Origin of the sequence: Pseudomonas sp. Z1-12, from assembly GCF_051132015.1 — a bacterium.
In the GTDB taxonomy this organism is placed as follows: Bacteria; Pseudomonadota; Gammaproteobacteria; order Pseudomonadales; family Pseudomonadaceae; genus Aquipseudomonas; species Aquipseudomonas zanjanensis.
The window spans coordinates 3,389,225-3,619,189 of record NZ_CP071647.1 but is presented as its reverse complement, the minus strand read 5'-3'; the positions used below and the strand labels follow the sequence as shown (position 1 = coordinate 3,619,189).

General features: G+C 63.1%; 196 protein-coding genes and 3 pseudogenes (2 of these 199 only partly in view). 100 read left to right on the top strand and 99 right to left on the bottom strand.

Going from position 1 to position 229,965, the window contains the following annotated elements:
- From J3P85_RS15315 to J3P85_RS15300, 4 genes are all read right to left on the bottom strand, one after another.
- Positions 1-792: the 5' portion of an MFS transporter gene (locus tag J3P85_RS15315; protein ID WP_434702238.1), read on the bottom strand. Its footprint begins 504 nt before the window's first position; 792 of the gene's 1,296 nt are visible here — the first part of the coding sequence; the start codon lies at positions 790-792; its stop codon lies off the left edge, out of view.
- Between the two features lie 86 nt (positions 793-878).
- Positions 879-1,859, bottom strand: a complete 981-nt coding sequence (locus tag J3P85_RS15310) for a sugar kinase (RefSeq protein ID WP_434702237.1) — start codon at positions 1,857-1,859, stop codon at positions 879-881.
- On the bottom strand, positions 1,852-2,634 hold the full coding sequence (locus tag J3P85_RS15305; RefSeq protein ID WP_434702236.1) for a sugar phosphate isomerase/epimerase family protein: 783 nt from the start codon (positions 2,632-2,634) through the stop codon (positions 1,852-1,854). Before J3P85_RS15305 ends, J3P85_RS15310 begins: the two co-directional genes overlap by 8 nt.
- A 153-nt stretch (positions 2,635-2,787) precedes the next feature.
- Positions 2,788-3,813: a LacI family DNA-binding transcriptional regulator gene (locus J3P85_RS15300; protein WP_434702235.1), complete on the bottom strand. Its 1,026-nt coding sequence runs from the start codon at positions 3,811-3,813 to the stop codon at positions 2,788-2,790.
- Positions 3,814-4,045: 232 nt separating this feature from the next.
- Between J3P85_RS15300 and J3P85_RS15295 the strand changes: the two genes are divergently transcribed.
- Positions 4,046-6,199, top strand: a complete 2,154-nt coding sequence (locus tag J3P85_RS15295; RefSeq protein WP_434702234.1) for a WG repeat-containing protein — start codon at positions 4,046-4,048, stop codon at positions 6,197-6,199.
- Positions 6,200-6,403: 204 nt separating this feature from the next.
- Here the strand turns inward: J3P85_RS15295 and J3P85_RS15290 are convergent, their stop codons facing one another.
- On the bottom strand, positions 6,404-6,757 hold the full coding sequence (locus tag J3P85_RS15290; RefSeq protein WP_046062747.1) for a hypothetical protein: 354 nt from the start codon (positions 6,755-6,757) through the stop codon (positions 6,404-6,406).
- 429 nt (positions 6,758-7,186) lie between these two features.
- On the opposite strand from J3P85_RS15290, the gene J3P85_RS15285 reads away from it, so the two are divergent.
- Positions 7,187-12,055 (top strand): NAD-glutamate dehydrogenase, encoded by a 4,869-nt coding sequence (locus J3P85_RS15285; protein ID WP_434702233.1) that lies wholly within the window; start codon positions 7,187-7,189, stop codon positions 12,053-12,055.
- A gap of 186 nt (positions 12,056-12,241) precedes the next feature.
- Here J3P85_RS15285 and J3P85_RS15280 read toward each other — a convergent pair whose 3' ends face one another.
- The 3 genes from J3P85_RS15280 to J3P85_RS15270 form a co-directional block, all read right to left on the bottom strand.
- Positions 12,242-12,646 carry a cupin domain-containing protein gene (locus J3P85_RS15280; protein WP_434702232.1) on the bottom strand — a complete coding sequence of 135 codons (405 nt, stop codon included), beginning with the start codon at positions 12,644-12,646 and terminating at the stop codon, positions 12,242-12,244.
- 301 nt (positions 12,647-12,947) lie between these two features.
- On the bottom strand, positions 12,948-13,241 hold the full coding sequence (locus tag J3P85_RS15275) for a putative quinol monooxygenase (RefSeq protein WP_122566412.1): 294 nt from the start codon (positions 13,239-13,241) through the stop codon (positions 12,948-12,950).
- A 121-nt stretch (positions 13,242-13,362) separates the two neighbouring features.
- The gene (locus J3P85_RS15270; RefSeq protein WP_434702230.1) at positions 13,363-14,796 is read right to left on the bottom strand and encodes a PLP-dependent aminotransferase family protein; all 1,434 of its coding nucleotides are present in this window, start codon (positions 14,794-14,796) and stop codon (positions 13,363-13,365) included.
- A 195-nt stretch (positions 14,797-14,991) separates the two neighbouring features.
- On the opposite strand from J3P85_RS15270, the gene J3P85_RS15265 reads away from it, so the two are divergent.
- A complete protein-coding gene (locus J3P85_RS15265) occupies positions 14,992-15,432 on the top strand; it encodes a carboxymuconolactone decarboxylase family protein (protein ID WP_186704905.1) in 441 nt (146 codons plus the stop codon).
- Positions 15,433-15,583: 151 nt separating this feature from the next.
- On the opposite strand, the gene J3P85_RS15260 is transcribed toward J3P85_RS15265, so the two are convergent.
- On the bottom strand, positions 15,584-15,925 hold the full coding sequence (locus tag J3P85_RS15260; protein ID WP_434702228.1) for a hypothetical protein: 342 nt from the start codon (positions 15,923-15,925) through the stop codon (positions 15,584-15,586).
- 205 nt (positions 15,926-16,130) lie between these two features.
- On the opposite strand from J3P85_RS15260, the gene J3P85_RS15255 reads away from it, so the two are divergent.
- The 3 genes from J3P85_RS15255 to J3P85_RS15245 are packed head-to-tail and all read left to right on the top strand — an operon-like array spanning position 16,131 to position 18,284.
- Positions 16,131-16,763 (top strand): secretin and TonB N-terminal domain-containing protein, encoded by a 633-nt coding sequence (locus tag J3P85_RS15255; protein ID WP_186704980.1) that lies wholly within the window; start codon positions 16,131-16,133, stop codon positions 16,761-16,763.
- Positions 16,760-17,305 (top strand): sigma-70 family RNA polymerase sigma factor, encoded by a 546-nt coding sequence (locus J3P85_RS15250; RefSeq protein WP_053119708.1) that lies wholly within the window; start codon positions 16,760-16,762, stop codon positions 17,303-17,305. The genes J3P85_RS15255 and J3P85_RS15250 overlap by 4 nt, the downstream gene beginning before the upstream one ends.
- Before the next feature lie 37 nt (positions 17,306-17,342).
- Complete coding sequence (locus J3P85_RS15245) at positions 17,343-18,284, top strand: FecR family protein (RefSeq protein WP_434706381.1); 942 nt, start codon at positions 17,343-17,345, stop codon at positions 18,282-18,284.
- 343 nt (positions 18,285-18,627) lie between these two features.
- Here the strand turns inward: J3P85_RS15245 and J3P85_RS15240 are convergent, their stop codons facing one another.
- Positions 18,628-19,239, bottom strand: a complete 612-nt coding sequence (locus tag J3P85_RS15240; protein ID WP_434702227.1) for a PulJ/GspJ family protein — start codon at positions 19,237-19,239, stop codon at positions 18,628-18,630.
- Complete coding sequence (gene gspH / locus J3P85_RS15235) at positions 19,236-19,688, bottom strand: type II secretion system minor pseudopilin GspH (protein WP_434702226.1); 453 nt, start codon at positions 19,686-19,688, stop codon at positions 19,236-19,238. Before gspH ends, J3P85_RS15240 begins: the two co-directional genes overlap by 4 nt.
- Before the next feature lie 117 nt (positions 19,689-19,805).
- On the opposite strand from gspH, the gene J3P85_RS15230 reads away from it, so the two are divergent.
- Positions 19,806-20,249 (top strand): type II secretion system protein N, encoded by a 444-nt coding sequence (locus J3P85_RS15230; RefSeq protein WP_434702224.1) that lies wholly within the window; start codon positions 19,806-19,808, stop codon positions 20,247-20,249.
- 133 nt (positions 20,250-20,382) lie between these two features.
- Here J3P85_RS15230 and gspI read toward each other — a convergent pair whose 3' ends face one another.
- Positions 20,383-20,757 carry a type II secretion system minor pseudopilin GspI gene (gene gspI / locus J3P85_RS15225; protein WP_434702223.1) on the bottom strand — a complete coding sequence of 125 codons (375 nt, stop codon included), beginning with the start codon at positions 20,755-20,757 and terminating at the stop codon, positions 20,383-20,385.
- Positions 20,758-20,905: 148 nt separating this feature from the next.
- Here gspI and gspG point away from each other — a divergent pair, with 148 nt between their 5' ends.
- The 9 genes from gspG to J3P85_RS15180 all read left to right on the top strand — a co-directional run bounded on the left by gspG (position 20,906) and on the right by J3P85_RS15180 (position 43,791).
- On the top strand, positions 20,906-21,355 hold the full coding sequence (gene gspG / locus J3P85_RS15220) for a type II secretion system major pseudopilin GspG (RefSeq protein WP_186704911.1): 450 nt from the start codon (positions 20,906-20,908) through the stop codon (positions 21,353-21,355).
- 8 nt (positions 21,356-21,363) lie between these two features.
- Positions 21,364-22,350 (top strand): type II secretion system minor pseudopilin GspK, encoded by a 987-nt coding sequence (gene gspK, locus J3P85_RS15215; protein ID WP_434702221.1) that lies wholly within the window; start codon positions 21,364-21,366, stop codon positions 22,348-22,350.
- Complete coding sequence (gspL, locus tag J3P85_RS15210) at positions 22,347-23,519, top strand: type II secretion system protein GspL (protein ID WP_434702219.1); 1,173 nt, start codon at positions 22,347-22,349, stop codon at positions 23,517-23,519. Before gspK ends, gspL begins: the two co-directional genes overlap by 4 nt.
- Positions 23,512-24,081 carry a type II secretion system protein GspM gene (gspM, locus tag J3P85_RS15205; RefSeq protein WP_434702217.1) on the top strand — a complete coding sequence of 190 codons (570 nt, stop codon included), beginning with the start codon at positions 23,512-23,514 and terminating at the stop codon, positions 24,079-24,081. The genes gspL and gspM overlap by 8 nt, the downstream gene beginning before the upstream one ends.
- On the top strand, positions 24,078-26,444 hold the full coding sequence (gene gspD / locus J3P85_RS15200) for a type II secretion system secretin GspD (protein WP_434702216.1): 2,367 nt from the start codon (positions 24,078-24,080) through the stop codon (positions 26,442-26,444). Before gspM ends, gspD begins: the two co-directional genes overlap by 4 nt.
- Positions 26,445-26,715: 271 nt before the next feature.
- Complete coding sequence (gspE, locus tag J3P85_RS15195; protein ID WP_434702215.1) at positions 26,716-28,134, top strand: type II secretion system ATPase GspE; 1,419 nt, start codon at positions 26,716-26,718, stop codon at positions 28,132-28,134.
- The gene (gene gspF, locus J3P85_RS15190) at positions 28,134-29,345 is read left to right on the top strand and encodes a type II secretion system inner membrane protein GspF (RefSeq protein ID WP_434702213.1); all 1,212 of its coding nucleotides are present in this window, start codon (positions 28,134-28,136) and stop codon (positions 29,343-29,345) included. Before gspE ends, gspF begins: the two co-directional genes overlap by 1 nt.
- 523 nt (positions 29,346-29,868) lie before the next feature.
- Positions 29,869-31,050: a substrate-binding domain-containing protein gene (locus tag J3P85_RS15185; RefSeq protein ID WP_434702211.1), complete on the top strand. Its 1,182-nt coding sequence runs from the start codon at positions 29,869-29,871 to the stop codon at positions 31,048-31,050.
- Between the two features lie 279 nt (positions 31,051-31,329).
- Entirely contained in the window at positions 31,330-43,791 is a 12,462-nt protein-coding gene (locus tag J3P85_RS15180; protein ID WP_434702210.1) for a filamentous haemagglutinin family protein, read from the top strand.
- A 421-nt stretch (positions 43,792-44,212) separates the two neighbouring features.
- Here J3P85_RS15180 and J3P85_RS15175 read toward each other — a convergent pair whose 3' ends face one another.
- The 3 genes from J3P85_RS15175 to J3P85_RS15165 form a co-directional block, all read right to left on the bottom strand.
- Positions 44,213-46,786 carry a bifunctional diguanylate cyclase/phosphodiesterase gene (locus J3P85_RS15175; RefSeq protein ID WP_434702208.1) on the bottom strand — a complete coding sequence of 858 codons (2,574 nt, stop codon included), beginning with the start codon at positions 46,784-46,786 and terminating at the stop codon, positions 44,213-44,215.
- 107 nt (positions 46,787-46,893) lie between these two features.
- On the bottom strand, positions 46,894-47,574 hold the full coding sequence (locus J3P85_RS15170; RefSeq protein ID WP_434702207.1) for a DUF2238 domain-containing protein: 681 nt from the start codon (positions 47,572-47,574) through the stop codon (positions 46,894-46,896).
- An 11-nt stretch (positions 47,575-47,585) separates the two neighbouring features.
- Positions 47,586-49,385, bottom strand: coding sequence for a thiamine pyrophosphate-requiring protein (locus J3P85_RS15165; protein WP_434702206.1), 1,800 nt, complete (start codon positions 49,383-49,385; stop codon positions 47,586-47,588).
- Between the two features lie 298 nt (positions 49,386-49,683).
- On the opposite strand from J3P85_RS15165, the gene J3P85_RS15160 reads away from it, so the two are divergent.
- From J3P85_RS15160 to J3P85_RS15150, 3 genes are all read left to right on the top strand, one after another.
- Positions 49,684-50,070 (top strand): HvfA family oxazolone/thioamide-modified RiPP metallophore, encoded by a 387-nt coding sequence (locus J3P85_RS15160; protein ID WP_434702205.1) that lies wholly within the window; start codon positions 49,684-49,686, stop codon positions 50,068-50,070.
- A gap of 249 nt (positions 50,071-50,319) precedes the next feature.
- Positions 50,320-51,165 (top strand): HvfB family MNIO-type RiPP peptide maturase, encoded by an 846-nt coding sequence (locus tag J3P85_RS15155; RefSeq protein ID WP_434702204.1) that lies wholly within the window; start codon positions 50,320-50,322, stop codon positions 51,163-51,165.
- The gene (locus tag J3P85_RS15150; RefSeq protein WP_434702203.1) at positions 51,158-51,919 is read left to right on the top strand and encodes an HvfC family RiPP maturation protein; all 762 of its coding nucleotides are present in this window, start codon (positions 51,158-51,160) and stop codon (positions 51,917-51,919) included. Before J3P85_RS15155 ends, J3P85_RS15150 begins: the two co-directional genes overlap by 8 nt.
- A 112-nt stretch (positions 51,920-52,031) precedes the next feature.
- Here the strand turns inward: J3P85_RS15150 and J3P85_RS15145 are convergent, their stop codons facing one another.
- From J3P85_RS15145 to J3P85_RS15130, 4 genes are all read right to left on the bottom strand, one after another.
- Complete coding sequence (locus tag J3P85_RS15145; protein ID WP_434702202.1) at positions 52,032-52,526, bottom strand: HvfX family Cu-binding RiPP maturation protein; 495 nt, start codon at positions 52,524-52,526, stop codon at positions 52,032-52,034.
- Between the two features lie 17 nt (positions 52,527-52,543).
- Complete coding sequence (locus J3P85_RS15140; RefSeq protein WP_434702201.1) at positions 52,544-53,179, bottom strand: ferric reductase-like transmembrane domain-containing protein; 636 nt, start codon at positions 53,177-53,179, stop codon at positions 52,544-52,546.
- Between the two features lie 635 nt (positions 53,180-53,814).
- Positions 53,815-55,125 (bottom strand): ATP-binding protein, encoded by a 1,311-nt coding sequence (locus J3P85_RS15135; protein WP_434702200.1) that lies wholly within the window; start codon positions 55,123-55,125, stop codon positions 53,815-53,817.
- Positions 55,122-55,862 (bottom strand): response regulator, encoded by a 741-nt coding sequence (locus J3P85_RS15130; protein WP_003202589.1) that lies wholly within the window; start codon positions 55,860-55,862, stop codon positions 55,122-55,124. The genes J3P85_RS15135 and J3P85_RS15130 overlap by 4 nt, the downstream gene beginning before the upstream one ends.
- 223 nt (positions 55,863-56,085) lie before the next feature.
- Between J3P85_RS15130 and J3P85_RS15125 the strand changes: the two genes are divergently transcribed.
- From J3P85_RS15125 to J3P85_RS15115, 3 genes are all read left to right on the top strand, one after another.
- Positions 56,086-56,349: a DUF2790 domain-containing protein gene (locus J3P85_RS15125; RefSeq protein ID WP_186728570.1), complete on the top strand. Its 264-nt coding sequence runs from the start codon at positions 56,086-56,088 to the stop codon at positions 56,347-56,349.
- Positions 56,350-56,395: 46 nt separating this feature from the next.
- On the top strand, positions 56,396-57,616 hold the full coding sequence (locus tag J3P85_RS15120; RefSeq protein ID WP_434702199.1) for a cytochrome c biogenesis protein DipZ: 1,221 nt from the start codon (positions 56,396-56,398) through the stop codon (positions 57,614-57,616).
- Between the two features lie 325 nt (positions 57,617-57,941).
- The gene (locus J3P85_RS15115; RefSeq protein ID WP_434702198.1) at positions 57,942-58,271 is read left to right on the top strand and encodes a hypothetical protein; all 330 of its coding nucleotides are present in this window, start codon (positions 57,942-57,944) and stop codon (positions 58,269-58,271) included.
- 4 nt (positions 58,272-58,275) lie between these two features.
- On the opposite strand, the gene J3P85_RS15110 is transcribed toward J3P85_RS15115, so the two are convergent.
- Entirely contained in the window at positions 58,276-60,141 is a 1,866-nt protein-coding gene (locus tag J3P85_RS15110) for a sigma-54-dependent Fis family transcriptional regulator (protein ID WP_434702197.1), read from the bottom strand.
- A gap of 340 nt (positions 60,142-60,481) precedes the next feature.
- Here J3P85_RS15110 and J3P85_RS15105 point away from each other — a divergent pair, with 340 nt between their 5' ends.
- The 5 genes from J3P85_RS15105 (at position 60,482) to J3P85_RS15085 (ending at position 65,846) form a co-directional block, all read left to right on the top strand.
- Entirely contained in the window at positions 60,482-61,555 is a 1,074-nt protein-coding gene (locus J3P85_RS15105) for an ATP-NAD kinase family protein (RefSeq protein ID WP_434702195.1), read from the top strand.
- Between the two features lie 2 nt (positions 61,556-61,557).
- Positions 61,558-62,535, top strand: coding sequence for a thiamine pyrophosphate-dependent dehydrogenase E1 component subunit alpha (locus tag J3P85_RS15100; RefSeq protein WP_053119650.1), 978 nt, complete (start codon positions 61,558-61,560; stop codon positions 62,533-62,535).
- A 34-nt stretch (positions 62,536-62,569) separates the two neighbouring features.
- Complete coding sequence (locus J3P85_RS15095) at positions 62,570-63,586, top strand: alpha-ketoacid dehydrogenase subunit beta (RefSeq protein WP_250963194.1); 1,017 nt, start codon at positions 62,570-62,572, stop codon at positions 63,584-63,586.
- The gene (locus J3P85_RS15090) at positions 63,586-64,698 is read left to right on the top strand and encodes an acetoin dehydrogenase dihydrolipoyllysine-residue acetyltransferase subunit (protein WP_434702194.1); all 1,113 of its coding nucleotides are present in this window, start codon (positions 63,586-63,588) and stop codon (positions 64,696-64,698) included. Before J3P85_RS15095 ends, J3P85_RS15090 begins: the two co-directional genes overlap by 1 nt.
- A gap of 83 nt (positions 64,699-64,781) precedes the next feature.
- On the top strand, positions 64,782-65,846 hold the full coding sequence (locus tag J3P85_RS15085) for a 2,3-butanediol dehydrogenase (RefSeq protein ID WP_225917632.1): 1,065 nt from the start codon (positions 64,782-64,784) through the stop codon (positions 65,844-65,846).
- A gap of 64 nt (positions 65,847-65,910) precedes the next feature.
- On the opposite strand, the gene J3P85_RS15080 is transcribed toward J3P85_RS15085, so the two are convergent.
- From J3P85_RS15080 to J3P85_RS15000, 17 genes are all read right to left on the bottom strand, one after another.
- A complete protein-coding gene (locus J3P85_RS15080; RefSeq protein ID WP_434702193.1) occupies positions 65,911-66,414 on the bottom strand; it encodes a DUF6644 family protein in 504 nt (167 codons plus the stop codon).
- Positions 66,414-66,764, bottom strand: coding sequence for a DUF6152 family protein (locus tag J3P85_RS15075; protein ID WP_434702192.1), 351 nt, complete (start codon positions 66,762-66,764; stop codon positions 66,414-66,416). The genes J3P85_RS15080 and J3P85_RS15075 overlap by 1 nt, the downstream gene beginning before the upstream one ends.
- Positions 66,765-66,790: 26 nt before the next feature.
- Positions 66,791-67,345: a DinB family protein gene (locus tag J3P85_RS15070; RefSeq protein WP_434702191.1), complete on the bottom strand. Its 555-nt coding sequence runs from the start codon at positions 67,343-67,345 to the stop codon at positions 66,791-66,793.
- A 290-nt stretch (positions 67,346-67,635) separates the two neighbouring features.
- A complete protein-coding gene (locus J3P85_RS15065; protein WP_186704937.1) occupies positions 67,636-68,553 on the bottom strand; it encodes a dihydrodipicolinate synthase family protein in 918 nt (305 codons plus the stop codon).
- A 177-nt stretch (positions 68,554-68,730) separates the two neighbouring features.
- Positions 68,731-69,759: a trans-3-hydroxy-L-proline dehydratase gene (locus tag J3P85_RS15060; protein ID WP_434702189.1), complete on the bottom strand. Its 1,029-nt coding sequence runs from the start codon at positions 69,757-69,759 to the stop codon at positions 68,731-68,733.
- A 119-nt stretch (positions 69,760-69,878) separates the two neighbouring features.
- The gene (locus J3P85_RS15055; RefSeq protein WP_092172955.1) at positions 69,879-70,601 is read right to left on the bottom strand and encodes an amino acid ABC transporter ATP-binding protein; all 723 of its coding nucleotides are present in this window, start codon (positions 70,599-70,601) and stop codon (positions 69,879-69,881) included.
- On the bottom strand, positions 70,594-71,244 hold the full coding sequence (locus tag J3P85_RS15050) for an amino acid ABC transporter permease (RefSeq protein ID WP_186704939.1): 651 nt from the start codon (positions 71,242-71,244) through the stop codon (positions 70,594-70,596). Before J3P85_RS15050 ends, J3P85_RS15055 begins: the two co-directional genes overlap by 8 nt.
- Before the next feature lie 9 nt (positions 71,245-71,253).
- The gene (locus tag J3P85_RS15045; RefSeq protein WP_434702188.1) at positions 71,254-71,919 is read right to left on the bottom strand and encodes an amino acid ABC transporter permease; all 666 of its coding nucleotides are present in this window, start codon (positions 71,917-71,919) and stop codon (positions 71,254-71,256) included.
- Positions 71,912-73,690: a cis-3-hydroxy-L-proline dehydratase gene (gene lhpI, locus J3P85_RS15040; RefSeq protein ID WP_434702186.1), complete on the bottom strand. Its 1,779-nt coding sequence runs from the start codon at positions 73,688-73,690 to the stop codon at positions 71,912-71,914. Before lhpI ends, J3P85_RS15045 begins: the two co-directional genes overlap by 8 nt.
- A 10-nt stretch (positions 73,691-73,700) precedes the next feature.
- The gene (locus tag J3P85_RS15035; RefSeq protein WP_434702185.1) at positions 73,701-74,519 is read right to left on the bottom strand and encodes an ABC transporter substrate-binding protein; all 819 of its coding nucleotides are present in this window, start codon (positions 74,517-74,519) and stop codon (positions 73,701-73,703) included.
- A gap of 233 nt (positions 74,520-74,752) precedes the next feature.
- Positions 74,753-75,502 carry a helix-turn-helix domain-containing protein gene (locus tag J3P85_RS15030; RefSeq protein ID WP_434702183.1) on the bottom strand — a complete coding sequence of 250 codons (750 nt, stop codon included), beginning with the start codon at positions 75,500-75,502 and terminating at the stop codon, positions 74,753-74,755.
- A gap of 286 nt (positions 75,503-75,788) precedes the next feature.
- Positions 75,789-77,045 (bottom strand): FAD-dependent oxidoreductase, encoded by a 1,257-nt coding sequence (locus J3P85_RS15025; protein WP_434702182.1) that lies wholly within the window; start codon positions 77,043-77,045, stop codon positions 75,789-75,791.
- Complete coding sequence (locus tag J3P85_RS15020) at positions 77,042-77,278, bottom strand: 2Fe-2S iron-sulfur cluster-binding protein (protein ID WP_434702180.1); 237 nt, start codon at positions 77,276-77,278, stop codon at positions 77,042-77,044. The genes J3P85_RS15025 and J3P85_RS15020 overlap by 4 nt, the downstream gene beginning before the upstream one ends.
- A gap of 191 nt (positions 77,279-77,469) precedes the next feature.
- Positions 77,470-78,585: an NAD(P)/FAD-dependent oxidoreductase gene (locus J3P85_RS15015; protein ID WP_434702179.1), complete on the bottom strand. Its 1,116-nt coding sequence runs from the start codon at positions 78,583-78,585 to the stop codon at positions 77,470-77,472.
- Positions 78,582-79,514: a 4-hydroxyproline epimerase gene (locus J3P85_RS15010; protein ID WP_186704946.1), complete on the bottom strand. Its 933-nt coding sequence runs from the start codon at positions 79,512-79,514 to the stop codon at positions 78,582-78,584. The genes J3P85_RS15015 and J3P85_RS15010 overlap by 4 nt, the downstream gene beginning before the upstream one ends.
- A 112-nt stretch (positions 79,515-79,626) precedes the next feature.
- Positions 79,627-80,298 (bottom strand): FCD domain-containing protein, encoded by a 672-nt coding sequence (locus J3P85_RS15005; RefSeq protein ID WP_186704947.1) that lies wholly within the window; start codon positions 80,296-80,298, stop codon positions 79,627-79,629.
- 215 nt (positions 80,299-80,513) lie between these two features.
- The gene (locus J3P85_RS15000) at positions 80,514-81,680 is read right to left on the bottom strand and encodes an MFS transporter (protein ID WP_434702178.1); all 1,167 of its coding nucleotides are present in this window, start codon (positions 81,678-81,680) and stop codon (positions 80,514-80,516) included.
- A 136-nt stretch (positions 81,681-81,816) separates the two neighbouring features.
- Here J3P85_RS15000 and J3P85_RS14995 point away from each other — a divergent pair, with 136 nt between their 5' ends.
- The gene (locus J3P85_RS14995; protein WP_434702177.1) at positions 81,817-83,208 is read left to right on the top strand and encodes a PLP-dependent aminotransferase family protein; all 1,392 of its coding nucleotides are present in this window, start codon (positions 81,817-81,819) and stop codon (positions 83,206-83,208) included.
- Positions 83,209-83,461: 253 nt separating this feature from the next.
- The gene (locus J3P85_RS14990) at positions 83,462-85,603 is read left to right on the top strand and encodes a TonB-dependent siderophore receptor (protein ID WP_434702176.1); all 2,142 of its coding nucleotides are present in this window, start codon (positions 83,462-83,464) and stop codon (positions 85,601-85,603) included.
- Between the two features lie 67 nt (positions 85,604-85,670).
- Here the strand turns inward: J3P85_RS14990 and J3P85_RS14985 are convergent, their stop codons facing one another.
- Together J3P85_RS14985 and J3P85_RS14980 are read right to left on the bottom strand one after the other, a co-directional pair.
- A complete protein-coding gene (locus tag J3P85_RS14985; protein ID WP_434702175.1) occupies positions 85,671-86,405 on the bottom strand; it encodes an SDR family NAD(P)-dependent oxidoreductase in 735 nt (244 codons plus the stop codon).
- Positions 86,406-86,743: 338 nt separating this feature from the next.
- The gene (locus tag J3P85_RS14980) at positions 86,744-86,950 is read right to left on the bottom strand and encodes a tautomerase family protein (protein ID WP_025213530.1); all 207 of its coding nucleotides are present in this window, start codon (positions 86,948-86,950) and stop codon (positions 86,744-86,746) included.
- A 128-nt stretch (positions 86,951-87,078) separates the two neighbouring features.
- Here J3P85_RS14980 and J3P85_RS14975 point away from each other — a divergent pair, with 128 nt between their 5' ends.
- Positions 87,079-88,002, top strand: coding sequence for a LysR substrate-binding domain-containing protein (locus J3P85_RS14975; RefSeq protein ID WP_434702173.1), 924 nt, complete (start codon positions 87,079-87,081; stop codon positions 88,000-88,002).
- A gap of 184 nt (positions 88,003-88,186) precedes the next feature.
- Here J3P85_RS14975 and J3P85_RS14970 read toward each other — a convergent pair whose 3' ends face one another.
- Positions 88,187-88,621: a nuclear transport factor 2 family protein gene (locus J3P85_RS14970; RefSeq protein WP_434576094.1), complete on the bottom strand. Its 435-nt coding sequence runs from the start codon at positions 88,619-88,621 to the stop codon at positions 88,187-88,189.
- A 910-nt stretch (positions 88,622-89,531) separates the two neighbouring features.
- Between J3P85_RS14970 and J3P85_RS14965 the strand changes: the two genes are divergently transcribed.
- Positions 89,532-89,894: a DUF6124 family protein gene (locus J3P85_RS14965; RefSeq protein ID WP_434702172.1), complete on the top strand. Its 363-nt coding sequence runs from the start codon at positions 89,532-89,534 to the stop codon at positions 89,892-89,894.
- Positions 89,895-89,995: 101 nt separating this feature from the next.
- Here the strand turns inward: J3P85_RS14965 and J3P85_RS14960 are convergent, their stop codons facing one another.
- Positions 89,996-90,892, bottom strand: coding sequence for a LysR substrate-binding domain-containing protein (locus J3P85_RS14960; RefSeq protein WP_434702171.1), 897 nt, complete (start codon positions 90,890-90,892; stop codon positions 89,996-89,998).
- Positions 90,893-90,999: 107 nt separating this feature from the next.
- Between J3P85_RS14960 and J3P85_RS14955 the strand changes: the two genes are divergently transcribed.
- The 3 genes from J3P85_RS14955 (at position 91,000) to J3P85_RS14945 (ending at position 95,241) form a co-directional block, all read left to right on the top strand.
- The gene (locus J3P85_RS14955) at positions 91,000-92,370 is read left to right on the top strand and encodes an MFS transporter (protein ID WP_434702170.1); all 1,371 of its coding nucleotides are present in this window, start codon (positions 91,000-91,002) and stop codon (positions 92,368-92,370) included.
- A complete protein-coding gene (locus tag J3P85_RS14950; RefSeq protein ID WP_250963173.1) occupies positions 92,367-93,641 on the top strand; it encodes a glucarate dehydratase family protein in 1,275 nt (424 codons plus the stop codon). The genes J3P85_RS14955 and J3P85_RS14950 overlap by 4 nt, the downstream gene beginning before the upstream one ends.
- 415 nt (positions 93,642-94,056) lie before the next feature.
- Entirely contained in the window at positions 94,057-95,241 is a 1,185-nt protein-coding gene (locus tag J3P85_RS14945; RefSeq protein WP_411387428.1) for a porin, read from the top strand.
- A 345-nt stretch (positions 95,242-95,586) separates the two neighbouring features.
- On the opposite strand, the gene J3P85_RS14940 is transcribed toward J3P85_RS14945, so the two are convergent.
- The 11 genes from J3P85_RS14940 to nirS all read right to left on the bottom strand — a co-directional run bounded on the left by J3P85_RS14940 (position 95,587) and on the right by nirS (position 104,856).
- Positions 95,587-97,083, bottom strand: coding sequence for a cytochrome D1 domain-containing protein (locus tag J3P85_RS14940; RefSeq protein ID WP_434702168.1), 1,497 nt, complete (start codon positions 97,081-97,083; stop codon positions 95,587-95,589).
- On the bottom strand, positions 97,080-97,922 hold the full coding sequence (gene cobA / locus J3P85_RS14935) for a uroporphyrinogen-III C-methyltransferase (protein ID WP_434702167.1): 843 nt from the start codon (positions 97,920-97,922) through the stop codon (positions 97,080-97,082). Before cobA ends, J3P85_RS14940 begins: the two co-directional genes overlap by 4 nt.
- 40 nt (positions 97,923-97,962) lie before the next feature.
- Positions 97,963-99,141, bottom strand: coding sequence for a heme d1 biosynthesis radical SAM protein NirJ (gene nirJ, locus J3P85_RS14930; RefSeq protein WP_434702165.1), 1,179 nt, complete (start codon positions 99,139-99,141; stop codon positions 97,963-97,965).
- Between the two features lie 67 nt (positions 99,142-99,208).
- Positions 99,209-99,778: a siroheme decarboxylase subunit beta gene (gene ahbB, locus J3P85_RS14925; protein ID WP_434702164.1), complete on the bottom strand. Its 570-nt coding sequence runs from the start codon at positions 99,776-99,778 to the stop codon at positions 99,209-99,211.
- The gene (locus J3P85_RS14920) at positions 99,753-100,196 is read right to left on the bottom strand and encodes an Lrp/AsnC family transcriptional regulator (RefSeq protein WP_250963167.1); all 444 of its coding nucleotides are present in this window, start codon (positions 100,194-100,196) and stop codon (positions 99,753-99,755) included. The genes ahbB (J3P85_RS14925) and J3P85_RS14920 overlap by 26 nt, the downstream gene beginning before the upstream one ends.
- Complete coding sequence (ahbB, locus tag J3P85_RS14915; protein WP_434702162.1) at positions 100,189-100,701, bottom strand: siroheme decarboxylase subunit beta; 513 nt, start codon at positions 100,699-100,701, stop codon at positions 100,189-100,191. The genes J3P85_RS14920 and ahbB (J3P85_RS14915) overlap by 8 nt, the downstream gene beginning before the upstream one ends.
- Positions 100,698-101,156: an Lrp/AsnC family transcriptional regulator gene (locus tag J3P85_RS14910; protein ID WP_434702161.1), complete on the bottom strand. Its 459-nt coding sequence runs from the start codon at positions 101,154-101,156 to the stop codon at positions 100,698-100,700. The genes ahbB (J3P85_RS14915) and J3P85_RS14910 overlap by 4 nt, the downstream gene beginning before the upstream one ends.
- Positions 101,157-101,158: 2 nt before the next feature.
- Positions 101,159-102,337, bottom strand: a complete 1,179-nt coding sequence (locus tag J3P85_RS14905; RefSeq protein WP_434702160.1) for a cytochrome D1 domain-containing protein — start codon at positions 102,335-102,337, stop codon at positions 101,159-101,161.
- Positions 102,334-102,663 (bottom strand): c-type cytochrome, encoded by a 330-nt coding sequence (locus tag J3P85_RS14900; RefSeq protein WP_434702159.1) that lies wholly within the window; start codon positions 102,661-102,663, stop codon positions 102,334-102,336. The genes J3P85_RS14905 and J3P85_RS14900 overlap by 4 nt, the downstream gene beginning before the upstream one ends.
- Before the next feature lie 180 nt (positions 102,664-102,843).
- Entirely contained in the window at positions 102,844-103,152 is a 309-nt protein-coding gene (locus J3P85_RS14895) for a c-type cytochrome (RefSeq protein ID WP_250963162.1), read from the bottom strand.
- A 24-nt stretch (positions 103,153-103,176) separates the two neighbouring features.
- Positions 103,177-104,856, bottom strand: a complete 1,680-nt coding sequence (gene nirS / locus J3P85_RS14890; RefSeq protein ID WP_186704968.1) for a nitrite reductase — start codon at positions 104,854-104,856, stop codon at positions 103,177-103,179.
- Between the two features lie 268 nt (positions 104,857-105,124).
- Between nirS and J3P85_RS14885 the strand changes: the two genes are divergently transcribed.
- The 6 genes from J3P85_RS14885 (at position 105,125) to J3P85_RS14860 (ending at position 110,933) form a co-directional block, all read left to right on the top strand.
- Positions 105,125-105,859, top strand: coding sequence for a CbbQ/NirQ/NorQ/GpvN family protein (locus J3P85_RS14885; RefSeq protein WP_434706380.1), 735 nt, complete (start codon positions 105,125-105,127; stop codon positions 105,857-105,859).
- Positions 105,843-106,427: a cytochrome c oxidase subunit 3 family protein gene (locus J3P85_RS14880; protein WP_434702158.1), complete on the top strand. Its 585-nt coding sequence runs from the start codon at positions 105,843-105,845 to the stop codon at positions 106,425-106,427. Before J3P85_RS14885 ends, J3P85_RS14880 begins: the two co-directional genes overlap by 17 nt.
- A gap of 12 nt (positions 106,428-106,439) precedes the next feature.
- Complete coding sequence (locus J3P85_RS14875; protein WP_434702157.1) at positions 106,440-106,697, top strand: cytochrome C oxidase subunit IV family protein; 258 nt, start codon at positions 106,440-106,442, stop codon at positions 106,695-106,697.
- Between the two features lie 344 nt (positions 106,698-107,041).
- Positions 107,042-107,482 carry a c-type cytochrome gene (locus tag J3P85_RS14870; protein ID WP_003202495.1) on the top strand — a complete coding sequence of 147 codons (441 nt, stop codon included), beginning with the start codon at positions 107,042-107,044 and terminating at the stop codon, positions 107,480-107,482.
- A 3-nt stretch (positions 107,483-107,485) separates the two neighbouring features.
- A complete protein-coding gene (locus tag J3P85_RS14865) occupies positions 107,486-108,913 on the top strand; it encodes a cbb3-type cytochrome c oxidase subunit I (protein WP_434702155.1) in 1,428 nt (475 codons plus the stop codon).
- A 181-nt stretch (positions 108,914-109,094) separates the two neighbouring features.
- Entirely contained in the window at positions 109,095-110,933 is a 1,839-nt protein-coding gene (locus J3P85_RS14860; RefSeq protein ID WP_434702154.1) for a nitric oxide reductase activation protein NorD, read from the top strand.
- A 4-nt stretch (positions 110,934-110,937) separates the two neighbouring features.
- Here J3P85_RS14860 and J3P85_RS14855 read toward each other — a convergent pair whose 3' ends face one another.
- Together J3P85_RS14855 and J3P85_RS14850 are read right to left on the bottom strand one after the other, a co-directional pair.
- On the bottom strand, positions 110,938-111,138 hold the full coding sequence (locus tag J3P85_RS14855) for a protein DnrP (protein ID WP_434702153.1): 201 nt from the start codon (positions 111,136-111,138) through the stop codon (positions 110,938-110,940).
- Positions 111,135-111,818, bottom strand: a complete 684-nt coding sequence (locus tag J3P85_RS14850) for a Crp/Fnr family transcriptional regulator (RefSeq protein ID WP_186705769.1) — start codon at positions 111,816-111,818, stop codon at positions 111,135-111,137. The genes J3P85_RS14855 and J3P85_RS14850 overlap by 4 nt, the downstream gene beginning before the upstream one ends.
- A gap of 663 nt (positions 111,819-112,481) precedes the next feature.
- On the opposite strand from J3P85_RS14850, the gene J3P85_RS14845 reads away from it, so the two are divergent.
- Positions 112,482-113,672, top strand: coding sequence for an NnrS family protein (locus J3P85_RS14845; protein WP_434702152.1), 1,191 nt, complete (start codon positions 112,482-112,484; stop codon positions 113,670-113,672).
- A 25-nt stretch (positions 113,673-113,697) separates the two neighbouring features.
- A complete protein-coding gene (locus J3P85_RS14840) occupies positions 113,698-114,135 on the top strand; it encodes a hypothetical protein (protein WP_434706378.1) in 438 nt (145 codons plus the stop codon).
- Positions 114,136-114,312: 177 nt separating this feature from the next.
- On the opposite strand, the gene ytfE is transcribed toward J3P85_RS14840, so the two are convergent.
- Positions 114,313-114,987 (bottom strand): iron-sulfur cluster repair protein YtfE, encoded by a 675-nt coding sequence (ytfE, locus tag J3P85_RS14835; protein WP_434702151.1) that lies wholly within the window; start codon positions 114,985-114,987, stop codon positions 114,313-114,315.
- 160 nt (positions 114,988-115,147) lie between these two features.
- Between ytfE and norR the strand changes: the two genes are divergently transcribed.
- The 8 genes and pseudogenes from norR to J3P85_RS14795 form a co-directional block, all read left to right on the top strand.
- Complete coding sequence (gene norR, locus J3P85_RS14830; RefSeq protein ID WP_434702150.1) at positions 115,148-116,680, top strand: nitric oxide reductase transcriptional regulator NorR; 1,533 nt, start codon at positions 115,148-115,150, stop codon at positions 116,678-116,680.
- Between the two features lie 206 nt (positions 116,681-116,886).
- On the top strand, positions 116,887-117,534 hold the full coding sequence (gene pdxH / locus J3P85_RS14825) for a pyridoxamine 5'-phosphate oxidase (RefSeq protein ID WP_434702149.1): 648 nt from the start codon (positions 116,887-116,889) through the stop codon (positions 117,532-117,534).
- A gap of 194 nt (positions 117,535-117,728) precedes the next feature.
- Positions 117,729-118,283 (top strand): molybdenum cofactor biosynthesis protein B, encoded by a 555-nt coding sequence (gene moaB / locus J3P85_RS14820; protein ID WP_434702148.1) that lies wholly within the window; start codon positions 117,729-117,731, stop codon positions 118,281-118,283.
- Positions 118,280-119,515: a molybdopterin molybdotransferase MoeA gene (locus J3P85_RS14815; RefSeq protein ID WP_434702147.1), complete on the top strand. Its 1,236-nt coding sequence runs from the start codon at positions 118,280-118,282 to the stop codon at positions 119,513-119,515. Before moaB ends, J3P85_RS14815 begins: the two co-directional genes overlap by 4 nt.
- Before the next feature lie 81 nt (positions 119,516-119,596).
- Positions 119,597-120,592: a ubiquinone anaerobic biosynthesis protein UbiU gene (ubiU, locus tag J3P85_RS14810; RefSeq protein WP_053119545.1), complete on the top strand. Its 996-nt coding sequence runs from the start codon at positions 119,597-119,599 to the stop codon at positions 120,590-120,592.
- Between the two features lie 11 nt (positions 120,593-120,603).
- A complete protein-coding gene (locus J3P85_RS14805) occupies positions 120,604-121,494 on the top strand; it encodes a U32 family peptidase (RefSeq protein ID WP_434702145.1) in 891 nt (296 codons plus the stop codon).
- Positions 121,488-121,958 (top strand): ubiquinone anaerobic biosynthesis accessory factor UbiT, encoded by a 471-nt coding sequence (gene ubiT, locus J3P85_RS14800; protein ID WP_434702144.1) that lies wholly within the window; start codon positions 121,488-121,490, stop codon positions 121,956-121,958. The genes J3P85_RS14805 and ubiT overlap by 7 nt, the downstream gene beginning before the upstream one ends.
- Positions 121,958-122,095 (top strand): annotated as a pseudogene (locus J3P85_RS14795) (putative zinc-binding protein); the annotation flags it as partial. The gene ubiT and the pseudogene J3P85_RS14795, both read left to right, overlap by 1 nt.
- A 396-nt stretch (positions 122,096-122,491) precedes the next feature.
- Here the strand turns inward: J3P85_RS14795 and J3P85_RS14790 are convergent.
- The 3 genes from J3P85_RS14790 to J3P85_RS14780 form a co-directional block, all read right to left on the bottom strand.
- Entirely contained in the window at positions 122,492-123,169 is a 678-nt protein-coding gene (locus J3P85_RS14790) for a Crp/Fnr family transcriptional regulator (RefSeq protein ID WP_186705779.1), read from the bottom strand.
- A 271-nt stretch (positions 123,170-123,440) separates the two neighbouring features.
- Positions 123,441-124,088 carry a two-component system response regulator NarL gene (gene narL, locus J3P85_RS14785; RefSeq protein ID WP_434702143.1) on the bottom strand — a complete coding sequence of 216 codons (648 nt, stop codon included), beginning with the start codon at positions 124,086-124,088 and terminating at the stop codon, positions 123,441-123,443.
- Positions 124,085-125,884, bottom strand: coding sequence for a HAMP domain-containing protein (locus J3P85_RS14780; protein WP_434702142.1), 1,800 nt, complete (start codon positions 125,882-125,884; stop codon positions 124,085-124,087). Before J3P85_RS14780 ends, narL begins: the two co-directional genes overlap by 4 nt.
- A 308-nt stretch (positions 125,885-126,192) precedes the next feature.
- On the opposite strand from J3P85_RS14780, the gene J3P85_RS14775 reads away from it, so the two are divergent.
- The 11 genes from J3P85_RS14775 to J3P85_RS14725 all read left to right on the top strand — a co-directional run bounded on the left by J3P85_RS14775 (position 126,193) and on the right by J3P85_RS14725 (position 140,890).
- Positions 126,193-127,494 carry an MFS transporter gene (locus tag J3P85_RS14775; RefSeq protein WP_434706376.1) on the top strand — a complete coding sequence of 434 codons (1,302 nt, stop codon included), beginning with the start codon at positions 126,193-126,195 and terminating at the stop codon, positions 127,492-127,494.
- On the top strand, positions 127,472-128,869 hold the full coding sequence (locus tag J3P85_RS14770) for a NarK family nitrate/nitrite MFS transporter (protein ID WP_411384530.1): 1,398 nt from the start codon (positions 127,472-127,474) through the stop codon (positions 128,867-128,869). Before J3P85_RS14775 ends, J3P85_RS14770 begins: the two co-directional genes overlap by 23 nt.
- 65 nt (positions 128,870-128,934) lie before the next feature.
- Positions 128,935-132,708 (top strand): nitrate reductase subunit alpha, encoded by a 3,774-nt coding sequence (locus tag J3P85_RS14765; RefSeq protein ID WP_434702141.1) that lies wholly within the window; start codon positions 128,935-128,937, stop codon positions 132,706-132,708.
- A 1-nt stretch (position 132,709) separates the two neighbouring features.
- A complete protein-coding gene (narH, locus tag J3P85_RS14760) occupies positions 132,710-134,248 on the top strand; it encodes a nitrate reductase subunit beta (RefSeq protein ID WP_434702140.1) in 1,539 nt (512 codons plus the stop codon).
- A 2-nt stretch (positions 134,249-134,250) separates the two neighbouring features.
- Positions 134,251-135,006 carry a nitrate reductase molybdenum cofactor assembly chaperone gene (gene narJ / locus J3P85_RS14755; protein ID WP_434702139.1) on the top strand — a complete coding sequence of 252 codons (756 nt, stop codon included), beginning with the start codon at positions 134,251-134,253 and terminating at the stop codon, positions 135,004-135,006.
- Positions 134,999-135,679 (top strand): respiratory nitrate reductase subunit gamma, encoded by a 681-nt coding sequence (gene narI / locus J3P85_RS14750; protein WP_434702137.1) that lies wholly within the window; start codon positions 134,999-135,001, stop codon positions 135,677-135,679. Before narJ ends, narI begins: the two co-directional genes overlap by 8 nt.
- A 10-nt stretch (positions 135,680-135,689) precedes the next feature.
- Positions 135,690-136,643 carry a peptidylprolyl isomerase gene (locus J3P85_RS14745; protein WP_434702136.1) on the top strand — a complete coding sequence of 318 codons (954 nt, stop codon included), beginning with the start codon at positions 135,690-135,692 and terminating at the stop codon, positions 136,641-136,643.
- Between the two features lie 25 nt (positions 136,644-136,668).
- Positions 136,669-137,661, top strand: a complete 993-nt coding sequence (gene moaA / locus J3P85_RS14740; protein WP_434702135.1) for a GTP 3',8-cyclase MoaA — start codon at positions 136,669-136,671, stop codon at positions 137,659-137,661.
- A 328-nt stretch (positions 137,662-137,989) separates the two neighbouring features.
- A complete protein-coding gene (locus tag J3P85_RS14735) occupies positions 137,990-140,005 on the top strand; it encodes a ribonucleoside triphosphate reductase (protein WP_434702134.1) in 2,016 nt (671 codons plus the stop codon).
- A 31-nt stretch (positions 140,006-140,036) separates the two neighbouring features.
- Positions 140,037-140,198, top strand: coding sequence for an anaerobic ribonucleoside-triphosphate reductase (gene nrdD / locus J3P85_RS14730; protein WP_030137643.1), 162 nt, complete (start codon positions 140,037-140,039; stop codon positions 140,196-140,198).
- Positions 140,195-140,890, top strand: a complete 696-nt coding sequence (locus tag J3P85_RS14725) for an anaerobic ribonucleoside-triphosphate reductase activating protein (protein ID WP_434702133.1) — start codon at positions 140,195-140,197, stop codon at positions 140,888-140,890. The genes nrdD and J3P85_RS14725 overlap by 4 nt, the downstream gene beginning before the upstream one ends.
- A 262-nt stretch (positions 140,891-141,152) precedes the next feature.
- On the opposite strand, the gene J3P85_RS14720 is transcribed toward J3P85_RS14725, so the two are convergent.
- The 4 genes from J3P85_RS14720 to J3P85_RS14705 are packed head-to-tail and all read right to left on the bottom strand — an operon-like array spanning position 141,153 to position 144,262.
- Positions 141,153-142,520 (bottom strand): 4Fe-4S binding protein, encoded by a 1,368-nt coding sequence (locus tag J3P85_RS14720; protein ID WP_434702132.1) that lies wholly within the window; start codon positions 142,518-142,520, stop codon positions 141,153-141,155.
- Entirely contained in the window at positions 142,508-143,362 is an 855-nt protein-coding gene (locus tag J3P85_RS14715; protein WP_434702130.1) for an FTR1 family iron permease, read from the bottom strand. The genes J3P85_RS14720 and J3P85_RS14715 overlap by 13 nt, the downstream gene beginning before the upstream one ends.
- A 22-nt stretch (positions 143,363-143,384) precedes the next feature.
- On the bottom strand, positions 143,385-143,729 hold the full coding sequence (locus J3P85_RS14710; protein ID WP_434702129.1) for a cupredoxin domain-containing protein: 345 nt from the start codon (positions 143,727-143,729) through the stop codon (positions 143,385-143,387).
- A gap of 2 nt (positions 143,730-143,731) precedes the next feature.
- Positions 143,732-144,262: an iron transporter gene (locus J3P85_RS14705; protein ID WP_434702127.1), complete on the bottom strand. Its 531-nt coding sequence runs from the start codon at positions 144,260-144,262 to the stop codon at positions 143,732-143,734.
- Between the two features lie 204 nt (positions 144,263-144,466).
- Between J3P85_RS14705 and J3P85_RS14700 the strand changes: the two genes are divergently transcribed.
- Positions 144,467-144,694 (top strand): DUF3079 domain-containing protein, encoded by a 228-nt coding sequence (locus J3P85_RS14700; protein WP_434702126.1) that lies wholly within the window; start codon positions 144,467-144,469, stop codon positions 144,692-144,694.
- Positions 144,695-144,838: 144 nt separating this feature from the next.
- Here J3P85_RS14700 and J3P85_RS14695 read toward each other — a convergent pair whose 3' ends face one another.
- The 3 genes from J3P85_RS14695 to J3P85_RS14685 all read right to left on the bottom strand — a co-directional run bounded on the left by J3P85_RS14695 (position 144,839) and on the right by J3P85_RS14685 (position 150,603).
- Positions 144,839-146,578, bottom strand: coding sequence for a dipeptidase (locus J3P85_RS14695; RefSeq protein WP_434702125.1), 1,740 nt, complete (start codon positions 146,576-146,578; stop codon positions 144,839-144,841).
- A 337-nt stretch (positions 146,579-146,915) separates the two neighbouring features.
- Positions 146,916-148,916 carry a peptidase U32 family protein gene (locus J3P85_RS14690; protein WP_434702124.1) on the bottom strand — a complete coding sequence of 667 codons (2,001 nt, stop codon included), beginning with the start codon at positions 148,914-148,916 and terminating at the stop codon, positions 146,916-146,918.
- A 118-nt stretch (positions 148,917-149,034) separates the two neighbouring features.
- Positions 149,035-150,603, bottom strand: a complete 1,569-nt coding sequence (locus J3P85_RS14685; RefSeq protein ID WP_434702122.1) for a sensor domain-containing diguanylate cyclase — start codon at positions 150,601-150,603, stop codon at positions 149,035-149,037.
- A gap of 127 nt (positions 150,604-150,730) precedes the next feature.
- Here J3P85_RS14685 and J3P85_RS14680 point away from each other — a divergent pair, with 127 nt between their 5' ends.
- On the top strand, positions 150,731-151,189 hold the full coding sequence (locus tag J3P85_RS14680; protein WP_434702120.1) for a metallophosphoesterase family protein: 459 nt from the start codon (positions 150,731-150,733) through the stop codon (positions 151,187-151,189).
- 4 nt (positions 151,190-151,193) lie between these two features.
- On the opposite strand, the gene J3P85_RS14675 is transcribed toward J3P85_RS14680, so the two are convergent.
- The 3 genes from J3P85_RS14675 to J3P85_RS14665 form a co-directional block, all read right to left on the bottom strand.
- Complete coding sequence (locus J3P85_RS14675) at positions 151,194-152,096, bottom strand: sugar phosphate isomerase/epimerase family protein (protein WP_434702119.1); 903 nt, start codon at positions 152,094-152,096, stop codon at positions 151,194-151,196.
- 151 nt (positions 152,097-152,247) lie between these two features.
- The gene (locus tag J3P85_RS14670; RefSeq protein WP_434702118.1) at positions 152,248-153,417 is read right to left on the bottom strand and encodes a Gfo/Idh/MocA family protein; all 1,170 of its coding nucleotides are present in this window, start codon (positions 153,415-153,417) and stop codon (positions 152,248-152,250) included.
- 18 nt (positions 153,418-153,435) lie between these two features.
- Complete coding sequence (locus J3P85_RS14665) at positions 153,436-154,359, bottom strand: TIM barrel protein (protein WP_434702116.1); 924 nt, start codon at positions 154,357-154,359, stop codon at positions 153,436-153,438.
- Between the two features lie 127 nt (positions 154,360-154,486).
- On the opposite strand from J3P85_RS14665, the gene J3P85_RS14660 reads away from it, so the two are divergent.
- Complete coding sequence (locus J3P85_RS14660) at positions 154,487-155,539, top strand: LacI family DNA-binding transcriptional regulator (protein ID WP_434702115.1); 1,053 nt, start codon at positions 154,487-154,489, stop codon at positions 155,537-155,539.
- A 498-nt stretch (positions 155,540-156,037) separates the two neighbouring features.
- Here the strand turns inward: J3P85_RS14660 and J3P85_RS14655 are convergent, their stop codons facing one another.
- Complete coding sequence (locus J3P85_RS14655) at positions 156,038-157,132, bottom strand: alkene reductase (RefSeq protein ID WP_434702114.1); 1,095 nt, start codon at positions 157,130-157,132, stop codon at positions 156,038-156,040.
- A 51-nt stretch (positions 157,133-157,183) separates the two neighbouring features.
- A complete protein-coding gene (locus J3P85_RS14650; RefSeq protein WP_434702113.1) occupies positions 157,184-158,023 on the bottom strand; it encodes a pirin family protein in 840 nt (279 codons plus the stop codon).
- Between the two features lie 123 nt (positions 158,024-158,146).
- Here J3P85_RS14650 and J3P85_RS14645 point away from each other — a divergent pair, with 123 nt between their 5' ends.
- From J3P85_RS14645 to J3P85_RS14605, 9 genes are all read left to right on the top strand, one after another.
- Positions 158,147-159,061, top strand: a complete 915-nt coding sequence (locus J3P85_RS14645) for a LysR family transcriptional regulator (protein ID WP_434702112.1) — start codon at positions 158,147-158,149, stop codon at positions 159,059-159,061.
- A gap of 430 nt (positions 159,062-159,491) precedes the next feature.
- Positions 159,492-160,817: a flavin-containing monooxygenase gene (locus J3P85_RS14640; protein ID WP_434702111.1), complete on the top strand. Its 1,326-nt coding sequence runs from the start codon at positions 159,492-159,494 to the stop codon at positions 160,815-160,817.
- A complete protein-coding gene (locus J3P85_RS14635; RefSeq protein WP_003201555.1) occupies positions 160,817-161,227 on the top strand; it encodes a RidA family protein in 411 nt (136 codons plus the stop codon). The genes J3P85_RS14640 and J3P85_RS14635 overlap by 1 nt, the downstream gene beginning before the upstream one ends.
- A gap of 10 nt (positions 161,228-161,237) precedes the next feature.
- Positions 161,238-161,912, top strand: coding sequence for a DUF1028 domain-containing protein (locus J3P85_RS14630; protein WP_434702110.1), 675 nt, complete (start codon positions 161,238-161,240; stop codon positions 161,910-161,912).
- The gene (gene argE, locus J3P85_RS14625) at positions 161,905-163,074 is read left to right on the top strand and encodes an acetylornithine deacetylase (protein WP_434702109.1); all 1,170 of its coding nucleotides are present in this window, start codon (positions 161,905-161,907) and stop codon (positions 163,072-163,074) included. Before J3P85_RS14630 ends, argE begins: the two co-directional genes overlap by 8 nt.
- A 15-nt stretch (positions 163,075-163,089) precedes the next feature.
- The gene (locus tag J3P85_RS14620; RefSeq protein ID WP_434702108.1) at positions 163,090-164,583 is read left to right on the top strand and encodes an aldehyde dehydrogenase; all 1,494 of its coding nucleotides are present in this window, start codon (positions 163,090-163,092) and stop codon (positions 164,581-164,583) included.
- Positions 164,584-164,649: 66 nt separating this feature from the next.
- Positions 164,650-166,095, top strand: coding sequence for an APC family permease (locus J3P85_RS14615; protein WP_434702107.1), 1,446 nt, complete (start codon positions 164,650-164,652; stop codon positions 166,093-166,095).
- On the top strand, positions 166,095-167,477 hold the full coding sequence (locus J3P85_RS14610; protein WP_434702106.1) for an aspartate aminotransferase family protein: 1,383 nt from the start codon (positions 166,095-166,097) through the stop codon (positions 167,475-167,477). Before J3P85_RS14615 ends, J3P85_RS14610 begins: the two co-directional genes overlap by 1 nt.
- A 111-nt stretch (positions 167,478-167,588) precedes the next feature.
- The gene (locus J3P85_RS14605) at positions 167,589-168,569 is read left to right on the top strand and encodes an ABC transporter substrate-binding protein (RefSeq protein ID WP_434706375.1); all 981 of its coding nucleotides are present in this window, start codon (positions 167,589-167,591) and stop codon (positions 168,567-168,569) included.
- 267 nt (positions 168,570-168,836) lie between these two features.
- On the opposite strand, the gene J3P85_RS14600 is transcribed toward J3P85_RS14605, so the two are convergent.
- From J3P85_RS14600 to J3P85_RS14580, 5 genes are all read right to left on the bottom strand, one after another.
- A complete protein-coding gene (locus J3P85_RS14600) occupies positions 168,837-169,748 on the bottom strand; it encodes a LysR substrate-binding domain-containing protein (protein WP_186705812.1) in 912 nt (303 codons plus the stop codon).
- Between the two features lie 212 nt (positions 169,749-169,960).
- Entirely contained in the window at positions 169,961-171,163 is a 1,203-nt protein-coding gene (locus J3P85_RS14595; protein WP_434702105.1) for an NAD(P)/FAD-dependent oxidoreductase, read from the bottom strand.
- A 206-nt stretch (positions 171,164-171,369) separates the two neighbouring features.
- Complete coding sequence (locus tag J3P85_RS14590; protein WP_434702104.1) at positions 171,370-171,774, bottom strand: response regulator transcription factor; 405 nt, start codon at positions 171,772-171,774, stop codon at positions 171,370-171,372.
- A 101-nt stretch (positions 171,775-171,875) separates the two neighbouring features.
- Entirely contained in the window at positions 171,876-172,520 is a 645-nt protein-coding gene (locus tag J3P85_RS14585; protein ID WP_434702103.1) for a response regulator transcription factor, read from the bottom strand.
- Positions 172,517-173,968 carry a sensor histidine kinase gene (locus J3P85_RS14580; protein WP_434706373.1) on the bottom strand — a complete coding sequence of 484 codons (1,452 nt, stop codon included), beginning with the start codon at positions 173,966-173,968 and terminating at the stop codon, positions 172,517-172,519. The genes J3P85_RS14585 and J3P85_RS14580 overlap by 4 nt, the downstream gene beginning before the upstream one ends.
- A gap of 680 nt (positions 173,969-174,648) precedes the next feature.
- Here J3P85_RS14580 and J3P85_RS14575 point away from each other — a divergent pair.
- On the top strand, positions 174,649-175,590 hold the full coding sequence (locus J3P85_RS14575) for a LysR family transcriptional regulator (RefSeq protein WP_434702101.1): 942 nt from the start codon (positions 174,649-174,651) through the stop codon (positions 175,588-175,590).
- Between the two features lie 25 nt (positions 175,591-175,615).
- Here the strand turns inward: J3P85_RS14575 and J3P85_RS14570 are convergent, their stop codons facing one another.
- Positions 175,616-176,626, bottom strand: coding sequence for a GlxA family transcriptional regulator (locus J3P85_RS14570; protein WP_434706372.1), 1,011 nt, complete (start codon positions 176,624-176,626; stop codon positions 175,616-175,618).
- Positions 176,627-176,834: 208 nt separating this feature from the next.
- Between J3P85_RS14570 and J3P85_RS14565 the strand changes: the two genes are divergently transcribed.
- The 5 genes from J3P85_RS14565 to J3P85_RS14545 all read left to right on the top strand — a co-directional run bounded on the left by J3P85_RS14565 (position 176,835) and on the right by J3P85_RS14545 (position 182,693).
- Positions 176,835-177,842, top strand: coding sequence for an ABC transporter substrate-binding protein (locus tag J3P85_RS14565; protein ID WP_434702100.1), 1,008 nt, complete (start codon positions 176,835-176,837; stop codon positions 177,840-177,842).
- 111 nt (positions 177,843-177,953) lie between these two features.
- A complete protein-coding gene (locus J3P85_RS14560; RefSeq protein WP_434702099.1) occupies positions 177,954-178,946 on the top strand; it encodes a helix-turn-helix domain-containing protein in 993 nt (330 codons plus the stop codon).
- Between the two features lie 70 nt (positions 178,947-179,016).
- A complete protein-coding gene (locus J3P85_RS14555) occupies positions 179,017-179,949 on the top strand; it encodes a SphA family protein (RefSeq protein WP_434702098.1) in 933 nt (310 codons plus the stop codon).
- 12 nt (positions 179,950-179,961) lie between these two features.
- Positions 179,962-181,218 carry an MFS transporter gene (locus tag J3P85_RS14550; RefSeq protein WP_434702097.1) on the top strand — a complete coding sequence of 419 codons (1,257 nt, stop codon included), beginning with the start codon at positions 179,962-179,964 and terminating at the stop codon, positions 181,216-181,218.
- Between the two features lie 17 nt (positions 181,219-181,235).
- A complete protein-coding gene (locus J3P85_RS14545) occupies positions 181,236-182,693 on the top strand; it encodes an amidase (protein ID WP_434702096.1) in 1,458 nt (485 codons plus the stop codon).
- A gap of 446 nt (positions 182,694-183,139) precedes the next feature.
- Here the strand turns inward: J3P85_RS14545 and J3P85_RS14540 are convergent, their stop codons facing one another.
- Positions 183,140-184,627 (bottom strand): aldehyde dehydrogenase family protein, encoded by a 1,488-nt coding sequence (locus J3P85_RS14540; protein WP_434702095.1) that lies wholly within the window; start codon positions 184,625-184,627, stop codon positions 183,140-183,142.
- A gap of 208 nt (positions 184,628-184,835) precedes the next feature.
- Here J3P85_RS14540 and J3P85_RS14535 point away from each other — a divergent pair.
- Positions 184,836-185,498 (top strand): annotated as a pseudogene (locus J3P85_RS14535) (PAS domain-containing protein); the annotation flags it as partial.
- Positions 185,499-185,603: 105 nt separating this feature from the next.
- Positions 185,604-185,792: pseudogene (locus tag J3P85_RS14530) on the top strand (methyl-accepting chemotaxis protein); the annotation flags it as partial.
- Between the two features lie 113 nt (positions 185,793-185,905).
- Here J3P85_RS14530 and J3P85_RS14525 read toward each other — a convergent pair.
- Positions 185,906-187,234, bottom strand: a complete 1,329-nt coding sequence (locus tag J3P85_RS14525) for an alginate export family protein (protein WP_434702094.1) — start codon at positions 187,232-187,234, stop codon at positions 185,906-185,908.
- A gap of 292 nt (positions 187,235-187,526) precedes the next feature.
- Here J3P85_RS14525 and J3P85_RS14520 point away from each other — a divergent pair, with 292 nt between their 5' ends.
- The 3 genes from J3P85_RS14520 (at position 187,527) to feaR (ending at position 190,677) form a co-directional block, all read left to right on the top strand.
- Positions 187,527-189,026, top strand: coding sequence for an APC family permease (locus J3P85_RS14520; protein ID WP_434702092.1), 1,500 nt, complete (start codon positions 187,527-187,529; stop codon positions 189,024-189,026).
- Positions 188,971-189,591, top strand: a complete 621-nt coding sequence (locus J3P85_RS14515; RefSeq protein WP_434702091.1) for a DUF3156 family protein — start codon at positions 188,971-188,973, stop codon at positions 189,589-189,591. The genes J3P85_RS14520 and J3P85_RS14515 overlap by 56 nt, the downstream gene beginning before the upstream one ends.
- A gap of 123 nt (positions 189,592-189,714) precedes the next feature.
- Entirely contained in the window at positions 189,715-190,677 is a 963-nt protein-coding gene (feaR, locus tag J3P85_RS14510; RefSeq protein WP_186707401.1) for a transcriptional regulator FeaR, read from the top strand.
- 172 nt (positions 190,678-190,849) lie between these two features.
- Here feaR and J3P85_RS14505 read toward each other — a convergent pair whose 3' ends face one another.
- The 6 genes from J3P85_RS14505 to J3P85_RS14480 form a co-directional block, all read right to left on the bottom strand.
- Positions 190,850-191,617, bottom strand: a complete 768-nt coding sequence (locus J3P85_RS14505; protein WP_434702089.1) for an SDR family oxidoreductase — start codon at positions 191,615-191,617, stop codon at positions 190,850-190,852.
- Positions 191,610-192,410: an SDR family NAD(P)-dependent oxidoreductase gene (locus J3P85_RS14500; protein WP_434702088.1), complete on the bottom strand. Its 801-nt coding sequence runs from the start codon at positions 192,408-192,410 to the stop codon at positions 191,610-191,612. Before J3P85_RS14500 ends, J3P85_RS14505 begins: the two co-directional genes overlap by 8 nt.
- A complete protein-coding gene (locus tag J3P85_RS14495; RefSeq protein ID WP_434702086.1) occupies positions 192,403-193,224 on the bottom strand; it encodes a molybdenum cofactor biosynthesis F family protein in 822 nt (273 codons plus the stop codon). The genes J3P85_RS14500 and J3P85_RS14495 overlap by 8 nt, the downstream gene beginning before the upstream one ends.
- A gap of 78 nt (positions 193,225-193,302) precedes the next feature.
- Complete coding sequence (locus tag J3P85_RS14490) at positions 193,303-193,962, bottom strand: helix-turn-helix transcriptional regulator (protein ID WP_434702085.1); 660 nt, start codon at positions 193,960-193,962, stop codon at positions 193,303-193,305.
- Positions 193,963-194,013: 51 nt separating this feature from the next.
- Entirely contained in the window at positions 194,014-194,379 is a 366-nt protein-coding gene (locus J3P85_RS14485; RefSeq protein WP_434706301.1) for a cupin domain-containing protein, read from the bottom strand.
- 194 nt (positions 194,380-194,573) lie between these two features.
- Positions 194,574-195,872 carry an NAD(P)/FAD-dependent oxidoreductase gene (locus tag J3P85_RS14480; protein ID WP_186707406.1) on the bottom strand — a complete coding sequence of 433 codons (1,299 nt, stop codon included), beginning with the start codon at positions 195,870-195,872 and terminating at the stop codon, positions 194,574-194,576.
- Positions 195,873-196,183: 311 nt separating this feature from the next.
- Here J3P85_RS14480 and J3P85_RS14475 point away from each other — a divergent pair, with 311 nt between their 5' ends.
- The 3 genes from J3P85_RS14475 (at position 196,184) to hpaR (J3P85_RS14465) (ending at position 199,082) form a co-directional block, all read left to right on the top strand.
- A complete protein-coding gene (locus J3P85_RS14475; protein ID WP_434706300.1) occupies positions 196,184-197,353 on the top strand; it encodes a p-hydroxyphenylacetate 3-hydroxylase oxygenase component in 1,170 nt (389 codons plus the stop codon).
- A gap of 57 nt (positions 197,354-197,410) precedes the next feature.
- On the top strand, positions 197,411-198,352 hold the full coding sequence (locus tag J3P85_RS14470; RefSeq protein WP_411384567.1) for a p-hydroxyphenylacetate 3-hydroxylase reductase component: 942 nt from the start codon (positions 197,411-197,413) through the stop codon (positions 198,350-198,352).
- A gap of 307 nt (positions 198,353-198,659) precedes the next feature.
- A complete protein-coding gene (gene hpaR / locus J3P85_RS14465) occupies positions 198,660-199,082 on the top strand; it encodes a homoprotocatechuate degradation operon regulator HpaR (RefSeq protein ID WP_053184362.1) in 423 nt (140 codons plus the stop codon).
- A 157-nt stretch (positions 199,083-199,239) separates the two neighbouring features.
- Here the strand turns inward: hpaR (J3P85_RS14465) and hpaI are convergent, their stop codons facing one another.
- The 8 genes from hpaI to J3P85_RS14425 form a co-directional block, all read right to left on the bottom strand.
- Entirely contained in the window at positions 199,240-200,037 is a 798-nt protein-coding gene (gene hpaI / locus J3P85_RS14460; protein ID WP_434706299.1) for a 4-hydroxy-2-oxoheptanedioate aldolase, read from the bottom strand.
- A 14-nt stretch (positions 200,038-200,051) separates the two neighbouring features.
- Positions 200,052-200,855 (bottom strand): 2-oxo-hept-4-ene-1,7-dioate hydratase, encoded by an 804-nt coding sequence (hpaH, locus tag J3P85_RS14455; protein WP_434706298.1) that lies wholly within the window; start codon positions 200,853-200,855, stop codon positions 200,052-200,054.
- Positions 200,856-200,867: 12 nt separating this feature from the next.
- Positions 200,868-202,172 carry an MFS transporter gene (locus J3P85_RS14450; RefSeq protein ID WP_434706297.1) on the bottom strand — a complete coding sequence of 435 codons (1,305 nt, stop codon included), beginning with the start codon at positions 202,170-202,172 and terminating at the stop codon, positions 200,868-200,870.
- Between the two features lie 52 nt (positions 202,173-202,224).
- The gene (locus J3P85_RS14445) at positions 202,225-202,617 is read right to left on the bottom strand and encodes a 5-carboxymethyl-2-hydroxymuconate Delta-isomerase (protein ID WP_186730909.1); all 393 of its coding nucleotides are present in this window, start codon (positions 202,615-202,617) and stop codon (positions 202,225-202,227) included.
- A gap of 45 nt (positions 202,618-202,662) precedes the next feature.
- Positions 202,663-203,520 carry a 3,4-dihydroxyphenylacetate 2,3-dioxygenase gene (hpaD, locus tag J3P85_RS14440; protein WP_434706296.1) on the bottom strand — a complete coding sequence of 286 codons (858 nt, stop codon included), beginning with the start codon at positions 203,518-203,520 and terminating at the stop codon, positions 202,663-202,665.
- Between the two features lie 211 nt (positions 203,521-203,731).
- On the bottom strand, positions 203,732-205,192 hold the full coding sequence (gene hpaE, locus J3P85_RS14435) for a 5-carboxymethyl-2-hydroxymuconate semialdehyde dehydrogenase (protein WP_186730911.1): 1,461 nt from the start codon (positions 205,190-205,192) through the stop codon (positions 203,732-203,734).
- Between the two features lie 5 nt (positions 205,193-205,197).
- The gene (locus J3P85_RS14430; protein ID WP_434706295.1) at positions 205,198-205,968 is read right to left on the bottom strand and encodes a fumarylacetoacetate hydrolase family protein; all 771 of its coding nucleotides are present in this window, start codon (positions 205,966-205,968) and stop codon (positions 205,198-205,200) included.
- Positions 205,965-206,642 carry a fumarylacetoacetate hydrolase family protein gene (locus tag J3P85_RS14425; RefSeq protein ID WP_434706294.1) on the bottom strand — a complete coding sequence of 226 codons (678 nt, stop codon included), beginning with the start codon at positions 206,640-206,642 and terminating at the stop codon, positions 205,965-205,967. Before J3P85_RS14425 ends, J3P85_RS14430 begins: the two co-directional genes overlap by 4 nt.
- Before the next feature lie 185 nt (positions 206,643-206,827).
- Here J3P85_RS14425 and hpaA point away from each other — a divergent pair, with 185 nt between their 5' ends.
- Positions 206,828-207,733 (top strand): 4-hydroxyphenylacetate catabolism regulatory protein HpaA, encoded by a 906-nt coding sequence (gene hpaA, locus J3P85_RS14420; protein ID WP_434706293.1) that lies wholly within the window; start codon positions 206,828-206,830, stop codon positions 207,731-207,733.
- 218 nt (positions 207,734-207,951) lie between these two features.
- Complete coding sequence (hpaR, locus tag J3P85_RS14415; protein WP_186707419.1) at positions 207,952-208,374, top strand: homoprotocatechuate degradation operon regulator HpaR; 423 nt, start codon at positions 207,952-207,954, stop codon at positions 208,372-208,374.
- 351 nt (positions 208,375-208,725) lie between these two features.
- On the opposite strand, the gene J3P85_RS14410 is transcribed toward hpaR (J3P85_RS14415), so the two are convergent.
- Complete coding sequence (locus tag J3P85_RS14410) at positions 208,726-209,091, bottom strand: hypothetical protein (protein ID WP_434706292.1); 366 nt, start codon at positions 209,089-209,091, stop codon at positions 208,726-208,728.
- Between the two features lie 517 nt (positions 209,092-209,608).
- On the opposite strand from J3P85_RS14410, the gene J3P85_RS14405 reads away from it, so the two are divergent.
- The 4 genes from J3P85_RS14405 (at position 209,609) to J3P85_RS14390 (ending at position 213,790) form a co-directional block, all read left to right on the top strand.
- Positions 209,609-210,169: a TRAP transporter small permease gene (locus J3P85_RS14405; RefSeq protein WP_434706291.1), complete on the top strand. Its 561-nt coding sequence runs from the start codon at positions 209,609-209,611 to the stop codon at positions 210,167-210,169.
- The gene (locus J3P85_RS14400) at positions 210,166-211,446 is read left to right on the top strand and encodes a TRAP transporter large permease subunit (protein ID WP_186707422.1); all 1,281 of its coding nucleotides are present in this window, start codon (positions 210,166-210,168) and stop codon (positions 211,444-211,446) included. Before J3P85_RS14405 ends, J3P85_RS14400 begins: the two co-directional genes overlap by 4 nt.
- A 51-nt stretch (positions 211,447-211,497) precedes the next feature.
- Positions 211,498-212,517, top strand: coding sequence for a TRAP transporter substrate-binding protein (locus J3P85_RS14395; protein ID WP_434706290.1), 1,020 nt, complete (start codon positions 211,498-211,500; stop codon positions 212,515-212,517).
- 340 nt (positions 212,518-212,857) lie between these two features.
- A complete protein-coding gene (locus tag J3P85_RS14390) occupies positions 212,858-213,790 on the top strand; it encodes an IS110 family transposase (RefSeq protein ID WP_434706289.1) in 933 nt (310 codons plus the stop codon).
- Positions 213,791-214,192: 402 nt separating this feature from the next.
- On the opposite strand, the gene J3P85_RS14385 is transcribed toward J3P85_RS14390, so the two are convergent.
- Together J3P85_RS14385 and J3P85_RS14380 are read right to left on the bottom strand one after the other, a co-directional pair.
- Positions 214,193-214,984 carry a transporter substrate-binding domain-containing protein gene (locus tag J3P85_RS14385; protein ID WP_434706288.1) on the bottom strand — a complete coding sequence of 264 codons (792 nt, stop codon included), beginning with the start codon at positions 214,982-214,984 and terminating at the stop codon, positions 214,193-214,195.
- A 67-nt stretch (positions 214,985-215,051) separates the two neighbouring features.
- Positions 215,052-215,678, bottom strand: coding sequence for a TetR family transcriptional regulator (locus tag J3P85_RS14380; RefSeq protein WP_434706287.1), 627 nt, complete (start codon positions 215,676-215,678; stop codon positions 215,052-215,054).
- Between the two features lie 141 nt (positions 215,679-215,819).
- On the opposite strand from J3P85_RS14380, the gene J3P85_RS14375 reads away from it, so the two are divergent.
- The gene (locus tag J3P85_RS14375; protein WP_434706286.1) at positions 215,820-217,046 is read left to right on the top strand and encodes an arabinose transporter; all 1,227 of its coding nucleotides are present in this window, start codon (positions 215,820-215,822) and stop codon (positions 217,044-217,046) included.
- A 46-nt stretch (positions 217,047-217,092) separates the two neighbouring features.
- A complete protein-coding gene (locus J3P85_RS14370; protein WP_434706285.1) occupies positions 217,093-217,962 on the top strand; it encodes an SDR family oxidoreductase in 870 nt (289 codons plus the stop codon).
- 122 nt (positions 217,963-218,084) lie between these two features.
- On the opposite strand, the gene J3P85_RS14365 is transcribed toward J3P85_RS14370, so the two are convergent.
- Both J3P85_RS14365 and J3P85_RS14360 read right to left on the bottom strand, forming a co-directional pair.
- The gene (locus tag J3P85_RS14365) at positions 218,085-218,717 is read right to left on the bottom strand and encodes a response regulator (RefSeq protein ID WP_207965115.1); all 633 of its coding nucleotides are present in this window, start codon (positions 218,715-218,717) and stop codon (positions 218,085-218,087) included.
- A 26-nt stretch (positions 218,718-218,743) separates the two neighbouring features.
- On the bottom strand, positions 218,744-220,105 hold the full coding sequence (locus tag J3P85_RS14360) for a cache domain-containing protein (RefSeq protein ID WP_411384579.1): 1,362 nt from the start codon (positions 220,103-220,105) through the stop codon (positions 218,744-218,746).
- A 314-nt stretch (positions 220,106-220,419) separates the two neighbouring features.
- Here J3P85_RS14360 and J3P85_RS14355 point away from each other — a divergent pair, with 314 nt between their 5' ends.
- On the top strand, positions 220,420-222,480 hold the full coding sequence (locus J3P85_RS14355; protein ID WP_045156376.1) for a carbon starvation CstA family protein: 2,061 nt from the start codon (positions 220,420-220,422) through the stop codon (positions 222,478-222,480).
- Positions 222,481-222,495: 15 nt separating this feature from the next.
- Entirely contained in the window at positions 222,496-222,693 is a 198-nt protein-coding gene (locus tag J3P85_RS14350) for a YbdD/YjiX family protein (RefSeq protein ID WP_003182142.1), read from the top strand.
- A 405-nt stretch (positions 222,694-223,098) separates the two neighbouring features.
- Here the strand turns inward: J3P85_RS14350 and J3P85_RS14345 are convergent, their stop codons facing one another.
- Entirely contained in the window at positions 223,099-224,895 is a 1,797-nt protein-coding gene (locus tag J3P85_RS14345; protein WP_411384580.1) for a methyl-accepting chemotaxis protein, read from the bottom strand.
- Positions 224,896-225,136: 241 nt separating this feature from the next.
- Here J3P85_RS14345 and J3P85_RS14340 point away from each other — a divergent pair, with 241 nt between their 5' ends.
- The 3 genes from J3P85_RS14340 to J3P85_RS14330 all read left to right on the top strand — a co-directional run bounded on the left by J3P85_RS14340 (position 225,137) and on the right by J3P85_RS14330 (position 229,459).
- A complete protein-coding gene (locus J3P85_RS14340) occupies positions 225,137-225,403 on the top strand; it encodes a DUF4212 domain-containing protein (RefSeq protein WP_186710468.1) in 267 nt (88 codons plus the stop codon).
- Between the two features lie 11 nt (positions 225,404-225,414).
- Complete coding sequence (locus tag J3P85_RS14335; RefSeq protein ID WP_434706284.1) at positions 225,415-227,184, top strand: sodium:solute symporter family protein; 1,770 nt, start codon at positions 225,415-225,417, stop codon at positions 227,182-227,184.
- A gap of 235 nt (positions 227,185-227,419) precedes the next feature.
- A complete protein-coding gene (locus J3P85_RS14330) occupies positions 227,420-229,459 on the top strand; it encodes a TonB-dependent siderophore receptor (RefSeq protein ID WP_434706283.1) in 2,040 nt (679 codons plus the stop codon).
- 67 nt (positions 229,460-229,526) lie between these two features.
- On the opposite strand, the gene J3P85_RS14325 is transcribed toward J3P85_RS14330, so the two are convergent.
- Positions 229,527-229,965 carry the 3' end of an acyltransferase family protein gene (locus tag J3P85_RS14325; RefSeq protein ID WP_434706282.1) on the bottom strand. 560 nt of this gene lie beyond the right edge of the window, so 439 of the gene's 999 nt are visible here — the last part of the coding sequence; its start codon lies beyond the right edge, outside the window — the gene reads right to left on this strand; its stop codon occupies positions 229,527-229,529.

Here is a 229,965-nt window from a genome sequence, read left to right as displayed (position 1 = left end):
CATCTGCAGGCCGGCCTTGAGGATCGACGGCAACCACAGCACAAACCCGTAGACGCCGATGCTCCAGCAGAAGAACTGCAACGCCAGGATGATGACTTTGGGCGAGCGGAAGGCTTCGGCGTAGTTCTTCACCGCCTTGATGCCGACCTGCTCGGCCGCCAAGGCACTTTCCAGATCGTGTTTTTCCTGGTCGCTGAGCCACTTGGCCTGGGCCGGGCGATCATCGGCCAGGCGCCACCAGACAAAGGCCCAGAGCACCGCCGGCAAACCTTCGATGATGAACATCCAGCGCCAGTCGAATTGCTGCACCAGGTAACCCGAGACCACCGACATCCACAGCATGGTCACCGGGTTACCGAGTATCAGGAAGGTATTGGCCCGCGAACGTTCGGCCCGGGTGAACCAGTGGCACAGGTACACCAGCATCGCCGGCATCACGGCGGCCTCGACCACCCCGAGCATGAAGCGGATCACGATCAGCCAGTAGGCATTGGAGACGACGCCGGTCAGGGTGGCCAGCGAACCCCAGAGGATCAGGCTGACGAAGATCAGCTTCTTCACGCTGTGCTTTTGCGCGTAGATCGCCCCGGGGACCTGGAAGAAAAAGTAGCCGAGGAAAAACAGTGCGCCCAGCAGCGACGACAGTCCTGGGGTGATCATCAGGTCCTCGGCCATGCCCGAGGCGGCGGCGAAGCCATAGTTGGCCCGGTCCAGGTAGGCCAGGCTGTAGGTGATGAAGACGATGGGCATGATGTACCACCAGCGGCGGGTGGCGAGGTTGGGCGTTTGCATGTCGTTGACTCCTGAGCTTGTTGTTTTTATGCAGCAGGTGCGTTTTGCGGTGTCCTCGATCGCGAGCAAGCTCGCTCCCACAGGGGTTAACTTGATCCCTTGTGGGAGCGAGCCTGCTCGCGATCGGCGGTTTCAAATTCGGCCAATAACTCAAGGCGCGTCGGCAACCCTTCCATGTCTCCACGGCTCTGCACCGCGCGGCTGCCAATCCAGTTGGCGCGTTGCACGGCCGTGGTGATGGCCTGGCCTTCGAGCAATGCGCTGATCAGGCCGACGGCGAAGCCATCCCCGGCGCCCACGGTGTCGACCACCTGGGCCACGGGCACGCCGGCGATGACGCCTTCGTCCAGCGGCGTGCGGTAATAAGCACCGTCCGCGCCGAGCTTGATCACCACGATTTCGGCGCCTTGGTCCAGGTAGAACGCGGCGATGTCAGCCGGATCGTCGAAACCCGTCAGCAGCCGGCCTTCGCCGAGGCCCGGCAAGACCCAGTGGGCGAGGGCGGCAAGGCGATTGATTTCAGTGACCATCATCGATTCGCTGCGCCACAGGCTCGGCCTCAGGTTGGGGTCGAACGACAGGCTGCGGCCGGCCTCGCGCATGCGGGTCATCAATGCAAAGGACATCTCGCGGGCCATGTCCGACAACGCCGGGACGATGCCCGTGGCGTGCACGTGGCGGGCGTCAAGCAACGCCGGGGCGATGGAGTCGATCGACAGATGACTGGCCGCCGAACTGCGGCGGAAATACTCGACTTGCGGGTCGCTGCCATCGACGGTGCGGGATTTGAACTGGAAGCCGGTGGGGTGCTCCGGGTCGACGGCCACGTGGCGACAATCGAGGCCTTCGTTCTCCAGCGTCTGCGTCACGAAGCGCCCCAGGGAGTCGGCGCCGACCCGGCTCAGCCACGCCACCTTGAAGCCCAGTCGCGACAGCCCGATGGCCACGTTGCTGTCGGCCCCGGCGATGCGCTTGTGGAATTGCTCGACGCTGGCCAGGTCACCGCGCTGGTCAGCCACCAGCATCGCCATGGTTTCGCCGAACGACAACACATCGAATTCAGACATGGACAGGCTCCCGGCGCGATTGCCCGAGACGGGACAGGGTGGCGACATGGCGGGCGGTCAGTTGCAGCAAGTCATCGCCTTGCAACGGATACTCGGCGGCGCGCATTACGCCGGCGGGCATGTGCTTGAGCAGTTGTTCCCACAGGTGCAGGTCGGTCATGGCTGGAGGCGCGGCGACGAGTTTGCCGTCGGCGCGCCGAGCCACGGCCTTGCAATGCACATAGGCCACATACCGTCCGAGTTGTCGGGCGGCCACGGCGGCCGATTGGTCCTGCCACTGCCAATTGCCAATGTCGAAGGTCATGGCAACGGGCAACGCTTGGTATTCGATGGCGGTGAAGAACCGTTGCAACGGCTCGATCCGCCCGCCGTGCAAGGTCTGGTCGTTTTCTACCAGTAACTGCACCGGGCTTGCGGCGAGCACCTGGGCCAGTGCCGACAGGTCATTGGCGTCGGTGAAGTGACCGAGGGAGACTTTCAGCCAGGTCGAACCGAACGCCTCGCCGCGTTGCAGCGCCAACGCCAAGTCGGGGTTGGGCCTGGACTGGCCAGCGAGCCACAGCTCCAGTGGCGACGAGAAAATACTTTGCAGCCCCCGGGCCCGGGCAGCCGCGGCCAGTTCCGAAGGTTGTTCGGTGGTGAGCAATTCTTCGCGCCATTCGATGCGCGAAGCTCCGGCGGCGGCCAGCAACTCGATGAAATTGCCCTGGCCATGCTGCCGGACCAGGTCGGCGCCGTAGCTGGAAAGACTGATAGAGACGGGTGGGGTGTGCATGGTGGTTGTTCCTCTGAAACCGGTTTCAGTTTTGTTCAAAAAAAGGGGTGTGCTTCAGGGCCTCATCGCGAGCAAGCTCGCTCCCACACGGGATCTGTGGCGCCCTGAAGACCCCCTGTGGGAGCGAGCCTGCTCGCGAAGGGGCCCGCACGATTACCGAGAAACCCCAAGCGTCGACCCCCGCTCAATCAACCTCGCCGCAAAATCCAGGGTCCGCACCGGCCCGTTGTCCCCACGCAAGCGCTTGAGCAGGCATTCGAACGCGCTGGCGCCGATCTCCGCTGTCGGTTGGGCCAGGGCCGTGATGCCGCTGCCGACCAGCGGGTACCAATCCAGGTCATCGAGGGCGATCAGGCCGACGTCGTCGAATAAGTGACAACCCAGCTCGCGCAACACCGTCGTGGCGGCCAGGGCGGCAATGCCATTGGCGCAGAACATTGCCTTGGGGCCAGGGCCCGGCTGGGCAAGAAAGGTCTTGATGCGCGTGGTCAATTGGTCACAGGTCTCCACCACAGTGCCGGCCAGGGCAGGCCGTTGGTGGATGCCGGCCTTGAAACTCTCGACCCGCTCGATTCGCGAGCTGGTGCCGTCGAACGGCTCGGTCACCAGCAACAGATCGCGGTAGCCCCGTTGCTCGAGGTGATCGAGGGCCATTTCGATGGCCGCCGGGTTGTCCAGCCCGACCAGGTCGCTGTCGAGCCGATCGACTTTGCGATCCACCAGCACCAGAGGCATTTCGCTGCGCAATTCGAACAATTCGTCACGGTGGTGACCCAGCGTGTTTACGATCAGCCCTTCGATGTTGTAGGCGCGCAACAACGCCAGGTGCTGGCGTTCCTGCTCGTCATCGCGGTCGGTGTTGCACACCACCAGGCTATAGCCATGGCGACGACAGGCGGTTTCCACGCCATGCATCACGGCAATCGAATAAGGGTTGCGGATATCGGCCACCAGCATGCCGATCAGGCGTGTGCGCCCGCGCTTGAGGCCGCGGGCCATCTGGTTCGGCCGGTAGCCCAGCTCACTGATGGCCTGCTCGATGCGCCGGGCGATGGCCTCGGAGAGCAGGGCACGGTCTTCACCGATGAAACGCGAGACACTGGCCTTGGAGACCCCGGCGCGTTCGGCGACGTCGAGCATGGTCACGCGGTTGCGCTGGGCGGCGGAGAAAGAATTCACGGATAGAAACCTGCTTATTGGATTTATTAGCGGTTCTGAAACCGGTTTCAGGAAACACCAGAACCCAATCGGTCGTCAAGGGTGACGTGTCAGCAGCACGACCGATGGTGGTTCGCATCCGTCTGGCGGTGACGCCGGCTCATCGGTGCCGAACCACCCAGTCAATTTGCAGCGCGCCAGGCCGTGTGGTTAGCTGCCTGCCTCTCCCAGCCCCTTGACTGCCGAAACCACCATGAACTTTACCCAGCCTCGTTTGAGATTGCTGTTGATACTGAGTGTGACCTTGTTGGTGGTGGGCTGCGCGTCCTACGTCCTGTTTCGCCACAGCGGCGCGCCAGCCGATGAAGGCTTCGCCGCCGAGCAATTGAACGAAGGGGGCATGGAAGACATCGGCACGCTGGCACTGCCTGAGGTGGAGAAGCGCCTCAATTATTTGATCCAGGACACCGGTGAAACCCTCAGGTCCCTGGAGCGGGTCAGCGACGTGCAGTTGAGCCTGACTGTCGAGACGACCGAAACCGTCGGCGAGCAGCCGTTGCAATACGAGCCGCTGTTCGTCCCGTTCACCAGCGCGCAGTTGAAAGCTGAATTGGCGTCGATCCAAGGCCTGCGTTTTGCCCAGCGGCTATTTGCCGATGGTTCTGAGGTGCGGCTCGATACCAGCACGCTTGATCCACTCTGGAAACGCGCCGCCATGCCGGATGAGCCGACGGCCGAGCAATATCTGCCGCAGCGCTTGGTTTTTCGCGATGGCAGCGAAAAAACCTTCGCCGAGCTCAAGGCGCCGCCCAAGGTCGAGTCCGACGACACGATCGCATCCCATGATGCCTTCGCACTTGCGGTGAACAAACCGCTGGCGAGTCTGGGCCTGACGGTGGCTTACCGCAGCTATCCGGCGTTCAGGAAAGTGGTGCTGGACAAGGACCAGCCGAAAGTGACCCTGGACGACGGCCAGTCCTTCCAGCTCACGGCCCTGGGTGATGGCAGCGCTTCCGTGCGCTTGAGTACGCTGAAATTGTCGACCTTCGTGGTGCAAGGGCTGGACGATGAGGGCAGGGCGCTCTACAGCAACGGGAACAGCTCCCGGGCGTTCCCCTCCGAGGGCGAGATCGCGGCGTTGCAGGACTATTACAACGCGTTGCTGCAGACCAAGGACGACCTCGATCAGCTCAAGACCGGCCAGGCGGTGCAACAGCAGCTGGAGCGCGTGACCGAGGCGCTGGTCGCTCAGGCGGGGCCGCTGCAAAACACCGAGGTCGACTACCAATTCGAGGCCACCCCGCAACGCATCGTCATCCATGTACTCGATCCGATGGAAGACAACAGCGTTGAGTTCACCCAGGTCGACAACGTCCTGGCAGCCCAAGCACGGTACATCGCCCTGGACCGCAAGGCCGAGCGCTATGGCTTCATCGACCAGGCTGGCCAGTGGTTGATCAAGCCCCGTTGGGTGCAGGTGCAAGACAGCCCGGTGGCCGATACCTACACGTTGTTTTACCCGGAGAAGTCCAGCGACCCGGAATCGGAGTGGCAGGCGTTGCGCAGCCAGCTCGCCTATTTCCCCGCCGGTAGCAACAAGCTCGTCGACCTGCCGTTCGAACACATCACCGAGGCGTTGAGCAATGGTCTGCTGTTGGTGGAGCGTGAAACCAACGGCCCTTATGGGCTCTACGATGCCAGGCATCATCGGTTTGTGTTGCCGATGAAATTCGTCAACCCCACCGTGACCGATAACCTGTTCATCGCCCGTCTCGGCAAGCGAACTGATCTCATGGAAGGCCTGTACGGCGCTTATACCCTGGACGGCAAGGAGATCCTGCCGACGCAATTCTCGGGCATCGAGCACAGCGCGGGTCTGCTCTACGCCAGCTCGGCCGATCGGAGTCGTGAGGATGTTTTCGACCTGGAAGGCAAACGGATCAACCTTCCGGGTTACAACGTGGTAGGCCGGTTTGTGGGGCAGCAGCCGCTGTTGGTGCAGGAGACCAAAAGCAGGAAGTTCGCTTTTATCGATCGCCAGGGCGCGCGGCTGCCGATCAAGTTGCCTTATGACGAAGTGACGCCGTTTTCCAACGGCATGGCGGTGGTCGGGCGCGATGACAGCTACGGTGCCATCGACTTGGCGGGCCGCTTGCAAGTGCCTCTGGATTACCAGCAGATCAACGCGTTCCAGACCCGTTATGCAGCGGCGATCCGGGCGGGTGGGGGCTCCTCGCTGGTCTTGATCAGTCAGGACAACAAGGTGATCAAGGCGCTGGGGTCCTATACCAGCATGAAGGTGCCGGATAACGGCAATGAGGCCCGTTACTATGTGAGGGACCCGAAGAACGATGACGAGTACCTGGTTTATGACGCCGATGGCAATCTGGTGCAGAACGACAAATAACGGCGAATTCATTGACCCCGTGGCGAGGGAGCTTGCTCCCGCTCGACTGCGCAGCAGTCGCAAGGCGGCCTATGCCACTTGCCCATCACATCGCAGCGCCTGGTTTTGGGGTTGCTGCGCAACCCAGCGGGAGCAAGCTCCCTCGCCACGGGGGGCCTTTGGATCAGGGGGGCTGATGCCACGGAGCGTGTTCGTGTCCAGATCTCAGAGCTGGCTTATATAGGTCCCCGTCCCCTTGAGGATGTTCTGCAACGTCAGTTCCACTTCCGCCAGGTCCGCCGCATCGGTGTCGTGGATGATCTCCAGCACATCGTCGCCATTCAACGCATCGGCATCCGCCGGGGCAATCTCAATCAGCAAGCGGGTCGGGCTGAGGGTGACCTTGACGCCGTCCAGGGTCGAAGGCTCTCCATCCAGAGCGATTTCCAGTTCGTCTTCGTCGGGGTAGCGCGTCATCAGGAACATTTCGCCCTGGGCGCTGTGGCAGCAGAGCATGGCCATGTTGTCTTCTTCGTCGTCGCACGGGTTAGCGATCAGAAGGGCGGTGGTCATTTGCATGGTGATGCTCCAGGATCGAGTGCACCGGCGGGGTGCAAAAAGTGGATTTTGCCAGCCTGAAGGATTTTCTGCTGGTTTACCGCCTCGGGGTGCCGTTTGGTCCCCAGCCTGCTAGGGTTGTTCGGTGCGCACCGGCTGTTTAGCGAGCCGATGACCGAATATGTCGCAGCGCTGCAAGCAGGCAGGATGTCGCACTCGTTAAGCTGCGCAACGGATGTGCACCTGCAAAGTCCACCCCGGGGTGATTTTTGCAGGTGTCCATGACATGAAATTACATGGAAAAGGATGTGACCTGCCGGTCCTGTCCAGCTTCACCCACCTGTCATCCTGTTTCCTCTGCCCGAGAATCAGGAACGGGATGGCCGACGGCCCCGAAAGGGGTTGCACGCGACGCTACCATCAATAACAAGCCCAAGCGGAGTACCACAGATGGCGTTCTTCACCGCAGCCAGCAAAGCCGACTTCCAGCACCAACTGCAAGCGGCACTGGCGCAGCACATCAGTGAACAGGCACTGCCACAAGTGGCGCTGTTCGCTGAACAATTCTTCGGCATCATTTCCCTCGATGAACTTACCCAGCGCCGGTTGTCCGACCTCGCCGGCTGCACCCTGTCTGCCTGGCGCCTGCTTGAGCGCTTCGACCACACGCAACCGCAGGTGCGCGTCTACAACCCCGATTACGAACGCCACGGCTGGCAGTCGACCCACACGGCCGTGGAAGTGTTGCACCACGACCTGCCGTTCCTGGTGGACTCGGTCCGCACCGAACTGAACCGTCGCGGCTACAGCATCCATACCCTGCAAACCACCGTCCTGAGCGTGCGTCGCGGCAGCAAGGGCGAGTTGCTGGAGATCCTGCCGAAGGGCACCCAGGGCGACGACGTGCTGCAAGAGTCGCTGATGTATCTGGAGATCGACCGCTGCGCCAACGCCGCCGAACTCAACGTCCTGAGCAAGGAACTTGAGCAAGTGCTGGGCGAAGTGCGCGTGGCCGTGGCCGATTTCGAACCGATGAAAGCCAAGGTCCAGGAAATCCTCGACAGCCTGGACAGCAGCGCCTACGCCATCGACGCTGATGAAAAGAGCGAGATCAAGAGCTTCCTGGAATGGCTGGTGGGTAACCACTTCACCTTCCTGGGCTACGAAGAGTTCGTGGTGCGCGATGAAGCCGATGGCGGCCACATCGAGTACAACCCCGATTCGTTCCTCGGCCTGACCAAGTTACTGCGCGCCGGCCTGACCGCCGAAGACCTGCGCATCGAAGACTACGCCGTCGCCTACCTGCGCGAACCGACGCCGCTGTCGTTCGCCAAGGCCGCGCACCCAAGCCGCGTGCACCGTCCGGCCTACCCGGACTACGTGTCGATCCGTGAAATCGACGCCAACGGCAAGGTCATCAAGGAATGCCGCTTCATGGGCCTGTACACCTCTTCGGTGTATGGCGAGAGCGTGCGGGTCATCCCGTACATCCGCCGCAAGGTCGCGGAAATCGAGCGTCGCTCGGGCTTCCAGGCCAAGGCGCACCTGGGCAAGGAACTGGCCCAGGTGGTCGAAGTGCTGCCTCGCGACGACCTGTTCCAGACCCCGGTGGACGAGCTGTTCAGCACCGTCATGTCCATCGTGCAGATCCAGGAACGCAACAAGATCCGTGTGTTCCTGCGCAAAGACCCGTACGGCCGTTTCTGCTACTGCCTGGCCTACGTGCCGCGTGATATCTACTCCACCGAAGTGCGCCAGAAGATCCAGCAAGTGCTGATGGATCGCCTGAAGGCCTCGGACTGCGAGTTCTGGACCTTCTTCTCCGAGTCCGTACTGGCTCGCGTACAGCTGATCCTGCGGGTGGACCCGAAGAACCGCATCGACATCGACCCGTTGCTGCTGGAAAAAGAAGTCGTGCAGGCCTGCCGCAGCTGGAAGGACGACTACGCCAGCCTGGTCATCGAGAGTTTCGGCGAAGCCCAGGGCACCAACGTGCTGTCGGATTTCCCGAAAGGCTTCCCGGCCGGCTACCGCGAGCGCTTTGCCGCGCATTCGGCCGTGGTCGACATGCAGCACCTGCTGAGCCTGAACGAAAAGAATCCGCTGGTGATGAGCTTCTACCAGCCGCTGGGCCAGGTTTCCGGCCAGCGCGAGCTGCACTGCAAGCTGTATCACGCCGACACGCCGCTGGCGCTGTCCGACGTGCTGCCGATCCTGGAAAATCTCGGCCTGCGCGTGCTGGGTGAATTCCCGTACCGCCTGCGCCACACCAACGGTCGCGAATTCTGGATTCATGATTTCGCCTTCACCGCCGCCGAAGGCCTGGACCTCGACATCCAGCAACTCAACGACACCTTGCAGGACGCCTTCGTCCACATCGTGCGTGGCGATGCCGAGAACGATGCGTTCAACCGCCTGGTGCTGACCGCCGGCCTGCCATGGCGCGACGTGGCATTGCTGCGTGCCTACGCCCGCTACCTGAAGCAGATCCGCCTGGGCTTCGACCTGGGTTACATCGCCAGCACCCTGAACAACCACACCGACATCGCGCGCGAGTTGACCCGGTTGTTCAAGACCCGCTTCTACCTGGCGCGCAAGCTCAGCGGCGATGACCTGGAAGACAAGCAGCTGCGCCTGGAGCAAGCGATTCTCTCGGCCCTCGACGAGGTGCAGGTACTCAACGAAGACCGCATCCTGCGTCGTTACCTGGACCTGATCAAGGCGACCCTGCGGACCAACTTCTACCAGACCGACGCCAACGGCCAGAACAAGTCCTACTTCAGCTTCAAGTTCAACCCGCACTTGATCCCGGAACTGCCGAAGCCGGTGCCGAAGTTCGAAATCTTCGTCTATTCGCCACGGGTCGAAGGCGTGCACCTGCGCTTCGGCAACGTCGCCCGCGGTGGCCTGCGCTGGTCCGACCGTGAAGAAGACTACCGCACCGAAGTGCTGGGCCTGGTAAAAGCCCAGCAAGTGAAGAACTCGGTGATCGTGCCGGTGGGCGCCAAGGGCGGCTTCCTGCCGCGTCGCCTGCCACTGGGCGGCAGCCGGGACGAGATCGCGGCCGAGGGCATCGCCTGCTACCGCATCTTCATCTCGGGCCTGTTGGACATCACCGACAACCTCAAGGACGGCGCCCTGGTACCGCCGGCCAACGTCGTGCGCCATGACGACGATGACCCGTACCTGGTGGTGGCGGCGGACAAGGGCACTGCGACCTTCTCCGACATCGCCAACGGCATCGCCATCGACTACGGCTTCTGGCTCGGCGATGCGTTCGCCTCCGGCGGTTCGGCCGGCTACGACCACAAGAAAATGGGCATCACCGCCAAGGGCGCGTGGGTCGGCGTGCAACGTCACTTCCGCGAGCGCGGCATCAACGTCCAGGAAGACAGCATCACCGTGGTGGGCGTCGGCGACATGGCCGGCGACGTGTTCGGCAACGGCTTGTTGATGTCCGACAAGCTGCAACTGGTCGCGGCCTTCAACCACCTGCACATCTTCATCGACCCGAACCCGGAGCCGGCCAGCAGCTTTGCCGAGCGCAAGCGCCTGTTCGACCTGCCGCGTTCGGCCTGGACCGACTACGACGCCAGCATCATGTCCGAAGGCGGCGGTATCTTCTCGCGTAGCGCGAAGAGCATCGCGATTTCGCCACAGATGAAAGAGCGCTTCGACATCAAGGCCGACAAACTGACCCCGACCGAACTGCTGAACGCCTTGCTCAAGGCGCCGGTGGACCTGTTGTGGAACGGCGGTATCGGTACCTACGTCAAGGCCAGCAGCGAAAGCCACGCCGATGTCGGCGACAAGGCCAACGACGCGCTGCGCGTGAACGGCAACGAACTGCGCTGCAAGGTCGTGGGCGAGGGCGGCAACCTGGGCATGACCCAACTGGGGCGCGTCGAGTTCGGCCTCAATGGCGGCGGTTCCAACACCGACTTCATCGACAACGCCGGTGGCGTGGACTGCTCCGACCACGAAGTGAACATCAAGATCCTGCTCAACGAAGTGGTGCAGGCCGGCGACATGACCGACAAGCAACGCAACCAGTTGCTGGCGAGCATGACCGACGAAGTCGGTGGCCTGGTGTTGGGCAACAACTACAAGCAGACCCAGGCCCTGTCCCTGGCGGCACGCCGCGCCTTCGTGCGGATCGCCGAATACAAGCGCCTGATGAACGATCTGGAAGCCCGGGGCAAGCTGGACCGTGCCATCGAGTTCCTGCCGACGGAAGAGCAACTGGCCGAACGTGTCGCGGCGGGCCATGGCCTGACCCGTGCCGAACTGTCGGTGCTGATCTCCTACAGCAAGATTGACCTCAAGGAGGCGCTGCTCAACTCCCTGGTGCCGGACGATGACTACCTGACCCGTGACATGGAGACGGCTTTCCCGCCAACGCTGGTGAGCAAGTTCTCCGAAGCCATGCGTCGTCATCGCCTGAAGCGCGAGATCGTCAGCACCCAGATCGCCAACGACCTGGTCAACCACATGGGCATCACCTTCGTCCAGCGGTTGAAAGAGTCGACGGGCATGAGCCCGGCGAACGTGGCCGGTGCCTATGTGATCGTTCGGGACATCTTCCATCTCCCGCACTGGTTCCGCCAGATCGAAGCCTTGGACCACCAAGTCTCGGCCGACGTGCAACTGGAGCTGATGGACGAGCTGATGCGCCTGGGCCGTCGCGCCACGCGCTGGTTCCTGCGCAGCCGCCGCAACGAGCAGAACGCTGCCCGTGACGTCGCTCACTTCGGTCCGCACCTGGCCGCGTTGGGCCTCAAGCTCGACGAACTGCTGGAAGGTCCGACCCGCGAAGGCTGGCAGACCCGCTACCAGGCCTACGTGGCCGCCGGCGTGCCGGAGCTGCTGGCGCGCATGGTTGCCGGCACGACGCACCTGTACACCTTGCTGCCGATCATCGAGGCGGCCGACGTCACCGGTCAGAACGCCGCCGACGTGGCCAAGGCTTACTTCGCCGTGGGCAGCGCCCTGGACATCACCTGGTACCTGCAACAGATCAGCGCACTGCCGGTGGAAAACAACTGGCAGGCACTGGCCCGTGAAGCGTTCCGTGACGATGTCGACTGGCAACAGCGGGCGATCACCATCTCGGTCCTGCAAGAGGGCGACGGCGCCCAGGACGTGGAAACGCGCCTGGCACTGTGGCTGGAGCAGCACCGCGAAATGGTCGAGCGCTGGCGCGCCATGCTGGTGGACATCCGTGCTGCCAGCGGTACCGACTACGCCATGTATGCGGTCGCCAACCGCGAGCTGCTGGACGTGGCAATGAGCGGTCAGGCGGTCGTGACGGCCAACTGATCCGACGTTGAATGAAAAGCCCCGCATTGAGAGATGCGGGGCTTTTTTGTTTTTAAGATTCACCGTGGGCCCCTGTGGGAGCGAGCTTGCTCGCGATAGCGGTGGGTCAGCGACATTGAACTTGACTGATATATCGCCATCGCGAGCAAGCTCGCTCCCACAGGGGGACTGCTGTGCTGTGGTCAGTTAGTTTTTCAACGGAATCAACACCGCCTCATCCTCTCCCATCACCATGAACACCAGCAGTTTCGCCGGTTGGCTCGCGCTGGCGTTTTTCGACACCAAGTGCTCGGAACCCGCCGCTTCATACCAGAACTCCCCGGCTTTGTAGGTCTTCGCCGGCTCACCCTTGACCTGGGAAGTGATGGCGCCTTCGAGTACATAGGCCATGGCCGTGCCCTCGTGCTTGTGGGCAATGGACGCTTGGCCAGGCGCGTAGTTGACGGTCAGCATCATGGTTTTTTTACCTGGAACATTTTTCAGCATTTGCTCCTGCAACACCGTGACCTTCTCCGAAGGCACGGCTTCGTGGGCGTAGGCCTGGGTAATGGGCAGCAGGCTGAGGGCGGCGAGCAGACAGAGTGTTTTCATGGGGGATGGCCTATTTGGTTTCGAGTGATTTCGCGCTGTCGCGGCGATGGACTCACCCTAAGCCCCGAGGCGGGGCAAGCAAACGTCCAATCTTTCGGAAGGTGGGTAGACCAATTGGCTGGGTCGATGAAGCCATTGGCCGATGGAGCTTTTGTGGCGAGGGAGCTTGCTCCCGTTGGGTGGCGAAGCCGCCCCAGAACAGGCGGCGCGTTCCATCACAGTCTTGCGTCTGCTGCGCAGCCGAGCGGGAGCAAGCTCCCTCGCCACAGGTGAAGTGCCTGGCGGGAATAGGACCGTGGGCTCAAACAATCGGAAAACTATTGAAATCCACGCTTCGAGCCAGGCGGTTGTCGATCAGGCTGATGAAACCTTGCACTTCCGGACAGTTGAAGTGGGCTTGCATGGCCGCTTCCGATTGCCAGCGGGCGCTGACGTTCCAGCGGTCGCCATCGTCGGGGCAACGGTCGACCAGGTAGGCATCGCAGCCGGGCAGGGCGCGCAAGGTCTCGACGATTTGCTGCAATTGCCGGCCCAGTTCTTCCGAGCGACCGGCGGCGGCTTGCACCTGTACGGTATTGATCACTTGGCGAGACATTGTTCAGGCTCCTGAATCAAGTCGGACGGTGGTTATTCACGATCAATGACACCCGTGCAGGATAGGCCTGGCGGCGCGAGGCTCAAACAGCCAATGGGCGGATAAATGCCCAGTCCAATTCTCAAGCCACCTGCTGCAGAATGTCGCGCAAACGGTCCAGGGCGACATCGATGTCCAGGGTTTCGATCGCACCGAAACCGAAGAACAGGCCCGGTCGCACGGGTACATCGTTGAAAAAACCCTCGAGGCTGTAGAGCCCGACCTCGGCTTTTCTCGCCAGCTCGATCACCAGCGCCAGGTCCATCGGCACCTTGCACAACACCGCCATATGAAAGCCCGCGGTGGTCGGCACGGCCTCGAACCAGGGTGACAAGTCCCCGGCCATGCGCGCCAGGATCCGCTCGCGGCGCCCGGCATACAGGGTGTGGCAGCGGCGGATGTGCTTGAGCAGGCAGCCTTCGGCGATGAACTTCGCCAACGCCCACTGGGGCAGGGTGGAGGTGTGCTGGTCGGTGAGGCGCTTGGCCAGGATCACGGCTTCAAGGATCGCCGGTGGCAGGATCGCATAACCGAGCCGCAGCTCCGGCAACAGGGTCTTGGAGAAGGTGCCGACGTACGCGACGATCCCGCGCTCATCCAGGCTTTGCAGCGAGTCGGCGGGCCGGCCTTCGTAGCGGAATTCGCTGTCGTAGTCGTCTTCGATGATGATCGCCCCCAACTCATAGGCCCGCGCCAGCAACGCCTCGCGACGGGCCTGGCTCATGGGCATGCCCAGGGGAAACTGGTGGGAAGGCGTCACGTAGATCAACCGCGTGCCGTCGGGGATCAGGTCCACCCGCAGGCCTTGTTCGTCCACCGGCACCCCGGCCACCGTGGCGCCCTGGGAGCCGAACAGCAACCGCGCCGGCGGATAGCCGGGGTCTTCCATGGCCACCAGGCTGCCGGGACGGGTCAATACCCGCGAGATCAAGTCCAGGGCCTGCTGCGCGCCGTTGCACACCACGACGTCTTCGTCCTGGCAATTGACCCCGCGGGAAAACGCGATATGCCGGGCAATGGCATTGCGCAGCGCCGACAGGCCTTCGGGCTGGCTGTAGAAGCCCTTGGCGCTGGCGATCTGGCGCAGCGCGTGGGCGGTGCAGCGCCGCCAGTCGTCCAGCGGAAACTGGCCCTTGCCGGTGGCGCCACCGATGAAGTCGTAGCGCAGCGCACCTTCGAGGGTGGGATGGCGCATCAGGTCGGGCATGGTGCGCCAGGCCTCGACGACATCGGCACCGGCCAGTTCGCGGTGGCTTTGCTTGCGTACCACTTTGGCCGGCCGCGCATTGACGTAGGTGCCTTTGCCGATAATGCCAGTGAGGAAATTTTCGTAGGTCAGTTGGGCGTAGGTGTCGGAAACGGTCTTGCGCGAAACACCCAGTTGCTCGGCCAGCAGGCGACTGGGCGGCAGCTGGGTGCCGGCGGCCAGGCGGCCGCTCTCGATGGCGCTGCGCAATTGTTGATACAACTGGCCCGACAGGTCCTTGCGGCCGTTGATGACAACATGAAGTTCCATACCCGCAAGCTCCTGGGCGATTGGTCGGCGGCCAGCGTCAAAAGCGCAAGATTACTCGCATTGTGCGAATGCGTTGAAGTTGCGTGGGGAAAATCCCGCCGATTGGAGTTGTCTGCGGTTTTTTCGCCGAATTGGACCTGTCATTGACCGACCCCAGGGCCTACCGTGGAACGCTCGAACGCCACGGAGCCCGCCATGAGCCCGCGTCTGGATTACTATGCTGCATCCCCCGGGGCGATGAGGGCCATGATCGGCCTGGAAGCCCTGACCAGTCGCCTGAGTATCGAACCGGCGCTGCTGCACCTGATCAAGATCCGCGCTTCGCAACTCAATGGCTGCGCCTTCTGCACCGACATGCATTCGGTGGAGGCGCGACGCCAGGGCGAGACCGAACGGCGGCTCTACGCGGTGGCGGTATGGCGCGACAGCGGTTTCTTCACGGCCCGCGAACGCGCCGGCCTGGCCTGGACCGAGGCGGTGACGCTGTTGGCCCAAAGCCAAGTCCCCGACGACGTCTACGCCCAGGCCCGGGCCTGCTTCAGCGAGGAGGAACTGGTGGACCTGACCCTGGCGATCAGCACCATCAACAGCTGGAACCGGCTGGCGGTGAGTTTTCGCCAGAGTCCGGGGGGGTGATTATCTGGATCAGACTCTGAAGTGATCCCTGTGGCGAGGGAGCTTGCTCCCGCTCGGTTGCGCAGCGACCGCAAAATTCTTGGGCCGCTGCGCCCGAGGCGTCGGACCGGCCCAGCGGGAGCAAGCTCCCTCGCCACAAAAAGCAGTGTCGTTATTTGGGCAGCGGTGAGGTGTTGGCCGGTACCGGCGGCCGCTGGGGCTTGACCGAGGTGCCAAACGTATTGCCCATGCGCACCCCCGTGGCCGCCGGGGTCGCCAGGCCGACGCTGTTCGGCGCGCGTTCGTTGACCGGCACGTTCATGGCCTCCTGGGCCCGTTGCGCTGCGGTTGCGGCCTCGGGGTCATTGCCCATCTGCCGGCTCAGGCAGTTGTAGTCGGGCGTCTTGTAGCCACCGACGGTCACCTCGATACAGCCCGGGGCTTCTTCGCCCTGGGCCCAGGGCATGGCCATGAGCAGCCCGAGGCCTGCCGCCATTTTCATCCACTGTTTCATCACCGACCTCCTGGTCCGCCGTGCAAGACGGTTCGTTGTCAGGGCATCAGTCTAGTGCGGCCTGGAGGATTTGTATCAGTTGTCATACGACATTCATAAACACCCCTCAGGATGACGATTTTCAACGGATACGTCAGTCGTGCAGCAGGGCAGAGCCGGGGGCGGACGAGGGCGTGGATTGACCGGGGCGCCCTTGGGGTGGCTGGTGGTGTTGCTGTGTCTGCTGAGCGCGCCGGCCCAGGCAGTCGACTGGGTAGAGCTGGACATTGCGCCCCAGGAATTGACCACGGCGCTGGAACAGTTCAGTCGTTTTACCGGCATGGCCGTGCTGGTTGACCAGCAGCTATCGGACCAGCGCCATACGTTGGGCGTGCGGGGGCGGTTCACGCCTTCCGAAGGGTTGCGGGTGTTGCTCAGCGGCACCGGGCTGGCGGCGCATTATGCCCGGGCGGATGCGTTTACGTTGCAGCCGGTGCGGGTCCGCGAGGTGCCGTTGCCTGCCGGCGTTACCCCGGGCTTGGGTGACAGTAACTACGCAGCCGCCATCCAGACGGTCATACAGCGCAATTTATGTGGTTCACCGTTGACCCGCCCGGGCAGTTTCCGGGCGGTGCTGCAAATGTGGATCGGCCGGGACGGCGTGGTCCAGCACAGCCGCCTGGTCAGTTCCACGGGCGACCTGATGCGGGACAAGGCCTTGGTCGATAGCTTGCAGAACCTCAGGATCGACCGCCCGGCGCCCAGTTCGCTGCGCCAGCCGGTGACCCTGCTTTTGTTACCCGACTCATCAGGAAGAAGCATGGAATGCACAACAGGGGAAGGGGTGCCCGGGCGATGAAAGACATCGGCCGCAGCCCGTTGGTGAAGCTGTTCCTCACCTCCTATGAGGATTTCCGGGTGCGCTTGCGCCGGCGCCTGGGGTCCGAGGAACTGGCCAACGATGTGCTGCATGAAACCTACCTGCGGGTCGATCGCATGGTCGACACGTCGGACATCGCCCAGCCCAATGCCTATTTGTATCGCATGGCCCTGAACATTGCCGCTGACCGTCGGCAGGCCGATGCACGCTTGCTCACGGGGGATGAAATCGAGGAGTTGCTGCAGGTCTCGGATGAAGCGTTGGACCCGGCACGGGTGGTGGGTGGGCAGAAGGAATTGCAGACGTTGCTCAAGGCCTTGTACGAACTGCCGGCGCGGCGTCGCAGGATTTTCATCGCCGCCCGCCTGGAAGAAGCGCCGCACTTGGAAATCTCCCAGCGCTTCGGTATCTCCACCCGTATGGTGGAGAAGGAAATCAAGGCGGCGCTGGGGCATTGCGCCCTGCGCCTGGAAAGAAAAGTCATTCAGCGGTTCGGTCCCGGCGCGGGAAAACCGTCTTGAGAGTAGAGACCCGACCCTTTCATGAGTGTGTGTGCGCTTGAACATCTTCAGCATCGCTTCCCCAGACGCCACGCCCCAGGTCCGATTGGCCAGCGAGGCCCGAGATTGGCTGATCCTGCTGACCTCGGGACGTGCCACCGTGGCCGATGCCCGGGCCTTGCGCCAATGGTGCGGGCAAAGCCCCGAGCATGCGCGGGCTTTTGAGCAGGCCAAGGCGCTGTGGCAGGGGCTGCAACCCGCCGCCACCGCATTGCAGGCGCCCCGGCATTTCGGCCGGCGGGCGTTGTTGGGTGGGGCAATCGCTGCATCGGCGGCGTTCCTGTTGATCCGCGCCACGGTGCCCGGCGGTGTCTCCGGGCTGGGGGCCGACTACGTCACCGACGTCGGCGAACAGCGCCGGGTGGAACTGGCCGAGGGCGTCAGCCTGGAACTCAATACCCAGACTCGCCTCAGTCACCGTTCGCTGGCCGATGGCGGGCAAGGGTTGGAATTGCTCAGTGGCGAGATAGAAGTGCAGGGGCGCAGTGCCCAGGTGGTCAGCGTCCAGGCCGGCGCCGGTTGGATCAGCGCCGCCCGGGCACGCTTCAACATCCGCTACACCGACCAGAGCGTCTGCGCGACTTGCCTGGAGGGCGTGGTGCAGGTCGAGGTGAAAGGCCAAAGGTTTCGTTTGGAGCCGGGCATGCAGTTGACCTATGACCCAGGCCAGATGGGCGTTCCTGAGCGTGCCGATGTGTCGGCGGCCGTTGCCTGGCGTGAGCAGGTCTTGGTGTTCAACGACGCGACCCTGGCCAGCGTCATCGATGAAATCAACCGCTATCGCCCCGGCATGTTGCTGCTGCTCAACCGCGAGCTGGGCCAGCGCAAGGTCCAGGCACGCTTTCGCCTCGACCAACTGGCGGGCGTGGCGCTGTTGATCCGCGATGCCTACGGCGCCAAATGCACCGAATTGCCGGGGGGAGTGGTGGTGCTGAGCTGAGCCTCGCCCCGCAGTGCCTGGGCCGGCCTCATCGCGAGCAAGCTCGCTCCCACAGTGGATTTGTGTTGTGGCCAAATCTTGGGTTCATTCAATAACCCTGTGGGAGCGAGCTTGCTCGCGATGGCGGCGTATCAGTCAAGTTCAACGTCGCTGACCCACGGCTATCGCGAGCGAGCTCGCTCCCACAAGGGACCAGTGTTTGGCTCAAATTTTCAGTTCGCTCCATAACCTGTGGGAGCGAGCCTGCTCGCGATGAGGCTGGCACATCCACATCATCACCAACTGACCCGCCGCTTTCGCGAGCAGGCTCGCTCCCACAAAGGTTCGGCGGTGCACCTGCGAATTACTCCAGCGGTCCAAGCACCTGTCGATAGGTTTCAGCCCCCTGAGGCGTCTGGCGAGTCAGGCTGATCTCGATGCCTGCGGGGTTTTCCTGGCGGTTGCCGCTGAGTTTGCGCCAGCCTTTTTCCGTGTCCCAGTACCGCAGCCCGGCATCGCTGACGTCACTGAGCACCGCCACGCCCGGGCCGGGTGCGGGCAGGGGGTAGCGATTTCGGGCCTGGCCTTGGGCGCGGTAAAGCGTGTCGCCCTTGAGCCACCAGCGCACTCGTTGCAACTCGCCTTCCTGGGCCGCCGCCACGCGGATCACATCCAGGCGAAAGCCCCGGCCCTCGGTGCTGCGCACGGTGAGGGCGGGTGGGGCGGTGGAGGGCTCGTCGTCGACGCCGGGTTTGATCGGTTCACTCAGCTCGATGCTGGCGCGCAGGTCAACGTCGCGCTCCAGTTGATTCAAGACCCGCAGCAACGCTTCGGTCTGCTCGGTGCTGGCCTGCAAATGGCTGTCGGCCCGAGTCACGCTGTCCAGCCCGCGCCAGGCGATCAGGCTGACCACCGCCATCAGCAGGATCGCCACCATCACTTCCAGCAAGGTGAAACCGTTCTCCCGCGGGCTCATTGGAGTTGCACCCGCCCGGCGGCACTGCGTTGCACGGTGAGACTGTTCTGGCCGTCCGACAAACGGATCTGCAAGGGCTCGCCGATCCATTCGGCATTCAGCACGACCCGCTGCCTGGGCTCCACGCGAACCTCCATCGACGGGCTCTGCCAGCGACGTCGACGCAGTTGCGGGTCGTCCTCGAAGCGATCGGACCCAGTGCCTTGATCCGCGCGGCGACTGAAGCCAAAGCCCTTGGCGTCCCAGTGCCAGGTAATCGGCCGCCCATCGCTGCGGGCTTCGGTCTGGGCCAGTTGCAACAGCTGCACCAGCCGTTCGCCATCCTGGCGCAGCAATTTCAACGGGTCCGGCTTGATGCTCAGGCTTACGGCGGCGCTGGCGATGCCGACAATCACCAGTACGACCATCAGTTCGATCAGGGTGAAACCGCGTTGCTTGCCGAGGTTCATGGGCGCTCCTTTGCGTGAGCGTCATCCTGCACGGCGAAGATGATAAGGATGTGAAATAAAACGGAGAGAATTGCCGCGTACGCTGCAAGCTGGAATCAAGACAAGGAGATTCAGGCCATGGCGTTCATCGAACGTGTGTCCCCGGCGCAAATCGTCCAGGTCGTGGGCTTGTTGGCGGCGTTGGCCGGGGTGGCGACCTGGTCGTCGCTGCTGCTCACGTCGGCCGAGTCGCGCACGCCGGACGTCGCCCCGCAACGCATGGCCGAGCGTCCCGATAACCCGGCGCTGCAATGGTTCTCCAACCAACCGGCACCGGTGGACATCAAGGTCAGCGGCGTGATGGCCGGCAGCCACGCTTCCGTGGCGATCCTCAGCCTCAACGACGGACCGCCGCGCAGTTTCCTGGTGGGTGAGCGCGTGGCCCAAGGGGTACGCTTGGTGGCGATCGAGGCGCAGGCGGTGGTCATTGAACGCGGTAACGAACAGACCCGGCTGGTCCTGGCGCGGTTGCCGGATTCAGTGAGTTTGCCCTCGCTAACCCACCCCGAAAACCAGCGCTGACTCCTGTGGCGAGGGAGCTTGCTCCCGCTGGGTTGCGCAGCGACCGCAGGATCTTGGGGCCGCTTCGCCCGAGGCGTCGGACCGGCCCAGCGGGAGCAAGCTCCCTCGCCACAGGGGATCGCATTGCTTCTCCTTATTTCTCCCGGCTGACCAACGTATCCAATCGAGCCAACGGCGGTGCTTCACGCGTGCGGTCCGACACGCTCAGTTCAACCCGCAGCAACCGGCCGTTTTCCGCCGCCCGCAGGGTCTGTTCGCAGCGCAGCAGCAAGCGCCCCTGGTCGCATTCGAACACTTTCGAGCCCGGGGCAAAACCGCCTTCCAGACGGAGTTGTGCCAGTTGGCTGCGGGCGGTGAGCAGGGCGATGGATTTGTCTCGCAGCAAACCGTTGCTCTGGGTCATCACCGCGGCCACGCGCACGGCGGCCGACATGGCCACGGCGATGATCGCCAGGGCCACCAGCACTTCGATCAGGGTGAAGCCGGCTTGCGGAGCAGGGCGTGGCATGACAAGGGCTCTAGGGCGAGGGCAGCCTTCAAGGCTAGCCGGCGTTCGTGACCGATTGACGACGCAAGCTCCTGAGCAATTTCAATATCACTGACATATTTTCTTGCAACACTGCGCCTCGAATCGAATCCAGCGAAGGACCGTCGAGATGCAGATCGCCCGTTACAACGCCCGCTCCCAAGGCCCTCGCGGGCAGTTGGGTTTCACCCTGATCGAAATCATGGTCGTGGTGGTGATCCTCGGCATCCTGGCGGCGATGGTGGTGCCCAAGGTGCTTGACCGTCCCGACCAGGCGCGGGCAACGGCGGCGAAACAGGACATTGGCGGCCTGATGCAAGCCCTGAAGCTGTACCGCCTGGACCACGGCAGTTACCCGAACATGAACCAGGGCCTCAAGGTACTGGTGGAGAAACCGGCCGATGCGAAAAACGGCACCTGGCGCTCCTACCTCGAACGCCTGCCCAATGATCCATGGGGACGCCCCTACAACTACCTCAACCCCGGTGCCAACGGTGAAGTCGATATCTTTTCCCTGGGGGCCGACGGCCAGCCTGACGGCGACGGCGTGAATGCCGACATTGGCTCCTGGCAGTTATAAGGGCCGTGATGCGAACGGATTCGCCCTTCGCGGCGAAGCAGCGCGGCATGGCGGTGATCAGTGCCTTGCTGATCGCCGCTGTGGTGGCGGTGATCGCCGGCGGCATGCTGACCCGCCAGACCCTGTTCACCCGCAGCCTGGAAGCGGAGCAGTTGCGCGTCCAGGGTACGGCGCGCTTGCAGGGCGGTTTGCAACTGAGTCGCCAATTGCTCTGGGACGCTCGTCAGCGCGATCCCCTGACGCGCTTCGGCCAACCTTGGGCGAAACCCATCGTGATGCCGGGTTCGGATCAAATCGACACGCCGTTCGAAGGCCAGTTGGAAGACGAACAAGGCAAGTTCAACCTGCGCAACCTCGTCGCCAATGAGCGCGTGGACGAGGAACAAGTGCAAGCGTTCGAACGCCTGTGCCAGCAGTTGGGTGTGGCCGCGACGGTCCGTACACGCATCATCGAACGGGTGGTCGAGGCGTATCCGCGCTTGTTGAATCCGCAGCGGTCGGACCAGGCGTCACAGGGCAATACATTCGACAGTAGCCGCGAAACGTCGCCGTTGGCCGCCAACAAGCCGCTTTCACCGACGCGTCCGATGCTGCGCACCTTGCAAGACTTGCGCAGCGTCAAGGGCGTCACCCCTCGGTTGCTGGACACCCTGGCGCCTTACGTGACGATCCTGCCGGCCAACACCTGGATCAACGGCAACACCGCGAGTGCCCCGGTGTTGGCTGCCTACGTGCCAGGGCTGTCGCTGCAACGGGCCGAGGCGCTGGTCAGGGAACGCGACGGTGGCCACTGGTTTATCAACCGCGGGGATTTCGTCAATCGCCTGCGCATGCCCGAATTGGACACCGCCAACGTCAAGGTCGGTATCACCAGCGACTGGTTTCGCCTGCGGGGCCAGGCGCGCAGTGGTCAGCGCCGGGTTGAACTGGAGGCGTTGCTGCAACGCAGCGAGGACCGCTTGCCCCAGGTGATCTGGTCAAGGGTGGGCGTATGACACGCTTGCGCATCGGCCTGGCGCCGCTGGCCAGCCTGGACCTCGACAGTGTGGTGGCATTTGCCTGGCTGGATCGCCAGGGCCAGGTCCGTGAGCAAGGTCGCAGCAGCCTGCGGGCGTTGGGCCAGGGCAGTAAAAATCTTTCAGTGGAATGTTTCCTTCATCCTCGCGACAGCCTGCTGACTCGCCTGGAGTTGCCGCTGCTGCCGGCAGCCAAGATCACCGCAGCGGTGACGTGCGCGGCCCAGGCCTTGATGCTCGGTGCCAGCGAACAGATGCAGGTGGCCCACGGTCCGCGTGATGTCGACGGACAGGTGCAGATCGCCTGGCTGGACCGTGAATCCCTCGCCCATCTGGGGCGGCTGGTGCAGCAGGCCGGTTTGAAGCTAAGTGGCCTCTACCCGGCGGCCTACGCCTTGCCGGTGCTGCCGGGGCCGGTGGCCTGCATCGAGGACGGTCATCTGCTGGTGCGCCATGGCCTGCGGCACGCCGTGGTGCAACCGTTGCAGGAAGAGGCGCTGGACGAGTGGCTCCTGGAAATGGGGAGCGGGCTGCATTGGGTGGGCAAAGTTCCATCGCAATCTTCCCCCGACACCTTGGCTGACAGCCAACGCTGGATTGGCCCTGCGCCGGGTTGGGGCTTGCATGCCGGCCTGTCCCGCAGCGCGGCCGAGCGCGGTGGTTGGGGCCGGGCGGCGGCGATCTGCGCGACAGCGCTGGCGGTGTGGGTGGTCGGGCTGAACCTTTACGCCGCCCGTGAAGCGGCCCAAGGCCAACGGCTCAAGGCGCAGATGAGCCAGCGGGTGAAGCAGGCGTTTCCCGAATTGCCGGTGATCCTCAACCCGCTGCAGCAGGCGCGCCAGCAAATCGCAGCGCGCCAGAGCGGCGCGGCGACTGACCCGGCCCAACGCTTTGCCAGCCTGGTGCAGCAGGCGGGCAGCGCCATGCCGTTCATGAGCGGCAATGTCCAGGCGCTGGCGTTCGAGAACGGTGAGTTGCGCCTGAATGTCGTGGCCGAGGCGCAGAAGCCCGCCGCCGACGATGATTGGAAAATCCCCCTGGCCCAGGCCGGCATCGACGTCGCCGCCGTCGACCAGGGCTGGGTCCTGCGCGTGGCTCCAGCGGGCCAGGACGCCCCCGACGAAACCCCGGACGCCGACGATGAATAAGCACTCCCTGGCCCTGGCGCGGGTCCGTTGGCAAACCTTTCGCACGCAATTGCGCACGTTCTGGCAGGGGCTTGCCGCCCGCGAACAAGCCGCCGTGGCCCTGGCTGCGCTGGTGTTGGGTGGCTGTCTGGTCTGGCTCGCACTGATCCAGCCGCCGCTAAAGACCATCGCCTATTGGCAAGCCGAAACCCCGAAGCTGCGCTCACAGACCGAAGCCCTTGAGGTGCTGTTGCGTGACGTCGCGGGGCCTGCCCAAGACCAGCCCCTCGAAGCCGCCTTGCGCCAGAGCCTGGACGCCAGCGGCTTGAGCCAGCACTACCAATTGCAAATGTCCGAGGGCCCCGGTGCCTGGCAGCTTACGTTCGACCAGGCCCCGGCGGAGGCGGTCATCAGTTGGCTGCTGGGTAACCCACGGCAATTCTCCCTGGAGGTGATCGAGGCTCGTTTGCAGCGTTCCGTCCCGGTCAATACCGACACCCTCGACAACCACGACAACAGCGCCGGCACCTTGTCCGGAACCGTTCGCATGGATCAGGCGCATAGCGCTAAGGAAGCTTCATGAAAGGGGCCCGATACCCACGTCATTGGCGCAAGGCTGCGCCGCTGTTGTTGCTGGCGTTGAGTGCCTGCAACAGCACGCCGCCCGCGTCGCAGCCACCGTTGCTGGTGGACAGCGAACTGGGGATTCCGTTGGGAAGTACCCAGCGCAGCGGCGATGCATTGCTCGATCGCCAGCGGGCCCAGGACGGGCGTGAACGCAAGCCGGCGGTGCGGCATCAAGTCGACCTCACCGCCCGTGCCCGAGAGCCGCGCGGCAATGCACCGGCGCGCACGCCCCTGGGGGATCAACCGGTGACGCTGAATTTCGTCGAGGCTGACATCCAGGCGGTGGTGCGGGCCTTGTCCCGTTCCACCGGCCAACAGTTCCTGGTGGACCCGCGGGTCAAGGGTAACCTGACGCTGGTCTCCGAGGGCCAGGTCCCGGCCCACCAGGCCTACGACATGCTGCTGGCCGCGCTACGCATGCAAGGGGTCAGCGTGGTCGACGTCGGCGGCGTGGCCCAGGTGGTGCCCGAGGCCGACGCCAAGCTGCTGGGTGGGCCGATCTACAGCGCCGACAAACCGGCCGGCAACGGCATGCTGACCCGCACCTTCCGCCTGCAATACGAAAACGCCGTGAACCTGATCCCGGTGCTGCGCCCGATCGTGTCGCCGAACAACCCGATCAATGCCTACCCGGGCAACAACACCATTGTCGTCACCGATTACGCCGAGAACCTGTCGCGGGTGGCGCAGCTCATCGAAGGCATCGACACCCCCAGTGCCATCGACACCGACGTGGTGCCCATCCACAACGGCATCGCCGTCGACATCGCGCAAATGGTCTCTGACCTGCTGGAAACCCAGGGCGGCGACCAGACCCAGAAGATCAACGTGATCGGCGACCCGCGCTCCAATTCCATCATCATTCGCGCCGGCAGCCCCGAGCGCACGGAGCTGGCGCGCAACCTGATCTACAAACTCGACAACGCCCAGAACAACCCGAGCAACCTGCACGTGGTGTACCTGCGCAACGCCCAGGCCGGCAAACTGGCCCAGGCCCTGCGCGGCTTGCTCACCGGGGAAAGCGAAGGCGAGGGCAGCGACAACTCGCGCTCGGTGCTCAGCGGCATGGGCGCCAGCACCAATGGCCAGGGCGGGCAGGGCAGCAGTGGCGACGGCACCAGCAGCAGCACCACCAGTGGCAGTGTGTCGAGCAGCGGCAATGGCTACGCCCAAGGCAGCAACGGTTCCACCAGCACGACGTCGACGAACAGTGAGCAGGGCACCGCCTTCAGCGCCGGCGGCGTGACCATCCAGGCCGACGCCACCACCAACACCTTGCTGATCTCCGCGCCGGACCCGCTGTACCGCAACCTGCGGGAGGTCATCGACCTGCTGGACCAGCGTCGCGCCCAAGTGGTGATCGAGAGCCTGATCGTCGAGGTCGGCGAGGACGACGCCAGCGAGTTCGGTGTGCAATGGCAGACCGGCAACCTTGGCGGCAGTGGCGTGATCGGCGGCGTCAACCTCGGCGGCACGGGGCTCAACCTCAATGGCAAGACCAGCATTGATGTATTGCCCCAGGGCCTGAACCTGGGCTTGGTCAACGGCACCGTGGACATTCCCGGCATCGGCAAGATCCTCGACCTCAAGGTCCTGGCCCGGGCCTTGAAGAGCAAGGGCGGCACCAACGTGCTGTCGACGCCGAACCTGCTGACCCTGGACAACGAAGCGGCGAGCATTTTCGTTGGCCAGACCATTCCGTTTGTCAGCGGCAGCTATGTCACCGGCGGGGGCGGTACCAGCAACAACCCGTTCCAGACCGTGACCCGTGAGGAGGTGGGCTTGAAGCTCAACGTCCGGCCGCAGATTTCCGAAGGCGGGACGGTCAAGCTCGATATCTATCAGGAAGTCAGCAGCGTCGACAACCGCGCTTCGAGTACCACGGGCATCGTCACCAACAAGCGCGCCATCGACACCAGCATCCTGCTCGACGACGGGCAGATCATGGTCCTGGGCGGGCTGCTGCAGGATGGTTACAGCCAGAGCAACGACGCGGTGCCTTGGCTGTCGACCATTCCCGGGATCGGCGCGCTGTTTCGCAACGAACGGCGGCAGGTCACCAAGACCAACCTGATGGTGTTCCTGCGGCCCTATATCATCCGCGACACGGCGGCGGGGCGCGGCATCACCCTCAATCGCTACGACTTCATGCGCCGCGCCCAGGGCCTGCTGCAACCGGAGCGCAGTTGGGCACTGCCGGACGTCCAGGCGCCGCAACTGCCAGCCTCGGCCCGGGCGATTCCGGGCGCCGCGCCGGTGAGCTTGCAAACGCCCAGGTCGGTGATCAAGGCGGTGCCCGTCGAAGAAGGCACTCGCTGATGGACACCAACTCTGTGGGAGCGAGCCTGCTCGCGATGACGGCGGCCCGATCGATATCCATGCAAGCTGACCCATCGCTATCGCGAGCAAGCTCGCTCCCACAAGGGAGTTGCGGTGAGAACAAACTTGAGACCATCCCAAGACACTGTGGGAGCGAGCTTGCTCGCGATGAGGGCAGTTCAGCCAACATTGATGCAACTGTTCCACCGCTATCGCGAGCAGGCTCGCTCCCACAAGGTGCAGATGCAACTTATGGACCTGAGGGGACAACATGACCACCCTCCCATACGCCTGGGCCAAGGCCCAGCGCCTGGTGTTGCGCCAGTGCGAAGACGGCGCTGTGTTGATGGTGTGCCCGTCCACGCCGGGCTGGTCCATCAGTGAAGTGCGCCGTCAGTTCGGCGAGGTGCGGCTGGAACGGGTGCGCGACGATGAACTCGACGGCTTGCTCAACAGCGCCTATGCCGACACCGGCAGCGCCGCCGCGGTGGTGGGCGCGGCGGAAAACGAAGTGGATCTCGACCGGTTGATGCAGGACATTCCCGAGATCACCGACCTGCTGGACACCCAGGACGGCGCGCCGGTGATCCGCATGATCAACGCCTTGCTGACCCAGGCCGCCCGGGACGAGGCCAGCGACATCCACATCGAACCCTACGAGAGCCATTCGGTGGTGCGCTACCGCGTCGACGGCACACTGCGGGATGTGGTTTCGCCGCGCAAGGCCCTGCACGGTGCGCTGGTGTCGCGGATCAAGATCATGGCCCAGCTCGACATCGCCGAAAAACGCCTGCCCCAGGACGGCCGGATCGCCCTGCGCGTGGCCGGGCGCCCGATCGATATCCGCGTCTCGACGGTGCCCACCGGCCATGGCGAGCGGGTGGTGATGCGCTTGCTGGACAAGCAGGCCGGACGCCTGCAGCTGGAAACCCTGGGGATGGACCCGGGCGTGCTGGGCAAGCTCGATCACCTCATCCGCCAGCCCCACGGCATCGTCCTGGTCACCGGCCCCACCGGCAGCGGCAAAACCACCAGCCTCTACGCCGCCCTGGCCCGGCTGGACGCCAGCGTCCATAACATCCTCACCGTGGAAGACCCGGTGGAATACGACCTGCCGGGCATCAGCCAGATCCAGGTCAACGCCAAGATCGACATGACCTTCGCCCTGGCGTTGCGGGCGATCCTGCGCCAGGACCCGGACATCATCATGATCGGTGAAATCCGCGACCTGGAAACCGCGCAAATCGCCGTGCAGGCCTCCCTGACCGGTCACTTGGTGCTGGCGACGTTGCACACCAACGACGCGGTGTCGGCCATCAACCGCTTGATCGACATGGGCGTCGAGCCATTCCTGCTGGCTTCGTCGATGCTCGGCGTGCTGGCCCAGCGACTGGTGCGCAGGCTCTGCCCGCAGTGCAAGCAACCCGACCCGGCGACGCCTGGCACCTGGCGTCCGGTGGGGTGCCCAACCTGTAACCAGACCGGCTACAGCGGCCGCACTGGCATCCATGAGTTGTTCTGCATCGACGACGACATCCGCACGCTGATCCACCAAGGGGCAGGGGAGCAGGCACTGCGCGCCGCCGCCCGCCGGGCCGGCATGTTCAGCATGCGCGAGGATGGCGAGCGCTGGGTGCGCAGTGGCACCACGGCCCCTGAAGAAATCCTGCGCGTAACACGGGACGCCTGATGAATCGCTACCGTTTCGAGGCCGCCGACGCCCAGGGCAAAATCGAGTCTGGACACTTGGAAGCCGACAGCCAGGGCGCCGCTTTCAATCTGTTGCGCAGTCGCGGCTTGACCGCGTTGCAGGTGCAGCTCGAGCGCAACACGGCGCAGACCAGCGGCGGCGGTTTGTTCAGCGCCAAGCTTTCGGACAACGACCTGGCCTGGGCCACCCGTCAACTGGCGAGCCTGCTGGGAGCAAGCCTGCCGCTGGAAGCGGCGTTGAGCGCCACCGTGGAACAAGCCGAGCGCAAGCACATCGCCCAGACCCTGAGCGCGGTGCGCGCCGATGTGCGCAGCGGCATGCGCCTGGCTGAAGCCCTGGCGGCGCGGCCGCGGGACTTTCCAGAGATTTATCGGGCGCTGATTGCGGCGGGCGAAGAGTCCGGTGACCTGGCCCAGGTGATGGAGCGGCTGGCCGACTACATCGAAGAGCGCAACAACTTGCGGGGCAAGATTCTCACGGCGTTCATCTATCCCGGGGTGGTGGGGCTGGTGTCGGTCGCCATCGTGATTTTCCTGCTCAGCTATGTGGTGCCCCAGGTGGTCAGCGCATTTTCCCAGGCGCGCCAGGACTTGCCCGGGCTGACCGTGGCGATGCTCACCGCCAGTGACTTCATTCGCGCCTGGGGCTGGTTGTGTTTTGGCGTATTGGCCGGGGGCTTCTGGAGTTGGCGGCTGTACCTGCGCAAACCGGCGGCACGGTTGAACTGGCACGCACGGGTGTTGCGCCTGCCGCTGATCGGGCGTTTTGTACTGGGCCTCAACACCGCGCGCTTTGCTTCGACCCTGGCAATTCTCGGCGGCGCCGGGGTGCCGTTGTTGCGAGCGCTTGAGGCCGCACGCCAGACGCTGTCCAACGAGCGCCTGAGCCAGGGCGTCAGCGAGGCCACGGCCAAGGTCCGCGAAGGGGTCAACCTGGCGGCGGCGCTGCGGGTGGAAAAAGTCTTCCCCCCGGTGCTGATCCACCTGATCGCCAGCGGCGAGAAAACCGGCTGCCTGCCACCGATGCTCGAACGCGCCGCGCAAACCCTGTCCCGCGACATCGAACGCCGCGCCATGGGCATGACCGCACTGTTGGAGCCGCTGATGATCGTGGTCATGGGCGGCGTGGTGCTGGTCATTGTCATGGCGGTGTTGTTGCCGATCATTGAGATCAACCAGTTGGTGCAATAAACCCACCTAACCCGTGGCGAACATTGATCTTGTGGCGAGGGAGCTTGCTCCCGCTGGGTTGCGAAGCGACCCCAAACAGGTCGAACGCGATCCCTCTGATGTACCGGGTTGTCAGGTTTTGGGGCTGCTTCGCAACCCAGCGGGAGCAAGCTCCCTCGCCACAAAAGCAGCCATTTATTTTGCTGTGCCGCAACACCTCCCGAGCCTTGCCCGCGCCAAACTCGGGTTCCTCGTTCTGTCATGTTCGCTCGCCAGGCAACCACCCGCCGCGACCTCTACTCCCGCCATTCTGAGCTCAATAGTGAAACCCGCCTGAACCCACGGTCCAGAGCCCTCGAACACCCGAGAAAAACACCTTGAAAACAGCCCTCAACTCCCGAGGTTTTTTCCTTTATCTGTCACCGGAAGCTGCGAATTTCTAACCCATGGCCTCACCCCATCGCCATCGGCACAGGACCGAGCGCCATGACGGCAAGCATGCGTCACTCAACCTACGTACGAACACGACGAAAGGAGATTCTTCATGTTTAAGCGCACTATGATCGCAGCGTCCCTGGCAGTAGCCGCCCTGGCTTCGGCCCAATCGATGGCCGCGGTTGTTGGTGGCGGTGCCACCCTGCCTGAGAGACTCTACAACGGCGCTTCGCCTCTGCCACGTCTGTTGCCGACAGACTTCAGCTACACCGGTGTCGGCAGCGGCGCCGGCAAGACGGCTTTCCTGACCAACGCACCCGCTTCGATCAACCAGCCTGCCGGTACCCCGGTCGATTTCGCCGGTAGCGACTCGGTCATCAGCCAGACTGACCTGACCAACTACAACAACGCTTTCGGTGCCACCTTCGGCAAACTGATCCAGATTCCATCGGTAGGCACTTCGGTGACCGTCCCGTACAAGAAAAGCGGCACCACGACCCTGCAATTGACCGGCGCCCAACTGTGCAACATTTTCTCCGGCACCGTGACCACCTGGGGCCCGATCCTGGGTAACAGCGACGCCACCCCGATCAAGGTCATCTACCGTTCCGGCAGCAGCGGCACCACCGAATTGTTCGCCCGTTTCCTGAATGATTCCTGCCCTACCAAGTTCGGCGTCAGCAGCACCTTTACCTCGGCCAACCTGGGTGCCGAGCCTGCCAACTGGCAAGCCGTTGCCGGCAGCGCTGACGTAGTGACCGCGGTCAACGCCACCAATGGCGCCATCGGTTATGTCAGCCCTGACTTTGTTTCTCCCAACAACAACGCCGTGGTTGCTCGCGTCAGCAAAAACGCCGTAGCCGCCGGCACCGCGCCACTGCCAAGCCTGGCCAACACCACCGCCGCCCTGGGTACCGCTCCCGTCCCGGCTACCGCTGCCGATCGTGCCAACCCATTGAAGTGGGTGCCTACCTTCGGTTCCGCCGCCAATGACACCGCTGTTCCCACTGGTGCCAACCAGTACCCGATCGTGGGTTACACCAACCTGCTCGTGGGTCAGTGCTACAAGACCGCTGCCGATGCCACCGCCATCCGCAACTTCCTGACCAGCCTGTACACCGGCACCAAGAACAACGTCATCAACGCCCACGCCTTTGCCATCGTCCCTGGCACCAGCGCAACACCGACCAACCTGGCTGGCGAAATCAAGAAAACCTTCCTCGACAACGCCTATGGCGACGGCCTGGATATTGCCAACATCAGCGTCTGCAACGGCAAAGGTCGTTTGTAAGCCGCACGCAGGAAGCAGCTCAGGCCACAGGATGTGGCCACTCTGAAAACAGCATCGGTAGCGGCCAGGTTGGCGCTGCCGATGTTGTTTTTCTGCGCCTGGAAACCTTGCGCGCTTCGCTGTTCCGGATGATTTCGTTGCTCGGCCGGCACGCAGATGAACTTTGTATGACAAGCGTTCGGTCGCGCACCTTTGTAACCGCCTATCAGGTATCGATACGGCCACCTCGGGGCGGCTGTGTGACCTAACTCTGTGCTTTGGGAAAAGGATCGGATAGTGATGCGTCTGTCTAAAAAAACTTCGAAACCGACGCCTCGCGGCTTCGCCCCTGGATCCTCTCGCTCGGTACTGGGGCAGGGCGCGTTGTACCTGACCCCCTTGGCCCAGGCCATTGGCCTGTTGGTGCTCACGGGCACGGCCCAGGCCGCGCAGCCGGCGGCTTTCAGTTCGAGCTGGTTTGCGGCCAAGGGCGCGGCCCAGGCTACTCAGGCCGCTCGCCCGGGCGGGCAGGTTCCAGGCGCGCCGCCACCGCTGGCGCAACAGCAGACGGCCAACCAGCAATTGCAGCGTTCGCTGAGCAACCTCAACAACACGGTGGCGGCGATCGCCGCGCAGCAGGCCTTGCAGGCGGCGGGCCGTGCGTCAGCTTTCGCCAACCCGCAAACCATTCATAACGGCCTGGGTGGCAATGGCCTGAACCTGGTGATCGGCGCCGATGGCAAGCCGGTCTTCAGCAACGTCGAGGCGCCGGTGCAGACCGAGGCGGGCGGCAAGACTCAGGTCTCGATCAAGCAGACGGCCGACAAGGCGATCATCAACTGGGACACCTTCAACGTCGGGCGCGATACCACCGTCAATTTCCAGCAGAACGCCGACTGGGCGGTGCTCAACCGGGTCAATAACGCGACCGCGCCGAGCCAGGTCCAAGGTGCGATCAAGGCCAATGGCACGGTGTTGATCCTCAACCAGAACGGCATCGTCTTCAGCGGCAGCAGCCAGATCAACGTGCGCAACCTGGTGGCGGCCGCCACCGCGTTCGACGACAACCAGTTCAAGAACAATGGCCTGTACAGCCCCGGCGCGGCACCGACCTTCACCAACGCCGGCGGCAAGGTGCGGGTCGAGCAGGGCGCGCGGATCGAAACCCACGCGCCTGCCAGCTCCACCGCCGGTGGCGGTTATGTGCTGTTGCTGGGCAACGAAGTGGACAATGCCGGGACCATCAGCGCCCAGAAGGGCCAGGTCGCGCTGGCCGCCGGCAGTGATTTCGTGATCAAGAAAGGCCAAGGCACCGACGGTAACGCGCAATCGTCGGTGCGCGGCAATCAGGTGGTCGCCAGCGGCACGGGCGAAGTCAGCAACAGCGGCCTGCTGCAGGCAGCATTGGGCGACGTGAGCCTGACCGGCCAGGACGTGCGGCAAAACGGCGTGGCGCTGGCCAGTACCTCGGTGGATTCACGCGGCACCCTGCACCTGACCGCCAGTCGCAGCGTGACCCTGGGCGAGGGTGCCACCAGTGCGATCCTGCTCGATAGCAGCAGTGCCCTGGACAGCCAGCGCAATGGTCTGCTGCAACCGCCCAGTGCCAACACTTCGCCTATCGTCGCGGTCGATGGTTATCGCCGTGACCAGTCGTTGATCGCCATCGACAGTGCCGGCACCGTCGACTTCCAGAAAGGCTCGATCACCCTCGCCAGCGGCGGCCAGGTCGGCGTCCGCGCGGCCCAGCGCAGTCGGGTCGGCGATGGCGCGGTCATCGACGTGTCCGGTGCGCTGGGTGTCAAGGTGGCGATGGAATCCAACAGCATCAAGATCAACGTCCAGGGCAACGAACAGCGCGACGCCCCTGGCAACCGCGACAAGGGCGGCCTGAACAGCAAGGACGTGTGGGTCGACACCCGCGACCTGGTGTTCGTGCCCGCCGGCACCAACGGCTACGCGACGGATCGCTGGTACACCGCCGGTGGCCTGCTGGAGGTCGGCGGCTACCTGGGCACCCGCGTGCACAGCGTGGGTGAGTGGATGGCCCAGGGCGGTACGGTGTCCTTCAGCGGTAATGATGTGGTGACGCAGAAGGGCTCGCAGATCAACCTGTCCGGCGGCACCCTCGATGTGCAGTCCGGCATGGTCAAGCAAAGCTGGCTCAAGGGTGCGAACGGGCGACTGTATGAAATCTCCAGCGCCCCTGGCGACATCCTCTATGAAGGGGTGTACCAGGGTTACGAGGATCACAGTACGCGTTGGGGCCAGAGCCGGTTCTACTACAGTCCGCTGATCGCACCCCGGGAGCGTTTCGAGCAGGGCTACAGCGTCGGTCGCGACGCCGGCTCCCTGGTGATCGGCACGCGCAACGCCGTGCTGGAAGGCCAGGTGGTCGGCGACACCTTCCAGAGCGACCGCCAGGTGCAGGCCGCCCAGGTCGGGCTGGACGGCTACAACCAGTCGGCGAAGGCGGTGGCCCGTGGCGCGCAACTGATCGTTGGCAACTACGTGCCTTACTACGTGAAAAGCAGCGGTACCCTGCAATACGCCTTGCGCGCCAATGCCGGCACGCTGCAGGACATCGTCCTCGGGACCGAGGATCAATCCCTTGCGGCCGGAGTGGGGCTCCAGGACACCGTGGCCGAAGGGCGCGAAGGCCGCCTGTACCTGAACAGTGAACAGCTCAACGGCTTCGGCCTTGGCGCCGTGAAGATCGCCGCCACCGGCAGCATCAAGGTCGAAGGAGACCTGCAGGTAGCGTCGGCCGGCAGCATTACCCTGTACGGGCCGCAGGTCCAGGTCGACGCCAACCTGACGGCGCGGGGCGGCGAGATTGCCTTGGGCAACGTGTTGCAGCAAATCAGTGAGAGCGCCCGGGTCGAGGACACCCGCATCGATGCCGTTGACGGCAGCCGCGCCGCCGTTCGCGTGGGCGAGGGGGTGACCCTCGATACCCGTGGCCTCTGGAGCAATCAACTGCACAACCCGAATGACAGCAGCGCGCTGCCGTTCCTCAATGGCGGCAACGTGTCCCTGCGCAGCAGCGGTGACCTGACGCTGGCGAGCGGCAGCCTGATCGATGTTTCATCGGGCGCCGCGCTGCTGGCCGATGGCAAGCAACGGGGTGGCAAGGGCGGTAACCTGACCCTGGCGGCCAACGCCAATACGTCCGCTGGCGAAGGGGGGCTGAGCCTCGACGGTGAGCTGCGCGGCCATGGGGTCAATGGCGGCGGACGCCTGAGCGTGCAGGCCGGCAAGGTGACCCTCAGCGACCACCCAGTGGCGGACGCCGACGCCGGCCTGGTGTTGGGCAATGACTTCTTCAACAAGGGCTTCTCGGCCTACGACATTACCGGTAACCAGGGACTGACCGTCAGCGATGGCACCCAGCTGGACGTCAGCATGCCGGTGTACCACTTTGGCGATAACCTTCAGGACGCAGCGACCGGCAGTGACCCGCAGACAGTGTTGTCGCTCTGGACCCCTGAGCTGTATCAACAGGATGCGATCAAAGGCGTGTTGAGCCAGCGCAAGGGCGCGAACCTGAGCCTGCAGGCCGGCAGCATCCTGTCCACCGCCAGCGAGCGGGAAACGGCGGCGCTGGTGGTCGGTACGGGCGCGCGGATCAGCGTCGATCCAGGCAGCACTCTGAGCCTGGCCAGCGTCGGCCAGTTGAGCGTCGACGGGCAACTCGATGCCTGGGGTGGGAAAATCCTGCTGACCCAGATCAAGCCGGCGGGGCTGGCGGATATTCCGGTGGTCGAACGTCCCCATCAGCGTTCGATCCTGTTGGGTGAGCATGCACGGCTGGACGTCTCGGCCCGCGCGGTCACGGCAGTGGATGCCCAGAACCGGCGTTACGGCCGGGTGGATGACGCCGGCAGCATTGTCATCGGTGGCAGCGTCGACACCGACAAAGGCGCGGCCAGCGCGCCGGACCTGTTCGTGGTGGTGAAGCAGGGCGCGCGGCTGTTGGCCAACGGCGCCCAGGCCGAGCTGGATATCCGTGGCCAAGGTGCCACGACGCTGAGCAGCGCGGGCGGCAGCATCGCCTTGAGTTCGAACAATGGCTTGCGTCTGGACGGCGAGTTCCAGGCGGCTTCCGGCGGTGTGGGCGCTGCCGGTGGCAGCCTGTCGGTGGCGCTGGAAACCCCGCTTTACGATCGCTCGACGGTGGACGATCAGGTGCGGGTGCCGCGCGAGTTGATCCTGTCCCGGGGCACCGGCAGCGCTGCCACCGATGGCCTGATGAGCTACGGCCAGGGCCGCCTGGACGTCGATAAAGTCAGCCGCGGCGGGTTCGCCAACCTGACCTTGCTCAGCAACGGCATCCTGTCGTTCGCCGGTGATGTGAATCTGAACCTGGCGCAGAGCCTGCAAATCTATACCGGCTCCCTGGCGCTGGCCGAGGGTGCGCCGGGTGACAGCCGGATTGCCTTGAACGCCCCTTATGTGCGTCTGGCGGGGGCTGCGGCGCGAGGCGCCGACGTGCATGTACGCCCGACCATCCAGGGTGGCCTGTCGGTGCAGGACAGTGCCGCCCAATTGCAGGTCAATGCCGATCTGCTGGACCTGCGCGACGTCCTGACCCTGGGCGCCCATGGTGTGCTGGCGCGCCAGCAGGGCCCGGCCCTGGAGATCGATCGTCGCGGTTTTGCCCAGGCGCAGTTGAGCAGCCGGGGCGACCTGCGTTTTCTTGGCGGCTCGCCGCTGAATATCGAGAGTACGGCCACACAACTGCTCAGCAACGCTGACCTGACCCTGCTGGCGGCGCAGATCTACCCGACCACGGGGGCCACGGCGCGGGTCAAGACCACTGCCGACTCGACCCTGCGGATCGGGCGTACCACCGACACGTTGCCGGCCCAACCGTATTCGGTGTTCGGTTCGCTGAGCCTGGACGCCGGCACCTTATTGCAGGGCGGCGTGCTGCGGGCGCCGTTGGGGCTGCTCAGCCTGGGCGAAGAAGGGGGCGATATCCAGACCTTGAAGTTGTTGCCGGGCAGTGTCACGTCGGTCAGCGGGGCCGGTTTGAACATGCCTTATGGCGGCACGGTCGACGGCTTGTCCTATCGCTACAACGGCAAGGACGTCCAATTGATCGGCGCGGGGGGCAGCACGTCGGTCAACGTGTTGTCGGTGGGCGTCTCGATGATCGGCCACAGCATCGACGTGCAACCCGGTGCCGTGCTGGATCTGTCCGGTGGCGGCGAACTGGCCGGTGCCGGTTTCATTTCCGGGCGGGGCGGCTCTACCGACGCGCGCTACAACCCGTTGGTGCAGATCGGTGCGGACGGCAGCCTGGTATTGCCGGGGTTGGACACCAACCCGGTGTACGCCATCGTTCCCGGCGACCAGCGCGGCTACGCGCCGCCGTCAGGGGAGGCCGGCGCGCGCGATCCGCTGATCGGCCAGCGCATTACCCTGGACGCGGGTGTTCCAGGCCTGCCGGCGGGCACCTACACCTTGCTGCCCTCGACTTATGCCTTGTTGCCGGGGGCGTTCCGGGTCGAACTCAATGGCCTGGCTGGCAGCGGAAAAATGGCCAGCAGCCTGGCCATGCGCAACGGCTCCTGGGCCACCTCGGGAGGGCTGTCGATTGCTCACAGCAATATTCGCGATGCGCTGTCCAGCCAAGTCATCCTGACCTCGGCGGCCGTGCTGCGGCGTTATTCGCAATACAACGAAACCGGCTACGCAGCGTTCGCCAAGGCCGACGCCGCGCTCAAAGGCGTGCCGCGGCCGATGATCGAGGCCGATGGCAAGACCCTCAAGCTCAAGTTCAAAGGGGTGGGCGACCCCGCCGAGACATTCCAGTTCCAGGGTAAAGCCCATTTCAAACCGGCCGAGGGCGGCCTGGGCGGCAGCGTCGGCGTTTTTGCCGACACCGCCCGTCTCGAAGTGCTGCCGGTCGGTCAACAGGCCACGACGGGTTTCGCCGGCGCCTCGCTCTATGATCAGGCATTGAATGCCTTGCAGGCTCCGCGCCTGTCGATTGGCACGCTGCCCGGCGTCAGCTACGGCCAGGGCGGCAATCTGGTGACCTTCAACTCGACGCTGTCCGACATCATTCTGCGCCAGAGCAGCGGCCTCAAGGCCGGTGAGGTGTTCCTCGCCACCAATGGCAAGGCCGGCGCCATCGTGGTGGAACAAGGGGCGAGCATCAATACCCTGGGTCAAGGCAGCACACCGTTCGACTCCCGCAGCGGTTTCGTCTACAACCCGGGCCAGAACAGCCTGCTGGCGGTGTCCAATGGCTGGCTCGATGTGCTACCGCCCACCGCAAGCGCGGGCACCGATGGTCCGGGCTCGATCCTGATCGGCCAGTGTGATAGCGGGCAGTGCAGCGGCACCACCGAACTCTATTCCCAAGGCACCATTACCGCGGCGACCGACAATGCCTTCAACCTCGATGAGTCGGTGCGTTTCGGCACGCGCAACCTGACGCTGGCGGTGGGCGCGATCAACATCGGTTCGGCCCAGGCGCTGGCGGCGGCCCAACAACGCCAGGCGCTGCCCAAGGGGCTGACCCTCAACCAGCAGGTGCTTGACCGCCTGCTGCGCGGCGATCGCCTCAAGGGCGCGCCCGCCCTGGAAAACCTGGTGCTCAATGCCCGGGATTCGGTGAATTTCTACGAAAGCGTCGAGCTCAGCACCCTGGACCCCTTGACGGGCAAGTCCAGCCTCCAGCGGCTGGTCCTCGGCACGCCGGCGATCTACGGCTACGGCGCGGCCGGTGACCATGCCAGCATTCGCACCGGCACCCTGGTGTGGAACGGTGCGCTGACGCCGGCCGGCGCGCCGCTGCTGGCCGGACCTGGCAACGGCAGCGGGGTGCTGGATATCCAGGCCCAGGTGCTGGAATTCGGTTACGGCCCGAATGCCCAGGCCAACAACCTCGACAACCCGCAGCGCCTCACGCTGGGCTTCAGCCAGGTCAACCTGACCGCCAGCCAGCGCATCACCGCCAACCACAAAGGCGCGTTGCAGGTGTACCAGTCCCGTGGCGACTACGTCAGCGGCAAAGGCTATAGCTACAGCGGCGGCGACCTGCGGGTGAACACACCGCTGTGGACCGGCGAGGCCGGCTCCGTCAACCGTATCACCGCTGGTGGCGCGCTGACGGTGGCGGGTATTGCCGGGGTGTCGGCCGCAGCCGTCGACAACGCGGCGCTGGGGGCTGAGTTGCAGCTACAGGCCGGCAGTCTGTTGCTCGACGGCACGGTCCGCCTGCCCAGCGGCAAGCTCACCCTCGGCGCCAGTGGCGACGTGGTGCTGGGTGACAACGCCCGGATCGACCTGGCCGGGCGCGAGGTGGTGCTCAACGATGTGCGCAAATACAGTTGGGGCGGTGATTTGTTCCTCGACAGCCGCACCGGCAATATCCGTCAGGCCGCCGGTTCGACCGTCGACCTCAGCGCCCGCAACAACCGCGCCGGCCTGCTCAGTGCAATCGCCCTCGACCCCGATGCCGGCCTGATCGACCTGCAAGGCCGCATCCTCGGTTCCGCCACCGGCACCTATAACGCCGGCGGCACCCTGGTGCCCTATGCCGGCGGCGCGGTGGACCTGCGCGGGCAAACCCTGGGGGATTTCGCCGCGCTGAACGGGCGGCTGAACCGTGACCAGGTGTTCGGCTCGCGCAGCTTCCAGCTCAAGCAAGGCGACCTGGTGATCGGCAACGAACTCAAGGCCAATGCCATCAATGTCTCGGTGGACAACGGCAGCCTGACCGTGCTCGGCACTGTCGATGCCAGCGGGCAAGCGGTCGGGAGTATCCGTCTGGCGGCGAAACACGGGCTGACCGTCGCCGGCAGCGCGCTGCTCGATACCCACGGCAGCATTTTGCGGGTCGACAGCTACGGCAAGATCATCGACAGCCCCAACCGGGCGCTGATCGAACTCAACTCCGGGGACGGCCAATTGACCCTGGCCAGCGGCGCGCGCCTGGACCTGCGCCACGGCACCGGCGCGCCGCTGGGCAATGGCCCGGGACAACATGACGGCCGGGCCCGTGGCACCCTGGAACTCAATGCCCCGCGGCTGCGGGTCGATGATCCGCGGTACGGTGATGTCGCCATCGATGCCTCTGGAAACTTGTCGGTGCTCGGCGCGCGCTCCATCAGCGTCAACGCGATCGCCCGCTACACCGATGCCCGTGACGGCACCGCGCCGGCGGTGGATGGGCGGCCTTATCAAGTGATCGATCAGGGTTACCTGAACGATAAACACAATGACAGCGAGGCGTTCATCAATGCCGCGCTGAACAACGGCAATCTGCTCAACGGCAAACTGGCCGGGCTGAACAATGCCGCCTACGCCGATGCGCTGCACCTGCGGCCCGGCGTGGAAATCCTCAGCAAGACGCCGGACGGCGACCTGGTGGTGCAGGGTGACCTGGACCTTTCCGGTTATCGCTACGCCAGCCTTAACCGTCATACGCAAAAGACCGATGCCTATGGCTCCGGCGAGGCGGGCAACCTGGTGGTGCGCGCCGGTGGCAACCTGAACATCTATGGCAGCATCAACGATGGTTTCGCGCCGCCAGACGCCGGCGACCCGACGTTGCGCACCGACGGCAATGGCTGGTTGCTGATCGCTGGGAAACAGCCGTTCGGTGCCGACCTGGTGGTGCCGGGGGGCGGTGTCGAATTGGCCGAGGGCACCCTGTATCCGGCGGGTAGCCTGCTCAACTATGACGTGCCCTTCAAGGGTGGCAGCCTGCCGGCGGGGCTTGAGCTACCGACCACGCTGAGCCTGGGCGAGGCGCTGAACCTGCCCGCGGGTACGCTGTTGCAGGCCGCCATCCGCGATGCCAGCGGCAACCTCCTGTATGCCGCTGGCACCTTGCTCAAAGAAGCGGTCAGCTTGCCGGTCGATACGCGCCTGGAGGCTGGTACCCGCCTGCCGATGGGTATTACCGTCAAGGACGGCACCTGGCCCAAGGGGGTCGCAGTGCCGGGCAGCGGGCTGACGTTGCGTAGCGCCCTGGCGTTGGGCTCCGGCGCGCTGATTCCTTCCGGCACCGACGTCAAGCTGGCCGAGGGGGTCGACCTGATCGAATTGCGCCCGGTCGATAACGGTATCCAGGGCCGAAATTGGGCGGTCGCAAGCCTGCTGCCGGACGGCTCGCAATCCTGGTCGATGCGCTGGGTGGCGGGGGCCGATACCGAGGCGGCTGATACCCGCATCACCCGCCCTCATGGAGAGGCGGGCAGTTTGCAATTGGCCGATGGGCATTACCTGGCCAAGCGCGAGCAGACCGGGGGTGGCGGTGGAGGAGGTGGCGGCACGGGGCTGGTCTGGGCGCCGGGCAGCAACTTTGGAGTGCCGGGGGAACCAGTGCCACCCGAAATGCTGGACTTCTGCACCTGGGTTCCCGATGCGTGCATGCCGGCACCGCCCAAAACGGTTTTGGTCTGGTCTCCGACCAACAATTATGGTGTACCAGGGGAGCCTGTGCCGCCTGATGCGCTGGATTTCTGCACCTGGTTTCCTGACTGGTGCGTGTTGGCTGTGGTTCCCGACAACCCTCCGGAGCCGATCCGCACCAAGGTCACTCCCGGCAGCCAGCTGTTCAGTGTCTTGCGCACCGGGACCGGGGATCTGGAACTGCTCAGTGCCGGTGATTTCACTATGCGGTCGCTGTTCGGGGTCTACACCGCCGGCACCCAGTCGGCCTCGTTGGCGCCTGGCGCCGACGACCCCTATCAGCAGGCCCGTGGCCGACAATCCGATGGCAGTGTGCTGGGGGCTGCGGGTGCCGCCTATGAATCGCTCACCACCGGTGGCGCTTACCAGGCCTGGTACCCGGAGCAGGGCGGTAATCTCAAGTTGACGGTGGGCGGTGACCTGCACGGCGATTCGTTCTCCAAGAGAAACGTCGGCAGTGGGGCACAGAACACGTCTGCGGCAATGGGCAACTGGTTATGGCGCCAAGGCACAGGCACCACGGCCGATCCGGCCGCGCAAATCCCCACCGCCTGGTGGATCAACTTCGGCACCTTCGCCCAGCAGCCCTCCACCGAGGCGGGTGATCCCTACCTGACCGGCTTTACCGGGATCGGCACGCTGGGCGGCGGCAACCTGAGCGTCGATGTGGGCGGCGACGCCGGCTTGATTTCCCAACAACTCGGTGTCCTGGGCGCCGATGTGGAGCGCAGCCAGGGGCTGGTGCTGGCCGTGGGCAGCAGTGGCCGGGTTGCCGCCGACGGCCGCCTGGTGTTGACCGGTGGCGGCGACCTGCGGTTGCGCATCGGCGGTGAACTCAACCCTTCCCAGGCGGCACGAGAGAGTGTCAGCGCGGCGGCTGATCTGAACGGGATGCTGGCCAACCTGCGCGGTTCGTTGCAGTTGCAGGCTGGAGCGATCGGAGCGTTGGGCCTGACCTACGGTAGCTATGGCGCTTTCCAGGATCCGAAAGAATCTCGAGCCTATGACGCTTACGTTTCCACCATGGCCACCGCTCGCGGCGGCGTGACCCTGATGCCGGGGGATGCCGGCGTCAGCCTGGACAGCCGTGGCGACCTGGTGTTGCAGGGAGTGGGCGATCCGGGACGGGTGGTGATGCAGAACTCCACCGGCTACACCGACCGCGAAGGTGCCTATCGCAGTGGCGGCGGCCTGAGCCAATTCTCCTTGTGGACAGGCAATACCGCCATCGACCTGTTCAGTGTCGGCGGTAACCTGACGCCCATCGTCGCCAATGAAAACCTGGCCGGCCTCAATGCCTCAGTCTCCGGCGGACGTTTTGTCTACCCCTCGATCCTGCGGGCCGTCGCCGCCAATGGCAGCCTTTACTACGGACCATCGGCCCGTGGCGTCAGTGACGTGGCATCGGGGTTCTCGTTGATGACCGCGCCCTCGGCCAATGCCGAGTTGCAACTGATCGCCGCCGATTCGATTTATGCCGGCGGTTATGCGGTCACGCAGTCGGGGGCCGATCCGGCCCTGTTGTCCAGTCCGTTGCGCCCGGCTTTCGCCGGCTACAGCGGAATCAACAGCAACCCGAACTATGATAATTACGGCACTGGGGTCTATGTCGCGCCGAGCGAATTCCCGTTATTCAGTTTTGGCGCCAATACCTTCAGCGTCCAGCCGTATACCCGGCGCGAGCCGGTGCGTTTTTATGCGGTGAAGGGCGATATCGTCGGCCTGCGGACCGGCGAAGTGATTCGTTATCCAGCGTCGGGTGACGAAGTACGCTACGAGGGCAGTGGCCCGCTGCGGGTGATGGCCGGGCGTGACATTGTCAACTCCGGCGTGCCGTTGAACACCGCGACTGATGTGCCTGCTGCCGTCAGTGGTTCGGCTGGCGGGCAATCCACCGGTAACTTGATCGTGCACAGTCGAAGCGATGAAATTTCCCAGGTTTCCGCTGGGCGCGACATCCGCCTGAGCACCTTTAATATTGCCGGTCCCGGCCTGCTGGAGGTCAGTGCCGGGCGCAACCTGTACGGGTCGGGCCCGGGCGTGGGGCAGTTGTACCAGGAGAGCGGCTTCAACAGCATTGGCAATGTCGACCCGGCGGCGCAGGTCCGTGACGGGGGCGCCTCGATCGCGCTGATTGCCGGGGCTGGCCCCCAGGGGCCGAATTATCGGGGGTTGCTGGCGCGTTACCTGCAACCGGGCGCGGCGCTGAAAGATTATCGCGGCGAACTGAACCAGTGGCTGAGTCAACGCTTCGGCTACAGCGCTGGCGAAGACCAGGCCCTGGCGTTTTTTGCCGGCCTGCCGACGGAACAGCAGAACGTCTTTGCCCGGCAGATCTACTTCGCCGAACTCAAGGCCGGGGGGCGTGAATACAACACCGTTGGTGGCGAGCGCAGCGGCAGTTACCGCCGGGGACGCGAGGCGATTGCCGCGCTGTTCCCCAGCAAGGATGTGGCGGGCAATACCATTCGCTACGACGGTGACATCACGCTCTACGGCGGTTCGGGGATCCACACCGACTTTGGCGGCGATATCCAGGTGCTGACCCCGGGCGGGCAGCAGGTATTCGGGATCGAAGGTGACGCGCCACCGGCCTCGGCCGGGGTCATCACCCAAGGCCGGGGTGACATTCAGTTGTACGCCCAAGGCAGCATTTTGCTGGGCCAGAGCCGGATCATGACCACCTTTGGCGGGTCGATCCTCGGCTGGTCGGCCGGGGGCGATATCAACGCCGGGCGCGGTTCGAAGACGACGGTGGTCTACACGCCGCCAAGGCGCGTGTATGACACTTGGGGCAACGTCACCTTGTCGCCATCGGTACCGAGTACCGGCGCGGGTATCGCCACCCTCAACCCGATTGCTGAAGTGTCACCTGGGGATATCGACCTGATCGCCCCGCTGGGCACCATCGATGCGGGCGAGGCGGGGATCCGGGTGTCGGGCAACGTCAACATCGCGGCCTTGACCGTGGTGAACGCGGCCAACATCCAGACCCAGGGCAAGTCCACCGGCGTGCCGTTGGCGGCTTCGGTGAACACCGGGGCGATCACCTCGGCCAGTTCGGCGGCGTCTTCGGCGACGCAGGCGGCTGAGGATGTGGCCCGTCAGCAACAGAACGCCGCGCGGCAGAACCAGGCGTCGGTGTTCACCGTGCAGGTGGTGAGCTTTGGCTCCGAGCAACTGGCCCCGTCCCGCGATGGCGCCAGCCGCGAAGCCCCACGGGCCTACGACCCGGCCAGCCCGGTCCAGGTCCTGGGCGCAGGGCCTTTGGATGAACAGAGCCGCCAGCGGCTGACGGAGGAGGAGCGGGGGCGGTTGAGTTTGTAGGGGGAATTCAGCTTGCGGTGATGTTGGCAATACTGGCCTCATCGCGAGCAAGCTCGCTCCCACAGGGTTATTGGGTGGCCTTGAGGTTTGGGTACAACACAGGCTCCATTGTGGGAGCGAGCTTGCTCGCGATGGCGGCGGCACAGCCAACCTGTATGCAAACTGAACCACTGCCTTCGCGAGCAGGCTCGCTCCCACAGGGTTACTGGGTGGACTCAAGTTTTGGGTACGACACAGGCCCCTTTGTGGGAGCGAGCTTGCTCGCGATGGCGGCGGCACAGTCAACCTGTATGCAAACTGAACCACCGCCTTCGCGAGCAGGCTCGCTCCCACAGGGTTACTGGGTGGACTCAAGCTTTGGGTACGACACAGGCCCCCTTTGTGGGAGCGAGCCTGCTCGCGAAAGCGGCGGAGCGGCGGGTTACAGCCATCGCGGCGTGGTGAAGAACGAGGCCATTTCCGAGCGGGGCAGTGCCGCGCCGAAATAGGGACCTTGGACATGGTCGCAGGCCACGTTGCGCAGTTGGCTGAATTGCCGGGCGTTTTCGATACCCTCGGCGGTGACCATGAGCCCGACGCTGCGGCTCAACCGGATCATCGCCAGGACACCTTCCTTGTCGTCCTCCAGGCCCAACTGCGAGAGGATGTTGCGATCGAAGCGGATGCCATCGAACGGCTGGTCCAGCACCTCCCGCAGGGAGGCGATGTTGGTGCCGAACTTATCGATGTTGATCCGCACCCCAAGATCCTTGAGCGCATGGAGGGTGGCGGCGACAGTCTTGTGGTCGGCCAGCAGCACCCCTTCGGCCACTTCCAAGGTTAACCGGTGAGGCGCCAGGCCACTCGTTTCGAGCGCTTCCTGCACCTGGTTGAGCAGGAAGCTGCTGTTGAACCACCGGGGTGAAACCGCGAGGGAGACATTGACGGCGCTCGGCCAGGTCACGGCTTCTTCACAGACGTTGATCAAGATCCAGGTGCCCAGATCTTCCAACTGCCCCGAGGTTTCGGCCACGGGGATGAAGTCGGCCCCACCCAGCTCACCCTTTTCGGGGTGGTGCCAGAAGATCTGGGCTTCGAAACCGTGCAGCTGCTCGGCGATCACGTCGAAGCGAGGCAAGTAGCGCAGTTCCAGTTGATCGTGCTGCATGGCGTTGCGCAGTTGCTGCTCGTATTGCCGCCGGTCGCGGGCCAGGTTGCCCATGGCTTCCACGTACACGCGCCAGGTGTTGCGGCCCGCCGCCTTGGCCGCATACAAGGCGATGTCGGCGTGGCGCAACAGTTCATCGGCTCGTTCGTCACCGGGCTGCGACCAGGCGACGCCGATGCTCACCCCCAGGTACAGCGTGTTGCCGTCCAGGTGCATGGGCCGTTGCATGCAGTCGATCAGTCGTGCACAGAGCTGATCAATGTCGTCGGCATCGCCGGGCTCGGGCATGACAATGACAAACTCATCACCGCCCAGGCGCGCCACCAGATCGGTGCCACGGACGTTTTGCTGGAGGATATGCGCCACTTCCCTGAGCACTTTATCGCCCACGGCATGGCCCAGGGAGTCGTTGACCGGCTTGAATCGGTCCATGTCCAGGTTCAGCAGCACCAGGGGCGGGCGATCAGGTCGATCCAGATGTTCGCGAAGGCAATCGAACAAACGGTTGCGGTTGGCCAGCCCGGTCAGCGGGTCATGCAGGGAGAGGTGCTTGATCTGGGCCAGCGCCCGCAACTCGTCGGTGATATCCGTGGCGGTGCCGCGAAAACCCAAGGTGCCGGCTTCGATGGCCCGTACCGACAGCTTGCAGGTGCGGATGCGCTGGTTGCGCGCGGTGTACTCGCACAGCAGCGGTGCCGAAGAGAGGCTGTTGGCGCCGCCGAGCAGCCATTGGGCAATCGAGATCGAGCCACCATGGGGGTGGAGCAGCCGATGCAGCGGTTTGCCGAGCCATTCCGTGGGGCTGAAGCCGGTCACTTGTTCGAAGCGTTCCGACAGGTAGGTCAGCGTCCCGGTCGAGTCGACCTCCCACAACCAGTCGGAGGAGACTTCGGCAATGTCGCGGAAACGTTCTTCGCTGCGCTCCAAAGCCTTGCGGTGAGCCAGCAGGCTGGCGTATTGGCTTTCCTGGGCGCGCAGCATCGTCAAGGCATGGCGCAGAACGGCCAGGGCCAGGATCGCCAGCACCAGTAACGCCACGGCCAGCAACGGCAGCAGGACTTTGCGCAGATCCTGGCCCGGGGTCTGCGGTCGCCACGCCAGGGCCTCTTGGGTCAGATCGTCGAGCAGCAATTGGGCGGTATCGGCGGGGCCCGGGGTCCTGGCGACATGGGCGTCGGGCAGGGCAAAATCCCGCGCCAGGTTTTCCAGGGCGCCGGGGTCCAGGACCTTGACGAAGAGCATCAGGCTGGGCGGACCGGGAATTTGCGCCACGCTGTTGTCCGTGCCAGTGGTGATGGCGGACACGGCGACGAACGCCGGGGCGTCGTCGTGGTGCAGCAGCTCGACGACCACTTCGTCGTGATTTTCCGCCGTGCTGGCTTTGTTCCGCAGTGCTCGCAGGTCGCCGGTCAGCCAGGTGTCGGCATCGACCTCGCTCATCTGGCCATCGATCACCGAATAAACGGTCTTGCCGGTCGGGGAAATGACAAACACCGCCTGGTAGCCATAGAGCGAAAACACGCTGCTGCCAACGTTTTCCTGGTCATAAGCCCATTCCTTGTCGACGTCGACATGCAGGTGCCGGTAGGCGTCGCTCCACTTGGAATAGTCGCTCAGGTCGCGGCCGATGCCGGTGCGGATCCCTTCGATGGCTCGCTGGGCGAAAAACAGGCTCTGTTCGCGGGCGCGCCGGTCCTGGGCCGCCGTGATGTTAAGCAGCACGGCGATCGCCAGTGCAGACATGACAAACAGCAGGAGCATGATGGCCGGGAACGTGCGACGGGTGAAACTACGGGTTGGCGAGCCCGGGGAAAGGACAGTCGAGTCATTGCCAGCATTTTCAGTCATAAAAAAGTCATCAGCCAAAAGCGATTTCACCCGCACCTGTCTTATATCGGCGGGTGGGCTGATTTACTTAGTCGTGTTAACGAAGCAGCCGACAGGCTGCGTTGTTGTCATGTGCGGGCCTTGAAGCGGGATGCCCATTGGAGGGCGACGTCCCGTTGGCGCAGGTAGCTGACCCCGGCGGCGGCCAGCAGGGCAATGAACGCGGCAAGCGCGGCCAAGGCCATGTCCTTCTGTGAATCCCACGGGTCCCGTTGGGCGCCGACAAAGGCCTTGGCGGTATCGCCGCCGATATAGGCACCGCCCAACCATTCAATGATCTCGTAAATGGCCGACGACGCGAGGATCAGGCTCCAGGCCAGCAAATAGCCCGTGAACCCCTTTGCAGGCACTACCCGCAGCAAAACCTCCCGCAGGGGATAGGCCAGCAGCAGGCCGTAGCTGAAATGCACCAGCCGATCGAATTGGTTGCGTTGGAACCCCATGAGCTGGTCAAGCGAAGGGCCCCCGGTCAGGGCCTGCCACCACTGGTTGTAGGGCACCTTGGCGTAGCTGTAGTGAGCGCCGATCTCATGGATGCAGAGAAACACGAACAGCAGCGTGGCGGACAGCCGGGAAAAGCTGAATCGCCGATGAACGGCCACCAGCACGACCAGCAACACAACCACCAGCAGGTTTTCCGCCAGCCAGTCGCTGCGTTTCAGGGGGGCAATGGCCAGCCAGCCCCACACCACGCAGAACGCCAGCAACAGGGATCTTTCATAGCGACGATGCAGCTCAACGGTGGGCATCGTGTCACGCCTCACTCTTTATCCGTGCGATGGCCCGGCAGCAGGCTGCTCAATACCTGCTTGGCGGTCTCCACCACGATGCCTCGCTCGTTCGGGTCGCCCTGGAGCAGGGTCGAGGCAAACTTCTTCGCCTGTTCCAGCTTGATATGCGGTGGCAGCGGCGGCACGTCGGGGTCGGTGCGAAATTCGATCAGCACCGGACGATCCGCCGCCAGCGCGGTTTCCCAGGCCGTGGCCACGTCGTCTTCGTGCAACACGAGGATGCCCTTCAAGCCAATGGATTCGGCAAACAGGTGGTAGGGCACGTCGGGAATGTCCTGGGAGGCTTCGAATTTTGGATCGCCCTCCATCACCCGTTGTTCCCATGTCACCTGGTTCAAGTCCCGATTGTTGAACACTGCACAGATCCAGGTGCCGTTGGCCCAGGTGCGCCAGTATTTGGCGACGGTGATCAGCTCGGCCATGTTGTTCATCTGCATGGCACCATCGCCTACCAGGGCGATCACTGGCCGCTGCGGGTGGCAGAACTTCGCCGCGATGGCGTAGGGCACGGCGGCGCCCATTGACGCCAGGCCACCCGACAGCGAACACATCATGCCGCGCCGGATCTTCAGGTCGCGGGCGTACCAATTGGCGCAGGAGCCCGAATCGCAGGTGATGATGGCCTGCTCTGGCAGTCGCGGCGACAGCTCGAAGGTGACTCGCTGCGGGTTGATCGGTTTGGCGGCTACCAAGGCGCGTTTTTCCAGGGTGCGCTCCCAGCGTTCCCGCCAATGCTCGATTTTCTTGCGCCAGGTGCGGTCGGTCTTTTCTTCGATCAGCGGCAGCAGGGCGCGCAAGGTATCGACGCTGTCGCCGTGCAGGCTGACTTCCATGGGATACCGCAGGCTGAGCATGTCCGCTTGAATGTCGATCTGCACGCCCCGGGCCTGGCCTTCAGGGGGCAGGAACTCGGCGTAGGGGAAGCCGGAGCCGATCATCAGCAGCGTGTCGCAGCCGGCCATCAGGTTGTCGCTGGGCTCGGTGCCAAGCAGGCCGATGGTGCCGGTGACCCAGGGCAGGTCATCGGGCACGGCGGCCTTGCCCAGCAATGCCTTGGCCACACCGGCGCCGAGCTTCTCGGCGATGGCGATGACTTCGTCGGTGGCGTGCAGCGCGCCGGCACCGACCAGGATGGCGACTTTCTTGCCGGCATTGAGCACCTCGGCAGCTTTGCGCAAGTCCTCTTCGTAGGGGACGACGCTGGGCTTGCGGTAGCCGACGCCGGAGTGAACGGTCCCATGCTTGTGGCGTGGCGCGGTGTATTCCATGTCCTGGAGGTCGTTCGGCAGGATCAGCGCCGTGACCCGGCGCTCACCCACTGCCGTGCGTACGGCGCGGTCGAGCAGGTGACGCACCTGGGCGGGCACGCTGGCTTGCTGCACGAACGCCCCGGCCACGTCCTTGAACAGGCTGACCAGGTCCAGTTCCTGCTGGTAATGCCCGCCCAGCGCGGCGCGGGCTTGCTGGCCGCTGATGGCGAGCACCGGCATGTGGTCCATTCGGGCATCGTAGAGGCCGGTCACCAAGTGGGACGCGCCGGGTCCGGAAGTGGCGATGCAGACCCCCAGTTCGCCGGTGAACTTGGCGTGGGCGCAGGCCATGAACGCGGCCATTTCCTCGTGGCGGGCCTGGATGAAGCGGATTTTTCCCTGGGCGCGGTTCAAGGCGCCAAACACGCCGTTGATGCCATCGCCCGGATAGCCATAGATACGGCGAACCCCCCATTCATAAAGACGTTCCACCAGGAAATCACCGACGGTCATGCTCATGTCTGTCCCTCGTTTCGGGCCGCGGTCGCTCGGCGCGACGTGCAGCGGTTGACGTTCATACAGGACTTGACCGGTGCACGCCGTCCAAGGTTTCGATTTTTTCAACGCCAGGGGCTGTGGCCGGGCGGGCGTGTATCGCAGTGTGTACCGCGCAGGCCCGGATACATCTGCTTGACGAAGGACCGGGCCGGCGACACAGGCCGGATACACACCGTCGATTAACTACGCCAGCCAGCCGGCCCCGAGCCTCGGTGCCGGTGACTGGCGGATTAATCGTCAATCGTCAGAGGAATACCCCATGCTCAACTTCTCCCGTCATTCATCCCTTGCACTTGGCCTGGCTCTGGTCGGTGGCCTGGGTCTCTCCACGGCGGCTTCGGCCTTGACCATGAACGACCTGGCCCAGGGCTACACCCTGGCGGCCGCCGATACGGTGAAGAAACCCGCCGAAGGCAAGTGCGGCGAAGACAAGTTCGCCAAGACCGATAAGAACCACGATGGCCAGGTCTCGCGGGACGAATTCATCGCCGCCGCGCCGGAACGCGCCGTTGAGTTCGACAAGATCGACGCCAACCACGACGGCGGTATCTCGTTGCCGGAAGCCAAGCAATACCTGTCGGCCCAGGCGAAGACCGCGGAAGGCAAATGTGGCGAAGGCAAGTGCGGGGCGGCTATCGAGTCCTGATTCGCCCCCGGTGGTGAGCCTGATGCGTTGATGCCAGCCCACTGAAGCGGCGTCGAACAAAGGCCCCGTGGCGAGGGAGCTTGCTCCCGCTGGACCGGTCCGACGCTTCGGGCGTAGCAGGCCCAAAAAAACTGGGGCCGCTGCGCGACCCAGCGGGAGCAAGCTCCCTCGCCACGGGTATTCGGTTTCCATCATGGGGTTGATCGTTCCATGAGGCTCACCACATCTCGTTTCCCCAGGAGATGTGCCATGTTGAATCTACCCCAACCCTCGGCAGGCCTCGGCCTGCGCCGGGCCTTGCTCGCTGAGCTGCGCCAGGCACCGCCCGGGGATTTCGACTTTCTTGAAGTCGCTCCAGAAAACTGGATCGGCATCGGCGGCCCCCATGGCGCCGCCTTGCATTCCCTGGCCGAACGTTATCCGTTGACGTGCCATGGCCTGTCGTTGTCCCTCGGTGGGCCGGCGCCGCTGGACCTGGCGTTTCTCGGCCAGGTGCGTGCTTTCCTCGAGCGTTTCAAGGTGCCGTTGTACAGCGAGCACTTGAGCTACTGCGGCGACGAGGGGCATTTGTATGACTTGTTGCCGCTGCCCTTCACCGAGGAAGCGGTCCATCACGTGGCGACGAGGATCCGCCAGGCCCAGGATGTGCTGGGACGCCGCCTGGCGGTGGAAAACGTCTCTTATTACGCCGCCGCCCAACAGGACATGAGCGAGCTGGAATTCACCCGGGCGGTGTTGCGCGAAGCCGATTGCGACCTGTTGCTGGACGTCAATAACGTCTACGTCAACTCGGTCAATCATGGCTTCGATCCCCAGGCATTCCTGGCGGGTCTTGAGCCGGGGCGGGTGGTCGCGATGCATGTGGCCGGGCATTACGACGAGTCCGACACGCTGAAAATCGACAGCCATGGCGCGCCGGTCAAGCCGGTGGTCTGGGCGCTGCTGGCCCAGGCTTATGCACGTTTCGGCGTACAGCCGACCTTGCTCGAACGGGACTTCAACTTCCCGCCTTACGCCGCCCTGGTGGCCGAACTGCAGACGATTCGCCAGTTACAGCACCAGGCCGGCACCTGGCGGGCGGTGACCCATGGCTGAGGCTCGGCAGACGCTGCATCAGCAGCAACAGGCGCTGACCCGCTACCTGCGCGACCCGGATCACTGCCCGATCCCGTCCGGCATGGACGCGGCACGGGCCCAGGTGTATCGCGACCTGATCTTCGAGAACATGCGGGCGCTGCTCAGCGGCACCTTTCCCGTGTTGGTGAACCTGCTGGGACAGGACCCTTGGCGTGCCTGCGTGCGCCGATTCCTGCGTGAACATCGCTGTGCCACGCCCAAGTTCGGTGAAATCGCCGAGGAATTCGTTGGCTATCTTGCAGGCCATCCCTCGCTGGACTGGCCGCCGTTCGTGGCGGAGCTGGCGCACTACGAGTGGGTCGAGATGGCGCTGCTGCAATCCGAGGCCGAGCCGTTGCCGGCCCATGACGAGACGTCCTTGCTCGGCTCGCCGCTGCGTGTCTCGCCCTTGGCCTGGCCGCTGGCGTACCAATGGCCGGTGCATCGCCTGGCGCCGAGTTATCAGCCCTCGATACCACCGGCGCAGCCGACGCTGCTGCTGGTGCGGCGAACGCCTGGGTTCGAGGTGCGTTTTTCCGAACTCAGCCCGTTGGCCTGGCGGCTTTTGCAGCGCATCGAGGCCTATCCAGGGTTGACGGGGCGAGGGCAGCTGCTGGCGCTGGCGCGGGAGGCGGGGGTGGATTCGGCAGCATTCATGGACAGCGCGGTGGCGCTGTTGCGGCGGATGCAGGAGGAAGGGGTTGTTGGCGTACAGCCACACCTCGCCAATTAACCCCAAACCCTTGTGGGAGCGAGCTTGCTCGCGATGACGGTACATCAGTCACTGTTGAAGTCGACTGACCCACTGCCATCGCGAGCAAGCTCGCTCCCACAAGGGGTTTTTGTCAGGCCTTGTTTCGGCGATTCAGCACCGCATCCACACTCAACTTCCCAGCCCCTTGCAACAGCAACGGCAGCAAGGCCACCAGGTAGATCAACGGCAGCTTGAAGTTGCCGTGTCCCTTGTTGGTAATCGCATAACCCTGGGCCAGCTCGCTCAAGCTCCACCAGTCAGTCGGCCAGTGCACGGCAGCGGTCGCCACCACGGTGACGACGATCAGCACCAGGGCCGAGAGGCGAGTACCCAAGCCGATCAACAGGGCGATGGCGCCGATCAGCTCGGCCCACATCGCCAGTTCCCAGTTCCATTGGGCCGGCACATGGTTGAACGGGAACGGGAAGGCAGACTGGATCTCGGCGAACCAGTTCGCGCCGTTCCATTTCTCCAGGCCGGATTCGAAGAACTCCCAAGCCAGGAACAAGCGCAGGCCCAGCGGCGCCAGCCATGCCCCGAGGTTCTCGAGCGGGGTATGCAGTGTATTCAAGGTATTTGCGTACATGATCGATCCCCCTGGGCTCAAGCCGCGTGTTGCGGCCGTTGGCGACGCTGGGTGGCCTGGGCCAGCTTGCCCACCAGGCGGACGGCGGTGGCGGCGCAGATCAGGCCGAAGGGCAGCACGTACCAGTCGCTCATGGGGATGCGTTTGAAGTTGGAATAGGCAAAGATCGCCGCCAGCACCCACATGCCGGTGACATGCAGGCGCTTCCAGGCCTTGAAACCGATCAGGCGCGTGGTGCTTTTGAACGAGGTCAGCGCCAGCAGCAGGATGAACACATAGCCCACGGTGCCGGGCACGTTGCCGAGAGTGGTGCGGCCGGGCCAGAACTCGGTATTGAGCTGGCCGTAGGTGTAAATCAGCACGGCGTGGACCAGGTGGGAAAAGGCAAAGGCCAGTCCGATGAAGCGTCGTTCACGCACCAGCGCCCGGCTCAGGGGCGAGGGCACCAGCACCGCGAATGCCGAGGCGGTGAAGGCCAGCAGGAACAGGATGAACGACGAACGCGCCGTGGCGCGAATGGCGCTGCGCACGCCTTCGGTCAGGTCCGGGTTGAGTATCAGGATCAACCCGGTCATCAACAGCATCAGGGCGGCGAGCAGGCTGAACAGCGACCAGCCTTGGTAACGAAAGGGGGATGCGGTAGGGGTAGGCATGTAAAGGCTCCTTGGATGTCGAGGGCCCGGTCGTGATAGTCGCCGGGGATGGGAGGGAGTCTTTCAAGCCGGTGTAAGCGGGGTGTGTCCGCGGCGCAGCATTGTGCAAGTTCGTGTATGCCGATCATCCGCAGACACACTGGTATACAAACCTCTATCGCGAGCAGGCTCGCTCCCACAGGGGAACAGGGCAAGGCACCCCTATTTGCAACGCCACAGAGCGGTATGGGAGCGGGCTTGCTCGCGAAGGCGTCGGGTCAGCTGAATGGATGCTGGCTGACACACCGCAATCGCGAGCAAGCTCGCTCCCACAGGGGGATCTGGGTAATGCACCCCTATTTGCAACGCCACAGAGCAGTGTGGGAGCGAGCTTGCTCGCGAAGGCGTCAGGTCGGTTGAGTGATGCTGGCTGACACACCGCAATCGCGAGCAAGCTCGCTCCCACAGGGGAACTGGGTGAGGCACCCTTATTTGCAGCGCTACAGAACGGTGTGGGAGCGAGCTTGCTCGCGAAGGCGTCAGGTCGGTTGAGTGATGCTGGCTGACACACCGCAATCGCGAGCAGGCTCGCTCCCACAGGGGAGTTTGGGTAAGGCACCCCTATTTGCAGCGCCCCAGAGCAGTGTGGGGCAGTGTCAGCTTGTGAGTGCCAGGCGCAGCTCGGCGCAGAGGCCGCCGCCGTCGCGGTTGCTCAGGGTCAGTGAGCCGCCCATGGCGATCGCCAGTTGCTGGGCGATGGCCAAGCCTAGGCCGGTGCCGCCGGTCTCCCGGTTGCGCGAGCTTTCCACCCGGTAGAACGGCTTGAGCACTTCGGCCAGTTCCTGCTCGCTGATCCCGGGGCCACGGTCCAGTACCTGGATCGCCAATTGCCCGTTGTCGGCCGGTTGCACCTGGATCTGCGCCGCGCCGCCGAATTTCAAGGCGTTGTCCACCAGGTTGATCAGTACCCGCCGCAGGGCATGGGGACGGGTGTCGATGACGGCGGCGTTTTTTCCGGACAGTTGCACGTCCTTGCCGGTGTCCTGGTAGTCGAACACCAGACTGTCGAGGAACGCGTCCAGGCTGATCCGGCAACTGGCCTCGGTGGCGCCGTGGATGCTGCGGGCATAGGCCACGCCTTCACGCACCAGGTGCTCCATTTCGCTCAAGTCGCTCCACAGCTTGTCCCTTTCGATCCCTTCGTCCATGAATTCGGCGCGCAGCTTCATGCGCGTGATGGGGGTCTGCAAGTCATGGGAAATAGCCGCCAGCAACTGCATGCGCTCCTTGAGGTAGGCGGCGATGCGGTCTTGCATGGCGTTGAAGGCCTTGGCCGCATGCACCACTTCGGTCGGGCCTTTTTCGTCCAGGCGCACGCTATGGGCGTTCGGGTCGAGGGTTTCCACCGCCTGGGCCAGTCGGGTCAAGGGACCTACGGCGATGCGCACGGCCAGCCAGGTGCAGCCGATCAACAGTGCCAACTGCCCCAGCAATACCATTGGCAGCCAAGGGGAGAGGGGCGCCATCGCCGGGCGTACGTCGATGGTCAGCGGGCTGCCGTCCCCCAGCCGCAGATGCGCCTGGTAGTGCATGTTCGGCCCGGGAATCTGCTTGAAGGTCAGGCCATAGGCCTGGCCGATGGCTTCCTGGATCGAACTGACCGAGATCGGCGCGTCGGCCAGGTCCATCGGTTGGCCGGGCTGGCCTTCGTCGAGCAAATAGCCATAGTTGCGCCGGGCGAGTTTCGGTAGCCAGGCCTGGCGTTCGGCGGCAGGCAGGCGGTCGAGAATCGCCACGGAGGTCGAGACGTCGGTCTCCAGGTTGCCGAGCATGGTCGACTTGGCGCTCTGGTAGCGCTCGTAGTACTGGACGCCGAAAGACAGGCCCTGGGCCAGGATCAGGCCGATCAGGAAGATCAGCGACAGCCTCGAGGCCAGGGTCCGCGGCCAGCGCAGCGGCAGGCTCATACCGACGCCTCGAGGATCTCCACCGGCAGCGAGAACACGTAGCCTTCGCTGCGCACGGTCTTGATGTAGGCCGGTTCCCGGGCATCGTCCAGCAGGCGCTGGCGCAGGCGGCTGACCAGTAGATCGATGGAGCGATCGAACAGGTCGGCGTCCCGGCCCTGGGTGAGGTTAAGCAACTGGTCGCGGTTGAGTACCCGTTGCGGATGATCGAGGAACACCCGCAACAACCGATACTCGGCGCCGCTCAAGGCAACCATGGTGCCGTCGGTGTCCAGCAGGTGGCGGGCGGTGGTGTCCAGGCGCCAGCGTCCGAACGCCAGCAGGCGACCGCTTTCGGTGACCACCAGGTTGGGCGGCAACATGCGGGTGCGGCGCAGCACGGCGTTGATCCGCGCCAGCAGCTCCCGGGCGGCGAACGGCTTGACCAGGTAATCGTCGGCGCCCATTTCCAGGCCGATGATGCGGTCGGTTTCGTCGTTGCGGGCGGTGAGCATCAGCACCGGCGTGGCCTTGTGCTTGCCGGCACGCAATTCCCGGCACAGCACCAGGCCGTCGTCGCCGGGCATCATGATGTCCAGCACGATCAGGTCCACCGGGGTGGTTTCGAGGAAGGCGCGCATCTGCCGGCCATCGGCGACAACGGTGGTGCGCAGGCCATTCTTCTTCAGGTAGTTGCCAACCAGCTCTCTGATCTCGCGATCGTCATCCACTATCAGCACGTGATCGACATGATCCATGGTGTCCCGCTCCTCGGCGTTTCGTTGTGAGCAGTCTACAGGCCCCGGCCAGCGCGGCTCGTGGCGGTTTGTATTGCAGTGTATCTGGCGCCCGGCGGATACACAGCGATGCAAAAAGCCACCTGGCTCGATACAGACGCGATACCTGCGGGGCATTCAATGGCATCCATCGAGGCACACAACAGGCCTCGGCAGATAACCCCCATTGAATCGAGGAGTCGCCATGAACACCAAAGCCGTCTACGCCGCCTGCCTTTTCGCCGCGCTGAACATCTGCACCCTGTCGGCCCGGGCCGAAAGCAACGTGCAACCGCACACCTACACCTACGGCAGCCACCTGGACATCCAGAAGGTGCTTTCCCTCACCGAAGACACCGAGCCGACCTGCGGCGTGGTCAACGCCCACATGACCTACCTGGATTCGGCAGGCCACCAGCAGGCGCTGGACTACCGCAAGTTTTCCGATCACTGCAGCAACCAGAACTGACCTGCTTTTGTGGGTCTATGTAGGCCTTTTATTTTGAGGTGTTGCCATGCTTCTTATCGCTTTTCTCGGCGGGGTCCTGACGATCCTCAGCCCCTGCATTCTTCCGGTGGTGCCGTTTCTGTTCGCCCGGGCCAATCGTTCCCGCAGCTCGGTGCTGCTGACCCTCGGCGGCATGGTGTTGACGTTCGCCCTGGTCTCCAGCCTGGCGGTGGTCAGCAGCGAATGGGTGGTGCGCGCCAGCAGCGTCGGTCGGCAAGTCGCGTTGGTGGTGATGGGGGTGTTCGCCCTGTCGTTGATCTTCAGCCGGGTTGGCATCTGGCTGGCGCGGCCGCTGGTCAACCTGGGCAATCGCCTGGACGCTGGGGCCGGGCGGATGGCCGGGCCGGTGGGCTCGGTGATGATCGGCGTTGCAACCGGGTTGCTCTGGGCACCGTGCGCCGGGCCGATACTCGGGGTAATCCTGACCGGCGCCATGCTGCAAGGCGCCAGCGCGCAAACCAGCCTGTTGCTGCTCGCTTACGGCCTGGGCAGTGCCCTGTCCCTGGGCACGCTGATCCTGGCCGGGCGTGGCCTGGTCGGGCGCCTGAAGCTCTCGCTGCCGATGACCACTTGGTTGCGCCGTGGAACGGGGCTGGCGGTGTTGCTGGCGGCCGTGGCGATTGGCACAGGGGCGGATGACCGCTTGTTGGCGGCGACTTCCTCCCAACAGTCCACCAGCCTGGAAAAAAGCCTGCTGGAGAACGTGCCCAAGGCCATCGACTACGTGGTGAGCAAGGCCGGCGCCAGTGCCATGCCGACCCTCGACGCCCAGGGCCCCATGCCTGCGCTGGACGGTGCGGTGCAATGGCTGAACTCGCCGCCGCTGAGCAGCGAGTCGCTGCGGGGCAAGGTGGTGCTGGTGGACTTCTGGACCTACGACTGCATCAACTGCCAGCACACCTTGCCCTATGTGAACGGCTGGGCGAAGAAGTATGAAAAGGATGGGCTGGTGGTGATCGGCGTCCACACCCCGGAATACGGCTACGAGAAGATCATCGATAACGTCCGCGATCAGGTGCGCAAGCTGGACATCCACTATCCGGTGGCGATCGACAATCAGTATGCAATCTGGCGCGCCTTCAACAATCAATACTGGCCGGCCCATTACTTCATCGATGCCAAGGGGCAGGTGCGCTACAGCCATTTTGGTGAAGGGCGTTATGGCGAGCAGGAGCAGGTGATCCAGCAGTTGTTGGAGGAGGCGAAGGTTAGCGGAACTGCTTACTAAAACGTTTAATTTCAATTTGTTGAGATTGTCTTCTCTAGTTGTTTCTAGTTGGCTGCGCCACTTGTGGACCAATGTCGCAGATGGCGAAGGCACCCCCTGTGGCGAGGGAGCTTGCTCCCGCTGGGCTGCGAAGCGGCCCCAAAAAGCCACGACGGACCCGGTGTGTCAGGCAAATACAGGGGGGCCGCTGCGCGGCCCAGCGGGAGCAAGCTCCCTCGCCACAATGGATCGCATGCGGATTCGAGAATGGCCTGCAAATGCTGGCCCCTTGCTCATTTACATACAGTCAAACTTCTTTCCTTTCAGAAAGTTGGGCGACAAACCTATGCGTATTTCTATGTGGGTCGTAGCGACGTTTCTCTTGGCCGCCGTCTCGCTCGAGGCCCAGGCCAAGGCGCTGTCGCAGAACCAGCAATCAGTGTGCCGCTGGGGTTCGGATATCGCGGCGGGGGCGCAGGCGTCGAAGCTGTCTGGCGTCAGCCTGTACGGCGCACGCAAGAAGCTGCAGGTGCGCAAGTTTCCCCGGCCCTGGATGCGCATGACCGCCCTGGGCATTACCGAGCAGACCTACAACAGCGCTTCGCGTCTCAAACCCGCGGCGGTCAAACAGACCTACTACGAGCAATGTGTCCGTCATGAGCTGGCGCGCCGCTAGGTGCTCAGGCGGGGCTGCGGCCTGGCATTTCGATGCCATGTTGATGCACCCGTCGATACAGGGTCGCCCGGGAAATGCCCAGGGCCCGGGCGGCGGCGGTGGGTTTCCAGCGGTGGCGCACCAAGGCATCGAGCAACGCCTGGCGTTCCGGGCTGGCGCTCGGCTCCGGCCCCTGATCGACGGCGTGAGTGCAGTGCAACGACTCGGGCAAGTGGCTGACTTGGATAACGCTGGCTTCGCACACCGCGCACGCATAGCGCAGCACATGGCGCAACTGGCGGACATTGCCCGGCCAGTGATAGCCGAGCAGGGTTTCCAGGGCGGCGACGCTCAACTGCACGGTTCCCCCGCACAACGCCGACTCCTCGGCAAGGATCCGATTGATCAGCGCCAGCCGGTCGCTGCGGTCACGTAACGGCGGTAGCTGGAAACGCGCGCCGCCGAGACGGAAATACAAATCCTCGCGAAACTCCCCGGCAGCCACCAGGGTCTCCAGGTCGCGGTGGGTGGCGCAGATCACCTGAATGTCGACGGCCTTGCGCCGGGATGCGCCCAGCGGTGCCACCTCACCCTCGGCCAGTACCCGCAGCAGGCGGGTCTGCAAGGCCAGCGGCATGTCGCCGATCTCATCCAGGAACAAGGTGCCGCCATCGGCCTGTTGCACCAGGCCCTGCATGCCTTTGGCCGAGGCGCCGGTGAACGCCCCGGCGACGTAGCCGAACAATTCGCTTTCGATCAGGCTTTCGGGAATGGCCGCGCAGTTCAGCGCCACGAAAGGGCGCTCGCGGCGCTGGCTGGCCTGGTGCAGCTGGCGGGCGAAGACTTCCTTGCCGGCACCGGTTTCGCCCTGGATCAGCACCGGCAGGTTGCGATCCTTGACCCGCACCGCCAGGCGCAGGCTGTCGGCCAGGCGCGGATCGATTTCCAACGGGGTCATCGCCACCCGCGAACGTGAACTGGCCCGCTGGCGAGGGGCGCTCAAGCGTCCGTGCAGGGCGTGATCGAACAAGCAGAGGCTTTCGTCCCGGGCACGGTGCAGCCGTTGCTGCTCGAACACCTGGCCGATGTGTTGCGGCACCTGCCCGTACTGTTGCAGCAGGTACTGGCGGGCAGCCGGGTTCAAGGCTTGCAGGCAACCGTCGTCATCCCAGGCGAACAGGAAGTCCGGCTGGCTGTCGACGTAGCCGGGGTTGCGATGGGCCCGCAGCACCCAGTAGCCCTGGGCGCTGCTCATGAAAAACGCCTGTTCGATCTCCCGGGCGCTCTGTACCACCATTTGCCGGATCAGGTGCTGCGAGCGGCGATCATCCGGCGAGCGCACCGCCGAGACGTCCAGCACCCCGAGCAATTCACCCTGGGGGTCGAAGACCGGCGCGGCGGAGCAGGTCAGGCCAATGAACGCCGCGCGGAAATGGTCGCGCTTGTGCACCGTCACCGGGGCTTTGGCCGTGAGCACCGCCGCCACGCCACACGTGCCTTCTTCGCCCTCCGACCAACAGGTGCCCAGGTACAGCCCGGCCTTGCGGCAGTCATTGCGGATCGAGGTTTCCACCCGGTAGTCGATGGTCTGCCCCTGGGCATCGGTCAGCAGTACGCAATAGTCGGCGTCGCGTACCCGGCCATGGAGGCGGGCCACTTCTTCGCTGGCGATGTTGAGGAACAGCTCGGAGCGCTCGCGGCATTGCTTGAGCACGTCCTGGGAGAGGATGCGCGGGCCCTGCAGCGAACCCGGGTCCAGGTGATGTTGCTCCAGGGAACGGCGCCAGGAGTCGAGGATCAGGTCCGGGACGGGCAATTGTGGCAATTGGTTCGCGTTTTTCACCACGCGGCTGACGCAATCCACGTGCGCCCGGGAGTGAGCGGAAAGCATGGGGCCTCCGATTCAGCTTCTTGTCGTTGTGCGCACATTAAGCGCCGTTCGCCGGGTGCAGACAAGCTCGACGGGTTGTCCGGGTGGCATGAGACGCCACGTCTCAGTGTCTCGCCGCAACCTCGTGCAGGCTGACATGGGGCGTCTCACCGGGGCTCGGTCCGCTGCTTCGTCAATCAGCTCGGGACCGCTCTGGTTCGGCCTTCTTGCAGGTTTGTCCCTCAACTGGCACCGCCCTTGCTCTGTCCCTGGAGCCCGCCCGACGGGCCTCCAATAATAACAACGAGGTGTCTATGTCTTCCTGCCCAGGCCGTTTGCCCGCACCGTCCACGGTGGCGCCATGAGCCGCCGACCCCTGACCGTGGGCATCATCGCCAACCCCGCCTCGGGCCGCGACGTGCGACGCCTGACCGCCAATGCCGGGCTGTTTTCCAGCACCGACAAGGTTTCGGTGATCCAGCGCCTGCTGGCCGCGTTCGGCGCCACCGGCATCGAACAGGTGTTGATGCCCACCGACATGATCGGCATGGCCGCCGCCGTGCTGAGGAACAGCCATAGCCGCCAGGCCCGCAGCAGCCACTGGCCGGCCCTGGAATTCCTCGACCTGACCCTGCGCCAGACCGTCGAAGACACCCGCCGGGCCGCGCGCCTGATGGCCGAGCGCGAGGTGGCGCTGATCGCCGTGCTCGGAGGCGATGGCACCCACAAGGCGGTGGCCGCCGAAGTCGGCGACATTCCTTTGCTGACCCTGTCCACCGGCACCAACAACGCCTTTCCCGAGCTGCGCGAGGCCACCAGTGCCGGGCTGGCCGGTGGGTTGTACGCCAGCGGCCGGATCCCGGACGCGATCGGTTTGCGCCGCAACAAGCGCTTGCTGGTCTGCGACGCCGGGCGTGGCTTGCGCGAAGTCGCCCTGGTGGACGTCGCCGTGTCGCCGCTGCGTTTTGTCGGCGCCCGGGCCATCAGCCGTGCACAGGACCTGGCCGAAGTCTTCGTGACCTTCGCCGAACCGCAATCCATTGGCCTGTCGGCGTTGTGCGGCTTGTGGTTCCCGGTGTCCCGCCAGGCACCGGGCGGGGCCTGGATGCGCCTGGACCCGCAATCCCCCGAAGCGCTGCTGGTGCCGCTCGCCCCGGGCCTGTTGCAAGGCTGTGGGGTGCTCGCCGCCGGCCCTTTGGAACCCGGCGTCGCCCATGGCTTGTCACTGTCCAGCGGCACCTTGGCCCTGGATGGCGAACGGGAAATCGAATTCAACGCCCACGACCGGCCCACCGTCACCCTCGATGCCGGCGGTCCGCTGAGCATCGACGTCAACGCGGTGTTGGCCTACGCCGCGCAACAACGCTTGTTGGCCATCGGCCGCGAGCACCCGCAACACCCTCTGAATCTTCAAGAAGACACCCCAGGAGAATAAAAATGTCGACACCGCTCACCCACGATCAACTGCTGCACGCCTACCAGGTGATGCGCACCATTCGCGCCTTTGAAGAGCGCCTGCACGTGGAGTTCGCCACGGGCGAGATCCCCGGTTTCGTCCACTTGTATGCCGGCGAAGAAGCGTCGGCCGCCGGCGTCATGGCCCACCTGGGCGATGACGATTGCATCGCCTCCAACCACCGTGGCCACGGCCATTGCATCGCCAAGGGCGTGGACGTCTACGGGATGATGGCCGAGATCTACGGCAAGAAAACCGGCGTGTGCCAGGGCAAGGGTGGCTCGATGCACATCGCCGATTTCGAGAAAGGCATGCTCGGCGCCAACGGCATCGTCGGCGCCGGCGCGCCACTGGTGGTCGGCGCGGCTTTGGCGGCCCGGCTCAAGGGCACCGACAGCGTCGCCGTGGTGTTTTTCGGCGACGGCGGCTCCAACGAAGGCGCGGTGTTCGAAGCCATGAACATGGCCTCGGTGTGGAACTTGCCGTGCCTGTTCATCGCCGAAAACAACGGCTACGCCGAAGCCACTGCTTCCAACTGGTCGGTGGCCTGCGATCACATCGCCGACCGTGCCGCCGGCTTCGGCATGCCCGGCGTGACGGTGGACGGCTTTGACTTCTTTGCCGTGCACGAAGCCGCCGGAGCCGCTGTCGAACGCGCCCGTGCCGGGGAAGGACCGTCGCTGATCGAGGTCAAGCTGACCCGCTACTACGGCCACTTCGAAGGCGACGCCCAGACCTATCGCGCACCGGACGAGGTCAAGCATTTCCGCGAAAACCAGGACTGCCTGATGCAGTTTCGCGAGCGCACCACCCGGGCCGGTTTGCTCACCGTCGAGCAGTTGGACCAGATCGACAAGGAAGTGGACCTGCTGATTGAAAACGCCGTGTACAAGGCCAAGTCCGATCCCAAGCCCTCTGCAGCGGACCTGCTGACCGACGTCTACGTCAGCTATCCCTGAACGCCCTCCTAAAACAAGAACAGAGAATTTCATCATGGCGAGAAAAATCAGCTATCAGCAGGCAATCAACGAAGCCCTGGCCCAGGAAATGCGCCGCGACGCCAGCGTGTTCATCATGGGTGAAGACGTGGCCGGTGGCGCCGGCGCCCCCGGTGAAAACGACGCCTGGGGTGGCGTACTCGGGGTGACCAAAGGCCTTTACGACCAGTTTCCCGGGCGCGTGCTGGACACGCCACTGTCGGAAATCGGTTACGTCGGCGCGGCGGTCGGCGCGGCCACCTGCGGCGTGCGCCCGGTGTGCGAACTGATGTTCGTTGACTTCGCCGGGTGCTGCCTGGACCAGATCCTCAACCAGGCGGCGAAGTTTCGCTACATGTTCGGCGGCAAGGCCTCCACACCCCTGGTGATCCGCACCATGGTCGGCGCCGGCCTGCGCGCCGCCGCCCAGCATTCACAGATGCTCACGTCGTTGTGGACGCACATCCCGGGGTTGAAAGTGGTCTGCCCATCATCGCCCTACGACGCCAAGGGCCTGCTGATCCAGGCGATCCGTGACAACGACCCGGTGATCTTCTGCGAACACAAGTTGCTCTACAGCATGCAGGGCGAAGTGCCGGAAGAGCTCTACACCGTACCGTTCGGCGAGGCCAACTTCCTGCGCGACGGCAAGGACATCACCCTGGTGTCCTACGGGCGGCTGGTCAACACCGCGATGGACGCGGCGCGCAACCTGGCCGGGCGTGGCATCGACTGCGAAGTGATCGACCTGCGCACCACCAGCCCGCTGGACGAGGACAGCATCCTGGAAAGTGTCGAGAAGACCGGGCGCCTGGTGGTGATCGACGAGGCCAACCCACGCTGTTCCATGGCCACCGACATCTCGGCGCTGGTGGCGCAAAAAGCCTTTGGCGCGCTCAAGGCTCCGATCGAAATGGTCACCGCGCCCCATACGCCGGTGCCGTTCTCCGACTCCCTGGAAGACCTGTACATCCCTGACGCGGCGAAAATCGAACAAGCCGTGCTCAACGTGATCGAGTGGAGCAAGCGCTGATGAGCCAGATTCATACCTTGACCATGCCCAAGTGGGGCCTGTCTATGACCGAGGGCCGGGTCGATGCCTGGCTCAAGGAAGAGGGGCAGGCCATCACCAAGGGCGAGGAAGTGATGGACGTCGAGACGGACAAGATTTCCAGCAGCGTCGAGGCGCCGTTTTCTGGAATCCTGCGCCGGCAGATCGCCCGCCAGGACGAAACCCTGGCGGTCGGCGCCTTGCTCGGCATCGTCGTCGAAGGCGAGGCCAGCGACGCCGAGATCGACGCGGTCATCGAGCAGTTCCAATCCAACTTCGTGCCTGGCGACGCGGCTGATGAGGACAGTGGTCCGAAACCGCAGAAAATCGAGTTGGACGGCCGGGTGATCCGCTATTTCGAGCGCGGCGAGGGCGGTACGCCGCTGGTGCTGGTGCACGGCTTTGGCGGCGACTTGAACAACTGGCTGTTCAACCATGAAGCCCTGGCGGCCGGGCGACGGGTCATTGCCCTGGACCTGCCGGGCCACGGCGAATCGTCGAAAACCCTGCAACGCGGCGATTTGGACGAGCTGAGCGGCGTGGTGCTGGCCTTGCTCGATCACCTGGACATCAACGCTGTGCATCTGGTGGGGCATTCCATGGGCGGGGCGGTGTCGCTGAACGCTGCGCGCCTGATGCCCCAGCGGATACGCTCCCTGACCTTGATCGGCAGTGCCGGCCTGGGTGCGCAGATCAACGGCAGCTACCTGCAAGGGTTCGTCGACGCGGCCAACCGCAACGCCCTCAAGCCGCAACTGGTGCAACTGTTCTCCAATGCCGAGCTGGTCAACCGCCAGATGCTCGACGACATGCTCAAGTACAAGCGCCTGGAAGGGGTGGACGCGGCGCTGCAGCAATTGTCAGCGACGTTGTTCGCCGACGGCCGCCAGCAGGCGGACCTGCGGGAAGTGGTGCAGGCCGGCCACGTGCCGACCCTGGTGATCTGGGGCAGCGACGACGCAATCATCCCGGCGTCTCACGCCGAAGGGTTATCAGCGCGGGTCGAGGTGCTGTCGGGCCAAGGCCATATGGTGCAGATGGAAGCGGCCGAGCAGGTCAATCGATTGGTTCTTGAGTTCATCGGACAGCATTGACCAAGCGGGCGGCGCTTGCATCGTCGCCCTATAAAAATTCTGGAGGCAACGCTATGAACGTTTCTATCAAGCCGACCCGCAGCATGCGCGCCGCCGTCTGGCATGGCCGCAACGACATCCGCGTCGAAGACGTGCCATTGCCGGTTTCGCCGCCCGCCGGTTGGGTGCAGATCCGCGTGCAATGGTGCGGCATCTGCGGCTCCGACCTGCACGAGTACGTGGCCGGGCCGGTGTTCATCCCGGTGGACGCGCCGCACCCGCTGACCGGGATCAAAGGCCAGTGCATCCTTGGCCATGAGTTCTGCGGCGAGATCGTCGAACTGGGTGCCGGCGTCGAAGGTTTCAGTGTCGGCGAGCCGGTGGCGGCGGACGCCTGCCAGCACTGCGGCACCTGCTACTACTGCACCCATGGGCTCTACAACATTTGCGAGAACCTGGCGTTCACCGGGTTGATGAACAACGGCGCGTTCGCGGAGCTGGTCAATGTCCCGGCGAACCTGCTCTACAAACTACCGGCTGATTTCCCCGCCGAGGCCGGTGCGCTGATCGAGCCACTGGCGGTGGGCATGCATGCGGTGAAAAAGGCCGGCAGCCTGCTGGGCCAGAACGTTGTGGTGGTGGGGGCCGGGACCATCGGTTTGTGCACGATCATGTGCGCCAAAGCGGCTGGCGCAGCCCAGGTGATTGCCTTGGAAATGTCCGGGGCACGCAAGGCCAAGGCCCTGGAAGTCGGGGCCAGCCATGTGATCGATCCGAACGAGTGCGACGCCTTGGCTGAAGTTCGGCGCCTGACGGGTGGCCTGGGTGCCGATGTCAGCTTCGAGTGCATCGGCAACAAGCACACCGCCAAGCTGGCCATCGACCTGATCCGCAAGGCCGGCAAATGCGTGTTGGTGGGGATTTTCGAGGAACCGAGTGAGTTCAACTTCTTTGAGCTGGTCTCCACGGAGAAGCAAGTGCTGGGCGCGCTGGCCTACAACGGTGAGTTCGCCGACGTGATTGCCTTCATCGCCGACGGACGCCTGGACATCTCGCCGCTGGTGACCGGGCGCATCCAGTTGGAAGAGATCGTCGGGCAGGGCTTCGAGGAGTTGGTCAACAACAAGGAGCACAACGTGAAAATCATCGTGTCTCCCGCACGGATCTGAGGGCGCCCGGGTGGGCGATTTGGCGATGGCCGGCAGCGGCCATCGCTTCTTTTTCAGGTGTGGTTCAGGTGTAGGCCAGCAGGCGGCCGCAGAGTATGACCACGATCCATAGGACTATGGAGACCAATGCCTGGGCCTTGGCCAGGCCGGGTGCCTTATGGCCGGTGTTCCATCGCTGGACGGAGCGGTAGGTGCCAACGTGGAACAGCAGGGCGTTAAGGCCTGCTGCCGCGATCAGGTACAGCTTGAGGATGAAGACGTTGTTGCCGGCAAAGTCATGGGGGTGAGCACTGAACATCATCAACCCCGCAGGCACGATCAGCAGCAGGGCCGCAATCGCCCAGGGTAGCAAGTGGCGGGCCAGGGCGGTCACGGCGATGCCCTTGGACAGCCCGAGGACGCGCAGGTCGAACATCACCACCGCGCCCACCAATATCGAAAAGCCGATGATGTGCACCACTTCCACCAGCGGATAGAGCCACAGCTCGCTGCGCATGGCCAACGCCAGGGACGAATCGCCCAACTGGTCCATCCAGCCTTGGGGCGCGCCTGCCGGGGAGGCCTGCATCAGCGCAACTCGGTGGTCTTGCCGTCGATGGTGATGCGTTCGGCGCGTAATTCGTCGGGTTTGTTGCGGTTTGCATAGCCGACTACGGTGGCACTGTTACCTGCCTTGAGCATCTCCTTGCTCAGCCCGCGATTCTCCATGCGGGACGGCGGGGCCAGCACGACGGTCCAGGTTTTGTCGGTGGTTTGCAGGCGCACGTAGCCATGGGGATGGGAATAGCCGGCTTCCTTTATCGTGCCGTCGAGCGTCAGGGGGTTGCTGGCGTCGTATTCGCTCCAGCCGTGGTGGGCGAGTGCCGCCGTGGTGATCAGCATCAACGCCAAGCCGATGCTACGAAGAATGAAGTTCATGGCAAGGTCTCCTTTGGGGGGGCGGATCAACCTGGCAGGTATTCGCGCCAGACCCGCCGCTCATCCAATTGAAGCAGTTGTTCCTCGTCGTTGCGAAACGGTTGGTCGCAATCGAGAAAAAACTCATCGAGTTGTGGCGGCGCGACGTGGGTGGCGCTGAGCATGCCGTGGACCTGTCCACGATGATGGATCTGATGCTCGAACAGGTGCAACAGCAGCCGGTCGATTCGTTCATGCACCACACCGTCGACACGCACCAGATCGACAGAGCGGGCCAGGTCTTGCTCCCGCAGGGCTTCGCAGAACGCCACCAGCCGCTGGTCGGTCTGGGTCTGGTTGTGCATCAGGTGGGCAAAGGTCAGGGTTTCGGAGAAGTCCTTGTTCTGGCCGTCACGGTCGCCTTCCAGGGCGGTGAGGTAATAACGGTCCACTTCCAGGATGTGGCAGAGCGTGGCTTGGATGGACGGGAAGAATCCCGTGCGCGGCGCCGCGTAGTCGGCCTCGCTCAACTGCGCGCAGGCGCCGAGCAGCCTGTGGTTGGCCCATCGATTGTTCAGGGCCTGGGCCAGGAAATAGTTCATGGGAACCTCCCTATCATCCGCCACAAACTCTGTGGGAGCGGGCTTGCTCGCGAAGACGGCGGTACATCCAGCATAGCCATGTCAGATAGACCGCTTTCGCGAGCAAGCCCGCTCCCACAGGTTGGGTCGCATGGGCTCATTCTTGTGTGTTCACCGCAAATCCATGTGGGAGCGAGCTTGCTCGCGATGAGGTCGGCACATCCAGCATAGCCGGCTCAGACAGATCGCTATCGCGAGCAAGCTCGCTCCCACAGGGGGATCTTCAGCTGCCTTGCGGGGTAGGTCTGGCCTTAAAGCCCCACATCCGGCAACACCGGCCGATTGGCCAGGGCCTTGGCCATGATCTGCTCCACATACACCCGGTCCGCGTCCGGCAGGGCCAGGCGCGGTGGGCGGGTGAGGGCGCTGCCGCGGCCGGCGATGGCTTCGCACAGCTTGATGCATTGCACCAGGTCGGCCCGGGCGTCCAGGTGCAGGATCGGCATCAGCCATTCGTAGATCGGCATCGCTTCGGCGAACCGTCCGGCGCGGGCCAGGCGGAAAATGGTCTCGCCTTCCTGGGGGAACACGTTGGACATGCCCGAGACCCAACCTTCGGCGCCCACGGCAAGGCTTTCCAGCACCACGTCGTCGAGACCGGCGAACAGCACGAAGCGATCGCCGACTTCATTGCGCACGTCGATGAAGCGCCGGGTGTCGCCGGAGGAGTCCTTGAAACACACGACGTTGTCGCAATCGGCCAGGGAAATCAAAATGTCCGGCGTCACGTCATTCTTGTAGATCGGCGGGTTGTTGTAGACCATCAGCGGCACGTCGGCATGGCGGGCCACGTAGCGGAAATGTTCGGCGGTCTCGAAGGGCTTGGAGCCGTAGACCAGCGCCGGCATCAGCATCACCCCGTCGACACCGACCTTGCGCACCGCGTTGGCAACCTTGGCGGCCTGCACGCTGGTGAACTCGGCCACGCCGCAGATCACCGGCACCCGGCCCCGGGAGGCGTCCACCGCGACTTCGGTCACGGCGATTTTTTCCTCGGCGCTCAGGGAGGTGTTTTCCCCCACCGACCCGCAGACCACCAGGCCGGAAACGCCATCGCGAATGACGTTGGAAATCACTTGATGGGTTTTTTCCAGGTTGATGGAAAAGTCATCGTTGAATTGGGTGGTGACGGCAGGGAAGACGCCGCTCCAGTTGATGCGTTTGCTCATGGGTTGTCTCCGTTTTTGAAAGTGCTTTTGTGGCGAGGGAGCTTGCTCCCGCTGGGCTGCGAAGCGGCCCCAATAACTACCTGGCAACTCGGTGTGTCAGGCAAATCCAGAGGGCCGCTTCGCGCCCCAGCGGGAGCAAGCTCCCTCGCCACAGGGGGATGTGCAACGCTCAAGAAGTCATGCGCCGGGCCAGGTGTCCGAAAGCCGATAGCCCTGGGGCCACGGATCGGCCGGGTCGAGCAGCAACTGATGGGTCCCGGTGATCCACGCCCGTCCGGCGATGCACGGATAGATCGCCGGGCGTCCGGCCACCTCGGTCAGTGAGTCGATGCGGCAATGGAATTCGGAACCAATGATCGAACGGCCGATAAACCGCTCGCCCACCTGCATCAAGCCCTTGGCCTGCAACACCGCCATGCGCGCCGAGCAGCCGGTGCCGGTGGGGGAGCGGTCGATCTTGCCGGGCTGGATCACCACGGCGTTGGCGCCCGTAGCGATGCCGTCCTCACGGACAATGGGTGCGGCGATCTGGCAGAACGAGATGTGCGACCAGCCGGGGTTCAGCGGGTGCACGAAGCCCAGCTGTTCATTGGCGGCGCGGGTGATCTTCAAGCCCACGGCCACCAGCTCGGCGGCTTCATCGGGGCGAATGGCAAAACCCAGGCGTTGGGCATCGACGATGACAAAGCTGTCGCCGCCGTAGGCGGTGTCCACCTGCAACGAACCCAGTCCCTCGACTTCGATCCAGGCGTCGAGGCGGTCGGCGAAGGAGGGTACGTTCTTGATCTCGACCCGTTGCACCTTGCCGTCGCGGCAGTCGGCCACGGCTTCGATCAGGCCGCCCGGGGCTTCCAGCACCAGGCGGGTCTGGGGTTCGGTCATTGGCAGGATGCCGCTGTCCAGCAACACGGTGGCGACGCACAGCGAGTTGGAGCCGGACATCGGCGGGGTGTCGGCCGGTTCCATGATGATCCAGGCCATTTGCGCCCGCGGGTCCTTGGCCGGCACCAGCAGGTTGACGTGGCGGAACACCCCGCCGCGGGGCTCGTTGAGAACGAAGTTGCGCAGGGTCTGGTCCTGGGCGATCCAGCGTGACTGCTCCCACACCGTGGCACCGGGGGGCGGCGCGACACCGCCGACGATCACATCGCCGACTTCGCCTTCGGCGTGGCAGCTGATGACATGGATGATTCTGGATGAGCGCATGGGTCAAATCCTTGTGTTGTCTGGTTGGGCCTCATCGCGAGCAAGCTCGCTCCCACAAAGAGCTCTGTGGTGTACACAAGTCCGTGTGGGAGCGAGCCTGCTCGCGAAGGGGCCATCGGCTATTTCACCGACTTGAGAAAAGCCGCCGTCTCCGGCTGCACCGGATTGCCAATCACCTGGTCCGGCGGCCCGATCTCATGGACCCGGCCATTGCAAAAAAACGCCACGCGGTCGGACACGTCCCGGGCGAAGCGGATCTCGTGGGTCACCAGCACCATGGTCATGCCGTCCTCGGCGAGCATGCGCATGGTGTCCAGCACTTCGCCCACCAGTTGCGGGTCCAGCGCCGAGGTGGCTTCGTCGAAGAGCATGTAGTCCGGCGACATCGCCAATGCCCGGGCGATGGCCATGCGCTGTTGCTGGCCGCCGGAAAGCTTGCCGGGGAAGGCCTTGAGTTTGTCTCCCAGGCCCACGTGCTCAAGCTGTTTCACCGCCAGGGCCTCGGCGTCCTGTTTGCTTTTGCCCAACACCTTGCGCGGCGCCAGCATCACGTTTTCCAGCACGGTGAGGTGGGGGAAGGCGTTCCATTGCTGGAAGACGATGCCGATCTTTTGCCGCAAGCGATTTAGGTCGGTGGCGCGGTCATGGACCTCGATGCCGTCCACGCGGATGCTGCCTTTCTGGATCGGCTCCAGGCCGTTGATGCACATCAGCAGGGTCGACTTGCCAGAGCCGGAACCGCCGATGATCGACACCACTTCACCCTTGTCCACAGTCAGGCTCACACCCTTGACCACTTCCAGGTCACCGAAGGACTTGTGCACGTTTTCGATCTCAATCATTTTCCTGCCACCTTCTTTCCAGGCGTGCGCCGAGGCGGGCGACCACCAGGCTCATGACGTAGTAAATGAGGCCCGCGATGCACAGCACCAGCAGGGGTTCCTGAATGCGCGTGACGATGGTTTGCGAGGCCCGCAGCAATTCGACGATGCCGATCCACATCACCAGGGCAGTGTCCTTCATCACACCGAGCACCAGGTTCAGCCAGCCGGGAAAGGCCACCCGCGTGGCAATCGGCAGGACGATGAACCGCAGGTCCTGCCCATAGCTCAGGCCCAGCGACCGGCTGGCCCGACGGGTGCTCAACGGCACCGCCAGCACGCCACCGCGGACGATCTCGGTGAAGTACGCGGCGGCGTAGATCCCCAGGACAATGCAGCCGACGGCAAACGCGCTGAGGTTCAGGCCGACGATGCTCTTGAGGGAATTGAACAGCACGAACTGGATCAGCAGCGGCACGCTGCGAAACACGTCCAGCAGCCAGGCCAGCGGCAGGCTGGCTCGCGGCAACAGCGCCCGCAGCAGGCCAAACAGCAACCCGGCGAAGGTGCCCAGCAGGATCGACCACGCGGTCAATTGCACGGTGACCCAGGCCCCCTCAAGCAGATACAACACGTCGTTAACGGTAAGGCTTGTAGAAAACATGACCCGCCCTCAATAACGAAACAGCCGCCAGGACAACAGCCGGGCCAACCCGACGATCAGCTTGGCGATCAGGTAATACAGCAGCGCCGCGAGGGCGAAGTATTCGAAGGTGCGGAAGGTCTTGACGTTGTATTCCTGGGTCACGCCGGTGAGGTCGTTGTTCAGGCCGACCACCACCCCCAGGGACGTCATCAGCACCGCCCAGACCATCTGGTTGGTCAGCGGGTAGAAGACGATGCGCAACAATTGCGGGACGATGATCATCCGGTAGGCCTGGAAGGCGCTCATCCCCAAGGAGCGGGCGGCACGCATTTGCGTACTGGGCACGGCCTTGAGGCCGCCGCGAAAGTTTTCCGCCAGGTAGCCCGCGTTGTTGAAGGTGATACCGGCCAGCAAGGCCAGCCAGGAACTGACGTGCAGCTCGAGGGAGCCGAGGCCGAAGTAGAGGATGTAGATCTGGAACAGCGAGGGCGTGTTGCGAGCGATGGATACCCAGCCATTGCCCACGCCCCGCAGCAGGCGATTCGGGGCCTGGCGCATCACCGTCAGCAGCAGGGCGATCAGCACGCCGAAAATCATCGACAGCGCGGCGGTCTCGAAGGTCACCCAAGCCCCGGCGAGCATGTCGGGCAGGGCGCGCAAGGCCGGGCGCCATTGGAAGCTGTAGTCAAACATGGGTCGGACTCCCCGTGCGGGCAGTGGGTTGCAGCCACGTCGGCGGCTGGCCGTGGGTCGCGGCAGTGCAGGCGGCCTCGACGCAGTCGGCGAGGGCGGCAAAATGCACCCCGCGCCCGACCAGGCCCGGTGCGTAGTGGGCGTATTTGCCGGAGTTGGTCATCAACGTGGTGGCGTGGGGCGGGATCACCGGCTCACCCAACATGCACCAGCAGGTGTCGGTCACCAGCACCGCGCCGAAGGCTTCGATGGCAGTCAGGTATCCGGCGTTGCGCGCTTGTTCCAGCACTGCTCGGCCGCAGGTGATGGCCAGCACCACATACGGATGCTTGATCCGGCCCGCACATAACGTCGCGAGGGCGGCGAATTCGCTGAGGGAGAAATGCGGATTGCCCAGGGACACCACGTCCACCCAGTTGTCCCGGGCGCTGTTGAGCTCGCGCCAACTGGCAAGCAGGCTTGCGGCATCGACGCTTTCCTGCGGCACAGTGACGTCGCTCGCCAGGACCGCAGCCGGGTCGAGGGCTTCCGGGGTGACCCCGGCGATGTGGAACAACGGTGCGGCGCTGGTGGTGGCGAACGCGGCACCGAAGGCCTTGAGATCGTCCAGGGTGGGCGCGGCGTGTTCCAGCCCACGTATCAGCGGAATGCGCCGGCCCGCCAGGCTGCCGATGTGATAGCCCAGCAGCGGATAGAAACTGTCATCGACCTGACCCAGCGTCGGCACGTCGACGATCAGTTGGGCCTTGCGCGAGTCGTCGAGATGGCAGCCGATCAACGGTGCCCGTCCGCACAGGGCGATGCAGATGTCGAGGAAGTCCGGGTACTTCTGTGTGCGCGCACCCAGCACGCTGTTGGCGTAGACCACCGCGTTGGACTCGGCCCAGACGATCTGTTCGCCGGCCTTTGGCGCGGTCTCCAGCAGGTAGGGCGCGCAGGTAAAACTCAGTTGCGCGCCCATCGCCATGTAGGCATCGCCCAAGGCACTGGCCGGTTCGCCCAGGGCTGGATCGACGCCCAGTTCCCGCCAGCGCCGCTGGTCCACGGAAATGGCATTGAGGGTGGTGGGGACGCGAACCTTCGCCCCCCACTGCACCAGTTGTTCGGCAAAGCGCAGGCTGGCCGGGCCGGTGTAGATGCAACCGTCGATGTGGGCCTGGGTCACGTCCAGCAATTGCGTGGCGCCCTGGATCTGGGCCATGCGCAGCACGATGTGCATCGCTACTTGGGCCGCCTTGCCGTGGGTACCGTCGAGCAATGCCCGGTCCTGTTCGCTCAGGTCCAGGGTCGAGAACGTGGGCGACGCCGACGGTGCTTGCGAACCTTGCCAACCGTCGTTCGGGCGGCGCCCGGTGAGGGTCAGGACATCGCCTTCGAGGCGGACAAAACCCTGGCCACGCAACCCATTGAAGGCCTCGTGTCCCACGCACAACACCGGCAGGGACCGCTGGAAAATCACCTGCGCCACCAGCACGCCCAGGGTCAGGATTTCATCGGCTTCGGCCAACACCAGGGCGGCGGGTGCGTGGCCGTTGCTGATCAGTTCCATCAAGACGCTGCTGCCGGTGCAGGAGCCGCGTCCGCTGGGAATCGCCAAGACGCGCCCGGCCAGGCGCTCGCCGCTCAAGGGATGGTGGCGGTCGATGACCTCGCCACTGGCCGGATCGACCCCGCCCCAGAAACTCAGGCCCACCTCGGCGAACAGCAGGGCACCCTGGGCGGCACCCTCCACCAGGCTGCGGCCTTTCACACGGACAGGCGTGCTTGGCATGGGCCGATCCTCAGTAGTAGACCTGGGGAACGGTCAGGTTGGCCGGCGGGATGTCGGTGCCGACCCATTTGACGAACAGCTCGTTGTAGCGACCCGTGCGCACCTGCTGGTTGACGAAGAGGTTCAGGTAGTTGAGCAGGCCGTACTCGCTGCGTTTGGCGCCGAGGGACACGTAGTCGATGACGTAGGGGGCGTCACCGGCAATCTTCAAGCCCTTGTATTTGCCCGACTTGAGGGTCGCGGCGGCGACGGTGTTGGTCACCACGGTGGCATCGATGTGTCCCTGGGCGACGGCCAGCAGGGTGTCGTTCTGCGATTGATAGGCGCGGAAGCTGCCGCTGCCCCAGCTCTTCTGGTCCTTTTCCAGGGCGATGGCTTCGTAGGTGCTGCTGGTGTTACCCAGGTTCTTGCCCTTGAGGTCGGCGTAGCTGTTGATGCCGGTGTTGTCGCGGGTCAGCACCACCATCTGGAAGGCGAAGTAGGGCACGGTCAGGCCGACGGTCTTGGCCCGCTCCAAGGTGTCGGAGGTGGAAGCGACGATGACATCGGCGCGGCCGGACAGCAGCGCGGGAATTCGGTCGGAGAATGGGGTTTCCACCACTTCGGCATCGACACCGAGGACCTTCGCCAGGTCGTGGCAATAATCCACGTCGAACCCCGCCGGTTTGTTGCTTTCATCGCGAAAGCCCATGGGTGGGAAGTCCAAGGTCACGGCGCAACGTAGCTTGCCGGAGCCGATGATGTCGTCGAGCTTGTCGGCGTGGGCGGGGGCCATGAAAAGCGGGGTGAGGACAACGCTGAGGGCTACGGCCAATGCAGGGTTTTTCATAAATGCCTCGCTGTCGAATAAATGCGGTGAGATATCGTATTGAGGATTTCGTATACGATATTAGATAAGCAATCAGCATGCCTGTTTTGACCTGAGGCGCCGTAATGGCATTGGAGGGTTGATCTAGAGGTGTTTTCGCCGAGCGGTGGCGCATCAGGGCAAGTTGCTACGTTGGCCTGGGGTGTTACAGATGGGAGCAGCCATGGGATCTGACGCCCCATCAGGGAACACGATCAGCGCTGATTCTCACGGTATTGGCTCGGCGACAGGCTGGTCAGGGCCCGGAACTGGCGGCTGAAGGCGCTGTGGTCGGTATAACCGCAGCGCAGGGCGATCTCGGTGATCGGCAGGTCTTGGTCGAGTAACAGCCGCGAGGCTTCCTCCAGGCGTGCCTTATGGATCATCTGCCGTGGGGTGAGTTGGAAGATGCGTTTGCAGTGCCGCTCCAACTGCGCCACCGACAATTCAGCAATGGCGGTCAGCTCGGCAAGGCTGATGGGGCGGGCGAAGTGCTGCTTGATATGAGCGTCCACTGCCGCCAGTTTGTGAAACGCCGGGTGGCTCGATTGCGGCAGTTGCAGGTCGCGGGAAATGCCGGCCAAGCCGACGATCTGGCCGCTTGGGTCGTGCAGGGCGAGCTTGTGGGTCAGGCACCACACCGGTTGGTTGCCGTAATACAAATGCAGTTCGAGCTGGTCGGCCAACTCCCGCCCGCTGGCCAGCACCCGGCGATCCTGTTCGGTGTACAGCGGGCCGAACCGCTCGGGAAACACCTGCTCGGCAGTGAGACCGAGCAGGCCGCCGCTGTGTTTGAAACCGCAGCGCCGGGCCAGGGTCTGGTTGACGAAGGCGTAGCGGGCCTGCCGGTCCTTGATGAAAAACACCACGTCGGCGAGGGTGTCCAGCAGCGGGGCGATGGGTTGCAGGCTGCGCAACAGGGTGTCGAGGTCGCAGGGGGCGAGGGAGGTGAGCGAGGGGTACATGGCCGGCTTCGTCTTTTTTGTGGGAGCGAGCTTGCTCGCGATAGCGGAGTGTCAATCGAAAATGGAGTGCCTGTCACGCCGCTATCGCGAGCAAGCTCGGCTCCCACAGGGTTCCGGTGTGTTCACAGATCCGGGGGGCATGGCAGTCCCCTGTGGGAGCGAGCTTGCTCGCGATGACGGCGGCACAGTCAACATTACCGCAAGCTGACTCACCGCTATCGCGAGCAAGCTCGCTCCCACAGGGGATTTGTGGTGGGTGCAGGTCAGCGTGGGATGTGTGTCGGGGTCAGGTGGGTGGGGTTTCTTCCAACTCCAGCAGGGTCTCGATCCGCGCCGGGCTGAAGGGCGGGCGAGGTGCCGGTGGTGTCCAGCCGAACAGGTGTTCCAGGGCTGCGCCGCACACTCGGCCTTGGCAGGCGCCCATGCCGCAGCGGCTGGCCAGTTTCGCTTCGCGCCAGTTTTCGTGGCCGACCAGTTCGCCATAAGGCACGTCTTCACAGCGGCAGACCAGGGTGTCGCCGCGGGCCAGGGACTTGAGCCGTGGATCAAGGGCGAAGGCCGTGTTCAAGGCCCGGGCGAAACCTTGCCAACGCGCGCGGCGAGGCCATAGCTGCTGGGCGGCTGCGCTATTGCCGACGGCGGCATGGCCGGCAATGGCGCCCTCCACTAATGCCAGTTCGCTGCCGCCGAAACCGGTGCATTCCCCGGCGGCGTAATGGTCATGGCGCGTGGTCGCTTGCCAGGCGTCAACCGCCAGCGCCTGGCCTTCAACCGCGCAGCCCAGGGCCTGGCCCAACTGGGTATTGGGAATGAGCCCGAAGCCACAGGCGAGCCGGTCGCAGGCCAATTCAATCGTCTGGCCTTGCTGTTGCAGACGCACGCCTTCGAGCCGTTCCCGACCGAGCGCCTCCACCACGTGGGTGTCGGTTCGGTAGTGCGAATCGAACAAACTGAACGATTGGAAAAGCTTCCCCGGCCAGCGCGGCAGTTGCCCGGCGAAACCGGCGACGGCGCCAAAGCGGGCCTGCTCGGCGATGCGCAGCACCTGTGCGCCTTGATGCTTCGCCGTGGCGGCGCTGGCCAACAGCAAGGGGCCGCTGCCAGCGATGACCAGCCGTTCGCCGCGCACCGGCAAGCCGCCCTTGATCAGCGCCTGCAAGCCGCCAGCGCCGGTCACGCCGGGGAGGGTCCAGCCGGGGAACGGCAGCAGCAACTCACGGGCGCCGGTGCAGAGGATCAAGCGTTCGTAGCGGATCTGCCAGCCTCGCTCGGCATCTTCCACCAGCAAGGTTTTATCCGCCGCGCAGGCGATTACGCGAGTGCCGGCATGGCAGCGGACGTTGGCACAGTTTCGCAATTGATCGCGCAGGTGCCGGGCTGCGCTGGGCAGGTTGGCCTGGGGACCGTCGCGCCAGATCTGCCCGCCGGGCAGGGGGTTGTCGTCCAGCAACACGATGTGTGCGCCGCTGCTCGCCGCAGCGAGGGCGGCAGCCATGCCGGCGGGGCCGGCGCCGATGATCAGCAGGTCGGTGGCTTCGTTCATGGTAGGGTCTGCACCTGCATGCCATCGAGGCACAGCGTCTGGCAGGCCAGGCGGCGCCGGCCATCGATCAGCACCCGGCATTCCTGGCAGGTGCCCATGCCGCACATCGGCGCTCGACGCTGGCCGCTGACCGAGGTGCGACTGCAACCGTCCGCGCCCAACGCCAATGCCGCCGCGACGCTGGTGCCGTTGGCGACTGACAGCGGGCGGCCATCCAGGAACACTTCAGGCATGGGTCCAATCCTCCTTGGCTAAGCGAATGTCGTGAGCGCACCCAAAACCTGTGGCGAGGGAGCTTGCTCCCGCTCGATTGCGCAGCAATCGCAAAAATGTCGGGTCTGCTGCGCAGCCCAGCGGGAGCAAGCTCCCTCGCCACAGGGGGTTAACCCTATCCCCGGACCCAGCAGGGGATGTGCGTCGGGCTTCAGGCATGGGCCGGTTCTCCCAAAAAACGCTGCGGCAGGTAAGGTTGCGCGGCCAGTGGCGAGGTTTCGTGGAACAGCTGTGCCACCAGCAGATCGGCCGTCGCCGGCGCGGTGGTGACGCCCAACCCCTCGTGACCCACCGCCAGCCACAACCCCTTGCGCTGCGGATGTTGGCCCACCAGGGGCAAGCCGTCGGGGCTCGCCGCGCGGAAACCGGTCCAGGCCCGGATGCCGTTCAGATGCGCCAACCCAGGCATGTAGTCGACGGCGCGCTTGAGCATCTTCGCCAACATCCAGCCTTCCACCTGCGGGTCGACGGTGCCGAACTGTCGAGAGGCGCCGATGAATAATTGCCCGGTCGGGCGCGGCTGGATATTGCACGCCACCGACGGCCCGCTCGCGTTGTGGGCGCTGGTGACGTAGCCCAGCTCCACCAGGGTGTGGGTGATGGTGGCGGGGTAGCGGTCGGTGATCAGCAGGTGGCCCTTTTTCGGCTCGATGGGCAGTTCCGGGCACAACTCGCTGGCTTGGATACCATTGGCGAGCACCACCGCATCGGCGCTCAACCAACGCCCGTCGTCGAGGCGCACACGAGTCCCGTCGACTGCGCTGACTTGTGCCCGCTGCTGGCGAATCTTGGGCGCGTCCAACATCCAGCGCGCGGCGGCCGGGGCGTAGAGGATGCCGTCGCCCTTGATCAGCAGTCCGCCTTCCAGCCCTGGGCGCAGTTCGGGTTCGAGCTGATGCAGGGCGGCGCGGCCGATCAGCTCACAGGCTTCGCCATGGGCCAGCAGGTTCAGGTATTTGCTGTGGGCCACCGCCATTTCCTCGGCATTGGCCGCCAGCCACAAGGTGCCGTTGTTGCGCCAGGCACAATCGGCGGGCAGGGCTGGCGCCAGTTCGCGCCAGCGCTGCAGGGAGTATTGGCTGAGGGCCAGTTCCGCCGGGTTGTCATCCAGCACCAACAAATGCCCCATGCCAGCCGCCGTGGCGCCGTGCCAACCGGCGTCCAGCACCAACACGTTGACGTTGCGCCGGGCCAATGCCTGGGCGCAGGCCGCACCGATAATGCCCGCACCGATGATGATCACGTCGGCGACATGGCCCTCGCTCACAGACGAATGCCCCAGGCGAACGGGTCATCCGCTTCGATGATCAGGGTGGTTTCGGCGCTGATGTAGGCGCGACCGCGAATGGTCGGCACGATGCGCTCGCCCGCCTGTTCGTAGGAGCCTTCGAACTCGCTGCCAATGACACTGGCCTGGCGCCAGATCTGCCCGGGTTGCAGTTTTCCATCGGCGGCCAGGCACGCCAGTTTGGCGCTGGTGCCGGTGCCGCACGGGGAGCGGTCATAGGCCTTGCCCGGGCAGAGCACGAAGTTTCGGCTGTCCGCTTGCGGGTCGTCGGCAAACAGTTCGATGTGGTCGATCAGGCCTCCGTCCTCGCCGCGAAAACCCTGTTGCTCCAAGGCTTGCTGCACGGCGTAGGTGTAGGCGGTCAACGCGTCGAGGTTATCGCCGGCGACACGCTGGCCATGCTCGGCGATCAGGAAAAACCAGTTGCCGCCCCAGGCCACGTCGCCCACCACCGGGCCGATGCCGGGCACCTCCAGGGCCAGCGCCTGGCGGTAACGGTAGGCCGGCACGTTGCGCACGCTGACCGAGCGGTCTTCGTGCAACGTGGCCTGTACCGTGCCCACCGGGGTTTCGATGTTGTGCACGCCGGGGCCGATCCTGCCCAGGTGGGCCAGTGACGCCACCAGGCCGATGGTGCCGTGGCCGCACATGCCCAGGTAGCCGCTGTTGTTGAAAAAGATCACGCCGGCACAGGCGCTCGGGTCCACCGGCTCACAGAGCAGCGCCCCCACCAGCACATCGCTGCCCCGGGGTTCGAGCACGCAGGCGCTGCGCCAGGCGTCGAACTCCGTGGCCAGGCGTTGCTTGCGCTCGGCCATGCTGCCCTGGCCCAGGTCAGGAAAACCGTCGGTGACCAGGCGGGTCGGTTCGCCGCCGGTATGGGAATCGATCACGGTGATGCGTTTCATGGGAGGCCCACGTCCGTTCAGATGAGTGACGGTAAGCGTGGCCCGCGCCAGGGGATGACGGCTTGAGGGTTTTAACGATCGCCGATGACGAAATCGGCACAGTACCAATGTATCAATGGCTGGAAGGCAGGAACTTGAACAAGGTCTCGCAGACCCCGGCGATGTGTTCGTCCAGCAGCGCCACGGCCCGTTCGACATCACCGGCGCGGCAGGCCTTGATGATTTCCCGGTGCTCGTGATCGGCACGGTCTTTACCGGCCGACAGGCTCATCTGCATGCGCAAGTACCGCTCCAGCTTGTCGTGCACCGAGCGGATCAGGCTCACCATGAAGGGCCGTTGCGCCGGTTCGTAGAGGCAGGCGTGCAGTTGCCAGTTCAGTTCGGCCCAGCGCCCGACGTCGTCTTCACCGATGAACTCCTGGCAGATGCTTTCGGCGCGGGCGAAGGTGTCTTCGGTCATGTTGGGAATCGCCAGGCGCAGGACTTTGTCTTCCAGGAGCATGCGCACTTCGAACATCTGCGCCAGCTCCGCCTCGGAAATGCGCGTCACCATCGCCCCGCGATTGCGCTGGAACATCACCAGGCCCTCGGCTTCCAGACGCTTGAGGGCTTCGCGCACGGGAATCTTGCTGACGTTGAACTGCCGGGCGATGTCATCCTGGCGAATCGGCTCATCCTCGGCAAAATGCCCGGCCACGATGGCATCGCGCAGGTGGCGGGTGATGATTTCCGAGGTGGACGGGGTGTTGCCCAGGTCAGGCAGGTTGAACTTGGATAAAGTCACGGCAGCGGGTCGTTCGGCTTAGGTGGGGATATGGTATACGACTTTGCCGGACCGAGTGTCCCGGGGCGGCGTCAGCCAGCCCTGTTTGTATCGGGTATAAAGTGGACTCTGTGGCGAGGGAGCTTACTCCCGCTGGGCTGCGCAGCAGACCCGAGATTTTGCGATTGCTGCGCAATCGAGCGGGAGCAAGCTCCCTCGCCACAAAGGTTTTATGTTTAGCCATGGGACAGGTGGGCTACATAAGCCTGCGTTCGGACGATGCGCCATCCCGTGACAACCGCCCCCGCCAACAACGCCAGGCCAAACACGATCAACGCCACGTCAGCGCCGAAAGCGTCAGCCAGCAACCCGGTCACCACCACCGGAATGCTGAACCCGACATAGGCGAACAGGAAGAACCCGGCACTGACCCGGGCCTTTTCCGCCCCAGCCATGGCCGTGATGGCCGACAGCCCGCCCAGGTACAGGAAACCGTAGCAGGCGCTGCTGGCCCCCAATGCCCCCAGCAACACGGCGAACAGCGAGCCGACGCTCGCGCCCCAGGCCAGCAACGCGTAGCTCGCGGGCAGGATCAACAGGCCCAGGCACGTGGCCCTGGCCGGTTGCAGGCGTCGCACCCAAGGCTGGAAGAGCAAGCCGCAACTGATGACCGTGAAGGTCGACAGGCCAGACCAGCGCTGCAAATCGTGGGTCGCCAGCACGGACGGCAATAGGGCGATGACCAGGCCCGACGTCGCCCAGGCCAAGAGCATGGAAAAACTGTAGGGCAGGCTGCCAGCGGGAAACAACGGCAGGCGCAGCAGCGGCGCGTCTTTGATTTTCGGCGCCGGGTCCGGGAGCCGCCAGACCACGATGATCGCCAGGGCGGCCAACGCGAGCTGCAACCAGAAGCTGCCGGGCGTGGCACTGTGGTGGACGAACAGGAACAGGCTGGTCAACGCTGCCCCCAGGCCAAAGCCCAGGGAAGTGCTGGCGGTCACCCGGTTGGCCGGTGAGCGGGTATCGCTGGTTGCCATGAGCTCGGCCATATAGGCGGTCGACGTGGCCGAAGCCAGCCCGGTGCCGACCCCCATCATCAGGCGCGCCACGCCCAGCGCCACCAGGTTCGGCCAGAGCAGGGTCACCAGCGTCGCCAGCATCGACAGCCCGAGGGCGACCAGGATCAACGGCTTGCGGCCGACCCGGTCGGCCAGCCCACCGAATGCCAGCAGCACCGGGAGCACGCCCAGCACATAACCGGAAAACGCCACCGCCGTGGCCCCGGCCCCGTAGCCGGACAACTGCGCATAGGTGGTGTACAGCGGCGCCTGCAGGTTGACCGCGAGGGTGATCAGGCAAAGACCGAAGGCCAGCCCCCAGGAATGTCGATGCGATGGGTTCAAGGGTGTTCCTTAAAGGTCAGCATGAAGTCCCGGGGACTATCACTGCCGGGCACAACGCAAACAAGGAACAGCCGCCAGCCATTTGTGTTTAACTGTTTTCCGGAAAATCGAGAACACTTGACCAAGAGTGCCCACCGTGGACCTGAAGATTGATCGCAACGTTGCCGAGCCGGTTATCCGCCAACTCGTGACGCACCTCACGGGCTGGATCGACGCCCATGGCATTCGCCCCGGCGCACGGATGCCGTCGATTCGCCAACTGGCCCGGGAAAATAGCCTGAGCCTGTCGAGCGTGATCAAGGCCTATGACCAACTGGTGGCCAGCGGGGTGCTGGAGTCTCGGCATGGCGCGGGTTTTTTTGTCGCGCAACAGTTGGCCCGGCCGGTGCAACCGCCACCTGATACGGATAACCCGTCGTGGCAGTTGTTCGACAATGAATCGACCCAGCTCAAGCTCGGTTGCGGCTGGCTGCCCGACCCCTGGCGCGACGACGCCGACCTGGGCCAGGCGATCCGCCAAGTGGTGCGCAGCGACAACCACGCATTGTTCAACTACAGCACCCCGTTGGGTTCGCCTCATCTGCGCCTGCACCTGCAAAAACGCCTGGGCCTGATCGACATCCACGTCGACCCGACACAGATCATCACCACCCAAGGCGCCAGCCAGGGCCTCGACCTGCTGGTGCGAACCCTGCTCAAGCCCGGTGACCTGGTGCTGGTGGAAAGCCCCGGCTACTACAACCTGTTCAATTTGCTGAAATTGCACGGGGTGAAGACCGTGGCCGTGCCAAGAACCGCCCAAGGCCCGGACATCGCCCGCCTGGAACAGTTACTCGGCGAGCACAAACCCTCGTACTTCTTCATCAACAGCATGTACCAGAACCCCACCGGCACCAGCCTGGCGCCGAGCGTGGCCTACCGCTTGCTGCAACTGGCGACGGCCCATGACTTTCGCCTCATCGAGGACGACATCTACGCCGATTTCCAGAATGGCCCGACGTCGCGCCTGGCTTCCCTGGACGCACTGGACCGGGTGATCTACCTGGCGAGCTTTTCCAAGACGCTGTCCAGCTCGCTGCGCATCGGTTACGTGGTGGCCCAGCCCGACATCATCCAGCGTCTGGCCGAGGTCAAGATGGTGACCGGCATTGGTTGTTCATTGCTGGCGGAAAACGTGGTGGCGACGTTGCTGGCCAACGGCGCTTACCGCAAGCTGATCCAGCGCTTGCGCCAGCGCCTGAACAAGCAGATGGCAAGTACGCTGCGCCAACTGGACCCGGCCCACTGGGAGATCTTTGCCGAGCCGATGGGAGGCCTGTTCATCTGGGCCAGGCCGCGCTGCCTGGCGGCGCAGCGGGTGCAGCAGATCGCCCGGGAACTGCAGATCCAACTGTCCCAGGGCTCGACGTTCCTGCCGCAAGGGGAGGTGTGTGATTGGTTGCGGTTGAATGTGGCTTATACCCAGGATGTACGTGCGCAGAGGTTTTTCCAGCGGGTCGAGGAGGAGTCGATTGCGGTGGGGCGGTAGGGTTTGGGCAGATTGATCCGGCGCCATCGCGAGCAAGCTCGCTCCCACATTGGATTTTCGGTGACACGGAGCTCATGTGCACCACAACCCCCTGTGGGAGCGAGCTTGCTCGCGATGACGGACTGACCGGTCACAAAAACCATAGGTGTTAATGGGAATAGATATCAAACAACAATGAGTTACTGTATCTTTCGCGACACATTCTTGTCAGCCTCCCGATGTGGAGGCTTTTTTCCATTAGGATTGTGCATCGATGCGTCGGATTCTCGTTTCACTGTGTGTGCTCCAAGCTTATTCCATTCCCACCTGGGCCGAAGAGCCGATCCCTGCCAAACCGGCCTCCCTGGAGTTGCAAGCCACCGATATCGTCGGCAATTCAGACTCTGAAACGGCGCAGGGCCCGGTGAAGGGCTATCACGCCACCCGTTCGGCCAGTGCCACCCGTACCGACACGGCGATCCATGAAACCCCGCAATCCATTTCCGTCGTTTCCCGCGATGTCGTTGAAGACCTCAGTGCCACGCGCCTGCAAGACGCCCTCGATTACGCCGGCGGCGTAGGCCGGGCCAACAACTTCGGCGGCCAGGGCCTGACCACCTTCACTGTCCGCGGTTTCACCACCGGCGAGTTCTACCGCAACGGTTTCCCGATCAACCGTGGCTACCCGAACATGCCGGACGCCAACACCATCGAACGCCTGGAAGTCCTGCGTGGCCCGGCCACCATGCTCTATGGCCGTGGCGACCCGGGCGGTACCTTCAACGTGGTGTCCAAGCAGCCGTTGACCGAGCGCACGGTGACCCTCGGCAGCCAGGTCAGTGACCAGGGGATGCGTCGCGGCACGCTCGATGCGTCCGGTCCGTTGGACGAAGAAGGGCGCCTGGCTTATCGCTTGAACGTGGTGGGTGAGGGCGGCGATACGTTCCGCGACCACGTCGAGACCGAGCGTTACGGCATCGCGCCGGTGGTGAGCTGGCAGGTCAACGACACCACGCGCCTGACCTTCGAAGGCGATTTCATGCGCAACAATGCGCCGCTGGACCGTGGCCTGACCCATTACGCCGGCCAGCGCGGCACCGCGTCGCGGGATACGTTCTTCGGCGAGAAAGACGTGGGCAAGCTGCACAATGACAACAACATGCTGCAGGTGCGTTTCGAGCACATGCTCAACGACGACTGGACCCTGGCCGGCGGCACCCAGTGGCTCGACGGCACCTTGCAGGGCAATGCCGTGGAAGGCAACGGAATCGGTCCAGATGGGCGCACTCTGGGTCGTAACTTCAACTACCGCAAGCTGGAATGGACCGACCGGGACACCCAACTCAACCTTACTGGGCATTTTTCTACTGGCGGGTTCGAGCATACGTTGCTGACGGGGATCGAGTATGAAGACTACGATTACCAGTCGATCATCCGGCGTTCCGCTGGCGGCACAGGTGCCTACCCGATCGATATCTTCGACCCGGTGCATGGCCAGCCACGCCCGGCATTGACGCGCACGCCTACCAATGACCAGGAAAATCTCAAGACGTTTGGTGTGTTCGTCCAGGATCAGGTGGCGTTGACTGAGCGGTTGAAGCTGTTGGCCGGGGCGCGTTTCGAGCATTTCGAGCATGAGTACGAATCCTTCGTCCCTCAGGCTCGGCCCGGTAGCCGTAACTGGGACAAGACTGAAAATGCCGTCACCCCACGCCTGGGAGTGATCTACGACCTGACCGATACCGTGGCTGTCTATGCCAATACCGCCCGTTCATTCAAACCTAACACCGGTGCCGCCCTTCAAGGCGGGGGATTCAAACCGGAAGAGGGCAAGTCCTACGAAATGGGCGTCAAGTGGGAAGCCCTGGATCGTCAGTTGAGCGTCGACGCGGCAATCTACCAGATTGAAAAACGCAATGTGCTCACGCCCGACCCGTTGGATCCCACCTTCAATCTGGCTGCCGGAGAAGTGCGCAGCCGTGGCTTTGACTTGAACGTGGCGGGCAACCTGACGCCGGAGTGGCGCGTGATCGGTGGCTACGCCTACGTGGATGCCGAAGTGACCAAGGACATCAATATCCCGTCCGGCACCCGCTTGCTCAACGTGCCCAAGAACTCCTTCAGCCTGTTGAACGTCTACGAGTTCCAGGACGGCGGCCTCAAGGGCCTCGGCCTGGGCCTGGGCGCCAAGTACGTTGATGAGCGGGCCGGCAATACGGCGGCCAGCACCTTTACCATGGACAGCTACACCGTCGTCGACCTGCTCGGCTATTACAAGGTCAATGAGCGGATACGCCTTAACCTGGACCTGAAGAACCTGTTTGACGCCGACTACGAAGAAGGTGCATTCGGTGGCGTCTACGCGTACCCAGGCGCACCGCGAACCGTGCAGGCTGGTATCTCCTACACGCTCTGAATCCGTTACGTCACGAAAACCCCGAAGGCCTGGCCTCCGGGGTTTTTGTTTTTTGCCACTTGCCTATTTACCACTTGCCTGTGCTCATCCCGCCGTCCACCGGCAATATCGCGCCGGTCGTGAAATCAGCACCCGCCAGGTACAACACGGCCTCGGCAATTTCCTCGATGGTGCCCACACGACCGGCCGGGGCCAGGTGGTTGAGGAAGTCGCGGTGCGCCGGGTCGTGCATCGGCGTGTCGATAATGCCAGGTGCGACGGCGTTGACCTTGATGTTGTGGGGCGACAGTTCCAGGGCCAGGGCGCGGGTCATCTGGTTGACACCGCCCTTGATCAGCACCGGCAGCGCGGCCGGCACCTGGATGTTCGGTTGCAAGGCCACGGCAGCTGAAATGTTGATGATGAAGCCTTGCTGGCGCCCGATCATGTGAGCGGCAGCGGCCTGGCTGGCAAAGACGAGCCCCTTGAGGTTGGTATCCAGCAACGCGTCCAAGTCCTGGGGGCTGTATTCGACGAAGGGTTTTGGCAGGAAAAAACCGGCGTTGTTCACCAACCCGTCAACGGCGCCGAACGCCTCGACGGCTTGGCTGATGAGGGCGGTTGAGGTGGCCGGGTCGGAGATGTCGCCAGCCACGCCGAGGAAACCGGCCGGGTGACCGAACTCGGCGGCGGCAGCGTCCAGGCCGGACGGGGAGCGGGCGTTGCCCACCACGTTGTAGCCCCGAGCGAGGAATGCCTTGACCAAGCCCAGGCCGATACCGCTGGAAGCGCCGGTGATGATGACGGTTTTGTTGAGGCTCATGATTGACTCCTGATCACATTGGGTTGAACCGATGCGCCGGTGTGGCGTTGGTTGAGCTCAGGGTATTGGTGCGTCAGGGTTTGATAAATAAGGCATCTGGTACTTGAGTTGATACGTCATGTAATCAATGCCCAAGCCACACATATACCCCCCCTGTGGGAGCGAGCTTGCTCGCGATGGCGCCAAGCCGGTCGATATTGATGTTGACTGACACACTGCTATCGCGAGCAAGCTCGCTCCCACAGGGGATTGGTGGTGAATGTGGGGTCTTGCTGTCAGCCGGGTTGGCAGGCAGAAAAAAGCCCGGTCAATCGGACCGGGCTCGCAAAGGTGGCGCCTTACTCCTTGGGTAGACTTCGATACTCAGTCGTCGTCATCCCCGCATATCCCCAATTATCCGTGTCGACTTCTTCGATCACGATATGGGTCAAATGCGGGTCCTTGCCCAGCACGCGCTGGAGGGTTTCGGTGATTTCGGAAATCACCTGGGCTTTCTGTTCACGGGTAACGCCGTCTCGGGTAATTCGCACATTGACGAAAGGCATGGTGCACTCCAGCGGGTGGGAAATGGACGCGGGACAACGCCCGCGTGTTGCAAGGCCACTGTATTTATACGCCACGGACTGATAAACAGGCATTTGGAAACTTCAGTTGATACGCGGTGTAACGAATCATGAAGCGTCATTTCGAAGACCTGCAGTTGGGCAGCATAGAACTGTTCTGCCTGGCGGCAGAGGCGGGCAGTTTCACCGCGGCGGCGCAGTTGGCAGGCGTTACGCCTGCGGCGGTGAGCCGCTCGATCTTTCGCCTGGAAGAACGCCTGGGCTCACGGCTCTTCGTGCGCACCACCCGCAGCATCCGCTTGACCGAAGCCGGCAAGACCTATTTCGAGCAATGCCGGCAAGCGCTGACGCAACTGGTCGAGGCGCAACAGGAAATGATGGGCGCGCAATCGGTGCCGTCCGGGCAACTGCGCATCAGCCTGCCCACCACTTACGGCCACCATCGCATCCTGCCGTTGCTCCCGGCTTTTCGGGCGCTGTACCCGCAAGTGACGGTGGACCTGCACCTGAGCAATCGAAACATCGATTTCGTTGCCGAAGGGTATGACCTCGCCATTCGGGTGCGGGCCCAGCCCGACTCGTCGATGATCGCCCGGCTGCTGGAAGACGCGAAACTGGTGGTGGTCGCCTCCCCGGAGTATCTGCGCAAGGCCGGCACGCCGCAGGTGCTTGAAGACCTGGATGACCACGAGTGCATCCAGTTCGAACTGCCCAGCAGCGGCAGACGGATTTCCTGGTTGTTCAATGTCGAGGGCAAGGAAAAGGAAGTGTTCGGGCAGGGCGGGTATTGCTGCTCGGATGATGTACTGGGCGGGGTGACGTTGGCCAAGCATGGCGCAGGATTGTTCCAGACCTACAAATTCATCGTGGAGCAGGAGTTGGCCGGCGGGCAGTTGGTGGAGGTGCTAAGACCTTTCGCGGGGCGCTCACGTCCGTTCACCTTGTTGTATCCCCACGGTCGCTACGTGCCGCAGCGGGTGCGTGCGTTCGTGGATTTCCTGTTGCAGTACCGGGAGCAGTGGGCCGCGACTTGAGGGAATACAACCGGCGAGGGCAGCAATCCGTGGCGAGGGAGCTTGCTCCCGCTGAGTGCGAAGCGCTCACAGAAAGGGCCGCTACGCAGCCCAGCGGGAGCAAGCTCCCTCGCCACAGGAATCACAGCAGCCTCAAGTGAACAGAATTGCGCTTGCCACAGAGGTCTTCCCGGTCAACCCGCTATCAGAACCGAAACGCCTGACGCCCGATCAGCAGCCACTTGCCATTCTTCTGCTTCTGCCAGATCTGGAAGTTCTCGATTTCCGTCGGCACCACCTCAGTGCCCTTGAGCGCCTGGGCCGAGAAGTGATTGCGCACCAGCGCCACATCACCGGACAAGGTGATTTTCTGATTCTTCATTTCCAGGGTCTTGAACGCACTCTTGCCCGTTTCGATGTCGGCGATGAAGGCTTTCTTGTCCTGGATGTTGCCGCTGGAGTGACCATAGGTCAGGTTCTCGGCGGCCAGTGCCTGGAGTTGTGGGATGTCTTTGTGCAGCATGGCTTGGGTCAGGTGGTCGACAGCCTGGGCCACTTCCTGCTCGGCCGACGAAGGGGCTGCCGCTGCGTAGCCGCTGAAAAGGCACAAGAAGCTAATGACCAATGTCGCTTTTTTCATGGGATTTCCTTGTTGTTGTAGGTATTAGGAACGCGAGCGATGCATGCTCGTCGGTCATCGTACAACCTGGAGTGAGGCGTTGGCAAACCAGCCGGGCGCATGGCTCAAGAGCGCTGACAATGTGGCGAGGGAGCTTGCTCCCGCTGGGCTGCGCAGCAGCCCAAAAAACCTGCTCCCCATAAACCTGGCACACCTCGGTGTCAGTACCAGGGGCTGCTTCGCAGCCCAGCGGGAGCAAGCTCCCTCGCCACGGGTTTCACAGGCCACAGCTTCGATCGTTCCCAAGCTCTGCGTGGGAACGATCAAACGATCAAAGTCCAATCGGTCTATGAGGAACCGCAGGGTAAATATCGGGCAAGGTGCCATTTGATAACGCAACAAGTTGTAGCCGGCCAACTGTAGGAAAATTCCCCAAAGCATCCGCCAACGTATTATCTACGGAATGACCTCGTTTAATATCGATGGGGCTAAAGCGTCTCGTAAGACACTGTATTTACACCAATACAGCCCCAAGAAATAACGAAGAAAAGTCGCCATGTTTAATTTCCGTAAACATATCAAGCGCGACACGTTTAAATACACTCCACATTACGCCTGAAAGGCTACGAGACCTTGCGTCCTTACTTACGCATGCGTCAGAATCCGCCGGCTTGTGCGCTTTGCCCCTGGCCTCTATCGTTTACCTGCCACTGCCCATCAGTGGTCGGGTTTAGTCGCCCGGACGGTTTTAGTAAAGTGCATAAGTACCATTCAGTCAGGTCATTCTATTCCTGCACTTGATGGTGGTTGTGCGCAGGGCGCCCTTGGGCGCGCCGGGCTTGCTAATTCCACCGGTCGACTAACCTGCGCACAGCCGCCACCCTTCTTTTAGTCGAGAACGGTTGCGGCCCCAACTGAGGGAATTAGTTATATGTTCAAGGTTACTCCCAACCCCCCGGATATCGACTCGGTACTCTACGGCGACTCTCTCGACCCTGAAAAGTTGAAAGAGGCGGCAGACCGCGCGCTCAAGTACTACCTGAAACCCGGGGCAACGAAAACGCAGATACAGCCCCGCAAGCCCAGCACGATCTTCACCATCGACGCAGCGGTGGATGACGAAACGTTGCTCGTTGAGGCGTGCGAATCCTTGGCATCCGCCAGCGTGATGGTCAGCGACCTCACCGATTTGACGGACGGCCCAAGACGCCAAACGATGCTGGTGCTGCAACGGGTCATCATGTTGGGTGAGTTAGCGGTCAATCGAGTACTGGATAACCACAAACCTGGGTAATCGCCAGGTAGTGTTGTGGGGGCGCCGCCAGCGCCCTCACAACCTAAGTCCACGACGCTCGGTCAGCCACTGCCAACCCCATGGGCCATGTTGCTCCGCCCTCAAAACCCTTCCCGAACCGCGCCCCGAATTCCCTCCAACAACATAGTAAACGCCGGGTTGTCGTTATCCTCCCGCCACACCAGGTGCAACTCACTCTGCACCCCTTCGCCCAAATCGATCTCGCGAAACACCACTTGCTTGAACACCACGCTGCTGGCACAACGCGGTACCAGGGCCAGGCCCATGCCGGCGTTGACCAGGGCCAGGATCGTCAGCGACGAGCCCAGCCATTGCACGAATTGCGGTGCGACCCGGGCCGAGCGCAGCATGCCGGTGAGCAGTTCGTTGAAGGGCGGGTAGGCGGCGTGGGAGTACATCAGGAACGGTTGCGCGTCCAGGTCCTGGACGCTGACGGTTTCAGCGCTGGCCAGCGGATGACCCGCAGGCACCGCCAGCACGAAGGGTTCGCGCACCAGGCATTCGGTGGCGTAGCCGGTTTCCAGCAGCGGCGAGCGGACGATGCCCAGGTCGATGCGCTTGGCGCGCAGAGCTTCGTGCTGTTGATAGGTGTTCATTTCCGCCAGGACGATTTTGACCTGGGGCTGTTTCAGCCGGGCCTCGGCAATCACCTTGGGCAAGAACTCGTACACCGCGCTGCCGACGAAGCTGATGGTCACCGAGCCGATGTCACCCTTGGCAAAACGTTTGGCGGCCTCGGCGGCCTGTTGCGCCTGTTCCAACAGGTTCTGCGCTTCGACGAAAAACGCCCGGCCGGCGGCGGTGAGCGCCACGCTACGGGTGCTGCGGGTGAACAGTTCGACGCCCAAGTGATGCTCCAGCAACTGGATCTGGCGGCTCAGCGGTGGCTGGGTCATGTTCAGGCGTTCGGCGGCGCGACGGAAGTTGAGTTCGGTCGCCACGGTGGTAAAGCAGCGCAACTGGGCCAGTTCAAACATTGATTCAATCCAGGTATCAATCAAGTGCCAAGTTAGATTAGACGGGAACAATCCGCCGCGTCCATCATCGTCCCGTTCCCCACAAAAACAACGATCGGGAGGCACCCTTGAATAACGTAACGGACTCCACCCATGACAACACCCTGGCGCTCGCGGCGGCCAAGGTCAAACGTCATGTATTGCCGTTGGTGGTGGTGATGTTCATCGTCAACTACATCGACCGGGTCAACATCGGCTTCGTGCGCAGCCACCTGGAAACCGATTTGGGCATCGGCGCCGCGGCCTACGGGCTCGGTGCCGGGTTGTTCTTCATCGGCTACGCGCTGTTCGAAGTTCCGTCCAACATGCTCTTGCAACGCTACGGCGCACGCGCCTGGCTGACGCGCATCATGTTCACCTGGGGCGCGGCGGCCATGGCCATGGCCTTTGTGCGCGGCGAGACCAGTTTTTATGTGCTGCGCTTCATCCTCGGCGCGGCGGAGGCAGGGTTCTTTCCCGGCATCATCTATTACTTCACCCAATGGCTGCCCGCCAACGAGCGCGGCAAGGCGATGGCGATCTTCCTCAGCGGCTCGGCCATCGCCTCGGTGATTTCCGGCCCGGTCTCCGGCGCCTTGCTGCACATCAGCGGGATGGGCCTGCATGGCTGGCAGTGGATGTTCCTGATCGAAGGTTTTGCCTCCATCGTGCTGTGCGGGTTCGTCTGGTTCTGGCTGCAATCGCACCCCAGCCAGGCCAAATGGCTGACGTCTGAAGAGAAAACCGTCTTGATCGCCGCCATCGCCGAAGAGCAGCGAGCGAGGGAAGCCGCGCAAGTGATCAAGCCGTCGATGTTCAAATTGCTGGCCGACCGACAGATCGCGCTGTTCTGCTTCATCTACTTTTCCATTGCCCTGACCATCTACGGCGCCACGTTCTGGCTGCCGAGCATGATCAAGAAAATGGGCAACCTGGGGGACTTCCAGGTCGGTCTGCTCAATTCCATTCCGTGGATCATTTCCATCGTCGCGATGTACGGTTTTGCCGCCCTGGCCGGCAAGTGGAAATTCCAGCAGGCGTGGGTCGCGGTGACGCTGGTGATCGCCGCGTTCGGCATGTTCATGTCCACCACCGGCGGGCCGATCTTTGCCTTCGTGGCGATCTGTTTCGCGGCCATCGGTTTCAAGGCGGCCTCGGCGCTGTTCTGGCCGATTCCCCAAGGCTACCTGGATGCGCGCATCGCGGCGGCGGTGATCGCCCTGATCAATTCCATCGGCAATCTCGGCGGCTTCGTGGCGCCCACGGCCTTCGGTTTCCTGGAACAGACCACCGGGTCCATCGAGGGCGGACTGTATGGGCTGGCGATCACTTCCCTGGTGGCCGCCGTGGTGATTTTCTTCGCCCGTACCAAGCCGGGCCGCGATAAACCGAATTCACTGTCCGGCCGACCGGAAAAAACCCAAGCCTTGAACCCTGGCCCATCGGGAGCCGCTGTATGAAGATCAAACGCGTCACTGTCACCCCCATCGCTTTTCGCGACCCACCCTTGCTCAACGCCAGCGGCATCCATGAGCCGTTCGCGCTGCGCTCGATCATCGAGATCGAGAGCGACAACGGCTACATCGGCCTGGGGGAGAGCTACGGCGATGCCCCGGCCCTGGCGATCCAGCAGCAATTGCAGAGCCAGTTGATCGGCCTGGACCCGTTCAATCTCAACCAGTTGCGGGCCATCGTCCAGGCGACCGTCGCCGCGCAGAAACCGGCCAGCGTCAGCGGTGCCGAACTGGCGCCGGGTTCCCACGCGAGCAAGGCGGTGAGCAACGCTTATTCGGCGTTTGAAGTGGCGTGCCTGGATTTGCAGGCCCATTACCTGAACGTGCCGTTGGTGGACCTGCTGGGCGGCGCGATCCGCGACGAGATTCCGTTCAGTGCGTACCTGTTTTTCAAGTACGCCGAGCACATCGATTCGCCGTACCCGGCCGACAATTGGGGCGAGGCGCTCAACGAAGAGCAGATCGTCGCCCAGGCCCGGCGGATGATCCAGGACTATGGCTTCAAGAGCATCAAGCTCAAGGCTGGCGCCCTCGATCCGGAACATGAAGTCGCCTGCATCAAGGCGCTGAAACAGGCGTTTCCCGGCTACCCGTTGCGCATCGACCCCAATGGCAACTGGTCCCTGGAAACCTCGATTCGCATGGCCGAGCTGCTGGGGGATGACTTGCAGTATTACGAAGACCCGACGCCTGGGCTGGAAGGCATGGCCGAGCTGCACAAGCGCACGGGGTTGCCGCTGGCGACCAATATGGTGGTCACCGATTTCGATGAGTTCCGCCGCAGCGTGGCCCTGGACAGCGTGCAGATCGTGTTGGCTGACCACCATTACTGGGGCGGCCTGCGGGACACCCAGGTGTTGGCGAAAATGTGCAGCACTTTCGGCCTGGGCGTGTCGATGCATTCCAACTCGCACCTGGGCATCAGCCTCATGGCCATGGCCCACGTCGCGGCCGCGGTGCCGAACCTCGACTATGCCTGCGACACCCATTACCCGTGGCAGGAGCCGGATGAAGAAGTGATCAAGGGTGGCAAGCTGCCGATTGTCGACGGCTGCGTGAAGATCACCCGGGCGCCTGGGCTTGGCTTGGAGCTGGACCGGGATCAACTGGGCAAGCTGCATGAACAGTTCCTCAGTTGCGGCATTCGCCAGCGCGACGATGTGCGGCAGATGCAGCGTTACCGGCCGGATTGGAAGACCGTCAAGCCGCGGTTCTGAGCCGAAGGCGAGGGGCCTGCTGCGCAGGCCAGCGGGAGCAAGCTCCCTCGCCACAAAAGCAACACGGTGCAAACCCTGTAGGAGCAAGTTTCTTCATCACAAAAGCTGGATCTGACTTCAATTTTGAGTGTGGGTGCGCCCCCTGTGGCGAGGGAGCTTGCTCCCGCTGGGCTGCGCAGCAGCCACAAACCAGCCAACTCACTATGACTGCCCAATGGGTTGATCCCTCCCAAGCCACCTTGCGGCCCACACCCAAAGTACCGCACCCGCCAGCCTCGCCGTCTTACACCCAAACTGCCGCGCCGGGCCGGCGCTGCCAAAGCATCCGCCAATCGCTCCCAAGGCAGCGTATGACGCGCCCTGGCGCCTTTCGATAATCGCCTCCGACATCCCGTCCCCTGTTGCGGAGCGCGCCATGCACAACAATAAAAATACCTGCCTGCGTTTTTTGCCTGCGGTCATCGCCGGTCTTTCCAGCCTGGGGCTGACGCCTTGGGCCCACGCTGAAATCATGCTGTACGACAAGGACCAGACCACCTTTTCCACCGACGGCTACATCAACGCCTTCTACGTCAACAGTGACGTGGACCGCGCCGGCGAGCAGTACGACCGTCGGCAGGCGCGGGTCAAGATGGGCTTTTTGCCCAACTACCTGGGTTTCAACATGGGCAAGCAGGTCGATGACCTCAAGCTCGGCGCCCGGGCCTCGTTCTGGGTGACCATCAACGACAGCGAAACCAACGGCACCGACACCGCCATCGACGTGCGCCAGTTCTACGGCACCGTGGCCAACCCGGAGTGGGGCGAAGTGCTGGTCGGCAAGGACTTCGGCCTGTTTGCCCGCTCCAACATCCTGCTGGACGAGCTGCTCGCCGGTTATGGCCAGGTCAGCGACACCCTGGGGCTGGTGGACGGTGGTGGCGTGTCGTTCGGCAACATTGGCAGCGGCTATCCGTACCCGTTCCCGACCTCGCAGATTACCTACCGCACACCAGTGATGGAGGGCTTGCGCGTGGCGGTTGGGATCATGGACCCGGTGGACACCAACGACAACAGCGCCACCGGCAAGGCCTATCAGGAAAACCCGCGCACCGAGAGCGAGATCACCTACCAGTTCGACCTGGGCGGGGCGAAGATCTACAGCTGGCTCAACGGCAGCTACCAGACTTCGGACAACACCGACTCCACGGTCGAATCGGTGACTTCCAAGGGCCTGGGCTACGGCGTGCAGGCCAAGATGGGCGGGCTATCGCTCACCGGATCGGGGTTCCAGGCCAAGGGCATCAACCCGTTTTTCACCAACAACGCCGGTGAAGCGACCCTGCGCAATGTCGACAGCAAGGGCTATCTGTTACAGGGCTCGTACAAGCTGGGCAAGAACCGCTTGGCGTTGTCCTACGGCAAGACCGATGACGACGGCAACGGCGTGGTGGGCAGTGGTGCCGATTACGAAACCCGTGGCATTGCGCTGTTCCATGACATCAACGACAACCTCAAGCTCGTGGCCGAGTACAACCAGTTCGAAATCAATGGCCACGATACGAGCGCCCAGAACGAAGACACCGATACGTTTGCGGTGGGGGCGGTGCTTACCTGGTGAGGGGGAAATCCCTTTGGGCCTGGCACCAGGATGGGGCAGGCCTGCTTTGGGGGCCGCTGCGCAGCCCAGCGGGAGCAAGCTCCCTCGCCACGGAGGGCAACCCCATGGCCGATTTGCTTGGCTGCGCACATAACCCTGTGGGAGCGAGCTTGCTCGCGATGAGGGCAAGTCATTTGGTATGGATGTGGCTGGCACGCCGCTATCGCGAGCAAGCTCGCTCCCACAGAATGGTTAAGCTGACCTACACCTCCGATCGCCTTTGTGGCGAGGGAGCTTGCTCCCGCTGGGCTGCGAAGTAGTCCTGAGGGTCGGTTGATATTGGGGCTGCGCATCAGCCCCTTTTTTTCAGTGCGACGTCCCCTCGGCAAACTCGATCTTGTTGCCGACGTTGTACTTGCCCGACGGCTTGTTCATGGGCAGTCGCTTGATTTCCTTGAGGGTGTTGCTGTCGTAGACGATCAGCGCGCCATCGCTATCCCAGATGCTCAACAGCAGGTAGCGGCCATCGCGGGTGAACTCGACGTGGGCGGCAGTCTTGCCGGGCACGGGCCGCAGGGTGTGGGCGATTTCCAGGGTCTGTTTGTCGATCAGGTGGATGGCATCGTTGTCCGGGCCGAAGAACACATCGGTCCAGGCGTAGCGGGAGTTGGCGTGACTGCGCAGGAAGAAACCCGGGCCCAGGGTGGGGATCTGCTCGATGACTTTCCAGGTGTCGAAATCGATCACCGAGATCAATCCCTTGCTGATGTTGGGCGTGGCGAACACCCAGTGCCCATCGCGTTTCCAATAGGTCCCCGAGCCCAGGTGCGGCATGCCCGGCAGCGCGATGTCAGTGACGATCCGCCCGGTGTCGAGGTCGATCACCTGGCCGCCCTGGGCCTTGCGGGAGGTGGCGAGCAACTGCCGGTAATCAGGCGAGAAGGAGAAATCATCGAGGTAATCCTCGGCCTCGATCCGCCGGGGCACGAAGTCCGGGTTCGGTCCGGTGGACAGTTCCCAGACCTCTTTCACGTCTTTCAAGGCCACGATGAAGCTGTTGCGCGGCGGTGCGGTATACACCGCACTGACCCGCGACGGCTGGCCGTTCAGGCCCACCGTTGCAACGGTCTTGACCAGGGACAGGTCGCGGGCATCCAGCACCACCACATTGCCCGGCAGGGTGTTGCCCACCAGCACCCAGCGCCCGTCCTTGCTCACCGCCAGGTTGCGGGTATTGAGCCCGGCCCGCACCTCGGCGATAAGCGTGAGGTTGTGCAGGTCATACAGGCTGATCCAGCCGTCCCGGGAGGCAAAATAGACGAAGCGTCCGTCCGGGGAGAATTTCGGTCCGCCATGCAGCGCAAAGTGTGAGGCGAAACGCGCCAGGACCTCGAAGCGATCGCCGTCGACGATATCGACGTGATGATCGCCAGCCTCCACCACCACGAACAGGTTCAGCGGATCAGCGTGATGCTGGGGTTTATCGGGTAGGGTGGCGACATCCGCCAACAGGCGATGACTGTGGCGCGTGTCGTCCTCGCTCCAGGTCGGTTCGACGGCGGGCGGATGTTGAAGGTAGTGGGTCAGGCCATCGATCTGCGCCGGCGTCAGCACTGCGCCGAACGCCGCCATCTGGCTGGCCGGGCGTCCATGGGTGATCACCTGGCGAATTTCGTCGGGCTTGATCCGGCTCAGGCTCTGCGGCAACAGTGCCGGCCCGGCAGCACCGATGCGATTGACCCCGTGGCACTGCTGGCAGTGTTGCTGGTAAGTCTGTTCGGCCCATGCCAGGTCCGGTTCAGGCACCGAGGCGCCGTGGACGGCACCGATCCACAATAGCGGGGCAAGCCAGCCTAGCCTCATGATGCGGCCCTCGCCATACCTGGCTGGTGCGGGAGGACCGGGTGCAGACGGGCTGGATGTTCCAGCAACTGATGGGCAAACAAGCCGACCACTTTGCCGATCACCGTCAAGGTCGGCAGGCCTTCGGCGCACGCCTGCGCCAGCTCCGGAAGTTGCTGGAGCGTGCCGCGCAGGACCTGCTGGTCGGGGCGCGTGCCGTTGCTGATCAACGCCGCCGGCGTATCAGCCGCCAGGCCCGCCGCGATCAACTGCGTGGCAATGGTGCCGAGGTTCGACAAGCCCATGTAGAACACCAGGGTCTGGCTGTCATCCGCCAGGCTTTGCCAAGGCAAGTTCAAGTCGCCTTCGCGTTGCAAATGACCGGTGATGAAACGGCAGGAATTGACCAGGTCGCGATGGGTCAAGGGAATGCCGGCGTAAGTGCTGCAACCGGCCGCGGCGGTGATACCGGGCACGATTTGGCAATCGATACCCCGCGCCAGCAGATACTCCAGTTCCTCGGCGCCGCGACCGAAGATGAACGGATCGCCGCCCTTGAGCCGCACCACCCGTTGTCCCTGGTCGGCCAGGTCGGCCAGCAGTTCGTTGATCTGTGGTTGGGGCAGGCTGTGGCAGCCGGCGGCCTTGCCTACGTAATGCCGGGCGCACGTGAGTGGAATCAGGCTGAGCAATTGCGCGCTGATCAAGCGGTCGTAGACCACCGCGTCGGCCTGCAGCAACAGGCTCCAGGCGCGCAAGGTCAGCAGGCCCGGGTCACCGGGGCCGGCGCCGACCAGGGCGACCTCGCCCGGTCTGAAGGGCGATTGCAGGGCAGCGGGCAAAACGATGGAGGCAGGCATGGGACTTCCTTGGTTCGGTATCAGGTTCGCCGTCGGTTCATCAGGCGCAGGGCAGCGCAACGCTGGGGATCGGGTGCAGGCCAATTTCGTCATCGCTGAGGTGGCAGCCGGGGTCCTGGCCCCACAGGTCGCCGTCGGCCCAGGCGCGGGTGCGGGTATTGCCGTTGCAGATGTCCAGCCAGCGGCATTGCCCGCAGCGGCCGCCCACGGCCCGGGGGTGTTCGCGCAGCTTCAAGAGCAGGGCATCGGGGCGCTCTGACCAGAGGGTCTTGAACGGTGTCTGGCGCACGTTGCCCACCGAGTGCTGCCACCAGTAGGTATCGGGGTGGACCTCGCCGGTATTGTCGATGTTGGCGATGCCGCTACCCGAGGCATTACCGCCCCAGGCCCGCAGCATCTGCTCCAGTGCGACGTAGTGCTGGGGCAAGCGCCGGGATACCCAGTGCAGCAAGAGGATCGCATCGGCATCGTTGTTGCCGCTGACGAAGTCACTGTCGCGTCCCTGTTCGATGTCGCGCCAGGCCCGTTCGAAGATCAAGTCCATGGCCTCGCGGCTCATCTGCTGCTGGGCATCGAGCTTGCGACTGCGCTTGCCGCGGCCGCTGTAGTTGAGGTGCGACAGGTAGAATTTCTGTACGTCGTATTCATCCATCAAGTCCAGCAAGCGTGGCAACTGGGCATGGTTTTGCTGGGTGAGGGTGGTGCGCAACCCGACCCGGATCCCTTGCTCGCGGCAGAGCCGGATGGCCGCCATGGAACTGGCGAAACTGCCCTTGAGCCGGCGGAATTCATCGTGGGTTGCTTCCAGGCCATCGATGCTGATGCCGACGTAGTCGAAATTCGCCGCGGCAATCAGTTCGATGTTGGCGGCGTCGATCAATGTGCCGTTGGTGGACAGGGCCAGGAAAAAACCTTTGTCGCGAGCATAGGCACTGAGCTGGAACAGATCGTCGCGCAGCAAGGGTTCGCCGCCGGACAGGATCAGCACGCGCACACCGGCATCATGCAGGTCATCGATGACCTGCAGCGCCGCCGCAGTGTCCAGTTCATCGCGAAACACGCTGTCGGCGGATGTTGCATAACAGTGCTTGCAGGTCAGGTTGCAACGCCTGAGCAAGTTCCAGATCACCACCGGCGGGCGCTGGCTGCCCGGTGGCGCGACACGTGGGGCGGGGCAATGCCCGGCCAGGGCTCGTAGGTAGTGGCTGATCCTCAACATAAGTCGCTCCGTGGGAGCAAGGCTTGGTGGGAGCAAGGCTTGCCCGCGATGAAACCGATGCGGTCCTTCATAAAACCGACGCCCCTGTTTCGCGAGCAAGCGTTGCCCCCACAGGCGACAGCCGCAGGCCGGTTTTTTTCAGGATGCGGCTGCTCACCAGCATGTCGTCGGCGACGCAGGCGTCCCCCAGCAAATAGCGCAGGTGTTCGCGGTAGCGGTCGATTTCGTCGCGGCTGCGGCCGTGGACCATGGCGAACAGGTTGTAGCGCCAACCGGGCCGGCGCGGGCGCCGATAGCAGTGGCTGACAAAGGGCTGCGCTCCCAGCAGGGCGCCCAGGCGTGCGATATCGGCGTCGGCCACGTCCCACACCGTCATGCCGTTGTGGCGATAACCCAGGCGATAGTGATTGGGCACGGCGGCGATGCGCCGGATCGCGCCTTCGGCCTGCAGGCGCTTGAGCAGGTCGAGGGTGGATTCCACGCTCAAGCCCAGTTGTTCGGCCAGCCAGGCCCAGGGGTCTTCGAGCAAGGGCAGGCCGGCCTGGGTCAGTTCCACCAAACGCAGGGCCAAGGGCGTTTCATCCAGCCGTGGCGGCGCTTGCCACAACGACTCAGACAGGGAAGTACAGGCCGACATGGTAGGTCTCCTCTTTGGGCAGGTTCAGCGGCACCAGGCCGGTCAGGTGCTCGATGCGCAGCAGGGTGTCGTTGATCGCCTGTTCGCTGGGGCAGGCGAGCACGAACCACATGTTCCAGGTGTGTTCGCGGCGGTAGTTGTGGGCGACTTCGGGCATGTCCGCGAGCAGCTCGGCGATGGTTTCGAAGCGCGATTCGGGCACCGCCAGTGCCGCCAGGGTGAACGCACCGCCCAGGCGATCGATGTCGAACATCGGGCCGAAGCGGGTCAGCACGCCGTCGTTGAGCAGTTCATGCAGGCGGTCGAGCAATTCGGTCGCATTGCTGTCCAGTTCCTCGGCCAGGGCCTGCCAAGGATGACGGACCAGTGGCAGGCCCAATTGCAGGCGATTGATCAGGCGCCGGTCGAGGTCATCCATGGCTACGGGCTCCGACCGGTGCGGCGAAACGTCCGCCGCATTGCTTGAACAGGTGCGTGCTGAACAGCAACTGGTGGGGCAGGTCGTCCAGCAGGTGTTCTTCCAGCAGCGCCTGGACCTGGGCCTCGACGCGGTCACGCTGGCGCCCATGGATCATGCAGAACAGGTTGTATTGCCACTGGGGCAGGCGCCGTGGACGCTGATAGCAAAGGCTGATGCCCGGGGCCTGGCCGAGGCGCCGGCCGATTTCATCGACCAGGGCGTCCGGCACATCCAGCACCAGCATGGCGTTAGCGGCAAATCCCAAGGCGCGATGGTTGACCACCAGGCCGACACGACGGAACAGGCCCTGTTCATGCCAGCGCTGCACCTGTTCGAGCACCTGTGGCTCGCTGGCCTCGATCTGTTCGGCCAAGGCCTGGAACGGACGGGAGGTCAGGGGCAGGCCGGTTTCCAGCAGACGGCGCAAGGCCAGTGACTGTTGTTCGCTCAGGGTGATGTTCATGGGGTGGCCTCCAGGGCAAAGCCCAGGTCGATGCGGTAGGCGGTGAGCATGGGCAGGTCCAGGGGCGTGAGACCGGTGTCGTGTTCCAGTTCCTGGAGGATGTTGTCCAGGTGCGCCCGGTTGGGGCCGGTCAGTACGAACCAGAGGTTGTAGCGATGTTCCCGGGCATAGTTGTGATTGACTTCCGGGTATTGGCTGATGCGTGCCGCCACCTGGTGCAGGCGGTCCTCGGGCACGGCCAGGGCGGCGAGGGTGCTGGCCCCGGCGCGGGAGTGTTCGAACACCGGGCCGACCCGCGATAAGGTCCCGGCCACGTGCAGGTGTTGCAGGCAATCGATGACCTGGGCTTCGCTGCAGCCCAAGGTCTCGGCCATGGCCCGATAGGGTTCGGCGCACAACGGCAGGCCATGCTGGAATCGATCGATCAGGCGCCGGGCCAGTGAGCTGGGTGTCATGGTCAGTACCCCGACTTGTGTGCGCGACTGCTGAAGAAAATCCCGCTCGGGCTCAGGGCCGGTAGGCTGCCCAGGCGTTCGAGCCGATACGGGTTCCAGACCTGGACCTCGCCACCGTCCCGGGCGGACAGCCACAACTGGTCACCCCGTGCGGTGAATTCCATGTGCAGCACCGCCGGGCCTGGCCGTAGGTCGGCGACGATGGCGTGGGTCTGGGTGTCGATGACCTGGACGCGGTCGTTGTCCGGATAAGCGAAGTTGACCCACAGTTGCCGGCCATCTGGTCGCGCCGTGACGAACACCGGTTGGCCGGCCACGGCGATGGCGTCGGTCTGCTGCCAGTCCTGGGCATTCATCACCAACACCTGGTGATGCCCGACGGCGGGTACGAAGGCTTGTTGGTCGGCGATGGCCCAGCCTTCCAGATGCGGCATCTTGTACACCGGCAACTTGGCCTGGCCGCGTCCGTAGTGCCCGAGCAGCCGCTTCACGCCGCGCTCCGGGTGCCAGAGGTCGAGCTGGGCCATGCCGTCCTCGCCGAACAGCCCGGCCATGTAATAACGCCCGTCGGGGGTGATCAGGGCGTCGTAGGGTTGCTGGCCGATGGCGGTGAAACGCTCGATGCGTGGGATAAGGCCCTGGCTGAAGTCGGCGGTCCAGATCTCGCCGGTGTCGAACAGGCTGAACACGAAGCGTTGTCCCGGTGCATCCACCAAGCCGACCACGCGTGAACGTTTCTTGCCACCGGGCAACGGCGTGGCCGGGATGTCGGCGACCTGTTCCAGGGTTCGGGCATCGAATACCTTGACACCGCCGGGCTCGTAGTTGGAGACGGCGATCAGCTTGCCGTCCTGGCTGATCGCACCGCCGATGCTGTTGCCGCCCTGGATGATCCGGCGCTCGATTTGTACACCCAGCAGGTCGACTTTGCTCAGGCCACCGTCGCGACCGAACACATAGGCGTAGCGCTGGTCGCGGGAGAACACCACCGAGGCGTGGGACAGGTCGCCCAGGCCTTCGACACGGCCCAGGGCGGTGCGGGTGTCACTTTCGATGATTTGCAGGCTGCCGCTGGCGCGCTCCACCACCACGCCCAAATCGCCGGTGCCGCGTAACGGTGTCTGGGCGCAACCGCAGAGCAGCAGGGCGATGGCCGTGGAGGACAGGAGAGTACGGATCATGGGGCGGGTTTTCCTTGAAGGAGCCGGTCCACCAGCCAGCGGATGTCGTCGGGTTCGAGCAGCACGGCCCAACCGGGCATGGCGCTGCCGGGCCGGCCGAGGGCGACGGTGGCGATGAGGCTGTCGCGGGATTTTCCGGCCAGGGCTTCGTGGGTCAGGGGCGGGCCGAGGCCACCGGTCAGGTACAGGCCGTGGCAGGCGCCGCAATCCTGGTCCAGCAGGTGTTGCAGTTGGGCCTGGCGCTGGCTGTCGGGAGCGGCCAGCACACAGGAGGAGAAAACGAAGAGGAGGGCGGTTATCGAGGTGGTGAAGCGGTGTCGTTCCATGACGTCCTCCTGAACAAAGTTGCACGGCTTTTGTGGCGAGGGAGCTTGCTCCCACTGGGCTGCGCAGCAGCCCCTTGGGTTTGCCTGACACAGCGAGTCGTCAGGTTGCTATTTGGGGCCGCTTCGCAGCCCAGCGGGAGCAAGCTCCCTCGCCACAGGTATCAGGCAGGTCCTGCCCAGTTATTTAAGGGTCAAGACCCACGCCGCGAGGATCTTGGCTTCCTCTTCCGTCACCGGGTTGGCCGGCATCGGCATCGGTCCCCAGTTGCCTTGCGTGCCTTCCTTGATGTGTTTGGCAAGTACCGCCTCGGCCCCCGCGACACCGGCGTTTTTCGCCGCGACTTCCTTGAGCGCCGGGCCCACCACCTTGGTGTCGATGGCGTGACAGGCCGCGCAGGGCTTGCTCTTGAACAGTGTCGGGCCGTCTTGCGCCAACGCCGGCAGGCTGTAGGCGGCGGTCAAGGCCAGTGCGATCAGAATAGGCTTCATGGTTTTTCCTCTTATTGATGGGGCTCAATAGATGTCGTGTTGGGTGTTGTAGACGTTGAATTTCCCGGTGGGGGTGATCAGGCGCTTGTCCTTGATCACGTTCTTGACCTTGAGGGTCTTGTCGTCGATCACCACCAGTGCCGACTCGTCTTCCTGGCCGCTCCAGACCGAGAACCAGACCTCGTCGCCGGCCTTGTTGTATTCCGGTTGCACCACGCGCAATGCGCCTTTCTTGATGCCGGCGTACTCGGCAATCGGCAGCACGGTGTAGCCGGCGTCGAGCTTGTCGATGTTGAACACCGCCACCGACTGGCTGAGCTTGGCGTCGGGGCTGAGGGTGGTGTCGACATACAGGTGGCGCGACGCGGGGTGGGTCTTGATGAAGAGCGAACCGCCGCCTTGGCCCTGGAGCGAAGCGACCTGTTTCCAGGCGTATTGCGGATGCTTGACCGGGTCGGTGCCAATCAGCGAAACCCCGGCATCGCCCAAGTGACTGGTGGCCCAGACCGGTCCGTAGAGCGGATGGTTGAAGTTGGCGCCGCGGCCTGGGTGCGGGGTCTTGCCGACATCCACCAGGGCGGTGAGCTTGCGTTCCTTGGAGTCGATCACCGCGACCTTGTTGGAGTTGTTGGCGGCCGTCATGAAGTAGCGATGGCTGCTGTCCCAACCGCCGTCATGCAGGAACGGTGCGGCGTCGATACTGGTGATGGTGAGGTTCTTGATGTCCTGGTAGTTGACCAGCATCACCTTGCCGGTTTCCTTGACGTTGACGATGAACTCCGGCCACTCATGGGAGGCGATAATCGCCGCGACCCGCGGTTCGGGATGGTATTGCTGGGTGTCGACGGTCATGCCCCGGGTCGAGACGATCTGCTTGGGCTCCAGGGTCTCGCCGTCCATGATGGTGAACTGCGGCGGCCAGTACGAACCGGCGACGGTGTACTTGTCCTCGTAGCCCTTGAATTTCGAGGTTTCCACCGAACGGGCTTCGATACCGACCTTGATTTCCGCGACCTTGGTCGGCTCTTTCGGCCACAGGTCGATCATGTCGATCTTGGCGTCCCGGCCGATCACCAGCAGGTAGCGCCCCGACGCCGAGATGCGCGAGATGTGCACCGCGTAGCCGGTGTCGATCAGCTTGACGATTTTCTTGCTGTCACCGTCGATCAAGGCAATCTTGCCGTCGTCGCGCAGGGTCACCGAGAACAGGTTCTGCAGGTTGAGGTTGTTCAGCTGCTTGGTCGGGCGGTCCTCGGGTTTGACCAGGACCTTCCAGGTCTTGAGGGTTTCGGCCATGCCCCATTCCGGCGGTGTCGGCGGGGTGTGCTGGATGAACTTGGCCATCACCGTGATCTGGTCTTTGGTCAGGGCGTTGGAGGTGCCCCAGTTCGGCATCCCGGCGGGCGAGCCATAGGTGATCAGCGCTTCCAGGTAAGCCTGGCCGCGGGACTGGGTGATGTCGGGTGTCAGCGGCTTGCCGGTGGCGCCTTTGCGCAGGACCCCGTGGCAGCCGGCGCAGCGCTGGAAATAGATTTCCTTGGCCGAGTCGAAGTCGGCCTGGCTCAGGTCCGGCGCGCCTTCGGTCTTGACCACCCGGGGTGACTCCGGCGTGGTGGGTTGGTCGGCGAAGGCGTAGGGAGCAACCAGCGCTGTACACAGCGCCGTCACCCTCAGGGCCCACGTTTTTTTGTGGCTGATCAGCATTCCATTTCTCCTCAGGCATGACCCGCGCTGCGCTGTAAATGACGTTCGGCGCGCAGGTTCTTGGTGCGATGCAAGGCTATGCCCAGGGCGGTGGTGAGCCGCTTGACGGCGATCAAGTTTGCCGGCCGCCGCCCTTGCCAGGTTGTCGCAGGGCACCGTAGCGTGACCGGCAATCGTGTTGTCTGATCAGGCCCTCGCCATGAACGCTATCCACACTCTGCAGCACCCCGACGAACCCTTTTATCAACCCCAGGACAACGAACAGGCGATGTTCGAACAGGCCTGGCATCACGGCATGCCGGTGCTGATCAAAGGCCCCACCGGCTGCGGCAAGACCCGTTTCGTCCAGCACATGGCCCACCGCCTGGAACTGCCGCTGTACACCGTCGCTTGCCACGATGACTTGAGTGCGGCCGACTTGGTGGGCCGTCACCTGATCGGCGCCCAAGGCACCTGGTGGCAGGACGGGCCCTTGACCCGGGCCGTGCGCGAGGGCGGCATTTGTTATCTGGATGAGGTGGTCGAGGCGCGCCAGGACACGGCGGTGGTGCTGCACCCCTTGGCCGATGATCGGCGGCAGTTGTACCTGGAGCGCACCGGCGAAGTGCTGCAGGCGCCGCCGTCGTTCATGTTGGTGGTGTCGTACAACCCCGGTTACCAGAACCTGCTCAAGGGCATGAAACCCAGTACGCGCCAGCGTTTCGTGGCGATGCGCTTTGGTTATCCGGCAGTGGCCGATGAAGAACGCATCGTCGCCCGCGAGGCCAGCGTGGACCTGGCCCTGGCAGCCCAGGTGGTGCGCTTGGGACAGGCGTTGCGCCGCCTGGATCAACACGACCTTGAAGAGGTGGCCTCGACGCGCCTATTGATCTTCGCCGCGCGCATGATCGGCTCGGGCATGGACCCGCGCCAAGCCTGCCTGGCGTGCCTGGCCGAGCCGTTGAGTGACGACCCGCAGACCGTTGCCGCGTTAATGGATGTGGTCGATGTCCACTTCGGCTGAAGCCGCTGGCGTGTCCCGGCGGTTGCCCGGGGACCTGGCGATGTGGTTTTTCATCCTCGCCGAGTTGTCGGTGTTCGCGCTGTTGATTCTGGCGTTCACCGTTGCCCAGGCGTTGTACCCGCAGATGTTCAGCGAGGGCCGGCAGTTGCTGGACCGGTCCACGGGCCTGGCGATGACCCTCAGCCTGCTCACCGCCGGCCTGTTCGCCGCCCTGGCCCAGGAGCAAGTCAGGCAGGACCGGCCGCGTCGAGCCGCGCTGTTGTTGTGCGGGGCGTTGTTGCTCGCCTGCGGTTATGTGGCGATCAAACTCACGGAGTATGCCCATCTCTTGGCGAACGGGCTGGGGATGGAGCACGACACGTTCTTCACCTTGTACTGGATCCTCACCGCGTTTCATTTCCTCCATGTGCTACTGGGCATGGTGATCCTTGCCTGGCTGGCCGAGGGTTGTCGGCGAGGTCGCTATGGGTCGCAGCGCAACAGTGGGCTGGAGTCCGGTGTGCTGTATTGGCACATGGTGGATCTGGTCTGGGTGTTGCTGTTCCCGGTGGTCTACATCCTTGATTGAGCGGAGGTGCTCATGTCGGCTTCCCGTGTCTTGATCGCCTGCTGGATGGCGCTGGCCGTGCTGAGCAGCGGCACCGTCGCCCTGGGCCAGGTCGCCACCAGCGGGCTGGTGTCCATCGCCATCCTGGCGGTCGCGGTGACCAAGGCCTGGCTGATCGCCGACGGTTTCATGGAGCTGCGCCATGCGCCGCGGTTGTGGCGACGGTTGGTGTTGAGCTGGGCGGTGCTGCTGGCGAGCGTTATAGGGATCGTAATCTCGTTCGCACTCTGAATCCCTACACAACCCCCTGTGGCGAAGGCGCTTTTGTGGCGAGGGAGCTTGCTCCCGCTGGGCTGCGCAGCAGCCCCAATAGCAGCAATTCAATCCATCTGACACACCGCGCCAGCAGGTTTTAGGGTCGCTGCGCAACCCAGCGGGAGCAAGCTCCCTCGCCACAAAAGCTCATCTGCCTTTCTGGCAGTGTTGGAACACCCCACAAAACACAAAAGCTCACCCGTCTTTTCGAACGGCGCTGGAACAACCCACCAAAACCATCGGAGATTCTTGATCGCCATCAAGCGGTTCCGGACCCCTGGCTTCCTAGAATGGTCACGCCAAGCAATGAGGAAGTGACCATGTCAGATACCTTCACCAAAGGCATGGCCAGGAATATTTACTTCGGGGGAAGCATCTTCTTCTTCCTGATATTCCTGGCCCTGACCTACCACACGGAACAGACCTTTCCCGAACGCAGCAACCAGGCGCAATTGACGGAATCGGTGATACGCGGCAAGGGCGTCTGGGAGCGCAACAACTGCATCGGCTGCCATACCCTGCTGGGCGAGGGTGCGTATTTCGCGCCGGAGCTGGGCAACGTGGTCAACCGGCGCGGTGGCGACGAGGCTTTCAAGCCATTCCTGCAGGCCTGGATGAAAATGCAGCCGCTGAACGTTCCGGGTCGTCGGGCCATGCCGCAGTTCAACCTGAGCGAGCAGGAGGTCGACGACATCGCCGAGTTCCTCAAGTGGAGCTCGAAAATCAATACCAATGGCTGGCCGCCAAACAAGGAGGGCTGAGAGATGAGCATGGCTAATCCGCATCTGAAATTCGCCTCGCAGGCCGTCGCCAAACCCTACTTCGTGTTTGCCCTGATGCTGTTCCTCGGGCAGGTGCTGTTCGGTTTGATCATGGGCTTGCAATACGTGGTCGGCGACTTCCTGTTCCCGCTGATTCCTTTCAACGTGGCCCGCATGGTCCACACCAACCTGCTGATCGTCTGGCTGCTGTTCGGCTTCATGGGCGCGGCGTATTACCTGATACCGGAGGAGGCCGACCGCGAACTGCACAGCCCGAAACTGGCACTGTTGCTGTTCTGGGTATTCGCCGCCGCAGGCGTGGCGACGATCCTGGGCTACCTCTCGGTACCTTATGCGACGCTGGCGAAGTTCACCGGCAATGACTTGCTGCCGACCATGGGGCGGGAGTTCCTGGAGCAGCCGACGATCACCAAGATGGGCATCGTCGTGGTGTGCCTGGGGTTCCTCTACAACATCGGCATGACCTTGCTAAAAGGTCGCAAGACCACGGTCAGCATGGTGATGATGACCGGCCTGATCGGCCTGGCGGTGTTCTTCCTGTTCTCCTTCTACAACCCGGAAAACCTCGCCCGCGACAAGTTCTACTGGTGGTGGGTGGTGCATCTTTGGGTGGAAGGCGTTTGGGAACTGATCATGGGTTCGATGCTCGCCTTCGTCCTGATCAAGATCACCGGCGTGGACCGGGAAGTGGTGGAGAAATGGCTCTACGTGATTATCGCCATGGCGCTGATCACCGGCATCATCGGCACCGGTCACCACTTCTTCTGGATCGGCGCGCCCGAGGTCTGGCTGTGGGTCGGTTCGATCTTCTCGGCGATGGAACCGCTGCCGTTCCTGGCGATGGTGGTCTTCGCCTTCAGCATGGTGAAGAACCGCCGTCGGCATCACCCGAACCGCGCTGCGACCTTGTGGGCCAAGGGCACCACGGTCACCGCGTTCTTCGGCGCGGGGGTCTGGGGTTTCCTGCACACGCTGGCGCCGGTCAACTACTACACCCACGGTTCGCAACTGACCGCGGCCCACGGTCACCTGGCCTTCTACGGTGCCTACGCGATGATCGTGATGACGCTGATCAGCTACGCCATGCCACGCTTGCGCGGCTTGGGCGAAGCGGCGGACGAACGTTCCCAGCGGCTGGAGACCTGGGGCTTCTGGTTGATGACCCTGTCGATGGTGATGATCACCTTGTTCCTCACTGCGGCCGGTGTCGTCCAGGTCTGGTTGCAACGTTGGATGGAGGACGGCAGTGCCTTGCCGTTCATGGCGACGATGGATCATTTGAAGCCGCTGTTCTGGGCGCGATTGGTCAGCGGCGTCGGGTTCCTGGCCGGGCTGCTCTGCTACCTGTTCAGCTTCCGTCAACGTGGCCGCGCGGCCCTGCGCGCACCGGCGGCGGTGGTGCCTTCTTGAAAGACCACCGCTGAACTCGCGGCAAGAGAGCTTTTGTGGCGAGGGAGCTTGCTCCCGCTGGGCTGCGCAGCAGACCCTTTTTGATGGGCGCTTCGCACTGGAGCGCCAGCCCGGCCAAGCGGGAGCAAGCTCCCTCGCCACAAGAGCAGTGCGAAACAGTCGGGTCGATAGGAGAGTAACCATGGCATTCACCCTCGAGCTGGAAGAATGGGTCGGCAGTGTCTGGCACCGTTTCATCACCCGCCGGGCCAGTGCCGATTTTCCGGAGGCACGGGTCGAACTGGTCCCCCGGCAACGCTCGCTGCAGGTGCTGTTTCGGGCCACCGGCGGTGCGCCGCACTTGGGGCTGGAAGCGGTCAGTGACCGCGACCTGCTGCTGCGGCGCAACCTGATGCAGCAGATCGCCGGCACCTGCAAGCAAGTGCCCCTGGCCTGGTGCGACGGCGACAATCTGCGCTTGCCGGCGAGCCTGGCGGCGTTCCCCGATGTCGAGCTCAACCAAGAGTTGTATCGCTGGCTGGCCTTGCTGGCCGCGCAGTCGGGACCGATGAAGCATTGGGGCCGGGACAATCAGCGCTGGACCCTGGCGGTGTTGAAGCGCTACCCGGCGCTGCGCCCGCGCTACCGGCGACTGGTGGACGCGCACCTGTCCCTGCGCCCCGATCCGGCCACGCTCAACCCGGCCGAAGCCGCTTTGGAGCGGGCGTTGTGCCAAGCCTTGCGCGAACCGGGCAGCGTCGAACACTTTCCCCGCAGCGAGCGGGCCGCCTGGCCGTTGCCACTGTGGCTCTACCCACCCCAACACTTGGCCAATCCCCAGGCCGCCAACCTCGAGGAGTCCGAGCAATACCTGGCGACACCGCCCGGCGAACAACAGGGCGGCCGCAAGCGCGCCGAGCGAATCGATGACACCAGCCGTGACGGTGGGCTGCTGATCGTGCGCCTGGAAAACCTGTTCAGTTGGACCGAACACGTGGACCTGGATCGTTGGGCGGATGACCGCGAAGACCCGGACGCCGCTCGCGTCGCCGAGGACCTGGATCAGTTGACGCTTTCCCGCACCCGCGTGCGCAAGGGCGGTGGCTTGAAGCTGCACCTGGACCTGCCTCCGGCCGATGTGGACGACATCCCGTTGGGCGCAGGCATCCGGTTGCCGGAATGGGATTACCGCAAGCAACGCCTGCAGGACGACTTCGTCAGCCTGCAAACCTTCACCCCCCGCGATTGCCAGCCGCAGCCGCTGCCGGCACGCTTGCGAAGCTCGGCCCAGCGCCTGCGTCGCCAGTTCGAACACTTGCGCAACGACCGCCAATGGTTGCGCCAGCAAACCCAAGGCTCGGAGTTGGACCTGCAAGCCTGGCTGGATTTTCACGTCGAGCGCCAGCATGGCCAATGCAGCGAACGCGGACTGTTCATGGACCAGCGCCAGACTCGCCGCGACCTGGCCTGCCTGCTGCTGGCCGACCTGTCGATGTCCACCGATGCCCACCTCAATGACGAGCACCGGGTGATCGACGTGATCCGCGACAGCCTGTTGCTGTTCGGTGAAACCCTGTCGGTGCTGGGGGATGACTTCGCGTTGTACGGGTTCTCGTCCCTGCGTCGCCAGCAGGTGCGCCTGCATGAACTCAAGGCCTTCAACCAGCGTTACGACGATCACACCCGCGGACGGATCCAGGGCCTCAAGCCCGGTTACTACACGCGCATGGGCGCAGCGATTCGCCAGGCCACGCAACGGCTGGCGGGCTGCAAGCGCCGACGCAAATTGTTGTTGCTGCTCAGTGACGGCAAGCCCAACGACCTGGATCTTTACGAAGGACGCTACGGTGTGGAAGACACCCGCCAGGCAGTGCTGGAAGCCCGGCGCCAAGGGTTGACGCCGTTCTGCATCACCATCGACCGCGAAGCGGGGGATTACCTGCCGTACATGTTCGGGGCCAACGGCTACACCTTGATTCGCCAGCCCGAGCAACTGCCGCTGCGGCTACCGCAGCTGTACCGGCAATTGACTCAGGATTGAGGGTTCAGGCGATGCTGCGAGGCAGCCAGAAGAACATGACGATGCAGAAGAGTGTCAAGCCGACACAGAACCAGGTGAAGCGCCGCAGCCTGCGCTCGCCGGCCATTGCTGCTTCGGCGGGCAGGGGCATGCCGCACTGGCGACATTCGGTTGCATCGGCGGGATGGGCCAGTTGGCAATACAGGCAAGTGGGCTGCGCGCTCATTCGAATTGCTCCAGGCGCAGGCGATCGAGGATGGCGATCTGGCGACCGTCCTGGGTGATGATTTTTTCATCGATCAGGCGCCGGATGATCCGTGAAAAGGTTTCCGGCTGGATGGACAAGTGCCCGGCGATCAACTGCTTGGCCATCGGCAGTTCGAACTGACTGTCGACGGTTTGCAGGCGCACCAGTTGCGTCAACAGATAGCGCACCACGCGGTGAGTGGCGTTTTTCAGCGACAGGGTTTCAATCTCGTTGACCCGTTGGTGCAAACGCACGCAGAGCTTGCCGAGCAGGGCGAAGGTCAGCCGGCTGTTGCTTTGCAGCAGACGCATGTAGGTGGCGTTGGACAGCCGATACAACTGGGTCGGGCCGACGGCTTCGGCGGACGCGACGTAGTTGGGCGTGTCCATCAACATCATGGCTTCGGCGAAGGTCTGGCGCTCGCCAATCACTTCGAAGACTTTTTCCTGGCCGTCCGGGGTCAGCCGGTAGATTTTCACCGCGCCGGAAATCACGAAGTAAAACGCCTGCGCCGGCTCTCCCTGGCGGAACAGCGGGTCGCCCCTGTCGATGCTCAGCAGTTGGCTGTTGCTCATCAATTCGTCGAGCTGTTCTTCGTTCAAGGGCTCGAACAGATGATGGCTGCGCAGAATCTGGTGATGGACGCGGTGGAGCACCATGGCGTGGATCCTTGTAATGGCAAAAGAGAAGGGCGGGGTCAGACCAGGCTCAGGGACAGGCCGCTGGCAAGTGCCACGACGCAGGTGAGCACGACGAACCAGGTAAGCGGCAGGACGACGGATTTCATGGAGGACCCCGGCAAAGAAAGGTGATGCCGTGCCTGAGCAAGAGCCGGGCCAGGCCTGGGGGCATTGATTCGTGGGGCGTTGGGGCTGGTCAGGGTGAAAATAACCCTGGGGCAATGGGGTGAAAATAACCACGAAAGGGTCTTAAATACCCATTCAGCTACAGTCCCTGTGGGAGCACCATGCGGTACACCAGAAAAATGATGGACCTGTGGCGAGGGAGCTTGCTCCCGCTCGGCTGCGAAGCAGTCGTAAATCGGCGGGTGCAGAGTGTCTGATGCTCTGCATTTGACGGCTTTAGGGGCCGCTTCGCGGCCCAGCGGGAGCAAGCTCCCTCGCCACGGGTTTATTGAACAGCAATACTGAACTCCAACACTGACCCACTTCGGCAAGCCCCTTGCAAGTGCCTGTTCGAGACGGGAGGTCGCCGATGCGCTGGCTTGATCTGAGACAAGGCCGGCCGGCGTCGATAGCCGATCATTCGAACCCTGGTTTGTCGTCCCTCGCTGGCTGTCTGGCGAGGCAAAGGAGTGGTGTATGCAAGTGCTTGACCGTCGCAAGGCCATGGCCATCGCGCCGCTGTGGCGCCTGGCGTTTCGGCCGTTTTTTCTGGCCGGTTGTGTGTTGGCGTTGTTGGCCGTTCCTTTCTGGCTCGCGGCGTTTACCGGGCGGTTGTCGGCCTGGCAGCCGGCCGGCGGCTGGTTGGCCTGGCACCGGCATGAGCTGTTATTCGGTTTCGGCTTGGCGATCATCGCCGGGTTCCTGCTGACCGCGGTGCAAACCTGGACCGGCACCCCGGGGCTCAGCGGCAAGCGCCTGGCGACGCTGGCGTTGTTGTGGCTGGGCGCGCGGCTGGCCTGGCTGGTCGATGCGCCTTGGCCGTTGCTGGCGCTGCTGGAGTTGGGTTTTGCCCTGGCGGTAGCGGTGTTGATGGGCGTGACGTTGTGGCGCGTGCGGCAGAAGCGCAATTACCCGATTGTGCTGGTGTTGCTGCTGTTGGCCGCCGCCGACGGGTTATCCGTGTACGGCCTGGTGCAGCACAACGAGGGCTTGCAACGGCAGAGCGTGCTCACCGGTCTGTGGCTGGTGGCGGCCATGATGGGCTTGATTGGCGGCCGCGTGATTCCATTCTTTACCCAGCGCGGCCTCGGTCGGGTCGAAGGCGTGGCCCCTTGGCCGTGGCTCGATCGCCTGTTGCTGGCGGGTGCGGCGCTGGTGGCGTTGTTATATGCCTTCGGCCCGGCTCTGGCGGCCAGCGTCTGGGTTGGCCTGTTGTTCGCCGCGTTGGCGGTGGGGCACGGGATTCGACTGGTGCGTTGGCATGATCGGGATTTGTGGCGGGTGCCACTGCTGTGGTCGTTGCACCTGGCCTACGCTTGGCTGGCGGTGGCCTGCCTGGGCATGGCGCTGTGGCATTTCGGTGTGCCGGTAAGCCCGAGCCTGGCGGTGCACAGCCTGACCATCGGCGCCATGGCCGGTTTGATCCTGGCGATGATTGCCCGTGTCAGCCTGGGCCATACCGGGCGCCCCCTGGAGCCACCGGCGGGCATGACCCCGGCATTCATCCTGCTGAACCTGGCGTGCCTGAGTCGGGTACTGTTGGTGTTGCTGTTGCCGTTGGCCGGGCTGTGGCTGGCGGCGCTGTGCTGGACGTTGGCGTTCGGTCTCTACGCCTGGCGCTATGGGCCGATGCTGTTGAAGGCTCGGGTGGATGGGCATCCGGGATGAGCCGATCGGGTCGAGGGGGTCGATGATGTACGGGGTCTTGCTGGTCACGCACCTGTTGGCGGCCATCGCCTTCATCGGCACGCTGTTTTTCGAGGTGTTCATCTGGCATGCCGCGCGCGGGCCTTTGACGCAGATCGTCAGGGACGGCGCTGACCAGGCGATCGCCCAGCGCTCGCGGCATGTGCTGCATGGCGTGGTGCTGGTGTTGTACGGCGCCGGCATGGCCCTGGCCTGGCAGCATCGCGGCGCATTGAGCCAACCGCTGGGCAACAGCTTCGGCCTGCTGCTGAGCCTGAAGATCCTGCTGGCGCTGAGCATCATCGGGCACTACCTGTGGCTGGCGTACTGGCTCAAGAGCGGACGCCTGACACCCAGCCGCGCCTGCTGGCTGCGGCGCAGTATCCTGGGGCACATGGTGCTGATCGTGGTGTTGGCGAAGGCGATGTTCTATTGGCAGTTTTGAGCGGAGAGTGAAAGCCCGCAGTTGATTCAAGGGGTTTGTGAAATAGGCTGAACACCATCAATTCCCTGTGGGAGCGCGCTTGCTCGCGATGGCGGTGGGTCAGGCGATTCAATACTGACTGATCCGACGCCATCGCGAGCAAGCTCGCTCCCACAAGTGTGGGGGGTGGTTTGAGCGTTAGCGAACGGGCTTCATCGCATTGACGAACAACACATTGTTTTCCAGGTGGATGTGCTGCATCAGGTCATCACGAAACTCCACCAGCCCGCGGTACAGGGCGCGCCAGGTGTTGCAGGCGTCGGAGGGCGGGGTGATCTGGTCGGTCAGGGCCAGCATGGTTTCCAGGGCTTCACCGTGCTGGTCGTGTTCGTAGCGCAGCACCTGGATCGGCGCCGAGGCGCGTTCGCCCAGGCCTTGTTGCAGCATCGGGAACAGCACCTGTTCCTCCTTGAGCATGTGGCCTTCGAGTTCCTGATACATGTCCTGCAAGTGATCGGCCAGGCCGTTGGGGCAACTGGCCCGGGCGCCATGGACCGTCTCGACGCGCCGGGCCAGGCGGATCAGTTCCGGCAGTTGTTCGCGATGACGCGCGTGGTAGCGTTCCAGAATATGGGCAATCAACAATGCCTGGGGCTCGTTGCGCCAGTCATGGCCGAGCTCCCCGGTCGCTTGCAGGGTGCTGAGGGCGTCGGCGATCAGTAACGGGTTCAAGCCTTTGCCCAGCGCCGCTTCGCGCAAGGATTTTTGCCCACCGCAACAGAAGTCGAGGTTGTAATGATGGAAGGTACGGGTCGCACCGGGAATGTCGCAGGCCAGTTGGCCGAGGCTTTGTTCCAGCAGATCGAGGTTCATCATGTTTCCTTGGGTTGAATCCCGGGAGGGACAGATGAGCGCTTCTTTGCAGCCGGCATGCCAGATTCAACTGATTGAAAACAAAGCACTAAATTATTGATAGGGTGATTGTCACCCTGACTGTGAAGGGTCAAACGAACCCTGGAGGGTCATCACTACCATGCTGCGTGAAAGCCTGGCCGCCGACCTGATCGTCGAGCTGCCCAATGCGGTGCGATTGCAGCGCCTGGTGCAGACCCTGCGCGAGTACTTCAACAGTGGCGCCGTGGGGCTGCTGCGCCTGGACGACGACAGCCTCAGGCCCGTGGCTACCGTGGGCCTGGTCCACGAAGCGCTGGGCAGGCGTTTCGTGATCGCCCAACATCCGCGCCTGGCGGCGATCATGGCCTCGCGCGAACCCACCTGGTTCGAGCCGGACAGCCGTTTGCCCGATCCGTATGACGGCTTGCTCGACCACCACGTCGGCGAGCCGCTGCCGGTGCATGACTGCATGGGCGTGAGCCTGTACGTGGAAGGCCGGCTCTGGGGCGCGATCACCCTGGATGCGCTGCACGCCGGCACCTTCGACAGCCGCGCCCGGGAGGAACTCAAGCGGTGTACGTTGCAGATCGAGGCGGCGGTGCGCGTCACCCGTCTCGAACAGGAAAACCGTAGCCTGCGGGCATCGCGCAGCGATCCGGCCGACCTGCGCCTGCCAGCCGAGGAGGGCGAGATCCTTGGGCGCAGCGAAGGCTTGCAGCAATTGCTCAACGAGCTGGATGTGCTGGCCGATTCCGAATTGCCGGTGCTGTTGCTGGGTGAGACTGGCGTGGGCAAGGAGTTGTTCGCCCGGCGGCTGCATCGCCTGTCCCGGCGCGGCCATAAGCCATTGGTGCAGGTCAACTGTGCGGCGTTGCCCGAGTCCCTGGCCGAAAGCGAGTTGTTCGGCCACGTCAAAGGCGCGTTTTCCGGGGCGACCACCGACCGCGCCGGACGCTTCGATGCGGCCAATGGCGGCACGCTGTTTCTCGATGAGGTCGGGGAGTTGCCGTTGAGCGTGCAGGCCAAGTTGCTGCGCACCTTGCAGAACGGCGAGATCCAGCGCCTGGGTGCGGACAAGCCGTTGCACGTCGATGTGCGGATCATCGCCGCCACCAACCGCCATTTGCCCGACAGCATTCGCGATGGGCTGTTTCGCGCCGACCTGTACCACCGGCTTTCGGTCTACCCGGTGCCGATCCCGCCGCTGCGTGAGCGCGGCCACGATGTGTTGATGCTGGCCGGGCACTTTCTCGAACTGAACCGCACGCGCCTGGGCTTGCGCGGCTTGCGCCTGTCACCGGCGGCTGAACAGGCGTTGCTGGCGTACAGCTGGCCCGGCAATGTGCGCGAGCTGGAGCATGTCATCAGCCGCGCGGCGTTGAAGCAACTGAGTCGTGGCGCCAGTCGCAGCCTGATCATGACCCTGGAGCCGCAGGTGCTGGACCTGGATGTCAACGCCATCAGCGCCTCTGCACAGGCGCTGCCGGAACAGGCCCTGCAAGCGTTGGACGCGCCCGTGCAGCCCTTGAGCGAGGCGGTCGATGGTTGCCAGCGCCAGGCGATCCTTAAGGCCTTGGAACGCTGCGGGCAGAATTGGGCGGGGGCGGCTCGGTTGTTGGAGGTTGACCCGAGCAACCTGCATAAACTGGCGCGGCGGTTGGGGCTTAAGTAGTCATTTACCTGTCAGACCGGGTTGCCTTCATCGCGAGCAAGCTCGCTCCCACAGGGATCTTGTGAACACAGCAGATCACCTGTGGGAGCGAGCTTGCTCGCGATAGCGCCCTTCAACTCACCACAAGAACCGGCATTGACAACGATCAAGGCCCCCCAACGCCGCAGAATCCACACTGGCCCAAATCCACAGTGGAGATCCCCCTCATGCCTCTTTCCCTGGCCAAGATGCGCCGCCAGTACACCCGCGATGGCCTGGACGAAGCCCAGGCACCAGACGATCCCCTGGCCCTGTTCGCGCTCTGGATGCAACAGGCCCGCGATACCGAAAGTCCGCCCGTGGAAGCCAACGCCATGGCCCTGGCGACGGTGGACGCCCAGGGCCGGCCTCACTGCCGGGTGTTGTTGCTCAAGGGGTTCGACGCCCAGGGCTTTTCGTTTTTCGGCAACTACGACAGCCTCAAGGGCCAGGACCTGGCGGCCAACCCCTGGGCCGCCATGACGTTTTTCTGGCCGGGGCTGGAACGGCAAGTACGCATCGAAGGACCGGTCCACAAGCTTGATCCGGCGCTGTCGGACGCCTATTTCGAATCCCGTTCCGTAGGCAGTCGCCTGGGCGCCTGGGCGTCGCCACAAAGCCGTCCATTGCCGGATCGGGCCGCGCTGGAAACCTTGCTGGCCCAGACCGAACAACGCTTCGCCGAGCAACCTGTGCGGCGCCCTGGGCATTGGGGCGGCTATCGCCTGCAACCGCAGCGGCTGGAGTTCTGGCAGGGCCGCGCCGACCGTTTGCATGACCGTCTCGACTACCGCCGGCAGGATGGCGCCTGGCAGCGCAACCGCCTGGCACCCTGAATAGGTGCCTTTGTAGGAGCTGCCCAAGGCTGCGACCTTTTGATCTTTCGCTTGAAACTCAAGTGGCCCGGGAAAGATCGCAGCCTCGCTTCGCTCGACAGCTCCTACAGCAAGGGAGGTACCTCCAAGGAGGAATAGGCCCGGCAACGATTGCGGTTCAGGCTGGGCCATCTTTTCTGACAGGACGGCTGATCATGGTCCATCTGACGCAACGCCACTTTCAACCGCTGAACATCGCGGTCCTCACCATCAGCGACACCCGCACCTTTGACACTGACACCTCGGGCCAGACCCTGGCGGACCTGCTGCAAACCGCTGGGCACGCGCTCATTGACCGGGGGCTGGTGAAGGACGATATCTACCAGATCCGCGCCCAGGTCTCCCAATGGATCGCCGACCCCAAGGTCCAGGTGGTGTTGATGACCGGCGGCACCGGTTTCACCCCGCGGGACAACACGCCCCAGGCGGTGGCACCGTTGCTGGACAAACAGGTGGACGGTTTTGGCGAGCTGTTCCGCCAGGTGTCGCTGGCGGAAATCGGCATGTCCACCCTGCAGTCGCGCGCCTTGGCGGGCATGAGCAACGGTGTGTTGGTGTGTTGCTTGCCAGGTTCGCCGGGAGCTTGTCGGACCGGTTGGGAGCAGATCCTCGCCGGGCAATTGGACAGCCGCACCGGCCCGTGCAATTTCACTCCGCACCTCAAGCCCCAGGGCGGCATCGCTCCGACGGCGTGCGAGACGCGCTCGTGAGCGGCCGGGTGTGCGACAGCGGCGTGCTGATGCCGGTGGATGAAGCGATCCGGCATCTGCTCGACCAGGCGCCGCCGCCACCGCCCGTGCAACGGGTCGCCCTAGACCAGGCCCTGGCGCGTGTGCTGGCTGCTGACATTATCTGCCCGATGAACCTGCCGGCCTGGGACAACAGCGCGATGGACGGCTATGCCCTGCGAGCCGCCGACCTGCCGGTGGAGGGCGGCCACCTGCTGTTGGCCGGGCGCATCGCCGCCGGTGACCAGCCGGGTGAAGCGTTGCAGGCCGGGCAGGCCGTGCGGATTTTTACCGGCGCGCCGCTGCCACCGGGCGCCGACACGGTGGTGCCACAGGAAAGCTGTCGCGTCGATGGCGAGCGAGTCTGGTTGCCGTCGGTCAATGGCGGCGACCATGTTCGCAAGGAAGGCGAGGAACTGCGTCGAGGCGACCGGCTGCTTGAAGCCGGCACGCGCTTGCGCGCCCAGGAGTTGGGGTTGCTCGCCGGTGCCGGCGTCGGCCAGGTGGACGTTTTTCGCCCCCTGCAAGTGGGCTTGCTCAGCAGCGGCGATGAGCTGCGCGAACCGGGCGAGCCACTGGCGCCAGGACAGATCTACAACAGCAATCGCCACAGCCTCGCCGCCCTGTTGCGCGGTTGGGGGGTCGAGGTGCACGACTTCGGGGTCATGCCCGACCAGTTATTGGCCAGTCGACAGGCTTTGCGCCTGGCCGCTGCCGAATGCGATGTACTGATCACCTCGGGTGGTGTCTCGGTGGGCGAGGAGGATCACCTCAAGCACGCTATCGAAACCTTGGGCAGCATTGACCTCTGGCGCCTGGCGATCCAGCCGGGCAAGCCCCTGGCCTTTGGCGATGTGGAAGGCAAGCCTTGGATCGGGCTGCCGGGCAACCCGTCGGCGGCGTTGATTACCGCGCTGATCGTCGTGCGGCCGTTCCTGTTCCGGGCCCAGGGCATGGACGATGTCCTACCGGTGCCCTTGCAGGTACCGGCCGGGTTCGACTGGCTCAAGCGCAACCGGCGCCGGCAATACCTGCGAGCCCGATTGGTTGCAGGCACCGACGGCCAGTTGTGTGTCGAACTGCATCCCCAGCAAAGTTCAGCGATGCTGACCGCCGCCTGTTGGGCCGATGGCTTGGCTGTGGTCGAGCGTGAGGCGCTGGTGCACAAGCACGACCGGGTGCTGTATCTGCCGTTCGCGAGCCTGATGCATTGACGGCAATTGATTGCCGTCAAGGTCGCCGCCGGCTGGCTGGCTAGACTGGCGGCGCCCTTAGTTTTCTCACGAGGTTGCCCCATGCAACTGGTTTGCCCGGCAGGGAATCTGCCTGCCCTCAAAGCGGCGGTGCGCCAAGGCGCCGATGCCGTCTATGTCGGCTTTCGCGATGACACCAATGCCCGGCATTTCGCCGGGCTGAACATGGACGACAAACAGTTCGACGCGGCCGTCGCACATATCCGCCAGCACCAACGCAAACTCTACGTGGCGGTCAATACCTACCCGCAACCCAAGGGCTGGGAGCGCTGGCAACGGGCCGTGGATCGTGCCGCCGATTTCGGCGTGGATGCCCTGATCGCCGCCGATCCCGGCGTGCTCAGCTACGCCAGCCAGCGCCATCCTCGGTTGGCGCTGCACCTTTCCGTACAAGGCTCGGCCACACACGCAGCCGCCCTGGCTTTTTACGCCCAGCGCTATGACATCCGCCGCGCGGTACTGCCGCGGGTGCTGTCCCTGGCCCAGGTGCGGCAGGTGGCGGCGGGCAGCCCAGTGCCGATTGAAGTCTTCGGTTTCGGCAGCCTGTGCATCATGGCCGAGGGCCGTTGTCATTTGTCTTCCTACATCACCGGCGAATCGCCGAACCTGTGCGGCGTCTGTTCGCCCGCCAAGGCCGTACGCTGGAGCGAAGACGCCCAAGGCTTGAGCGCGCGCTTGAGCGAAGTGCTGATCGACCGCTACACCCCTGAAGAACCGGCCGGTTATCCGACCCTGTGCAAAGGCCGCTTCCTGGTCGGCGGCAAGCGTTTCCACGCCTTGGAAGAACCCACCAGCCTCGACACCCTCGACCTGCTGCCGGAACTGACGGCCATCGGCGTCGAAGCGGTGAAGATCGAAGGCCGCCAACGCAGCCCGGCCTACGTCGAGCAAGTGACCCGGGTCTGGCGCGCCGCACTGGATGCCCACCAGGCCGCGCCGCAACGGTTCCGCGTGCGGGAAGAATGGCGCCAGGTGTTGGCCGGTTTGTCCGAAGGCAGCCAGACCACCCTGGGTGCCTACCATCGATCATGGCAATGAGGGGAGGCCAGATGAAACTCAGCCTGGGACCGGTCCTGTTTTACTGGGACAAAGCGCAACTGGGGAATTTCTATGCCGAGATGTCGGCATTGCCGCTGGACGTGATTTACCTGGGGGAAACCGTGTGTTCGAAACGCCGGGCGTTCTCCCTGGATCAGTGGCTGGGGTTGGCGCGCGAGCTGCAGGCGTGCAGCCAGGCACAGATTGTGTTGTCGAGCCTGACGCTGATCGAAGCGGCCTCGGAGCTTTCTTCGCTGCGACGCCTGTGTGACAACGGCCAATTGTTGGTGGAAGCCAACGACATGGGCGCGGTGCAGTTCATGGCCGAACGCAAGCTGCCTTTCGTTGGCGGCCCGGCGCTGAACTTGTACAACGGCCACGCCCTGGGGCAATTGCTCGACAGCGGCATGATCCGCTGGGTGCCGCCCGTGGAGTGCTCGGCGGCGCTGATCGGCGACGTGCTGGAGCAAGTGCGGGACATGGACCGCGAAGTGCCCGAAGTGGAGATTTTTTCCTATGGGAATCTGCCCTTGGCGTACTCGGCGCGCTGCTTTACCGCCCGGGCCGAGAACCGGCCCAAGGACGACTGCCAGTTCTGCTGCATCAACTACCCCGACGGCCTGGCGTTGAGCAGCCAGGAAGGCCAACAGTTGTTCACCCTCAACGGTATCCAGACGATGTCCGGCGAGGTCACGAACCTGCTGGCCGATTACACCGCGCTGCAGGCTTGTGGTGCCGACGTCCTGCGCCTGAGCCCGCGGGCCCAAGGCATGGCCGAAGTGGTCACCGCTTTCGACAAGGTTCGCCAGGGCGAAGCACCGCCGTTGTTCGTGGAAGGATGCAATGGTTACTGGCATGGTCATGCCGGCATGTTGAAGGTAGAGGAGGCGGGCCTGTGCTGAGTCCGAAGAAGTGGGGGCTCAAAGGTGCCGATCGCTTGCTGCCGTTGGTGGGCAAGGTGCCGTTCGTGGTGCAGCGACTGGCGTTGCAGCAGGCACTCAATCGCTGCCTGGCCGAGCCGTTGCGCGAAGGTGGTTTCGAGGTACTGCGTGGTCGCTGGTTGTGCCTGCGGGTTCCTGACCTGAAGTTGTGCTGGTACCTGACCCTGGCCCGGGATGGATTGCGCATCGCCGAACGGGCCGAGGCCCAGGTCACCATCAGCGGCAACTGGCGCGAGTTCCTGTTGCTGGCCAGCCGTCAGGAGGATCCGGACACGTTGTTCTTTCGTCGTCGGTTGGTGATCGAGGGGGACACCGAGTTGGGGCTGGCGTTGAAGAACTTGATCGACAGTCTTGATCCGGAGGTGTTGCCGCCGTGGCTTTGGCGCAATCTGGAAAGGGCGGGGAAGGGGTTGGCGGCGGTCTGATGAAAGCTTCGAACGCGCTTCCCTTGGTGTATTCGTGTTCCGGTTGCTCCAATGTGGCGCAACTGGCCAATACCGTTGCGCTGCGGCTGGATCGGGCGGGGCTGGCTGAGATGTCCTGCATTGTCGGGGTGGGCGGGGTGTTCGCGAAGAGGCCGGCACATCCAACATCTTCATTGACTGAACCACCGCTATCGCGAGCAAGCTCGCTCCCACATTCGGTCTTCAGTGGCCCCAGAATTTATATCCAACACAGAGCCCCTGTGGGAGCGAGCTTGCTCGCGAAGAGGCCGGCACATCCAACCTCTTCACTGACTGAACCACCGCTATCGCGAGCAAGCTTTGCTCCCACATTCGGTCTTCAGTGGCCCAAGAATTCATATCCAACACAGAACCCCTGTGGGAGCGAGCTTGCTCGCGAAGGGGCCGGCACATCCAACATCTTCATTGACTGAGCCGCCGCTATCGCGAGCAAGCTTTACTCCCACAGATGTTGATGGGTGTACGACCGGGAGAAACGGATATACACACCAAGCTTACTGCTGATAAGCCTCCAAATCACCTTCGGACAAGATACGAATCTGCCGCCGCTCCATAGCAATCAAGCCCCCATCCACCAACCGATGAAGAATCCGCGAAAACGTCTCCGGCTGGATCCCCAGCTTGGAAGCCACCAGCCGCTTCGACACCTGCAACACCACCTGGCCATCCCTTGGATCCCGCTCCTGCAACAGGAAATTGATCACCCGCCGACTGGCACTGGCCAAGGTCAAGTTATCGATATCCTTGAGCCGCTGGTGCAAATGAATACTCATGCTCGCCAGAATCGCCAGGCAGACCTTGGGCTGGTCCTCCAGGGCCTTGCGATAATGCGTGCCCTCGATACTCACCAGCACACTGTCCTTGATCGCCGACGCGCTGACCGGGTAGCAACGGGCCTGGCTGAACAGCAGGGCCTCGGCGAAGGTCTGCCCGGGCTGGATGATTTCCACCAGGTTTTCCTGGCCCTCGCCGGTGACCCGGAACAGCTTGATCTGGCCACTGACCAGCAAGAAAAATCGCTTGGCCGGATCGCCCTGGTGCATGAGTGTGCTGTTGCAGGCCAGGCGCTTGAGCACGGCCAGGTTGCAGACATCCTCGAATACCCGCTCCGGCAATTGGCTGAACAGGTGATGACGACGCAACAGTAAAACGATGGAAGGGTGGGTCAGCATGGCGTACCTCCGCGTGCCGTCATGGTAGAGCCCAACTCGCAGTCGGCCTATGCCTCGGCAGGCCTACCTCGGAAGAGGGATGGGATCTGATTGCTGGCGCAAATCCCGTGGCGAGGGAGCTTGCTCCCGCTGGGCTGCGTAGCAGCCCCAAAAAGGCTGAATGCGATCGACCTGATCCACCTCAGCGGCTGAACCAGGGGCTGCTGCGCAGCCCAGCGGGAGCAAGCTCCCTCGCCACGGGCTGTGTGTTAATTCATGGGTTCCAGGGGGCTCAGCCCGCCCCGCGCAAATGCTCCATTGCCCACACCGCCGCTTCCACCCGCGAACGCAAGCCGAGCTTGTGCAGCAGGTTCTTCACATGGACCTTGACCGTGCCTTCGGTGATACCCAGCTTGTGGCCGATGACCTTGTTGCTGTAGCCGCCGGCGATGGTCTTGAGGACCTGGCGTTCGCGTTCGGTCAGTTCCACATCGGCCTGGCGCGGTGGCGAGCGCAGGGCCTGGGCCATGACGCGGGTCAGGCCGGGGCTGATCACCAGGGCGCCGTTGAGGGCGTCGCGGATGTACTGGATCAGTAACTCCGGTTCCATGTCCTTGAGCAGGTAGCCGTTGGCGTCCAGGCGCAGGGCATCGCGGATGTCATCCTCGGCATCGGACACGGTGAACAGCAGCACCTTGCCGGTGTAGTGCATGGCGCGCAGGCGGCGCAGGGTCTCGATGCCGTTCATCTGCGGCATGTTGTTGTCCAGTAGCACCAGGTCGGGCTGGAGCGGTTCGATCAGGGTCAGGGCTTCTTCGCCGTGGCTGGCTTCGCCGACGATGTGCAAATCGTCTTCGAGCTCAAGCATCTGGCGGATCCCGCGACGCATCATCGGGTGATCGTCGACCAGGAGCAGGGTGTGGCGCAGGGGGGCGTTCATGTCGCGAGGCCTTCGGTGGGGTGGCCCAGGAATTCCGGTTGGAAATGCACCTGGATACGGGTGCCCTGGGGTGTGCGTGAATGAATCTGCAGTTGGCCGTGCAGGCTGCGGGCCCGTTCGTTCATGATGTTCAGGCCATGGTGCTCGCGCTGGTCGACCTCGCCACTGAAACCACGGCCATCGTCTTCGATCGACAACCGCACGGTCTCGCCTTCCTGGCGCAGTTCGAGCCAGGCGTTTTCGGCATGGGCATGGCGCAGGCAGTTGGACAGGGCCTCGCGGGTGATCTGCAGGATGTGGATCTGTTCGCTGGCCGACAGCTCGAAGGCCAGGGTGTCGATGAACAGGTGCACCTGGAAATCCCCGCGGTTGGAAAATTCCTCGGCGGTGTCCTTGAGTTCCTGGACCAGGCCGTCATCACGGATCTGCAGGCGGAAGGTGGTGAGCAGCTCGCGCAATTGCCGATAAGCGTTGTTCAGCCCCTCGCGCAGCTCGCCGGTGACAGTCTCCAGGGTCTGCACCGGTTCGCCGCGACGCATCAGGGTCTGCATGCGGCTGACTTGCAGCTTCATGTACGACAAGGCCTGGGCCAGTGAGTCGTGCAGCTCCCGGGCGATGATCGTGCGCTCGTCGAGCAGCAGCAGGCGATGGTCCTGTTCGCGCTGGCGCTTGAGGGACAGCGAGGTGCCGATCAGGTTGGCCAGGGCCTGGATCAACGCGGTTTCCCAGGGTTGCGCCGCGTGACCATCGACGAAATGCGCCTTGAGCTCACCCAGTTCGGTGCCCTGGTTGCTGATGCTGAAGGCCTGTGGGCGCGCGGCGTTGTGTTTGTGGCAACTGGCGCAATCGCTGCTGGCGCAAACCTGGCGGCTGGCGGCGCCGTGCAAGGCCAGCAGGTGCTTGGCCGGGGCCTGCAATTGCCCTTGCAGGCACAACGTCAGGCGCAACCCCGGCAGGCGCTGCTGGAAGCGCCGGATCAACTCATCCAGGCCTTCGGCATTGGCCTGGCGCGTCGCCAGGCTGCGACTGCTCTGGTAGAGCAATTCGAGGGCGGCATTGGCCTGTTGCAGGTTCAGGGTCTTTTGTTGCACCTGGGCTTCCAGGGTGCGGTGGGACTGCTCGATGGTCTCGGCCATGGTGTTGAAACTGGTCGCCAACTGGCCCAGTTCGTCCTCGGACTGATGGTTGACCCGTACGTGGAATTCGCCACGACGAAAGCGCTGGGTGGCGTCCACCAGTTCCTGCAAGGGCGTGACCACGCCGTACTGCAATTCATACAGGCCGATCAGCAGGATGATCATGGTGCTGAACAGTGCGATGCCCTGGATCGCCTGCTGCCAGCCTTGTTTGTGTTCGCTCTGGCGTTGCAGCAGGGTGACGAACTGGTCCAATTGCTCAACGAAAGAGCTGGCGCTGCTTTGGAAAAACGCTGAATCGCCACGTTCGATGGCCGGACGCAACGTCTGGTTCCAACGCTGCATGAGGTCGCGATAGCTCTTGTGCAGGGAAGTTTCCGGCCCGTCTTCCAGCACGGCGCGCAGGGCCGGGCTGTCGAGGCGTTGTTGCAGGCTGGCGATGATCGCCGGGATGTCGTCGTTGGCCCCCGCCGCCAGTTTCCAGCTCAGGTGGTAGGTTTCCATGCGCACGGAACCGGCGGTGTTGATGGCGGCAGCGTCGCCCTGGCTGAACCAGGCGATCAAGCCGGCGCTCAAGGAACTGGCCAGGGCCAGGATGGCGATCAGGATCACCGCCAGCCCGGCGCGAGCGGGCAGGGAACTGCGCAGCCAACGCATCATTGACGCGGGCCTGCGGGGCAAAACGTTGAAGCGAGCATAGCGGGCGCCCTGGACCTGGGGGTGTAGCAGCCGATCCTGGGCGCACTACCTCTAAAGAGTTGTCGGCCGTTCCGTTTCCATAAAAGCCTCGGCCAACGTCATCAAGATATTGATAAACAAAGGGTTTCATCGATATCCAGGACTACCTCCTTGGAGGTAGACGGGCCAAGCATAGGCCTGTACCGCTCCGGGGCACGTTGACCCAGGTCAAGTTTTCGCAGGGTTCGTATCACTAGGCTGCGCTCATCGAACTGACGGAGTGCCTCGTGATGCGAGCACAAGTGCAACAAGGGCTGGTACTAGGGATGAGTACCCTGGCCTTCACCGTGTGCTTCATGGTCTGGATGATGTTTGCCGTGCTCGGCGTTCCGATCAAGGAATTGCTGGCCCTCAACGAAACCCAATTTGGCCTGTTGGCCGCCACGCCGGTACTCACCGGTTCTCTGGTACGTTTGCCCCTGGGGCTTCTGACCGACCGCTTTGGCGGACGGATCGTGTTCTTCCTGCTGATGCTCGCCTGCGTGTTGCCGCTGTACCTGATCACCCTCGCCACGGCCTATTGGCAGTTCCTGGTGCTGGGCCTGTTCGTCGGCCTGGCCGGCGGCTCGTTCTCGGTGGGCATCGCCTACGTCGCCAAATGGTTCGATAAGCAGAACCAGGGTTTTGCCATGGGCGTGTTCGGCGCCGGCAATGCCGGTGCGGCGGTGACCAAGTTTCTCGCCCCGGCGCTGATCGCCTTCGGCACCTGGCACCTGGTGCCGAAGGTGTTCAGCGCGATCCTGTTCATCACCGCGCTGCTGTTCTGGTTTCTCACCGCCGAGAAGAAAGAACATCGCAGTGCCGGCGGCGCCACGCTGCGTGAGCAACTCAAGTCACTGAAAGATCCTGCGGTGTGGCGCTACTGCCAGTACTACTCGATCGTGTTCGGCGGCTACGTGGCCCTGGCGTTGTGGATGACCAAGTACTACGTGCAGGAATACGGCTTCAGCCTGCAAAGCGCGGCGCTGCTGGCGGCGTGTTTCTCCCTGCCCGGTGGCGTGCTGCGGGCCGTCGGCGGCTGGATGTCCGACCGTTGGGGCGCCCAGAGCGTGACCTGGTGGGTGCTGTGGGTGAGCTGGATCTGCCTGTTCCTGCTGTCCTATCCGCAAACTCAGCTGCAAGTGCAAACCGTCAACGGCATCGTCGATTTCCACATCGGCCTCAACGCCACGCTGTTCACCGTGCTGCTGTTCGTGATGGGCATCGCCTTCGCGTTCGGCAAGGCCTCGGTCTTCAAATACATCGCCAACGACTACCCGCAGAACATGGGCGCGGTGTCCGGCATCGTCGGCCTGGCCGGCGGTCTGGGTGGTTTCGTGCTGCCGATCATGTTTGGCGCCCTGGTGGACCTCACCGGCGTGCGCTCGTCCTGCTTCATGTTGCTGTACGGCGTGGTCTGGGTCTCGTTGATCTGGATGTACCTGAGCGAGGTGCGCAAGCGCCCGCTGATGGGTAAACAACCGCCGGCCAGCCAATCCCCGTTTTCCAGCATTGCCCAAGGAGAAGAACATGTCCGTTCTGCAAACGCCTGAAAAGGGCCCGGTCATTCATGACTGGCGCCCGGAAGACCCGGCCTTCTGGGGCCGCAGCGGCAAACAGACCGCCCGGCGCAACCTGTGGATCTCCATCCCGGCGCTGCTGTTGGCCTTCGCCGTGTGGATGGTCTGGAGCACGGTGATCGTGCGCCTGAACGCCATCGGCTTCAGCTTCAGCACCGACCAGCTGTTCTGGCTGGCGGCGCTGCCGGGGCTGTCTGGCGCGACCTTGCGCATCTTCTACTCGTTCATGGTGCCGATCTTCGGTGGCCGCCGCTGGACCGCGCTGAGCACCGCGTCGTTGCTGATACCGGCCTTGTGGATGGGCTTCGCCGTGCAGGATTCGGCCACGCCTTATAGCGTGTTCGTGCTGATCGCATTGCTCTGCGGTTTCGGTGGCGGCAACTTCGCCTCGAGCATGTCCAACATCAGCTTCTTCTACCCGAAATCCCAACAGGGCACCGCCCTGGGCCTGAACGCCGGGCTGGGTAACCTGGGTGTGTCGGTGATGCAGTTCAGCGTGCCGCTGGTGATTTCCTTCGGTGTGTTCGGCTTCATGGGCGGCCAACCCCAAGTGCTGGCCGATGGCAGCTCGCTGTGGTTGCAGAACGCCGGTTTCATCTGGGTGCCGTTCATCCTCGCTGTGACCCTGATTGCCTGGTTCGGCATGAACGACCTGTCCAGCGCCCGGGCTTCGTTCAGCGAACAGGCGGTGATCTTCAAGCGCAAGCACAACTGGCTGATGTGCTGGCTCTACCTGGCGACCTTCGGCTCCTTCATCGGTTTCTCCGCCGCGTTTCCGCTGTTGATCAAGACCTCGTTCCCGGAAGTCATCGCCCTGAAATTCGCCTTCCTCGGCCCGCTGGTAGGTGCCTTGGTGCGGCCGCTGGGCGGCTGGCTGGCGGACAAGCTCGGCGGTGCGAAAGTCACCCTGTGGAACTTCGTGTTGATGATCGTGATGGTGTTCGGCGTCTTGCACTTTCTGCCTGAGGGCGGCGAGGGCGGCAGCTTCTACGGCTTCCTCGGCATGTTCATGTTGCTGTTCATCACCACCGGCGTGGGCAACGGTTCGACCTTCCGCATGATCCCGGTGATCTTCCGCACCCTGCATGAGAAAGCCGCCCTGGGCAAAAAGCCCGAGCAGCGCGAGCAGGCCCTGAAGAATGCCGGCAAGGAATCGGCCGCGGTGCTGGGCTTCAGCTCGGCGATGGGCGCCTTCGGAGCCTTCTTCATCCCCAAATCCTTCGGCACTTCGATGGCCCTGACGGGCGGCCCGGAGATGGCCTTCTACATGTTCGTCGGCTTCTACCTGAGCTGCATCGTGGTGACCTGGTGGTGGTACGCCCGCAAAGGCGCGGCGACTCCCTGCTAAGACGAATTCAACTATTGCGTGGGCGGGGCGCAGACCCCGCGGAGCAAGCCTGAGAGGAAGACATTGTGAGTCATTTACTGGATCAACTGCGGTTCTTCAACCGCAAGCAAGGCGAGTTTTCAGACGGCCACGGCGAGACCCGCAAGGAGTCCCGCGACTGGGAAAACGTCTACCGTTCCCGCTGGCAGTACGACAAGATCGTGCGTTCCACCCATGGAGTGAACTGCACCGGTTCGTGCTCGTGGAAAATCTACGTCAAGAACGGCCTGATCACCTGGGAAACCCAGCAGACCGACTACCCGCGCACCCGCAACGACCTGCCCAACCACGAACCACGCGGTTGCCCTCGTGGCGCGAGCTACAGCTGGTACATCTACAGCGCCAACCGGCTCAAGTACCCAAAGATCCGCAAGCCATTGCTCAAGCTGTGGCGCGAAGCCCGGCAGACCTTGCCGCCCGTGGAAGCGTGGGCCAGCATCGTCGAGAACAAGGCCAAGGCCGACTCGTACAAAAGCAAGCGCGGCATGGGCGGCTTCATTCGTTCCAACTGGGAAGAAGTCAACGAGATCATTGCCGCGGCCAACGTCTACACCGTCAAGGAACACGGCCCGGACCGGGTGGTGGGCTTCTCGCCGATCCCGGCCATGTCGATGGTCAGCTACGCCGCCGGCTCGCGCTACCTGTCGCTGATCGGTGGCGTGTGCCTGAGCTTCTACGACTGGTACTGCGACTTGCCACCGGCCTCGCCGATGGTCTGGGGCGAGCAGACCGACGTGCCGGAATCGGCCGACTGGTACAACTCCAACTACATCATCGCCTGGGGCTCCAACGTCCCGCAGACCCGTACCCCCGACGCGCACTTCTTCACCGAGGTGCGCTACAAGGGCACCAAGACCGTGGCGATCACCCCGGACTATTCGGAAGTCGCCAAGCTCACCGACCTGTGGCTCAACCCCAAGCAGGGCACCGACGCCGCGCTGGCCCAGGCCTTTAACCATGTGATCTTCAAAGAATTCCACCTGGACAAGCCGAGCGCCTATTTCACCGAATACGCCAAGCGCTACACCGACCTGCCGGTACTGGTGATGCTCAAGCCGATGCTCGGCGCAGCGCCGGGCGCCGGTTACCAGCCGGACCGTTTCCTGCGGGCCAGCGACCTGACCGACAACCTCGGCCAGGACAACAATCCGGAATGGAAGACCATCGCCCTGGATGCCGCCGGCGAACTGGTGTCGCCACAAGGCTCCATCGGTTATCGCTGGGGTGAGAAGGGCAAGTGGAACATCCTGCCCCGTGAAGGCGGTGAGGGACGTGAGATCGACCTCAAGCTGAGCTTGATCGGCGGCGATGTCGCCGAGGTGGCGTTCCCGTACTTCGCCGGCGAAGCCCAGGAGTACTTCCAGCACGTGGCCGGCGACGCGGTGCAGTTCCGGCGGGTGCCGGTGCACAGCGTGGTGCTGGCCGATGGCGGCGTGGCGAAAGTCGCCACTGTATTCGACCTGTCGGCCGCCAACCTGGCGATCGACCGTGGCCTGGGCGGCGCCAACGTTGCCAAGGACTATGACGACGCCTCGGTGCCCGGCACCCCGGCCTGGCAGGAGCAGATCACCGGTGTGAGCCGCGAGAAGGCGATCCAGATCGCCCGCGAGTTCGCCGACAACGCCGACAAGACCCGTGGACGCTCGATGATCATCGTCGGTGCGGCGATGAACCACTGGTACCACATGGACATGAACTACCGCGGGCTGATCAACATGCTCATGCTCTGCGGTTGCGTCGGCCAGACCGGCGGCGGCTGGGCCCACTACGTCGGCCAGGAAAAACTCCGTCCGCAATGCGGCTGGCTGCCCCTGGCCTTTGGCCTGGACTGGAACCGTCCGCCACGGCAGATGAACGGCACCAGCTTCTTCTATGGCCACAGTTCGCAATGGCGCCACGAGAAGATGAGCATGCACGATGTGCTCTCGCCCTTGGCGGACAAGTCGCAGTTCCCCGAGCACGCCCTGGACTATAACATCCGCGCCGAACGCGCCGGTTGGTTGCCCAGCGCGCCACAGCTCAACACCAACCCGCTGCACATCTGCCGCGATGCCGCCGCCGCTGGCCTTGATCCGAAGGACTACGTGGTCAAGTCGCTGCAGGACGGTTCACTGCGTTTTGCCTGCGAGCAACCGGACAGCCCGGTGAACTTCCCGCGCAACATGTTCATCTGGCGTTCCAATCTGCTCGGGTCTTCGGGCAAGGGCCACGAGTACATGCTCAAGTACCTGCTCGGTACCAAGAACGGCGTGATGAACGAAGACATCGGTCATAGCACCGAGTGCAAGCCCACCGAAGCCGAATGGGTCGACGAGGGCGCCATTGGCAAGCTCGACCTGGTGACCACCCTGGACTTCCGCATGTCCTCGACCTGCGTGTATTCCGACATCGTCTTGCCGACCGCCACCTGGTACGAAAAAGACGACATGAACACCTCGGACATGCACCCGTTCATCCACCCACTGTCCGCAGCCATCGATCCCGCCTGGGAATCGCGTTCGGACTGGGAGATCTACAAGGGCATCGCCAAGGCATTTTCGGCCATGTCGGTCGGTCACCTCGGCGTCGAGAAAGACCTGGTCACCGTACCGTTGATGCACGACAGCGTCGGCGAACTGGCCCAGCCGTTTGGCGGCACCGACTGGAAGAGCGCCGGCGTGGCCCCGCAACCGGGCAAGAACGCGCCGAACCTGCAAGTGGTCGAGCGTGACTACCCGAACATCTACAAGCAGTTCACCTCCCTGGGCCCGATGCTGGAAAAACTCGGCAACGGCGGCAAGGGCATCAACTGGAACACCGACACCGAAGTGAAATTCCTCGGTGAGCTGAACCACAAGGAAGTCGACGCCGGCATCAGCCAAGGCCGGCCAAAAATCGACAGCGCCATCGACGCCGCCGAAGTGATCCTGTCCCTGGCCCCGGAAACCAACGGCCATGTCGCGGTGAAAGCCTGGGCGGCGCTGTCGGAATTCACCGGCATCGACCACAGCCACCTGGCCGTGTCCAAGGAGCACGAGGCGATTCGCTTCCGCGACATCCAGGCCCAGCCGCGCAAGATCATTTCCAGCCCGACCTGGTCCGGCCTGGAAGACGATCACGTGAGCTACAACGCCGGCTACACCAACGTCCATGAGTCGATCCCATGGCGCACCATCACCGGCCGCCAGCAGTTCTACCAGGATCACCCATGGATGCAGGCGTTCGGCGAGCAACTGATGAGTTATCGGCCGCCGGTCAACACCCGCACCATCGAAGGCGTGAAGGGCAAGCGCAGCAATGGCGAGACCGAGATCGTCCTGAACTGGATTACCCCGCACCAGAAATGGGGCATCCACAGCACCTACAGCGACAACCTGCTGATGCTCACCTTGAGCCGTGGCGGACCGATTGTCTGGCTCTCGGAGATCGACGCCAAGCGCGCCGGGATCGAGGACAACGACTGGATCGAATGCTTCAACGCCAACGGCGCGCTGACCGCCCGGGCGGTGGTCAGCCAGCGGGTCAAGGAAGGGATGGTGATGATGTATCACGCCCAGGAACGGATCGTGAACGTGCCGGGTTCGGAAACCACCAAGACCCGTGGCGGCCACCACAACTCGGTGACCCGCGTGGTGCTCAAGCCCACCCACATGATTGGCGGCTACGCCCAACAGGCCTACGGCTTCAACTATTACGGCACGGTCGGTTGCAACCGCGACGAATTCGTCGTGGTGCGCAAGATGGTCAAGGTCGATTGGCTCGACGGTTCCAGTGGCGATGATTTGCCGCGTCCACTGCCGACTGATATCGAGGAGAACTGAGATGAAGATTCGCTCACAAATCGGCATGGTCCTGAACCTGGACAAATGCATCGGCTGCCACACTTGCTCGATTACCTGCAAGAACGTCTGGACCAGCCGTGAAGGCATGGAATACGCCTGGTTCAACAACGTCGAATCGAAGCCGGGCATCGGCTATCCCAAGGAATGGGAGAACCAGGACAAGTGGAAGGGTGGCTGGGTGCGCAACGCCGACGGCTCGATCAACCCGCGCATTGGCGGCAAGTTCCGCGTGCTGGCGAACATCTTCGCCAACCCGGACCTGCCGAGCCTGGACGATTACTACGAGCCGTTCGACTTCGACTACCAGCACCTGCACACCGCACCGCTGGGCGAGCACCAACCCACCGCGCGCCCACGCTCGGTGGTGTCGGGCAAGCGCATGGAAAAGATCGAATGGGGCCCGAACTGGGAGGAAATCCTCGGCACCGAGTTCGCCAAGCGGCGCAAGGACAAGAACTTCGACAAGATCCAGGCGGACATCTACGGCGAGTACGAAAACACCTTCATGATGTACCTGCCGCGCCTGTGCGAGCACTGCCTGAACCCGGCGTGCGCGGCATCGTGCCCGAGCGGTGCGATCTACAAGCGCGAGGAGGACGGCATCGTCCTCATCGACCAGGAGAAGTGCCGCGGCTGGCGCATGTGCATCAGCGGCTGCCCGTACAAGAAGATCTACTTCAACTGGAAGAGCGGCAAGTCGGAAAAATGCATCTTCTGCTACCCGCGCATCGAAGCTGGGATGCCGACCGTTTGCGCCGAAACCTGCGTGGGTCGGATTCGCTACCTCGGTGTGCTGCTGTATGACGCCGACCGCATCAGCGAAGTGGCGAGCACCGCCAACGAGCAGGACCTGTACGAGAAGCAACTGGAGATCTTCCTCGACCCGAACGACCCGACGGTGATTCGCCAGGCCCTGGCCGATGGCGTGCCGCAGTCGGTGATCGATTCGGCCCAACGTTCGCCGGTCTACAAAATGGCCGTGGACTGGAAACTCGCACTGCCGCTGCACCCGGAATATCGCACCTTGCCGATGGTCTGGTACGTGCCGCCACTGTCGCCGATCCAGAACGCGGCCGCCGCCGGCACCGTGGGCATGAACGGGGTGATCCCGGACGTCGACAGCCTGCGGATCCCGCTGCGCTACCTGGCCAACATGCTCACCGCTGGCGACGAGAAACCGGTCAAGCATGCGCTGAAACGCTTGCTGGCGATGCGCGCCTACAAACGGGCCGAGCAGGTCGACGGCGTGCAGGACCTGCAAGTGCTGGCTGACGTCGGCCTGAGCGTGAACCAGGTGGAAGAGATGTACCGCTACCTGGCCATCGCCAACTACGAAGACCGTTTCGTGGTGCCGAGTGCCCACCGCGAAGATGCCATGAGCGATGCGTTCGCCGAGCGCTCCGGTTGTGGTTTCAGCTTTGGCAGCGGTTGCAGCGGCAGCTCCGACACCAACATGTTCGGTGGCAAGAAAGCCAACCGCCGCGACGTGATCAAGACCGTACAGTTGTGGGAGGAATGAGCATGCGCATTCTCAAGGTGATTTCGTTACTGCTCGATTACCCGACCGAGACCCTGGTGGCCGGTCGCGACGAGCTGGAGCAGGCCATCGTGCAGGCGCGGGAAATCAGTCCCGCCCAGCGTGCCGGGTTGTTCGAGTTGCTGGAACTGATCTGCGGCCAGGACCTGATGGACGGCCAGGAGCACTACGGTGCGCTGTTCGGCCGCGGTCGTTCACTGTCGCTGCTGCTGTTCGAACACGTCCATGGCGAGTCCCGCGACCGGGGCCAGGCCATGGTCGACATGATGGCCCAGTACGAAGAAGCCGGGTTCGCCATCGGTGTCAAGGAACTGCCGGACTACATCCCGCTGTACCTGGAGTTTCTCTCCACCCGCGAAGACTTGGAGGCCCGCGAGGGCCTGGCCGATGTGGCGCACCTGCTGGCCTTGCTCGCGGCGCGCCTGGAAGAGCGTGAAAGCGCCTACGCCAGTTGCTTCCGGGCCTTGTTGCAGATCGCCGGGACAGAACCCCAGGCGGCGGTGGCCGAGATGCTCGAACAAGTGAAGGCCGAGCATCGGGATGACTCCCTGGAAGCCCTGGACAAGGTCTGGGAGGAAGAGGCCGTGGATTTCATGAAGGCCGAGCAGCAGGACCGTTGCAGTTCGATGCCAAGCGCGCCGGGCAAGGCCCGGGACGAAAGTGCAGTGCCGCTGCACTGGGTGGATTTTCAGCATGAAGGGCGGGCCGCAGCGCCCGCCGGGGAGGTGGGCAATGTCTAAATGGGATCTGTTGTTGTTCGGGGTCTACCCCTATGTCGCTTTGGCGATTTGCCTGCTCGGCAGTTGGGCACGCTTTGATCTGTCCCAGTACACCTGGAAGGCCGGTTCGAGCCAGATGCTGAACAAGCGCGGCATGCGCGTGGCCAGCAACCTGTTCCACATCGGCGTGCTGTTCGTGTTGGCCGGGCACTTCGTCGGGCTGCTGACACCTTCGGCGGTGTATCACCACTTCCTGAGCACCGAGAACAAGCAGTTGCTGGCGATGGTTTCCGGCGGTTTCTTCGGTGTGCTCGGCCTGATCGGTTTGCTGATGCTGCTCAACCGTCGCCTGACCGACCCTCGGGTGCGCGCCACCTCCAATGTGTCGGACATCCTGGTGCTGGTGGTACTGCTGGTGCAGCTGGTGTTGGGTCTGATGACCATCGTTGCGTCCACCGCCCATATGGACGGCTCGGTGATGGTGATGCTGGCCGACTGGGCCCAGAACACCGTGCTGTTGCGCCCGGTTGACGCCGCGACCTCGATCGCGCCGGTGGGCGTGGTCTACAAGCTCCACGTGGTGCTGGGCCTGACCCTGTTCGTGTTGTTCCCGTTCACCCGTCTGGTCCACATCGTCAGTGCGCCGGTCTGGTACCTGGGGCGTCGTTATCAAATCGTTCGGCAGAAGTTCTGAGGAGAAGATCATGGCGAGTGGATGCGGATGTGGCGGTGGTAGCGGGGGCGGTGGTTGCGGTTCCTCGGCAAAAGTGCCGCCGGTGGTCGATGCGGAGCCCGTTGGGGCGGTGCAGTTCGAGCCGGCCCAGGCGGGGCCGGTGGCGGAGGATGAAGCGCCACAGCTGATCGCCAGCAGTGAGCAGGAATGGCCGATCATCAGCGTCAACGGGGTGTCGATCACCCCGCAGGCGATGGCCCAGGAGCTGCAATATCACCCGGCTGACAGTCGCGAGGAGGCGGTCTACCAGGCCGCTCGGGCGCTGGTGATTCGCGAATTGCTCCAGCAGCGCATCGCCGAGCTGGGCCTGGCGTTGCAGGTCGGTGCCGGTGAGAACGAAGAAGAAGCGGCGACGCGGCTGTTGCTGGAATGCGAGGTGCAGGTGCCGCAGTGCGACGAGGCCACCTGCCTGCGTTACTACGAAAGCAACCGCGCGCGCTTCCACAGTGCGCCATTGCTGGCGGTGCGGCACATCCTGCTCGAGTGTGCGCCGGACGATGCCGAGGCCCGCAGCCTGGCCCATGTCCAGGCCGAGCTGGTGCTGGAACAGCTGGACCAGTTCCCGGGCAGCTTCGCCGAGCTGGCATTGAAGTATTCGGCGTGTCCGTCCAAGGAGCAGGGCGGCTCGCTGGGGCAGATCAGCAAGGGCCAGACCGTGCCGGAACTGGAGCGCCAGTTGTTCACCCTGCCGGCGGGCCTGGCCAGCAAACCGCTGGAAAGCCGTTATGGCTGGCATGTGATCAGCATCGACCAGCGCATCGATGGCCAACCATTGCCGTATGAGGCGGTGGCGACGGCGATTCGTACCCAGTTGCAGCAGGGCGTTTGGCAAAAGGCGCTGGTGCAGTACCTGCAAACCCTGATCGGTGCGGCGGATATTCGCGGCATTCACCTTCAGGGCGCCGACTCGCCGCTGGTGCAGTGAGCACGGGCTCAATCGGGAGATCTTCATGAACGCGGTGTTGCAGGACGGGTTTGGGCGCCAGATCGATTATTTGCGGATGTCGGTGACCGATCGTTGTGATTTTCGCTGTGTGTATTGCATGGCGAAAAACATGACCTTCCTGCCGCGTCAGCAAGTGTTGACCCTGGAGGAATTGCAGCGCCTGGCGCGGCTGTTCGTCGGCCTGGGGGTGAAGAAAATCCGCCTGACCGGTGGCGAGCCGCTGATCCGTCCGGGCATTATCGGGCTGTGTCGCGACATCGCGGCATTGCCCGGCCTGCGGGAACTGGTGATGACCAGCAACGGCTCGCAGCTGGGACGATTGGCCCAGCCCCTGGTGGACGCAGGGGTCAAACGCATGAACATCAGCCTCGACAGCCTGGACGGCGAGCGCTTTCGGGCGATCACCCGTAACGGTGACCTGGACCGGGTGCTGGCCGGTATCGACGCGGCGAAGGTCGCCGGGTTCGAGCGGATCAAGCTCAACTGCGTGGTCATGAAAGGGCGCAACTTCGATGAAGTCCCGGCGTTGGTGCAGTACGCCATCGATCAACGCATCGACATCAGTTTCATCGAGGAAATGCCCTTGGGCGAGGTGGGCCGTTCCCGAGGCGAGTCGTTCTGTTCCAGCGATGAGGTGCGGGCCGAGATCGCCCGCCATCATCGTTTGCTCGACAGTGCCGAGAGCAGCGGTGGGCCGGCGCGCTATGTGCGCCTGGCGCATCATCCGCAGACCCGCGTCGGTTTCATTTCGCCCAACACCCATAACTTCTGCGCCAGTTGCAATCGCGTGCGCATGACCGTCGAAGGGCGCTTGCTGCTGTGCCTCGGGCAAGAGGATTCCTTGGACCTGCGGGGCTTGCTGCGGCGTTATCCGCTGGAGGATCAGCCGATCATTCAGTTGATCAAACAGGCACTCAAGGGCAAGCCCTTGCAGCATGACTTCAGCCCTGGCGGGGAAGTACAGATCGTGCGGTTCATGAATATGAGTGGTGGTTAGCAGAAGGGGGCTATGATGAATAGAAATCCCACAGGGGGATTTTGGGTGAATTCAGATCCTGCAGTCACTCCGAAACCAATGTGGGAGCGAGCTTGCTCGCGATGACGGCGGTCCAGCCAACATTGATGTCAACTGACCCACCGCTATCGCGAGCAAGCTCGCTCCCACAGGAGATTTTTGGTGCCCGTAAAATGACCTTTCAAGGCTGATGGCAGTCGCTCCCGATTCTTGATGCCGATCAATTGCAACCCTGCCTTTTGTCCGTACTCTTCACTGCATATTGTGTTTGTAGATCTCAAAAAACCTATATGTAGTGTCTGGAGCCAAAATGCAGAGCACGTTGATCTCAATAGGCTGTAACCGCTTGCACAAGCGCGATGGCAGTGTGGTCGCCTTTGATGCGGACAAGATCCGCCAGGCGTTGATCGCCGCTGGCAAGGCCACCGGCGAATACGCCGAAGCCGAGGCCGAAGGCTTGCTTGAGGCGGTATTGGCGCGATTGGAAGGGCAGACTCGGTTGAATGTCGAGCAGATCCAGGACCGTGTCGAACGGGTACTGATGGACGCCGGTTTCTTTCTCTCCATGCGCGCCTACATTGTCTACCGCGAGCAGCACGGACGCCTGCGTCGGGATCGTCGTACGCTGGTGGAAGTCGCCACGTCGATGAACGAATACCTGGATCGCGAAGACTGGCGCGTGCAGGCCAACGCCAACCAGGGTTATTCCCTGGGCGGGCTGATCCTCAACGTGTCGGGCAAGGTCACCGCCAACTACTGGCTCGACGAAGTCTACAGCCAGGCCATCGGCGAGGCGCACCGCGAGGCAGACCTGCATATCCACGACTTGGACATGCTCGCCGGCTACTGCGCCGGTTGGTCCTTGCGCACCTTGTTGCACGAAGGTCTCAACGGCGTGCCCGGGCGGGTCGAGGCTGGGCCGCCCAAGCACTTGAGCAGTGCCCTGGGCCAGATGGTGAATTTCCTCGGCACCCTGCAAAACGAATGGGCCGGTGCCCAGGCGTTCAGCTCGTTCGACACCTACCTGGCGCCCTATGTGCGCAAGGATCAGCTCAGCTACGACGAGGTCCGCCAGTCGTTGCAGGAGTTCATCTACAACCTCAACGTACCTTCGCGCTGGGGCACGCAAACCCCGTTCACCAACCTGACATTCGACTGGGTCTGTCCCCAGGACCTGCGTGAGCAGATCCCGATCATCGGCGGCGAAGAAATGCCGTTCGCCTACGGTGACCTGCAAGCGGAAATGGAGTTGATCAACCGCGCCTACATTGAGGTGATGCAGGCCGGCGATGCGAAAGGCCGGGTCTTCACTTTCCCGATCCCGACCTACAACATCACTCACGACTTCCCGTGGGACAGCGAGAACGCCGACCGGTTGTTCGAAATGACCGCCCGCTACGGCTTGCCGTATTTCCAGAACTTCCTCAACTCGGACATGCAACCCAACCAGGTGCGCTCGATGTGCTGCCGCCTGCAACTGGACGTGCGCGAGCTGCTCAAGCGCGGTGGCGGCTTGTTCGGCTCCGCGGAACAGACCGGCTCCCTGGGGGTGGTGACGATCAACTGCGCGCGCCTGGGCTACCTGTACAAAGGCAACACCAGTGGGTTGCTGCAACGCATCGATACCCTGATGGAACTGGCGAAAGAGAGCCTGGAGGTCAAGCGCAAGGTCATCCAGCATCACATGGACGCTGGCTTGTATCCCTACACCAAGCGCTACCTCGGCACCTTGCGCAATCACTTCTCCACCATTGGCGTGAATGGCCTGCACGAAATGCTGCGCAACTTCACCGATGACCAGCAAGGCCTGCACACCGAGCAGGGCCGGGCCTTCGCCCTGAAACTGCTGGATCACGTGCGGGCCACGCTGCTGCGTTTCCAGGAGGAAACCGGCCACCTCTACAACCTCGAGGCCACGCCCGCCGAAGGCACCACGTACCGCTTCGCCAAGGAAGACCTCAAGCGTTACCCGGATATCTTGCAGGCCGGCAGCCCGGTCGCGCCGTACTACACCAACTCATCGCAACTACCGGTGGGCTTCACCGAGGATCCGTTCGAAGCCCTGGAGCTGCAAGACGAACTGCAATGCAAATACACCGGCGGCACCGTGTTGCACCTGTACATGGCCGAGCAGATTTCCTCCACCCAGGCCTGCAAGCAACTGGTGCGCAAGGCCCTGGGACGTTTCCGCCTGCCGTACCTGACCATCACGCCGACCTTTTCCATCTGCCCGGTGCACGGCTACCTGGCCGGTGAACACGAGTTCTGCCCGAAATGCGACGAGGCCTTGCTGCTGCAACAGCAGTCGGCAGGCAGCGTTCACTGATCCGATCCATCGACCGTTAGGAGCTTTATCCATGAGCGCAGTACAAACGATTCCACAGGCACAGCGTCAACGTTGCGAAGTCTGGACCCGGGTGATGGGTTATCACCGCCCGGTGGCAGCCTTCAACCCGGGCAAGCAGTCCGAGCACCGCGAGCGGGTGCACTTCACCGAACGCGCGGCCGGGCGTCCATGAGTCGAGTGCTACGGGTCGGGGGCATGGTGCCCCTGACCACCCTCGATTACCCGGGCCAATTGGCCTGCGTGCTGTTTTGCCAGGGGTGTGCCTGGCGTTGTCGTTATTGCCATAACCCGCAACTGATCCCGCCGCGCGGTAGCGAGGAGGTGGATTGGTGCAAGGTGTTGGCGTTCCTGCAACGCCGGCAGGATCTGCTCGACGCCGTGGTGTTCAGCGGCGGCGAGCCAACTTTGCAGGACGGCCTGGGGCCGGCCATGGAGGAGGTGCGGCAAATGGGTTTTCGCATCGGCCTGCACAGCGCTGGCATCAAGCCGGCGGCCTTCGCCAAGGTGGTTGGGCAAGCCGACTGGGTGGGCTTCGACGTCAAGGCCTTGCCCGAAGACGCGCTGGACGTGACCCGGGTCGAAGGCAGCGGCGCCGCCAACTGGCGCAGTCTCGATCATTTGCTGGACAGCGGCGTGGATTATGAATGTCGCACGACCGTGCACTGGCATTTGTTCGACCCCGAACGGTTGCTGACCCTGGCCCGGCGCCTGAACGAGCGTGGAGTCAGCCGCTTTGCCGTGCAACTGGTGCGCACTGCCCGGATGCTTGATCCCCATCTCTCCAGCGTCTCGGCGCAGGCCTTGCAGCCTGAGTTATGGGCGGCCATGCGCGAACTGTTTCCTTCGTTTGTGTTGCGCAGTTGAGTGGCGGATAGCGGTGGTCAGCTTCCATCCATGTTGAATCTAGCGCCCCCTTCGCGAGCAGGCTCGCTCCCACATTGGTTTCGGGGTGACCGCGATTTATGCATCCACCACAAGTCCCCTTGTGGGAGCGAGCCTGCTCGCGAAGGGGGCGGCGCAGTCACACATTATGCAAGCTGACCCACCGCCATCGCGAGCAAGCTCGCTCCCACAGGGGGAAGGGCTGTGGTGGGGATGGCTTTTGTGATCCCCCGCAATCCCTCGATCACCAACCCCAGAATTGCAACCACCAGCCATACCCCACCCAGCTGCTGGCCAGCACCAGGCAGGCCATGGCGGGCACGCGTCGGATCGGCGATGCCACGCTTGCCTGCAGGCGCTTCCAGCCCAGCCACAGGCTCCAGGCGATCGCGGCCGTTAAAAGCGCGGCCCGGGCCGGCGGTACCCACTCCAGCAACAGGCCCTCATAGCGCAACAACTTGACCGTGGTGGCCGACAAACCGAGGAACAACCCGGCACCGCCAAGGGGCGTCAGGGTGAGGGCCAGGGGCTGGTAGTTTGTTGTGTCGCCTGAGAGCCATGCGGCCAGGCGCATGAGAAACAGCAACGAAGTGCCCATCAGCAGCGCACTCAGGCCCAGGTACGCGACGATGCAAAAGCCATCGAGCCAACTGAAACTGTCATTGAGGTGCGGGTAGTGGGTCAGCAGCCACCAGGGCGCGTTGTCCTGGAGTGCCCAGAGCCAATCGTGATTCACCAGCCATTGGGCCAGGCTTTGCTTGAGGTCGATGAACCAAGGGCTGACGGTCCACTGGAAGGCACCCATGGCCAAGCCGACGACACCGAACAGCAGCAGGCGAGCGTCCCAGGGCGAAAGTGTGTTGGCCGTCACCTGGAGGATTTCCGCGTTGCTGGAGCGGGCAATCAGCCGTACCGCGTCGCGCTGGCCGCTGCAACGGCCACAGGCGTGGCAATCGGCGGCGCCGCGCAGGCGACGGATGTCCAGCAGCGGTGCGCAGTTGGGGGGCGGGCGCCGGGGCGGCGGGTTTTCCAGCCAGCGTTGTTCGTCCACCTGGAAGTGCACCGGCGCCAGGCGGGCGAGCAGGGCAAACACACCGCTGACCGGGCACAGGTAACGGCACCACACCCGCTTGCCCCGGGCGAACAACAGGCCGACGATCACTGCGGCGACGGTCGAGCCCCCGAGGATCAACAGCGCTGCCTGGGCATAGTCGTACACGCTGATCAACTGGCCGTAGACCGTGGTCAGGCAGAACGCCAAAGTCGGCCAGCCAGCCCAGCGCACCCCGCGCGGCACCCCGAGGCCCTTGCCGTACTGGCTGGCCCATTCGCTCAAAGCGCCTTCCGGGCACAACACGCCACACCAGAGGCGACCGAACAGCACGATCGACAGCAACACGAACGGCCACCAGATGCCCCAGAACAGGAACTGCGCCAGCAGCGTCAGGTTGTCCAACAGCCGCGCCTGACCAGTGGGCAATGGCAACATGGCCGGCACCACCAACAGCACCGCGTAGAACAGCACCACCGCCCATTGCACCGTACGAATAGCCGAGCCATGACGGCGCATGCCGTCGCCCAGGCGTTGGAGCCAGGGGTTCAGGTCGGGCATGGCAGGGTTTCCGCCTTACGTGGTCGCAACCAGCCCGCGACCACTCCCCAATAGCCCAGCCACACCAGCAACGTCATCGCACTCGGACTGGCCCGATACCCAGCGAAATCCGCCAGGAACCCACCGAAACCATGGCCGTCGTCGAGGAGCGCGCTGCTGTCCCACAGCGCGTCGCCAATGCCGCGATACACCGCCTCGGGCCAATCCATCGCCAGCAATTGCCCGCCGACCCGCTCGAAAGCGCTGACCAGCAGCGCCGCGCCCAACAGCAGCAGGATCGCTTCGCTGATGGCAAAGAATCGCGGCCATGAGATGAACCGGCGGCTGCTGTGCAGCAGGGAGACGGTCAGCAGCGACAACACCAGCCCGGCCAGTGCGCCCACGGCGAACAAGCCCAATGGCGGCCCGTGCAGGCGCGCACCGGCGCCATACAGGAAAACCACGGTTTCACTGCCTTCGCGGCTGACGGCGAGCAAAGCCAGGACCAACAGGCCCAGGCCACCCTGGCGGCCCAGGCGCTGGTCGGCGTGGCGGGTCAGGTCATGCTTGAGCGTCCGTGCGTTTCGGTGCATCCAGCCGACCATCTGCACGATCAGCAAGCTGGCGACCAAGGCCAACGCCGCCTGGAACCATTCACTGGTGGTACCGCTCATGGCCTCGCCGGCGAGCAGGATCAGGCCGGCCAGCACGCCGGAAAGCAGCAAGCCCAACGCCGCCCCGGCCCATACATAACGTCGCAGTTGGCTGGCCTGTTGCTGCTGGCTGACCCAGGCCTGGAGAATCCCGATCACCAACAATGCCTCGACGCTTTCGCGCCAGACAATAAACATCGATTGAGTCATGCTAACGCCTCCTGCTGGCCGATTACCGGGCGAGAATCCCGCCCTCGGGCAGTTGCGGATTGAATTCGTCGAAAAACGGATAGTGCCCAGGGCGCAGCGGATGAATGACCACGAAGGTCGTCACGCCGGGCGAGAGCACTTTCTCGACGCGCAAGGGCGTGCTTTCGAACTCCGCCGGGCCCTGGCCGATATTTTTCAACACGATCTTGAAGCGTTGCCCGGCCGGTACTTCCAGTTGCGGCGGCGTGAAATGCCCGTCGCGGATGCTCAATTCATAAGTGGGCAGTTCGGCCTGGGCGATGGATGGCAGCAGCAGACCGGCCAGCGTCAGCCAGGCCAGGCAGGACGGCCAGGATCGGCGGCTCATGTTCAGTACCCGCCTTTTTTACCGATACCGGCGTAGACGAATTCGTAGTGCAGTTCGCAGCGTTCGAACCACGGCGCCACGCCGGTTTCCTTGTCGGTGTGACGACCGAGGGAGGCGTGGCCGCCCGGTGGCAGGACGGTGAAGGTCAATTGATATTTGCCAGGGCCGAGCAGCTTGACGTTATCGCCGTAGTGCGGCCCGTCGTTGGCGACCATGGCGTGGAAGTCGCCCTTGAGCGCGGTGTCGTTGCCTTGTTTCTTCAGTTGGAACGACACGTTCAGATAAGGCACGAAACTGCCTTCCTGGAAGCCTTGCTGGTTGTCCGCGGTGGCGCGGATGTCGGCTTCCAGGTGCACGTCGGACTCGGCCGTGGCGCGCATCATCCCGGCGGGGGCCATTTCGATCGGTTGCAGGTACACCGCGCCGACTTCCAGCCCCGGGCACAGTTGCGGTTCGCCGATGGGGTATTCCTTGGCCTGGGCCAATGGTGGCAGCAACAGCAGGGCGAGGGACAACGGAGCAAGGGTACGCATGATGACTTCCTGGTTGGCTGAAGGATGGCGCCGAGTCTAGGAAGCTTCGCTGCGAATAATAATGATTCTTGTCAATTTCCAGCGTGAATTCTTGAGCGGTGAACGTCAGTTCGTTCCCGTGCGGCTGTTCTTGATCAGGATCAAGGGCGGCAGTGGCCCGCCGGGGTAGGGTACGGGTACACCCATTGGTTATACGGGGGCCTCATGGCAAAGCCGTTTCCCATCAGTCCCAAGCATCCCGAGCGCATCTGCTGGGGGTGTGATCGTTACTGTCCGACCAGCGCGCTGGCCTGCGGCAACGGTGCCGATCGCACGATGCACCCGGCCGAGATGATCGGCGAGGACTGGTACCTGCATGGGGATTGGGGGCTGGAGTTGGCCGACGTTACCGCGAAGGTCATCGATCCAAGCGCCACTCACCTGAAGGAATAAAGGTAAACCTGTGGCCAGGGATTGCTCCCGCTGGACTGCGCAGCAGCCCAAAAAAACTTGCGGTCGCTGCGCAACCGAGCGGGAGCAAGCTCCCTCGCCACAATGATCATCCACAGGCCTTGATAACCGTCTCCTCAGGGCCGATCAGAGCTTCGGCAACTGCCCGATCCGCCCCATCATCTCGGTCACGATCTGCAAGTCCAGCAAGAACTGCTCCACCGTCTTGAACTCGTTGTCGTTGTGCCCGGTGTACTTGACGTTGGGCATCGCCAGGCCGAATTGCACGCCGTTGGGCAGGTCATGGACCGAGGTGGCGCCGGCGGAAGTGCCGAACGTGTGTTCCATGCCCAGGTTCTCCGTGGCGACGGCCAGTAGCGCCTTGACCCATTCACCTTCGGGATTTCGGTACATCGGTGCGTCGATAGTGTTGTCGAAGGCCACGGCGACCTGGGACGTCTTGGCCCAGGCGGAGAGCTTATCGTTGATTTCAGTCTTCAGCGTTTCGGTTGGCTTGCCCACCGGCACCCGCAGGTTGACCGCCAGCTTGAAGGTCTGCTCATCCATGCCGACGTAGGTCAGGGACGCGGTCAGCGGCCCCATGAACGCATCGGAAAAGCCAATCCCCAGCTTGTTGCCCAGATAGTCCAGGCCCCAGTTGTCGGCGGCGTAGCGGGCGGCGTCGGTGATGTGGTTGCGCTTGAGGGCGACCTTGCCGTCGAGACCGTTGATGAACACCAGCATCCTGGCGACCGGGTTGACGCCTGACTCGGGCTCGGAGGAGTGGGCGGAAACGCCAGTGAAGGTCAGCTTGACCGCGTTGTCGGCCACTGCGCTTTTTACCTCAAAGTCGCCGCCATTGGCCTTGGCGAAGTCGGTGCCGGCCTTGAGCAGGTTCGCTGCCAGATCTGTGGGCTTGTCGGTCACGAAGGTCGCCACCGAGGTCGACGGGATCTGGTTGGTCGCCATGCCCCCCGTCAACGCGATGATTTCGGCGCCCTTGCCCTGGGCCGCGCGGCGAGGGAAATTGGCCATGACCGTGCCGTAGCCTTTCTCGGCAATCACCACGGGGTAGCCGCCATCCAGCGCCAGGTTGTAGTTGGGCGTCGGGTTGCGTTCGAAATAATAGGGGATGGCGTCGCCGGTGGTTTCTTCGGTGGTGTCGACCAGCAGCTTGAAGTTGCGCGCCAGCGGCAGTTTTTCTTCCTTGATGATTTTCATGGCGTAGAGCGTCACGACGATACCGTTCTTGTCGTCCTCGGTACCGCGGCCATACATGCGGTCGCCCACCAGGGTGACCTTGAACGGATCGAGGCGTGTACCGTCTTTCAACACCCAGTTCTCCGGCGTGACCGGGACCACGTCGGCATGGGCGTGGATGCCGACGACTTCATCGCCGCTGCCGTCGAGTGAAATTTCATAGACGCGGTTGTCGATGTTGCGAAAGTCCAGGTTGAAGGATTCGGCGAGGCGCTTGATCTCGTCGGCGATCTTGAGGAATTCCGGGTTCTCGTGCTGGGCAACGCCGTCCTTGCGATAGGTCGGGATGGCGACCAGTTCCTTCAGCGTCTCGGTGGCGGCTTCGCCGTATTTCACCCGAGCGTAGAGGCCCAGCAAGCGGTGGATTTCGTTCTGTTGTTCAGCGGACAGCGTCTTGTTGTCTTGGAAGGCGCTGATGGCCGGGCCGAGGTTGGCGGTTTTGGCCAGGTCGCTCTTGGCGACCTCTCCCAGGAACTGCCTGAAATCCTTGACCGATGTTCCGGCGAAGGTTTTGACAATGGCTGAGCCCTGTTGGGCGGTGATGTTGGCGAAGGCGGGCGTGGTGACGGTGGCGAGGTTGGACAGCATGAGGGTGGCCACGGCCAGGTGTTTGAGCGAGAAGTCCATTGCTGGGCATTCCTTTGCAGGCGGTTGGGGAGAAAAGTGTCCTGTTTTTTGACACAAACGCTTGCAACCTAACAGGCGAGCGAAGGGCAGGGGAGCCTTGCGGGGGAATCTGTCGCACAGCGAGGCAAAAACGGCGCAGAAATGAAAAATGGCCGATGGCCATCAAGCACCAGGGAACCCATGTGGGAGCGAGCCTGCTCGCGATGACGGCGGCCCATTCAACATCAATGTAACTGACCCACCGCTATCGCGAGCAAGCTCGCTCCCACAGGGAGTCTGTGGTGGATACAGGTTTTGGTGAACACCCACTTCCAAGGGGAAGTGGGTGCAGAGGGGTTTAATGCGGCGCGCGCGGGATCGTCTTGAGCAGGTCTTCCGGGCTGATATGGCCTACCACGGGCTGCGCCGTGCTGCCGGGCAATGGCAGGTCGAGGATGTGGCCCTTGATCTTGCCGACCACGTGCATCTCGCAAGGTTTGCAGTCGAACTTCAGCGTCAGCACTTCATCGCCGTGGATCAGCTGCATCGGCGCGACCTTGGTGCGCACGCCGGTGACGCCCTTGGCCTGCTTGGGGCAGAGGTTGAACGAGAAGCGCAGGCAGTGCTTGGTGATCATCACCGGCACTTCACCGGTTTCCTCGTGGGCCTCGAAGGCCGCGTCGATCAGCTTGACCCCGTGGCGATGGTAGAAGTCCCGGGCCTTCTGGTTATAGACATTGGCCAGGAACGACAGGTGCGACTCCGGGTACACCGGTGGCGGGCTGGTCTCGGCCTTGCGGCCACCGCGTGGGTGGGCCTTGATGCGGGCGGCGGTCAGGGCTTCGATGGCTTCGCGGCGCAACGCCTTGAGCTGCGAGTTGGGGATGAAGAACGCCTGGGGCGCATCCAGCTCGATGGCGGTGGCGTGGTATTCGGTGGTGCCCAGTTGGCCAAGCAGGTCGTGCAGTTGCTCCAGGGCCTGTTCCGGCTTGTTCGCCAGGCCGAACGGCCCATCCAGGGCAACACTGGCGCTGATGCCTTCTTCGCTGGTGGCGGTCAGTTCCAGGCGTTCTTCACGCAGGCGCGCCACCCAGGCCAGGCCGACCCGACGCTCGGAAGAGGTCTTGAGCAATGCTTGCTGCCAATTGTGGTCCAGGTTGCGGCTCAACGGGTGGTTGGGGCGCAACTGGTACATACCGGCTGGCATCTCGTTGGGTTCGACGCGGTAGCGGTAACGCTTCTGGCCGTCCTCTTCGAATTCACCCTTGGGCTCGGCGATGTTGGCGCGGAAACCGACGACTTCGCGCTTGACCAGCACGTTGAGGCCGTCGCCGTTGGACAGTGGATCGAAGGTCACCACTTGCAGGTCGCGCTTGCCGACTTTCTCCACCACGCCCACCGGCACGCCGGTAAAGGTTGGCGAGTCGAAGGCGCCGATGTCGATCTTGCGCTCGCTGACGAAATAGTCGGTGCTGCCACGGTGGAAGGTCTTGTCCGGGTCGGGAACGAAGAAGTGTGCGGTGCGGCCGCTGGAAGCGCGGGCCAGGTCCGGGCGGTCTTCGAGGACATCGTCCAGGCGCTGGCGGTAATAGGCGGTGATGTTCTTCACATAGCCCATGTCCTTGTAGCGCCCTTCGATCTTGAACGAGCGCACACCGGCTTCCACCAGGGCGCGGATGTTGGCGCTCTGGTTGTTGTCTTTCATCGACAGCAGGTGTTTTTCATAGGCGACCACCCGGCCCTGGTCGTCCTTCAAGGTGTAGGGCAGGCGACAGGCCTGGGAGCAGTCGCCACGGTTGGCGCTGCGGCCGTTCTGGGCGTGGGAGATATTGCACTGGCCGGAAAAGGCCACGCACAACGCACCGTGGATGAAGAACTCGATGGCCGCATCGGTCTCGTCGGCGATGGCGCGGATTTCCTGCAGGTTCAGCTCACGGGCCAGGACCAATTGCGAGAAACCGGCCTGGTCGAGGAACTTGGCCCGGGCCAGGGTGCGGATGTCGGTCTGGGTGCTGGCGTGCAGCTCGATGGGCGGGATATCCAGCTCCATCACCCCCAGGTCCTGGACGATCAACGCGTCGACGCCGGCATCGTACAACTGGTGGATCAGCTGGCGGGCCGGCTCCAGCTCGTTGTCGTGCAGGATGGTGTTGATGGTCGTGAACACACGGGCGTGGTAGCGGCGGGCGAATTCCACCAGCCGGGCGATATCGCCCACCTCGTTGCAGGCGTTGTGACGTGCGCCGAAACTCGGGCCACCGATGTACACGGCGTCGGCGCCATGCAGGATGGCCTCGCGGGCGATGGTCACGTCGCGGGCGGGGCTGAGCAATTCCAGATGATGTTTGGGCAAGGACATTTGTTTTTAGTCAGGCTGGTCACGGTCGAAGCGCGCATTGTAGCCGCCAGGCGCCTCGCCGGCACCTGTGGACTTGGGTTTGCACGATTCTGACCGATGCGCGGCGCGCTCGTGGCGTTCACCCCGACGTCGCGCCAGCGCTGCACCAACGGTTTCGCCCGGTGTTTTTCGCCAGGTACAAGAAGGCGTCTGCGGCCTTGATCAGCACCGCCGGGGTTGCATCCTCGTCGCTCGGCTGGCTGGTGGTGATCCCGGCGCTGATGGTCACGATGCCTTGGGGATGATCGCCATGTTCAATGTTCAAGGCCCTGACGGCTTCGAGGATTTGCTGCGCGACCTTGGCCGCCCCGGCGTTGTCGGTGTTGGGCAACAACACGGTGAACTCTTCACCGCCGTAGCGCACCGCGAGGTCGCCCGGCCGCTTGATGGTCTGCCCGATCGCGCCCGCAATCGCCCGCAGGCAATCGTCGCCGGCGGCATGGCCGTACCGGTCGTTGAAACGCTTGAAGTAATCCACATCCAGCATGATCAGGGCCAGGGATGAGCCCTGGCGCCTGGCCAGGCGCAGTTCATCGGCCAGGGCGATGTCCAGCCGCCGGCGGTTGCCCAGCCCGGTCAGGCTGTCGGTCAGAGCCATGTCGCGCATGGCCTGGTGGGCGCTGCGAATCTGCTTTTCCATGGTCATGCGGTAGCGCAACTGGCTCAACACGATGAGGCCGAAGCCCACCAGGATCGCAATGAGGAAAATCAGCACCAGGCCGGTTTTGAGCAGGTCCCGGCGCCAGGGCGCGATGATCGACTCGCGGGACAAGCCGGTTTCCACCACCAGCGGATACGTGGTCAAGGCCCGATAGCCATACAGGCGCTCGGTGTCGTCGACGACGGCCCTGGCTTCGGCAACCCCTTGGTTGGAGGTGGGTAAATGCTCCCTGAAGATCACGCTGTTGACGAGGCTCTTGCCAATCACCGAGGCGACGAAGGGACGTCGGACCAGGATCGTTCCGCTGCGCTTGGCCAGGACCAGCGCGCCTTTGCCATCGATCTTGAAGTCGCCGTAGTAGTCGACGAAATAGCTGACCTTTACGGTCCCCAGCATTACGCCGGCAAACGAGCCATCGGGGTTGTTCAGGCGGCGGGAAATGGGAATGATCAGGTCGTGGGTGGAACGGCTCTGGACCACGTCACCGATGCGCACGCCTCGATCTTCATGGCTGCGGTGGTATTGGAAGTAGTCGCGGTCGGCGTTGTTCGCCATTTCCGGAATGACTTCCTTGTCCGTCACCAGCCATTGGCCGTCCGGGCCGTAGATAAATAGCCCGTGCAATTGCGGCATGATCGCGGCCTGTTGCACCAAGAGCTTGTGGATGCGCGGGACGTCCATGTTCTGCAGGCCATCGCCCTCCACCCGTTCGGCGAGGGCGGCGGTGACCACATCCACTTGTCGAATGGTGTCTTCGGCGTGCTGGGCCGTCGCCCGTGCCAGGTTCGTCACCGAGTCCCGGGCAGACGCAAACGCGGCACGGTAATCGCGCCAGGTTCGCCAGCCTTCGACGGCCAGGAAGGCGATGACCACCACCAGCATGAAACTCACGGTCAGCCGAAATGCAGCTCCGGCCCGCACAGCCTGCTGGGAGAAGGCTTCATCCGGGCTTTCGATCTTGGGCTCTGGCTGCTTGCGTCCGAGCATTCACATATCCTTTCCACGACGGGTCTGCGCCTTTCCAGGCGTAGCCTATCCTATTCGATTTCAGCACGTTAGCTAACTGCGACGAGTCAGGTATAACCGGCGACACACGATTGAGGAGAAAGGTTTCGTGAAAATCGGCGTGATTTCGGACACCCACGGCCTGCTGCGCCCTGAAGCGCTTGCGGCGCTGCAAGGCTGTGAGCGGATTATTCATGCGGGTGATATCGGCAGCCCGGAAATCCTTGAGGCCTTGGCTTCCATTGGCGAGTTGCAGGTGGTGCGTGGGAACAACGATCTGGACGCCGAATGGGCAGGGCACCTTGCCGATTGCCTGCAATTCGACCTGATGGGATGGCAGGTCCTATTGGTCCATGACATCGCGGATGTGCCGGCGCCACTCAACCCGGGCGTGCGGCTGGTGATCACCGGCCATTCCCATAAACCGCTGATCGAGTGGCGTGGCGAGCGGCTCTATCTCAACCCAGGCAGCGCCGGCCGGCGACGGTTCAAGTTGCCGGTGACGCTGGCGCTGCTGGAGGTGAGCGAGCAGGCGATCGAGCCGCGGATCGTGCCATTGCTCCCGTGACGATCTACCTGAAGTATTTGTCCACGTAGGCCTGGATTTCCTTGCGCATGAAACGCCCGGATTCGTCCGCCCGTTCTTCCCAGCCGAACACGCACGCGGTGACGATGCCGTCGAAGCCAGTCTTGGCCAGTTCGCTGAAGAACAGGTCCCAGTCGATCTCGCCCTGGTGCATGTCCATGTGCTGGTGGACGGTGACCTTGGCGCCCGGGGGATTGACGATATAGCGCAGGCCGGACGAGGCCTTGTGGTTGTAGGTGTCGGCGATGTGGACATGGGCGATCATCGACCCGGCCTCGGCGATCATGGCTTGCATGTCGTCGCCGAAGTAGAAGGTGTGCGGCGTGCAGTAGAGGAACTTGACGTTGTCCGAACCAATGGTCTTGAGCATGTCGAGGGCCGGGTGCAGGGTCTCGCACCAATCCTCCGGGTGAGGCTCGACGTTCAGCGTGACGCCTTCGCTTTCCAGGATCGGCACCAGTTCCTCCATCGAACGCCACCACGCCGCTTCGCTCGACTCATGGCTGTGCACGCCACCGCAGCAACTGACTTTATGCCCACGATCAGGCGACGGCCCACGGCCAAACTCCGAGTTCATCGTGGTGCAGCCCATGTCCACGGCGACCTGGATCGCCTCCTTCCAGTAGTTCACCGCTGCCCGGCGTTCGTCTTCATGGGGGCTGGCCCAGCGGTACATCGGCAGCAGCGAGGCCAATTGCAGGTCGTGGTCGCGCAGGGCTTTCTTGAACTCGGCGATGCGCTCCTTATGGGCGCGGGGGCGTACCCACCAGGGCAGGAAGTCCTCCCGTGGCGACAGCTCCAGGTACTCGAAGCCGAGCTCGGCGGTCTTGCGGCACAGGTCCGGCAGGCTCAGGTGGCGATGCATGTAGGGGTCGAGGGCGATTTTCATGGTTGTTCTCCATTGAGGAATACTCATTACCCGTGGCGAGGGAGCTTGCTCCCGCTGGGGCGCGAAGCGGCCCCTTTTTGGGACTGCTGCGCAGTCCAGCGGGAGCAAGCTCCCTCGCCACAGGGGTATTGCGTTGACTGAATTACCGGGATCAATACGCGACCCAGGCGGCATCCTTGTCAGCGGACTCCACGCAGCGCTCGACCCAGCGCACACCATCCACACCTGCATCGATGTCGGGGTAGCGCAGGACGGCCAGCGCTTCGCTGTCGCCACGGTTGGCTGCATCCATGGCCAGGGCGAAGCGGCGATAGAGGTTGGACCAGGCTTCGAACAGCCCTTCGGGATGGCCGCCACCGATGCGGTCGTCCTGCAGCGCGCCGGCGTGCAGGTAGCCCATGCCGCGCTCCAGGATCTGCGCGGGTTGGCCCTGGATCTCGACGCTCAGTTGATTGGGCCGCTCGTCCCACCATTCCAGGCTGGCACGGGCGCCGATCACGCGGATCTTCTGCCCGTGCATCGAACCGGCATTCACCGCGCTGGACCAGACCATGCCCATGGCGCCACCTTCGTATTCCATCAAGGTATAGGCGTTGTCTTCCAGTGGCGCGCGGCTGGCGACGAAGCTTTGCCGGCTGCACATCAAGCGTTTGATCTTCAGATCAGGCAGCATCACCTTGGACAAATACAACGGGTGCGTGCCGACGTCTCCCAATACGTAGCTGGGCCCGGCCTGGCGCGGGTCGACGCGCCACTGGGTCGCCTGGTTCCGGGCCTCCACCGGCGCGCTGTGAAAACCATGGGCGAACTGCATGTGCACCATGCGGATCTCGCCCAGCTCCTGGGCCGCGATCATCGCCCGGGCCTGTTCGATCAACTGGTGCCCGGCGTAGCCGTAGGTCAAGCCAACGATGCGCCCCTTGGCGTGCGCCAGGCTGCGCAGGGCCTCGGCCTGTTCGAGGGTAAAGCACAGCGGCTTTTCACAGACCACATGCAGCCCGGCTTCCAGGGCGGCGCGGGTGATGGCGTAGTGAGTGCCGTTGGGCGTGGCAATCGACACCGCTTCAATCCCATCGGAACGTTGCGCCTCCAGCTCGAACAGACTCAGGTAATCCGGATAGCAGCGCTCGGGGTCGATGCCCAGTTGCTGGCCAAAGACTCGGCCCCGGGTGGGATCGATATCCAACGCCGCGGCGACCAATTCGAAGTTCCGGTCGCGCAGGGCGGCCGAGCGATGGATGTAGCCGATCTGGCTGTGTTCGCCGCCACCGACCATGGCCCAGCGGATGGGGCGCGTGAGGGTTTTGCTGCCGTTGATCATGTCGTTGTCCTTGTGCGATCAGAAACCTATGCCAGCCAGGTAGGCGCGACTGGCGGCCACGTCGTCGAGGCTGCTCCCCGCATTGCGTGGGTCGCGCTCCTGTTCGACGGTGATGCAGCCGACGTAGCCGAGTTCATGCACGAGGTCGTGCAGCGCCGGGTAGTCGATGACACCGCGCCCGATGGGGCACATCACGCCTCGGGCGCAGGCGGCGAAAAAACGGATGTGTTCATTCAGCACCTGGTCGAACACCACAGGGTCGATGTCCTTGAAATGCAGGTAATCCAGGCGATGGGCATAGGTGCGCAGCGACGCGACCGGGTCCATGCCGGCGTAGTAGAGATGCCCGGTGTCCAGGCACAGCCCGGCGACTTCATGGGGAATGTCGTCCACCAGGCGCGCCAACTCGTCGGCGAACTCGATGTATCCACCCGCGTGGGGGTGGATCACGGCGCGAATGCCGTATTGATGCCAGGCGATGTCGGCGATGGCGCGGATGTGCGCCATCATTGCGTTCCAGCGTGCATCGTCCAGGCGCGGGGCGCGGTCCGAATGGCCGGCTGCGTAGTCGCGCACTTCATGGCCCCAGTCGATGATCACCAGGTAGGGCCCGGCATGGCGCTGGCCGGCTTGCTGTTCCATGGGCGGCAGCTGTTTGAGCAGCGTGCAGATTTCATGGGTCTGGCGCAGCAGTTCGGGCAGGTTGGCGGGGCTGACGAGGTCGTCGAAGATCGTCCCGGCGACCACCTGCAGACCCTGTTCGGACAGGGCCGGACTGAGGGTGTCGGGGTCTAGCGGCAGGTAACCGTACGGCCCCAGCTCGATCCCGCGATAGCCGGCCTCGGCCGCTTCCCCAAGCACCTGCCGCCACGGAGGCAGGAAAGGGTTCTTGACGTCGTCGACGCCCCAGCAGCAGGGCGCGGTGCAGATATGGATCGTCATGGGGCACTCCGGCTGTGTTTGTTTTTATGTGCTTGGCCTGATGCTATTGAGTTGTCGGAAAGGGGGCCATGGGGCGATGGCTTAATCTGTCAAAACCCCTCATGATGCCAAGCAGAGGTGTCAAAACATGTCAGAACGCCGCCGTAAACTGCGCCCCACCATGGCCGATGTCGCTCGGGAGGCGGGGGTCAGCCTGTCCACCGTCGACCGGGTGCTGAACCTTCGCGCCGATGTGCGTGCCGATACCGCCCAACGCATCGCCGCGGCTGCCGCGCGGTTGGGGTTCCATGCCAAGGGTGTGATCGAACAACGGGTGCTCAACGACCGCCCGACCTTGCGGCTTGGCTTCTTGTTGCAGAAAAGCGGCGTGCCTTTTTACCAGGGGCTCGCCCATGCACTATCGAACGCCGCCGCGACCTGCTCGCGGGCACGGATCCGCGTGGTCATTGGTTATCTGGACGATCTCGACCCAGTCATCGTCGCGCAACGCGTCCTGGCCCTGCGCGATCAGGTGGATGGCCTGGGCGTGGTTGCGGTGGATCATCCGAGGGTCCGGGAGGCGGTTGCGCAATTGCGCGAGACGGGTGTTTCGGTGGTGGCGTTGCTGTCGGAGCTGTCCAGCGCCAGCGGCACGGGATACGTCGGGTTGGACAATCGACTCACCGGCCGCACGGCAGGCTGGTTCATCAGCCGCCTGGCGGATCGACCTGGCGCTGCGGCTGTCATGCTCAGCAGTCAGCGTTTCCAATGCCAGGAACTCTGTGAACTGAGCTTTCGCAGTTACCTGGCCGAGCACTCCAACGAGTGGGAGTTGCTCGCTTCGCGCCTGACCCTGGAGGACGATGAATTCGCGTATGGCAATACGCTGGACTTGCTCACGGCCGAGCCCGACCTGGCCGGGCTGTATGTGGCCGGAGGTGGCATCGCCGGGGTGTTGCGGGCCTTGCGCAGTCTCCAAGAACAGCAGCTTCGCCTGCCGGTGGTGGTGTGCCACGACCTGACGCCGTTGACACGCGAGGCCTTGAAGACGGGGTTGGTCCAGGCGGTGCTGTCTCATCCCGTCGTGACCATGGCCGAACAGGCGGTAGAAGCACTGGTCGAGGCGGCGACAGCCACGCCACCAGCCTCGGCGCCGAGACGGGTGGTGCCGCTTCAGATTGATGTGTCGGAAAGTACTTGAGTGCCCGCTGCATTCTGAGCCACCGCTATCTCAACATCATCATTGACTGACAATCCGCTATCGCGAGCAAGCTCGCTCCCACAGGGGATTGGTGGTGAATGTAAATTCTGCGGTCAACCGGAGCTCTTGTGGGAGCGAGCTTGCTCGCGAAGGCAATATCAGATTCAACATCATCCTTGACTGACAATCCGCTATCGCGAGCAAGCTCGCTCCCACAGGGGATTGATGGTGAATGCAGATCTTGCGGTCAACCGGAGATCTTGTGGGAGCGAGCTTGCTCGCGAAGGCAATTTCAAATTCAACATCATTGTTGACTGACAATCCGCTATCGCGAGCAGGCTCGCTCCCACAGGGGATATTGGTGGTGAATGCAGGTCTTGCGGTCAACCGGAGATCTTGTGGGAGCGAGCCTGCTCGCGAAGGCAATACGAAATTCAACATCATCGTTGACTGACATTCCGCTATCGCGAGCAAGCTCGCTCCCACAGGTCTCGGGCATTACGCCTCTTGGCCTGCTTGAGCCCCGGCCAAAGTCGGATAGTCCGTATACCCGCGCTCGTCGCCCTGATAGAACGTCGAGGCGTCAGGAGTGCTCAGCGCCTGGCCCTGTTTGAACCGTTCCACCAGGTCCGGGTTCGCCAGGAACGGCGTGCCGAACGCCACCAGGTCCGCTTCGCCACGGCTGATGGCCGTGGCGGCGCGTTCGGCGCTGTAGCCGCCATTGCCAATGTACGTCCCGCCGAAGCGACGCTTGAGTTCCAGGAAGTCGAACGGGACTTCGCCCAGTTCCACTATGTGCAGGTAAGCCAGGCCATAGCGGCTGAGCATTCTGGCGGTGTAGTCGAAGGTCGCCTGGGGGTGGCTGTCGCTCATCGAGAAGTAGCTGAAGATCGGCGACAGGCGCACGCCGACACGGCTGGCGCCGAAGACCTCGATCACCGCCTCGACCACTTCCTTGAGGAAACGGGCGCGATGCTCGACCGAACCGCCGTAGGCATCGGTGCGTTGGTTGGTGCCGTCACGCAGGAACTGATCGATCAGGTAGCCATTGGCGCCGTGGATCTCCACGCCGTCGAAACCGGCCAGCTTCGCGTTGACGGCCGCTTGGCGGAAGTCGGCGACCACGCCGGGGATTTCATCGAGTTCCAGCGCCCGTGGCAGTTCGTAGGGCTTGAGGCCCTCGGGGGTATAGATCTCGCCATCGGCCTTGATCGCCGAGGGGGCGACGGGTTGGGCGCCGTTGACTTGCACCAAGGGATGGGAAAGACGACCCACATGCCAGAGCTGCAAAAATATCTGCCCACCCTCGGCATGGACCGCGTCGGTCACCTGTTTCCAGCCGGTGATGTGCTCAGGGGTAAAGATCCCCGGCGTTCTCAGGTAACCCTTGCCCTGGGCCGACACCTGGGAGCCTTCGCTGATGATCAGGCCGGCGCTGGCCCGTTGGCTGTAGTACTCGGCCATCAAGGGCGTGGCTGCATCGCCTGCACCTGCGCGACTGCGGGTCATCGGCGCCATGACCATGCGGTTTTTCAGGGACAGCTTGCCGACTTGACTGCGGGACAACAGAAGATCGAGACCGGTGTCAGTCATGATTCACCTCTAAGGGATCGGGTATGAATGAGGGATTGAATCGAGGGTCGGTCAGGCCAACCGACCCTCTTGTTGCAAAAGGGCGCCGATGCGCTGGATTTCTTTCTCGCCTTTTTCCAGGGCGGCCTCGCTGGTATGCACCGAGTAGTAGCCCATCACCAGGTCATGGGGATGCTTGACCGCCGAACCGAGCACAAAGGAAGTCGCGCCCCGGGCAACGATGTCGATGGCCGCGCCGGATTCTTCGAACACCACCATTTCCCCGGCATTCACGTTGCCGTTGGCGCTGAGGCTGCCACTGTTGACTGCCAGCCAGGCGACGGTGTGCCCGGCCGGAGGCGTGTAGCGCCAGTGCTCGTTGTCCTGCAACTGCACGGCGAGGTAACTCATGCCCGCCGGGGAGGCGACGCCGCTGCGGGCTGCGCCGTATTGGCCAAGCAACACCAGCGCCGGACCTTCACGGGGGATCTCGGAGGGGGCCAGGTAGACGCTGCGTGCCGGAGAATTTTCTTCTGCCGCCGGCAGCGCAACCCAGAGCTGGAAGCCATGGATCGGCGAACCCGCAACCGGTCGGGCGGTGTGCCATACGCCGTTGCCGGCCTGCATCCACTCCATGCCGCCGCTGGGCAGGGTGCCGGACTGGCCGGTGGTGTCTTCGTAGATCACCTGGCCTTCGATCATATAAGTCAGCGTGGTGATCCCGGAATGCGGGTGCATGCCGAAACCCCTTTGCAGGGCATCGGCGTTGAAGGCGAAGTGATCGAGAAACACGAATGGCTTGCAGAACTGGCCCAGGTCGCCGGGGCTCATGAGCCGGGTGATTGGCCCATGGCTGCTGCCAGCAGTGCGATGGACGATGGCGCGGGGTGGCGCTGCGACGATGCTGTTCATGGGTCTTGCCTCCGAATCATGGGCGTTGGGCCTCGATGGGCGAAGGATAAGGGCCTGCCAATGGTTTGATTAGTCGATACAATCGGATTGAACTCATCCATAAATCGAAGGAATGTGCGCGCGATGCTTGATCTCAACGATGTTGCGCTGTTTGTCCAGGTGGTCCGCAGTGGCAGCTTCGCTGAAGCGGCCAGGCGGCTGGGCATACCTTCGAACACCGTCAGCCGACGGGTCCAGCAGTTGGAGGCGCAGTTGGCGTCACGCCTGCTGCAGCGCTCGACCCGCAAGCTCACGTTGACCCATGCGGGCCAGGGGTTCTATGAGCGTTGCGTGGACGCTGTGGACGGCTTGATGGACGCAGGGCAGGAACTGATGATGGGCGGCGAAGCGCCTGGTGGCCTGGTGCGCATTGCGGCGATGGCGGATTTTTTCGACTTCTTCCCGATGGAGTGGGTGGCCGACTTTTTAGCCGCGCATCCGCGGGTGCAGCTCGACTTCGTACTCAGCGATGCCCGGGTCGACCTGATTGCCGATCGCATCGACGTGGCCTTTCGCGGCGGTCCGTTGCAGGACTCGGGGTATGTCGGTCGCCAACTGCTCGGCAATGACGGCGACGGCATGGTTGCCAGTCCCGCCTACCTTGCCGCACGTGGCGCACCGCGTTCGCTGCAGGACCTGGCTCACCACGACGGCGTGAGCTTCGCCCAGCCCAGCGGCCTGACCGACTGGCGATTCGTCGGTCCGGGCGGCATCGAGGAGCATGTGCAGATCGCCAGCCGATTCCACGCCAACACCGCCCAAGCGTTGCGCCGGGCGACCGTCGCCGGCCTGGGCATCGCTGTGTTGCCGGGGGCGCTGAGCCGCCTCGACCTGGAAGCCGGAAGGCTGGTGCGGGTGCTGCCGCAATATCAACGCATCGGATTTGGCTTGAATGTGCTCTATCCGAGCCGGCGGCAGTTACCGCTGGCGGTTTCGGCATTCATCGGGTTGGTGATGGAAAAGCTGGAACTCAAGGCGTTTCCGGCGCGGATGCAGTGAGTGAGTCACTCAGGCCGGCGTCGTGGCGGGATAAGCCATTGTCTGCCGCACCGGAACACCGTGGCGAGGGAGCTTGCTCCCGCTGGCTGCGCAGCAGCCTAAAAAAGCTGAACGCTATCCGCCTGACTGGCCGCGGTGACGGGTTTGGGGCCGCTGCGCAGCCCAGCGGGAGCAAGCTCCCTCGCCACAGGTTCCCGTTATCAAGTCCAAATGAGACGCGCCTTGTTGCCGTGTCTATCCCTCCCGCGCAGTAGCCCATTTTTTTCCTTCCCAGCAACGACAAAAACCCTCGTTTCGCAAATCCCCGCCTGCCAACACAATCGCCTCGACACCTCATCCCGATCACCGCAACCGCAGAACAACAAGAAAACCAAACCCGAGGCGGCGCCATGCCCGCCTGAACCAAACCTACTGCCGGAAGTGCACAGACATGCCCGATGAAACCCTACGTATCGATACGCTTGTGATAGGCGCCGGCCAGGCCGGCGTGGCCATGAGTGAGCACTTGAGCCGTCAAGGCGTGCCTCATCTCGTCGTGGAGCGCAGCCGCATTGCCGAGGCCTGGCGCACGGCGCGTTGGGATTCCCTGGTGGCCAACGGGCCGGCCTGGCATGACCGCTTCCCAGGGTTGGAATTCGAAGGGCTCGACCCGGATGCGTTCGCGACCAAGGACCAGGTGGCCGATTACTTCGAAGCCTATGCCCGTAAGTTCAACGCACCGATCCGTACCGGCGTGGAGGTCAGGGGCGTCGAGCGCAATGTCGGCCGGCCGGGCTTCACTGTCGAAACCTCCGAAGGCCAGATCGAAGCGATCCATGTGGTGGTCGCCACCGGGCCTTTCCAACGGCCGGTGATTCCACCGATTGCGCCGGATCTGACGTCGGTCACCCAGCTTCACTCGGCCCAGTATCGCAACCCCCGGCAATTGCCCGAAGGGGCGGTGTTGGTGGTGGGTGCCGGGTCGTCCGGTGTGCAGATCGCCGATGAGCTGCAGCGCGCCGGCAAGCAAGTCTATCTCTCGGTGGGAGCCCATGACCGTCCGCCCCGGGCCTATCGCAATCGCGATTTCTGCTGGTGGCTGGGCGTGTTGGGCGAGTGGGATGCGGAGGCGGTCAAGCCGGGCAAGGAGCACGTCACCATTGCGGTGAGCGGTGCCCGTGGCGGCCATACCGTGGATTTTCGCCGGTTGGCTCACGAGGGCATCACCCTGGTGGGGCTGACCCAATCGTTCAACGGCAGCGTGGTGACCTTCGAACCGAATCTCGCTGAAAACATCGTCCGTGGCGACGAAAACTACCTGGCGCTGTTGGATGCCGCCGACGCCTACATTGCCCGCAACGGCCTGGACCTGCCCCTCGAACCTGAGGCCCGTTACTTGCTGCCCGACCCGCAATGCCTGACCCAGCCGATCCTGGAGCTGGACCTGGTCGCCGCCGGCGTGTCCAGCGTCATCTGGGCCACCGGCTACTCGGTGGATTACAGCTGGCTGAAGGTCGACGCCCTCGGCGCCAATGGCAAGCCTCGCCATCAGCGCGGCGTTTCCAGCGAGCCGGGCCTGTATTTCGTCGGCCTGCCCTGGCTGTCACGTCGAGGCTCGGCGTTCATCTGGGGTGTCTGGCATGACGCCCGGCACATTGCCGACCACATCGTGAAGCAACGCATTTACCTCGCCTACCAAGATGCCGCCCAGCGCCAGGCCCCGGCCCTGGACAGCGATTCGCACCGTTCGAAAACCAGTCTCTCGGGAGTCCGCTGATGCCTACTCACACACGTATTCGCATGTTCAACACCAAGGACACCTACCCGAACCAGACGCTGGACAACGACCTGTGCCAGGCCGTGCGCGCCGGCAACACCGTCTACGTGCGCGGCCAGGTTGGCACTGACTTCAACGGTCAACTGGTGGGCCTTGGCGATCCTCGCGCCCAGGCCGAGCAGGCCATGCGCAACGTCAAGCAATTGCTGGAAGAGGCCGGCAGCGACCTGAGCCACATCGTCAAGACCACGACGTACCTGATCGACCCACGTTATCGCGAGCCGGTGTACCAGGAGGTCGGCAAGTGGCTCAAGGGCGTGTTCCCGATTTCCACCGGGTTGGTGGTCAGCGCCTTGGGCCAGCCGCAGTGGCTGATGGAAATCGACGTGATCGCGGTGATCCCTGAATAAGGAGCGGAGCATGACCTTTTCCATCGTTGGACGCTGTGCCGAAACCGGCCAGTTGGGCATCGCCATCAGTTCCTCGAGCATTGCCGTCGGCGCCCGGTGCCCCTGGTTGCGGGCGGGGGTCGGCGCGGTGTCGAGCCAGAACATTACCCTGCCGGCCCTGGGGCCGCAGGTGCTCGATGAACTGGCCGGCGGCCGGGTGGCGCAAGCGGCGCTGGAGCGGACCCTGGGGCGCAACGGCTACAGCCAATACCGCCAGGTGGCGGTCATCGATGCCGAGGGCCGCACGGCGATGTTCAGCGGCGAACATACCCTGGGCACTCACAACGCCGTGGCCGGTGAGCAATGCGTGGCGGCCGGCAATCTATTGGCCAACGCTGCGGTGATCGAGGCCATGGTCACCGCCTTCGAGCAGGGCGGTGGCTGCCTTGCATCACGCTTGATGAGCGCGTTGCAGGCCGGGCAGGCGGCGGGCGGGGAGGCCGGGGCGGTGCATTCGGCAGCGCTGTCGGTGGTCGATGACCTGACCTGGCCCGTCGTCGATTTGCGGGTGGACTGGGCCGAGGAAAACCCCATCGGCGAGCTGGAAAAGCTCTGGCTCGCCTATCAACCGCAACTGCAGGATTACCTGACCCGCGCGCTCAACCCGACCCTGGCGCCGAGTTATGGAGTGCCGGGTGATGAGTGAGCTGCGCAGCCGGGCGTTGCTCGAACGGTTGGTGGGCTTTGCCACGGTCAGCCGCGATTCGAACCTGGCCTTGATCGAGTTTGTGCGCGACTACTTGCAAGGGCTGGGCGTGGATAGCTTGCTGATCTACAACGGCGAGGGAACCAAGGCCAACTTGCTGGCGAGCATTGGCCCGTCGGTGCCCGGTGGCGTGGTGTTGTCCGGGCACACCGATGTGGTGCCGGTGGACGGGCAGGCCTGGACGGTCGATCCGTTCCGACTGACCGAGATAGACGGCAAATGGTTCGGGCGCGGTACGGCGGACATGAAGGGATATCTGGCTTCGGTGCTGGCGGCGGTGCCGATGTTCCTGTCCAGCCCGCTGAGCCGGCCGGTGCACCTGGTGTTTTCCTATGACGAAGAGATCGGTTGCCTGGGCGTGCGCAGCCTGTTGGAGATGTTGCCACAACGCATCCCTCAACCGGCCTTGTGCCTGATCGGCGAACCCACCCAACTCCAACCGGTGTTGGGGCACAAAGGCAAGTTGGCGATGCGTTGCCATGTTCGAGGCGCGGCCTGCCATTCGGCCTATGCCCCTTACGGGGTCAACGCCATCGAGCAGGCCGCGCGCCTGATGGGGCGGCTGGGCGAGATCGGTGCAGAACTGGCCGAGCCGTCACGGCACGACCCACGCTTCGACCCGGCGTTTTCCACGGTGCAGGTCGGGGTGATCCAGGGCGGTACGGCATTGAACATTGTCCCGGCCGATTGCCGTTTCGACTTCGAAGTGCGCGCCTTGCCGGATTTCGATCCGCACGTGGTGGTCGAGCAGTTGCAAGGTTATGCGCAACAGACCCTGCTGCCGGCGATGCAGGCGGTAGCGGGGGATACGGCGATCCGTTTCGAGCCGCTGTCGGCCTACCCGGGCCTGGCCACTTCGCCTGAAAGCGCGGCCGCCCAACTGGTTGCGCGACTGTGCGGCAGCGACGCTTTCAGCACCGTCGCCTTTGGCACCGAAGGCGGCCTGTTTCACCAGGCCGGCGTGCCGACGGTGGTCTGTGGCCCCGGCAGCATGGACCAAGGGCACAAGCCCGACGAGTACGTGAGCGTTGAACAAATGGCTGCCTGCGATCGCTTGATGGATCGGTTGGCGAGCCATCTCTGCAACCCCAACGACATCTGACCGAAGGACATCGCGGTGAACGATTTCAATGACTGGAAAAACCGGGCTGCACACCTGCGCCTGCGTGACAGCGCCCTGATTGATGGCGAGCCGTGCGAGGCACTCGACGGCGCGCGCTTGGAGGTCATCAACCCTGCCAATGGCCAGCGGTTGGCGAATGTGGTGGCCTGTGGTGAACGGGACGTTGACCTTGCCGTAGTGAGCGCGCGAAAGGCTTTCGAGCATGGCCCTTGGGCGCGCATGGCCCCGACCGAGCGCAAAGCCGTGCTGTTGCGTCTGTCGCAATTGATGCTGGCCCATCGCGAGGAGCTGGCGCTGCTGGATTCCTTGAGCATGGGCAAGCCGGTCATGGATGCCTGGAACATCGACGTGCCTGGCGCCGCCCATGTGTTTGCCTGGTATGGCGAAAGCCTCGACAAACTCTACGACCAGGTGGCCCCTTCGGCGTCCAACATCCTGGCCACTATTACTCGTGTACCGCTGGGCGTGATCGCGGCGGTAGTGCCCTGGAATTTTCCATTGGACATGGCCGCCTGGAAGCTCGCACCGGCCTTGGCGGCGGGCAACAGCGTGGTGCTCAAGCCCGCCGAGCAATCGCCTTTCTCAGCCTTGCGCCTGGCCGAACTGGCCCTGGAAGCGGGCGTGCCACCGGGCGTGCTCAACGTCGTACCGGGTCTGGGCGAACAAGCGGGGCGGGCGCTGGGCTTGCACCCGGACATTGATTCGCTGGTGTTCACCGGCTCCACCGAAGTCGGCAAGTACTTCATGCAGTACTCGGCCCAGTCGAACCTCAAGCAGGTCTGGCTGGAGTGCGGTGGCAAAAGCCCGAACCTGGTGTTTGCCGACTGCCAGGACCTGGACCTGGCGGCGCAAAAAGCGGCCTTCGGGATTTTCTTCAACCAGGGCGAAGTCTGCTCGGCGAACTCGCGGCTGCTGGTGCAGCGTTCGATCCACGATGAGTTCGTCGAGCGCCTGATCGATCAGGCCCGTCTGTGGCAGCCGGGTAACCCGCTGGACCCAGCGAGTCGTGCCGGGGCGATTGTCGATACGCGCCAGACCGCGCGAATCATGCAGTACATCCAGCAGGCCCAGGCCGAAGGCGCGAGCCTGGTCTGTGGGGGGCGCCAGTTGAGCTTGGAAGGTTCGAGCAACTTCATTGAACCGACGATTTTTACCCACGTGCACCCGGCCATGCAGTTGGCCCGGGAAGAGGTGTTCGGGCCGGTATTGGCAATCAGTGTGTTCGATGACGAAGAACAGGCCATCGCCATGGCCAATGAGCACATCTATGGCTTGGCGGCGTCCGTGTGGACCGACGACCTGAACCGCGCCCATCGCGTGGCGCGGCGCCTGAACGCCGGCACGGTGTCGGTGAATACCGTGGATGCGTTGGACGTCACGGTGCCCTTCGGTGGTGGCAAGCAGTCGGGCTTCGGTCGCGACCTGTCGCTGCATGCGTTCGACAAATACACGCAACTCAAGACCACCTGGATCCAGCTGCGTAGCTGACGACCCAAGCACAGGTTTCACCCGCAATCGATTTGTTCTCCCTAAAACAAGAAAACGGAGCAACCGATGGACAGTTCCTCAAGCGTGCCGCTACAAACCGTTACCACATCCCTGGCAGGCCCGCGCCGCCGCCTGGGCCTGAGCGCCCTGTTGGCGGTGGCCGTGGGCCTGGTGGTTTCCCAGGGCGTCATGGTGCTGATGCTGCAAGGCGCCGGGATGGCCGGCATGGGCTTTGTCATTCCGTTGATCCTGGCCTGGCTGCTGGCCCTGAGTTACGCCTGTTCGTTCTCGGAACTGGCGCTGATGATTCCTCGGGCCGGTAGCCTGAGCAGCTACACCGAAGTCGCAATCGGCCAGTTCCCGGCCATCCTGGCGACCTTCTCCGGCTATGTGGTGGTGGCGATGTTCGCCCTGTCGGCGGAGTTGCTGCTGATGGAATTCATCATCGACAAGGTCTATCCGCATTCGATGCCACCCCTGAGCGTAGCCCTTGGCGTGCTGTGCCTGTTCACCGTGCTCAACCTGTTCAATATCGATATTTTCTCGCGCTTGCAGACCGTGTTGGCGCTGGTGATGACGGTGATGCTGGTGGTCATGGGGCTGGGGGCGCTGGCAAGCGAAGGCGCCAGCAACGTGTCGACGCTGGTGACGGCTTCTGGTTGGAATCCCATGGGACTCGGCGTGATTGCCCTGGCGGCGATGGCGGTATGGGGCTTCGTCGGGGCCGAGTTCGTCTGTCCGTTGGTGGAGGAGACCCGACGTCCAGAGCGCAACATCCCGGCCTCGATGATGATCGGCCTCACCGTGATCTTTGTGGTCATCTGCCTGTATTGCCTTGGGGCTCTGCTCACCGTGCCGCAAGCGGAGTTGGCCAGTAATGGCCTGCCTCATTATCTGTTCGCCACCACGGTGTTCGGTGAGGCCGGGCAGGTATTCCTGGTGACCGCCGCGATCACCGCTACGTGCAGCACGCTCAACAGTTCCCTCGCCGCCATCCCGCGCATGCTGCTGGGCATGGCCCGCAGTGGGCAGGCGTTTGGGGTCTTCAAGCGGCAGGGCAAGCGCAGCGGCGCACCGTGGGTCGCGGTGCTGTTTGTCGCGGCGGTGACCGGTTTGCCGTTGTTGCTGATGCACGACAGCCCTGACGCCATCAACCTTCTGCTACTGGCTGCGGCCCTGGCCTGGCTGCTGGCCTACATCATTACCCACATCAACGTGATTGCCCTGCGTCGGCGCTACCCCCAAGTGCACCGGCCGTTCCGGACGCCGTTCTACCCGTTGCCCCAGCTGTTTGGCATCGCCGGCATGCTCTTTGCCATTTGGCATGTTTCCCCCAGCCCCGAAATGACCGTTCCGATCTTTGCCAGCGCCGGTGCGGTGCTGGGCATCGTTTCGCTGATCGCGGTGGTGTGGGTCAAGTGCGTGATGGGCAAACCCCTGTTCAAGCCCGAGCCACTGGCGTCTGCCCTGGACACCGAAGCCTTCAAGACCAATAAGCAAGGAGAACTCTGATGAACGCGCCACTGAATCCAAACCGCACGACCCGCGAATACCAGGCGCTGGACGCGGCGCACCACATCCATGCGTTCCTCGACCAGAAAGCGCTCAATGCCGAAGGACCACGGGTCATCGTTCGGGGTGAAGGCCTGGCGCTGTGGGACAACGACGGCAAGCGTTACCTGGACGGCATGTCGGGCCTGTGGTGCACCAACCTGGGCTACGGTCGCCAGGACCTGGCGGCGGCTGCCAGCCGTCAATTGGAGCAGTTGCCTTACTACAACATGTTCTTCCACACCACCCACCCCGCCGTGGTGGAATTGTCGGAACTGCTGTTCAGCCTTTTACCGGGTCACTACAGCCACGCCATCTATACCAACTCCGGCTCCGAGGCGAACGAGGTGCTGATTCGCACCGTGCGTCGCTACTGGCAGATCCTCGGCAAGCCCCAGAAAAAAGTCATGATCGGTCGCTGGAACGGCTACCACGGCTCGACCCTGGGCGCTTCGGCCTTGGGCGGCATGAAGTTCATGCACGAGATGGGCGGCGTGATTCCGGATGTGGCGCACATCGATGAGCCGTACTGGTTCGCCCATGAAGGTGACCTGACGCCTGCCGAGTTCGGCCTGCGTGCCGCTCGACAACTGGAGGAAAAGATTCTCGAACTGGGCGCCGACAACGTCGCGGCGTTCGTCGCCGAACCGTTCCAGGGTGCCGGCGGCATGATCTTTCCGCCTGAAAGCTACTGGCCGGAAATCCAGCGCATCTGCCGCCAGTACGACGTGCTGTTGTGCGCCGATGAAGTGATCGGCGGCTTCGGCCGCACCGGAGAATGGTTCGCCCATGAGTATTTCGGTTTCGAACCCGACACGTTGTCCATCGCCAAGGGCCTGACCAGCGGCTACATCCCCATGGGCGGGCTGATCCTGTCCAAGCGCATGGCCGAGGTGCTGGTGGAACAGGGTGGTGTATTCGCCCATGGCTTGACGTATTCCGGACACCCGGTGGCTGCGGCGGTGGCGATTGCCAACCTCAAGGCGTTGCGCGACGAGGGCATCGTCACGCGGGTCAAGGAGGACACCGGGCCGTACTTGCAGCGCTGCTTGCGCGAAGCGTTCGGCGGCCATCCGCTGATTGGCGAGATCCAGGGCGCCGGCATGGTGGCGGCCCTGCAACTGGCCGAAGACAAGGACAGTCGCAAGCGCTTCGCCAATGAGAACGACATGGCCTGGCAGTGCCGCACCTTTGGTTTCGAGGAAGGCCTGATCATTCGCTCCACCCTGGGCCGGATGATCATGGCCCCGGCGCTGGTCGCCAGCCATGCCGACATCAACGAACTGGTCGACAAGACCCGTATAGCTGTAGATCGCACCGCCCGCGCTTACGGTCGCCTCTGAGTCCCGTCGCCGGCTCGTGCGGGCGAGCCGGCATTTTCGAGGAACCGCTCCATGTCCAGATCCTTGCGTTGCAATATTGCGTGTGCATTGGCGTTGTTGAGTTCCAGCGTCATGGCCGCGCCCCAGAGCTTGACCGTGATTTCCTTTGGCGGTGCCACCAAGCAGGCCCAGGACAAGGCCTACTTCCAACCCTTCAACGCCAGCGGTGCAGGAAGCATCGTGGCCGGCGAATACAACGGTGAGCTGTCGAAGATCAAGGCCATGGTCGCGGCCGGTCACACCAGTTGGGACGTGGTCGAAGTGGAAAGCCCGGAGCTGTTGCGGGGCTGTGAGGAAGGCTTGTTCGAAAAGCTCGACCTGACAGGCCTTGGCGACCCGGCGAACTATGTGCCGGGTGCGCTCAATGAGTGTGGTGTCGCCACCTACGTGTGGTCGATGGTCCTGGCCTATGACCAGACCAAGCTCGCCAAGGCACCCAGGTCCTGGGCGGATTTCTGGAACGTCGCCGAGTACCCGGGCAAGCGCGGCCTGCGCAAGGGGGCCAAATACACCCTGGAGATCGCCTTGCTGGCCGATGGGGTCAAGGCCCAGGATTTGTACAAGGTGTTGAACACGCCCCAAGGCGTATCCCGGGCCTTCGCCAAACTGGACCAGATCAAGCCGAACATCCAATGGTGGGAGGCCGGCGCGCAACCGGCGCAATGGCTGGTGGCGGGGGACGTGGCGATGAGTGCGGCCTACAACGGGCGTATCGCCTCGGCGCAGAAGGAAGGCATGAAGTTGAGCATTGTCTGGCCCCAGAGCCTGTACGACCCGGAGTACTGGGCCGTGGTCAAGGGCACGCCGAACAAGGCCCTGGCCGAGCAGTTCATTGCTTTCGCCAGCCAGCCGCAGACCCAGAAGGTGTTTTCGGAAAACATCCCTTATGGGCCGGTGCACCGCAAGACGCTGGCGTTGTTGCCGACGGCGGTACAGGAACAGTTGCCCACCGCCGAGGCCAACCTGGCTGAAGCCCAAGCCGTGGACGCGGAGTTCTGGGTCGACCATGGCGAGGAACTGGAACAACGGTTCAACGCCTGGGCGGCTCGCTAGACAGCGAATCGCACTTGTGACGAAGACCGCCTTTTGTATGGCTGGAGAGTGGGTGGGGCATTCAAACCCCATTCACTTGCAAAGACCGAACCTGTGGCGATCATCGGTTTTTTGTGGCGAGGGAGCTTGCTCCCGCTGGGCTGCGCAGCAGCCCCAACGCGTTCACCGCGGTGTGCCAGGTTGATTGGGTCAGCTTGTTTTGGGGGTGCTTCGCACCCCTGCGGGAGCAAGCTCCCTCGCCACAGGGGGGGCGTGTTTGACTGGGTGTCAGGCCAGCCATTGCTTGAACTGTTCTTTGCAGTAATCCACGAACAACTGGGCCGGTTTGGTCAGGTGGGCGCGCTTGAGCCAGCCGGCCACCAGCGCCGAACCGGTCACGTCCTCGGCGATGTCGACGCACACCAGGTGCTGCCCGTCGTAGGTGCAGGTGGAGTGCGGGCGGGTCACCAGTACGGCGAAGCCGAAGGACTGGCCGACCATGCCTCGGACCATCTCGATGGACGGCGAGCTGAACACAATGTTGGGCGTCAGGCCCAGCTCTTCGAAGATGCTCACGAAGTAGGTGCGACTGGGCTGCACGTCCAGCAGGATCATCGGTTCGAGGGCCAGGTCACGCAGCGACACCTGGGCCTGATCGGCGAAGCGATGGCCCGCCGGCAACAGCGCATAGGGGCGTTGCGGTGCCGTCAGCGCTTCGGTCTCGATGGTGCTGTCGAGGTCGTGTTCATAGAAAATCGCCAGGTCGAAACGCCCCCCCGTCAGGCCCTGTACCAGCTCTTGTTGTTCGCCATCCTGTACGCGAATTTCCACCCCGGGAAAGCGCTCCCGGAAACCGGCGATCAGCCGCGGCAGGTAGAGCGGGGCGACGGTTTCGAAGCAGCCGATGTCGATCTGCCCGCTGACCACGTCGTTGTCGGCCAGCGCGTTCTGCTCGAACTCCCGGGCCATGCGCAACAGCTCCTGGGCCTTGCGGTAGAAACGCGCGCCACCGGGCGTCAACGATACGCCCTGGGCGTGATGACGAATGAGCAGTTGCACGCCGAAACTGTCTTCCAAGCCCTTGATGGCGGTGGCGATCGACGGTTGGGCGATGTACAGCTTGCGGGACGCTTCAGCGACGCTGCCACATTCGACGGTGGTGACGAAGTACTTCAGCTGACGCAAGGAATAGGACGCCACGGCACACCTCGATCCGGATGATTTCTGCCTACCTTACCTTGTGCGCAAGGCGTAAGGGGCGGGCATTGCTACGGATTTTGCTGGGCAGTGACGATATTCAACCTGGCTTGGGGACGCGCGCCTAAAAAAAAACGCCTGCCCAAGTATCGTTGGCAGGCGTCCGGGAAAGACCGGCGCAGAAAGGAGGGACTGGCCGGGGTCGGATATGGGGCTCAGGCCACCGGAATCGATGGATCGGCCGCGGCCAGGGCGGTAGCGCGATCAGCCGCCGGCGGATAGATCCACACGGTGTTGATCTGGGTCTTGAGCTCCTTGGCTTCTTGCCCGACCAATTTGAGTTGGCGATCCCAGCCTTCGGTATACACCGCGCCCCAGGCACCGAGGTCCAGGCAGGTCACGTACTTGGGTTGGCTGTAGGCCATCGGCGCGACGCCCAGCAAGTCGGCCGCGACGTTGTTGCCGGCATAGCGGCCCAGGGCGATGGCGTGCTGGCAGGACATCGCCGCGTAGTTGCCCAGGGTGTCGGTGGCGGCGTAGGCCACGTCACCGCTGGCGAATATGTCGTTCTGGCCCAGGACTTTCAGGTTGGCATCGACATGCAGGCGACCCTGGCGATCGCGGGTGCCGGGTACCTGTTGGGTCAACGGACTGGCGTGGAACCCCACGGTCCAGATCACGGTATGGGACTCGATACGCTGGCCGCTCGACAGGGTAACGCCACCGGCATCCACCGACTCGACCGAGGCGTTGAGGACCCATTCGATACCCAGGTGCTCGGACGCTTCGACAATGGACGGACGAATACCGTCGCCCAACGCTGCGCCGATCTGCGGCCCGCGATCCACCACGACGACGCGGATGTTCGCGTCCTCGCCGAGGATAGCGCGCAGGCGTGCAGGCATTTCGGTGGCGGTTTCGATCCCGGTAAAGCCGCCGCCAGCCACCACTACGGTGTTGCGAGCCGGGCTGTCCGGCAGATTTTTCAGGGATTTGAGGTGGGCCTCGAGACGGGCGGCCTGTTCGATTTCATCAACGTCGAAGGCGTGCTCGATCATGCCTTCGAGGTCAGGGCGAACCAGTTGGCTGCCCGCTGCGAGCACCAGGCGGTCGTAGCCCAGGGTGCCCTGGGTGCCGAATACATCCACGTAGCCAACCCGCTTATTGTCGACATCGATACTGCTCGCCGAGCCTTGGACGAATTTCACGCCCACCGCGTCGAACAGGTCACCCAGCGGTGCGGCCATGGTATGGACGTCTGGCTCGTAGAAGCGAGGTCGGATGCGCAGTTCAGCCTGGGGGGCCAGGACGCTGATCTGCACGTCATTGCGATCGTGTTGGTCCAGCAGCCGGGCGGCGCTCAATGCGCTCCAGACCCCGCCGAAACCTGCGCCAACAACCAGAATATGTTGTTTCATGATGAGCTCCCGAAGACAAAATCGATACGTTGATTTGTTAACTGTTTCAGCGTGACCGTGTCGCGAAGTACTCCAAAAACGCCTGGCTTCAATGAATTGATATCGAGCACATTCAGTTTCGGTTCGCTGTGGGAAAGCTTATTGACCGGGACCGTGATTGACACTTCTACATAAGGTCATCAGGCCTATGCCTGGGTAGGGGAGATCTATACGAAGGTATGAGGGGGGCGAGGTGGCCAAGCAGACCGAGCCAATACCGATTCGATGCAGGCGATCAACTCGGCGCAGTCGAAGGGTTTCGGGAAAAATGCGACTGGCTTGGGGGCAGCAACGCTGACACGAGGGGGGACGCCGGGATATCCAGTGATGAAGATGATCGGGATAAGAATGCCCAGGGTCGCCAATCGATCGTACATTTGAATACCGGTCATGCCGGGCATTTGAATATCCGATATCAGGCACGCCGTGTTTTCAAGTTCACCAAAAGATAGAAAATCCAAGGCGCTGGCGTATGTTTTAACTTGGTAACCATGGGAGCGTAACAAGCCATCCAATGCAATTCGAACTGACTCATCGTCATCAATGATTGAAATAATTGCCGTGTTGGACATGTCGATACCTGGAGGTGATATCAGGTAGCCATAAAGGCGCCCGTGTCACTGCAAGATACGCCGTCCGATGGTTCCGCCAAGTATACGTGGGTATGAACTTTCTAATGCTTGCCGCGCAGTTCCAACACCTGGGCCATGCGCACCAGATCGGCGAACGAGCGCGCGCACATCTTGCGCATGGCCTGGCCGCGGTGAATTTTTACGGTGATTTCACTCAAGCCCAGTTCCCCGGCGATCTGCTTGTTCATCAGGCCCGACACCGCCAGCGCCATGACCTGCTGTTCCCGAGGCGTCAAGGTGGCGTGGCGGTCAAACACTTGCTGATGGCCGCGTTCGGACTCGCGCCGCTGGCGGTCCTGGTGATGGGCGGCGGTCACGGCGTCGATCAGGTCTTGTTCGCGGAACGGCTTGGCGAGGAAGTCCACGGCACCGGCTTTCATAGCCCGCACGGTCATGGCGATGTCACCGTGTCCGGTCATGAACACGATCGGCAATTGAACATTGGCGGTGGCCAGCTGCCGTTGGCAATCCAGGCCGCTGGTACCTTGCAGTCGGACATCCAGCACCAGGCAACTGGGCACGTCGGGCCTGGGATGGTCCATGAACTGCGCGACCGAACCAAATAGATGGACCTGCAAGCCGATGGAGCGCAGCAGGCTCCCAAGGGATTGGCACAGCGGTGCGTCGTCGTCAACGATATAGACGATGGGGTCGTTGTCGATGACCGGGCTCGTTATGGCGTTCATTGGCTGCTTCCCGACAGAGCGGTGCAAGTGAGCCGCGGCAGCGCGAAACTGAACGAGGTGCCTTGGTCGGCCTCGCTGGTCGCCCAGATCCTGCCGTCATGGAAGTCGATGATGGAGCGGCAGATGGAGAGGCCCATGCCCAGGCCGTTTTCCTTGGTGGTGAAAAACGCATTGAACAATGACGGCAAGACCTCGGGCGCAATGCCGGTTCCATGGTCGGTCACCTCCAGCAGCACTTCGTCATTTTCCGTCCAGGTGCGGATGTGCAGCGTTCGTTCGTGTGCCTTGACCCCGTCCATGGCGTGGCAGGCATTGATGATCAGGTTGATGATCACTTGCTGCAGTTGTACCCGGTCCGCGCTGATCCGGCCATCGATCGCTGCCAGGTCCACCTTCGTCCGGACTTTATGATGCGCCAGTTGCTGCTGAACCAGGTTCAGGGTCTCACGAACGATGTCGTCCAGCCTCTCGGGCTGGCGCAACGGATCGCACTTGCGCGACAGCGCCCTGATGCCGCTGATGACGTCGCTGGCGCGACAGCCGTTGGCGACGATCCGATCGAGACAATCCAAGGCTTCTCCAAGGTCCGGCTCGGGGCGTTCGAGCCACCGGCGGCATGCCTCGCCGCTGCTGGTGATGGCCGTCAGCGGCTGGTTGACCTCGTGGGCAATGGAGGCGGCCATTTCCCCCAGGAAAGTCAAGCGAGTGACGTGGGCCAGTTGGCTCTGGGCGCGGAACAGCGCTTCTTCGGCCTGCTTGCTGGCGGTGATGTCCATGAGTGCACCGAGGTACTGGCAACGGCCATGCTGGACCAGCAGGGGACTGGCGATCATGTGGATGTGCTTGATGCGTCCATCCGGCATCAGCAGGCGTAGCTTGACCTCAATCTGTGGTTCGCCAGCGGCGGCCTGTTGGAAAACCCCGCGAGCCAACTCCAGGTCTTCAGGGTGGGTGCGCTCGAGCATCATCGACACTGTCGGTGTCCTGCCAGGCGGGTACTCGAAGATCCGTGCCGACTCTAGCGACCAGGACAGCGCTTGCCGATCACCGCGAAAGCCCACGCTGCCGGTCTGGCTCAGGCGCTGGGCGCCGATCAGGTAGGCCTCGTTGTGCCGTAGATTGTCGCAAGCCCGCTTGCTGCGCAGGGCCAGGAAGGCGATGGCCGACAATGCAGTCAGGCAGCGGAAGAAGCCGGTGGTCGATTCCCAGCGGTGATAGCCGCCGTTGTACAAGAACATCGCGGTGAGCAGGCCCATGCACATCAGCGCGACGGTGATTACCAGGTTGATGGAAAACAGGTTGGCTGCCATTAACAACAAGGTGATGTACAGCAGGGTCGGGGCCAGGTCGGAATGGGTTTCGGAATTGATGATGAAAATCCCGCAGGCCACCACCAGGCCCACCGCCCAGCCCAGGGCATTGACCAGCGGGTGGGAACTGATGCCCATCGACGGCCGAGTCCCGCCCTGGCTTGGCGTGTATCGCAGGCTGTCGTAGACATGCTTGAGCATCGCGGAGGGTAGGGGCACGCTGGCAGACCTTCTGTTATTACATGGTCTCGCTCTGGGATGTCGGGGGCAGAGCATCGGTTCGTATCTTACGAAGCGCCGCTTTGCTTGAGGTAGGACATAAAACCCTGAAATTCCGCCAGATCGTGACAAAGAGGGGGCCGCTGCGCGGCCCAGCGGGAGCAAGCTCCCTCGCCACAAAGGCGGTGTTCGCCGCAGGTTGGTGGCCGCAAATAATGGGATTTGAACAACTACGCCATCGCTCGAAAAAAACACAAAACCTGTGGCGAGGGAGCTTGCTCCCGCTGGGGTGCGAAGCACCCCCAATCCAAGCGGACTGGTTCAACCTGGCACACCGCGTTGACAGTGTTGGGGCTGCTGCGCAGCCCAGCGGGAGCAAGCTCCCTCGCCACAAAGGCAGGGTTTGTCCGGGCCTGGGTGTATACCGAAGTATCGATGGCATGGCCCAAAGGGTGAGGCGAGTGTCCCCACGTACAACAGACCGGGTGCGCCGCAGGGATTACGCTTTCAATACCTCGTCGCCGCAGGCCTTGATGGAGGACGCCGGCGAGGAACGTGTCCACTCCTGACTCAATGGCCTGGTGCCTGGGGCGACGACTATGATGAACAGAAATGACCTGCGTCGTGCTGACATCAATCTGCTGGTGGTCTTCGAAACCATGATGCACGAGCGAAACGTGACCCGCGTCAGCGAAAAGCTGTTTCTCGGCCAGCCAACAATCAGCAGCGCCCTGGCGCGGCTGCGGTTGATGTTCGATGACCCCTTGTTCATCCGTTCCGGACGGTTGATGGAGCCGACCTCCCGGGCGCGGGAAATCTTTTCCAATCTGTCACCGGCCCTGGACGGCATCGCCGCCGCCTTGAGCCGCTGCCAGGCATTCGAGCCGGCCACCAGCGAGGCGACTTTCCATGTCGGCCTTTGCGACGACGTCGAGTACGCGCTGCTGCCGGAGCTGTTGCGCCGCCTGCGGGTCGAGGCACCTGGCACCACCTTGGTGGTGCGTCGGGCCGATCAATGGCAGGTATCCCAACTGTTGGCCAGCGGCGAGATTTCCTTGGGCATCAGCCCGACCCTGGAACTGCCGGCCAATGCCCGGCGCAAGACACTGCGGCCAATTCGGCCGATGCTGTTGCGCGCCGACTCGCAGCCCGGCGAACTGACCTTGGACGAATTCTGCCGTCGACCCCATGCCGTCGTGTCGTCCATGGGCAATGTCATCGATGATTCGGACCGCGCGTTATGCCTGATGGGGCGCCAGCGCCGGGTGGTCTTGACCGTGCCGCAGTTCAGCGCCTTGCCCATGCTGTTGGCCGAGAGCGATATGATCGCCATCGTGCCGGATTACGTTGCCCAGGCCATGGCTGTGACGACCGGCATGCGCGCGCAAGCGGCCCCGATCTGCTTGCCCCAGCACGCGCTTTCCATGGTCTGGCGCGGCGCCTCGCACAATGACCCGGGGGAGCGTTGGTTGCGTTCCCGTTGCAGCGCGCTCCTCGCCGAGCAGGACGATTCGCAGGAGGGCTCCAGACGAGTGGCCTGACAGGACGCCGCCGCAGGGCTCGCGCTCAGCGGGAAAACCGGTTGCGATACTCCCGGGGCGAAATCGACAGATGGCGCTGGAACGTGTGGCGCATTCGTTCCTCGTCCCCGAAGCCGCAGGCGCGGGCAATCTGGTCGATGTTTCGCTGGGAGTCTTCGAGCATTCGACGCGCGGCTTCAAGGCGGAACATTTCCACGGCTTTGGCCGGGGTTCGTCCGGTATGGCGTTTGTAGACTCGGGCAAAATTGCGTGGGCTCATCCTGGCTTGGCGGGCCAACCGCTCGACGGTAAGGTCATTGTCGTCCAGGTGTTCGGTCATCCAGGCGTGCAACTCGTCAAACCCGGCACTGTCCTCGGTCTGGGATTGCAGCAACTGGCTGAACTGCGCCTGCCCGCCGGGGCGCTTGAGAAACACCACCAACTCACGGGCTACCTGCAAGGCCACGTCGCGACCGCAGTCGGCTTCGACCAACGCCAGGGCCATGTCGATGCCGGCGCTGACCCCGGCCGAGGTCCACACGTTGCCCTGCTGGATGAAGATCGCATCGAGGTCCACTTCAATCGACGGGAACCCACTCTTGAGCATCTCGCACATGGCCCAATGGGTGGCGGCCCGGCGTCCGTCCAGCAACCCGGCCTGGGCCATGAGGAAGGTGCCGCTGCACACCGATGCGGTGCGCCTGGCCTGGGCCGAAGCATCGTGCAGCCATTGCACCAGGTCGACACAGTCGATCATCGCCTGCCGTATGTCCGGTGCACCGGGGACGATCAGGGTGTCGATGAGCGTCCCATCGAGTTCATGCAGGGCACGGGTGTCCACGACCAGGCCCTCGGCGCTTTGCATCAACCCGCCTGCCAGGCTGGCGGTGTGCATGGCGTAGCCGGGCAGGCCGCGTTCGGTCATGGCTTTGGTGGCGGCCCAGAACACGGTCTGGGCGCCGGTCAGGTCCAGCAGGCCCATCTGCGGGTAGGCGAGGAATACCAAAGTGCGCGGTTGGCAAATGGACTCGGCGGCGATGCCGATATCCAGGGTCATTTCGTTCATGATCGCTTCGCGCCGGGTGTTCGTCAGGGAGGTCTGCAAAGGTTATCAAGGGATCGCGCTCGTGAGTGCGAATTCATGGGGCCGCATGTCGAACATTTAGGTGCTATTGATATGCTATTCCGGTATTTAAATTAATATTCTTATAGCTTTAAAGTCGTGATCTTCAGTCTTGTCTATTTACTGTGAGGTTCACCAGACCATGGCTTTCAAGCGTTCTGCGCTCACCTTGTTGGTTTCCCTGGCGGCGACGGCGCTGCTCAACCCCTTGGCCCACGCCGAAGGCAAGATCAGCATCGCCCAGCAATTCGGTATCGGCTACCTGATCCTCGATGTGGTCCGCGACCAACAGCTCATCGAGAAGCACGGCAAGGCCCAGGGCCTGGATATCAAAGTGGACTGGAACAGCATTTCCGGCGCGACGGCGATGAACGAAGCCTTGCTGACCGGCGCCCTGGATGTGGTGTCGGCGGGCGTTCCGCCGATGCTGACGATCTGGGATCGGACCCGCGGCAAGCAGAACGTCAAGGCCATCGCCTCGTTGGGGTCGATGCCCAACTACTTGCTGACCAACAACCCGAACGTGAAAAGCCTCAAGGACTTCACCGACAAGGACCGGATCGCTGTCCCGGCGGCAGGTGTGGGGTTCCAGTCGCGCACGTTGCAGATCGAAACCGCCAAGGTATTCGGGAACGATCACTTCAAGAAGTTCGATGATATCTCGGTCAGCCTCCCGCACCCCGATGCAACGGCGGCGCTGATCGCCGGCCAGTCGGAAATCAATTCGCACTTCTCCAGCCCACCGTTCCAGTACCAGGCACTGCAAAGCCCCAACGTGCACAAGGTGCTCAGCTCCTATGATGTGCTGGGCGGGCCGGCGACGTTCAACGTGCTCTATACCACGGAAAAATTCCACGACGAAAACCCCAAGACCTACAAGGCGTTCTACGACGCCCTGGTGGAGGCGCAACGCATCATCAAGGCCGACAAGCCGGCCGCGGCCCAGACCTACATCCGCGTAGAACAATCTAAGTTGCCGCTGGCGCTGGTGGAAAAAATCGTCACCGACCCCGAAATCGACTTTACCGTCGTTCCGCAACGCACCTACATCTATGCCGAGAAACTGCATGAACTGGGCGTGCTGAAGAACAAGGCCGACAGCTGGAAGGACTATTTCTTCGAAGAGGCCCATGCCGACGCCGGCAGCTGAACCCGGGCCGCTTATCCGTTTTCGGCACAATTGCATCACCGGCCCGCGGGGCGGAATGGAACTTGCCTGAGCTTTGACCCGTATGCCCTGGAATCATCAAAGGTCGGGTCAATGAACAATGACAACATGGTGCAGCCCGTGGTCTCGTCGGATGGGTTGCCGATGCTGCCGATCAATCGGTTTCGCACCACAGACATCGACGAGCACGCCCGGAACATGGGCGGTTGGCAGGTTTGCTATGACCAGTTGACCCCTGGGCGCTTCGACGGTGAATTGATCGAGTTCCGCTCGGAGTGGATGCAGCTGGTGCGCGACCGCTCTAATCAGGCCCTGACCAAGCGAGGCATGGCCTGGGAGGGTTCCATCACTTTCAGCGTGCCGCTGAGTGCGGACGGGCCGGTCTTTTGCTCCGGGCACCCGATTGTCGAGTCGAGCCTGTTGGTTGCCCGTGGCCATAACCTGCCTGAACTACGCACGCCTCAACATCTGGACCTGCTCGGTGTCGCCGTCGACGAGCAGGCGTTGGAGCATGTGCTGGAGCGCCAAGGCAGTCGCTTTCGAATTACCGATCTTCCCAAGTGTTACCGTCTCGGCGACTCGACGCTGCCCGCCGAGCTTGCGGCGTTGTTCGATGAGCTTGAAGGGGGCGAGCAGGGGCGTGACTCATTGCTCGGCTACGAGTCGATTCGCCGTGGCCTGCGCGACACGGTGATGTTGCACCTATTGGAGCTGGTGGCGCCGGACGAGGCGCCGCCGCTCAACCCCACGGCGCGCAAACGCATGGTCGACCGCGCCCGGGAATACGCCTTGGCCCATGTCGATGAGCCGCTGTCGATCCTCGACCTGTGCAACCACATTGGTGCCAGCCGACGCAAACTGCAGTATTGCTTCCAGGAGACCCTGGGTATCAACCCCGTGGCCTATCTGCGGGCGTTGCGCCTCAATGCCGTGCGCCGTGAGCTGCGCAGCGGCGGCCATGCCCAAGGTGTGCAGGAGGTGGCGGCACGCTGGGGGTTCTGGCACTTGAGCCGGTTTTCCAGCGATTACCGGGTGCTGTTCGGCGAGACACCTTCGCAAACCCTGCGCCGTACCCAACTGTGCTGAAAACGGATAACGGCTGATCTGGCCGGCTCCCTAGGATGGCCCCAACACCACAGGGTTGGAGGGGCATTCGATGAATCAAAATAAAAAAGCAAACGCCTGGCGCTGTATTGGGTTGAGCTTGGGGCTGATTGGTGCGTGTGGCGCTGCCCATGGTACCGAAAACGGTGCGCCGACCACGGCGTTCGGGGTCTACGACTTCGGCGCGGGGATGATGCCGCCGGCCACGCCCTTTGGCACCGTCGGCCTGCGCACCGCGTTCTACTCGGCCAACGTGCAGAAGGATCGTCACGGTAAGTCCGTGGACAACAATTTGTCCCTGGATATCTTGTCCATCGGCGTCGCCTACATGCACATGACCGATTACACCGTGCTGGGCGCCAAGTATGGCTTCGGCGCCGTCGTGCCGTTCTTCCAGATGGACGCCTCGGTACGGGTGCAGACACCCATCGGCCCGCTGGACCTGGAAGCCGATCCGTTCCGCATGGCCGATATACAGGTGCTGCCGGTGATCCTGCAGTGGACCTTGTCGCCGAACCTGTTCGTCAACGCCCAGTTCCAGATCCAGGCCCCCACGGGCGACTACGACAAGGATCGCTTGATCTCACCGGGTCTCAACCACTGGACCTTCTCACCGATCCTCAATGCCACGTACATCTCCGACAGCGGTTTCGAGGTGTCTTCGAGCTTCGAAGCCGACATCAATACGCGCAACCACGCCACCGACTACAAGAATGGCGTCGAGTACCGTCACGAATTCGCCGTGGGCCAACACGTCGGCCCATGGACCGTCGGCGTGGGCGGTTTTTACTACCGGCAATTCACCGACGACGATGCGCCGGGCCTGGAAGCGGGCAATCGCGCCCGGGTGTTGGCGGTCGGGCCGGCGGTGAGCTACTTCAAGCCCGGCATACCCCCGGTGTGGTTGCACGTCTACAAGGAGCTCGATGCGCGAAACCGCGCCGAGGGCTACACCACGGCGCTGCGTATTTCTCACAGTTTCTAAAAGAGGCTCGCCATGAACCAGTCAAATTCCGTTTCACCGGCGGCCACCCCGTCGCGCCAGGCCGGTTGGCGCGAAGGCGGGGTGCTGATGCTGGGCAGCAGCCTGACGATCATGGGCGCGGTGATGGTCACGCCCATCCTGCCCAGGTTGGGCGCCGAATTCGGCCCCTTGGAACCGCGGGCCGATCTGCTGGTGCCGTTGGCGATCACCGGCCCGGCCCTGGCGATTGCCGTGTGCGCGCCGTTGGCGGGCTGGTTGGCCGACCGGGTCGGGCGCAAGGCCTTGCTGGTGATCGCCACGGTGCTCTACGCCTTGCTCGGCGCGTTGCCGGCCCTGCTCGAGAGCTTGCCATCGATTGTGGGGGCGCGGCTGTTGTTCGGCTGCACGGAGGCGGCGGTGATGACCTGCTGCGCCACGCTGATCGCCGACTATTGGCAGGGCGAGGAGCGGCTGCGCTACGTCAATCGCCAGGTGGTGACTATCGGCCTGGTGGGCGCGCTGTTCTTCGTGGTGGGCGGTGTGCTCGGCGAGCATTCGTGGCGTGCGCCGTTCCTGCTGTATCTGCTGCCGTTGCTGCTGGTGCCGGCGATGCTGAAAGTGCTCTGGGAACCGCCGGTGGCGAAGCCACACCTGACCGAGCCACGCGTCGACGAGTCGGCGCCGGCCAAGGTCGCCGTGCTGCCACTGCTGGCCGGCTACCTGATGATCCTGGGTGGCATGGTCCTGACGTTCGTCATGCCGATCCAGGCGCCGACGCTGTTGGTCAGCCTGGGCATCACCTCCAGCACCATGATCGGCCTGGCCGCAGGACTGAGCCTGCTGGCGACTTTGGGCGGTTCGATGATGTGGCCGTTGCTGCGCCGCCGCTTCGGCATCGCCGGTTGCAACGCACTGCTGCTCGGCCTGATGGGCCTGGGGCTGTGGCTGCTGATGCGCGGGCAAAGCTACAACGACGTGCTGGCGGCGGTGTTCGTCCAGGGTTTGGGGGCGGGGTTGCTGGTGCCCAACGTGATGGCGCCGGTGATGAATGCCTTGACCGCCAGCACCCGCGGCCGGGGCATGGGTGGGTTTACCTCGTGCCTGTACATCGGCCAATTCGTCAGTCCGCTGGTGGTGGCCTTGGTCATTGTCTTCGCCGGCGACCTGCGTCACGCCATCCAGTGGCTGGCCCTGAGCAGTTTTGCCTTGGCGCTGCTCTGGGTCGTTGTCGGCCTGCGGAGAAGGGCTCAGGGACAAGCAAGCACTGTCGGCTCACATCAATCGTCGTGACATAAGGAACCTGAAACATGGGTATGCAAGACATTCACCAACTGATGGACAGTGAAGATGCCACGGCGCTGGCCGAGTGGGTCAGGCGTGGCGAAGTCCAGCCCGGCGAACTGCTGGAAACCGCCATCGAGCGCCTGGAACGGGTCGAGCCACAGCTCAATGCGGTGGCCGAGCGCTTGTACGATTCGGCCCGGCAGGCGGCGCGCACGCCACAGGTTGGCCAAGGCCTGCTGGCCGGTGTGCCGACCTTGATCAAGGATCTGTTCTCGCCGGTGCTTGGCGCGGCGATGACCAACGGCTCGCGCGCGCTGGGCGACTGTCGGGCGGATTTCGAATCGGAAGTCGTGACGCGTCTGCGCCGTGCCGGATGCCAGGTGATGGGCACCAGCACCTCGCCTGAGTTCGGCACGTCGTATTCCACCGAGTCCGCACGCTTCGGTGCCACCCGCAACCCCTGGAGCCTTGCACACAGTGCCGGTGGCTCCAGCGGCGGCGCTGCCGCGTTGGTGGCGGCCCGCGTGGTGCCGTTCGCCCATGGCAACGACGGCGGCGGTTCATTGCGCGTGCCGGCGTCCTGTTGTGGTGTGTTCGGGTTCAAGCCCAGCCGTGGGCTGATGCCGTCGGGACCGGTAATGGGCGAGGGCTGGGCGGGGATGGGCACGCCCCATGGGATCACGCTGTCAGTACGCGACAGTGCGGCGCTGTTGGATGCCACCGCCGGGATGGACCTGGGCGCGCCCTATGCCGCGCCGGTCCAGGTGTTGCCGTATGTGATGGCGGTGCAGGCGGATCCCAAGCCGCTGCGCATTGCCCTGGTCGAACAGCTCGGCCCTTGGCCTACTTCGCCGCAAAGCCTCCAGGCGGTGGGCGAGGCGGCACGGTTGTGCGAGGCGTTGGGGCATCGTGTCGAACCGGTGAGCCTGCCGGTGGGGTTGCTGGAGTTTTTCGACCATGTGTTCACCATCATTGGCGCCAGCTCTCGGCACTATGTCGACCTGTTGGGCCAGATGCGCGGGTTTGCCGTGCAGGCGGAAGAGCTGGAGGTGCGTACCCGGATTATCTTGCGGGACAAGGGCAACGTCAGCGGCGCCCAATACGCCGCGGCGGTGGGATGGATTCATGCCCTCGGCCGGCAGTTGGCGGTATTCATGCAGGATTACGACGTGATCCTGAGCCCGGTGCTGACCCGCGAGCCGGTGCGGATTGGCGAGCTGGACCTGCAGGATGTGTGCATGAGCCTGGACCAACTGATCGAGCGCTACCACAGTTATTCGCCGTTCACTGCACTGTTCAATGCCAGCGGCCAGCCGGCGATGTCGGTGCCATTGTCCTGGAACGCCAATGGCTTGCCGATGGGGGCGCATTTTGCCGGGCGCTTTGGTGAAGAAAATACCTTGCTGGCCCTGGCCGCCCAACTGGAACGCGCCCAACCCTGGCGCGGCCGAGTACCGCCGGTCAACGCCTGCCAGCGGTGAAACGGTGGGAGTGGGCTTGCTTGCGATGGCGTTGGGGCAGTGGGCTCATCAATGACTGACCCTCCGCTATCGCGAGCAAGCCCGCTCCCACAGGGGGATTTGTGGTGAACCCCGGATTTGTGCAACCCCATTGCCCTGTGGGAGCCGAGCTTGCCCGCGATGGCGTTGGCACATTCAACATGAATGCAAGCCAACCCACCGCTTTCGCGAGCAAGTTCGCTCCCACAGGGGGGACTGTTTGTTTAAGGCCGCCGACAAACCCGTGGCGAGGGAGCTTGCTCCCGCTGGGCTGCGCAGCGGCCCCTTTGTGAGCGCTTCGCACTCAAGCGGGAGCAAGCTCCCTCGCCACGGGCCCATCATTTTTCTTGAGTAAGTAGCAGTACACAGTCCGCTAAGGGGCTTTTGGTGGGTTGGGCTCTGGGATGTTGCTCCAGAGCCCTTTTGTTTCAGTAGCGGATCATCACCGATTTCAGTTCGGTGTAGTCATCAATGAATGCACTGCCAAATTCACGGCCCATCCCGGAAGATTTGCTGCCGCCAAATGGCACGGCCGGGTCGAGCAGGGTGTGCATGTTTACCCATACGGTGCCGGCTTCGATGGCGGGAACCATGCGCAGGGCCTTGCCCAGGTCGTTGGTCCAGAGGCTGGCGCTGAGGCCGTAGGGCGTGTCGTTCATCAGTTCCAGCAGTTCTTCCTCAGTGTCGTAAGGGAAAAACGTGGCGATCGGGCCGAAGGTTTCTTCGTTGAGCAGGCTGTCGTCGCGGCGGTTGGCGAGGATGATGGTCGGCTCGACGTAGCAACCCGGCCCATCGATCAGCTTGCCGCCATGGACGATGGTGTTGTTCTGCGCGCGGGCCTTGGCGAAGAACTCCCCGAGTTTGTGCTGGTGCTGGCGGTTGGTCACCGGGCCGAATTCGGTGCGTTCGTCCAGGGGCGAGCCAATGGTGAGCTTACTCAAACGCTGGGCCAGTTTGTCCATGATCGACTCGATCTGCGAACGATGGACGAAGAACCGTTCCGCCGCCGCGCAGATTTGCCCCGAATGCAGGAAACCCGCCTCGATGATGCCGTTGACCGCCACCTCGGGATCGATATCACGCAGGAACCCCGCGGCATTCTTCCCGCCCAGCTCCAAGGTCGCACGGGTCAACCCGGCACCCATGGCCGCCTGGCCCACCGCCAGGCCGGTGGGCACGGAACCGGTGAACGAGACCTTGTTGGTGCCCGGGTGTTCGATCAGCCCTTTGCCCACCTGGCCGCCACCGGTCAACACGTTCAGGGCACCGGCCGGCAGCCCGGCTTCCATGGCCAGTTCAGCGATGCGCAGGATGGTCAGCGGGGTGAACTCGCTGGGCTTGATGATGATGCTGCAGCCGGTGACCAAGGCCGAGGCCAGTTTCCAGATGGCGATCATGGTGGAAAAATTCCACGGCACGATACCGACTACCACCCCGACCGGTTCACGCAAGGTGAACGCGGTGTAGCGTTCACCGGCGAAGGACGGCAACGAGGGGGTGATCGTCTCGCCACCGATCTTGGTCGCCCAGCCGGCGTAGTAACGCAGGAAGTGCGCGGCCTGGTCGACTTCGAAGGCCCGGGAGATGTGGATGATCTTCCCCGACTGGCAGGTTTCGATCTGCGCCAGTTCTTCGCGGTTGCGCTCCAACAGGTCCGCCAACTTGAGCAGCACATGGCCGCGGACCGCTGGCGCGGTTTGCGACCATTGCTTGAAACCGCGACGGGACGACTCCACCGCCCCATCGATGTCGCCGGGGGCGGCGTCGCTGACCTGGGCGATGACTTGGCCGGTGGCGGGGTTGACGACGTCCAACGTCTGGCGGCTCTGGCTTTCGACGTAGCCACCGTCGATGAACAGGGCGTGATGTCTAGCGAGGAAGGCTTCGACCTGAGGCAGCAGGGCAATATCGCTCATGAGGGTTTCCTGATCGCGAACAAGGGAAAGCCCGAGGGTAATCCCGGCGCCACCGCCCGGCTTGACTGTGCCTGCCGCGCGGTATGTCTGTGGCTGCCAGCCCGAGCGATTGGCAGCCAGGAGCAAGGCCCTGTGCAGCCAGGGACAAGCCAGCCTGGCCGGTTTGCGATCAGATTCGGTTTTGACTTGATGGGCAAAGGGGTGGGCGATGTTTCTCCAGACCAACAAACAGAAATTGGCGTTGATTGCGCAGGTGCAGCGTGTGCTGGCCGGCGAAACGGAGACCACGCCGATGCTCGACGCGTATCCGCCACTGCGGACGGTCCTTGGACAGTATGCGGGGCAAATGGCGAGCGTCGCCGCGCGGTTGCACCAGGCCGAGGCGCAAGTGCAAGCGCAAACCTTGCACTGGCAGCAAAGCGAGCATGAGTTGCACCTGGCTCGCCAGCAACTGGAGCAAGCCCGCGAGCGTGAGCAGGTGCTTGAACATCGTTTGGGCGAATACAACCAGCAGCTACAGCAACATCGCCAGGACGCGCAGATCTGGGAACTGCTGCAGTCGACCCTGACGGAAGGCTGTTGGGACATTACCGTGGTCGACGGCGATCTCCAGCACCCGGCCAGTGGCATGCGTTTTTCCAGTCAGTTCCGTGCGCTGCTGGGGTACGGTCCTGGCGACCTGCCCGACGGCTGGGATGCCCAGGTCGGCATCACCCACCCGGACGACCTGCCGAAGATCATGGCCATTTTCGACCGCGAGATCCTCGGCTCCCAGGGCAGCGGCGAATACGTCTTCGAATACCGCATGCGCCACAAGAGCCGGGATTACATCTGGTGCCGCGAACGCGGTCGGGCGGTACGTGACCCCCATGGGCAACTGGTGCGGGTCATCGGTGCGGTGCGTGATATCAGCGATGAGCGCTCGGCCCAGTCCACCCACCAGCGCATGCTGGAACAGAACCAGGTGACCTACGCCCAGATTGCCACGGTGGTGGGGGTGATCAAGGGTATTGCCGACCAGACCAATCTGCTCGCCTTGAACGCCGCGATCGAGGCGGCCAGGGCCGGAGATGTCGGGCGCGGTTTCTCGGTGGTGGCCGATGAGGTGCGCAAGCTGGCGCAAAGCACCCGGCAGGCGACCCACCAGATCCAGACCATGTTGCAGTAGGAGCTGACGAGAGCAACGAGGCTGCGATCTTTCCCCAGACACTTGAATCTCAAGCGAAAGATCAAAAGATCAAAAGATCGCAGCCTTCGGCAGCTCCTACGGTCGGTCGTCTAGAACGGAACCGCTACCACCAACTGGCTGTAGACGTTAGTGCCATTGCCGCCCACCTGATTGCCACCGCTGTCCGCATCCTTCTCAGGCTTGTACAAACCCACCAGCGGCGTGACGATCAGGTGTTCATTCACCGCCCATTCCACGTACAGGTCCAGCTCCCGGGCATCCAGGTTCAGCGCTTGGCGGCTGTGCAGGGTCTGGTAGTCGAAGAACAGCGCGCCAAGGGTCACGTTTTCCGCCGGCTTGAGCTTGAGGCCGACATGCTGGATGGCGGTGTTGCTGTTGAATGGCCCGGCGTAGTTGCCCGCCACTTCACCCTGGAACCAAGTGCCGTAGCCACGGTTCTGGCCGTTGAACATCGAGTCCCAATCCTTGGAATAGCGGCTGTAGCGATAGGTCAGGTCCGGCGTCCAGGGCAGGTCGGCGAAGGTGTAGCCGGCTTCGGCGTACCAGGCCTTCTCCGGGCCCGCGTCCTTGTCCTGCCAGGCATACTCGAAGGAGAAATGGGCATTTTCGATGCCGGCATTGCCGGCGCCACGCAGGCTGTAGATGTCCATGCCGTCGCGCTGCTTCTGGAAGTCACTGGCGTAGCGGTCGTCGACATCGAGGCCATGGATATAAGTCAATCCCAGGGTGCCTGGTGCGGCGGTGTACTCCAGGGTGCCGGCGGCCATTTCGGTGTTGGCCTGGGCGCGGTTGTCGGACTTGATCCACATCAGGCTGCCATGCACGCCGTCCTTGCCGCCCAGGCGCACGACGGCGGTTTCGTCGAAGGCATGCCGGGCCGCCAGGTAATAGGCGCCGCCGCGGTTGAGTTCGCCATCGGCCACGCCTTTGCCCAGGTTCAGGCCGTCGTCGTTGATGATGAAACCGTCGCCGAGGGTAATCACTTGGCGGCCGTAGGACAGGTCGACACCGTCCTTGCCCAATGCCGGGAACAAGTCCCCCGAGCGCCAGCCGGCAAAGGCTTCGTCGAACTGGGTGGTGCGTTCGGAGCCATCGCTCAGGCCGGCCGCATCGCCATCGCCCCAGGTACCGGAGCTGACCAGGTTGGCCGTCCCGTAGACACTGCCCAGGCCGCCGAGTGTCTGGTCGATACTCAGGCCATACTTGATGAAGCCTTCGCGCCAGCTCGAACCACCGGTGGTGCCGTCATAGTTCTTGCGGCTGTTGAACAGCCCGTAGACCGCCAGGAAGTTGCCGGTGACGGTGGTGTCTTCGTCGGCGTAAAACTCATAGGCCTGGGCCGATGAGTCGGCGACCAGCAGGGCGATGCCCAAACCGATGGCGTTGCGCAGCAAAGGTGTACGGCGTGTGTGCTCCATGGTGGATTCCCCGGTGTGATAGGACAGCAGAGCGCGCATTAAAGGGAGCGGCACCCGGGGAAGTCTTTCACCTGCCTGCCAAGGAGTTGACCCAGGCCGCCAGCGTGGCGGTGTTGGCAGGCAGCAACAAAACCACCGGCAGACATGGGCAAGACGCCTGGGGCGGGGCGGCGCAGAGTAAGGCTGCACGCAACGCCGTTTCGATCAGGGACCGGTTGGGGAAGGCATGATCGCCGGGTCCTGGACGGCTGTGGCATCCATACTAAAAATGCGCTTTCGAGGACCTTGCACCATGTCGATCAATGACAGGCTCACCGAGCACTTGAACCGGGGTTCGGTGGGTTTTCCCACCGCGTTGGCCAGCACCATTGGCCTGATCATGGCAAGCCCCGTGATTCTCACCGCGACCATGGGCTTTGGCATCGGCGGCAGCGCCTTTGCCATGGCGATGCTGATCGCCGTGGTGATGATGCTGGCCCAGGCGACGACGTTCGCCGAGGCCGCGTCGATTCTTCCCACCACCGGCTCGGTCTATGACTACATCAACTGTGGCATGGGCCGTTTCTTCGCGATTACCGGCACCTTGTCGGCCTATCTGATTGTCCATGTGTTCGCCGGCACCGCCGAGACCATCCTGGCCGGGGTCATGGCCCTGGTGAACTTCGAGCACCTCAATACCCTGGCCGAATCGGCGGGCGGTTCCTGGTTGCTGGGCGTGGGCTTCGTGGTGGTGTTTGGCGTGCTCAACGCGTTCGGCGTCAGCGCCTTTGGCCGGGCGGAGATCATCCTGACATTCGGCATGTGGACCACCCTGATGGTGTTCGGCGTGTTGGGCCTGATCGCCGCGCCGGCGGTGGAGCTGGAGGACTGGTTCGGCGCCTCCGTGGTGGGCACCGATCTGGTCACGGTGTTGTCGTTGGTGGGCATGGCCATGTTCATGTTCGTCGGCTGCGAATTCGTCACGCCACTGGCGCCGGACCTGCGCAATTCCGCCCGGACCATGCCCCGGGCCATGATGCTGGGTTTGTTCAGCGTGGCCACCTGCATGTTCATCTACGGTGCGGCGATGAAGCGCCAGGTGGAAAACGTGCTGCTCGATGCCTCCAGCGGCGTGCATCTGCTGGACACCCCCATGGCGATTCCGCGGTTTGCCGAACAGGTCATGGGCGATATCGGCCCGATGTGGCTGGGCATCGGCTTTCTGTTCGCCGGTGCGGCGACCATCAACACCCTGATGGCCGGCGTGCCACGGATTCTCTACGGCATGGCGGTGGACGGCGCATTACCGAAGGTCTTCACTTATTTGCATCCTCGCTTCAAGACGCCGTTGCTGTGCATCCTGGTGGCGATGCTGATTCCTTGCCTGCATGCGTGGTGGCTGGGCGGCAATCCCGACAACATCATGCACCTGGTGTTGGCGGCGGTGTGCGCCTGGAGTTTTGCCTACCTGTTGGTGACCGTGTCGGTGGTCAGCCTGCGGATTCGTCGCCCCGATCTGCCGCGGGCCTATCGCTCACCGTGGTTCCCGTTGCCGCAGATCCTGTCCAGTGTCGGCATTCTGCTGGGCATGTGGTTCATCACACCGCCCGGCATGAATCCGGCGGACATCTACGTGCCCTTCGCGGTGATGCTCGGCGGCACCGCGGCGTACGCCTTGTTCTGGACCCTGGTGGTGCAGAAGGTCAATCCATTCAAGCCAGCGTTGGTGGAAGACGTACTGGCCAAGGAGTTTTCCCATGAGCCAGGGCAACCTGCGGGCGAGTTTGTCGAACCTGCTGCAAAAGCTGTCTGAGGTATTCAGCGCCCAGCGCGCCCCGGCCGGGTATCGGCCCGGGGTGACCTTGGAACATGTGCGGCGCAACCTCGCATTGGCGCGATTCGAGGTCACAGGCCCGACCGTGGCCACGGCAGTCACCGACGACGGCCGCTTGCAGTTGGAAATTGTCGAGCGCACCGAATCGCAGTTGTTGATGCACCTGGTGATGACCGAATTCGTGCTACGCGTGCCTGCTTCCCGAGAGGGCACGGCGCGCCTGGAATTGCACCACGGCGGGGCTGTCCGGCGCAGTGGCATTCGTTGCCGGCAGCGGGACGGGCGCAGTGACCTGGCGGCCAGGGTGCAGGCGGCCGTGGAGAAGGACTGCGTGTTGTATCAGGCCCTCATGCCGCTGGATTTCAAGCGGCTGCGCATTGATCTGCAGGGCCGCCAGTGGTGCGTGCGCCTGGAACACATGGGCGGTAGCGAAGTGGTCAATCGCATGCCGGCCTTTCGTCGTTATATCCCGTTGAGCCGCGAGCAGCGCGGCGTCCTGCTGGCGACCTTGAGCGGCCTGCAGCGGGTATTGGCAACGCTCTGATTCTGTTGTGCTGTCCTGGCATTATTCCTGCTACTGCTCTGGCGATCAGGTACTTGTTGCGCGCATATAGATAACATGTTAACTATTGCCGCACAAAAACAAAAAGCCACTGCGGAGAATGCCATGAGCATGCAACAGGTTGGGCAGGACGGTCTGGACACCTGGAACCGGGATCTGCGGGCGACTTGCGGCCACTTCGATACCGAGCTGGCCTTCAATCGCGCGCTGTTCATTGGTGAAGTGTCGAATTTTCATCGGGGAGGCCTTGCCCTCGCGAACCTGCGGACCAACGCCGGTAACATCAAGCGTCACTCCCCCAACGCCGATCATGATGATGACCAGGATTGCCTCCTGGTCAGCCAGCGCAGCGGCTACTGCCGCATTACCCAGAACGGCCGGAGCATCCAGTTGGCGCCCGGTGAATTGTTGTTGATGGATTCGGCAGGCGCGCTTGAGATCACCCCGTTCGGCCTGATTGAGCACGCAGTGCTGTCCTTGTCTCGCCAGGACGTGTCGCGGCAACTGGGCGGGGAAACCAAGACCTTCGGCAAGGTTTCGTCCAGCAAGGCGTGTGGGCGGATGCTGCATGTATTGATGGACCAACTGTGCAAGGACACACCGGACGGCGAGGGTGCGGCGGGCGAGGGTGAAGCCTTGCACAGTGCCTTCGTTTCGCTGTTGGGCTCGGCCCTGGAACAGGGTAGCGATGGCCGTGACGAAGGGGTGGCGTTGCAGGGCAGCCATTTGCGCAGCTATGTGCAGAAGGTCATCGACGAATCACTTACCCAACCAGGCCTCAGCCCCGTGGGCCTGGCCAATCGGCTGAATATTTCGGTGCGGCATCTGTATCGTTTGTTCGAAGAACAGGATGACAGCGTGTGTCGCTACATCCAGCGAGCCCGGCTCAAGCGCAGCGCCGATGACCTGATCAACCCGTTCCTGCGGGACGAGTCCATTACCTCGATTGCCTACAAGTGGGGCTTCACCGATTCGGCGCATTTCAGCCGTTCGTTCAAGAAGCAGTTCGAGCAGTCGCCCAAGGCGTTTCGTTCCAGTCGTTTGCAGGTGGGGCAGGGGGTGGCTTGAGGGAGGCGTCGCTGGCTTGACGATCGCTATCGCGAGCAAGCTCGCTCCCACAGGGGATCGGTGGTGGTCGCCGATACTGTGAACAACTCGGAAAAAACGGTGGGAGCGAGCTTGCTCGCGATGACGGTGGTACATCCACCCTCACCGCAAGCTGACTCACCCCCACATAGGTTCAAACCTCCGGCAAAGTCGAACCCCCATCCACCACCAACGTCTGCCCAGTCACATAGCCAGCCAGGCTCGACGCCAGGTACAACATGGCCCCGGCGATGTCGCTCGGTCGGCCCAAACGACCCAGCGGCACCCGGCGGGCGATGTCCTGGTTGACCTCGTCGTCGCCCAGGTTGGCCATGGCCGGTGTGGCGATCATGCCCGGTTCGACCCCGTTGACGCGGACATTCTCGGCCGCCAGTTCCAGCGCGGCGTTGCGAATGAAACCATTGACCCCGGCCTTGGACGCCGCGTAGTGGCTGAGCCCCGGATACGCCACCCGCGGGCCGGTGACCGAGGAGGTCACCAGCACGCAGCCTTGGCCCTGGCGCCGGAACATCGGCAATGCGGCCTGGGTCAGCCAGAACAGCGCCGAAAGGTTCACCGCCAGGGTTCGTTCCAGTATCGCCGGGGTGATCTCGGCGAACGGCGTCAACGGGAAATACCCGGCGTTGTGCACCAAGGTATCCAGCCGCCCCAAGCGTTGTTCCAGCGCGATCATCATGTCGAAGATCGCCGTCGCGTCGGCCAGGTCAACCGCCACCGCTTGCACCTGACAGCCCACGGCGGTCAATTCGCCGGCCACCGCTTCGGCCCGGGCCAGGCCCAGGTCGGCAATCACCACGCGAGCGCCGCGCAGGGCAAACGCTTCAACGATGGCCCGGCCAATACCTTGTGCGCCGCCCGTGACCAGTACGGTCTGGCCGCTGAAATCCAGATCGTCAGGCATCGCGGGCCTCCATCCGGCTGAAGGCCAGGGTCGGCACGTCGACGATGCTGGAACCACCATCGGCCACCAGCGTCGCCCCGGTGATGATCGACGCATCAGGCGAGGCCAGGAAACGGCAGACGTTGGCGATTTCCTCCGCGCTGGCCGGCCTGCGCAGCGGCACGTCGGCGCAGACCCGGTCGTAGGCCTGCTGCAACGTTTCGCCATGGAACTGCATCAATGCCTGCATTTCTTCATCGGCCATGGGCGTGCGCACCCAGCCTGGGCAGACCGCATTGACCCGTACGCCGTGAGGCCCGTAATCCCTTGCCAGAGAGCGGTTGAGGCCGAGCAACGCATGCTTGGCGGTGGTGTAGCCGCACACGTGGGGGCCTGCCGCCAATGACGCGATGGAGGCGATCAGCACGATGTTGCCGGCACTTTCCTGCAACAGAGGCAGGCACGCCCGGGCGCTGTAGAAAGCGCTGTCGAGATTGCTGCGCAGGGCGGCTTCCCAAGCCGATGGCTGAGTCTCGGTGGCGCTGCTCATGCCCAAGCCGCCGGCACAGGCCAGCAATACGTCGAGTCGGCCGTAACGCGCATGAATCTGCTCGATGAAGCCGTCCCAGGTGCTCGGGCAGGCCGCATCGCCCACCAACACCAAGCCACCGATGTCCTCGGCGAGTGCTTCCAGGGGCTCGCGGCGGCGGCCGATCAGCACCAGGTTGGCGCCTTCGCCGGCATACAGCCGGGCACAAGCGGCACCGATGCCGGTGCCGGCACCGGTGATCACCACGGTGCGTGAGTCAGGCATCGGGATACTCCGTCTGATTGAGCACTTGGCAGTAGGAACTGACCGGGAAATTGGAAAACTCATCGAACGCCGCGCCGGCGTAACCGAAGATCTTGCCGTCGCTGCGGTGCTGTTGCAGGTCGATCAGTACCAGGCCCAGGGTCGGGATGATCTTTTCCCGCCAGACGAAGAGGAACAACTGGTCGGCGATCTTGTAGGTGTCGCAGCGATCGGTGTCGCACAGGCCTTGTTCAACGCCCTTCAGGCACTGCCAGGAGTAGAACTGGTCGTTGAGGTAAATGTGTTCGTAGACTTCGCTCGGACTGTAGCGATACAGGTTGCGCAGCCCCACCAGTTCGGTGGTCGGCGCGTGCGGGCACAGGCCAGGCTGCCAGGGACGGTCGAGGCTGCCGTGGAGGAACTGCGCTTGAACCGAGGTCAGTGGCTTGCCGGCCAACGCGCGGTGGTAGAGGCCTTCGCGGGTCTGTTCCTGGCTCGGCATGCGGCCGATCACGGCGGTGAACGCGGCGTTGGCGGTATCGAGCACCAGGCTTATCGACGACGTCAGCTCGCCTTCGCGCTTGATGAAGTCCACCAGGTACAGGCCCGGGCGCACCGAAGTGGCCCGGTAGGACGCGGTACCGCTGGAGTGCCCATCGGCGGCGTTCCAGGTCAGGGTGTCCTGCTCGAAGCGATGCTCGATCTGCCAGCCATTGGCGAAATGCAGGGTGAAGGTCTTGCCGTCCAGGTCGGCCAGGTTGGGCAGGATGAAGGCTTCGGGGGCAAAGCCATCGGCCAGGGCGCCGACGGTGATCCAGTCTGAAGATGTGCTCATTGCAAGGCTCCGGTGGTTGAATTGACCACTCGGATCATGAGGCGCCGGGCAACGGCGGCCTATCAACCGAATGGTTGATCAGAGGAACAGCGCGCTGACCAACTCGGTGCGGCTGCTCACGCCGACTTTGCGGAACAGGTGGATCAGGTGAGTCTTGATGGTCGGCAAACCCACTTCCAGTTCCCGGGCCAATTGTTTGTTGCTGACGCCTTGGCGCAGCAGCCAGGCGATCTGGCGCTCCTTGGGTGTCAGGTCGGCCAGCGCGTCCTCATGGGCCGGCAAATGGGCCACGGCCAGTTGCAGCAAGGCCTGCAACGCGCTGAGTTGGCTCAACTGCTGAGGGGTGAAGACGCCTTGCTCGGCGGTGCGCAGCAACGAAATAGCCGCTTGCGGCTGACCGTCGCGATGGGCGAAGACTTCCACCACGTCGACCACACCGTAGCGTTGCAGGAAGTCGCGATAACGATGGTTGTCACGCAGCGGTTGGCGGGCCATCGCCAGGCCCAACGGCACCACGGCCAGTTCGCTGGGCGCACAGCGGCGCGGGTGCAGCGGGTCGAACTGGCGGTAGTTGTCCAGGTAGTCGCGGTGCATCTCGCCGCTCATCCCATGGAGGCTGAAGTCATGGACCTGCAGGTGTCGATCCACGCAGTAGAACGCCGCCCGGCTGACCGGGACCAGTTGGGTGAAGGCGTGCAGGCACTGGCCGGCGATGTCCTGGGTCGGGATGACGTTCATGGTCGCTACCTTCGCAAGGGGGCTGCCGGTGGGGCCGGCAGCCCTGTCCGGTCAGGCTACCGCGAAGTAGTGCTTGACGAAACTTTCGCTGACCACTTCCCACAGCACCGGCGTGCCCTTGGTCACGAACCAGCTGTCGCCGGCCTTGTAGCGGGTGCTCTGGCCGGTGGCCTCGTCGGTGAGGACCACTTCACCAGTGACCACGGTGGCTTGTTCGGCGAACGGGTAGACCATCCGGAACTTGCCTTGGGTGGTGCCGAAGTAGGCGCTGCTGACCGGGTCGGTGGGGGCGCCGAAGGTCATCTTGCCGAAGGCCTTGACCTCGCCTTCGAGAATCTGCGAGCCGAGATCGGCGACGGTGCCCCAGGCGTCCAGGTCGGACAGCTGGATGTCTTTTTCGAGGGTGGTAAGGGGCATGGCAGTGACTCCTGATGATTGAAAAAATAGAGGTGGATGTGTCCCAATACCAGTCAGTCAAACCCCGGACCCTGTGGGAGCGAGCTTGCTCGCGATACCGGTGGGCCAGCCTGCATTGATGTCGACTGTTGCACCGTCTTCGCGAGCAAGCTCGCTCCCACAAGGTTTCCCATGGCTGACTGGCATCGTGGCCTTCAGCGCCGGCCGTTCCAGTAGCCCGAAAGCTGATGCCAGGACTTGCCGGCCGTCAGCAACAATGGGCGAATGGCGTCTTTGCCAATAATGGTCGGGCGGTGGATCGAGCTGACCAGGTCGTAGCGCGCCGAGCCTTCGCTCATGCCTTCGGCCAGCACCTTGCAGATGATGTGGCTCGGCGTGACGCCAAAGCCTGAGTAGCCCTGGACAAAAAACGCGTTGCTGCGCCCGGGCAGGGTGCCGATCTGCGGGAACAGGTTCGGGCTGCAGGCCATCGGGCCACCCCACGCCAGGTCGATCTTCACGTCCTTGAGGTACGGGAAGATCTTCAGCATCAGGCGCCGGTTCCAGGCCTTGAGGTCCTGGGGGATGTGTTCCACCAGCGGCGTCGCGGCACCGAACAGCAGGCGGTTTTCGTTGGTGACGCGGTAATAGTCGATCACCGGGCGAATGTCGCTGTAGGCCCCGCGAATCGGGCTGATGCGCTGGATCAGTTCGTCCGACAACGGCTCGGTCATCATCTGGAAGGCGTAGGTGTTGATGGTCGAGCGGTGCAGTTCCGGTTCCAGTTTGTTGAGGAAACTGTCGCAGGCCCAAAGCAGCTTGCTGGCCCTGACCGAGCCGCGCCCGGTGCGCACGGTGATGCGCTCGCCATAGCTGACCTCCAGGGCCGGGCTGTTCTCGAAAATCCGCACGCCGTGGCTGACCACCGCCTTGGCTTCACCCAGCAACAGGTTCAGCGAGTGCACGTGTCCGCCGCCCATGTGCAGCAAGGCGCTGCCGTAGGCTTTGGAGCCGATGATCTGTTGCACGTCGGAGCCGCCGAGGAAGCGGATCTCGTGCTTGCTGTTGATCGACTTGAAATCTTTTTCCCAGGCCCGCAGGGTTTTTTCCTGGCGGGCGTTGAAACCCATGTAGCCGTAACCGTGGCAGAAATCGGCATCGATGGCGTACTTGGCGATGCGGTCCTTGATGATGTCGGCACCCAGGTCGCTGATCTCGAAGACTTGGCGCAGGCCGTCTTCACCCACGTCCTTCTTGATCTTTTCCAGGTCATGGCCGATGCCGGCCATGATCTGCCCGCCGTTGCGCCCGGTGCCGCCGAATCCAAGGTAACGCGCCTCCAGCACCACGATGTTGGTAATGCCTTTTTCAGCGAGTTCCAGCGCGGTATTGATGCCGGAGAAACCACCGCCAATGATCACGACATCGGCGTCCACGTCCTGTTCCAACGTGGGGAAGCTGAGGTTGTATTTCTTGGTGGCCGTGTAATAGGTGGGCGTTTCGATAGTGATCATGACGCAACCTGACAAAGTGAAAGAAAACGCCGTTGCCACGCCTACGCAAGGCTTGACAAGGGATGGCCCTATTAAGAGCCTTGGCAGGGCGCTTGTCTTGATCATCCGTGCCGGGGGATTTGACCGAGGGCGCCACGGAGGCCGAAACCTGCCCCATGAAAAGTACAATCTTGGATCTGGAAGGTGCATTTTTCACCCGCCCGCGATTGCCCATACTGGACCGGCCTTAATCACTGATCCCGCTGTTTGTGCGCCCCGGGTTGCCGGGCAAAGGCGGGAACGGCAGACGCCAATAATAAAAGAGCCCGTCCATGAAAAAGCCAAACCCGCTGCTCGAAGACCTCAAGCCTCTCCTGCCGGCCATTGCCGCCAACGCCTTCCAAGCGGAGAAAGACCGTAGCGTGCCCGCCGAAAATATCGCCTTGCTCAAGAGCATCGGCATGCACCGGGCCTTCCAGCCCAAACCCTACGGTGGCCTGGAGATTTCCCTGCCGCAGTTCGCCGATTGCATCGCGCTGTTGGCCGGTGCCTGTGCCAGCACGGCCTGGGCCATGAGCCTGTTGTGCACCCACAGCCATCAGTTGGCAATGTTCCCGGCCAAGACCCAGGAGGAAATCTGGGGTGATGACCCGGATGCCACCGCCAGCAGCAGCATCGCACCGTTTGGCCGCACCGAAGAAGCCGACGGCGGTGTGATGTTCAGCGGTGAAATGGGCTGGAGCAGCGGCTGCGATCATGCCGAATGGGCGATCGTGGGGTTCCGCCGCAAAAACGCCGAAGGCACCCAGGACTATTGCTTTGCGGTGCTGCCGCGCAGCGACTATGACATTCGCGACGACTGGTTCGCGGTGGGCATGCGCGGCAGTGGCAGCAAGACCTTGATCATCGACAACGCTTTTGTACCGGAACACCGGATCCAGAAAGCCAAGGATATGATGGAAGGCAAGTCCAGTGGATTCGGCCTGTACCCGGACAGCAAGATTTTCTACTCGCCGTACCGGCCGTACTTCGCCAGTGGTTTCTCCACGGTCAGCCTGGGTGTGGCCGAGCGCATGCTGGAAGTCTTTCGCGAGAAAACCCGCACCCGCGTGCGGGCCTACACGGGCGCGGCCGTCGGTGCTGCTACCCCGGCGTTGATGCGCCTGGCCGAGTCTACCCATCAGGTGGCGGCGGCCCGTGCTTTCCTGGAAAAAACCTGGCAGGAGCACGCCGAACATGGCGAGCGCCACGAGTACCCCAGCCGGGAAACCCTGGCGTTCTGGCGGACCAACCAGGGTTACGCCACCAAGATGTGCATTCAGGCCGTCGACCGCTTGATGGAGGCGGCCGGCGGCGGCGCCTGGTTCGAGAGCAACGAGTTGCAACGGCTGTTCCGCGACGCCCACCTGACCGGGGCCCATGCCTATACCGACTATGACGTCTGCGCGCAGATCCTCGGTCGTGAGCTGATGGGGCTCGATCCCGATCCTTCCATGGTTTGACCGCGTGTCCCTAGAACAATAATCGAGGCCGTCCCTTGAGGCGGCCGGGAGTCTTGCATGTCCAGTCTTTGTGATACCGCTTTCGACACCCGCGCGTTCCGCCGGGCCCTGGGTAACTTTGCCACCGGCGTGACCGTAGTCACCGCCGCCACTGAAGATGGCCGCAAGGTCGGGGTGACGGCCAACAGCTTCAACTCGGTGTCCCTGGATCCGCCGCTGATCCTGTGGAGCATCGATAAGCGCTCCAGCAGCCACGAAGTGTTCGAGGCCGCCAGTCATTTTGCGGTGAACGTGTTGGCCGCCGACCAGATCGACCTGTCAAACAACTTCGCGCGACCTAAGGATGATCGCTTCGCTGAAATCGAATTCGAGGCCGGCGAAGGCGGTGCCCCGGTGTTTGTGGACTGCTCGGCGCGTTTTCACTGCGAAAAATTCCAGCAGGTCGATGGTGGCGATCACTGGATCATGATCGGCAAGGTCGTGGCCTTTGATGATTTTGGGCGTTCGCCGTTGCTCTACCACCAGGGCGCCTACTCGATGGTCTTGCCTCACACGCGCATGACCAAACGGGAAGAGGGCCAGTCCCCCAGCAGTCATTTCCAAGGCCGCTTGAGCCACAACCTGTATTACCTGATGACCCAGGCGCTGCGAGCCTACCAGGCGAGCTACCAGCCGCGTCAGTTGTCCACCGGCTTGCGCACCAGCGAAGCGCGGATGTTGATGGTGCTGGAGAACGACGCCGGGCTGAACCTGTGTGATCTGCAGCGGGAAGTGGCAATGCCGGTGCGCGAGATCGAAGAAGCCGTGGCCAACCTCAAGCGCAAGGGCCTGGTGAGCGACGAAGGCGAGCGGGTACGCCTGACGGTCAAGGGCATCGATGAGACTGAGGGGCTCTGGGCGATTGCCAAGGAACAGCAGGATAAGGTGTTCGGCCAGTTCAGCGAGGAACAGGTCGAGCATTTCAAGCAAGTGCTCAAAGGGGTGATCAAGGGCGCTTGAGCGAGATGACTTTCTTCAATGGGATGAAGCGCTGAGCGCCCCGTGGGAGCGAGCTTGCTCGCGATGGCGGTGGACCAGTCGACATCATCGTTAGCTGACACTCCGCTATCGCGAGCAAGCTCGCTCCCACAGGGGTATGTGTGCAGCCATGATCCAGGGGCTGCTGCGCAGCCCGGCGGGAGCAAGCTCCCTCGCCACAGGGGTCTATCATCCAATCTGGATAGTGTGAATGGATGAGTTCGACATCGGCTGGAAGCTGTTAAGATTTAGTTAACTCATTAACTAAATCTTCTCGCGAACCTATTCCATGCCCCAGCCGCGCCAATCCTTGACCCTGACCCTGCTCCAGGCCCGCGAAGCGGCCATGGGGTTTTTCCGGCCTTCCCTCAACCAACACGGCTTGACCGAGCAGCAATGGCGGGTCATCCGTATCCTTAGCCAGCACGACGAGCTGGAGATCAATCGCCTGGCCGAACTGGCCTGCATCCTCAAGCCCAGCATGACCGGCGTATTGGTGCGCATGGAAGCGGCGGGCATGGTGGTGCGGCGCAAGGCCGAACAGGATCAGCGACGGGTGCTGGTGCGCCTGGCGCCGCAAGGGCAGGCGAGCTTCGATTCGATGAGCCAGAGCATGGAAGCGAACTATCAGCGCTTGCAGGAAAAACTGGGGGAAGAAAAATTGCAGACGTTGCTGGGGTTGCTCAATGAGCTGAAGGCGATCAGGCGCTGAGACCGCCAAGTGGCGCTAGCTTTTGTGGCGAGGGAGCTTGCTCCCGCTGGGCCGCGAAGCGGCCCCAACGCTATTGCCTGAAACTCTGCGGCGGCTGATCCAGGGGCTGCTGCGCAGCCCAGCGGGAGCAAGCTCCCTCGCCACAGAGGTTTGTGTGTCAGTACACGCCGCCAACCGTCGGCTTTGGTGTGTCCTTGAACGTCGCCGCCAGGGTCTGCAAGCCCCGCATCAACACCGTCGTATCCACGCCCACCGCGACAAACGCCGCGCCTAGCTCGAGGTAACGCCGAGCCAGTTTTTCATCGGCGCTGAGAATCCCGGCAGCCTTGCCGGCCTGGCGGATGCGGGCGATGGCGTCTTCGATGGCCGCTTGCACATCCGGGTGACCGGGGTTGCCGCGAAACCCCATGGACGCGCTCAGGTCCGCCGGGCCGACAAAGACCCCATCCACACCGTCCACTGCGGCAATGGCATCCAGGTTGGCCAGGCCCTCGCGACTCTCGATCTGCACCAACAGGCACATCTGTTCATCGGCCTTGTCGAGGTAGCCGGGGATGCTGTTCCAACGTGATGCCCGGGCCAATGCGCTGCCGACGCCACGGACACCATGAGGCGGATAGTGGATGGCCCGAACCAATTCGCGCGCCTGGTCGGCGCTTTCCACCATCGGCACCAGCAAGGTTTGCACGCCGATATCGAGCACTTGCTTGATCAGCGCCGTGTCGCCGACCACCGGACGTATCACCGGCTGGCTGGGGTAGGGTGCCACGGCCTGGAGCTGGCCGAGCAAGGTGCGCAAGTCGTTCGGCGCGTGTTCGCCGTCGATCAGCAGCCAGTCGAAGCCGGCATTGGCCGCCAGCTCCGCACAGTAGGCATCGGCCAACCCCAGCCAGAGGCCGATCTGTGCTTCGCCGCTGCGCAGGCGTTGCTTGAAGGTATTGATGGGCATGTCCATGAGACGGTCTCCGATCAGACGAAACGGCAGGCGATGGAACCGAGCATGTCGTAGTCGACATGGAAGGTATCGCCGGGGTTGGCGGCCACGGGGCGGGTGAAGGAACCGCCGAGGATGATCTGTCCCGGTTGCAGGGTGACGTCATAGGCCGCCAGCTTGTTCGCCAGCCAGGCCACGCCTTTGGCCGGGTGATTGAGCACCGCCGCCGAGACGCCGGATTCTTCGATCACGCCGTTGCGGTAGAGCACCGCCGGCACCTTGCGCAGGTCGATCTCGGTCGGGCGCACGGCACGACCGCCCATGACCACCCCGGCATTGGCGGCGTTGTCGGAAATGGTGTCGAAGACCTTGCGGGTCGCCTTGGTCTGTGGGTCGACCTGCTGGATGCGCGCATCGATGATTTCCAGCGCCGGGATCACCCATTCGGTGGCGTCGAGCACGTCGAACACCGTTACGTTCGGGCCTTTCAACGGCTTGCCGAGGATGAACGCCAACTCCACTTCCACCCGTGGCACGATGAAGCGCTCGAACGGGATGTCGGTGCCTTCATCGAAAAACATGTCGTCGAGCAGCGCGCCGTAATCCGGCTCGGTGATGTTCGACGACACCTGCATGGCCCGGGAGGTCAGGCCGATCTTGTGGCCGACCAGCTTGCGCCCGTCCTGGATCTTTTGCGCGACCCAGGCGCGCTGGATGGCGTAGGCGTCCTCAAGGGTGATGGCCGGGTGGTCGAGGGAAAACTGTCGCACCTGCTCACGGGTGCGTTCGGCCTGGTCGAGGCGCGCGGCGGCTTGCTGGATGAAGGTCTGGTCAAGCATGGCAAGGGTCTCTTATTGAGGATTGACGATGGCAGCCCGGGTGCGCAGCACCAGCAAGCCGCCAAGGGCGATGAGCAGGGCCAGCACGTACAGGGCGAGGCTGGCGCTCTGAGTGGTGTCGCGCATCCAGCCGATCAAGTAGGGCGCGAAGAATGAGGCGATGCTGCCGAAGGAGCTGATCAGGGCGATGCCGGCGGCCTGGGTGCCGTTGGACAGGAAGGCTGGCGGCAATTGCCAGAACATCGGCAACGCCGCACTGGCGCCCATGCCGGCGACGATCAGGCCGCTGAGCACCAGGGTCGGGTTGCCAGGGGAAAGCCCGGCGACCGCGATGCCCAGCGCGGCCATCAACAGCGGCACGCACAGGTGCCAGCGGCGTTCGCGATGGCGGTCGGAGGAGCGCCCGCAGCCGATCATGAAGAAGCAGCCGGCCAGGTAGGGCACCGCGCTGAGCAGCCCGACCTTGCCGTCGCTGCCGATGCCGGCGCCGTGGATCAGGGTCGGCATCCAGAAGGCCAAGGTGTTCACCGCCAGCATCACGGCGAAGTACACCGCCACCAACAACCAGACTTGGGGGTTGTTGAGAATCGCCGAGAACGAGGTGATGGATTTACGCTGCTCTTCAAGGCTCAGTTGTTCGCGCAGCTGCTGCTTGGCCTGGGGTGTCAGCCAGTTGACCGTCTCGAAACTGTCCGGCAGGCACTTGAGCACAACCAAGCCGAGCAGGATTACCGGCAATCCTTCGATGACGAACATCCACTGCCAGCCGCGCAGGCCGCCAAGGTCGTGGAAATGCTCGAGAATACCGCCGGACAAGGGCCCGCCAATCACCCCGGCCATCGGCACTGCGATAGCAAACAACGCCGTCACCTGGGCCCGGCGCCGGGCCGGATACCAGCGGTTGAGAAAGACCAGGATGCCGGGAAAGAAACCGGCCTCGGCCACGCCCAGCAGAAAGCGCAGCACGTAGAAACCGGCGGCGCTTTCGATGAGGAACATGCCGGTGGACAAGGCGCCCCAGACGACCATCAGGGTAGCGATCCAGCGCCGCGGGCCGACCCGGTCCAGGGCCATGTTGCTGGGCACGCCAAACAGCGCATAGGCGATGAAGAACAGGCCGGCGCCGAAGCCGTAGACCGTGTCGCTGAACTGCAGGTCGGCGCTCATCTGCATCTTCGCGAAGCCGATGTTGATGCGATCCAGGTGGGCGAAGAGGTAACAGACCAGCAGCAGCGGCATCAACCGCCAGGTGATGGTGGCATGGGTGCGGTCGTGGGCGATGGTGCCGACAGTGTCGGCGGTATTGGCTGTGCTCATGATCTTGTACTTTTTGTCAGAGAGGCCGATGGGGAGGGCGGGACAGACGGATTCAGCTGGCCTGGCCCTTGAGGAAGGCGTGGACGTTGTTGGCCTTGAAGTTGAGTTGTTCGTGCAGTTCGATCATCTCGAACGACAGGGCCAGCAGGCGTTGGGCCTGGAGTTCGGCGAAGTGCGCAGTGATGACCTCGAAGAGTTTTTCCGCGACTTTCTGGCGGGTGGCCAGGTCGCGACCGTGGCCGACTTTCAAGGTCATGTGCACGAAGGCGTAGTCATGCTTGCCGTCGGCCATGCGCCAGGTGTCCAGGCGTACGCCGCGGCTGCGGATGCCGCCCAGGGGGAACACGCCGCTGTCGCCTAGCACGGCATGGACCTTTTCAAACAGGCCGGGCAGGTCGGCTTGGCGTTCGATGTTGTCGGTGTATTCAGCGATGAAATGCGGCATGAACGGCTCCTTCAGGCCGCACGGGGACGCCGTGCGGCCGGGGTATCAAACAGGGAAGACAGCGTTGATCTGTCCGGTGCCGGAGCTACCGAACGGCTCGGTGACGATTTCGGCAGGCTTGTCGTAGTCCGGCCCGCCGAGCAGCCCCAGCAACATCGCCGTGTCATGCATCTTGCCTTCGCCAAAGCAGTGTTCGGCGTAGTCCGGGAGCATGGCGCAGAACTCTTTCCAGCGACCCTGGCGCCACATCTCGACGACGTGCAGGTCGACCTGCTTGTCGAATTCCCGCGTCCAGTTGTGGATGTTGGCTTCGGCGTTGCGATCATCGGAGAAACGGTGGGACAGCGAACCGGACGCCAGCACCAGCACCTTGCGATCGCTTTTCTCGATGGCCCGGCGCACCGCGGCGCCGAAGGCGAAGCTGTCTTGCAGGCGGTGCCAGGCGCACCAGGCGGCAATGGACACGACGTTGAATTTCTGCGCTTGGGGGACATCCATGTGCATGTAGCGCATGGGCACCAGCGTGCCGTATTCCAGCTCCAGGCTTGGAATGTTGTGGGCCAGGGTGCGCACATCCACGGCATTGGCCTCGGCGGCGATCAGTTCGCCCAGTTCCGGCGCGCCTGCGTATTCGTACTCCATGTTCTTGATGAAGTGCGGTAGCTCGTTGCTGGTGTAGACGCCCTTGAAGTGCTCGCCGCTGTTGACGTGATAGGCGCTGTTGACCAGCCAGTGCACGTCGAACACCACGGCCGTGTCGGCGCCCAGCTCACGGGCGCGACGGCCGATTTCCTTGTGGCCGGCAATCGCGGCGGCGCGGCAACCGTGGTGCTTGCCGGGCAGCTCCGACAGGTACATCGAGGGAACGTGGCAGATTTTCGCAGCCAGGACGACTTCGCCCATGATGATTCTCCTGAAATGTTGTTCTTGTTGAATCTCGGGACAGCGGGTGAATCAGGTCTTTGCCGATGAGCGCTTGTGGCGAGGGAGCTTGCTCCCGCTGGGACGGTCCGACGCTTCGGGCGAAGCGGCCCCATTTTTTTGCGATCGCTGCGCAATCGAGCGGGAGCAAGCTCCCTCGCCACGGAGTCATCGTCGCCAATGAGGCTTGGGCCTATACCCCCCACCGCGGTATGTGATGACTGCCCATGGAGATGCAAACGTTCTTGATCTCGGCAAACACTTCAAAGCTGTACTGTCCGCCTTCGCGGCCGGTTCCGGAACCCTTTACGCCGCCGAAAGGCTGGCGCAGGTCGCGCACGTTCTGGCTGTTGATGAACACCATGCCGGCCTCGATGCCGTGGGCCAGGCGATGGGCCTTGCCGATGTCCTGGGTCCAGATGTACGAGGCCAGCCCGTATTCGGTGTCGTTGGCCAGCTGCAAGGCTTCGGCTTCGTCCTTGAACGGGATCAGGCACACCACCGGGCCGAAGATTTCTTCCTGGGCGATGCGCATCTTGTTGTTGACGTCGGCGAACACGGTCGGCTGGATGAACTGGCCGCGGCTCAAGTGGGCCGGCAGGTTGGCCGGGCGCTCCAGGCCACCGGCCAGGAGCGTGGCGCCTTCTTCGAGGCCGATCTTGATGTAGCCGGTGACCTTGTCGTAATGGCCCTGGGTGATCATCGAGCCGACCTGGGTCTTCGGGTCCTGCGGATCACCGACGATCAAGCGTTTGGCACGGGCGGCGAACTCGGCGACGAACTGCGGGTAGACGCTTTCCTGGATGAAGATCCGGCTGCCAGCGGTGCAGCGTTCGCCATTGAGGGAAAAAATCGTGAACAACGCGGCGTCGAGGGCCCGTTCGAGGTCGGCGTCTTCGAAAATCAGCACCGGCGATTTTCCACCCAGTTCCATCGAGTACTTTTTCAACCCGGCGGTCTGCATGATTTTCTTGCCGGTGGCGGTACCGCCGGTGAAAGAAATCGCCCGCACGTCCGGATGACGCACCAACGCATCGCCAGCGGTGGCGCCATAGCCCTGGATCACGTTCAACACGCCGTTGGGAATGCCGGCCTCGACCGCCAGGCGACCCAGCTCGTTGGCGGTCAACGGCGACAGCTCGGACATCTTCAGCACGGCCGTGTTGCCCAGCGCCAGGCATGGCGCGGTCTTCCAGGTCGCGGTCATGAACGGCACGTTCCAGGGCGAAACCAACGCGCAGACACCCACCGGCTGGTACAGGGTGTAGTTGAGCATCTGATCGTCGACCGGGTAGGTATGGCCGTCCATTCGCGTGCAGACTTCGGCAAAGAAATCGAAGTTGTGGGAAGCGCGCGGAATCAGCACGTTCTTGGTCTGGTGGATCGGCAAACCGGTGTCGAGGGTTTCCAGTTCGGCCAGCTTGGGCACGTTCTGCTCGATCAGTTCTCCGAGCTTGCGCATCAGCCGGGCGCGTTCCTTGGCCGGGGTGTTGGCCCATTTCGGAAACGCTTCCTTGGCGGCCGCGACCGCTTGGGCCACTTCCTCGGCACCGCCGCTGGCGACTTCGCCGATGGCCTCCCCGGTGGCCGGGTTGTAGTTGACGAAGACGTCTTTGCTTTCGACCTCACGGCCATTGATCCAATGTTTGATCATGCTGCTCAAGCCTCTTTACGGGATGCGAAGAACTCGGCTTCGCTGACAATTCGATTGACCAGGCGACCGACGCCTTCCACTTCCACCACCACTTCGTCACCGGGTACCACGTCCGCCAGGCCTTCCGGCGTGCCGGTGGCGATCATGTCGCCGGGTTGCAGGGTCATGAAGCTGGACAGGTATTCGATCAGGTAGGGGATGTCGAAAATCATGTCCTTCGTGCTGCCTTCCTGGCGCAGCTCGCCGTTGATCCAGGTGCGCAGCGTCAGGTTGCTCGGGTCCGGCACATCGGCCACATCGACGATCCAGGGGCCGACGGGCGTGGTCGCGTCACGGTTCTTCACCCGCAGGTTGGGGCGGTAGTAGTTTTCCAGGTAATCGCGGATCGCATAGTCGTTGCACACGGTGTAGCCGGCCAGGTAGTCCAGCGCATCCTCGCGCTTGACGTTGCGCGCGGCTTTGCCGATGACCGCCACCAGCTCGCACTCGTAATGCATGTAGGCGACATTGTCGGGACGCCAGGTTGCCTGGTTGTGGCCGGTGTAGGTGCCAGGCGACTTGATGAATGCCAGGGGTTCGGTCGGCGGCTTGAACGCCAGTTCGGCGGCGTGATCGGCGTAGTTCAGGCCCAGGGCGAACATGCTGCCGGTGGCCGGTGGCAGCCATTGGACCTGGTCCTCGGCCAGCAGGCGACCGTCGGCCAGGCGTACGGCGTTGTGGGCTTCGACGGTGACGGCGTGATCCTGGCCTGCAAAACGAATGCGCGCGTGTTTCATGAACCTGCTCCTGTTTCCTCGGCCACGACGGTATTGACCAGGCGACCCAGGCCGCTGATGGCCACTTCGACGCGATCGCCGGGCAGCACATCGACCCGACCCTCAGGCGTGCCGGTGATCAGCACATCGCCGGCATGCAGGGTCATGAACTCGCTGATCTCGGCAATCAACTGGGGAATGTTGCGCACGAAATTGGCCGTGCTGTTTTGCTGGCGTACCTCGCCATTGACGTACAGCGTGATCGCCAGGCTGTGGGGGTCAGCCACCTGGGCGCTCGGCACCAGTTCCGGACCGATGGCGCAGAAGCCGTCCCGGCACTTGGCCTTGACGGCGGGGCGGTAATAACTGTCTTCCGGGAGACTGAATTCATTGATGATGGTGTAGCCGGCCACGTAGTCCATGGCCTCGGCGGCGCTGACGCGGCTGGCCGATTTGCCCATCACCACGCCAAGGGCCGGTCCTGGTTGCAGCGTTTCGCCGCCACCTGGGTGAACCACATCGGCGTCGTGCCGGTTGCGGGTATTGGGCGTCTTGATGAACAGCACGGGCTTGAGCGGCGGCTTCTGGTAGGGCGGTTGCTCGAACTCGGCGAGGCGCTGTTTCAGCAGCCCCTGGTAGTTCAGCGCGACCCCGAACAGGGTGCCGCTCGCGACGTCATGCAGGGCACGGCTCATGCTTGTCTCCTGGCGATGGCAGAGTGATGCAGGCTCTGCGGTTATTGTTAATGTGTTAACAGTTATAATTAAGATGTTAACTATCGTCAAGCGTGACAGAATGACCGGCACTGGTTGCCTTGCCGGATTCGGTGCAGGATGAGGGCGGCAGGTACCTGAATCAGAATAAAAACGAGCACTGCGTGATGACCGACCGCCAGCCGATCCCGAACATCAACATTGGTCAGGTGTACGACCAGCGCTACAGCGACGCCGAAGTGCATTACGACCGCCTCGCCAACCTGGCGGGTTTTTTCGGCCGCAACATGCCGGTGCATCGCCACGACCGGTTCTTCCAGGTGCATTACGTCAAGAGCGGTACGGTGCGGGTGTACCTTGATGACCAGCAATACGTCGAATCCGGGCCGATGTTTTTCCTCACCCCGCCGACCATTCCCCACGCCTTCGTGACCGAGGCCGACAGCGACGGGCATGTGTTGACGGTGCGCCAGCAACTGGTGTGGCAGTTGATCGACGCCGATCCGAGCCTGGCGCCGGCTGGCGTGCAACTGCCGGCCGCCTGCGTGGCCTTGGCGCAACTGGGGCCTGGGCAGGCGGGGGAAGTGCGGCGGTTGGAATACTTGTTCGAGGAACTGAGCGAGGAGGTGGCGGCGGGGCATCCGGGGCGCAGCGCGGCGCTGGATGGGTTGACGCGTTTGATCATGATCAGCTTGCTGCGGCTGTGTTCCAATTCCCTGCAAGCCAGGCCCGCGCGGCATGAAGACCTGAAGATCTTTCACCGCTTCAACGAGCTGATCGAGGCCCATTACCTGCAGCATTGGCCGCTGTCGCGCTACGCCGAAGGCATCGGCGTGACCGAAGCGCGCCTCAACGACGTGTGTCGACGCATCGCCGACCTGCCTTCCAAACGCCTGATCATGGAGCGGCTGATGCAGGAGGCCAAGCGCCTGTTGTTGTTCACCGGCAGCTCGGCCAATGAAATCTGCTACCAGCTGGGTTTCAAGGACCCGGCGTATTTCAGCCGCTTTTTCCAGCGTTACGCCCAACTCACGCCGGGGGAGTATCGCCAGCGGCAATCGGGGTTGCGCTGAAAACGCAGCCGTACTTTATGCAGATAGTCCCGTGGCCAGAGATTGCTCCCGCTGGGACGCGAAGCGGCCCCAAGACCATTCGACACGGTGTACCAGGCGAGACTGACGACTGCTGCGCAGCCGCTCCCTCGCCACAGAAGCTCCCGAGAGACTTTGCTTCTTGCGGCAGCCTGGAGACGACACTAAGCTGCCGACTCGCCCATTCACACAGTTCGAACATGGCCAACCCCAGACCTTCTTTGACCCTGACCCTGTTGCAAGCCCGCGAAGCGGCGATGGCTTTTTTTCGTCCGGCGCTGAACCAGCATGACCTCACGGAACAGCAGTGGCGAGTGATCCGCATCCTCCATCAGCAAGGTGAGTTGGAAAGCCACCAGCTCGCCCATCAGGCCTGCATTCTCAAGCCGAGCATGACCGGTGTGCTCAGTCGCCTGGAGCGTGACGGGTTGGTGCGTCGGCAGAAATCCAGCCAGGACCAGCGTCGGGTCTTCGTGGGCCTGACCGAGCGTGGCCAGCAGTGTTTCGTGTCCATGAGCGAGGGCATGGAAAGCAACTACCGGCGGATCGAAGAGCAATTTGGCGAGGAGAAGATGCAGCAATTGCTCGCGTTGCTCGGTGAGCTGAAGAACATCAAGCCGTGAGCCATGAGCCATGAGCCATGAGCCATGAGCCATGAGTCCGGAGGCTTGAGGCTTGAGGCTTGAGGCTTGAGGCTTGAGGCTTAAGGCTTGAATTTTGGGCCATTGAGGCTTGAGCTTTTGAGCTTTTGAGCTTTTGAGCTTTTGAGCTTTTGAGCTTTTGAGCTTTTGAGCTTTTGAGCTTTTGAGCTTTTGAGCTTTTGAGCTTTTGAGCTTTTGAGCTTTTGTGGCGAGGGAGCTTGCTCCCGCTCGACTGCGAAGCAGTCGCAAAGCTCACCTGAACGAGTGGGAGTGGGCAGGGGGCTGCTACGCAGCCCAGCGGGAGCAAGCTCCCTCGCCACAGAAGCGCTTCCTTCATACCGGCCTGCGTTCACGCAGCTCCTGCAACCGATCAGAGCCACCCTCGGCCACGCGATTCTGGCTCAGACGATCAGAGCCACCCTCGGCCACGCGATTCTGGCTCAGACGATCAGAGCCACCCTCGGCCACGCGATTCTGGCTCAGACGATCAGAGCCACCCTCGGCCACGCGATTCTGGCTCAGACGATCAGCGCCACCCTCTGCCACACGATTCTGGCTCAAACGATCGGAGCCGCCTTCAGCCAGTTGATGCTCAGCCTGGGCCGGGTCGTTCTTTGCCGAGGCAGCGTTCGCCAGGCCGACACCGCTAACCAGTGCCAGGGCGATTGTCAAGGACGACAGTTTCGAGAAGTTGAACATGGTGATTCTCCTTGCGTTTGATTGAGTAGATCCGTGGCAGCGAAGGTGTTGCTGTCCGGTGATCACAGTTAAACGCGCAGATGTATCGACGATGTGTGCGAGGCGGGGGCGAAATCTGTCGTTTCGTATCAAGCCGTGCTGCCTATACAGAGCGATACAAATCCTGTTGAAGCATGGGGAGGCGAGGCGCTGCCGAGTGCTCGACGAGCTGAAAAAGCGTGAATTGTCTGGTCGATAATCGCACGCTTTGCGGTGTATCCCTGCGCGGGTTATTGACCAAACTAACCGGGTGGTACATTTTAGCGGCACCTGTCTTGTCCCACGTGACCGAGACCATAATAAAAATAGAGGAACATCCCATGGCAGTCCGTCTGCGAGCGTCCCGCGCCGCCTCCTTGATCCATCTTTCAAGTGCACCGTCCAGCCTTCCAGGTTTGATTCGCTAGCGACCCACGTTGTTGCGGTCTTATCGCGCCAGCGGGATGTCGGCGCTCGACAAGCCTCGGAGTTCTTCAAGATGACAAAAGTCGTGGATCTGTATTTCAAGCTGCTGAAACTGCTGATCGTGGTGTGCATGGTCGCGATGATCGTGCTGGTGTTCGGCAATGTGGTGCTGCGCTATGCCTTCAACTCGGGCATCAGTGTGTCGGAGGAGCTGTCGCGCTGGTTCTTCGTCTGGATGATTTTTCTCGGTGCCCTGGTGGCGCTCAAGGACCGTGCCCACCTGGGCATGGACAGCCTGGTCAAGCGCTTGCCGGCGGCAGGCAAGCGTATCTGCCTGGTCATCAGTCACCTTTTGATGTTGTACATCTGCTGGCTGATTTTCAGTGGCAGTTGGCAACAGGCAGTGATCAACCTGAATGTCGCCGCCCCGGCGTCAGGCTTGTCCATGTCGCTGTTCTACGGTGCCGGCCTGGTGTTCGGCGCCAGTGCCGCAGCGATCCTGCTTTACGAGCTCTACCTGGCGCTGTTCGGCAAGCTGGGGGATGACGAGTGGGTGATGGTCAAGGACAACGACGCAGAGCTGATCACCCACAACGCCGCCACCCCTGACTCCATCAAGAGTACCCGCCCATGACACTGGTTATTTTTCTCGGGTCCCTGATCGGCAGCATGGCCCTGGGCATGCCCATCGCGTTTGCCTTGCTGGTGGTCAGCGTGGCGTTGATGGTTTACCTGGACCTGTTCGACGCGCAAATCATTGCCCAGAACCTGCTCAACGGCGCGGACAGTTTTCCGCTGATGGCCGTGCCGTTCTTCATGCTGGCCGGCGAAATCATGAACGTCGGCGGGCTGTCCAAACGCATCGTCAACATTGCCATGGCGCTGGTGGGGCACAAACGCGGCGGTCTGGGTTACGTGGCGATCATTGCCTCCTGCCTGCTGGCATCGCTGTCCGGTTCGGCCGTGGCCGATGCGGCGGCATTGGCGGCGTTGCTGGTGCCGATGATGGTGTTGGCCGGGCACAATCGGGCCCGCTCGGCGGGTTTGATTGCTGCCGGCGGCATTATCGCGCCGATCATCCCGCCGAGCATTGGCTTCATTGTCTTTGGCGTGGCGTCCGGGGTGTCGATTTCCAAGTTGTTCCTGGCCGGCATCGTGCCGGGGATCATGCTCGGCGTGGCGCTCGCCATTGCTTGGTGGTTCGTCTCCCGCAGCGAGAATGTCGAGACGCCACCCAAGCAATCCCGCGCCGAGGTCCTGCGGGCCTTGGTGGAGGGCAGCTGGGCCATGGGCTTGCCGATCATCATTATTTTCGGCCTCAAATTCGGCATTTTTACCCCGACGGAAGCGGCAGTGGTGGCGGCGGTCTATTCGCTATTCGTCTCCCTGGTGATCTACCGGGAAATGAAAGTCAGCCAGTTGTACGGGGTAATCCTGTCCTCGGCCAAGACCACCTCGGTGGTAATGTTGCTGGTCGCCGCCGCCATGGTTTCTTCCTGGCTGGTGACCATTGCCGACTTGCCGGGCCAATTGGCGGCGGTGCTTGAGCCGTTCATGGATAGCCCGACCCTGCTGTTGGTGGTGATCATGCTGATGATCATCCTGGTTGGTACGGTCATGGACATGACGCCAAGCATCCTCATCCTCACACCGGTGCTTATGCCGGCGATCACCCAGGCGGGCATCGACCCGGTCTACTTTGGCGTGTTGTTCCTGATCAACACGGCCATTGGCCTGATTACCCCACCTGTGGGCACTGTGCTCAATGTGGTGAGCGGTGTTTCCAAGCTCAATATCGAAGAAATCGTTCGTGGTGTGTGGCCGTTCCTGCTTGCGCAACTTGCGGTGCTGTTCCTGCTGGTCCTGTTCCCGCAATTGGTCCTGGGGCCGTTGAAATTCTTCACCGGCTGACACCGGTGTTGGCTAGCTCGACCTTAAAAACAATAACGATCGGAGAGTGACATGGGAAAACTGATGAAAACCCTGCTGGCCGGGGCGTGCGCGACGGGCTTGCTGTTGGGCAGCGTGGCCAGCCATGCGGATGAGATTCGCGAACGTACCCTGCGATTCGCCTTCCAGAACGTCAAGGAACACCCCCAGAGCCAGGGCGCGCAGAAGTTCGCCGACCTGCTCAGCGAGAAGAGCGGTGGCAAGATCAAGGTCCGCCTGTTCCCCGGCGGTACGCTGGGCGGTGACGTGCAAACGGTGTCGGCGTTGCAGGGCGGCACCCTGGACATCACCGTGCTCAACTCCGGCATCCTGGCCGCCCAGGCCCCGGATTACGCCATGCTCGATTTCCCGTTCCTGTTCAACAACGTCGAGGAAGCCCATGCGGTCATCGATGGGCCGGTCGGGCAGAAACTGGCGGCGCAACTGGACAGTAAAGGGCTGGTAGGGCTGGGTTATTGGGACCTGGGTTTTCGTAACCTGACCAACAGCAAGCACCCGGTGACCAAGCTGGAAGATATGCAAGGCTTGAAACTGCGTGTGATCCAGTCGCCAATCTACCTGGAAACCTTTACCGCCCTGGGCGCCAACCCGGTGCCGATGGCGTTCCCCGAGGTCTACACCGGCCTTGAGCAGCACACCATCGACGGCCAGGAAAACCCTTTCACGGTGATTGAAGGCAACAAGTTCTACGAGGTGCAGAAGTATCTTTCCGTCACCGGGCACATCTTCAATCCGCAGTCGTTGATCATCAGCCAGAAAACCTGGAACCGCCTCAACGACGACGAAAAGGCAATGATTCGCGCGGCAGCGGCCGAGGCGCAGACATTCCAGCGTGAAGTCACGGCGGCGAGCATGGACAAGGCCAAGGCGACATTGGCCGCTGCGATGACCGTCAATGAAATCAGCCCAGCCGAGAAAGATCGCATGCGTGAGCGCGTACAGCCGGTGATCGACAAGTTCGCCAAATCCCTGGATGGCGACCTGGTGAAGGCGATGTACGACGAAATCGCCAAGGTGCGGGCGGCGCAATGAGGTGAATGGGCCTGACACCAGCGTCAGGCCTGAACAGATCTAACCCTGTGGGAGCGAGCTTGCTCGCGAATGCGTCGGGACATCCAGCATCACTGCAAGCTGGCCCACCGCTTTCGCGAGCAAGCCCGCTTGTGTCTTGCACCGCGATTAGACTGAGGGTGAGAGCGGTGGGTGGCAAGCTGAACGCCCGAAGTGCTTAAAGCACGTGTGGGAGCCCATGCTGCCACTCACCTCTCCACTCTGGTCATTGAGCCCGAACAGTTGAACGAGCCCACCTCGAACAGTTACAAGCGTGGGCCAAGCCAGAGCGCTCTCACCTTGAGTGTAAGAGGGTTTGGCTATGTTTTCCTATCCAGCAGGTATTGATGTTTCAAAAGACAGTCTTCAGGTGCAGGTTGATCTGTTAGATGTCGGGGTGAGTTGCTCTAACGCCGAGGGTGATTTTCCTGGATTAATTAGTTGGCTGCTGCTCCATCAGGTCGGTCGCGTGTTGCTGGAAGCCACAGGCGGTTACGAACGAAACGTCATGAAAGCGCTTCAGGCAGCAGGGTTTGAGGTCATTCGGATCAACCCGTGCCGAGCCAAAAGCTTTGCCAAGGCAATGGGACAACAAGCTAAAACCGACCCGATAGATGCGCGCCTCCTGGCGCAATTTGCAGCGGTTATCAAATCTGCTAACAGCCGGATCACAAGTGTCGAACAGGACGACTTGCGCGCACTGGTCCAGCAACGGGAAAACTTTGTTCAGCAGAGAGATGACGACAAGCGCAGGCTTAAGACAGCGTCGTCTGAGGCAGTCAAACCCGCGTTGCAGAGTCATATCGACTATCTGTGTGAAGCCGTTAAGTTGATAGAAAAATTGATCCGTCAAAGCGCTGAAAACCTGGACCGTGAAAAAGTTACTCATCTGCGTTCGGTTAAGGGGATCGGTCTGGTTACGGCGGCCAGTGTAATGGCCTATCTTCCTGAGCTCGGCGAGGTTGGCCGGCATCAGATCGCTGCATTGGCAGGCATTGCCCCCTACAACGACGATAGCGGCACGCACAAAGGCAAACGCTACATCAGCGGAGGTAGGTTCGCCGCTAGGCGCGCTTTGTACATGGCCTGCTGGTCAGTGATCAGGTATCAGCCTGACTTCAATGCCCGGTATAAGGCGCTTCGCGAGAAAGGTAAATGCGCCAAGGTTGCGCTCATCGCATGCATGCGTGTCTTGCTGGTACGTCTAAACGCAATGATCCGGGATGGTTCTGAGTGGAAGGGCCTAGTCGCCTAAAATGCTATCACGGAGATCCCCTCGGATTTTGCATGGCCTGGAGCTGTGGGAGTCTTGCTGTCCCTGGAAACGATGGCTGAATAAATCATCCAAGACAGTTGCTCCCACAGTTGTTTTGGGGTGGACTCAGGATTTGCATACGCCCTAGATCCCGGTGGGAGCGAGCTTGCTCGCGATAGCGGAGTGTCAGCCAAGATCAATGTGGCTGACCTGACGCCATCGCGAGCAAGCTCGGCTCCCACAGTTGTTTTGGGTGGACTCAGGATTCGCATACGCCGCCGATTTCCTGTGGGAGCGAGCTTGCTCGCGATAGCGGAGAGTCAGTCAAGATCAATGTGGCTAACCTGACGCCATCGCGAGCAAGCTCGCTCCCACAGGGGTTTTGTAGTGTTCTAGCGACGGTTACTGGGCGGCCGGAACGGCCAGCCACTGGCCAATCACTTTCTGGTAGCTGCCATTGGCCTTGCTCAGGTGCAGCCACTGGTCGACGTACATTTTCCAGGTGTTGTCATCCCGCGGCAGCAGGTAGGCCTTCTCGCCATATTGCAGGTAGCGAGTCGGGTTGACGGCGCACAGGCCGGGCTTGAGTTTTTGCTGGTAGAGCGCTTCGGACGCGTCGGTGATCATCACGTCGGCCTTCTTGTCCAGCAGTTGCTGGAAGATGGTCACGTTGTCGTGGAAGCTGAGCTGGCCGTTGGGCAGGAACGCCCGGACGAAGGCTTCGTTGGTGCCACCCGCCGGCTCGACAAGACGCACCGACGGCTGGTTCATCTGCTCGATGGTCTGGTAACGCTCCTTGTCTTCGCAACGCACCAGGGGGATCTTGCCATCCACGTCCAGGGTGCTACTGAAATAGGCCTTTTTCTGGCGCTCCAGCGTCACCGAAATCCCGCCCATACCGATGTCGCATTGGCCTGCAACCATATCCGGCATCAGGGTTTTCCAGGTGGTCTGCACCCATTGCACCTTGACGCCGAGGCTGGCGGCCAGTGAGCGCGCCATGTCGATGTCGATGCCTTCGTATTCGCCGGCTTGGGTTTTAAAGGTGTAGGGCTTGTAGTCCCCGGTGGTGCACACCTTCAGTTCGCCGCGCTGCTGGACCTGGTCCAGAAGCGAGGGAGCCGGCTCGGCCAGGGCGCTGCAGGAGAGCGCCAGCAGGCCACAGAACGTCATCGAGCTTGTTATGGTTTTCATAGGGATTGGACGTCTCGTAGCGGAGGGAAACAAGATCGGGGAGTGTAGTAAAAGTGCCGGCAGGCTGTCACTGCAGGCTTTCCAGATAGGCGCAGAACATATCGGCCATGGCGTCGCTATACACGGCAACCTCCACGGGAGAGCGGGGCGCTGATGAGAAACGCTTGCCCACGGCACTCAGCGTGGTGATCGCCAGGTCACCTGCCAGGGCACGGGTTTGTGCCGGGGCGTCTGGCAAGGCTTGCAGCATGAAAGCGTCCACCGACTGTTGCACCGACATCCGCGCGGCCTGGTGCTCGGGGGCGTCGCGGTAGAGCGGTGCGGCGTCGTTGAGGGCGACGCGTATCTGGGCCTCGTCGCATTCGGACTGGATGAACGCCCGCACCAGGGTGCGCAGCCGCTCGAAGGGCGGCTTGCGGTCGTCTTCGAGAATCTCGCGCAGCATGTCGCTGGTTTGCCGCCATTCATCACTTTGCAGACGGAACAGGATCGCCGCTTTGTTCGGAAAGTACTGATACACCGAGCCGACGCTGACGCCCGCTCGCTCGGCAACACGGGCCACCGTGAAACGTGCCGCACCCTGGGTCGCCAAAACCTGAACAGCCGCCTCCAGAACGGCGGCGACGAGCTCGGTGGAGCGTGCCTGTTTCGGCTGTTTGCGCGAGGAAATCTGCGGGCTTGGGCGTTCGGACATGCGGACGTGAACCTCGACAGGGAATGCGAATAGGAAATGCGACGGGTTATTCGTATCTTGAATGCGACGAATTGATCGCATTCTAGTGGGATCCACAGGCCGCGTTCAACGTCACATCGCATCCTTTCCGTGGGTAGGGTTATGACTCAAGAAAACATTCATCTCGGTGCCTCTGCGGTGCCTCAGGCATCCCTCGGTGCCAATCCGGTGTTCAAGCTGTTGCCGCTCACGCTGACGGTGTTCATCGGTTTTCTGACCCTGGGCATGCAATTGCCGGTCTTGCCCCTTCATCTGCATGACACCCTGGGCATGGGCACGCTGGTGATTGGCCTGGTGGTCGGCGCGCAGTTCGCGGCGGCGCTGTTGTCACGGGCCTGGGCTGGCAACTTCGCCGACATGCGCGGTGGCAAGCGCGCGGTCATGGTCGGCCTGGTGACGGCGGCGGTTTCCGGGTTGGTCTATCTGCTTTCCCTGGCGTTCGTTGCCACGCCTGTGACCTCGGTCTGGCTGCTGTTGGGCGGACGTGTGCTGCTGGCATTTGGGGAAAGTCTCATTGTCACCGGTGCGCTGGGGTGGGGCATGGGCCTGGTGGGCGCGCAGCATGCCGGCAAGGTCATGGCCTGGAATGGCATCGCCATGTACGGCGCCTATGCCCTGGGCGCTCCGCTCGGCGTGGCGCTGAATGGCGATTGGGGGTTCACGGGCATTGCCGTCGCCACGGTGTTCGTCCCGCTGCTGGCGCTGCTGATTGTTTCGGGTGTGCGGGCGGTCGCCCCTACAGCGACCCGGCGGGCACCGTTCTACAAGGTGATGGGGGCCGTGTGGGTGCCAGGCATGGGGTTGGCGTTTTGCAGCGTTGGTTTTGGGGTCATCACGGCCTTCATCGCGCTGTTGTTCGCGGCCAGGGCTTGGGGCGATGCCTCCCTGGCGTTCACCGCCTTCGGCCTGGCCTTCATCGGTGCGCGCCTGCTCTTTGGCCACCTGCCCGACAAGATCGGCGGAGCCCGTGTCGCCCTGGTTTGCGTGGTGATCGAAGCCGTTGGGCTGTTGTTGATCTGGGGGGCAGACACGGCGGCAATCGCCTACTTGGGGGCGGCGTTCACCGGCTTCGGCTATTCCCTGGCTTTCCCGGGCTTCGGGGTGGAGGCGGTGAAGCGTGCGCCGCCGCAGAACCGCAGTCTCGCCATGGGCGCCTATGTCGCTTTCCTCGACATCTCCCTGGGGCTGAGCAGTCCGCTGGCCGGGGCGTTGGCGGGTACCTGGGGCATCGGCGCGGTTTACCTCGGCGGGGCCGTGGCGGTGATGCTGGCCGTTGTCGTGGCGCTGGTGCTGTTGCTGCCGGGGACCCAAGGCCGGCAGCCGGTTTGAGTCCGTCAGTGGTGTTCCTCGACAGGTTTTAACAGGAGTTTGAAACATGCATGTATTCGTTACCGGTGCCACGGGCTGGGTGGGGTCTGCCGTGGTCCAGGAATTGAGGGGGGCCGGCTATCGGGTCACAGGCCTGGCCCGTTCCGAGCACAAGGTCGCTGCGCTGGCTGCGACCGGCGCGAAGGTGGTCCGCGGCACGTTGGAAGACCTCGACGTCCTGCACCAGGCCGCCTCGGCGGTGGATGCGGTGATTCACACCGCGTTCAATCATGACTTCTCGCGGTTTGCCGAGAACGCTGAGCAGGACCGCCATGTCATCGAAGTATTGGGCAGCGCGCTGCAAGGGTCTGAGCGGCCTTTGCTGGTGACGTCCGGCCTGCTGGGCTTGACCCGAGGCGCGAGCGAACTGGAGGTGCCCAGCCCGGCTTCGCCGCGCAAATCCGAAACGGCGGCCCGGGCGCTGGTGGAACGCGGTGTGCGGTGCGCGACCGTACGCCTGGCACCTTCGGTCCATGGCCTCGGCGACTACGGATTCGTGCCTCTCCTGATTCGCCTGGCCCGGGAGACGGGCGTCTCGGCCTATCTCGGAGACGGCGGCCACTGTTGGTCGGGCGTGCACCGGCTGGACGCCGCACGGGTTTATCGGCTTGCGCTGGAGCAGGGCGTGACGCAGTCGGTCTACCACGCCGTCGCCGACGAGGCCGTGCCGTTCAAGGCCATTGCCCAGGCGATCGGTCGTGGCCTGGGGTTGCCGGTCGAATCCCGGGAGCGCGAGCATTTCGGCTGGTTTGCCCACATGGCGGCGGCGAACATGGCGGTGTCCAGCGAATACACCCGTGCCTTGCTGGGATGGACGCCAAGTGGCCCGAGCCTGTTGAATGATCTTGAGTTGCCGGGCTATTACCACGCCGATTGAAATGAATAACCTGTGGCGAGGGAGCTTGCTCCCGCTGGGTTGCGCAGCGACCCCAATATTTTACGGTCGCTGCGCAACCGAGCGGGAGCAAGCTCCCTCGCCACAAGGGCTGTGCGGGGCCTCTAGCGGGAAATGATCCCGTGGTCGATCGCGTATTTCACCAGGGCCGCGGGCTTGTCGATGTTCAGCTTGCGGCGGATGCTCAGGCGATGGGTTTCGACGGTGCGTACGCTGATGTCCAGTTCGCGAGCCATTTCCTTGTTGTTCAGGCCCTGGACCATTTTCGCCAGCACTTGGCTCTCCCGTGGCGTCAGCTCGTTGTCGCTGTGCGGGTCGGTGGCGAGCCGCTGGGCGATCTCGGCACTGTAGAAGGTGCCGCCGCTGATGATGGCCTCGATGGCCGCGATGATTTCCCGCGATGGCGCGTTCTTGAGCACGTAGCCGCTGGCGCCGGCGCGTACGGATTCGCTCACGTACTCATGATTGTCATACATGCTCAGGATCAGGATCTTAAGGCTGGGGTATTGCTTGCCCAGTAATCGGGTCAGCTCAAGGCCGTTCTTGTCCTTGAGGCCGATGTCCATCAGCAGCAGGTCCGGTTGGCAGCGACCGACCATTTCGATCGCCTGTGCGCCGTTCTCGGCTTCGCCGACCACGTCCAGTTGCGGCATCACCGAGAGCAGGGCCCTGATGCCGTCGCGGACCAAGGAATGGTCGTCGACCAGCGCGACGCGAATCACGGGAGGCAGGGTCATCGGCAAGTGCTCTTTGGAGTGGGGCATCAGCTTTGCGTGACCGAGAGGTTCATGGGCAGCAGGATATCCAGTTCGCTGCGGCCTGGCACCGACGTCACTTCCAGGCGTCCGCCGAAATGCTCGACCCGTTCGCGGATGTTACGCAGGCCGATTCCGGCATGGCCGCGTTCCACTTGCGGGACGTTGAACCCCATCCCGTCATCGACCACCGTCAGGCGCAGGGACTGGCTGGAGCCGAACAGGCTGATGCCGACGCTTTTCGCCCCGGCATGGCGCTCGATATTGGTCAGGGCCTCCTGGGCAATGCGAAACAGCGAGACGGGGGCGCCATTTTCCAAGCGGCAATCGAATTCGTTGCTGCGGTAGGACACTTCCAGCCCGCTGCGCTGCTGGAATTCGCTGGCGAGCTGGCCGATGGCGGCGGGCAGGCCCAAGGTGTCGAGCAGGGAGGAGCGCAAGTCATGGGAGATGCTACGGATCTCGCCGATGGCGTCGCCCAGCCGGTCGGTGGCGGTCTTCAGGATGCCCAGGCCGTTTTCCTGACCGTTCTCCAACACATGGCTGGCCAGTTCGAACTGGAACTTGATCGACACCAGCAATTGGCTGATGCCGTCATGCAGCTCGCGAGAAACCCGTGAGCGTTCTTCTTCCTGCAGGCTGACGATGCGCTGGTTCAGCCGCTGCAGCTTCTTGTCCGCCAGGCGATGTTCGCTGACGTTCAGGGTCATGCCTCCGGCGAATACCAGCAGGACCGCTACCAATGCGATGGCCGCGATGGCTTGCATGGTGGTGTGGATGCCATGGGCGACTTCGTCACGGGCTTGTTGGGTGGCGCGTTCGACATCCTCCAGGTAGATCCCCGTGCCAAGCGTCCAGCCCCATTTGTCGAGCCTCACGACGTAGGCCAACTTGTCGGTCACCTGGCCGGAGGAGGGCTTGTTCCAGGCGTAGCGCTGGAAACCATCGCCTGACTCGGCGCTCCTGATCAGCGCCTGGATCACCGGCAAGCCCTTGGGGTCCTTCATGTCCCAAAGGTACTGCCCGACCAATTCCGACTGGCGGGCATGCATGAGGCTGCGACCCTGGCGGTCATACACGAAAAAGTAACCGTTGATGCCGAAGCTGAGCTTGCGCAGTTCTTCCAGGACCTGCTGTTGCGCGCGCGCGTCTCCCTGGCCGTCGTCATACAGCGGGGCGATCAGGCTCTGCGCCATCTCGACATAGTTTTTCAGCTCGGCGCGCTTGCTCGCCAGGATGCTGTCTTCGATCAGTTGCGCCTGTTGATCGCCCAATTGGCGGTTGAGCGAGATCACCAGGGCGCAGATGACCGCGATGGCCAAGACCAGCGGCAAGATCCCGAGGGCGACGATTTTGTGTTTGAGCAGCATCTGTACTCCTGTCCGGGCTCGGCGGGGAGGCGAATGGCGGCATCATATGCCAAACCAGCCTGCCCGGCACAAACCTGTGGAGCGAGCTGGTGTGGGAGCGAGCTTGCTCGCGATAGCGGTGTGTCAGTCAATTAAGCGTTGGCTGAAGACCCGCTATCGCGAGCGAGCTCACTCCCATAGGGAATTGGGGTTCTACGTAGTACTACGGATTTATTTATTGACCCGTTGCAGGGATATTAGGCCGGCTCCGAATAGCCGGGGCACACTATAAAAACAATCGCCGCAATCCACTGGATATCGGCAGGAGACACGCAATGACAACCCGTCTGGTTAAACACCTCGCCTGGTTTGCCGTGGCTGTTCTGGGAGCCTGTGCGTTGAGTGTCGTGGCCTTGCGCCGCGGCGAACCCATCAACGCCCTCTGGATCGTCGTCGCAGCCGTGGCCATCTACCTGGTCGCCTACCGCTACTACAGCCTCTTCATCGCCAACAACGTGATGCAACTCGATGCGCGCCGGGCCACCCCCGCCGTGCTCAACAACGATGGCCTGGACTACGTCCCGACCAACAAACACATCCTTTTCGGCCACCACTTCGCGGCCATTGCCGGCGCGGGGCCGTTGGTCGGGCCGGTGCTGGCGGCGCAGATGGGCTACCTGCCCGGCACGCTCTGGCTGATCGCCGGCGTGGTGCTGGCCGGTGCGGTGCAGGACTTCATGGTCCTGTTCCTGTCCACCCGCCGCAACGGTCGCTCCCTGGGCGACATGGTGCGCGAGGAAATGGGCCGCATCCCCGGCACCATCGCGCTGTTCGGCTGCTTCCTGATCATGATCATCATCCTCGCGGTGCTGGCGCTGATCGTGGTCAAGGCCCTGGCCGAGAGCCCGTGGGGCATTTTCACGGTGATGGCGACCATCCCGATCGCGATGTTCATGGGCATCTACATGCGCTACATCCGCCCGGGCCGCATTGGCGAGATCTCGATCATCGGCGTGCTGTTGCTGCTGGGTTCGATCTGGCTGGGTGGGCAGATCGCCGCCGACCCGGTCTGGGCCAAGGCCTTTACCTTCACCGGGATCCAGATCACCTGGATGCTGATCGGCTATGGTTTTGTCGCGGCGGTGCTGCCGGTGTGGCTGATCCTGGCGCCACGGGACTACCTGTCCACGTTCCTCAAGATCGGCACCATCGTCGCCCTGGCGATCGGCATCCTGGTCACCATGCCCGAGCTGAAAATGCCGGCACTGACCCAGTTCACCGACGGCACCGGGCCGGTGTGGAAGGGCGGTCTGTTCCCGTTCCTGTTCATCACCATCGCCTGCGGCGCGGTCTCGGGCTTCCACGCGCTGATCTCCTCGGGCACCACGCCTAAGCTGCTGGATAACGAAACCAACGCCCGCTACATCGGTTACGGCGGCATGCTGATGGAGTCCTTCGTGGCGATCATGGCCATGGTAGCCGCTTCGGTGATCGAGCCGGGCGTGTACTTCGCCATGAACAGCCCGGCGGCGATCGTCGGTACTGATGTGGTGGCCGTGGCCCAGACCGTCAGCAGTTGGGGTTTCGCAATCACCCCCGACGCGCTGCAAGCGGTGGCCAAGGACATCGGCGAGACCACCATCCTGGCCCGTGCCGGCGGTGCGCCGACCCTGGCGGTCGGGATCGCGCAGATCCTCCACTCGGTGCTGCCGGGTGAGAACACCATGGCGTTCTGGTACCACTTCGCGATCCTGTTCGAAGCGCTGTTCATCCTCACCGCGGTGGACGCCGGCACCCGTGCCGGGCGGTTCATGCTGCAGGACCTGCTTGGCTCGTTCGTGCCGGCCCTCAAGCGCACCGAATCCTGGACCGCCAACCTGATCGCCACCGCCGGCTGCGTGGCGCTGTGGGGTTACTTGCTGTACCAGGGCGTGATCGATCCGCTGGGCGGCATCAATACCTTGTGGCCGCTGTTCGGCATTTCCAACCAGATGCTGGCCGGGATCGCCCTGATGCTCGCCACCGTGGTGCTGATCAAGATGAAGCGCCAGCGCTATGTCTGGGTCACGCTGCTGCCGGCGAGCTGGCTGCTGATCTGCACCACCACCGCGGGCCTGATCAAGCTGTTCGACGCCAACCCGGCGATCGGCTTCCTGGCCCTGGCGCGCAAATACAACGATGCCCTGGCCGCCGGCCAGATCCTGGCCCCGGCCAAGAGCATCGAGCAGATGCAGCACGTGGTGTTCAACGCCTACACCAACGCAACGCTGACGGTGTTGTTCCTGTTCGTGGTCTTCAGCATCCTGTTCTACGCGCTCAAGGTCGGCATCGCCGCCTGGGGCACGAAAGAACGCACGGACAAGGAAGCGCCATTCCAGGCCCTGCCGGACGCTTGATAGAGGATTGCAACGATGTTCAATGACTTGAGTCGCCTGGGTAAATACCTCGGTCAGGCCGCGCGCCTGATGGTCGGCATGCCCGACTACGACAACTACGTCGAGCACATGCAAACCAAGCACCCGGACAAGCCGATGATGGACTACGAGGCGTTCTTCCGGGAACGCCAGGAGGCCCGTTACGGCGGCAAGGGTGGGCCCAAGTGCTGTTGATCCGCTGATTGCCAGTGGATGATGCAACCCTGTGGGAGCGAGCTTGCTCGCGAAGGCGTCAGGTCAGTCGCCGTTGATGTGGCTGACACACCGCTATCGCGAGCAAGCTCGCTCCCACAGTTGTTTTTGGGGTGGTCCCAGGATTTGCATACACCACCGATCCCTTGTGGGGTGTTCTCAGGATTTGCTTACACCACAGATCCCTTGTGGCGAGGGAGCTTGCTCCCGCTGGACTCTGTAGGAGCTGGCGAAGCCTGCGATCTTTTGATTTTGATCTTTCGCTTGGAACTCAAGTGTCTTGGGAAAGATCGCAGCCTCGTTGCACTCGTCAGCTCCTACAGGGCAGCCGAGCGGGAGCAAGCTCCCTCGCCACGGGGTAGTTGTCTGGCTTGATTCCGGTGTTGATCAGTCCGCCAACAACACCGCCGCATCGAAGCCCACCCGCAGGTTGCCCCAATGACGGCCGCCGAAGAAGAACGGTACGTCGATCTCGGTCATGATTTCCCCGGTATCGCGCAGGTAGGTCTGCAGCAGGAAGCGCTGGACGTTGCCCGCCGCGCGCAAGCCGATCGGGTCGTTGAAGATGCGCTTGTTGCGGCACACCGGCAAATCCACCGCCCGGTCGCCGGTCGGCGGCTTGGAGACCCAGCTGTTATTCACCGGGCAATAGCCCTTGCTGTCGACCATGAACGACACCTTGCCACCCGGCGTGCTGCGGGTGAGCTTGTCGCATTCTTCCTGGCAGACCTGGGCAAAGCGTTCGGTGTAACTCGTCATGTACTGCTTGGGATCGGTGCCGGGAACCAGTTGGTAATTCTGATCGAACAGGTTCAGGCCTTCCCGTTGCAGCGCTTCCAGGCGGACTTGCAGCGTATCGCGGCACTCGCTGGCGCGGGTGATGGCGGCATCCAGCTTGCCGTGCCCCAGTACGAAACGACCCAGCAGCGCCTGGACCTTCTCGGCCACGCCGGACAGGTCGCGGGTGGCCGTGGCCGAATGCTGCATGCGCTGGTCGATCAGTTGGCTATCGGCGTGAATCTGGGTGACCCGGTCGTTGATCCCGGTGTTGCTGTCGGCGAACTGCTGGATATGGGTCGCGATGTCCGCCAGCTTGCCATTGGTGGATTCGAAGTCGACGATCATGCTTTCGAAATGGCCGGAGGCGCGCTCCACCACTTTCTGGGTTTCCCGGGCGCTGTGGCTGATCTGGGTCGTCTGCTCATGGGTCGAACTGACCTCGTCGAGCATGGCGTCGATGTTGCGCGAGATATCGTCGGTGGCCCGGCTGACGTTTTGTGCCAGGGTCCGCACTTCATCGGCCACCACCGCGAAGCCACGGCCGCTTTCGCCGGCCCGGGCGGCTTCGATGGCGGCGTTGAGGGCCAGCAGGTTGGTCTGGGCTGAGATCTGCTGGATCAACCCGACAATCGACTTGATGCTCGACGAACGCTGGTTCAAGGCGCTCACCAGGGTGGCGAACTCACCCAGGCTGCTGGAAATTTCGCTGATGTTGCCGGTCACTTCCAGCAGCTCGGCGTAGGAATCGCGGGCCATGCTCAGGTTCTGCGCCGTGGTGCTGGAGATGCCCTGGGTCTGGCGCGAAACCTCTTCGATGCGGCCCACGGCGGTGTTGCTCTGGTCCATCACTTCCTTGGCGAAGCGCGCCTGGTGGGTGGCACTGTCGCTGGAGTCGCTGATGTTCTTCAACGAACGGGCCGACTCCACGGCAATGTGCACGGTCAGCGCCTGGACATTGCTGATGATTTCCCGCTGCTTGGCCAGGAAGCGATTGCAGGTGGCAGCGAGTGTGCGGATCTCGTCGTGGGTCACCAGCGGCAAGTCCTTGGACAGGTCGCCTTCGCCGTTGGCGATCTCTTCCAGGGCCTTGGTCATGGTGGTGACGGGGCGCACGATGAGGTGGCGGAAATACCAGACCATGAAGCTGATCATGCCCAGGGTCAGGACAGCGCCGAAGAGCAGGGCATGGGTGAGGCTGTCGAGCCGGCCTTCGATCTGCCCCAGCAAGGTGCCGTCCAACTGCGCGTTACGCAACAACAGCATGATCTCGGCGCGGGCGCTGAGGGCTACCCAATAAAGCAAGCCACTGACCAGCACCAACAGGAAAAGGCTCGACAGCTTTTTGGTGAGGGTATCGAAAAACTGCATCTCGATAGACTCATACAAGGCCTTTAACGTCTGCATCACGGCTCCAGGGAAAAAAAAGATTCGATGGCATACATTCGACCGATAGCGGCAAAGCTTTAGCGGATTTGGGCGATTTGATATCACCTTGCGATGCTGGCGCGCGTTAACCCTGTCTCTGCGGTGAAACAGGATGTCAATACCTGCTGTTACGAATTAGACGAAAGTCGTACTAGCGCGTTGCCCGACGGCTGCTACGGTTTGAAGTGCAAAACAATAAAAACAAATAGAGGGCGTCTCCATGTCCACTGAAAAGCAACAGGCTGCGCGTGACTACTGGAAGGAAAACCTACGCTGGATGCTGGTTCTGCTGGCCATCTGGTTCGTGGTGTCGTTCGGTTTTGGCATCTTGCTGGTCGACTCACTCAATACCATCAGCTTCTTCGGCACACCCCTGGGGTTCTGGTTCGCCCAGCAGGGTTCCATCTACGTCTTTGTGCTCGAGATCTTCTTCTATGTCTGGAAGATGAATCAGCTCGATCGCAAATATGACGTCCACGAAGACTGAGGGCGGCCCGCATGGACACAAAAACCCTGATTTACCTGGTCGTAGGCGCCACCTTCGCGTTGTACATCGCGATTGCGATCTGGACGCGTGCCGGCTCCACCAGCGAATACTACGTCGCCAGCAAGGGCGTGCACCCGGTACTCAACGGCATGGCCACCGGTGCGGACTGGATGTCGGCGGCGTCGTTCATTTCCATGGCCGGGATCATCGCCTTCGCCGGGTACGATGGCTCGGTCTACCTGATGGGCTGGACCGGTGGCTACGTGCTGTTGGCGATGTGCCTGGCGCCATACCTGCGAAAATTCGGCAAATTCACCGTGCCCGAATTCGTCGGGGCGCGTTATTACTCGCAGACGGCGCGAGTGGTGGCGGTGATCTGCGTGATCTTCATTTCCTTCACTTACGTCGCGGGGCAGATGCGCGGCGTCGGGATCGTCTTTTCCCGTTACCTGGAAGTGGACATCAACACCGGCGTCATGATTGGCATGGCCATCGTGTTCTTCTATTCGGTGCTGGGCGGCATGAAGGGTATTACCTACACCCAGGTAGCGCAGTATTGCGTGATGATTTTTGCCTACATGGTGCCGGCTATCTATATCTCGATGATGATCACTGGTAATCCAATACCGCAGTTGGGCTTTATCAGCGAAGTGACCGGCTCGGGGCAGAGCGTGATCGAGCGGCTCAACGGCTTGGGCGCCGAATTAGGCTTTTCTGCCTATACCAATGGCACCAAGTCGACCATGGATGTGTTTTTCATCACCATGGCGCTGATGGTCGGCACCGCGGGCCTGCCCCACGTGATCGTGCGGTTCTTTACCACGCCCACCGTTCGGGATGCACGCAAGTCGGCGGGCTACGCTTTGCTATTTATCGCCATTCTCTACACCACCGCACCGGCCGTGGCGGCCTTCGCACGCACCAACCTGCTGACCTCCATTCCCAATATCAGTTACAGCACCGCGCCGACCTGGTTCAAGGCCTGGGAGAACTCCGGACTGATTGCCTGGGCGGACAAGAACAACGACGGCATCATCCAGTACGGCCCGGGCGCGGCGCTGGTCGGGACGCCGAGTTTTACCGGCGAGCGCGGGGCGCATGAGCAGCGGTTGCTGAAGAACCAGCTCTCGCCGGTGCCCAACGAGCTCTACGTCGACAACGACATCATGGTCTTGGCCAATCCCGAGATCGCTGGCCTGCCGGGGTGGGTGATCGCCTTGATCGCCGCCGGTGGCCTGGCGGCGGCGCTTTCGACCGCAGCGGGGCTATTGCTGGTGATCTCCACCTCGATTTCCCATGACCTGCTCAAAAGCAACATCATGCCCACGATCAACGAAAAGCAGGAGCTGCTCGCGGCACGCATTGCCGCTGGTGTGGCGGTGTTGATTGCCGGATTGTTTGGCATCTACCCACCCGCATTCGTCGCCCAGGTGGTGGCGTTCGCCTTCGGGTTGGCGGCGTCTTCGTTCTTCCCGGTGATTGTCATGGGGATCTTCTCCAAACGCATGAACCGCGAAGGCGCGATCGCCGGGATGATCGTCGGGCTGACCTTCACATTCACCTACATCGTCTACTTCAAGTTCATCAACCCGACGATGAACACGGCTGAACATTGGTGGCTGGGTGTGTCCCCTGAAGGCATCGGCACGTTGGGGATGGCCTTCAACTTCCTGGCCGCTGTGGTGGTGTCACGCTTTACCGCGCCGCCGCCGGAGCACATCCAGCACTTGGTCGAAGACATTCGAGTACCGAGAGGAGCCGGTGCTGCCATCGATCATTAACGGGTAGTCCTGGAGGAGGGAAACCAGGGAGGGCGCCGGATTCATCATCCGGCGCCTTTTTTTGTGCGCAGAGTCAAGCAGGAAGATGTTAGAAAGATTTACTGGGAATCATTCTCAAAGTATATTCGCTCTCATTCCTATCCCTCTGTGAGTGCGCGTCTTGAATCGTTCCACCCCTATCGCTTACCGCAATGCTCTCGTCAAATGTGTTTTACCCGCGCTGTCCTGCTGTTTCATGGCAAGCCCCCTGAGGGCACAAGACACTCTGGAGCTGCCCACCACCAACGTGCAAGGCAGTCGGATCATTCAGGACGAAGGCTACACGACGTCGCAAGCCAGCACGGCGAGCAAGAGCGATGTACCGATCAAGGAAGAGGCGCAATCGATCAACGTGGTAACCCAGCAGACCTTGGCGGACTACCAAGTGCGCTCGCTGGAGGACGCAATGAAATTCGTCAGCGGCGTCAGCCAGGGCAACACCTTGGGCGGCTCGCGGGACTCGCTGGTCAAGCGTGGTTTTGGTACCAACGACGACGGCTCGATCCTGCGCGATGGCGTGCGTTCGAACCTGGGCCATAACTTCAGCGCCACCACCGACCGCGTCGAAGTGCTCAAGGGGCCGGCCTCGATGTTGTACGGCGCACTGGAGCCCGGCGGTCTGATCAACGTCATCAGCAAGAAGCCGGAATACACCCAAAGCACCACGCTGAGCGGTTCGGCCTACAGCGAAGGCGGCGGCACCATGGCCCTGGATACCACTGGGCCGTTGGGTGACACCGGGTTGGCCTATCGCCTGATCGCCGAACGCGGGCATGAGGATTACTGGCGCAACTACGGCGTCAACGAGAGCACCCTGGTGGCGCCGTCCCTGGCGTGGACGGGTGAGCGGGCTTCGTTGAACCTGAGTTATGAGTACAACGAATATTCCAATCCGTTTGATCGGGGTACGGTGTTTACCAATGGGCACCCGGCCGATATCGACTATGACAAGCGTCTTGATGAGCCTTGGGCCAAGAGTGTCGGTATTCGCGAAACGGCGACGGCGCGGTTCGAGTATGAGTTGAGTGAGGCGTGGAAAACGCGGGTGACTTATGGCTGGAACAATGACCGGTATAGTCTTTCGATTGCGCAGCCCGTCACTTTGACTGGAAACCTGTTGAGCCGAAGGGCCAATGGCGCTCATTACGATGATGAAACCCGCTACGCCAGCTGGGATTTCATGGGCAAGCAGGAACTGTTCGGCCAGCGCCACGACCTTTTGGTTGGCATTGATAACCAAGTATCCGATCAGTTCCGGGGTAAGACCTACCGTGGAAAAGTCCAGCCTGGTTTCGATATCACGTCGCCGGTCTATGGCAACCTGCCAGAGCCAAGCCTTGTCAGCTCTACTGACAGTAATCTGCGAAACCAGTTGAATTCCAGTTCGGTGTATCTGAAAGACAATTGGCATTTGGATGACCGCTGGATTCTGGTATTGGGTGGTCGCTATCAACACTACGATCAGTACAGCGATCAAGGCTTAGGTGGTGATTACGATGTCAATCGTGATGACAATGGCGACGCCTTCGTTCCGTTCCTGGGGCTGGTCTATAAAGCCACCGATACCCTTTCGCTGTACGGTAACTACAGCCGGTCGTTCAAGCCCAATGATGTAGTCGACAAGGACCGTCGTACATTCAAACCAGAGGAGGGCCGTAGCTACGAAATCGGCGCCAAGTACGATCCGCTGCCGGGGCTGAACATCAACCTCGCTTTGTTCGACATCGTCAAAAAGAACGTAGTCACCACCGTTGACGAAGTCTCGGAAGCCGCCGGCAAGGTCGGCTCCCAAGGTCTGGAACTCGACATCACCGGTCGCCTGGCCGACCGTTGGGATTTGATCGGCACCTATGCCTACACCCACACCGAAATACTGGATGATCCCAAGGACGAGGGCCATCGCCTTCCCGATGCGCCAAAAAACACCGCCAGCCTGTACCTGAGCCACCACCTGAACGTGCCTGCCGAATTCGGTGCCTGGCACGCCGGCGCCGGTGCCCGCTACGTCGGCGAACGTGCGGCCAATAAAGCCAACGATTTCTGGCTCAGCAGCTACACCGTCGCCGACGCCTTCCTGCGCTGGGAGTCGCCAGTGTTCGGGCACAAGACGTCGTTGCAATTGAACGTCGACAACCTTTTCGACAAGCAATACTACCCGTCCTCCACCGGCAGCCAGGTGCAGGTCAATGTCGGCGAGCCGCGTACCGCCAGGCTGAGCGCCAGCGTGACATTCTGATTCCGCCGTACTGAAACACAAAATGCCCGGGACCTGTGTCCCGGGCATTTTTTATGGCTGTCAGCAGCTAAGCCGCCGGGCTGCCAACGGGAGTCTGGGCGACACCGTATTTAACGCCCGCCCTGAGAGCATGACGAAGCTTCAGCGCCGATCGCTCGATCCCATAATACGAAATACCGCTCAAGGCGAACGACAATACCAGCACCACCGTGATGATCAGACCGCTGTACGCCACCGGCCAGAACGCCCGCAACACGTACATCACCACGAAGTGATTGAGGAACACGCCGTAGCTGATATTGCCCAGGAACTCATCCAACCGGTGACGCTTCAGCCTGCTAAGCAGGAACACCGCCGGCAGGCCCAGGGTGATACCCAAGGTCACCTCGGCATTGAAAGGCCGACGAGGAATGATCCCCGCGACGATGGCCAGGAACATCAACGCGGCAACCAGCAGCGTGACGGACACCATCGACAGCCCCTTGGCCTGGGCCCGATACAGGTAG

Bases quoted from the DNA above. Each gene is read 5' to 3' on its own strand.
- J3P85_RS15305 (WP_434702236.1), bottom strand. From the start codon at position 2,634: ATGCACACCCCACCCGTCTCTATCAGTCTTTCCAGCTACGGCGCCGAC.
- J3P85_RS15090 (WP_434702194.1), top strand. From the start codon at position 63,586: ATGAGCCAGATTCATACCTTGACCATGCCCAAGTGGGGCCTGTCTATG.
- J3P85_RS14365 (WP_207965115.1), bottom strand. From the start codon at position 218,717: ATGACCCTGCCTCCCGTGATTCGCGTCGCGCTGGTCGACGACCATTCC.
- J3P85_RS14390 (WP_434706289.1), top strand. From the start codon at position 212,858: ATGTTTTCCTATCCAGCAGGTATTGATGTTTCAAAAGACAGTCTTCAG.
- J3P85_RS14780 (WP_434702142.1), bottom strand. From the start codon at position 125,884: ATGATGCGTTGGCTGCGCAGTTCCCTGCCCGCTCGCGCCGGGCTGGCG.
- hpaR (WP_053184362.1), top strand. From the start codon at position 198,660: ATGCCCCAGCCGCGCCAATCCTTGACCCTGACCCTGCTCCAGGCCCGC.
- J3P85_RS14690 (WP_434702124.1), bottom strand. From the start codon at position 148,916: ATGTCCTTGCCCAAACATCATCTGGAATTGCTCAGCCCCGCCCGCGAC.
- J3P85_RS15260 (WP_434702228.1), bottom strand. From the start codon at position 15,925: ATGAAACAGTGGATGAAAATGGCGGCAGGCCTCGGGCTGCTCATGGCC.
- J3P85_RS15130 (WP_003202589.1), bottom strand. From the start codon at position 55,862: ATGGATCATGTCGATCACGTGCTGATAGTGGATGACGATCGCGAGATC.
- narJ (WP_434702139.1), top strand. From the start codon at position 134,251: ATGCGCATTCTCAAGGTGATTTCGTTACTGCTCGATTACCCGACCGAG.
- J3P85_RS14700 (WP_434702126.1), top strand. From the start codon at position 144,467: ATGGCAAAGCCGTTTCCCATCAGTCCCAAGCATCCCGAGCGCATCTGC.
- J3P85_RS14805 (WP_434702145.1), top strand. From the start codon at position 120,604: ATGAAACTCAGCCTGGGACCGGTCCTGTTTTACTGGGACAAAGCGCAA.
- J3P85_RS14850 (WP_186705769.1), bottom strand. From the start codon at position 111,818: ATGGTGCTCCACCGCGTCCATCACCAGATTCTGCGCAGCCATCATCTG.
- J3P85_RS14650 (WP_434702113.1), bottom strand. From the start codon at position 158,023: ATGAACAGCATCGTCGCAGCGCCACCCCGCGCCATCGTCCATCGCACT.
- J3P85_RS14565 (WP_434702100.1), top strand. From the start codon at position 176,835: ATGGCTTTCAAGCGTTCTGCGCTCACCTTGTTGGTTTCCCTGGCGGCG.
- ahbB (WP_434702162.1), bottom strand. From the start codon at position 100,701: ATGAACATCACCCTGAGCGAACAACAGTCACTGGCCTTGCGCCGTCTG.
- J3P85_RS14405 (WP_434706291.1), top strand. From the start codon at position 209,609: ATGACAAAAGTCGTGGATCTGTATTTCAAGCTGCTGAAACTGCTGATC.
- moaB (WP_434702148.1), top strand. From the start codon at position 117,729: ATGGTCCATCTGACGCAACGCCACTTTCAACCGCTGAACATCGCGGTC.
- J3P85_RS15095 (WP_250963194.1), top strand. From the start codon at position 62,570: ATGGCGAGAAAAATCAGCTATCAGCAGGCAATCAACGAAGCCCTGGCC.
- J3P85_RS15270 (WP_434702230.1), bottom strand. From the start codon at position 14,796: ATGGAACTTCATGTTGTCATCAACGGCCGCAAGGACCTGTCGGGCCAG.
- J3P85_RS15045 (WP_434702188.1), bottom strand. From the start codon at position 71,919: ATGTTTGACTACAGCTTCCAATGGCGCCCGGCCTTGCGCGCCCTGCCC.
- J3P85_RS14385 (WP_434706288.1), bottom strand. From the start codon at position 214,984: ATGAAAACCATAACAAGCTCGATGACGTTCTGTGGCCTGCTGGCGCTC.
- J3P85_RS14425 (WP_434706294.1), bottom strand. From the start codon at position 206,642: ATGAGCCGTGCCCTGCATGACGTCGCGAGCGGCACCCTGTTCGGGGTC.
- J3P85_RS15160 (WP_434702205.1), top strand. From the start codon at position 49,684: ATGCTCAACTTCTCCCGTCATTCATCCCTTGCACTTGGCCTGGCTCTG.
- J3P85_RS14380 (WP_434706287.1), bottom strand. From the start codon at position 215,678: ATGTCCGAACGCCCAAGCCCGCAGATTTCCTCGCGCAAACAGCCGAAA.
- J3P85_RS15240 (WP_434702227.1), bottom strand. From the start codon at position 19,239: ATGAGCCCGCGGGAGAACGGTTTCACCTTGCTGGAAGTGATGGTGGCG.
- J3P85_RS14360 (WP_411384579.1), bottom strand. From the start codon at position 220,105: ATGCTGCTCAAACACAAAATCGTCGCCCTCGGGATCTTGCCGCTGGTC.
- lhpI (WP_434702186.1), bottom strand. From the start codon at position 73,690: ATGCCAAGCACGCCTGTCCGTGTGAAAGGCCGCAGCCTGGTGGAGGGT.
- J3P85_RS15100 (WP_053119650.1), top strand. From the start codon at position 61,558: ATGTCGACACCGCTCACCCACGATCAACTGCTGCACGCCTACCAGGTG.
- gspG (WP_186704911.1), top strand. From the start codon at position 20,906: ATGCAGATCGCCCGTTACAACGCCCGCTCCCAAGGCCCTCGCGGGCAG.
- J3P85_RS15265 (WP_186704905.1), top strand. From the start codon at position 14,992: ATGAGCCCGCGTCTGGATTACTATGCTGCATCCCCCGGGGCGATGAGG.
- J3P85_RS14555 (WP_434702098.1), top strand. From the start codon at position 179,017: ATGAATCAAAATAAAAAAGCAAACGCCTGGCGCTGTATTGGGTTGAGC.
- J3P85_RS14585 (WP_434702103.1), bottom strand. From the start codon at position 172,520: ATGAACGCCATAACGAGCCCGGTCATCGACAACGACCCCATCGTCTAT.
- J3P85_RS14640 (WP_434702111.1), top strand. From the start codon at position 159,492: ATGCCCGATGAAACCCTACGTATCGATACGCTTGTGATAGGCGCCGGC.
- J3P85_RS14470 (WP_411384567.1), top strand. From the start codon at position 197,411: ATGTCCAGTCTTTGTGATACCGCTTTCGACACCCGCGCGTTCCGCCGG.
- J3P85_RS14980 (WP_025213530.1), bottom strand. From the start codon at position 86,950: ATGCCTTTCGTCAATGTGCGAATTACCCGAGACGGCGTTACCCGTGAA.
- J3P85_RS14695 (WP_434702125.1), bottom strand. From the start codon at position 146,578: ATGGACTTCTCGCTCAAACACCTGGCCGTGGCCACCCTCATGCTGTCC.
- J3P85_RS15280 (WP_434702232.1), bottom strand. From the start codon at position 12,646: ATGAAAACACTCTGTCTGCTCGCCGCCCTCAGCCTGCTGCCCATTACC.
- J3P85_RS15310 (WP_434702237.1), bottom strand. From the start codon at position 1,859: ATGTCTGAATTCGATGTGTTGTCGTTCGGCGAAACCATGGCGATGCTG.
- J3P85_RS14450 (WP_434706297.1), bottom strand. From the start codon at position 202,172: ATGAGCACAGCCAATACCGCCGACACTGTCGGCACCATCGCCCACGAC.
- J3P85_RS14495 (WP_434702086.1), bottom strand. From the start codon at position 193,224: ATGAGCACATCTTCAGACTGGATCACCGTCGGCGCCCTGGCCGATGGC.
- J3P85_RS14575 (WP_434702101.1), top strand. From the start codon at position 174,649: ATGATGAACAGAAATGACCTGCGTCGTGCTGACATCAATCTGCTGGTG.
- J3P85_RS14670 (WP_434702118.1), bottom strand. From the start codon at position 153,417: ATGATCAACGGCAGCAAAACCCTCACGCGCCCCATCCGCTGGGCCATG.
- J3P85_RS14665 (WP_434702116.1), bottom strand. From the start codon at position 154,359: ATGACGATCCATATCTGCACCGCGCCCTGCTGCTGGGGCGTCGACGAC.
- J3P85_RS14570 (WP_434706372.1), bottom strand. From the start codon at position 176,626: ATGACCCTGGATATCGGCATCGCCGCCGAGTCCATTTGCCAACCGCGC.
- J3P85_RS14985 (WP_434702175.1), bottom strand. From the start codon at position 86,405: ATGAGCCTCAACAAAACCGTCATCATCACCGGCGCTTCCAGCGGTATC.
- J3P85_RS14960 (WP_434702171.1), bottom strand. From the start codon at position 90,892: ATGTTTGAACTGGCCCAGTTGCGCTGCTTTACCACCGTGGCGACCGAA.
- J3P85_RS15275 (WP_122566412.1), bottom strand. From the start codon at position 13,241: ATGTCTCGCCAAGTGATCAATACCGTACAGGTGCAAGCCGCCGCCGGT.
- J3P85_RS14880 (WP_434702158.1), top strand. From the start codon at position 105,843: ATGTCCACTTCGGCTGAAGCCGCTGGCGTGTCCCGGCGGTTGCCCGGG.
- gspL (WP_434702219.1), top strand. From the start codon at position 22,347: ATGACACGCTTGCGCATCGGCCTGGCGCCGCTGGCCAGCCTGGACCTC.
- nirS (WP_186704968.1), bottom strand. From the start codon at position 104,856: ATGCTGATCAGCCACAAAAAAACGTGGGCCCTGAGGGTGACGGCGCTG.
- J3P85_RS14840 (WP_434706378.1), top strand. From the start codon at position 113,698: ATGTACGGGGTCTTGCTGGTCACGCACCTGTTGGCGGCCATCGCCTTC.
- J3P85_RS15110 (WP_434702197.1), bottom strand. From the start codon at position 60,141: ATGCTTTCCGCTCACTCCCGGGCGCACGTGGATTGCGTCAGCCGCGTG.
- J3P85_RS14875 (WP_434702157.1), top strand. From the start codon at position 106,440: ATGTCGGCTTCCCGTGTCTTGATCGCCTGCTGGATGGCGCTGGCCGTG.
- J3P85_RS15295 (WP_434702234.1), top strand. From the start codon at position 4,046: ATGAACTTTACCCAGCCTCGTTTGAGATTGCTGTTGATACTGAGTGTG.
- narI (WP_434702137.1), top strand. From the start codon at position 134,999: ATGTCTAAATGGGATCTGTTGTTGTTCGGGGTCTACCCCTATGTCGCT.
- J3P85_RS14480 (WP_186707406.1), bottom strand. From the start codon at position 195,872: ATGATCACTATCGAAACGCCCACCTATTACACGGCCACCAAGAAATAC.
- J3P85_RS14505 (WP_434702089.1), bottom strand. From the start codon at position 191,617: ATGCCTGACGATCTGGATTTCAGCGGCCAGACCGTACTGGTCACGGGC.
- J3P85_RS15230 (WP_434702224.1), top strand. From the start codon at position 19,806: ATGGCGTTCATCGAACGTGTGTCCCCGGCGCAAATCGTCCAGGTCGTG.
- J3P85_RS14540 (WP_434702095.1), bottom strand. From the start codon at position 184,627: ATGAGCGATATTGCCCTGCTGCCTCAGGTCGAAGCCTTCCTCGCTAGA.
- J3P85_RS15080 (WP_434702193.1), bottom strand. From the start codon at position 66,414: ATGCAGGCCTCCCCGGCAGGCGCGCCCCAAGGCTGGATGGACCAGTTG.
- pdxH (WP_434702149.1), top strand. From the start codon at position 116,887: ATGCCTCTTTCCCTGGCCAAGATGCGCCGCCAGTACACCCGCGATGGC.
- ytfE (WP_434702151.1), bottom strand. From the start codon at position 114,987: ATGAACCTCGATCTGCTGGAACAAAGCCTCGGCCAACTGGCCTGCGAC.
- J3P85_RS15085 (WP_225917632.1), top strand. From the start codon at position 64,782: ATGCGCGCCGCCGTCTGGCATGGCCGCAACGACATCCGCGTCGAAGAC.
- J3P85_RS14745 (WP_434702136.1), top strand. From the start codon at position 135,690: ATGGCGAGTGGATGCGGATGTGGCGGTGGTAGCGGGGGCGGTGGTTGC.
- hpaD (WP_434706296.1), bottom strand. From the start codon at position 203,520: ATGGGCGAAGTCGTCCTGGCTGCGAAAATCTGCCACGTTCCCTCGATG.
- J3P85_RS14855 (WP_434702153.1), bottom strand. From the start codon at position 111,138: ATGAGCGCGCAGCCCACTTGCCTGTATTGCCAACTGGCCCATCCCGCC.
- J3P85_RS14610 (WP_434702106.1), top strand. From the start codon at position 166,095: ATGAACGCGCCACTGAATCCAAACCGCACGACCCGCGAATACCAGGCG.
- J3P85_RS14865 (WP_434702155.1), top strand. From the start codon at position 107,486: ATGAGCATGGCTAATCCGCATCTGAAATTCGCCTCGCAGGCCGTCGCC.
- J3P85_RS15135 (WP_434702200.1), bottom strand. From the start codon at position 55,125: ATGAGCCTGCCGCTGCGCTGGCCGCGGACCCTGGCCTCGAGGCTGTCG.
- J3P85_RS15140 (WP_434702201.1), bottom strand. From the start codon at position 53,179: ATGCCTACCCCTACCGCATCCCCCTTTCGTTACCAAGGCTGGTCGCTG.
- nrdD (WP_030137643.1), top strand. From the start codon at position 140,037: ATGAGCGCAGTACAAACGATTCCACAGGCACAGCGTCAACGTTGCGAA.
- J3P85_RS14545 (WP_434702096.1), top strand. From the start codon at position 181,236: ATGGGTATGCAAGACATTCACCAACTGATGGACAGTGAAGATGCCACG.
- ubiU (WP_053119545.1), top strand. From the start codon at position 119,597: ATGCAACTGGTTTGCCCGGCAGGGAATCTGCCTGCCCTCAAAGCGGCG.
- J3P85_RS15285 (WP_434702233.1), top strand. From the start codon at position 7,187: ATGGCGTTCTTCACCGCAGCCAGCAAAGCCGACTTCCAGCACCAACTG.
- J3P85_RS15065 (WP_186704937.1), bottom strand. From the start codon at position 68,553: ATGAGCAAACGCATCAACTGGAGCGGCGTCTTCCCTGCCGTCACCACC.
- gspM (WP_434702217.1), top strand. From the start codon at position 23,512: ATGAATAAGCACTCCCTGGCCCTGGCGCGGGTCCGTTGGCAAACCTTT.
- moaA (WP_434702135.1), top strand. From the start codon at position 136,669: ATGAACGCGGTGTTGCAGGACGGGTTTGGGCGCCAGATCGATTATTTG.
- ahbB (WP_434702164.1), bottom strand. From the start codon at position 99,778: ATGTCGGCCTGTACTTCCCTGTCTGAGTCGTTGTGGCAAGCGCCGCCA.
- J3P85_RS14970 (WP_434576094.1), bottom strand. From the start codon at position 88,621: ATGAAAAAAGCGACATTGGTCATTAGCTTCTTGTGCCTTTTCAGCGGC.
- J3P85_RS15290 (WP_046062747.1), bottom strand. From the start codon at position 6,757: ATGCAAATGACCACCGCCCTTCTGATCGCTAACCCGTGCGACGACGAA.
- J3P85_RS15105 (WP_434702195.1), top strand. From the start codon at position 60,482: ATGAGCCGCCGACCCCTGACCGTGGGCATCATCGCCAACCCCGCCTCG.
- J3P85_RS14660 (WP_434702115.1), top strand. From the start codon at position 154,487: ATGTCAGAACGCCGCCGTAAACTGCGCCCCACCATGGCCGATGTCGCT.
- narL (WP_434702143.1), bottom strand. From the start codon at position 124,088: ATGAACGCCCCCCTGCGCCACACCCTGCTCCTGGTCGACGATCACCCG.
- J3P85_RS14500 (WP_434702088.1), bottom strand. From the start codon at position 192,410: ATGCCTGACTCACGCACCGTGGTGATCACCGGTGCCGGCACCGGCATC.
- J3P85_RS15155 (WP_434702204.1), top strand. From the start codon at position 50,320: ATGTTGAATCTACCCCAACCCTCGGCAGGCCTCGGCCTGCGCCGGGCC.
- J3P85_RS14705 (WP_434702127.1), bottom strand. From the start codon at position 144,262: ATGCGTACCCTTGCTCCGTTGTCCCTCGCCCTGCTGTTGCTGCCACCA.
- J3P85_RS15055 (WP_092172955.1), bottom strand. From the start codon at position 70,601: ATGATTGAGATCGAAAACGTGCACAAGTCCTTCGGTGACCTGGAAGTG.
- J3P85_RS14920 (WP_250963167.1), bottom strand. From the start codon at position 100,196: ATGGATGACCTCGACCGGCGCCTGATCAATCGCCTGCAATTGGGCCTG.
- J3P85_RS14630 (WP_434702110.1), top strand. From the start codon at position 161,238: ATGACCTTTTCCATCGTTGGACGCTGTGCCGAAACCGGCCAGTTGGGC.
- hpaI (WP_434706299.1), bottom strand. From the start codon at position 200,037: ATGGACATGCCCATCAATACCTTCAAGCAACGCCTGCGCAGCGGCGAA.
- J3P85_RS15180 (WP_434702210.1), top strand. From the start codon at position 31,330: ATGCGTCTGTCTAAAAAAACTTCGAAACCGACGCCTCGCGGCTTCGCC.
- J3P85_RS15170 (WP_434702207.1), bottom strand. From the start codon at position 47,574: ATGCCCACCGTTGAGCTGCATCGTCGCTATGAAAGATCCCTGTTGCTG.
- J3P85_RS14550 (WP_434702097.1), top strand. From the start codon at position 179,962: ATGAACCAGTCAAATTCCGTTTCACCGGCGGCCACCCCGTCGCGCCAG.
- J3P85_RS14615 (WP_434702107.1), top strand. From the start codon at position 164,650: ATGGACAGTTCCTCAAGCGTGCCGCTACAAACCGTTACCACATCCCTG.
- J3P85_RS14635 (WP_003201555.1), top strand. From the start codon at position 160,817: ATGCCTACTCACACACGTATTCGCATGTTCAACACCAAGGACACCTAC.
- J3P85_RS15175 (WP_434702208.1), bottom strand. From the start codon at position 46,786: ATGACTGAAAATGCTGGCAATGACTCGACTGTCCTTTCCCCGGGCTCG.
- J3P85_RS15020 (WP_434702180.1), bottom strand. From the start codon at position 77,278: ATGCCTGAAGTGTTCCTGGATGGCCGCCCGCTGTCAGTCGCCAACGGC.
- gspK (WP_434702221.1), top strand. From the start codon at position 21,364: ATGCGAACGGATTCGCCCTTCGCGGCGAAGCAGCGCGGCATGGCGGTG.
- J3P85_RS14645 (WP_434702112.1), top strand. From the start codon at position 158,147: ATGCTTGATCTCAACGATGTTGCGCTGTTTGTCCAGGTGGTCCGCAGT.
- hpaA (WP_434706293.1), top strand. From the start codon at position 206,828: ATGACCGACCGCCAGCCGATCCCGAACATCAACATTGGTCAGGTGTAC.
- J3P85_RS14945 (WP_411387428.1), top strand. From the start codon at position 94,057: ATGCACAACAATAAAAATACCTGCCTGCGTTTTTTGCCTGCGGTCATC.
- J3P85_RS15150 (WP_434702203.1), top strand. From the start codon at position 51,158: ATGGCTGAGGCTCGGCAGACGCTGCATCAGCAGCAACAGGCGCTGACC.
- J3P85_RS14410 (WP_434706292.1), bottom strand. From the start codon at position 209,091: ATGTTCAACTTCTCGAAACTGTCGTCCTTGACAATCGCCCTGGCACTG.
- J3P85_RS15125 (WP_186728570.1), top strand. From the start codon at position 56,086: ATGAACACCAAAGCCGTCTACGCCGCCTGCCTTTTCGCCGCGCTGAAC.
- feaR (WP_186707401.1), top strand. From the start codon at position 189,715: ATGAGCATGCAACAGGTTGGGCAGGACGGTCTGGACACCTGGAACCGG.
- J3P85_RS15070 (WP_434702191.1), bottom strand. From the start codon at position 67,345: ATGAACTATTTCCTGGCCCAGGCCCTGAACAATCGATGGGCCAACCAC.
- J3P85_RS14590 (WP_434702104.1), bottom strand. From the start codon at position 171,774: ATGTCCAACACGGCAATTATTTCAATCATTGATGACGATGAGTCAGTT.
- J3P85_RS14345 (WP_411384580.1), bottom strand. From the start codon at position 224,895: ATGCAGACGTTAAAGGCCTTGTATGAGTCTATCGAGATGCAGTTTTTC.
- J3P85_RS14910 (WP_434702161.1), bottom strand. From the start codon at position 101,156: ATGACACCCAGCTCACTGGCCCGGCGCCTGATCGATCGATTCCAGCAT.
- J3P85_RS15030 (WP_434702183.1), bottom strand. From the start codon at position 75,502: ATGTACCCCTCGCTCACCTCCCTCGCCCCCTGCGACCTCGACACCCTG.
- J3P85_RS14950 (WP_250963173.1), top strand. From the start codon at position 92,367: ATGAAGATCAAACGCGTCACTGTCACCCCCATCGCTTTTCGCGACCCA.
- J3P85_RS14845 (WP_434702152.1), top strand. From the start codon at position 112,482: ATGCAAGTGCTTGACCGTCGCAAGGCCATGGCCATCGCGCCGCTGTGG.
- nirJ (WP_434702165.1), bottom strand. From the start codon at position 99,141: ATGTTGAGGATCAGCCACTACCTACGAGCCCTGGCCGGGCATTGCCCC.
- J3P85_RS15010 (WP_186704946.1), bottom strand. From the start codon at position 79,514: ATGAAACGCATCACCGTGATCGATTCCCATACCGGCGGCGAACCGACC.
- J3P85_RS14990 (WP_434702176.1), top strand. From the start codon at position 83,462: ATGCGTCGGATTCTCGTTTCACTGTGTGTGCTCCAAGCTTATTCCATT.
- gspH (WP_434702226.1), bottom strand. From the start codon at position 19,688: ATGAACCTCGGCAAGCAACGCGGTTTCACCCTGATCGAACTGATGGTC.
- norR (WP_434702150.1), top strand. From the start codon at position 115,148: ATGCTGCGTGAAAGCCTGGCCGCCGACCTGATCGTCGAGCTGCCCAAT.
- J3P85_RS14335 (WP_434706284.1), top strand. From the start codon at position 225,415: ATGGACACAAAAACCCTGATTTACCTGGTCGTAGGCGCCACCTTCGCG.
- J3P85_RS14720 (WP_434702132.1), bottom strand. From the start codon at position 142,520: ATGCCCGACCTGAACCCCTGGCTCCAACGCCTGGGCGACGGCATGCGC.
- J3P85_RS14710 (WP_434702129.1), bottom strand. From the start codon at position 143,729: ATGAGCCGCCGATCCTGGCCGTCCTGCCTGGCCTGGCTGACGCTGGCC.
- J3P85_RS15120 (WP_434702199.1), top strand. From the start codon at position 56,396: ATGCTTCTTATCGCTTTTCTCGGCGGGGTCCTGACGATCCTCAGCCCC.
- J3P85_RS14355 (WP_045156376.1), top strand. From the start codon at position 220,420: ATGACAACCCGTCTGGTTAAACACCTCGCCTGGTTTGCCGTGGCTGTT.
- J3P85_RS14520 (WP_434702092.1), top strand. From the start codon at position 187,527: ATGTCGATCAATGACAGGCTCACCGAGCACTTGAACCGGGGTTCGGTG.
- J3P85_RS15185 (WP_434702211.1), top strand. From the start codon at position 29,869: ATGTTTAAGCGCACTATGATCGCAGCGTCCCTGGCAGTAGCCGCCCTG.
- J3P85_RS15165 (WP_434702206.1), bottom strand. From the start codon at position 49,385: ATGAGCATGACCGTCGGTGATTTCCTGGTGGAACGTCTTTATGAATGG.
- J3P85_RS14860 (WP_434702154.1), top strand. From the start codon at position 109,095: ATGGCATTCACCCTCGAGCTGGAAGAATGGGTCGGCAGTGTCTGGCAC.
- argE (WP_434702109.1), top strand. From the start codon at position 161,905: ATGAGTGAGCTGCGCAGCCGGGCGTTGCTCGAACGGTTGGTGGGCTTT.
- J3P85_RS14330 (WP_434706283.1), top strand. From the start codon at position 227,420: ATGGCAAGCCCCCTGAGGGCACAAGACACTCTGGAGCTGCCCACCACC.
- J3P85_RS15025 (WP_434702182.1), bottom strand. From the start codon at position 77,045: ATGAACGAAGCCACCGACCTGCTGATCATCGGCGCCGGCCCCGCCGGC.
- J3P85_RS14770 (WP_411384530.1), top strand. From the start codon at position 127,472: ATGTCCGTTCTGCAAACGCCTGAAAAGGGCCCGGTCATTCATGACTGG.
- J3P85_RS14790 (WP_186705779.1), bottom strand. From the start codon at position 123,169: ATGCTGACCCACCCTTCCATCGTTTTACTGTTGCGTCGTCATCACCTG.
- J3P85_RS15060 (WP_434702189.1), bottom strand. From the start codon at position 69,759: ATGCGCTCATCCAGAATCATCCATGTCATCAGCTGCCACGCCGAAGGC.
- J3P85_RS14975 (WP_434702173.1), top strand. From the start codon at position 87,079: ATGAAGCGTCATTTCGAAGACCTGCAGTTGGGCAGCATAGAACTGTTC.
- J3P85_RS14580 (WP_434706373.1), bottom strand. From the start codon at position 173,968: ATGGGCATCAGTTCCCACCCGCTGGTCAATGCCCTGGGCTGGGCGGTG.
- J3P85_RS14965 (WP_434702172.1), top strand. From the start codon at position 89,532: ATGTTCAAGGTTACTCCCAACCCCCCGGATATCGACTCGGTACTCTAC.
- J3P85_RS14370 (WP_434706285.1), top strand. From the start codon at position 217,093: ATGCATGTATTCGTTACCGGTGCCACGGGCTGGGTGGGGTCTGCCGTG.
- gspI (WP_434702223.1), bottom strand. From the start codon at position 20,757: ATGCCACGCCCTGCTCCGCAAGCCGGCTTCACCCTGATCGAAGTGCTG.
- J3P85_RS14560 (WP_434702099.1), top strand. From the start codon at position 177,954: ATGAACAATGACAACATGGTGCAGCCCGTGGTCTCGTCGGATGGGTTG.
- J3P85_RS14395 (WP_434706290.1), top strand. From the start codon at position 211,498: ATGGGAAAACTGATGAAAACCCTGCTGGCCGGGGCGTGCGCGACGGGC.
- J3P85_RS14900 (WP_434702159.1), bottom strand. From the start codon at position 102,663: ATGGAACGACACCGCTTCACCACCTCGATAACCGCCCTCCTCTTCGTT.
- hpaR (WP_186707419.1), top strand. From the start codon at position 207,952: ATGGCCAACCCCAGACCTTCTTTGACCCTGACCCTGTTGCAAGCCCGC.
- gspE (WP_434702215.1), top strand. From the start codon at position 26,716: ATGACCACCCTCCCATACGCCTGGGCCAAGGCCCAGCGCCTGGTGTTG.
- J3P85_RS14905 (WP_434702160.1), bottom strand. From the start codon at position 102,337: ATGATCCGTACTCTCCTGTCCTCCACGGCCATCGCCCTGCTGCTCTGC.
- J3P85_RS14375 (WP_434706286.1), top strand. From the start codon at position 215,820: ATGACTCAAGAAAACATTCATCTCGGTGCCTCTGCGGTGCCTCAGGCA.
- J3P85_RS14885 (WP_434706380.1), top strand. From the start codon at position 105,125: ATGTTCGAACAGGCCTGGCATCACGGCATGCCGGTGCTGATCAAAGGC.
- cobA (WP_434702167.1), bottom strand. From the start codon at position 97,922: ATGCCTGCCTCCATCGTTTTGCCCGCTGCCCTGCAATCGCCCTTCAGA.
- J3P85_RS14595 (WP_434702105.1), bottom strand. From the start codon at position 171,163: ATGAAACAACATATTCTGGTTGTTGGCGCAGGTTTCGGCGGGGTCTGG.
- J3P85_RS15075 (WP_434702192.1), bottom strand. From the start codon at position 66,764: ATGAACTTCATTCTTCGTAGCATCGGCTTGGCGTTGATGCTGATCACC.
- J3P85_RS14685 (WP_434702122.1), bottom strand. From the start codon at position 150,603: ATGCTCGGACGCAAGCAGCCAGAGCCCAAGATCGAAAGCCCGGATGAA.
- J3P85_RS15250 (WP_053119708.1), top strand. From the start codon at position 16,760: ATGAAAGACATCGGCCGCAGCCCGTTGGTGAAGCTGTTCCTCACCTCC.
- J3P85_RS14475 (WP_434706300.1), top strand. From the start codon at position 196,184: ATGAAAAAGCCAAACCCGCTGCTCGAAGACCTCAAGCCTCTCCTGCCG.
- J3P85_RS14655 (WP_434702114.1), bottom strand. From the start codon at position 157,132: ATGACTGACACCGGTCTCGATCTTCTGTTGTCCCGCAGTCAAGTCGGC.
- J3P85_RS14430 (WP_434706295.1), bottom strand. From the start codon at position 205,968: ATGAAACACGCGCGCATTCGTTTTGCAGGCCAGGATCACGCCGTCACC.
- J3P85_RS14350 (WP_003182142.1), top strand. From the start codon at position 222,496: ATGTTCAATGACTTGAGTCGCCTGGGTAAATACCTCGGTCAGGCCGCG.
- J3P85_RS14940 (WP_434702168.1), bottom strand. From the start codon at position 97,083: ATGAGGCTAGGCTGGCTTGCCCCGCTATTGTGGATCGGTGCCGTCCAC.
- J3P85_RS14490 (WP_434702085.1), bottom strand. From the start codon at position 193,962: ATGAACGTCATCCCGACCCAGGACATCGCCGGCCAGTGCCTGCACGCC.
- J3P85_RS14605 (WP_434706375.1), top strand. From the start codon at position 167,589: ATGGCCGCGCCCCAGAGCTTGACCGTGATTTCCTTTGGCGGTGCCACC.
- J3P85_RS14445 (WP_186730909.1), bottom strand. From the start codon at position 202,617: ATGCCGCATTTCATCGCTGAATACACCGACAACATCGAACGCCAAGCC.
- J3P85_RS14400 (WP_186707422.1), top strand. From the start codon at position 210,166: ATGACACTGGTTATTTTTCTCGGGTCCCTGATCGGCAGCATGGCCCTG.
- J3P85_RS14515 (WP_434702091.1), top strand. From the start codon at position 188,971: ATGAGCCAGGGCAACCTGCGGGCGAGTTTGTCGAACCTGCTGCAAAAG.
- narH (WP_434702140.1), top strand. From the start codon at position 132,710: ATGAAGATTCGCTCACAAATCGGCATGGTCCTGAACCTGGACAAATGC.
- hpaH (WP_434706298.1), bottom strand. From the start codon at position 200,855: ATGCTTGACCAGACCTTCATCCAGCAAGCCGCCGCGCGCCTCGACCAG.
- J3P85_RS14895 (WP_250963162.1), bottom strand. From the start codon at position 103,152: ATGAAGCCTATTCTGATCGCACTGGCCTTGACCGCCGCCTACAGCCTG.
- J3P85_RS15050 (WP_186704939.1), bottom strand. From the start codon at position 71,244: ATGTTTTCTACAAGCCTTACCGTTAACGACGTGTTGTATCTGCTTGAG.
- J3P85_RS14485 (WP_434706301.1), bottom strand. From the start codon at position 194,379: ATGCCCCTTACCACCCTCGAAAAAGACATCCAGCTGTCCGACCTGGAC.
- J3P85_RS14340 (WP_186710468.1), top strand. From the start codon at position 225,137: ATGTCCACTGAAAAGCAACAGGCTGCGCGTGACTACTGGAAGGAAAAC.
- gspF (WP_434702213.1), top strand. From the start codon at position 28,134: ATGAATCGCTACCGTTTCGAGGCCGCCGACGCCCAGGGCAAAATCGAG.
- hpaE (WP_186730911.1), bottom strand. From the start codon at position 205,192: ATGATCAAACATTGGATCAATGGCCGTGAGGTCGAAAGCAAAGACGTC.
- J3P85_RS14725 (WP_434702133.1), top strand. From the start codon at position 140,195: ATGAGTCGAGTGCTACGGGTCGGGGGCATGGTGCCCCTGACCACCCTC.
- gspD (WP_434702216.1), top strand. From the start codon at position 24,078: ATGAAAGGGGCCCGATACCCACGTCATTGGCGCAAGGCTGCGCCGCTG.
- J3P85_RS14715 (WP_434702130.1), bottom strand. From the start codon at position 143,362: ATGACTCAATCGATGTTTATTGTCTGGCGCGAAAGCGTCGAGGCATTG.
- J3P85_RS14735 (WP_434702134.1), top strand. From the start codon at position 137,990: ATGCAGAGCACGTTGATCTCAATAGGCTGTAACCGCTTGCACAAGCGC.
- J3P85_RS14870 (WP_003202495.1), top strand. From the start codon at position 107,042: ATGTCAGATACCTTCACCAAAGGCATGGCCAGGAATATTTACTTCGGG.
- J3P85_RS15115 (WP_434702198.1), top strand. From the start codon at position 57,942: ATGCGTATTTCTATGTGGGTCGTAGCGACGTTTCTCTTGGCCGCCGTC.
- J3P85_RS14525 (WP_434702094.1), bottom strand. From the start codon at position 187,234: ATGGAGCACACACGCCGTACACCTTTGCTGCGCAACGCCATCGGTTTG.
- J3P85_RS15035 (WP_434702185.1), bottom strand. From the start codon at position 74,519: ATGAAAAACCCTGCATTGGCCGTAGCCCTCAGCGTTGTCCTCACCCCG.
- J3P85_RS14775 (WP_434706376.1), top strand. From the start codon at position 126,193: ATGCGAGCACAAGTGCAACAAGGGCTGGTACTAGGGATGAGTACCCTG.
- J3P85_RS15145 (WP_434702202.1), bottom strand. From the start codon at position 52,526: ATGTACGCAAATACCTTGAATACACTGCATACCCCGCTCGAGAACCTC.
- J3P85_RS14675 (WP_434702119.1), bottom strand. From the start codon at position 152,096: ATGAAAATCGCCCTCGACCCCTACATGCATCGCCACCTGAGCCTGCCG.